The sequence below is a fragment of the Ruegeria sp. F11 genome (assembly GCF_056533855.1).
On record NZ_JBQFOW010000003.1, the window covers coordinates 1 to 230686 of the forward strand.

At 60.0% G+C, this 230686-nt stretch carries 200 protein-coding genes, 1 tRNA gene and 2 pseudogenes; 124 read left to right on the forward strand and 79 right to left on the reverse strand.

Features of this window, described 5'->3' with window-relative positions; all coding sequences use genetic code 11:
* Positions 1–74 precede the first annotated feature (74 nt).
* The 4 genes from ACR0NJ_RS04550 (at position 75) to ACR0NJ_RS04565 (ending at position 8761) form a co-directional block, all read left to right on the forward strand.
* Positions 75–524 carry a universal stress protein gene (locus ACR0NJ_RS04550; RefSeq protein WP_480815943.1) on the forward strand — a complete coding sequence of 150 codons (450 nt, stop codon included), beginning with the start codon at positions 75–77 and terminating at the stop codon, positions 522–524.
* Between the two features lie 64 nt (positions 525–588).
* The gene (ggt, locus tag ACR0NJ_RS04555; protein WP_480815944.1) at positions 589–2340 is read left to right on the forward strand and encodes a gamma-glutamyltransferase; all 1752 of its coding nucleotides are present in this window, start codon (positions 589–591) and stop codon (positions 2338–2340) included.
* An 86-nt stretch (positions 2341–2426) separates the two neighbouring features.
* The gene (locus ACR0NJ_RS04560) at positions 2427–3698 is read left to right on the forward strand and encodes a type III PLP-dependent enzyme domain-containing protein (RefSeq protein ID WP_480815945.1); all 1272 of its coding nucleotides are present in this window, start codon (positions 2427–2429) and stop codon (positions 3696–3698) included.
* 242 nt (positions 3699–3940) lie between these two features.
* Positions 3941–8761: an NAD-glutamate dehydrogenase gene (locus tag ACR0NJ_RS04565; RefSeq protein WP_480815946.1), complete on the forward strand. Its 4821-nt coding sequence runs from the start codon at positions 3941–3943 to the stop codon at positions 8759–8761.
* A gap of 95 nt (positions 8762–8856) precedes the next feature.
* On the opposite strand, the gene ACR0NJ_RS04570 is transcribed toward ACR0NJ_RS04565, so the two are convergent.
* Together ACR0NJ_RS04570 and ACR0NJ_RS04575 are read right to left on the reverse strand one after the other, a co-directional pair.
* Entirely contained in the window at positions 8857–10332 is a 1476-nt protein-coding gene (locus ACR0NJ_RS04570; protein ID WP_480815947.1) for an NAD-dependent succinate-semialdehyde dehydrogenase, read from the reverse strand.
* Positions 10333–10334: 2 nt separating this feature from the next.
* Positions 10335–11612, reverse strand: coding sequence for a 4-aminobutyrate--2-oxoglutarate transaminase (locus ACR0NJ_RS04575; RefSeq protein WP_480815948.1), 1278 nt, complete (start codon positions 11610–11612; stop codon positions 10335–10337).
* Positions 11613–11761: 149 nt separating this feature from the next.
* Here ACR0NJ_RS04575 and ACR0NJ_RS04580 point away from each other — a divergent pair, with 149 nt between their 5' ends.
* The 7 genes from ACR0NJ_RS04580 to ACR0NJ_RS04610 all read left to right on the forward strand — a co-directional run bounded on the left by ACR0NJ_RS04580 (position 11762) and on the right by ACR0NJ_RS04610 (position 19736).
* Positions 11762–12328 carry a cupin domain-containing protein gene (locus tag ACR0NJ_RS04580; RefSeq protein WP_170449055.1) on the forward strand — a complete coding sequence of 189 codons (567 nt, stop codon included), beginning with the start codon at positions 11762–11764 and terminating at the stop codon, positions 12326–12328.
* A gap of 138 nt (positions 12329–12466) precedes the next feature.
* Positions 12467–12988 carry a VOC family protein gene (locus ACR0NJ_RS04585; RefSeq protein ID WP_480815949.1) on the forward strand — a complete coding sequence of 174 codons (522 nt, stop codon included), beginning with the start codon at positions 12467–12469 and terminating at the stop codon, positions 12986–12988.
* A gap of 70 nt (positions 12989–13058) precedes the next feature.
* Positions 13059–13409, forward strand: a complete 351-nt coding sequence (locus ACR0NJ_RS04590; RefSeq protein WP_480815950.1) for a hypothetical protein — start codon at positions 13059–13061, stop codon at positions 13407–13409.
* Positions 13410–13522: 113 nt separating this feature from the next.
* Complete coding sequence (locus ACR0NJ_RS04595; protein ID WP_480815951.1) at positions 13523–14491, forward strand: carbon-nitrogen hydrolase family protein; 969 nt, start codon at positions 13523–13525, stop codon at positions 14489–14491.
* Positions 14492–14535: 44 nt separating this feature from the next.
* The gene (locus tag ACR0NJ_RS04600; protein ID WP_480815952.1) at positions 14536–17268 is read left to right on the forward strand and encodes an aminotransferase class I/II-fold pyridoxal phosphate-dependent enzyme; all 2733 of its coding nucleotides are present in this window, start codon (positions 14536–14538) and stop codon (positions 17266–17268) included.
* An 18-nt stretch (positions 17269–17286) separates the two neighbouring features.
* On the forward strand, positions 17287–18735 hold the full coding sequence (locus tag ACR0NJ_RS04605; protein ID WP_480815953.1) for a biotin carboxylase: 1449 nt from the start codon (positions 17287–17289) through the stop codon (positions 18733–18735).
* 8 nt (positions 18736–18743) lie between these two features.
* Positions 18744–19736 carry a C45 family autoproteolytic acyltransferase/hydolase gene (locus ACR0NJ_RS04610; protein ID WP_480815954.1) on the forward strand — a complete coding sequence of 331 codons (993 nt, stop codon included), beginning with the start codon at positions 18744–18746 and terminating at the stop codon, positions 19734–19736.
* A gap of 27 nt (positions 19737–19763) precedes the next feature.
* Here the strand turns inward: ACR0NJ_RS04610 and ACR0NJ_RS04615 are convergent, their stop codons facing one another.
* A complete protein-coding gene (locus ACR0NJ_RS04615) occupies positions 19764–20345 on the reverse strand; it encodes a carboxymuconolactone decarboxylase family protein (RefSeq protein WP_480815955.1) in 582 nt (193 codons plus the stop codon).
* A gap of 148 nt (positions 20346–20493) precedes the next feature.
* On the opposite strand from ACR0NJ_RS04615, the gene ACR0NJ_RS04620 reads away from it, so the two are divergent.
* On the forward strand, positions 20494–21597 hold the full coding sequence (locus ACR0NJ_RS04620) for a hypothetical protein (RefSeq protein WP_480815956.1): 1104 nt from the start codon (positions 20494–20496) through the stop codon (positions 21595–21597).
* Here the strand turns inward: ACR0NJ_RS04620 and ACR0NJ_RS04625 are convergent.
* Genes ACR0NJ_RS04625 through ACR0NJ_RS04640 form a run of 4 tightly spaced genes read right to left on the reverse strand, consistent with a single transcriptional unit; the run spans position 21586 to position 24507 of the window.
* Positions 21586–22647: an aromatic ring-hydroxylating dioxygenase subunit alpha gene (locus ACR0NJ_RS04625; protein ID WP_480815957.1), complete on the reverse strand. Its 1062-nt coding sequence runs from the start codon at positions 22645–22647 to the stop codon at positions 21586–21588. The two genes, ACR0NJ_RS04620 and ACR0NJ_RS04625, sit on opposite strands and share 12 nt — an antisense overlap.
* A 5-nt stretch (positions 22648–22652) precedes the next feature.
* Complete coding sequence (locus tag ACR0NJ_RS04630) at positions 22653–22988, reverse strand: carboxymuconolactone decarboxylase family protein (protein ID WP_480815958.1); 336 nt, start codon at positions 22986–22988, stop codon at positions 22653–22655.
* 10 nt (positions 22989–22998) lie between these two features.
* Complete coding sequence (locus ACR0NJ_RS04635) at positions 22999–23757, reverse strand: amino acid ABC transporter permease (RefSeq protein ID WP_480815959.1); 759 nt, start codon at positions 23755–23757, stop codon at positions 22999–23001.
* 9 nt (positions 23758–23766) lie between these two features.
* Complete coding sequence (locus tag ACR0NJ_RS04640) at positions 23767–24507, reverse strand: amino acid ABC transporter ATP-binding protein (RefSeq protein ID WP_480815960.1); 741 nt, start codon at positions 24505–24507, stop codon at positions 23767–23769.
* Positions 24508–24627: 120 nt separating this feature from the next.
* On the opposite strand from ACR0NJ_RS04640, the gene ACR0NJ_RS04645 reads away from it, so the two are divergent.
* Positions 24628–25398 carry a transporter substrate-binding domain-containing protein gene (locus tag ACR0NJ_RS04645; protein ID WP_480815961.1) on the forward strand — a complete coding sequence of 257 codons (771 nt, stop codon included), beginning with the start codon at positions 24628–24630 and terminating at the stop codon, positions 25396–25398.
* 42 nt (positions 25399–25440) lie between these two features.
* Here ACR0NJ_RS04645 and ACR0NJ_RS04650 read toward each other — a convergent pair whose 3' ends face one another.
* A complete protein-coding gene (locus ACR0NJ_RS04650) occupies positions 25441–26049 on the reverse strand; it encodes a helix-turn-helix domain-containing protein (protein ID WP_480815962.1) in 609 nt (202 codons plus the stop codon).
* 69 nt (positions 26050–26118) lie between these two features.
* Between ACR0NJ_RS04650 and ACR0NJ_RS04655 the strand changes: the two genes are divergently transcribed.
* The gene (locus tag ACR0NJ_RS04655; RefSeq protein WP_480815963.1) at positions 26119–26865 is read left to right on the forward strand and encodes a creatininase family protein; all 747 of its coding nucleotides are present in this window, start codon (positions 26119–26121) and stop codon (positions 26863–26865) included.
* A 52-nt stretch (positions 26866–26917) separates the two neighbouring features.
* On the opposite strand, the gene ACR0NJ_RS04660 is transcribed toward ACR0NJ_RS04655, so the two are convergent.
* The 9 genes from ACR0NJ_RS04660 to ACR0NJ_RS04700 all read right to left on the reverse strand — a co-directional run bounded on the left by ACR0NJ_RS04660 (position 26918) and on the right by ACR0NJ_RS04700 (position 37866).
* Positions 26918–27745, reverse strand: a complete 828-nt coding sequence (locus ACR0NJ_RS04660; RefSeq protein ID WP_480815964.1) for an MBL fold metallo-hydrolase — start codon at positions 27743–27745, stop codon at positions 26918–26920.
* A complete protein-coding gene (locus ACR0NJ_RS04665) occupies positions 27742–28086 on the reverse strand; it encodes a pentapeptide repeat-containing protein (RefSeq protein ID WP_480815965.1) in 345 nt (114 codons plus the stop codon). Before ACR0NJ_RS04665 ends, ACR0NJ_RS04660 begins: the two co-directional genes overlap by 4 nt.
* A 112-nt stretch (positions 28087–28198) precedes the next feature.
* Positions 28199–29446, reverse strand: coding sequence for a 5-aminolevulinate synthase (gene hemA / locus ACR0NJ_RS04670; protein WP_480815966.1), 1248 nt, complete (start codon positions 29444–29446; stop codon positions 28199–28201).
* A 106-nt stretch (positions 29447–29552) separates the two neighbouring features.
* Positions 29553–30149 (reverse strand): cytochrome P460 family protein, encoded by a 597-nt coding sequence (locus ACR0NJ_RS04675; RefSeq protein ID WP_480815967.1) that lies wholly within the window; start codon positions 30147–30149, stop codon positions 29553–29555.
* Between the two features lie 567 nt (positions 30150–30716).
* Positions 30717–32417: a Na/Pi cotransporter family protein gene (locus ACR0NJ_RS04680; RefSeq protein WP_480815968.1), complete on the reverse strand. Its 1701-nt coding sequence runs from the start codon at positions 32415–32417 to the stop codon at positions 30717–30719.
* Between the two features lie 70 nt (positions 32418–32487).
* Positions 32488–33840 (reverse strand): (R)-1-hydroxy-2-aminoethylphosphonate ammonia-lyase, encoded by a 1353-nt coding sequence (gene pbfA, locus ACR0NJ_RS04685; protein WP_480815969.1) that lies wholly within the window; start codon positions 33838–33840, stop codon positions 32488–32490.
* Between the two features lie 109 nt (positions 33841–33949).
* Positions 33950–35392, reverse strand: coding sequence for a phosphonoacetaldehyde dehydrogenase (gene phnY, locus ACR0NJ_RS04690; protein WP_480815970.1), 1443 nt, complete (start codon positions 35390–35392; stop codon positions 33950–33952).
* Positions 35393–35410: 18 nt separating this feature from the next.
* On the reverse strand, positions 35411–36658 hold the full coding sequence (phnA, locus tag ACR0NJ_RS04695; protein ID WP_480815971.1) for a phosphonoacetate hydrolase: 1248 nt from the start codon (positions 36656–36658) through the stop codon (positions 35411–35413).
* A 20-nt stretch (positions 36659–36678) separates the two neighbouring features.
* Positions 36679–37866: a 2-aminoethylphosphonate--pyruvate transaminase gene (locus ACR0NJ_RS04700; RefSeq protein WP_480815972.1), complete on the reverse strand. Its 1188-nt coding sequence runs from the start codon at positions 37864–37866 to the stop codon at positions 36679–36681.
* Between the two features lie 121 nt (positions 37867–37987).
* Between ACR0NJ_RS04700 and ACR0NJ_RS04705 the strand changes: the two genes are divergently transcribed.
* The gene (locus ACR0NJ_RS04705; RefSeq protein WP_480815973.1) at positions 37988–38875 is read left to right on the forward strand and encodes a LysR substrate-binding domain-containing protein; all 888 of its coding nucleotides are present in this window, start codon (positions 37988–37990) and stop codon (positions 38873–38875) included.
* A gap of 30 nt (positions 38876–38905) precedes the next feature.
* On the opposite strand, the gene ACR0NJ_RS04710 is transcribed toward ACR0NJ_RS04705, so the two are convergent.
* The 3 genes from ACR0NJ_RS04710 to ACR0NJ_RS04720 all read right to left on the reverse strand — a co-directional run bounded on the left by ACR0NJ_RS04710 (position 38906) and on the right by ACR0NJ_RS04720 (position 43203).
* Entirely contained in the window at positions 38906–40915 is a 2010-nt protein-coding gene (locus ACR0NJ_RS04710) for a putative 2-aminoethylphosphonate ABC transporter permease subunit (RefSeq protein ID WP_480815974.1), read from the reverse strand.
* Positions 40915–42045: a putative 2-aminoethylphosphonate ABC transporter ATP-binding protein gene (locus ACR0NJ_RS04715; protein ID WP_480815975.1), complete on the reverse strand. Its 1131-nt coding sequence runs from the start codon at positions 42043–42045 to the stop codon at positions 40915–40917. Before ACR0NJ_RS04715 ends, ACR0NJ_RS04710 begins: the two co-directional genes overlap by 1 nt.
* A gap of 135 nt (positions 42046–42180) precedes the next feature.
* Positions 42181–43203 carry a putative 2-aminoethylphosphonate ABC transporter substrate-binding protein gene (locus ACR0NJ_RS04720; protein WP_480815976.1) on the reverse strand — a complete coding sequence of 341 codons (1023 nt, stop codon included), beginning with the start codon at positions 43201–43203 and terminating at the stop codon, positions 42181–42183.
* A gap of 304 nt (positions 43204–43507) precedes the next feature.
* Here ACR0NJ_RS04720 and ACR0NJ_RS04725 point away from each other — a divergent pair, with 304 nt between their 5' ends.
* Positions 43508–44536 (forward strand): carbohydrate kinase family protein, encoded by a 1029-nt coding sequence (locus ACR0NJ_RS04725; protein WP_480815977.1) that lies wholly within the window; start codon positions 43508–43510, stop codon positions 44534–44536.
* Positions 44537–44614: 78 nt separating this feature from the next.
* Here ACR0NJ_RS04725 and ACR0NJ_RS04730 read toward each other — a convergent pair whose 3' ends face one another.
* A complete protein-coding gene (locus ACR0NJ_RS04730; protein WP_480815978.1) occupies positions 44615–45256 on the reverse strand; it encodes a TetR/AcrR family transcriptional regulator in 642 nt (213 codons plus the stop codon).
* 268 nt (positions 45257–45524) lie between these two features.
* On the opposite strand from ACR0NJ_RS04730, the gene ACR0NJ_RS04735 reads away from it, so the two are divergent.
* The 8 genes from ACR0NJ_RS04735 (at position 45525) to ACR0NJ_RS04770 (ending at position 54902) form a co-directional block, all read left to right on the forward strand.
* Complete coding sequence (locus tag ACR0NJ_RS04735) at positions 45525–46631, forward strand: sugar ABC transporter substrate-binding protein (RefSeq protein WP_480815979.1); 1107 nt, start codon at positions 45525–45527, stop codon at positions 46629–46631.
* A 90-nt stretch (positions 46632–46721) separates the two neighbouring features.
* A complete protein-coding gene (locus ACR0NJ_RS04740; RefSeq protein WP_480815980.1) occupies positions 46722–47687 on the forward strand; it encodes an ABC transporter permease in 966 nt (321 codons plus the stop codon).
* 10 nt (positions 47688–47697) lie between these two features.
* Positions 47698–49206 carry a sugar ABC transporter ATP-binding protein gene (locus ACR0NJ_RS04745; protein ID WP_480815981.1) on the forward strand — a complete coding sequence of 503 codons (1509 nt, stop codon included), beginning with the start codon at positions 47698–47700 and terminating at the stop codon, positions 49204–49206.
* A gap of 10 nt (positions 49207–49216) precedes the next feature.
* Complete coding sequence (locus tag ACR0NJ_RS04750) at positions 49217–50158, forward strand: ABC transporter permease (RefSeq protein WP_480611752.1); 942 nt, start codon at positions 49217–49219, stop codon at positions 50156–50158.
* A complete protein-coding gene (locus tag ACR0NJ_RS04755; RefSeq protein WP_480815982.1) occupies positions 50155–51189 on the forward strand; it encodes a zinc-dependent alcohol dehydrogenase in 1035 nt (344 codons plus the stop codon). The genes ACR0NJ_RS04750 and ACR0NJ_RS04755 overlap by 4 nt, the downstream gene beginning before the upstream one ends.
* 24 nt (positions 51190–51213) lie before the next feature.
* Entirely contained in the window at positions 51214–51771 is a 558-nt protein-coding gene (locus tag ACR0NJ_RS04760) for a hypothetical protein (protein ID WP_480815983.1), read from the forward strand.
* A gap of 30 nt (positions 51772–51801) precedes the next feature.
* Positions 51802–53304 (forward strand): aldehyde dehydrogenase family protein, encoded by a 1503-nt coding sequence (locus tag ACR0NJ_RS04765; RefSeq protein ID WP_480815984.1) that lies wholly within the window; start codon positions 51802–51804, stop codon positions 53302–53304.
* Positions 53304–54902 carry a GMC family oxidoreductase gene (locus tag ACR0NJ_RS04770; protein WP_480815985.1) on the forward strand — a complete coding sequence of 533 codons (1599 nt, stop codon included), beginning with the start codon at positions 53304–53306 and terminating at the stop codon, positions 54900–54902. Before ACR0NJ_RS04765 ends, ACR0NJ_RS04770 begins: the two co-directional genes overlap by 1 nt.
* Before the next feature lie 71 nt (positions 54903–54973).
* Here the strand turns inward: ACR0NJ_RS04770 and ACR0NJ_RS04775 are convergent, their stop codons facing one another.
* The gene (locus ACR0NJ_RS04775; RefSeq protein ID WP_480815986.1) at positions 54974–55792 is read right to left on the reverse strand and encodes an aldo/keto reductase; all 819 of its coding nucleotides are present in this window, start codon (positions 55790–55792) and stop codon (positions 54974–54976) included.
* A 146-nt stretch (positions 55793–55938) separates the two neighbouring features.
* On the opposite strand from ACR0NJ_RS04775, the gene ACR0NJ_RS04780 reads away from it, so the two are divergent.
* Genes ACR0NJ_RS04780 through ACR0NJ_RS04790 form a run of 3 tightly spaced genes read left to right on the forward strand, consistent with a single transcriptional unit; the run spans position 55939 to position 58619 of the window.
* Positions 55939–57519: an acyl CoA:acetate/3-ketoacid CoA transferase gene (locus ACR0NJ_RS04780; protein WP_480815987.1), complete on the forward strand. Its 1581-nt coding sequence runs from the start codon at positions 55939–55941 to the stop codon at positions 57517–57519.
* Complete coding sequence (locus tag ACR0NJ_RS04785) at positions 57519–58283, forward strand: enoyl-CoA hydratase/isomerase family protein (protein WP_480815988.1); 765 nt, start codon at positions 57519–57521, stop codon at positions 58281–58283. Before ACR0NJ_RS04780 ends, ACR0NJ_RS04785 begins: the two co-directional genes overlap by 1 nt.
* A 24-nt stretch (positions 58284–58307) precedes the next feature.
* Positions 58308–58619 (forward strand): Dabb family protein, encoded by a 312-nt coding sequence (locus ACR0NJ_RS04790; protein ID WP_480815989.1) that lies wholly within the window; start codon positions 58308–58310, stop codon positions 58617–58619.
* Between the two features lie 2 nt (positions 58620–58621).
* Here ACR0NJ_RS04790 and ACR0NJ_RS04795 read toward each other — a convergent pair whose 3' ends face one another.
* From ACR0NJ_RS04795 to ACR0NJ_RS04810, 4 genes are read right to left on the reverse strand one after another with little or no spacing between them, the layout of a single operon-like run.
* Positions 58622–59482, reverse strand: coding sequence for a sugar phosphate isomerase/epimerase family protein (locus ACR0NJ_RS04795; protein WP_480815990.1), 861 nt, complete (start codon positions 59480–59482; stop codon positions 58622–58624).
* A gap of 3 nt (positions 59483–59485) precedes the next feature.
* The gene (locus ACR0NJ_RS04800) at positions 59486–60634 is read right to left on the reverse strand and encodes a dihydrodipicolinate synthase family protein (RefSeq protein ID WP_480815991.1); all 1149 of its coding nucleotides are present in this window, start codon (positions 60632–60634) and stop codon (positions 59486–59488) included.
* Between the two features lie 9 nt (positions 60635–60643).
* Positions 60644–61414: a 3-ketoacyl-ACP reductase gene (locus tag ACR0NJ_RS04805; RefSeq protein ID WP_480815992.1), complete on the reverse strand. Its 771-nt coding sequence runs from the start codon at positions 61412–61414 to the stop codon at positions 60644–60646.
* Positions 61411–62556, reverse strand: a complete 1146-nt coding sequence (locus tag ACR0NJ_RS04810; protein WP_480815993.1) for an acyl-CoA dehydrogenase family protein — start codon at positions 62554–62556, stop codon at positions 61411–61413. The genes ACR0NJ_RS04805 and ACR0NJ_RS04810 overlap by 4 nt, the downstream gene beginning before the upstream one ends.
* 157 nt (positions 62557–62713) lie before the next feature.
* On the opposite strand from ACR0NJ_RS04810, the gene ACR0NJ_RS04815 reads away from it, so the two are divergent.
* From ACR0NJ_RS04815 to ACR0NJ_RS04825, 3 genes are read left to right on the forward strand one after another with little or no spacing between them, the layout of a single operon-like run.
* Positions 62714–63730 (forward strand): aldo/keto reductase, encoded by a 1017-nt coding sequence (locus tag ACR0NJ_RS04815; protein WP_480815994.1) that lies wholly within the window; start codon positions 62714–62716, stop codon positions 63728–63730.
* Positions 63727–64182, forward strand: coding sequence for a MaoC family dehydratase (locus ACR0NJ_RS04820; RefSeq protein ID WP_480815995.1), 456 nt, complete (start codon positions 63727–63729; stop codon positions 64180–64182). The genes ACR0NJ_RS04815 and ACR0NJ_RS04820 overlap by 4 nt, the downstream gene beginning before the upstream one ends.
* Before the next feature lie 37 nt (positions 64183–64219).
* Entirely contained in the window at positions 64220–64645 is a 426-nt protein-coding gene (locus ACR0NJ_RS04825) for a GlcG/HbpS family heme-binding protein (protein WP_480815996.1), read from the forward strand.
* A gap of 9 nt (positions 64646–64654) precedes the next feature.
* On the opposite strand, the gene ACR0NJ_RS04830 is transcribed toward ACR0NJ_RS04825, so the two are convergent.
* The 4 genes from ACR0NJ_RS04830 to ACR0NJ_RS04845 are packed head-to-tail and all read right to left on the reverse strand — an operon-like array spanning position 64655 to position 67970.
* Entirely contained in the window at positions 64655–65875 is a 1221-nt protein-coding gene (locus ACR0NJ_RS04830) for an NAD(P)/FAD-dependent oxidoreductase (RefSeq protein WP_480815997.1), read from the reverse strand.
* Positions 65876–65887: 12 nt separating this feature from the next.
* Positions 65888–67123: an NAD(P)-binding domain-containing protein gene (locus ACR0NJ_RS04835; RefSeq protein WP_480815998.1), complete on the reverse strand. Its 1236-nt coding sequence runs from the start codon at positions 67121–67123 to the stop codon at positions 65888–65890.
* A gap of 60 nt (positions 67124–67183) precedes the next feature.
* The gene (locus ACR0NJ_RS04840) at positions 67184–67384 is read right to left on the reverse strand and encodes a hypothetical protein (RefSeq protein WP_480815999.1); all 201 of its coding nucleotides are present in this window, start codon (positions 67382–67384) and stop codon (positions 67184–67186) included.
* 37 nt (positions 67385–67421) lie between these two features.
* The gene (locus tag ACR0NJ_RS04845; RefSeq protein ID WP_480816000.1) at positions 67422–67970 is read right to left on the reverse strand and encodes an OsmC family protein; all 549 of its coding nucleotides are present in this window, start codon (positions 67968–67970) and stop codon (positions 67422–67424) included.
* Between the two features lie 185 nt (positions 67971–68155).
* Here ACR0NJ_RS04845 and ACR0NJ_RS04850 point away from each other — a divergent pair, with 185 nt between their 5' ends.
* Positions 68156–69337: an alpha/beta hydrolase gene (locus tag ACR0NJ_RS04850; RefSeq protein WP_480816001.1), complete on the forward strand. Its 1182-nt coding sequence runs from the start codon at positions 68156–68158 to the stop codon at positions 69335–69337.
* Here the strand turns inward: ACR0NJ_RS04850 and ACR0NJ_RS04855 are convergent.
* Both ACR0NJ_RS04855 and ACR0NJ_RS04860 read right to left on the reverse strand, forming a co-directional pair.
* Positions 69334–70863: a winged helix-turn-helix domain-containing protein gene (locus tag ACR0NJ_RS04855; RefSeq protein ID WP_480816002.1), complete on the reverse strand. Its 1530-nt coding sequence runs from the start codon at positions 70861–70863 to the stop codon at positions 69334–69336. The two genes, ACR0NJ_RS04850 and ACR0NJ_RS04855, sit on opposite strands and share 4 nt — an antisense overlap.
* Positions 70864–70978: 115 nt before the next feature.
* Positions 70979–71758 (reverse strand): IclR family transcriptional regulator, encoded by a 780-nt coding sequence (locus tag ACR0NJ_RS04860; protein ID WP_480816003.1) that lies wholly within the window; start codon positions 71756–71758, stop codon positions 70979–70981.
* Positions 71759–71913: 155 nt separating this feature from the next.
* Here ACR0NJ_RS04860 and ACR0NJ_RS04865 point away from each other — a divergent pair, with 155 nt between their 5' ends.
* The 18 genes from ACR0NJ_RS04865 to ACR0NJ_RS04950 all read left to right on the forward strand — a co-directional run bounded on the left by ACR0NJ_RS04865 (position 71914) and on the right by ACR0NJ_RS04950 (position 92170).
* Positions 71914–73236 (forward strand): extracellular solute-binding protein, encoded by a 1323-nt coding sequence (locus ACR0NJ_RS04865; RefSeq protein WP_480816004.1) that lies wholly within the window; start codon positions 71914–71916, stop codon positions 73234–73236.
* A gap of 69 nt (positions 73237–73305) precedes the next feature.
* The gene (locus ACR0NJ_RS04870) at positions 73306–74199 is read left to right on the forward strand and encodes a carbohydrate ABC transporter permease (RefSeq protein WP_480816005.1); all 894 of its coding nucleotides are present in this window, start codon (positions 73306–73308) and stop codon (positions 74197–74199) included.
* A 4-nt stretch (positions 74200–74203) separates the two neighbouring features.
* Positions 74204–75067, forward strand: a complete 864-nt coding sequence (locus ACR0NJ_RS04875) for a carbohydrate ABC transporter permease (protein WP_480816006.1) — start codon at positions 74204–74206, stop codon at positions 75065–75067.
* 4 nt (positions 75068–75071) lie between these two features.
* Complete coding sequence (locus ACR0NJ_RS04880) at positions 75072–76166, forward strand: ABC transporter ATP-binding protein (protein ID WP_480816007.1); 1095 nt, start codon at positions 75072–75074, stop codon at positions 76164–76166.
* Between the two features lie 6 nt (positions 76167–76172).
* Positions 76173–77282 (forward strand): mandelate racemase/muconate lactonizing enzyme family protein, encoded by a 1110-nt coding sequence (locus ACR0NJ_RS04885; RefSeq protein ID WP_480816008.1) that lies wholly within the window; start codon positions 76173–76175, stop codon positions 77280–77282.
* Positions 77279–77611: an L-rhamnose mutarotase gene (locus ACR0NJ_RS04890; protein ID WP_480816009.1), complete on the forward strand. Its 333-nt coding sequence runs from the start codon at positions 77279–77281 to the stop codon at positions 77609–77611. Before ACR0NJ_RS04885 ends, ACR0NJ_RS04890 begins: the two co-directional genes overlap by 4 nt.
* A 7-nt stretch (positions 77612–77618) precedes the next feature.
* Positions 77619–78368, forward strand: a complete 750-nt coding sequence (locus ACR0NJ_RS04895) for an SDR family oxidoreductase (RefSeq protein ID WP_480816010.1) — start codon at positions 77619–77621, stop codon at positions 78366–78368.
* A 16-nt stretch (positions 78369–78384) separates the two neighbouring features.
* Positions 78385–79230, forward strand: a complete 846-nt coding sequence (locus ACR0NJ_RS04900; RefSeq protein WP_480816011.1) for a fumarylacetoacetate hydrolase family protein — start codon at positions 78385–78387, stop codon at positions 79228–79230.
* Positions 79227–80516, forward strand: coding sequence for an L-fuconate dehydratase (locus ACR0NJ_RS04905; protein WP_480816012.1), 1290 nt, complete (start codon positions 79227–79229; stop codon positions 80514–80516). The genes ACR0NJ_RS04900 and ACR0NJ_RS04905 overlap by 4 nt, the downstream gene beginning before the upstream one ends.
* Before the next feature lie 70 nt (positions 80517–80586).
* Positions 80587–81561, forward strand: coding sequence for a sialic acid TRAP transporter substrate-binding protein SiaP (locus ACR0NJ_RS04910; RefSeq protein ID WP_480816013.1), 975 nt, complete (start codon positions 80587–80589; stop codon positions 81559–81561).
* A 60-nt stretch (positions 81562–81621) separates the two neighbouring features.
* The gene (locus tag ACR0NJ_RS04915) at positions 81622–82158 is read left to right on the forward strand and encodes a TRAP transporter small permease (protein WP_480816014.1); all 537 of its coding nucleotides are present in this window, start codon (positions 81622–81624) and stop codon (positions 82156–82158) included.
* Entirely contained in the window at positions 82149–83429 is a 1281-nt protein-coding gene (locus tag ACR0NJ_RS04920; RefSeq protein ID WP_480816015.1) for a TRAP transporter large permease, read from the forward strand. Before ACR0NJ_RS04915 ends, ACR0NJ_RS04920 begins: the two co-directional genes overlap by 10 nt.
* A 27-nt stretch (positions 83430–83456) precedes the next feature.
* Entirely contained in the window at positions 83457–84422 is a 966-nt protein-coding gene (locus ACR0NJ_RS04925) for an aldo/keto reductase (RefSeq protein WP_480816016.1), read from the forward strand.
* Positions 84423–84666: 244 nt separating this feature from the next.
* Complete coding sequence (locus ACR0NJ_RS04930) at positions 84667–87987, forward strand: ATP-binding protein (protein WP_480816017.1); 3321 nt, start codon at positions 84667–84669, stop codon at positions 87985–87987.
* Positions 87988–88041: 54 nt separating this feature from the next.
* Positions 88042–88992: a GlxA family transcriptional regulator gene (locus ACR0NJ_RS04935; RefSeq protein WP_480816018.1), complete on the forward strand. Its 951-nt coding sequence runs from the start codon at positions 88042–88044 to the stop codon at positions 88990–88992.
* A gap of 121 nt (positions 88993–89113) precedes the next feature.
* Positions 89114–90667: a trimethylamine methyltransferase family protein gene (locus ACR0NJ_RS04940; RefSeq protein WP_480816019.1), complete on the forward strand. Its 1554-nt coding sequence runs from the start codon at positions 89114–89116 to the stop codon at positions 90665–90667.
* A 40-nt stretch (positions 90668–90707) separates the two neighbouring features.
* Positions 90708–91439 (forward strand): SDR family NAD(P)-dependent oxidoreductase, encoded by a 732-nt coding sequence (locus ACR0NJ_RS04945; protein ID WP_480816020.1) that lies wholly within the window; start codon positions 90708–90710, stop codon positions 91437–91439.
* A complete protein-coding gene (locus ACR0NJ_RS04950) occupies positions 91436–92170 on the forward strand; it encodes an SDR family NAD(P)-dependent oxidoreductase (RefSeq protein WP_480816021.1) in 735 nt (244 codons plus the stop codon). Before ACR0NJ_RS04945 ends, ACR0NJ_RS04950 begins: the two co-directional genes overlap by 4 nt.
* On the opposite strand, the gene ACR0NJ_RS04955 is transcribed toward ACR0NJ_RS04950, so the two are convergent.
* From ACR0NJ_RS04955 to ACR0NJ_RS04975, 5 genes are all read right to left on the reverse strand, one after another.
* Positions 92171–93511 (reverse strand): NAD(P)/FAD-dependent oxidoreductase, encoded by a 1341-nt coding sequence (locus tag ACR0NJ_RS04955; RefSeq protein ID WP_480816022.1) that lies wholly within the window; start codon positions 93509–93511, stop codon positions 92171–92173.
* Positions 93508–95004 carry an aldehyde dehydrogenase gene (locus ACR0NJ_RS04960; protein ID WP_480816023.1) on the reverse strand — a complete coding sequence of 499 codons (1497 nt, stop codon included), beginning with the start codon at positions 95002–95004 and terminating at the stop codon, positions 93508–93510. The genes ACR0NJ_RS04955 and ACR0NJ_RS04960 overlap by 4 nt, the downstream gene beginning before the upstream one ends.
* A 5-nt stretch (positions 95005–95009) precedes the next feature.
* Positions 95010–95927, reverse strand: coding sequence for a dihydrodipicolinate synthase family protein (locus ACR0NJ_RS04965; RefSeq protein WP_480816024.1), 918 nt, complete (start codon positions 95925–95927; stop codon positions 95010–95012).
* 8 nt (positions 95928–95935) lie between these two features.
* A complete protein-coding gene (locus ACR0NJ_RS04970) occupies positions 95936–96646 on the reverse strand; it encodes a GntR family transcriptional regulator (protein WP_480816025.1) in 711 nt (236 codons plus the stop codon).
* A 413-nt stretch (positions 96647–97059) separates the two neighbouring features.
* On the reverse strand, positions 97060–97974 hold the full coding sequence (locus ACR0NJ_RS04975; protein WP_480816026.1) for an IclR family transcriptional regulator: 915 nt from the start codon (positions 97972–97974) through the stop codon (positions 97060–97062).
* 163 nt (positions 97975–98137) lie between these two features.
* Here ACR0NJ_RS04975 and ACR0NJ_RS04980 point away from each other — a divergent pair, with 163 nt between their 5' ends.
* The 8 genes from ACR0NJ_RS04980 (at position 98138) to ACR0NJ_RS05015 (ending at position 107326) form a co-directional block, all read left to right on the forward strand.
* Positions 98138–99232, forward strand: coding sequence for a TRAP transporter substrate-binding protein (locus ACR0NJ_RS04980; RefSeq protein WP_480816027.1), 1095 nt, complete (start codon positions 98138–98140; stop codon positions 99230–99232).
* Positions 99233–99312: 80 nt separating this feature from the next.
* On the forward strand, positions 99313–99921 hold the full coding sequence (locus tag ACR0NJ_RS04985; RefSeq protein WP_480816028.1) for a TRAP transporter small permease subunit: 609 nt from the start codon (positions 99313–99315) through the stop codon (positions 99919–99921).
* Positions 99914–101278 carry a TRAP transporter large permease gene (locus ACR0NJ_RS04990; RefSeq protein ID WP_480816029.1) on the forward strand — a complete coding sequence of 455 codons (1365 nt, stop codon included), beginning with the start codon at positions 99914–99916 and terminating at the stop codon, positions 101276–101278. Before ACR0NJ_RS04985 ends, ACR0NJ_RS04990 begins: the two co-directional genes overlap by 8 nt.
* Complete coding sequence (locus tag ACR0NJ_RS04995) at positions 101275–102618, forward strand: amidase (protein WP_480816030.1); 1344 nt, start codon at positions 101275–101277, stop codon at positions 102616–102618. Before ACR0NJ_RS04990 ends, ACR0NJ_RS04995 begins: the two co-directional genes overlap by 4 nt.
* 17 nt (positions 102619–102635) lie before the next feature.
* On the forward strand, positions 102636–102830 hold the full coding sequence (locus tag ACR0NJ_RS05000; protein WP_480816031.1) for a hypothetical protein: 195 nt from the start codon (positions 102636–102638) through the stop codon (positions 102828–102830).
* A gap of 4 nt (positions 102831–102834) precedes the next feature.
* Entirely contained in the window at positions 102835–103797 is a 963-nt protein-coding gene (locus tag ACR0NJ_RS05005; protein ID WP_480816032.1) for a 2-hydroxyacid dehydrogenase, read from the forward strand.
* 12 nt (positions 103798–103809) lie between these two features.
* Complete coding sequence (locus ACR0NJ_RS05010) at positions 103810–104682, forward strand: NAD(P)-dependent oxidoreductase (protein ID WP_480816033.1); 873 nt, start codon at positions 103810–103812, stop codon at positions 104680–104682.
* Between the two features lie 142 nt (positions 104683–104824).
* Positions 104825–107326, forward strand: a complete 2502-nt coding sequence (locus ACR0NJ_RS05015) for a cation:proton antiporter (RefSeq protein WP_480816034.1) — start codon at positions 104825–104827, stop codon at positions 107324–107326.
* 22 nt (positions 107327–107348) lie between these two features.
* Here ACR0NJ_RS05015 and ACR0NJ_RS05020 read toward each other — a convergent pair whose 3' ends face one another.
* The 5 genes from ACR0NJ_RS05020 to ACR0NJ_RS05040 are packed head-to-tail and all read right to left on the reverse strand — an operon-like array spanning position 107349 to position 110644.
* The gene (locus tag ACR0NJ_RS05020) at positions 107349–108755 is read right to left on the reverse strand and encodes a DUF4384 domain-containing protein (RefSeq protein ID WP_480816035.1); all 1407 of its coding nucleotides are present in this window, start codon (positions 108753–108755) and stop codon (positions 107349–107351) included.
* Entirely contained in the window at positions 108752–109162 is a 411-nt protein-coding gene (locus tag ACR0NJ_RS05025) for an ExbD/TolR family protein (protein ID WP_480816036.1), read from the reverse strand. The genes ACR0NJ_RS05020 and ACR0NJ_RS05025 overlap by 4 nt, the downstream gene beginning before the upstream one ends.
* On the reverse strand, positions 109159–109593 hold the full coding sequence (locus ACR0NJ_RS05030) for an ExbD/TolR family protein (protein WP_480816037.1): 435 nt from the start codon (positions 109591–109593) through the stop codon (positions 109159–109161). The genes ACR0NJ_RS05025 and ACR0NJ_RS05030 overlap by 4 nt, the downstream gene beginning before the upstream one ends.
* Before the next feature lie 10 nt (positions 109594–109603).
* Positions 109604–110224, reverse strand: a complete 621-nt coding sequence (locus ACR0NJ_RS05035; protein ID WP_480816038.1) for a MotA/TolQ/ExbB proton channel family protein — start codon at positions 110222–110224, stop codon at positions 109604–109606.
* Between the two features lie 3 nt (positions 110225–110227).
* The gene (locus ACR0NJ_RS05040; RefSeq protein ID WP_480816039.1) at positions 110228–110644 is read right to left on the reverse strand and encodes a hypothetical protein; all 417 of its coding nucleotides are present in this window, start codon (positions 110642–110644) and stop codon (positions 110228–110230) included.
* Positions 110645–111036: 392 nt separating this feature from the next.
* On the opposite strand from ACR0NJ_RS05040, the gene tssA reads away from it, so the two are divergent.
* The 22 genes and pseudogenes from tssA (at position 111037) to ACR0NJ_RS05150 (ending at position 140394) form a co-directional block, all read left to right on the forward strand.
* Positions 111037–112068, forward strand: coding sequence for a type VI secretion system protein TssA (gene tssA / locus ACR0NJ_RS05045; RefSeq protein ID WP_480816040.1), 1032 nt, complete (start codon positions 111037–111039; stop codon positions 112066–112068).
* Between the two features lie 68 nt (positions 112069–112136).
* Positions 112137–112652 carry a type VI secretion system contractile sheath small subunit gene (gene tssB / locus ACR0NJ_RS05050; protein ID WP_039526464.1) on the forward strand — a complete coding sequence of 172 codons (516 nt, stop codon included), beginning with the start codon at positions 112137–112139 and terminating at the stop codon, positions 112650–112652.
* 3 nt (positions 112653–112655) lie between these two features.
* Positions 112656–114152, forward strand: coding sequence for a type VI secretion system contractile sheath large subunit (tssC, locus tag ACR0NJ_RS05055; RefSeq protein WP_480816041.1), 1497 nt, complete (start codon positions 112656–112658; stop codon positions 114150–114152).
* 93 nt (positions 114153–114245) lie between these two features.
* The gene (locus ACR0NJ_RS05060) at positions 114246–114740 is read left to right on the forward strand and encodes an Hcp family type VI secretion system effector (protein WP_480611699.1); all 495 of its coding nucleotides are present in this window, start codon (positions 114246–114248) and stop codon (positions 114738–114740) included.
* An 82-nt stretch (positions 114741–114822) separates the two neighbouring features.
* Positions 114823–115635 (forward strand): type VI secretion system accessory protein TagJ, encoded by an 813-nt coding sequence (locus tag ACR0NJ_RS05065; protein ID WP_480816042.1) that lies wholly within the window; start codon positions 114823–114825, stop codon positions 115633–115635.
* Entirely contained in the window at positions 115628–116122 is a 495-nt protein-coding gene (gene tssE, locus ACR0NJ_RS05070) for a type VI secretion system baseplate subunit TssE (protein ID WP_480816043.1), read from the forward strand. Before ACR0NJ_RS05065 ends, tssE begins: the two co-directional genes overlap by 8 nt.
* 2 nt (positions 116123–116124) lie before the next feature.
* Complete coding sequence (gene tssF / locus ACR0NJ_RS05075) at positions 116125–118002, forward strand: type VI secretion system baseplate subunit TssF (RefSeq protein ID WP_480816044.1); 1878 nt, start codon at positions 116125–116127, stop codon at positions 118000–118002.
* Positions 117966–119036 carry a type VI secretion system baseplate subunit TssG gene (gene tssG, locus ACR0NJ_RS05080; RefSeq protein ID WP_480816045.1) on the forward strand — a complete coding sequence of 357 codons (1071 nt, stop codon included), beginning with the start codon at positions 117966–117968 and terminating at the stop codon, positions 119034–119036. Before tssF ends, tssG begins: the two co-directional genes overlap by 37 nt.
* Before the next feature lie 2 nt (positions 119037–119038).
* Positions 119039–121756: a type VI secretion system ATPase TssH gene (tssH, locus tag ACR0NJ_RS05085; protein WP_480816046.1), complete on the forward strand. Its 2718-nt coding sequence runs from the start codon at positions 119039–119041 to the stop codon at positions 121754–121756.
* A 48-nt stretch (positions 121757–121804) separates the two neighbouring features.
* On the forward strand, positions 121805–122956 hold the full coding sequence (locus ACR0NJ_RS05090; RefSeq protein WP_480816047.1) for a hypothetical protein: 1152 nt from the start codon (positions 121805–121807) through the stop codon (positions 122954–122956).
* A 68-nt stretch (positions 122957–123024) separates the two neighbouring features.
* Entirely contained in the window at positions 123025–123879 is an 855-nt protein-coding gene (locus ACR0NJ_RS05095; RefSeq protein WP_480816048.1) for an ion transporter, read from the forward strand.
* Positions 123872–124372, forward strand: a pseudogene (gene tssB / locus ACR0NJ_RS05100) (type VI secretion system contractile sheath small subunit); the annotation flags it as partial. The gene ACR0NJ_RS05095 and the pseudogene tssB (ACR0NJ_RS05100), both read left to right, overlap by 8 nt.
* Before the next feature lie 687 nt (positions 124373–125059).
* Positions 125060–127975, forward strand: a complete 2916-nt coding sequence (locus tag ACR0NJ_RS05105; protein WP_480816248.1) for a type VI secretion system contractile sheath domain-containing protein — start codon at positions 125060–125062, stop codon at positions 127973–127975.
* Positions 127976–128009: 34 nt separating this feature from the next.
* On the forward strand, positions 128010–130115 hold the full coding sequence (locus tag ACR0NJ_RS05110) for a type VI secretion system Vgr family protein (RefSeq protein WP_480816049.1): 2106 nt from the start codon (positions 128010–128012) through the stop codon (positions 130113–130115).
* Between the two features lie 10 nt (positions 130116–130125).
* Positions 130126–130737, forward strand: a complete 612-nt coding sequence (locus ACR0NJ_RS05115; RefSeq protein ID WP_480816050.1) for a DUF6931 family protein — start codon at positions 130126–130128, stop codon at positions 130735–130737.
* Between the two features lie 2 nt (positions 130738–130739).
* Complete coding sequence (locus ACR0NJ_RS05120) at positions 130740–131048, forward strand: PAAR domain-containing protein (RefSeq protein ID WP_209253414.1); 309 nt, start codon at positions 130740–130742, stop codon at positions 131046–131048.
* 10 nt (positions 131049–131058) lie between these two features.
* The gene (tagH, locus tag ACR0NJ_RS05125) at positions 131059–132504 is read left to right on the forward strand and encodes a type VI secretion system-associated FHA domain protein TagH (protein WP_480816051.1); all 1446 of its coding nucleotides are present in this window, start codon (positions 131059–131061) and stop codon (positions 132502–132504) included.
* 39 nt (positions 132505–132543) lie between these two features.
* Positions 132544–133884, forward strand: a complete 1341-nt coding sequence (gene tssK, locus ACR0NJ_RS05130) for a type VI secretion system baseplate subunit TssK (protein WP_480816052.1) — start codon at positions 132544–132546, stop codon at positions 133882–133884.
* Positions 133885–133980: 96 nt separating this feature from the next.
* On the forward strand, positions 133981–135417 hold the full coding sequence (gene icmH, locus ACR0NJ_RS05135) for a type IVB secretion system protein IcmH/DotU (protein WP_480816053.1): 1437 nt from the start codon (positions 133981–133983) through the stop codon (positions 135415–135417).
* A gap of 2 nt (positions 135418–135419) precedes the next feature.
* The gene (gene tssM, locus ACR0NJ_RS05140) at positions 135420–138989 is read left to right on the forward strand and encodes a type VI secretion system membrane subunit TssM (protein ID WP_480816054.1); all 3570 of its coding nucleotides are present in this window, start codon (positions 135420–135422) and stop codon (positions 138987–138989) included.
* The gene (gene tagF / locus ACR0NJ_RS05145) at positions 138989–139675 is read left to right on the forward strand and encodes a type VI secretion system-associated protein TagF (protein WP_480816055.1); all 687 of its coding nucleotides are present in this window, start codon (positions 138989–138991) and stop codon (positions 139673–139675) included. Before tssM ends, tagF begins: the two co-directional genes overlap by 1 nt.
* A complete protein-coding gene (locus tag ACR0NJ_RS05150) occupies positions 139672–140394 on the forward strand; it encodes a PP2C family protein-serine/threonine phosphatase (RefSeq protein ID WP_480816056.1) in 723 nt (240 codons plus the stop codon). The genes tagF and ACR0NJ_RS05150 overlap by 4 nt, the downstream gene beginning before the upstream one ends.
* A 1-nt stretch (position 140395) precedes the next feature.
* On the opposite strand, the gene ACR0NJ_RS05155 is transcribed toward ACR0NJ_RS05150, so the two are convergent.
* From ACR0NJ_RS05155 to ACR0NJ_RS05165, 3 genes are read right to left on the reverse strand one after another with little or no spacing between them, the layout of a single operon-like run.
* Positions 140396–141631, reverse strand: a complete 1236-nt coding sequence (locus ACR0NJ_RS05155; RefSeq protein ID WP_480816057.1) for a hypothetical protein — start codon at positions 141629–141631, stop codon at positions 140396–140398.
* A 19-nt stretch (positions 141632–141650) separates the two neighbouring features.
* The gene (locus ACR0NJ_RS05160) at positions 141651–143855 is read right to left on the reverse strand and encodes a serine/threonine protein kinase (protein ID WP_480816058.1); all 2205 of its coding nucleotides are present in this window, start codon (positions 143853–143855) and stop codon (positions 141651–141653) included.
* Between the two features lie 39 nt (positions 143856–143894).
* Positions 143895–144470, reverse strand: a complete 576-nt coding sequence (locus ACR0NJ_RS05165; RefSeq protein WP_480816059.1) for an OmpA family protein — start codon at positions 144468–144470, stop codon at positions 143895–143897.
* A 166-nt stretch (positions 144471–144636) separates the two neighbouring features.
* Here ACR0NJ_RS05165 and ACR0NJ_RS05170 point away from each other — a divergent pair, with 166 nt between their 5' ends.
* From ACR0NJ_RS05170 to ACR0NJ_RS05185, 4 genes are all read left to right on the forward strand, one after another.
* Positions 144637–145476: a M15 family metallopeptidase gene (locus ACR0NJ_RS05170; RefSeq protein WP_480816060.1), complete on the forward strand. Its 840-nt coding sequence runs from the start codon at positions 144637–144639 to the stop codon at positions 145474–145476.
* Between the two features lie 221 nt (positions 145477–145697).
* A complete protein-coding gene (locus tag ACR0NJ_RS05175; RefSeq protein WP_480816061.1) occupies positions 145698–147389 on the forward strand; it encodes a ShlB/FhaC/HecB family hemolysin secretion/activation protein in 1692 nt (563 codons plus the stop codon).
* A complete protein-coding gene (locus ACR0NJ_RS05180; RefSeq protein ID WP_480816062.1) occupies positions 147334–150939 on the forward strand; it encodes a two-partner secretion domain-containing protein in 3606 nt (1201 codons plus the stop codon). Before ACR0NJ_RS05175 ends, ACR0NJ_RS05180 begins: the two co-directional genes overlap by 56 nt.
* 20 nt (positions 150940–150959) lie before the next feature.
* On the forward strand, positions 150960–152894 hold the full coding sequence (locus ACR0NJ_RS05185; protein ID WP_480816063.1) for a caspase family protein: 1935 nt from the start codon (positions 150960–150962) through the stop codon (positions 152892–152894).
* A gap of 14 nt (positions 152895–152908) precedes the next feature.
* On the opposite strand, the gene ACR0NJ_RS05190 is transcribed toward ACR0NJ_RS05185, so the two are convergent.
* Positions 152909–153964, reverse strand: a complete 1056-nt coding sequence (locus tag ACR0NJ_RS05190; protein ID WP_480816064.1) for an OmpA family protein — start codon at positions 153962–153964, stop codon at positions 152909–152911.
* Between the two features lie 150 nt (positions 153965–154114).
* On the opposite strand from ACR0NJ_RS05190, the gene ACR0NJ_RS05195 reads away from it, so the two are divergent.
* Positions 154115–155602 (forward strand): caspase family protein, encoded by a 1488-nt coding sequence (locus tag ACR0NJ_RS05195; RefSeq protein ID WP_480816065.1) that lies wholly within the window; start codon positions 154115–154117, stop codon positions 155600–155602.
* On the opposite strand, the gene ACR0NJ_RS05200 is transcribed toward ACR0NJ_RS05195, so the two are convergent.
* The 12 genes from ACR0NJ_RS05200 to ACR0NJ_RS05255 form a co-directional block, all read right to left on the reverse strand.
* Positions 155599–156003: a hypothetical protein gene (locus tag ACR0NJ_RS05200; RefSeq protein WP_480816066.1), complete on the reverse strand. Its 405-nt coding sequence runs from the start codon at positions 156001–156003 to the stop codon at positions 155599–155601. The genes ACR0NJ_RS05195 and ACR0NJ_RS05200 overlap by 4 nt on opposite strands.
* A gap of 11 nt (positions 156004–156014) precedes the next feature.
* A complete protein-coding gene (locus ACR0NJ_RS05205) occupies positions 156015–156722 on the reverse strand; it encodes a hypothetical protein (RefSeq protein ID WP_480816067.1) in 708 nt (235 codons plus the stop codon).
* Positions 156692–158257, reverse strand: a complete 1566-nt coding sequence (locus ACR0NJ_RS05210) for a caspase family protein (RefSeq protein ID WP_480816068.1) — start codon at positions 158255–158257, stop codon at positions 156692–156694. The genes ACR0NJ_RS05205 and ACR0NJ_RS05210 overlap by 31 nt, the downstream gene beginning before the upstream one ends.
* Before the next feature lie 136 nt (positions 158258–158393).
* A complete protein-coding gene (locus ACR0NJ_RS05215; protein WP_480816069.1) occupies positions 158394–158732 on the reverse strand; it encodes a cupredoxin domain-containing protein in 339 nt (112 codons plus the stop codon).
* Complete coding sequence (locus ACR0NJ_RS05220; RefSeq protein WP_480816070.1) at positions 158732–159253, reverse strand: DUF4142 domain-containing protein; 522 nt, start codon at positions 159251–159253, stop codon at positions 158732–158734. The genes ACR0NJ_RS05215 and ACR0NJ_RS05220 overlap by 1 nt, the downstream gene beginning before the upstream one ends.
* Before the next feature lie 123 nt (positions 159254–159376).
* A complete protein-coding gene (locus tag ACR0NJ_RS05225) occupies positions 159377–160414 on the reverse strand; it encodes a zinc-dependent alcohol dehydrogenase family protein (protein ID WP_480816071.1) in 1038 nt (345 codons plus the stop codon).
* A gap of 84 nt (positions 160415–160498) precedes the next feature.
* Positions 160499–161494, reverse strand: coding sequence for an ABC transporter ATP-binding protein (locus ACR0NJ_RS05230; protein ID WP_480816072.1), 996 nt, complete (start codon positions 161492–161494; stop codon positions 160499–160501).
* 1 nt (position 161495) lies between these two features.
* Positions 161496–162524 (reverse strand): Gfo/Idh/MocA family protein, encoded by a 1029-nt coding sequence (locus ACR0NJ_RS05235; protein ID WP_480816073.1) that lies wholly within the window; start codon positions 162522–162524, stop codon positions 161496–161498.
* Entirely contained in the window at positions 162521–163360 is an 840-nt protein-coding gene (locus ACR0NJ_RS05240; RefSeq protein WP_480816074.1) for a carbohydrate ABC transporter permease, read from the reverse strand. The genes ACR0NJ_RS05235 and ACR0NJ_RS05240 overlap by 4 nt, the downstream gene beginning before the upstream one ends.
* A gap of 13 nt (positions 163361–163373) precedes the next feature.
* The gene (locus ACR0NJ_RS05245; protein ID WP_480816075.1) at positions 163374–164288 is read right to left on the reverse strand and encodes a carbohydrate ABC transporter permease; all 915 of its coding nucleotides are present in this window, start codon (positions 164286–164288) and stop codon (positions 163374–163376) included.
* Between the two features lie 65 nt (positions 164289–164353).
* On the reverse strand, positions 164354–165604 hold the full coding sequence (locus ACR0NJ_RS05250) for an ABC transporter substrate-binding protein (protein WP_480816076.1): 1251 nt from the start codon (positions 165602–165604) through the stop codon (positions 164354–164356).
* Positions 165605–165616: 12 nt separating this feature from the next.
* A complete protein-coding gene (locus tag ACR0NJ_RS05255) occupies positions 165617–166516 on the reverse strand; it encodes an N-acetylmuramic acid 6-phosphate etherase (protein ID WP_480816077.1) in 900 nt (299 codons plus the stop codon).
* A gap of 158 nt (positions 166517–166674) precedes the next feature.
* On the opposite strand from ACR0NJ_RS05255, the gene ACR0NJ_RS05260 reads away from it, so the two are divergent.
* The 5 genes from ACR0NJ_RS05260 to ACR0NJ_RS05280 all read left to right on the forward strand — a co-directional run bounded on the left by ACR0NJ_RS05260 (position 166675) and on the right by ACR0NJ_RS05280 (position 171997).
* Positions 166675–167562, forward strand: coding sequence for a glucosamine kinase nucleotide-binding domain-containing protein (locus ACR0NJ_RS05260; protein WP_480816078.1), 888 nt, complete (start codon positions 166675–166677; stop codon positions 167560–167562).
* Positions 167559–168326, forward strand: a complete 768-nt coding sequence (locus ACR0NJ_RS05265) for a GntR family transcriptional regulator (protein WP_480816079.1) — start codon at positions 167559–167561, stop codon at positions 168324–168326. Before ACR0NJ_RS05260 ends, ACR0NJ_RS05265 begins: the two co-directional genes overlap by 4 nt.
* 8 nt (positions 168327–168334) lie before the next feature.
* Complete coding sequence (locus ACR0NJ_RS05270) at positions 168335–169366, forward strand: SIS domain-containing protein (protein WP_480816080.1); 1032 nt, start codon at positions 168335–168337, stop codon at positions 169364–169366.
* Complete coding sequence (nagA, locus tag ACR0NJ_RS05275) at positions 169363–170520, forward strand: N-acetylglucosamine-6-phosphate deacetylase (protein WP_480816081.1); 1158 nt, start codon at positions 169363–169365, stop codon at positions 170518–170520. Before ACR0NJ_RS05270 ends, nagA begins: the two co-directional genes overlap by 4 nt.
* Positions 170521–170845: 325 nt before the next feature.
* Complete coding sequence (locus ACR0NJ_RS05280) at positions 170846–171997, forward strand: porin (protein ID WP_480816082.1); 1152 nt, start codon at positions 170846–170848, stop codon at positions 171995–171997.
* A gap of 48 nt (positions 171998–172045) precedes the next feature.
* Here ACR0NJ_RS05280 and ACR0NJ_RS05285 read toward each other — a convergent pair whose 3' ends face one another.
* A complete protein-coding gene (locus ACR0NJ_RS05285; protein WP_480816083.1) occupies positions 172046–172930 on the reverse strand; it encodes an MBL fold metallo-hydrolase in 885 nt (294 codons plus the stop codon).
* A gap of 116 nt (positions 172931–173046) precedes the next feature.
* The gene (locus ACR0NJ_RS05290; protein ID WP_480816084.1) at positions 173047–173451 is read right to left on the reverse strand and encodes a rhodanese-like domain-containing protein; all 405 of its coding nucleotides are present in this window, start codon (positions 173449–173451) and stop codon (positions 173047–173049) included.
* Positions 173452–173485: 34 nt separating this feature from the next.
* On the opposite strand from ACR0NJ_RS05290, the gene ACR0NJ_RS05295 reads away from it, so the two are divergent.
* The 5 genes from ACR0NJ_RS05295 to ACR0NJ_RS05315 all read left to right on the forward strand — a co-directional run bounded on the left by ACR0NJ_RS05295 (position 173486) and on the right by ACR0NJ_RS05315 (position 178555).
* Positions 173486–173746, forward strand: coding sequence for a hypothetical protein (locus ACR0NJ_RS05295; RefSeq protein WP_480816085.1), 261 nt, complete (start codon positions 173486–173488; stop codon positions 173744–173746).
* Between the two features lie 208 nt (positions 173747–173954).
* The gene (locus ACR0NJ_RS05300; protein ID WP_480816249.1) at positions 173955–175133 is read left to right on the forward strand and encodes an acyl-CoA dehydrogenase; all 1179 of its coding nucleotides are present in this window, start codon (positions 173955–173957) and stop codon (positions 175131–175133) included.
* 28 nt (positions 175134–175161) lie between these two features.
* Complete coding sequence (locus ACR0NJ_RS05305) at positions 175162–175995, forward strand: tryptophan 2,3-dioxygenase (RefSeq protein WP_480816086.1); 834 nt, start codon at positions 175162–175164, stop codon at positions 175993–175995.
* A gap of 1 nt (position 175996) precedes the next feature.
* A complete protein-coding gene (gene kynU / locus ACR0NJ_RS05310; RefSeq protein ID WP_480816087.1) occupies positions 175997–177184 on the forward strand; it encodes a kynureninase in 1188 nt (395 codons plus the stop codon).
* A gap of 129 nt (positions 177185–177313) precedes the next feature.
* Positions 177314–178555, forward strand: coding sequence for an acyl-CoA dehydrogenase family protein (locus ACR0NJ_RS05315; RefSeq protein WP_480816088.1), 1242 nt, complete (start codon positions 177314–177316; stop codon positions 178553–178555).
* Positions 178556–178567: 12 nt separating this feature from the next.
* On the opposite strand, the gene ACR0NJ_RS05320 is transcribed toward ACR0NJ_RS05315, so the two are convergent.
* From ACR0NJ_RS05320 to ACR0NJ_RS05330, 3 genes are read right to left on the reverse strand one after another with little or no spacing between them, the layout of a single operon-like run.
* Positions 178568–179878, reverse strand: a complete 1311-nt coding sequence (locus tag ACR0NJ_RS05320) for a TRAP transporter large permease (protein WP_480816089.1) — start codon at positions 179876–179878, stop codon at positions 178568–178570.
* Positions 179875–180375, reverse strand: a complete 501-nt coding sequence (locus ACR0NJ_RS05325; protein ID WP_480816090.1) for a TRAP transporter small permease — start codon at positions 180373–180375, stop codon at positions 179875–179877. Before ACR0NJ_RS05325 ends, ACR0NJ_RS05320 begins: the two co-directional genes overlap by 4 nt.
* A 6-nt stretch (positions 180376–180381) precedes the next feature.
* Complete coding sequence (locus ACR0NJ_RS05330) at positions 180382–181395, reverse strand: TRAP transporter substrate-binding protein (protein WP_480816091.1); 1014 nt, start codon at positions 181393–181395, stop codon at positions 180382–180384.
* Positions 181396–181544: 149 nt separating this feature from the next.
* Between ACR0NJ_RS05330 and ACR0NJ_RS05335 the strand changes: the two genes are divergently transcribed.
* On the forward strand, positions 181545–182027 hold the full coding sequence (locus ACR0NJ_RS05335) for a MarR family winged helix-turn-helix transcriptional regulator (protein ID WP_480816092.1): 483 nt from the start codon (positions 181545–181547) through the stop codon (positions 182025–182027).
* A gap of 90 nt (positions 182028–182117) precedes the next feature.
* On the opposite strand, the gene ACR0NJ_RS05340 is transcribed toward ACR0NJ_RS05335, so the two are convergent.
* Both ACR0NJ_RS05340 and ACR0NJ_RS05345 read right to left on the reverse strand, forming a co-directional pair.
* Positions 182118–182194 (reverse strand) — tRNA-Pro (locus tag ACR0NJ_RS05340).
* 92 nt (positions 182195–182286) lie between these two features.
* Positions 182287–183402, reverse strand: coding sequence for a THUMP domain-containing class I SAM-dependent RNA methyltransferase (locus ACR0NJ_RS05345; RefSeq protein WP_480816093.1), 1116 nt, complete (start codon positions 183400–183402; stop codon positions 182287–182289).
* A gap of 298 nt (positions 183403–183700) precedes the next feature.
* Between ACR0NJ_RS05345 and ACR0NJ_RS05350 the strand changes: the two genes are divergently transcribed.
* From ACR0NJ_RS05350 to nqrF, 6 genes are read left to right on the forward strand one after another with little or no spacing between them, the layout of a single operon-like run.
* Positions 183701–185044 (forward strand): Na(+)-translocating NADH-quinone reductase subunit A, encoded by a 1344-nt coding sequence (locus tag ACR0NJ_RS05350; RefSeq protein WP_480816250.1) that lies wholly within the window; start codon positions 183701–183703, stop codon positions 185042–185044.
* Between the two features lie 6 nt (positions 185045–185050).
* A complete protein-coding gene (locus ACR0NJ_RS05355; RefSeq protein WP_480816094.1) occupies positions 185051–186259 on the forward strand; it encodes an NADH:ubiquinone reductase (Na(+)-transporting) subunit B in 1209 nt (402 codons plus the stop codon).
* Positions 186252–187067, forward strand: a complete 816-nt coding sequence (locus ACR0NJ_RS05360) for a Na(+)-translocating NADH-quinone reductase subunit C (RefSeq protein ID WP_480816095.1) — start codon at positions 186252–186254, stop codon at positions 187065–187067. The genes ACR0NJ_RS05355 and ACR0NJ_RS05360 overlap by 8 nt, the downstream gene beginning before the upstream one ends.
* Positions 187067–187720, forward strand: a complete 654-nt coding sequence (locus ACR0NJ_RS05365) for an NADH:ubiquinone reductase (Na(+)-transporting) subunit D (RefSeq protein ID WP_480816096.1) — start codon at positions 187067–187069, stop codon at positions 187718–187720. The genes ACR0NJ_RS05360 and ACR0NJ_RS05365 overlap by 1 nt, the downstream gene beginning before the upstream one ends.
* A complete protein-coding gene (nqrE, locus tag ACR0NJ_RS05370; RefSeq protein WP_170389343.1) occupies positions 187720–188328 on the forward strand; it encodes an NADH:ubiquinone reductase (Na(+)-transporting) subunit E in 609 nt (202 codons plus the stop codon). Before ACR0NJ_RS05365 ends, nqrE begins: the two co-directional genes overlap by 1 nt.
* Before the next feature lie 10 nt (positions 188329–188338).
* Entirely contained in the window at positions 188339–189562 is a 1224-nt protein-coding gene (gene nqrF / locus ACR0NJ_RS05375) for an NADH:ubiquinone reductase (Na(+)-transporting) subunit F (protein ID WP_480611643.1), read from the forward strand.
* A gap of 55 nt (positions 189563–189617) precedes the next feature.
* Here nqrF and ACR0NJ_RS05380 read toward each other — a convergent pair whose 3' ends face one another.
* On the reverse strand, positions 189618–190631 hold the full coding sequence (locus ACR0NJ_RS05380) for an NAD-dependent epimerase/dehydratase family protein (protein ID WP_480816097.1): 1014 nt from the start codon (positions 190629–190631) through the stop codon (positions 189618–189620).
* A 129-nt stretch (positions 190632–190760) separates the two neighbouring features.
* On the opposite strand from ACR0NJ_RS05380, the gene ACR0NJ_RS05385 reads away from it, so the two are divergent.
* The gene (locus ACR0NJ_RS05385; protein WP_480816098.1) at positions 190761–191516 is read left to right on the forward strand and encodes a metallophosphoesterase family protein; all 756 of its coding nucleotides are present in this window, start codon (positions 190761–190763) and stop codon (positions 191514–191516) included.
* Between the two features lie 35 nt (positions 191517–191551).
* On the opposite strand, the gene ACR0NJ_RS05390 is transcribed toward ACR0NJ_RS05385, so the two are convergent.
* Complete coding sequence (locus ACR0NJ_RS05390; RefSeq protein ID WP_480816099.1) at positions 191552–192076, reverse strand: CBS domain-containing protein; 525 nt, start codon at positions 192074–192076, stop codon at positions 191552–191554.
* Between the two features lie 122 nt (positions 192077–192198).
* Between ACR0NJ_RS05390 and ACR0NJ_RS05395 the strand changes: the two genes are divergently transcribed.
* The 7 genes from ACR0NJ_RS05395 (at position 192199) to ACR0NJ_RS05425 (ending at position 199553) form a co-directional block, all read left to right on the forward strand.
* Complete coding sequence (locus ACR0NJ_RS05395) at positions 192199–192384, forward strand: hypothetical protein (protein ID WP_480816100.1); 186 nt, start codon at positions 192199–192201, stop codon at positions 192382–192384.
* A 66-nt stretch (positions 192385–192450) separates the two neighbouring features.
* Positions 192451–193476 (forward strand): FAD:protein FMN transferase, encoded by a 1026-nt coding sequence (locus tag ACR0NJ_RS05400; protein WP_480816101.1) that lies wholly within the window; start codon positions 192451–192453, stop codon positions 193474–193476.
* Positions 193477–193491: 15 nt separating this feature from the next.
* Positions 193492–193728, forward strand: a complete 237-nt coding sequence (gene nqrM / locus ACR0NJ_RS05405; protein WP_480816102.1) for a (Na+)-NQR maturation NqrM — start codon at positions 193492–193494, stop codon at positions 193726–193728.
* A gap of 66 nt (positions 193729–193794) precedes the next feature.
* Positions 193795–195465 (forward strand): sulfatase-like hydrolase/transferase, encoded by a 1671-nt coding sequence (locus ACR0NJ_RS05410; protein WP_480816103.1) that lies wholly within the window; start codon positions 193795–193797, stop codon positions 195463–195465.
* A 102-nt stretch (positions 195466–195567) separates the two neighbouring features.
* Entirely contained in the window at positions 195568–197085 is a 1518-nt protein-coding gene (gpmI, locus tag ACR0NJ_RS05415) for a 2,3-bisphosphoglycerate-independent phosphoglycerate mutase (RefSeq protein ID WP_480816104.1), read from the forward strand.
* Positions 197082–198206, forward strand: coding sequence for a murein hydrolase activator EnvC family protein (locus tag ACR0NJ_RS05420; protein WP_480816105.1), 1125 nt, complete (start codon positions 197082–197084; stop codon positions 198204–198206). Before gpmI ends, ACR0NJ_RS05420 begins: the two co-directional genes overlap by 4 nt.
* Positions 198207–198212: 6 nt before the next feature.
* Positions 198213–199553, forward strand: a complete 1341-nt coding sequence (locus tag ACR0NJ_RS05425; protein ID WP_480816106.1) for a S41 family peptidase — start codon at positions 198213–198215, stop codon at positions 199551–199553.
* A 40-nt stretch (positions 199554–199593) separates the two neighbouring features.
* Here ACR0NJ_RS05425 and ACR0NJ_RS05430 read toward each other — a convergent pair whose 3' ends face one another.
* The 3 genes from ACR0NJ_RS05430 to ACR0NJ_RS05440 form a co-directional block, all read right to left on the reverse strand.
* Positions 199594–201120, reverse strand: a complete 1527-nt coding sequence (locus tag ACR0NJ_RS05430) for an MFS transporter (RefSeq protein ID WP_480816107.1) — start codon at positions 201118–201120, stop codon at positions 199594–199596.
* 79 nt (positions 201121–201199) lie between these two features.
* Positions 201200–201559, reverse strand: a complete 360-nt coding sequence (locus ACR0NJ_RS05435) for a hypothetical protein (RefSeq protein ID WP_480816108.1) — start codon at positions 201557–201559, stop codon at positions 201200–201202.
* Between the two features lie 11 nt (positions 201560–201570).
* Complete coding sequence (locus ACR0NJ_RS05440) at positions 201571–202332, reverse strand: DUF6478 family protein (RefSeq protein ID WP_480816109.1); 762 nt, start codon at positions 202330–202332, stop codon at positions 201571–201573.
* A gap of 231 nt (positions 202333–202563) precedes the next feature.
* Between ACR0NJ_RS05440 and ACR0NJ_RS05445 the strand changes: the two genes are divergently transcribed.
* Genes ACR0NJ_RS05445 through ACR0NJ_RS05460 form a run of 4 tightly spaced genes read left to right on the forward strand, consistent with a single transcriptional unit; the run spans position 202564 to position 208824 of the window.
* Complete coding sequence (locus tag ACR0NJ_RS05445) at positions 202564–205671, forward strand: ABC transporter transmembrane domain-containing protein (protein WP_480816110.1); 3108 nt, start codon at positions 202564–202566, stop codon at positions 205669–205671.
* Entirely contained in the window at positions 205664–206560 is an 897-nt protein-coding gene (locus tag ACR0NJ_RS05450; RefSeq protein WP_480816111.1) for a CPBP family intramembrane glutamic endopeptidase, read from the forward strand. Before ACR0NJ_RS05445 ends, ACR0NJ_RS05450 begins: the two co-directional genes overlap by 8 nt.
* Positions 206561–206620: 60 nt before the next feature.
* On the forward strand, positions 206621–207553 hold the full coding sequence (accD, locus tag ACR0NJ_RS05455) for an acetyl-CoA carboxylase, carboxyltransferase subunit beta (protein ID WP_480816112.1): 933 nt from the start codon (positions 206621–206623) through the stop codon (positions 207551–207553).
* Complete coding sequence (locus ACR0NJ_RS05460) at positions 207550–208824, forward strand: bifunctional folylpolyglutamate synthase/dihydrofolate synthase (protein WP_480816113.1); 1275 nt, start codon at positions 207550–207552, stop codon at positions 208822–208824. Before accD ends, ACR0NJ_RS05460 begins: the two co-directional genes overlap by 4 nt.
* 62 nt (positions 208825–208886) lie before the next feature.
* Here the strand turns inward: ACR0NJ_RS05460 and zapE are convergent, their stop codons facing one another.
* Positions 208887–209945, reverse strand: a complete 1059-nt coding sequence (gene zapE / locus ACR0NJ_RS05465; protein ID WP_480816114.1) for a cell division protein ZapE — start codon at positions 209943–209945, stop codon at positions 208887–208889.
* Between the two features lie 150 nt (positions 209946–210095).
* Here zapE and ACR0NJ_RS05470 point away from each other — a divergent pair, with 150 nt between their 5' ends.
* Positions 210096–211331, forward strand: coding sequence for an MFS transporter (locus ACR0NJ_RS05470; protein WP_480816115.1), 1236 nt, complete (start codon positions 210096–210098; stop codon positions 211329–211331).
* A 19-nt stretch (positions 211332–211350) separates the two neighbouring features.
* Here ACR0NJ_RS05470 and ACR0NJ_RS05475 read toward each other — a convergent pair whose 3' ends face one another.
* The 6 genes from ACR0NJ_RS05475 to ACR0NJ_RS05500 all read right to left on the reverse strand — a co-directional run bounded on the left by ACR0NJ_RS05475 (position 211351) and on the right by ACR0NJ_RS05500 (position 218448).
* Positions 211351–213387: a bifunctional aldolase/short-chain dehydrogenase gene (locus tag ACR0NJ_RS05475; RefSeq protein ID WP_480816116.1), complete on the reverse strand. Its 2037-nt coding sequence runs from the start codon at positions 213385–213387 to the stop codon at positions 211351–211353.
* Between the two features lie 84 nt (positions 213388–213471).
* The gene (gene mtnA, locus ACR0NJ_RS05480; RefSeq protein WP_480816117.1) at positions 213472–214566 is read right to left on the reverse strand and encodes an S-methyl-5-thioribose-1-phosphate isomerase; all 1095 of its coding nucleotides are present in this window, start codon (positions 214564–214566) and stop codon (positions 213472–213474) included.
* A gap of 111 nt (positions 214567–214677) precedes the next feature.
* A complete protein-coding gene (locus ACR0NJ_RS05485; RefSeq protein WP_480816118.1) occupies positions 214678–215133 on the reverse strand; it encodes a YaiI/YqxD family protein in 456 nt (151 codons plus the stop codon).
* Positions 215130–216578: a Si-specific NAD(P)(+) transhydrogenase gene (sthA, locus tag ACR0NJ_RS05490; protein ID WP_480816119.1), complete on the reverse strand. Its 1449-nt coding sequence runs from the start codon at positions 216576–216578 to the stop codon at positions 215130–215132. The genes ACR0NJ_RS05485 and sthA overlap by 4 nt, the downstream gene beginning before the upstream one ends.
* A 3-nt stretch (positions 216579–216581) precedes the next feature.
* Positions 216582–217415, reverse strand: a complete 834-nt coding sequence (fghA, locus tag ACR0NJ_RS05495; protein ID WP_480816120.1) for an S-formylglutathione hydrolase — start codon at positions 217413–217415, stop codon at positions 216582–216584.
* Positions 217416–217518: 103 nt separating this feature from the next.
* On the reverse strand, positions 217519–218448 hold the full coding sequence (locus tag ACR0NJ_RS05500; protein WP_480816121.1) for an AEC family transporter: 930 nt from the start codon (positions 218446–218448) through the stop codon (positions 217519–217521).
* Positions 218449–218597: 149 nt separating this feature from the next.
* On the opposite strand from ACR0NJ_RS05500, the gene ACR0NJ_RS05505 reads away from it, so the two are divergent.
* On the forward strand, positions 218598–219215 hold the full coding sequence (locus ACR0NJ_RS05505; protein WP_480816122.1) for a TetR/AcrR family transcriptional regulator: 618 nt from the start codon (positions 218598–218600) through the stop codon (positions 219213–219215).
* 5 nt (positions 219216–219220) lie between these two features.
* On the opposite strand, the gene ACR0NJ_RS05510 is transcribed toward ACR0NJ_RS05505, so the two are convergent.
* Positions 219221–219922 carry a GntR family transcriptional regulator gene (locus ACR0NJ_RS05510; protein ID WP_480816123.1) on the reverse strand — a complete coding sequence of 234 codons (702 nt, stop codon included), beginning with the start codon at positions 219920–219922 and terminating at the stop codon, positions 219221–219223.
* Between the two features lie 70 nt (positions 219923–219992).
* Positions 219993–221357: a formimidoylglutamate deiminase gene (locus tag ACR0NJ_RS05515; RefSeq protein WP_480816124.1), complete on the reverse strand. Its 1365-nt coding sequence runs from the start codon at positions 221355–221357 to the stop codon at positions 219993–219995.
* An 81-nt stretch (positions 221358–221438) separates the two neighbouring features.
* Between ACR0NJ_RS05515 and hutI the strand changes: the two genes are divergently transcribed.
* The 9 genes and pseudogenes from hutI (at position 221439) to ACR0NJ_RS05560 (ending at position 230654) form a co-directional block, all read left to right on the forward strand.
* On the forward strand, positions 221439–222650 hold the full coding sequence (hutI, locus tag ACR0NJ_RS05520) for an imidazolonepropionase (protein ID WP_480816125.1): 1212 nt from the start codon (positions 221439–221441) through the stop codon (positions 222648–222650).
* Entirely contained in the window at positions 222647–224185 is a 1539-nt protein-coding gene (gene hutH, locus ACR0NJ_RS05525; protein WP_480816126.1) for a histidine ammonia-lyase, read from the forward strand. The genes hutI and hutH overlap by 4 nt, the downstream gene beginning before the upstream one ends.
* Positions 224185–224970, forward strand: coding sequence for an N-formylglutamate deformylase (hutG, locus tag ACR0NJ_RS05530; protein ID WP_480816251.1), 786 nt, complete (start codon positions 224185–224187; stop codon positions 224968–224970). The genes hutH and hutG overlap by 1 nt, the downstream gene beginning before the upstream one ends.
* The gene (gene hutU / locus ACR0NJ_RS05535) at positions 224967–226649 is read left to right on the forward strand and encodes a urocanate hydratase (RefSeq protein WP_480816127.1); all 1683 of its coding nucleotides are present in this window, start codon (positions 224967–224969) and stop codon (positions 226647–226649) included. Before hutG ends, hutU begins: the two co-directional genes overlap by 4 nt.
* 153 nt (positions 226650–226802) lie before the next feature.
* Entirely contained in the window at positions 226803–227852 is a 1050-nt protein-coding gene (gene nadA, locus ACR0NJ_RS05540; protein ID WP_480816128.1) for a quinolinate synthase NadA, read from the forward strand.
* 6 nt (positions 227853–227858) lie between these two features.
* A complete protein-coding gene (locus ACR0NJ_RS05545; protein WP_480816129.1) occupies positions 227859–229424 on the forward strand; it encodes an L-aspartate oxidase in 1566 nt (521 codons plus the stop codon).
* Entirely contained in the window at positions 229421–230269 is an 849-nt protein-coding gene (nadC, locus tag ACR0NJ_RS05550; RefSeq protein ID WP_480816130.1) for a carboxylating nicotinate-nucleotide diphosphorylase, read from the forward strand. The genes ACR0NJ_RS05545 and nadC overlap by 4 nt, the downstream gene beginning before the upstream one ends.
* Positions 230232–230462, forward strand: a pseudogene (locus ACR0NJ_RS05555) (hypothetical protein); the annotation flags it as partial. The gene nadC and the pseudogene ACR0NJ_RS05555, both read left to right, overlap by 38 nt.
* Positions 230463–230486: 24 nt before the next feature.
* Entirely contained in the window at positions 230487–230654 is a 168-nt protein-coding gene (locus tag ACR0NJ_RS05560; RefSeq protein WP_480816131.1) for an AAA family ATPase, read from the forward strand.
* Positions 230655–230686 lie beyond the last annotated feature (32 nt).

Sequence of the window (230686 nt, forward strand, 5' to 3'; positions counted from 1 at the left end):
CTGCTGCTTCTGGGCCTCATCGCCTTCCTGCAAAAGGGCCGCGCCGCCCGCACCACCGACCAAGAGGTAACACCATGACCAAATCCGTCCTTTGTGCCGTGGATGCGGGAAAGCCCGAATCCGATGCCGAAGTGTTGCGCCAAGCCGCACGTCTGGCGGACCTCGATGATGCGCAGCTTGATGTTGTTACAGTGCTGCCCGATTTCGGCGAGTCTTTTGTCGGTAGCTTCTTCGAGCCCGAGCATCATGAACAGGCTGTAGCGAAAGCCCAGGAAGCGCTTGAGGCGCTCAGTCAATCGGTTCTGGGCGCGGAACGGAATGCCATCGTTCGCCATGTGGTGGCGACCGGAACCGCTTATCAGGAAATCCTGCACGCGGCGCAGTCCGCTGGCAGCGATCTGATCGTCATCGGCGCGCATCGGCCCGATCTCAAAGACTATCTGCTGGGTCCGAATGCGGCCCGCGTGGTCCGACACTCGGATGTGTCGGTCTATGTGGTGCGTTCGACCGCTGTCGGGACCTAGCACAACAGGAAACCATACGAGCAGAACAAACCGATCAACCGTCAATCATCACCCGGAGGATTCAATGATGAGGACATTTCTAAGAACCAGCGCCGCTCTGGCCCTGGGCGTCATCGCCGGCACGGCCAGCGCACAGGACCCCGCGCCGGAATACGGCTATGGGTGGGAGGACAAGGATTCGGTCACTGGCACCGAATTCATGGTCTCAGCCGCCAACCCGATTGCCGCGAAGGCAGGCTATGACGTGCTGGCCGCAGGTGGTACCGCCGCGGATGCGATGATCGCCGTTCAGCTCATGCTGAACCTGGTCGAGCCGCAATCGTCCGGCATCGGCGGTGGTGCGTTCATGCTGTATTGGGACGCGGAATCCCAGACGCTGACCACCTTCGACGCACGTGAAAAAGCGCCTGCCAAAGCCAAGCCCGAGCGTTTCCTGAACGCCGAAGGCGAAAAGATCCCGTTTGCCGAGGCGATCTCAGGCGGGCAGGCCGTGGGTGTGCCCGGCATTCTACGTCTGATGGAAGTGACTCATAACCTGTATGGCAAGAAAGACTGGGCGTCGCTGTTCCAGTCGACCATCGAACAGGCCGAAAACGGGTTTGAGGTTTCGCCGCGCATGGCAAACTCGATCCAGTCGACCATCGACCGCGAACGTTATCTGGACGTCTTCCCCGGTGCCAAGGAATACTTCTTCAACGAAGATGGTAGCCCGCTGGCCGAAGGCACCCTGCTGAAGAACCCCGCCTTTGCCGAGACCCTGCGTATTCTGGCCGATCAGGGCGCGAATGCGTTCTATCACGGCCCCATTGCCGAAGATATCGTCGCCGCGGTGGATTTCACGTCGAAGGTTGAAAACAACATCACGCTGGAAGATATGGCCGCCTATCGCGTTAAGGTCCGCCCTGCCGTCTGTGCCGATTATCGCGGCTATGACGTTTGCGGCATGGGCCCGCCGACCTCGGGCGGTCTGACCGTCGGGCAGATTCTGGGTATCCTGAACAACTTTGACCTCAAGAGCACTGGCTGGAACGCCGAGCTGGCGCACCTCTACGCCGAGGCCGCCAAGCTGGCCTATGCCGACCGCGCGCTCTACATGGCCGACAGTGATTTCGTTGACGTTCCGGTCAAAGGTCTGCTGGACAAGGACTACCTGAAACTGCGTTCGGAAATGATCGATCCGGCAGCGGCCAGTGAAAAGCGTTCGGCCGGTGAGCCGCCGCGCGATCACACCGCGTTGTTTGCGCCCTCGCAGAACCCGGATCGTCCCGGCACCAGCCATATCGTGATCCGCGACCAGTATGGCAACGCGCTGTCGATGACCACGACCATCGAAACCTTTTTTGGCAGCCGTGTCTTCGTTCGGGGCTTCCTGCTGAACAACGAGTTGACCGACTTTGACCGCGCGCCCAAAGATGGTGACCGTCTGGTGGCCAACCGGGTCGAGGGCGGCAAGCGTCCGCGCAGCTCGATGTCGCCGACCATCGTGATGAAAGATGGTGAGCCCTATCTGCTGATCGGCTCGCCCGGTGGCAGCCGCATCATCAACTATGTGGCCAAGACTATCATCGCGATCCTCGATTGGGACATGGACCCGCAGGACGCCATCGAGACCGGCCATTTCGTGCACCGCAACGGATCGAGCATGGATGTGGAGCAGGAAACCGCAGCGGCTGATTTCGCCGAGGCGCTGACCGCCAAGGGTCATGAGGTCAAGACGGTCGATCTGAACTCGGGCCTGCACGCGATCCTGATCAAGGATGGCCAGCTGATCGGTGCTGCCGATCCCCGCCGCGAAGGTGTGGCGCTGGGGCAGTAACCCATTCAAACCAACCAACGGCGGCTCACCTGGGCCGCCGTTTTCATTTAAGCTACAGTGAATTCACCAAGCCCCGGAGCCGCCCCATGAACCGAGAACACGAAATCCTGCAACGCGCCATCAAGGACCGGCTTCTGGACAGCGAAAGCACCGTGATAGGTTTCATGGATCTGGACGGTCTGGCCAAATCCATCGACGATCTGATCGCCGCCTTTCCCGACAATTTCCAGCACACCTTTGCCGTCAAGGCGAACTCGTTGCGTCATGTGCTGATGAAAATCTCGCATTGCGGCATCGGGGCCGAGGTCGCCAGCCCCGGAGAACTGACCATGGCGCAATCGGCGGGCTTTGATGTCCGCCAGATCATTTTCGATTCGCCCGCCAAGACGATGGACGATCTGCGGCAATGCCTGAAACATTCCATCGCGTTCAATCTGGACAATGAACAGGAACTGGAACGGGTCGCCGCACTGATCGAGGACTATCCGAACTCCGAGGCCATCATCGGTTTTCGCATCAACCCACAGATCGGCTCGGGCGCGATCTCATCAACCAGCACCGCGACCAACACGTCGAAATTCGGCTATCCCATCGGGGATGCGGGCAATCGCGAGAAGCTGATCGACTATTACCTGAAATACCCGTGGCTGACATCGATCCACACCCATGCCGGATCGCAGGGCTGCCCGCTGGAATTGATGGCGCAAGGCATCGGCGAACTGGTGGCCGTCGCCGAAGAGATCAACGCGCGCAAGGGTGAGCAGCAGATTACGCGGCTAGATATCGGGGGCGGGTTGCCGGTCAACTTTGCCTCGCCCGAGGTCAAACCGACCTTCAAGGAGTACTCGGACATCTTGCGAGATAAGGTGCCGTTGCTGTTCACCGGGAAGTACAGCGTTAAGACCGAGTTCGGCCGCGCGATCGCCGCCAAGAACGGCTTCATGGCGACGCGGGTGGAATACACCAAGAACGCCGGAGGGCGGCATATCGCGACCACCCATGCGGGCGCGCAGATCATGACGCGCACCGCTTTCCTGCCCGCCGCGTGGCCAATCCGGGTTGAAGGGTTCACGCCCGACGGTGCGCTAAAAACCGAGGACAAGGTGCAAACAGACGTGGCCGGGCCCTGCTGTTTCGCGGCTGATCTGGTGGCTAAGGATGTGCTGATCCCGCGACTTGACCCCAATGATTACGTGGCGATCTACGACACCGGCGCATACTACTTCAGTAACCATTTCGACTATAACAGCTTGCCCCGCATCGCGGTCTACGGCGTCAGCACGAAATCCGGAGAGCTGTCGATTGAACTGATCCGCAGGGCAGAAACGCTCAGTGAGGTGGTCTCGAACATGTCTTAGCGTGTCAAACTCTGTGTGCGCGCAAAGACTTTGGTAATCATGTCCGTGCACCTTTTGCGCGTGGAAACTCAGGTGGCTTGGCGCGTCAGAAAACTGGATTGTAGCTTTTGGCATTGTTCGAAACCGGATTTCGCAGGTACCGTCAGTGTCAGGGCATGTGTCGGCCTAGGGCGTGCGAATCCGTTTTGGAATCGACCGCCAACAGAAATTGAAGGGCGGCCAACCGCCGTTGGGAGAGTGCAATGACAAAACCTGAAAACTCCGCTTTCGATCAATTGCTGGACGAAGTCCGCGCCATCGCTTCTGCGCGGTTGGACAAAACGGATTGTGAGGACTTCCTGGCCGCGCTGGACCTGTTGTTTGGCCGTTCCTCGTTCGAAGACCTGCAAAGCCGGACGGCGGAAGAGGTGTATGGCGCATCTCTGGCGCTTTGGAAATTCGCGGCGCACAAGCCATCCGGCGCGGCGCGGGTGCGGATGTACAACCCGCGCATGGCGGAACACGGTTGGGAATGCGGTCATACGGTTCTGGAAATCGTCAATGACGACATGCCGTTCCTTGTCGACTCGGTCACGTCTTTTCTGGCCGGACAGGGATTGTCGATTCACTCTTTGATTCATCCGCTGCTACAGGTCAAACGCGGGCCCGACGGCACCCGGACCGGTGTACCCGGCGCATCCGACGCCGAATGTAGGGCCGAGTCGATGATTCAGGTTCAGATAGATCAGATCGGGGACACGGCGCAGATAGAACGGCTTGAGGCGGAAATCGCCCAGATCATGAAGGATGTGCGCGTCTCGGTCGAGGATTGGCAGCCCATCATGGAACGTCTGGGCACCGTGACCGAAATGCTCAAGAGCAATGCCCCCAAGAAATCCAAGGCGGTCACCGCGGAGGTTGTCGAATTCCTGGACTGGCTGGCGCAAAACCATTTCACGTTCCTGGGATACCGCGAATATGCGGCCGACAGCAAAACCGGTGCCATGCATCAGGTCGGCAAAACAGCGCTCGGCCTGATGAGCGATCCGGAGTTCACCGTTCTACGCGACCTGAAGGGTAATTTCACCGATCGTTCGCCCGAGATGGATGCGTTTGCCAGCGACATCTCTCCGCTGATGATCATCAAGGCGAACCGCCGCTCGACCGTTCACCGCGCGACGCATTTCGATCTGATCGGGGTCAAGCAGTTCGACGGGAAAGGAAAGCAAACCGGCGAGCATGTGTTCATCGGACATTTCACCGCCGCTGCCTATAACCGCAGCCCCAAGTCGATCCCATTGTTGCGGCAAAAGGTCGAGCGGATCATCGAACGCTCGGGCTTCACCCCCGACAGCCATGACGGCAAGGCGCTGACGCATGTGTTGGGAACCTATCCGCGCGATGAGCTGTTCCAGAGCTCGGACGACCAGATGTTCGAAAACGCTATCGACGCGCTGCATCTGACAATCCGGCCAAGATCGCGGTTGTTGCTGCGCCCGGATCGCTTTGGGCGGTTCGTCTCCTGCCTCGTTTACGTCCCGCGTGAGCGCTACAACACCGAGCTGCGGAGCAAAATCGGTAACATTCTGGCCGAAGAGTTCGAAGGCCGCGTCGCCACATGGGAACCCGCATTTGACGAGGTGCTGGCACGGGTGCATTTCGTCATTGCACTCAGCGGCAAGGTCGCCTCGAAAGAAGAGGCCGCCGCTTTGGAGGCCCGGATAATTGACGCGGTGCGCAGTTGGGGCGATCACCTTCACGACGCGTTGGTCGAACGCAAGGGCGAATCCGAAGGCAACCGGCTGCACGCGCTCTATAGCGACGGCTTCGCCGTGTCCTATCGGGACGAGTTTCAGGCCGTTTCAGCCGTGTCCGATATTGACAAGATGGAACAGCTGACCGGCGAAACCGACCTGATGCTAAAGTTTTACCGGAGGCTGGAAGACCCCGAACACAGCGTGCGTTTCAAACTCTACAAACGCGGGCCGTCGGTGCCCTTGTCTGATTGTCTTCCGATCCTGGAAAACCTCGGCTTTCGCATTCTGGCCGAACATCCATTCCGGATCGACCGCGGCGACGAAACCATCTGGATTCACGATTTCCACATGCAGTCCTCGGACGGGCAGAGCATCGACGTCACGGCAGTTCGTAGCAATCTTGAGGAAGCGTTTTCCACCCTCTGGGCGCAAGAGGCCGATGACGACCCGCTGAACCGGCTGGTGCTGGTTGCCGGTCTGTCGATCCGCGAAACCGCGCTGCTGCGGGCCTATGGCGGATACCTGCGTCAGGCGCGGATTCCGTATTCGGTGCCTTATATGCAGGACGCTCTGATCGCCAATCCCGGCATTGCGCGCAAGCTGGTCGACCTGTTTCAGGCCCTGTTCGATCCGGCTGCTTCCGGGGATGCGAAGAAAAGGGAAAAAGCGGCAAAAGAGATTGCGGCGGATATCGAAGCCATGCTGGAAAAGGTCGCAAGCCTCGACTTCGACCAGATCCTGCGCCGGTTCCGCAATGCCATTCAGGCGACGCTGCGCACCAACTACTTTCAGCCCAATGCGGATGGGCGTGACAAGTCCTACATGTCGTTTAAGTTCGATTGCTCGAAGCTGGATGAACTGCCGTTGCCGCGACCATGGCGCGAGATATTCGTCTACTCAACGCCCGTTGAGGGGGTGCATTTGCGCTACGGTTCGGTGGCGCGGGGCGGTTTGCGCTGGTCCGACCGGAAAGAAGATTACCGGACCGAAGTGCTGGGGCTGGTAAAGGCGCAGCAGGTCAAGAATGCTGTTATCGTACCGGTCGGCTCAAAGGGCGGGTTCCTGCCCAAAACCCTGCCTGCCGGTGGCACCCGGGAAGAGGTGATGGCCGAGGCGGTGCGCTGCTATCGGATTTTCCTGTCCGGCATGCTGGACATCACCGACAATATCTCGGGCTCGGATATCGTCCCGCCCAACGCAGTTGTGCGCCGCGATCCTGACGATCCATATCTGGTTGTTGCCGCCGACAAGGGAACGGCGACCTTCTCGGATTTTGCCAATGACTTGGCTACGGAATATGGGTTTTGGCTGGGCGACGCCTTCGCCTCGGGCGGTTCGAACGGCTATGACCACAAGGGAATGGGGATTACCGCGAAAGGCGGGTGGGAGGCCGTGAAGCGCCATTTCCGCGAACTGGACCACGACACCCAGACGCAACCCTTTACAGTCATCGGCTGCGGGGACATGTCGGGGGATGTGTTCGGAAACGGGATGCTGCTGTCCGATCAGATCAAATTGGTCGCCGCCTTCGATCACCGCGACATCTTCATCGATCCAAACCCTGATCCGGCCAAAAGCTTTGCCGAGCGGAAGCGGTTATTCGAACTGCCGCGCTCCAGTTGGGAATCCTACGATCCCAAGCTGATCTCGAAAGGCGGTGGTGTTTTCTCGCGATCATCGAAATCGATAAAACTGACGCCCGAGATCAGAAAGCTGACCGGGTTGGACGACAAATCCGTCACTCCGTTCGAACTGATACGGGCCCTGCTGAAATCGCAGGCGGACCTGATGTGGTTCGGCGGCATCGGCACCTATATCAAGAGCGCTGCGGAATCCCACGCCGATACAGGCGACCGGGCCAACGACCAGGTCCGCGTCAACGCCAACGAGGTGCGGGTGCGGGTTGTCGGCGAAGGGGCCAATCTGGGCGTCAGCCAAATGGGCCGTATCCAACTGGCTCAGGGCGGCGTCAAGATCAACAACGATGCTGTCGATAACTCAGCCGGGGTCGATTGTTCGGACCACGAGGTCAATATCAAGATTGCCCTTGGTGCCGTCGTCGATGCAGGCGACATGACGGAAAAACAGCGCAACACGTTGCTGGCCAAGATGACCGATGAGGTCAGCGAACTGGTGCTGAAGACCAATTACCACCAGACCCTCGCAATCTCGCTGGATGAGGCTGCAGCCCCGGCGCTGCTCGACAACCATGTCAGGTTCATGGAGGGGCTCGAGGCCGAAGGCAAACTGGACCGCGCGGTCGAGTATCTGCCCGACGATGAAGAGATCGCCGAGCGCCGCGCCGCGGGGCGCGGCCTGACCCGGCCCGAGATCGCTGTGCTTGTGGCCTATGCCAAGAACGATATCTTCTCGGATCTGGTGAAGTCTGATGTTCTGGACGATCCGTATATGGAACGGTTCCTGATCCAGTACATGCCGACCCCGTTGCGCACCGCGCATCTTGAGGTTCTGCGCAACCACCGCCTGCGGCGCGAAATCATCGCGACGGTGGTCGTCAATATGCTGGTCAACGAAATCGGCCCGACCTTCTGCGCCCGCCTGCGCGAAGATACTGGCGCGACTGTGGGCGAAATCGTCAAGGCCTTCATCATCGACCGCGAGATTTTCGGCCTTGCCGAAACCGCGGCCGAGGTCAACGCGCTGGACAACAAGCTTGCGGCAGATGTTCAGATCGAAATTCACCGCGCTCTGTCAGAGATGCTCGCAGCCCAGTGCCAACGCCTGATCAAGAACAATGTCCGTTCGATTGGTGATGCGATCTCGGTCTACCAGCCGGGTATCGCTGAAATCGCGTCGGTGGCCGAAGCTACAGTCAGCGCGTTTTCTCTGGAACGGCTCAAGCAGCGGACGGACGAGTTGCTTAAAAAGGGCACGCCGGACGATCTGGCGTCAAAGGTTGCGACGCTTGAGTTGCTGGGCGGTGCGATGGACATCTTCGATGTCTCGGAGCGCTTGCAGCTTGAGGTGCGGGACGTGGCAGCCAGCTATTTTGCAACCGGAGCCCGGTTCAGCCTGGACTGGCTGCGGTCGCGTGCCAGAAGTGTTGCGGTTGGCGATCATTGGGAACGGGTCGCGCTGGCCCGTCTGATGTCGGATATCCGGGTGCATCAATCCAACATTGCGGCCGCGGCGTTGGTGCTGTCCGGGGCGAACTCTGGCAAGGACAGCGTTGCCCATTGGGTGGACCAGAACGGGGATCTGGCGCAACGGACGGACCGGCTGATTGCAGAACTGCGGTCAGGTGGCGCGTTGAGCGTGTCGAAGCTGGCGGTCGCGTCCTCGCATTTCGCGTTGCTGGCGACCTGAGTTCGGGCTTGCCCGAAGCTTCACAAAAAGGACCGGGCCTGTGCGAAGCCCGGTCCTTTTCGTGGCAATTGGGGCTAGGCCCCAACGCCGGGGGGTCAGGAAATCTCGCCCATGCAGAGGTACTTGATCTCAAGGAAGTCCTCGGTGCCGTATTTCGACCCTTCGCGGCCCAGACCGGACTGCTTAACGCCGCCAAACGGCGCAACCTCGGTCGAAATCAGGCCCGTGTTGATACCCACCATGCCTGATTCCAGCCCTTCGGCCACACGCCAGACGCGCGCCAGATCGCGGCTGTAGAAATATGAGGCCAGACCGAACTCGCTGTCATTGGCCATGGCGACGACGTCGTCCTCATCCTCGAACTTAAACAAAGGCGCGACAGGGCCAAAGGTTTCGTCCTTTGCCACAACCATGTCGGGGGTCACGCCGGTCAGAACGGTGGGTTCAAAGAATGTCCCGCCCAAGCCTGAGCGTTTGCCGCCCAGCGTGACGGTTGCGCCTTTGGACACTGCGTCCGAGATATGTTCCTCGACCTTGGCAACCGCTGCGTCGTTGATCAGCGGACCGGTGGTCACGCCGTCGCCAAATCCGTCGCCTACATTTAGTGCTTTGGTCTTTTCGGCCAGCTTCGCGGCGAATTCACCATAGACGCCCGCCTGCACATAGATGCGGTTGGCGCAGACGCAGGTCTGGCCGTTATTTCGGAACTTGGCGATCATCGCACCGTCGACGGCGGCATCCACATCGGCGTCGTCAAACACGATGAACGGCGCGTTGCCGCCCAGTTCGAGGCTCATCTTCTTGATCGTGCCCGCCGCCTGACGCATCAGGATCTGGCCCACGCGGGTCGAACCGGTGAAGGTGATCTTGGCGACCTTGTCATTGGTGCAAAGTTCGTTGCCGACGCCCGAGCTGTCGGTGCCCGGAATGACGTTGAGCACACCCGCCGGGATACCCGCGCGTTCGCCCAGCACCGCCATCGCCAGCGCTGACAGAGGTGTCAGCGTTGCGGGCCGCGCCACAAAGGTACAGCCCACCGCCAGCGCCGGGCCGACTTTGCGCGCAATCATCGCGTTGGGGAAGTTCCATGGTGTGATCGAACCGACCACGCCCACCGGCTGTTTCAGAACCACGATGCGCTTGTCGCGCTGGTGGCCAGGGATGACGTCGCCATAGACGCGCTTGGCCTCTTCCGAGAACCACTCGATGAAGGACGCGCCATACAGCACCTCGCCCCGTGCCTCGGGCCAGGGTTTGCCCATCTCTGCAGTCAGGATGGTCGCCAGATCGTCGGCGTTTTCCACCATCAGATCGAACCACTTGCGCAGGATCGCGCCGCGTTCCTTGCCGGTTTGCGCCGCCCATTCTTTCTTGGCCGCGTAAGCCGCGTCGATGGTCTGCGCGGTGCCTTCGATGCTGATATCTGCCACATTGGCGATCAGATCGCCAGTGGCGGGGTTGTGGACGGGGAATGTCGCCTCACCCTCGACCCATTCGCCATTGATATAGGCGCGGGTTTCCAGAAGGCTGGGATCTTTCAGCTCAAGCTTGGTCACTTTGGTATCCAGCATGTTCAGGCTCCTTTGACAGCGTCGATCGAGGCTTCGAGGATATCCATCGCCTCGGCGAAGATCTCGTCCTGCACCGTCAGCGGCGCGAGGAAACGGATTACGTTCCCATATACGCCGCAGGTCAGCAGGATCAATCCGCGCTTGAGCGCCTCGGCGCGCACGGCGTTGGCCATCTCGGGGTTCGGAGCAGCGCCATCGGTGGTGTTGAACTCAGCCGCGATCATGAAGCCGGGGCCGCGAATGTCGACGATTTCAGGCGTACGGGCGCGGATCGATTCCAGACGCTGTTTCAGGCGCGAGCCCATTTCATTGGCGCGGGCGCACAGGTCTTCTTCCTCGATCACGTCCATCACCGCGTGGGCGGCGGCGATGCCCAGCGGGTTGCCGCCATAGGTGCCGCCCAGACCGCCGGGTTGGGCCGCATCCATCAGATCGGCGCGACCGGTGACGGCGGCCAGCGGTAGACCGCCTGCCAGACCTTTGGCCATGGTGGTGATGTCGGCGGCCACGTCATAGGCGTCCATCGCAAACAGATTGCCGGTGCGGGCAAAGCCCGTCTGCACTTCGTCGGCGATCAGCACGATGCCGTGTTCGTCGCACAGCGCGCGCAGACCGCGCATCAGTTCGGCAGGGGCGGGGTAGAAGCCGCCTTCGCCCTGAACCGGCTCGATGATGATGGCGGCGACGCGGCCCGGGTCCAGATCGGCCTTGAACAGCTTGGTCAGCGCGCCCAGAGAATCTTCGGTCGAGGTGCCGTGCAGTTCAACCGGGAACGGTACGTGATACGTGTCGGGCATCATTGCGCCAAAGCCAGCCTTGTAGGGCTGCACCTTGCCGGTCAGGGACATGCCCATAAACGTCCGGCCATGGAAACCACCACCAAAGGCGATCACGGCGGGGCGACCGGTGGCGGCCCGGGCAATCTTGACGGCATTTTCCACCGCTTCGGCACCGGTGGTTACAAAGACGGTTTTCTTGGTGAAATCGCCCGGCACCTTCTCGTTCAGGCGCTCGGCCAGACGGATGTAGTTTTCATAGGGCAGAACCTGATGGCAGGTATGGGTAAAGTTCGCGGCCTGTGTCTGCACCGCCTCCATCACCTTGGGGTGGCAATGCCCGGTATTCACAACGGCGATGCCTGCGGCGAAATCGATATAGCGCTTGCCTTCGACGTCCCACACCTCGGAGTTCGCGGCGCGGTCGACATAGACCTGCGTCTGCATTCCCACGCCCTGCGCGATCGAGGTGTTGCGGCGTTCAGCAATCTGAGCATTCAGCATCTTGCGTCCTTTCGGGTTATCGGGCGCGTGCCCGCAAATCTGACCGCGCGACTGTAATGCCCACAGCCTCAGGCGAAAGCCTGTTTCTTGTGAATCATAAGCCCTTGATTTACGGTCCCGGCACCCCTCAAGTGATGCGGATAGTGAACATGAAGAACGCCAATCAGGATGATCTGACCCTTGGATTGCGCCTGCGGACCCTGCGAGAACGCGCGGGCCTGTCGCAGCGGGCGCTGGCCAAGAAGTCGGACGTGCCGAACTCGACCATTTCGCTGATCGAGTCGGGCAAGATGAACCCCTCGGTCGGGGCGCTGCGGCGGATATTACAGGGCATTCCGATCAGCATGTCTGATTTCTTCTCGTTCGAGATCGAAAGCGAACAGACCGTATTTTATGCCGCCGAAGAGTTGACCGAGATCGGCAAGGGCGGGCTGTCGCTGCGGCAGGTGGGCTCGAACCTCTATGGCCGCGCGATGATGATCCTGCAGGAGACCTATGATCTTGGCGCAGATACGGGGCGGGTCATGTACGGGCACGAGGCCGAAGAGGGCGGTATCGTGATCTCGGGCCGGGTCGAGGTCACGGTGGGCGATCAGCGCAAGGTGTTGGGGCCGGGCGATGCCTATTACTTTGACAGCCGCACGCCGCACCGGTTCCGGCAGGTGGGCCCGGAAAAATGTCGGATCGTCAGCGCCTGTACGCCCCCGACATTCTGACCGTAGCCACAGAAATCTCAGCACTATGCATCATAGTGTTGCAATATGTACCGAGTTGATCCACAGTATGGTGCATAGTGCGGGACTTACCCCGCATGTCTCATCGGGCAACCCCCGCCCAATTCGGAGATTTGAGTTATGAAAAAGAAGCCTGCCACCCTGCCGCGTGGCTATCGCACCTGCACCGCATCGCTGGCTGTTGCGGACGTGCCCGCAGCGCTGGCCTTTTACGAAAAAGCCTTTGACGCCAAGATTCAGGCCTATGACGCGGAAGAAGCCCCCGGTTTTGCCGCCATCAAGATCGGCAATTCGATGCTGTTCGTCACCGCCGGCTGGGGCGCGCATGTTCCCACCGTTCCGGGCACTGTGATCCCGGTGGGTCATCATATGTATGTCGAAAATGCCGACACCGCGCTTGCGACCGCTCTGGACAACGGCGCGACCCTGATTGCAGACGCAAACGACACCTATTGGGGTGAACGTTGCGCCACCGTTGCCGACCCGTTCGGCCATATCTGGACGCTGGCGACCCGGATTGAGAACCTGAAATCCGAAGATATCAGCGAACGCCGCAAGGCGCTGTTCCGTGCGATTCACGATCAGGATGCCGAAGCGGTTGTCGAAACCATTGAGGCCACCGAACAGACCGAGGCCGCGTGATCCGGTCCAGGCTTGAAACACGGACGGATCGTGAGGTACCGGAATGGGTGTGTTCTTTAACAGGCCAATCATGAACGACGCACCCCTTCCTACCTTCACGATCCGCCAGAACGATCTGGCCATCCTCGCCGCCGAAAACCGGATCGGAGATTATCCGGTCGCTGTGCGCACCGCGCGCGAGGTGGTCAGCGGCGGCTTTGCCAATCAGTCGGCGCACCCCAACACCTGGACGGTCTATTTTCTGGTCGATGGCCAATGGGCGCTGGTGGAATCCACGCGCGGTTTGCGCCGGGAATGGTCCAGTCTGGATCGGTTGGAAAAATGGCTGCGCAGTTGCGGCTTCCGGTTCTTCTGGGTGCGCAACGATATCGACTTTGTGGAAACACCCGGCGAAGACCTGGCCGAGGAAGAGGCCGGATAAATCAACCGCCTGCAGACAGCGGGCTTGCGCGAACACGCGGTTTTATGTTCCGATGAAGAACGCCGGATCACCTCGGCAGTCGCAATCGGCAAGAAAAAGAGAAGACAGGAAAAATGACCCCCTTTGCGATAACCGGAATCCAGATGCATGTCGGCGCCTTGCAGTCGAATGTCGAAGCGATGCTGCATCGGATCGACGTAATGATGGCGCGGTTCCCCTGGACCCAGATGGCGCTGTTCAGCGAACTGGCCCCTTACGGCCCGCTTGACCGTTTCGCCCAGCCCTTTCCCAATGACGACCTGTCGCGTTTTCAGGACGCGGCACGACGCTATGGCATCTGGCTGATCCCCGGCTCGATGTTCGAAAAACACGAGGACGGGCGGATTTTCAATACGTCTGTGGTCATCAATCCCGATGGCGAGATCGTCTCGAAATATTCCAAGATGTTCCCGTTCAAGCCCTACGAACAAACGGTCTCGTCGGGTACCGAATTCTGCATCTTTGATGTCCCGGATGTGGGCCGGTTCGGCCTGTCGATCTGCTATGACATCTGGTTCCCCGAAACCACCCGCCAGCTGACCAGCCAAGGGGTCGAGGTTCTGCTGCACCCGGTCCTGACCGGCACCACCGACCGCGAGGCCGAACTGTCGATCGCCAAGGCGACCGCCGCGCAGTTCCAGTGCTACGTGTTCGACGTGAATGGGCTGGCCGCGGGTGGCGTGGGCCGCTCGCTGGTGGTCGATCCCTCGGCCACCGTGCTGCACCAGTCGGCGGGGCAAGAGGATATCTTCCCCATCGAGATCGATCTGGATCAGGTCCGCCGCCAGCGCGAGGTCGGGCTGAAAGGTCTGGGTCAGGTCCTCAAAAGCTTCCGCGACCGCGAGGCGGAATTCCCGGTCTATGACCGCAACAGCGATGCGGATGCTTATCTGCACACGCTGGGCCCGCTGCGCATTCCGCAGAAAGGCGATGCCGCAGGCGTTGCCGCATCCGACCCCAGAACGGCGCTGGGATACAGCGAAGACGCCGCGAAAAAGCCCGACAATCTCTATCTCTACAAAGGGCGCTCAGGGACCGACTGATACCGGGGCAGCTTTTCGGTATCGGCAGAAAGGACACAGATTTCATGCACGGCTTATCCGACAGCGAAAAGCTCCACACCATCTCGGACTATTACAGCGCCTCACAACTGAGGGCAGACCGATGGAGCGCGCTGCGGGAGACGGCTGAATCCCTTGACCAGAGCGGCAGTGACAAAGATCGGGACCGTGCGCGGCACCTGCTGCAGGCGCTGGCTCCGATCGAGATGTATTTTGCCTTTCCGGGCGGGTCGGCCTTTGACTATCTGCGCCGATTGCTGGATCACGGCAATTTCGTCGACTTTGCAACCGCCGTGCGGCGAGTGTCGCGCGCGCTGACCTCGGGCGCGTATCGGCGCCGTTCGATCCCGCTGATCGCGGATGAAACCGAGGGCGATGAGTTTGAGGATGAAGCGGCGCAAAGCCATGAGGCCCGCGCGCTGGGGCGGCCTTACTTCGAGGTGATGATCGTCGACAACGTCAACGAACATCAGGAACGGTTCCTGCAATCCAGCCTGCAACGGATGCGCCGCAGCGAGGATCCGTTCATCTATGAAACCGTCGTCGTCCCCAGCGTCGAGGACGCGCTGATCGGGGTTCTGTTCAACCAGAATGTGCAGGCCGTCATCGTACGTCCGGGCCTGAGCCTGAAATCCAAGAACGAAACCAATGTGCTGGGCCGCTATGTCAGCCTCTATGGCGAAGGCGCTGATCTGGATGCGCTGTCGCCCTCGGAATACGGTCCGGAAACCTGCCGCCGTATCGGCAAGCTGCGGCCCGAGTTGGACGCCTATCTGATAACTGACCGGTCTGCCGAGGATATCGCGGGCCTTGATCTGGGCCTGTGCCGGCGGGTGTTCTACAATCAGGAAGATTTTCTGGAACTGCACCTGAACATCCTCCGCGGGGTGCAGCGACGGTACAAAACGCCGTTCTTCACGGCGCTGAAGGAATATTCCAAGCAGCCCACCGGCGTGTTCCATGCGATGCCGATCAGCCGCGGCAAGTCGATCAGCCGCAGCCACTGGATTCAGGATATGGGGGCGTTCTACGGCTCGAACATCTTCATGGCCGAAACCTCGGCCACCTCGGGCGGGCTGGATTCGCTGCTGGAACCCAAAGGCCCGATCAAAGAGGCGCAAGAGGCCGCCGCCCGTGCGTTTGGGTCAAAACAGACGTTTTTTGCCACCAACGGCACCTCGACCTGCAACAAGATCGTGGTGCAGGCGCTGGTGCGCCCCGGCGACATCGTGCTGGTCGACCGCGACTGCCACAAATCGCACCATTACGGCATGGTGCTGGCAGGCGCGAGCGTGGTCTACATGGACAGCTACCCGCTGCACGATTACTCGATGTACGGCGCGGTGCCGATCCGCGAGATCAAGCACAAGCTGCTGACCCTGAAGGCCGAAGGCAAGCTGGATCAGGTGCGTATGGTGCTGCTGACCAACTGCACGTTCGATGGCATCGTCTACAACGTCCAGCGGGTGATGCAGGAATGTCTGGCGATCAAGAAAGACCTTGTATTCCTGTGGGATGAGGCCTGGTTCGGCTATGCCCGGTTCGCCCCCAACACCCGCGTCCGCACCGCCATGCGCTCGGCCAATCTGCTGCGCGAACGGTTCCGCACCCCCGAACATGCCGAGGCCTATGCCGCCCAGCAGGCCGAGTTGGAGGGCGCGGATGACGAGACCCTGCTGAACACCCGCCTGATCGCACCGCCGGACGCGCGGGTGCGGGTCTATGCCACGCAATCGACGCACAAGACGCTGACCGCGCTGCGGCAGGGCTCGATGATCCACGTCAACGACCAGCAGTTCAAGGGCGCGGTCGAAGAGGCCTTTCACGAGGCCTACATGACCCACACCTCAACCTCGCCCAACTATCAGATCATCGCCTCGCTGGATGTGGGCCGCAGACAGGTCGAGATCGAAGGCTATGAGTTCGTCCAACGACAGGTCGAAAGCGCCATGGCGATCCGCCGGGCGGTGACGACCCATCCATTGCTCAGGAAATACTTCCGGCTGGTCACCGCGGGCGACATGATCCCCGAGGAATACCGCGAAAGCGGCATGACCAGCTATTTCGATCCCGATCAGGGCTGGGCCGACGTCTGGGATTGCTGGGCCAAGGATGAATTCGTTCTGGATGCCACCCGCATCACTTTGCATGTGGGCGCGACGGGCTGGGATGGCGATACGTTCAAGACCAAGATCCTGATGGATAAATACGGCATCCAGATCAACAAGACCTCGCGCAATACCGTGCTGTTCATGACCAATATCGGCACCACGCGCAGCTCAGTCGCTTATCTGATCGAGGTTCTGGTCGAGATCGCCAAGGAGTTGGACGACCTGATGGATGATGCGTCCAAGATGGAAAAGCGCGCCTTCGAAAAACGCGTCAAGAACCTTAGCGAACACGTCCCGCCGCTGCCGGATTTCAGCCGCTTCCACGACGCGTTCCGCTGTGTTGACGGCACCGAGGCCGGGGACATCCGCACCGCGTTCTTCCTGTCCTATGACGAGGATAATTGCGATTACGTGGAGCCCGACAAGGACATGCTGGAGCGGCTGGAAGCGGGCGAGGAAATGGTCTCGGCCACCTTCGTGATCCCATATCCGCCGGGCTTTCCCATTCTGGTGCCGGGGCAGGTGATCAGCCCTGAGATCCTCAAATTCATGCAGGAACTGGACGTGTCGGAAATCCACGGTTTCCGCGCCGATCTGGGTCTGCGTATCTTTACCGAAGACGCTTTGAAATCAGTCAAAAAGAAATAAGGGACTGGGAGGAACACAATGCCAAAGAAGGTTCTCAAGAACATCTCGGAAATCCGCCGGTATTTCCACACCAACAAGGACCCGATCTATTTCGTGTCGGCGACCAATTTCAACCTGTTGGGGCTGGATGAATGGGTGATGAATTTCACCTATATCTGCTACATGGATTGCTTTGACGGGCGGCATCCGAACGTGTTCGTGCCTTCCGAGATGCCGCATGACGAATTCCAGTCGATTGAGGACATCAACAACTATTTGCTGCAGCACAAAGAGGTCATCGACCTGATCAAGCGGCGCGGCGGCAAGCCCAAGTTTGTGTTCCTGATGTTCGATGAGACGACCGAGAAACTGGTTAAGGAGCTGGGCGGTCAGCTGTGGTTCCCCAAGGCCAAGCTGCGCACCAAATGCGACAACAAGATCGAAACGGTCCGTATCGGCAACAAGGCGGGTGTGCCGTCGGTGCCGAACACTCTGAGTGTGGTCAAAAGCTATGATCACCTGAAGAAAATCTGCGACAAGGCCGGGCTGGGCCATGATCTGGTGCTGCAATCGGCCTTTGGCGACAGCGGCCACACCACGTTTTTCATCAAGTCCGAGGCGGATTTCAACAAGCATAAAGACGAGATCATCGGCGAAGGCGAGATCAAGATCATGAAGCGGATCGATTGTCGCGGCGCGGCGATCGAGGCTTGTGCCACGTCCGAAGGCACCATCGTCGGCCCGCTGATGACCGAGCTTGTGGGCTTCAAGGAACTCACCCCCTATCGCGGCGGTTGGTGTGGCAACGAAATCTTCTCGACCGCGTTCCCGCCCAAGGCCCGCGAACAGGCGCGGCAGTTGACCTTCCAGTTCGGCGAGGAACTGCGCAAATCCGGCTATCGCGGTTATTTTGAACTCGACTTCCTGATCGACAAGAAGACCGGAGAGCTCTGGCTGGGCGAGCTCAACCCCCGTATCACCGGGGCCAGTTCCATGACCAACCACGCGGCTTTTGCCCATGCAGACGCGCCGCTGTTCCTGTTCCACCTTCTGGAATTTAGCAAGAAACCCTTCAAGCTGGATGTCGAGGAACTGAACGCCCGCTGGGCCGACCCGGACATGATCGACAGCTGGTCGCAAATGGTGATCAAGCACACCGATGACAGCGTCGACCGCATCACGCAGGCGCCGCAATCGGGCATCTACAAGATGCTGGAAGATGGCCGCGTCGTGTTCGACCGCTTCGATTATCACCGCCGCGCGGTGGGCGAGAATGAGGCGTTCTTCCTGCGCATCTCGAATGTCGGCGATTACCGCTATGAGGGGGCCGATCTGGGTATTCTGGTCACGCGCGGCCGGTCGATGACCAAGGGCTTCAAGCTGACCGAGAAGTCGAAAAAGTGGATCCACGGCATCACCTCGGCCTATGCGGCTGAACCGCTGCCCGCCGCGCAACCGATGGAAGACCCCGCGTTCAAAATCATGTAGAAAGCCCCATGGCGCTTGTTTTTCGCTCAATTGACGAGGAACAGCCCGGTCCCAAGCTGGCCGGGCTGTTTGCCGAATACTGGCCCGCCTACCGCAAATGGTGGGCGAAAGAGGGGTATTCGGCGCGCCCCACCTATCGCGAATGCCTACGGGCACTGGAACGGCACATGCCCGAGATCGTGCCGCTATACGATCAGGTGGTCGAACTGGTCGGCGGCAGCGACAGTCAGGCGCGATTCCTCAGCTTCTATTGCCCGCCGAAATACCTGTCGGGCTGCAGTCAGGCGATCTGGCGCGGCAAGACGCCGTTTCTGGTGCGCAACTATGACTATCACCCGAAAACCTTCGATGCGGCGATGTTGAAAACCCGCTGGGACGGGCGCGGCGTGATCGGGATGAGCGACGGCATTCTGGGCCTGCTCGATGGCATCAACGATGCCGGTCTGGCGGTATCCCTGACCTTCGGCGGGCGACGCGAGGTGGGCGACGGGTTCGGCGTGCCTTTGATCCTGCGCTATGTGCTGCAGACCTGCGAGACCACGGCCCAGGCGGTCGATGCGCTCTGCCGCATCCCCTGCCACATGAGTTACAACGTCACCGTTCTGGACGCGAAATATAACCACAGCACGGTCTATCTTGCCCCGGACCGACACCCGCAAATCTCGGACGTGCCGGTGGCGACGAACCATCAGGGCCATGTGGAATGGTCCAGACACGCGCGGTTCACCGCGACAGTCGAACGCGAACGCTTCCTGTTGAACCGTCTGAACCAACACCCCGAAAGCGAAAGACGCTTTATCGACGCCTTCCTGCGCCCACCGCTCTATTCCACCGCGTTCAAATCCGGCTTCGGCACGCTTTACACCGCCGTCTACCGGCCCGCAAAAAAGCAGCTTGAATTGCATTGGCCCGGAACGTCGTGGGAATTGTCGCTTGAGACGTTCACCGAAAGTGCGCGCACGATCCTGATGCCTACGGACGATGAGTACGCGGATGTGTGAACTTTGCCGAGTAACCGCCGGAAGAAATTAATCCTCTGCCTTGTAATAGCCGATCACGTCATTCTCGGTCGTCGCCCCCAAGCCATTCAACAACCGGTTTGAGTAGTTGAAGTAGGCGCAGACCTGATTCACCTCGAGGATTTCTCCGTCCGAGCACCCGGTGATCTTCAGTACCTCAAAATCTGATTTGACCATGCGGCCCACATCTGTCGTCAGCTTGGCAGCATATCGCAACAGGGCCAGTTCCTTGCCCTGAAACTCATCCTCGGGGCGGTGGGCCTTGAGGGCGACAAAAATCCGGTCGCTGCGCGGCTGGTCCTTCAGCAGGTTTCGCACATTCATGAAGTGGTGCGTCAGGGAATAGGTGCAATCGTTCAGGATCGACGTATAGCTGGCGATGATCTCAAGAAACCAGAACGGCAGTTGGTTGTCGTCGGAATGCAGGACCGAGCGGTATAGCGTGACATGCCCGTTCATCGTTTCCGGCCGCAGGGAATGCACACGCATCACTGTATCGACTGTCCCGTGAGGCGTTCGGGCTTTGTCCAAAAGCTCTTTCAAGCGGCCTTCGGCCTGTTCATCCGAAATCATCTCGATCCAAGCGCTCATCTTTGGGCCTCCTGCGTCTGTTGTGTTCTTGTTATGGGCAAAGGGGTGGGTGATTTCAGTAAAAATTTTTCCTCCCACGACATTTTATGTAGATCACGGGATCGTGAGCCGTGTATCAAGGACCGCGAAAAGCCAAGGAGCCTTGGGCATGATCAGTCCCAACAGCATTGCGGGCGCGGAAAACCTGCTGTTCAGATGTGGCGGGCTGACATCCGGGGATCACCTGTTGGTGCTGCGTGAGTGCGCGCAGAATGGGTACTATGGCGGCGAACTTGCTGATGTCATTGTGGAATGTGCGCAGACCAATGGTATCAGAACAACGGTTCAAACCGTTCCGTTCGAACCGATGGGGGCTCCGCTTCCCTTGGAGTTGATCACCCAGATGAAGGCAGCAGATCATACGCTGTTTCTGTCGCGGACTGGGGACCAGATTCGCTTTAACGCGGACATGTCCGATATTCACCCGATCATGTCTTACGTGCTGGATACCGAGATGCTGGAATCCGGCTTTGGCCGCGCGAACTATAGCGGGTTCGTTGACCTGAAAAACGCGGTGAACCGGGCTTTGGCAGTAGCATCGCATATCCATGTCACCTGTCCATTGGGAACGAATTTCAGTGGTCCGGGCGCGGCTTTTCCGAAGGCTGGGGCGGATGTCAGCGTAACGCGTTTTCCGATGTCGGTGTTTGCGCCGGTCCCGACCAACGGGTTCTCGGGCACTGTCATGCAGGACGGTTTTTTGGTCGGAACCGGGTCGAAGTTCTATGAACCTTATGGCTGCGATTTGCGGGAACCTCTGGCCGTTGAGTTCGAAGACAGCAAGCTGATCGGGTTCTCCGGGCATCCGATGGACGTTCATTGCGCGCAGATGCATTATGAGAAGGTGGGTCAGATGTTTGATCTGGACCCGATGACCATGCATTCTTGGCATGCGGGCATTCATCCGGGCTGCGCCTATACGTCCCCCGCTTTTGAAAACTACGAACGGTGGAGCGGGTCTGCCTTTGGCAACCCGCGCCTGCTGCATTTCCATACCTGTGGCCACTACGCGCCGGGCGAGATTTCCTTGAATGTCCTGGACCCGACGATCAGTATCGATGGGGTGGCCGTCTGGGACAAAGGCGTATTCCGGCCCGAGATGATCCCCGGGGGCGCTGAAGTTCTGGACACGTACCCGTGCATCAAATCCGTGTTCGACGCCCCGGCGCAGCAGGTCGGGCAGGGCGCGAATGGAAGGCTGTCAGCCGGCTAGCGCGGCCTCATCCTCGGCGATCCGTTTCGCAACGCGGGCGCGGAACCGCATGGCACCTGCATCCAGGCCGAGGTTGATATACCCGCTTTTACGGCGGGCCATGCCGGACTGAACGTGTTCCAGCACCTCTTTGTCCTCGTTGAACGCCATGACTGCGCCGTCGAACATGCGTTGCGACATGGCTGCGTCATCGGCGTGCATGTTGCGGTGCTGGAACCAGAAATAACGTGAGGTTTCGGCATCAACCGGCGTTATGAAGTTGTACGAGATATTGACGAACGCATTGGGCGACATGGGCCGGTCCGCCCCACCTTCACCAGCCGGGGTGTAAACCGACATGTTGATCGCGGTCGAGGGCAGGCGGCATTCGTAATGTTGCTTGCGGTCGCAGCTTGGGCCGAAGGGCAGGATCGGAGCATAGTAGGGCGGTGCAGGCTCATCCGCGATCCAGCGTGAGACGATGACGCCATCCTCGGTCTCTTCCAGATCCAGCGGGCGGTTATCGGTTCCTGCCCCGGCGAATGAGGTCAGATGCACCCAGGCCACATGGCTGGGGTCCAGCAGGTTGTCGATGATGTAAAGATAGTGGCAGGCCATCTCCATCGCGCCCTTTTGGGTCTTGCCCCAGTCCGGGTTGTCGAAGTTCGGAATGTCGATGATGTCGTTCGGGTCGGCTTGGGCTGGGTCGCCCATCCACAGCCAGAGAAACCCCCAGCGGTCCTCGGCCGGATAGGCATGGACAGCGGCGCGGCGCGGCGGGTTGTCCAACTGGGTCGGAGCACTAACGCATTCGCCACCACAGCCGAAGGTCAGGCCGTGGTAGCCGCAGACAACATGATCGCCCTCGATCGTCCCGCGGGACAAGGGCAGTTTGCGGTGCGGGCAGGCATCTTCCAGCGCGATGGCTTTGCCAGCCGTGTCGCGGTAGATCACGATCTCTTCGCCCAGCATGCGAACCGCGCTCAGGTTGCGGGCAAAATCCTCGGACCGTCCGGCCACGTACCAGCTATTGCGAATGAACCCTTCGGCTCCGGCCAGATCAGGACGCATGGGGTTTACTCCGAAAAAACGTCAAATGCCTTGAGCGCCTTGGCGCTGTACCCTAAGGACGGGCCGCCGCCCATATAGGTCGCCATGGCCAGCGCCTCGCACATCTCTTCGCGGGTCGCGCCCAGCCGGATCAGGGATTTGACGTGAAAGCCGATGCAGCTGTCGCACTTCGTGGACACCGCAATTCCCAGAGCGATGAACTCTTTCGTCTTTTCGCTGAGCGCGCCATCGGTCTTGGCCGCCTTGCCCATGAGGCCGAAGCCGCGCGCGGTGTCGGGGATTTCCTTCGACAGGGCTCCGATATTGGCCTCCGTTTCGGCCATGAAGTCTTTCCAGTCCATAGTGTTCTCCTTATCCGCGCTCATCCGCGCCCATCCGGCGTTCCAGCCAGCGCACGCCTGCGCTGATGATCAGAACAAGGATCAGGTATTCAAAGATCAGCAGCGTGTAGATTTCCAGCGGGCGGTATTCGGTCACCACCAACTCGTTCGCGCGACGGGTCAGTTCCTGCATGCCGATGACGCTGGCAAAGGCGCTCATCTTGACGATATAGATGAACTGGTTCGCTAGGGGCGGCAGGATGCGACGGATCGCCTGCGGCAGGATCACGTAGCGCATCGTCTGCACGTAGTTCAGGCCAATGGTCTGTGCCGCCTCGCGCTGGCCGCGCGCGATCGATTGGATGCCTGCGCGATAGATTTCAGCGGTGAAGGCGCTGTCGGAAATTGCCAGCGTGATGATCGCGCCCCAGAACGGATCGATTGGGATGTTCATGCCCATCGACTGGAACACGATGGGCAGCCCGTAGAAGACCCAGAACAGCATCGGCAGCAGGGGAATGGCGCGGATGAATTCGACATAGATTCGGTTAACCCAGCGCCAGCCGCGTTTTTCCGACAGGCCGGGCAGGGCCACCATCAGACCCAGCACAATCGACAAAATGGCAGCAATCAGAGAGATCTGGATCGTCGCCCACATGCCCGAGATCAGGAATTTCACATTGGTCCAGCCCGACGCCGTGGTCGGGTCGATCACATACCAGCCCCATGTCTGGGACGAGGAACAACCCGCCAACAAAAGAAAAGGCGCGATCAGAAGCAGTTTTTTCATCGGCCTCTCTTAGTGCTGCAGGATCTGGGACAGGAATTGGCGGCACCGCTCGGATTGCGGGTTGGTGAAGAAGTGCTCGGGGTGCCCTTCTTCGACAATCTCACCGGCATCCATGAAGATCATCTTGTCGGCGACCTTGCGGGCAAAGCCCATTTCGTGGGTAACGACCACCATCGTCATGCCTTCTTCGGCAAGCTCGACCATCACGTCCAGAACCTCGGATATCATCTCGGGGTCCAGCGCCGAGGTGGGTTCGTCAAACAAAAGCACACGCGGTTCCATGCACAGCGAGCGCGCAATGGCGACGCGCTGCTGCTGCCCACCGGACAGTTGGATGGGGCGTTTGTTGGCCTGATCTGGGATATGGACGCGGTCCAGATAGTGCCGCGCTTTTTCTTCGGCATCCTTGCGGGAAAGACCGCGCGCCTTGATCGGGCCTAGCGTCAGGTTCTCAAGCACGGTCAGGTGCGGAAACAGGTTAAACTGCTGGAAAACCATGCCGACCTCGGACCGGATGGTGGCGACCGATTTTGGGTCGTCCGTCAGTTCGACCCCATCGACCCGGATTGAGCCTTTCTGGTGTTTTTCCAGTTGGTTGATACAGCGCACAACCGTGGATTTGCCGGATCCGGACGGGCCGCAAACAACCACTTTTTCACCGGAATTCACCGTCAGGTTGATGTCTTTCAGAACATGAAAGTCGCCGAACCATTTGTTCACGCCTGCAAGCTCGATGGCGGCATCTGACATGGGCCGACCTACCCCTTTTTATTCATAGTAGAATATATTCTTGAGGTTATCTTTGGCTTTGCGCTTAAATCAACAAGGAATATGGCAACAAGACCGAAACATCACCAACAGGAGAAATACATGAACAGTTTTTGCAAAGCCGCGGCCATCGCTGCGCTTGGGTTGATCGTCTCGGGCGCGGCTCAGGCGCAGTCGGCGTTGAATGAAGTGCTGGATTCCGGCGTTTTGAAGGTTGGCACGACGGGCGACTGGAACCCGATGTCACTGCGTGATCCGGCAACCAACAGCTACAAGGGTTATGACATCGACATCATGAACGAACTGGCGACCGATCTTGGGGTTGAGGTCGAATATGTACCCACCGACTGGAAAACGCTGGTCAACGGTGTCGTCGCTGGCAAGTACCATCTGACCGGGTCGGCTTCGATTTCTCCGCCGCGCATGAAGGTTGCCGGGTTCTCGGACAGCTACATCTCGGTCGAATTGTTCCCTTACACCACCAAGGACAAAGCCGATAAATTCGACGGGTATGACTCGATCAACCAGCCGGGCGTCAAGGTTGCCACCACTCTGGGCACCACGTTCGAAAAGCGCGTGCGCGAGTGGTTCCCGAGCGCGGATATCAAGGTTGTCGAAGCCCCAGCACGCGGGTTTCAAGAAGTGATTGCCGGGCGTGCGGACGTGTTCATCACATCGAATATCGAAGGATCAACGCTTGAGGCCAAGTTCCCGGTAGTGCGTGTCAAGAACGCCGGGCCCCGTTCACCTTCGCCCATAGCAATGATCCTGCCGCAGGGTGATCAGGTTTGGATCAACTATGTGAACAACTGGATCGAAGTCAAAAAGGCCCAGGGTTTCTTTGAGCAAAACCGGGAAAAATGGGGTCTTTGACCCGATCACAAGTCAGGCCCGGCCAAATCGGTCGGGCCTTTTTCATGGTCCGCTGGCCACAGCCTTGGCAACGACCGTTACAAAGCTGACCCGGGGCGTCCTAAGCTCGACTGGTCCGTGTGCCACATTCGAGTCGAAACTCAGACTGTCGCCGGGGCGCATGTGGTAACTTGTCTCGCCGCAGCCATAGACCATTTCTCCGTGCGTGACATGAATGAATTCCACGCCCTGATGTTGATACAGAGGCCGGGTGCCCAGCGGAGCCTCAAGCGTAACGCTGAAGCTTTCAAAACTGACATGTTTCGCCTCGGCCCGACCGATCAGCTTGTAACTGTGGCCATACCCGCTGCCAAGCCGCTGAACGGTAACGCCTTCTCCGGCGGCAACAAATGATGCGTCGGACCGGTCGACGGTTGCTGCGAAAAAGTTGATCAGCGGAACACCGATTCCTTGGGCCAGTGCTTCCAACGTTGCCAGAGACGCCGACACCTGGCCCCGTTCGATCTTGGAAATCATAGCGGTTGAGACACCCGCACTTGCGGACAACTCCGACAACGTCAGCCCGGCCAGTCGGCGATGTGTTTTGACCGCCGCACCGATCAACTGGTCCAAAGGTGGCTTCTTCAATTCGAGAATTGGTGAATCTTCCATTGGCGCAGCCTAATCCCGTCGTGCACAAAGGAAAAGAACAGTCGGTGTCAGACGCCGTGCGGAGGTACGATGAAACTTGAGAATATGACCTGGTATGACGTCGAAGCCCGCATCGGGAAAGGGGCTGCAATCATGTTGCCTGTCGGCTCGACCGAGCAACATGGGCCGATGGGGCGGATCGGAACGGATACGATCTGTGCCAACGCGGTTGCGCTGGCGGCGGCAGAACGGTGCGATGCCATTGTCGCCCCGCCTCTGGCCTATACGCCAGCCCGGTTCAACACTGCGTTCCCGGGCACGGTTTCGGTGAGCGAGGAGACGTTTCAAGCCTTGGCGCAAGAGGTGATCGCTGGGTGCCTGTCTCAGGGCTTTGCGGGGGTATTCGTCGTGAATGGTCACGGGGCCAACCTGGACCCGCTTGACCGGATCGCGTCTGATCTGCCGCCTGACAAACTGAGGATTCGCAGTTGGTGGGAACCACCCGGCGTGAACGCGTTGCGCGCGGACCTTTTTGGGACGTGGGAGGGCATGCATGCGACCCCTTCAGAAGTGGCTATAACTCAGGCCCTTCTGGGGTCATTGCCGCCCGGTGAGGCCGCAGAGCCGCCGGAGCGTTTGAGCGCCGAGTACATCCGCACCCACAGCCGCGACCGCCACGGACCACCGGAGCAGCACCGGGCCGAGTTCCCCGACGGTCGGGTCGGGTCCCATTCCGCTTTGGCGACGCCGGAAGCCGGGCATCGGCTGCTACAGGCAAGTGCTGCGGAAATTGCCCGAGAGTTCACGGATTTTCTGGAGGCGGCACTGGCGTCATGAATGTGAACCGAACAGGATCAGAAAATCAGGATTCGTGCCCGGCTGCCCGCGCTTAATTCAACGCAAGTGCGCTCATATCCAAAGCAGTGGGAAAAACATGATCTGGATACGCATCTAGCATCGCTGATGTAAAGCAAGAGATCGACGGATACTTTTCGCTCAAGTGCATGAAATCTCTTAGATAAGCGTCCGTTGATCGTAGCAGTTCGGCCCCTCCGACCGCACCGTGACCAGGCAGGACCTGCGCCGGAGACAGCTTTTTCAGGTATTCCAGATTCTGACGCCAGGCGTCCGCGCGACCCTCCACCAGCCACAGATGTTGCCGGTTCAGAACGTGATCTCCGGCCACAAGGGTGCGTCTGACGGGGTCGAACAGAATGATCGGAGCGGCGCTTTCTGCATCGGGCATGACGACGCAGTCGAACCGGGTTTCCGCCAATGTCACAGGGCCGGTTGCCAAGGGGCGAAACGGATTTGCGAAGCCCGGCCAGTCCGTTGCTGCGGTGCGAATGAAGCGTAGCGTCGTTTCGGAACTTGCGATCACGGCGTCAGGGAAGAGGGGTCCCAGAACTTCCAGCCCAAGATAGTGATCCGGATGGGGATGCGTGATGACGATTGCCGTAACGGGTTTGTCGGTTCGCGCGGCGCGCACGGCAAGGTCCCGTGCCTCGTTCAGGTTCAGGTGCGCGTCGATCAGAACGCAGCTTTGGGGGCCTTCGATCAGATAGGCATTGGCGAAGAAGCCAGACGCATCGGATTGATGCCGATGGTAATCGCAGGGGGCCGCCGCTGCAGGATGGCTCAGCACGGATATGACTGCGCTTCCGGCAACGGCGATCCACTGCCGCCGTGAAAGGTAAGGGTGGCGTGTCTGGTTCATTTGCAGATGCCGACCGACCCGATCGCACATTGCCGCGCGTCGTTATAATATGCGCCGTCGAACACGGCCCCTTCAAATTTGTTCCGGCCCAGTTGCGCCTTGGTCATGAAGGCGCCCGACAGGTTCGCGTTTGAGAAATCAACCTGCTGAAGGTCTGCCCCGATCAGGATGGTTCCGCGCAGGTCCGCGCCTGCAAGGTTCGCCCCGCGCAGTTTGGCAGCCGTCATCTTGGCCCCGCTCAGGTTGGCGCGACGCAGATCAGCGCCCGAGAAATCCTGATGCGACAGGTCGCAGCCATGCCAGTCCACCTCTGGCGCGGGTTCGCTTGCGCAATGATCCACGGGCGCACCCATCTGGGCTTGACTGACAGAAGCCCAAAGGCAAGCCACGCCAATGAAAACTAGGTGCTTGGATGTCTTGCTCACGCTCTCAAACCGTTTGTGTCGCATTGCATTAGCCTGCCGTAGCCTGTGCCTTGGCGGTCCGAATGTGATCGCGTGACAATGCGCAACGCGACCAGATGTGGTGAAGCGCTGTTGCCAGCGCCTCGATGTCTTGGTCCGTGTGGTATGGGCCCGGTGTGATCCGTAGCCGTTCGGTTCCTTCGGGAACCGTGGGATAGTTGATGGGCTGGATGTAAATGCCGTAGTCGGCAAGCAGTATGTCGGAAATCCACTTACATTTATGCGCGTCCCCGACAATGACGGGAACGATATGACTGTCATTGTCCAGATGCGGAATACCCATCTGGTCCAGTCTGGTCCGGACCATCTGAACCGCGCGCCGCTGGGCCGTACGCTCGGCCGTGCTGGTCTTGAGATGACGGATCGACGCCCGCGCACCTGCCGCAATCGCCGGTGGCAGAGCGGTAGAAAAGATGAAACCCGAGGCGAAGGATCGCACAAAGTCGATAACGGAAGAGGACCCGGCAATGTAGCCACCCATCACACCAAACGCTTTCCCGAGCGTGCCCTGAATGATATCGACCCGGTCCATTAACCCATGCGCTTCAGCAATGCCGCCGCCCCTAGGGCCGTACAGACCGACGGCATGCACCTCGTCGAGATATGAGATCGCGCTGTGCTTTTCACAAACATCCAGAATATCGCTTAGCGGGCAGATGTCGCCATCCATGGAGTAGACAGATTCGAAGGCGACGATTTTGGTGCAGCCGGGATCGGTTTGACCGAGCAGAGCGTCAAGATGGGCAACATCATTATGCCGCCAGATCTTCTTTTCGACGCGCGCATGGCGCATTCCTTCGATCATCGAAGCATGATTGAGCTGGTCGGAAAACACGACACAATCGGGAAGCCGGGCGGCCAATGTGCCGAGACTGGCCCAATTCGCAACATAACCCGAGTTCAACACAAGGGCGGCGGGCTTCTGATGCAGATCGGCCAGTTCCTGTTCCAGCAAGACGTGATGATGCGTCGTGCCCGAGATATTGCGCGTGCCCCCAGCGCCCGCCCCGTATTGCGCCAGGGCATGCGTCATCGCCGCAAGTGTTTTTGGGTGCTGCCCCATGCCCAGATAATCGTTTGAACACCACACCTTTATCCGTTCGTGGCGACCATCGGTGGTGTAGTGTGTTGCATCCGGATAAGAACCAGCGTGGCGCTGCAACTCGGCAAACTCACGATAATTTCCTTCACTCCGCAGCGCGTCCAATTGAGTTTCGACAAGTCTGTCAAGGGTCATCGGTCTTTCCTTTGATCAGGAATGACTTGTAATTCCAAGCTGCATGGCCCGGAGAAAAGGCGGCCATCACCGGAAACGTGGGTGATGGCTACGGGCTTGCGAAATCTCAGTTGGCGCTCAGGATCGCGTAGAACCGAGTAAACACCATATCTTCGTCCGCGTTGTCGATATGGCAGGCGGCGCAGGCCTCGATCGGGGCTGCTGCTGCGGTTTCTGCGTAGGGTGGGGCGTGGTGGCCGAAGTTGAAGTAACCCCAGTTGTTGCTGTCGGCAAAACGCGACGAGTCCTTGACCGCGATGTCGATCCCGTTGAATCCGGCCGGGAAATATCCCTGACCCGAAACCTCAAGGCGCGACCCGTCCTCTTCCTCGCCCGGTTGGGTCAGTTGCAGTTCTTTCAGCAAGATGGTGCCCTCGGGGAACTCGCCTGTTTGCTTGTATTGCGCATAGGCGGTGGGGTGCATGTAGACGTTATGATATTCGGGGAACCCGGCCTGTCCGCCATTCAGGGCGTTCGGGGTCAGGGGCGATCCCAGGAACACCCATTCGCGAAACCCTTCCGGCAAGATCAATTGGCCGTCATCCGTCCATTTCGGCTGCCAGTCATCCGACACCTGCGCGTTTACGGATGGCGCGAACTGGCTCAACACCAAAGCAGAAGCCCCGATTGCAGCGCCCAAGGTCATTACTTTCAAGAGAGTCATTGCAGCGTTCCTTTTGATTGCTCCAGCACACAAGCTGTGGCTTTCCGTTGGGGGTGAGTGAGATAAAGGTAAACGAGCGATCTGTACGCAGAATGCTCGAAGAGACAGAATCTATTGCAGGTCGTACGGCGCGCTGGCGTAACGATAAATCTACCGTGATGCAGCCGTCAGATGGGCCGCCTTTCAGGGAATGAACCAGCGCCCGCAAGCGCCCACACACCGGATCAGGTTGCTGGCGAATTCTTGGATGTCAGACGAGTTGCTGTTGTCGACGCTTTAGTCGATAACCCTGTTTGCCGATGCTGCCGTGAAGCCCATCCAAATACCGGACCCCAAGGCAACTACACCCTGACGGATTTTGATGATCGCTATCAAAAGAAATTTAGCATCGCTCGATGCACGTCACGGCTTCAGGCGTCTCTCCCCGTCCAAAGGTCTGAATCTTGCATCCATTGATTACCTGGGTCTGTGCAACTCCGCTTTTCTTCGCGATGCCGCTGTTTCGGCAATGGACCGGGGCGTGCCCTTTGGGACTGGCAGTTCCTGCCAACTGAGCATTTTAAACCCTTAAGTATTTTCGTGGGGTTTCAAAGTCGCCTCGCTCTTGTCCGCAACCTCGTTGATCAGGCGCGTTTCAAGCAATTGGCCGTTCCGGTAAAGGACGGGATAGGCAATGGCCGCGATGTGGCTGTTGAATTCGCGGAAGGCGCGCAGGGTTTCCAGATGTATGTCGCTCGTTTCGAAACTCTCAGTTGAGCCGTGCTGTAATCGGCGCAGGTGGCGCTTACGGCTATCACGTTCGACCCGTTTGATTTCGGTCTTTTCCAAACTCAGAAGGCGCGCGCTTTCCAGATCGTCTGAGATCAGGACGTTCGAAGCCAGCTTCATATTGGCCAGAATGCCTTCGTGCATCTGAACCAGCTCCGACCAGCCTTCCTGCGAGAAACTGGACCCCTTGGCGCGCATTTCGCCAGCCAGCACAGTCAGGCGTTTCGCCACAACGTCCCCTGCCGTTTCCAGACGGATGGCAAATTCCATAAGATCGCGCGCTGTTTTTGCGTCCTGTTTTTCATAGAGCTCTGGCGGGATCGCGGCGACAAAGGCCCGAATACCCGAAAGGCAGTCGTTTACGTCTTCGTCGATGGCCTGAACGGACCGGATTTGTTGCTTGTCGCCGCTGCGGTACAATTCCAGGACGGGGCGGAACATGGTTTCAACTAGATTGCTCATCCGCAGCAGCTCTCGCTTGAGACTTGGCAGGGCCTGATTGGGAGTTGCGACATGTTCCATGTCCAGCGCGCTAACCGGTTTTGCGGGTTGCGCCTGCTGCTCTTTCTTCTGATCCGGCAGGAATGTCTCGAACAGGCCTTGCAGACGTCCGCAAAATGGCAGGGCCAGAACCAGCAGCGACAGGTTGAAGGCAAGATGCGCGTTGACCAGCATCTGCCCCCCTTGCGGGTTGCCCAAAAGCCCGGTGCGCAGGGCCAGGTTGGCGGCGAACAGGGCTATCAGGGCCCAACTGCCCCGCAGCGCCAGGTTTGCATAGGGTATGCGCCGGGCGGTCACGGGCATTCCGCGGGTCAGCCAAACCGGAATAAATGCCGATCCGAAATTCGCGCCAAAGACCAGTGACATGCCCGCTGCAAACGGAATTGCACCGATCTGCACCAGCGTTACGCACATGAGGATGGCCGCTACAGAGGAGTGCATCACAAAGGCCAAAGCCCCGCCGACAAGGAAGGCGGTGATATAGTCGCGGGCCAGATAATCGGCCACCGCAGGTAAAAACGCACTGTCACGGATAGGGTCCATGGCCTCGCGAAGGAACCTCAGAGAGATCAGGATAAAGGCGATGCCCATCAGGATACGCCCAAGCTGCCGGGCTTTCTTGGCTTCGGTTTTGACGAACAGATAACCGCCAATGGCCAACAGCAACGGCACAAGCCAGTCCAGTTTGAACGACAGGATCTGAATGATCAAAGCCGAGCCCAGGTCGCCGCCCAGCACGATGGCCAGCCCAGCCGGAAAGCTCAGCATCCCGCTTGCGGCAAACCCCGAGCTTAGCAGGGCCACAGCTGCTGAGCTTTGCAGCACAATCGCCATCATCACGCCCACCAGCGAGGCCTGCAGGTAACTGCGCTGCTGCGTCATAACCCGCTGGAACGACGCGCCATAGCTGCGCTCGATCCCGGTGCGCACCATGCGCACCGCATAAAGAAGCAGCATCGTCGCACCGGCGAGGCTGATCAGAAAAGTAACTATTGCCATGCCGCGCCTCCCTTTCTTCTGAATTCAGGGAGAGTGCATTTTGGCGAGATCTTTGGGGTTACATTTGCGATCAAATCTCTTCCTTGATTGCTGCAATGACGATGTCGAGGGCCCGGTCCAGATCAGTGCGCGAGATTGTCAGCGGCGGCGACAGGGTCAGCACACAGCCTTGGCTGATCTTGAAGCTCAGCCCGGCGTCCAGACAGGCATAGTAAATCCGCTCGGCGCGGGCGTTACCGGGTGTTTTCTCGATACGGTCTTCAACGATTTCGACCCCGAACATTAGGCCCCGTCCCCGGATATCTCCGACGATTGGGACGTTCTGGAGCTCGTCCATCAGACGGTCCATTGCGTGATTGCCCAGATCGTCCGAGCGCTGAACCAGCCTCTCATCCTCGATAATCTGGAGCGTGGTCAGCGCCGCGCGGGCCGTCACCGGGTTCTTTTCATGCGTATAATGCCCAATCGCAAAATCGCCGCAGACATCCAGTTGCGCGCGCGCGACACAGGCGGCGATGGGCAGGATGCCTCCGCCGAGGGATTTGCCCAGAGTCACGATGTCGGGGATGATTTCGTCATGTTCAAAGGCAAACATCTTGCCGGTTTTGCCCAGACCTGTGGGGATTTCATCCATAATCAGAAGAGCACCGTGCCGGTTGCAGGCCTCGCGCACAGACTTCCAGAAGCCGGGCGGCGGTACATAGGGAACCGCGCGCATCGGTTCTGCGATGACGGCGGCGATGTCTCCCTCGCGCTCCAGCACAAATTCGACCATTTTGGCGCAGGCGAGACCACAGGTGTCGGGCCCCGCGTGATTGTACGGGCAGCGATAGCAGGCAAACGGGGCCACGTGCTCGGCACCGGGCAGTAGAGGGCCAGCAATGTGGCTGCGAAACGTCGCCTCGCCGCCAACGCTTGCGGCCCCAAAGCCCGCACCGTGGAAGGCATCCCAGAAACTGATCGTTTTGAACCGCCCCGTCGCCGCGCGGGCGATTTTCAGGGCTACTTCGTTGGCATCGGAACCGCCGGTGGTGAGCAGGGTTTTGCCAAGGTCTCCGGGTGCGATTTCGGCCAGTTTTTCGGCCAGTTCGACCGCCGGGTCATTGGTGAAACGGCGCGGCGCAAAGGGAAGATCATCCAGTTGCGCCTTGATAGCGGCGATCAGCCGGGGATGACCGTACCCGATGTGATGAACCGAGTTGCCATGGAAATCCATGTAACGCCGCCCGTCTTTATCCTCGATCCAAATGCCTTCGGCCTTTGCAATCGTGCTGACGCAAGGAGAAGACAGCGACTGATGCAGAAAGACATTTGAATCGCGTTTCAGCAGAGGTGCGGATTTCGGTCCTATGGATGTGTTCAGCCACGTCCTCCGTGCCTCGGAAGTGTTTGATTCCCCTTCTGTATGCACGATTTGCGACATGGCTCACTTTCTCAGTTCTGCCCGACAGAAACGGCGGGCCCGGTCTGGCCCGCAGTTTTTGCATAGGGATTATTTGATGCCCCGTCCGCAACCGGGCAGGGCAAGATTTTTAACCAGGCCAGGGCAGAGAATAGGTTTTCACGTTGGTGAAGAACTTCATCGCCTCGATGACGCCTTCCTTGACGCCGTTGCCCGAGTCCTTGATTCCGCCGAAGGGGGACATTTCGATGCGGTAGCCGGGTTGTTCCCAGATGTTGCAGGTGCCCACGTTGAGCCCGTTGATAAAGGCGATGGCGCGGTTGAGGTCGTTGGTGCAGACACCTGACGACAGGCCGAACTCGGTGGAATTCGAGATGCGCATCACCTCTTCATCATTGTCGGGCACACGGACGATGGGGATGATGGGGCCGAATGTTTCCTCCATCACCAACTCGCTGTCATGGGGCACCTTGTCGACCACGATGGGCGGCAGCAGCGCGCCCTGACGACCGGGGTGGTAGAGGATTTCTGCGCCCTCTTTCTCGGCCATGTAGACGCGGGTCTCGAACAGCTCGGCGGCTTTGTCGTGGATCACGCAGCCCAGTTCGGTCTCGGGGTCCTGCGGGTCGCCGAACTTGATCTTCTTGGCCTTTTCCAGCACCAGCGGCACGAACTTGTCCGCCACGCTGTCCTGCACCAGAATGCGCTTGATCGCGGTGCAGCGCTGGCCCGAGTTGCCGGTGGCCCCAGCCACAGCAATGGTCGCGGCCTTGTCCAGATCGGCATCGCTGAGGTCGTTGAGAACGATCAGCGGGTCATTGCCCCCCAGTTCCAGCGCCTGACGTTTGTAGACCGCTTTCGAGGCAATCATCTTGCCCACCGGCACACCACCGGTGAAGGTGATGATGTCGATCTTGTCATTGACGATCATCTCTTCGCCAATGTCCTGCGGCCAACCGGTGACCACCTGGAACATCTCGGGCGGCAGGCCCGCTTCGTACAGGATATCCGCCAGCGTCAGCGCCGTCAGCGGCGTCAGCTCGGTCGGTTTGCAGACCATGCAGTTGTTCGATGCGATCGAGGGCGCGATCTTGTGGCTGACCATGTTCAGCGGGTGGTTGAAGGGCGTGATCGCGCTGATCGCGCCCACCGGTTCGCGGGTGGTGAAGATCTTACGGTCTTTGCCGTTGTGGGTCAGATCGCAGGAGAAGATCTCGCCATCATCCTTCAGCGCCTCAGCGGCAGCGAACTGATAGACATCCTGCGCGCGCTTGGTCTCGTAGATCGCGTGCTGGTGGCAGATGCCCAGCTCCAGCACCAGCCATTTGGCCAGATACTCGCGGCGCTCGCCGATCAGTTCACCGGCGCGTTGCAGGATCTGGCTGCGCTCGTACCGGGTCAGCTTCGGCTTGTAGGCCGCTGCGATTTCAAAAGCCTTGCGGGCGTGTTCAGCGGTGCCCGCCGGAACGTGGCCCACAACCTCGTTGGTGTAGGGATAGAGAACCGGCACCGTCTCGTCGGTAAAGACGATCTCGCCGCCGATGCGCATCCCTTCGTTTCTGATCTCGGTCATCGGTTGATCTTTCATGGCTTATTGCGCCGCTGCCAAAGTGGCAAAGAAGAACGCATCGAAGTTGCGTAGCTTCTCGGGCTGGTCCGGCAGGTCGATCACGCGGTTGACGATGAAGGGCACTTCCTGCTCGGTCAAGCCGCCATGGCTGCGCAGAGGTTCCTTCAGAGCAGCCAGATCGTGACGGTCTGCCGAGGTACCGATGGTCATGTTCTCGCCCGAGATCATCACAATGTCACCGATCCGGTCAGCAGGCAGTTCAAAGCGGCGGATGGCTTCTTCCTTGTCGATCACAAGGATCAACTCGTCACGGGCGTCCAGCTTTGCCATGATGTCAGCCTTGTCCGTACCTTCGGGCAGATAGGCGGTGGCAAACGCTCCAAGCGCGCCGTGGTGAACCACGTAGGGATCAGTAATCGGCAGGATCACGCGAGCCTGACCTTCGCCCAGCCATTCATCCATAAGGTCCTGTGCATAGATCACGTTGGGCTCGCCTGCTGTGTTGTGCTTAGGCTTCATGCCGTGATCGGCGGTGACAACGATGGCTGCGCCCATCTCATCCAGTTGCGCGAGGTACTTGTCGAACATGGCGTAGAAATCCAGCGCGCCCTGTTGTTCAGGGGCGAACTTGTGCTGGATATAGTCGGTGGTCGACAGGTACATGATGTCGGGCTTGAACTCTTTCAGCAGCTTGACGCCTGCGGCAAAGACGAATTCGGACAGCTCTGCCGAATAAACCTCGGGCACCGGCATGCCCAGCCATTCACTTGCATTGTCAATACCATGCTCGGCCTTGGTGGTCTCACCCGAGCGTTCCGAGGAGAAAGCAACCGCGCGGTCTTCGTCGAATTTCAGGCCCGCGCCCAGCAGCGCGCGCAGCTTGTCCTTGGCGGTGACCATGGCAACGCGATAGCCCGCCTCGTAGAACTGCGAGAAGATGGTCGGCGCGCGCAGGAAGCGTACGTCGTTCATCATCACCTCTTCGCCCGAATCCGGGTCGATCAGGTAGTTGCCGCAAATCCCGTGCACGATCGGCGGGCGACCGGTGGCGATGGACAGGTTGTTGGGGTTGGTGAAGCTGGGGATCACCGAATGCGCCAGGCGGTCGGTGCCGGTCTCGCGGATGCGCTTGAGCGTCGGCATCAGGCCCTTGGCGATGGCCACTTCCAGGTATTCCGGCTCGCAGCCGTCCAGGCAGATGGCGATGGCCGGAACCTTGGGGGCCGGGTAGACGCGTTCATTCGCGGTTACGGGGGTTTGGATGGTCATTTGAGGGGGTCCTTCGTTTCTTATGCGGCCAGTTTGGCGCGTTCTTCCAGCGCAAGAGCCGGGGGTGCCGCGCTGGCGACCCCCATCTCGGCCAGGGTTTCCTTGGCGGCAGCAACAACCTGCCGCATCACATGCTCATCCATCTGCCCGATGCAGCCGACGCGGAAACTGTCCACAACCGTCAGCTTGCCCGGATAGATGATAAAGCCCTTGTCCTTCATCAGATCGTAAAAGCGCGAGAACACGAACTTCTCGTCCGCAGGGCAGAAAAACGTCACGATGATCGGGCTCAGCCAGCGGTTCTGCAGCAGCGTCTCGAAGCCCAGCTCGCGCATGCCTGCGACCATCACGTCACGGTTGCGGGTATAGCGCGCGCCGCGCCCCGCAACGCCGCCCTCGGCCTCATGCGCCTTCAGCGCTTCAAGGAAGGCTGCAATCACATGGGTCGGCGGCGTGAACCGCCATTGGCCGGTCTTTTCCATATGCGCCCATTGCGCATGTACATCGAGGCTCAGCGAATGGCTGTTGCCCTTGGCCGCTTCCAGCTCATCCTTGCGGGCGATGATGAAGCCAAAGCCCGGTACGCCCTCGATGCATTTATTGGCCGAGGACACCATCGCCTCATACCGAATCTCCGAAGGCTTCAGCTCAATCGCGCCAAAAGCCGACATCGAATCGATCAGCAGCTTGCGCCCAGCCCCGTAAACGGCCTCGGAAATCTCCTCGACCGGGTTCAGAATGCCGGAAGACGTCTCGCAATGGATCGCAACCACATGGGTGATCGCAGGGTCCTTGGCCAGAATCTCGGCCACTTCCGACCCGCGCGGCGGCAGGTAATCGCCCTTGTCCAGCACCAGATGATCGCGCCCCAGATACTGCAACGTCTGCGCCGAGCGCTGCCCATAGGCCCCGTTCGCCAGCACCAGCGCCTTGCCGTCCTTCGGGATGAACGAGGCCAGCATCGCCTCAACCGCAAAACTGCCCGAGCCCTGCATCGGAACGCAGTCAAAGTCTCCGGCCCCCTCGCCCAGCAACGCCAGCAGCCGAGACCGCATCTCGCGCGTCATCGCCCGGAAATCATCATCCCAGCTGCCCCAGTCCCGCAACATCGCCTGCTTCACCGCATAAGACGTCGTCAAAGGTCCAGGCGTCAGCAAATAAGCCTCGCCCAGTTTTGGGGGCTCTAAAGCAGTGTCGGGTTGGGTCATTGCACAAGCTCCTGAACAGCGTTTCAAGAATACAATTGCAGCAACGAATTCCATATGTGAAATTGTAAAAATCAATCTAATAATAGGTGCAGCTTATGCATGATGTTTGGGGAAGGATGCGATGCGACATAGCCAATTAAAGGCCTTTCACTACGTCGCCAAATACGGCGGATTCTCGCGCGCGGCCGAGGCACTTTTCCTGACCCAACCCGCCATATCGGAGCAGGTCCGCAAGCTTGAACAGGATCATGATCTGCTGTTGTTTCTTCGCGAACGTAAACGCGTGCATCTTACCCCGGAAGGGGAGCGGCTTTTTCGTTTCACGAAACAGTACTTCGAAATCGAGGATCAGATTGAGGATTACCTGTCCGAAACAAAAGCGGTGATTGACGGCGAGTTACGGATCATCGCTGATTCCGCACATCACCTGACCCGGTTTCTTGGCCCTTTTCGAAAGAAGTACCCCGGAGCCCAGATTTCAGTAAGGTCCGGCAATACCGAAGAAATCCTCGAGGAACTGAGGTCTTACAACGCAGAGATTGGCGTTGTCGGCAGCGTTTCGCCCGGCAAGGATATGAGTATTCTGAACCTCGGATCGGCCGAGATCGTGGCCTTTGCGGCCCAAGGCGTTTTGTTGCCGTCCAAATCGACCCTCTCGTTTAGGGAACTGGCCGACCTGCCGCTTATTTTCCGAGAGCAGGGATCGAAAACGCGCCAGAAACTGGAAGAAGAGGCTAAGAAAAGCGGCGTTGTCCTAAAACCAGCGATCGTTGCCGAAGGGCGGGAAGCCGTTCGGGAACTGGTGGCCTCAGGGGCAGGTATCGGTTTTGTTTCGCAGGCGGAATACAGCCATGATGATCGTCTCAGGCAAATCCGGTTGAAGGATATCCACCTGCATATGGACGAGAGCCTTGTGGCCCTATCTCAGCGCCGTGAGGTGAAGATCATCCGAGCCTTCATGGATTTTGCGCGGCAGGCTTTGGACGCAGAAAAAACCCCCGCCGAGTAACTCCAGCAGGGGTCCAGTTCACGTCTTAGGTCAGCGATTTCGCCAGGCCTGTGTCCGGCTCAGAACGCCTTTTGAGGCGATCATGTGCAAAATACGGGCTGCCGCATTGGTGTAGAAGATCATCATCCCCATAGCCGCCGCCGGAGCAATATCGCCCGCATCGTCCATGTTCAGCACCGCAATCGAGGCCAGTGTGGTTTTTGGCGAATACAGGAACACCACCGCCGACACCGTCGTCATCGCGTTGACGAACAGGTAGATCGAGATATCCAGGATCGCAGGCATACAGACCGGCACCGTCACCCGGGCAAACAGTTTCATGGTGGGTTGCTTGAGCGAGGCCGAGACGGATTCGAACTCGGTATCCATCTGCTTTAGCGCGGTAACCGCGGTCAGATGAGACACCGTGTAGAAGTGCGTCACAGTGCAGATCACCAGAATGGCCATCGTGCCATAGATCGCGTTCAGCGGGTTGGCCGGGTTGTTGAAGAAGAAGATGTAGGCCAGACCCAGCACCATCCCGGGGATCGCCATGGGTAACATGGCAAACATCTGGAACAAGGCGCGTCCGGTTTTGAACCCGTTCGACTTTTCAACAAGGTAAGCCCCGAAGAACACGACAGACGTCCCGATCACCGCCGTCAGCAGTGCCAGTTTGATCGAGTTGAAATAGGAGGCCCATCCGCCGCCATCCATCTTGTTAAACTGATAGTTGTTCAGGCTCAGGCTTAGATCATACGGCCAGAACTTGATCAGCGCCGCAAATTGGCAAACCGCCAGCAGACCCACGATGAACAGTGCCACCATGGAACAATAGATCAGCATGATGCGGTCGGTCTTCGGGTTCGGGTTCGGTTGATAGGGCACCGAGCGCGCCGACAGCAGCGCCACTTGTTTCGACTGCACCAGACGGTCGATGGCAAAGGCCAGGATCGCGGGAACCACCAGAACAACCGAGACAACAGCGCCCATCTCAAAGTTCTGCTGGCCGATCACCTGCTTATAGATATCCACCGCCAGAACGTTGAACTGGCCGCCGATCACCTTCGGCAGGCCGAAATCGGTGATCACAAGGTTGAACACCACAAAGGCCGCCGAGATCAGACCATAGCGCGCGCCCGGAATGGTAACCGTCCAGAAGGTGCGCCAGGGGGTCGAACGCAGGCTGGAGGCGGCCTCGTACAATCGCGCGTCCGAGATAGCCAAGGCCGTCGAGATGATCAGGAAGGCATGCGGGAAGGTGAAGAAGACCGAGCCGATCACGATGCCGATCGGCCCGTAAATGCTTGCTCCAAATAGCAGTTCTTTCAGCATGCCCTGATTGCCGAACAGATAGACCAGCGCGATACCGGGCAGCAGCGATGGCACAAGGATCGGGGCCATGGCGATCAGCCGGAACACACCCTTGTAGCGCATGCAACTGCGGTTCAGCGCATAGGCGAACCAGAAGGCCAGCGTGACGGTGATGATCGTGCTGACGACCGAAATCCAAAGCGAGTTCTTGATCGAGTTGAACAGAGCCGGGGTCGAGAAATAGCTGACAAAGTTGTCTACACCGGTCGACTGCACCGGACGCAATTGCACGCGGCGGAACGTATTGGAATCCAGTTCGACCCAATCGGTGCCTTTTTGCAGGTTCGATCCGACCAGAAACCGGCCATCCGGTACGGTGTTCCGGATCTGGTACATCACCGGGCTGCGGAAGCTGAAATCAGGGAAAAAGGGTGTGACGGAAAGCCGCCCATCCGATCCGGTCGAAAGCTCTTGATCGCTATAGGCGCCGGTTTCGGCGTTCAGTTGCGCCCCGTTAAGGATGCTGCCGTCGAATACGCCACTGTCGTCGCTGACCTGAAATTCGTACTGCGACAGTTCCATCCGATAGGTCGAGAACGACTTGGACAGCATCGCCCAAAGCGGAAAGGCCAGTGTCACAACCAGATACAGCGCGATGATCATCATGCCGCCGCGCATGATCAGGTCATCGCGGCTCAACTTGCCCTTGATAATCGGGCCTGCGGGCAGAGAGGTGGTGTCGGTCATCAGCCCTCCTCCGCCGGGGTAAAGGCCATCAGACGGTTGCGGGGCAGTTCGATCATCATCTGCTCGCCTTCTTCAAGACCAAGACGGCGCACCGCGTTGATCGAGAAATCCGCGATCAGTTCCTCATCGCCGAAAATCTTGTGCGACAGGCGGCAGCGCCAGAAAGAGCCCAGAAATTCCATTTCGGTGATCAGAACTTCGAACGCGTTTTCAGGCGTTGTTATGATGTCCGGCGCACCTGGCGAGCGCGCGCCTTCGCCGTGTGGAATCAGATCTTCGGGCCGGATCGCTGCGACGATGCGGGTACCTTTCTTGTGATCATGGGCCATGCATTTCAGGACCGAGCCGCCCAGTTCAAGCGTTTCCGTATCCCCAGCAACGGCATGAATCTGGTTCATCTCACCGATAAAATCGGCCACAAACAGGTTCGCAGGGTGGCGGTAGATTTCCGTCGGGGATCCAACCTGCTCGATCACGCCGTGATTCATGACGACGATTCGGTCGGCCATGGCCAGCGCCTCTTCCTGATCGTGGGTCACCATCACGGTGGTCACGCCCAGCTTGCGCTGCAATTCCTTGATTTCATGACGCAAATGCACACGCACCTTGGCATCCAGCGCCGAAAGCGGTTCGTCCAGCAGCAACAGGCCGGGATTGGTGGCAATGGCGCGTGCCAGAGCGATCCGCTGTTGCTGACCGCCTGACAGTTGGGCTGGGTATTTGCTGCCCTGATCTGGCAAGCCAACCAGGTTCAGCAGTTCGGCCACGCGCACCGCAATCTCGGATTTACTGCGGCCGGTGTTTTCCAGCCCGAATGCAATGTTCTTTTCGATCGTCAGGTTCGGAAACAGCGCGTAAGACTGGAACACGATGCCGAAATCACGCTCGGACGGGGGCAGGTTAGACACATCCTTACCGTCCTGCATAACCGTGCCCTTGGTTTGCAGGTCCAACCCCGCAATGGCACGCAACAGCGTGGTTTTGCCGCAGCCTGAGGGCCCCAGAAAACAGATGAATTCACCTTCGTTGATGTCCAGCGAAATGTCCCTGAGAGCCAGAAAATCACCAAAAGCTTTCCAGAGGTCTTGGATACTCAGATAGAGATCACCGGGGGAGGTTTTCTTAAGCACTGGGAGCGGTCCTTGAGCTTTGCGCAGCGGCCACGACAAAGAATGGCCGAAGATTACGCCGCGCAGTTCACGAGTGTTGTAGGGGAAATGTTAACCAAAGGACGGAGGGGCGTTAAGCCCCTCCATCTTGAGTGGTTATTCTTTGGGTTCCGACTTGCCGTCGTAACGCTCTTGCCATTCCTTCAGGATGGCGGCGCGGTTATTGGCGGCGAACTCGAAATCATTTTCGATCATCGCGTCCAGCAGGCCGTCGGGGAAGTGCTCGACCGGTTTGGCGACACCGGGCATCGCGACGACCGCGTAGCCTACGTTATACATTTCGTTGGCTTCCTTGGTGACCGAGAAATCAACCAGCTTCTGTGCGGCTTCCAGTTTGTCGGTGCCCGCAACGATTGCGGTTGCTTCCATGTCCCAGCCAACACCTTCGCTTGGAACGATGATTTCCAGCGGTGCACCTGCGGCTTTGGACTTGGCGCCGCGGAACGCAAACGAGATGCCGATCGGAATCTCACCGGCGGCGGCAAGTTTGCACGGTTTCGAGCCCGAATGCGTGTAGCGCGCGATGTTTTCGTGCAGCGCGTCCATGTATTCCCAGCCGCCGTCTTCGCCGAACATTTGCAGCCAGCTCGAGACGTCAAGGAAACCGGTGCCCGAAGAGTTCGGGTTCGGCATGATGACATGGCCCTTGTACTGCGCGTCGGTCAGATCTTTCCAAGAGGTCGGCGGCGTCAGGCCCAGCTTTTCAGCTTCGACGGTGTTGTAGCAGACCGAGGCAACCCAGGCGTCCATGCCGACCCAGCTGGGCACATCGCCGCTGTCGACGAACTTCGCATCCAGCTTTTCCACGCCAACCGGCGCATAAGGCTCCAGCATGTCTTCCGATTTCAGCAGCAAAAGCGAGGTCGCCGCCAGGCCCCAAACCACGTCGGCTTGCGGGTTGTCACGCTCGGCCAGCAGCTTTGCGGTCACAATGCCGGTGGAATCACGGACCCAGTTGATTTTGATGTCTGGGTGAACGGCGTTGAACTGTTCAGCGTAACGAGCTAGGTCTTCGGCTTCAACGGCCGTGTAAACAGTCAGCTCGGTTTCGGCAGTGGCTGCGGTGGCCATCAGGGCACCGGCAACGACCGCGGCAAACTTGGAAGTGGTTTTTTTCATGTTTTCCTCTGTTGCGTTTTTTTATGACACTAACGCCATTCTCTCGCGGCGCTTCTCATATGAAGGACGTGTGACAGCAGTGTGACAGGTTTGTCAGTCAATAAAAATCGATTATACCTTCCAAACCATAGGTAAAACTTATGAGGTTCCGGGCGCGGTGAGAAGCGCCAATTTGGGACCTGGCCCATTTGGAGCATTCAGACAGGAAGTTTATGGAGTGACTCAATTCGCCACCTGATCGGGTTTTAGTGGTTAGCCGCCAGTTTTCCGGGACTTAAACCCGATTTTTGAATAAGGTTTCCTGATGAATATCGGTACGCCACAGCGGCGCGGCGTTCTGGCCGCAGGCAATTTCATCGTTGATCATGTCAATATCGTCGAGGCTTATCCCGAGCAGGACGAATTGGCGCTGGTGCTGAGCCAGTCGAATTCAAACGGCGGCGGTCCATACAATCTGCTGCATGCGCTGGCAGCTTTGGGGGCGCGGTTTCCGCTGCAGGCCAAGGGCATGATCGGAAACGATGCCGACGGCCAGTGGATACTCGATGACTGCAAGCAGCGTGGGATTTGCGCCAAGGGGCTTGGCCTGTCACCGGATACCGGGACCTCGTGGACCGATGTGATGTCCGTAAAATCCTCGGGGCGCAGAACCTTCTTTCACTATCCGGGGGCGAACGCAGAACTGAGTCTCGGCGACGTGGATTTTAGTGCCACGGACGCACGCGTGTTCTATCTGGGCTATCTGACCATGCTTGAGACGCTGGACAGGTTCGCCGCAGACGGGCGCACTCTGGCCAGCCATGTGCTTGAACGTGCAAGCGCAGCGGGCATGATTACGGCGGCGGATTTGGTCAGCAGACCGCACCCGGATTTCCGGACCATCGTTACAAGCTCAGCCCCGTGGTTGGATTATCTGTTTCTGAATGAACTTGAGGCAGGCTGGCTGTTGCAGCGGGAATTGAGTGCGGCGTCGCATGACCTGACTGCACTTTTGGAACCGGCGCGCGCGGTATTGGGTCTGGGGGTCCGCAATGCCGTCATTTTGCATTGCCAGCGCGGCGCTGTCTGTGTCGCCCGGGAATCATCGGCCATCCTTCAGCCCGCGCTCGATCTGCCGCAAAGCCGGATCAAATCCGGCCTTGGGGCGGGCGATGCATTTGCCGGGGGGTTCCTGTTTGGCCTGCATGAAGGCTGCGACACTGAAACATCACTGCTCTATGCTGTCAGCGCGGCGGCGTCCTGCATCATGTCCGAGACAGCAAGCAGTGGTATCCGTAGAGTCGAGGACTGCGTCGCGCTGAGCCGGGAATTCGGATTTGTAAGCGACGCATGAGCGCAGCTTGTGACTTCTGCTTCCATTGTCCAAAGCCGACACAGGCGAATTGTTGGCGAATTTGAGGCCCTACCAGGCCTAGTCTTTTCGAACAATCCGCATGATGCTCTCGACGTTAAAATCCAGACGTTCGTTCAAGGCTTGCTGATCCATCATGTCGCGCTGGAACAGGTAGGACCCGGTAAACCGATTGGTCAGATAGTAGAAACCGATGGCGGCTATGGTAATGTTTAACTGCGTTGCATCTATGCCTGTTCGAAACTCGCCGCTGTCCTCACCGCGTTTCAGAATATGTTCGACCATCGCGACCAGTCCACGGGTTGTGTCAGGCAGGCTGGACAGCGATTTAATGTGGCGGGCACGGTGCAGGTTCTCGCTGTTGACCAACGTAATGAACTCGGGGTTCTTCAGGTAGTATTTCCATGTGAACCGAACCAGGGATTCCAACGCCTCGGAAGGTGAAAGCGCCTCGAGGTTCAGCTTGCGCTCGGCGCTTCGGATATCGAGATAGGCGGCTTCCAGAACAGTGCGGAACAGGTCTTCTTTGCTGCCAAAATAGTGGTACAACATGCGCTTGTTCGCGTTGGCGCGTTCGGCGATTTCATCCACCCGCGCGCCGCCCAGCCCATGTTTCGCAAATTCCTTTTTGGCGGCCTGCAGGATGCGTGCCTTGGTGGCTTCGGCGTCTCTTTTCCTTTTGATCGTCGGCTTTTCGACCACGGCCACCTCCTTTTTACGCCGTTGTCCCGGCGCAGCATGTCTGGTCAGAGCATTTCGCACATAAGGCCGAGGTTCTTCAACTCTTCCCTGCCAGTGGCTGTTTCCGACCGCTCTTGCCCAAGTCTTAACGCTTGACACATCGTTTCGTAAAGAAGTAACTAGTTAGTGCATTAAGGGCGTGCAATGCCGCTGTGCGGGATCGTCGCCGGGGAGAGGCCGACGCGCGAGAGCCTTCGATCCCATGTGTTGGTGAAAAAGGGAGGACACTATGTCATTCATCAAGAAGTACATCGAACAGGAGACGATAACCCGCCGTAACCTACTGCTCGCATCCGCCTACGGGGTGGGCGGTGTCGCGGTTTCCAGCATGCTTGGTGGAATGGCACGCGCAGCGATCACGGACCCGACGGTTGCATGGTCCTATCGCAACCGGACGAACCCTTACTGGAACGAAATCGTTTCGGGTGGTGAGGCGTTTGTGGAAAGCTTAGGCAAGCCCAAGGATTTCTTGACCCACCTGATCAACGAGGGCTCGTCCGAAAAATCGCTGGCCGACGTCAAGGCGCTGCTGTCGAAAACCAATGGCGAACTGGCGCTGGCCATCGACACCAACGACGCGCCCAACGCGCGCCCGGTGGTGGAAAGCTGCGTTGAGGCGGGAGCCTATGTCTCGACCCTGTGGAACAAGACCGATGACCTGCATCCGTGGGATTTCGGCGACAACTATGTCAGCCACATGAGCTGGTCCGACGAAGGCCCGGCTGAGCAAACCGCGCGCATCCTGCTGGACGCCATGGGCGGTTCGGGTGGCGTTGTGCATCTGGGCGGGATCGCCTCGAACAACCCGGCAATTGAGCGTCTGGCCGGTCTGAAGAACGCGCTGAACGACTATCCGAATGCCGAATTGCTGGCTGCAGAACCCGCCGACTGGGACACGCAAAAGGCCAACCAGGTCATGAGCGCCTTCCTCACCCGCTACGGCGACGACATCAAAGGCGTGCACTGTGCCAACGACACCATCGCCTATGGTGTGCTGGAAGCCCTGCGCGCAGAAGGCATCGAGGACATGCCAATCGTGTCCTATGACGGCAACCCGCAGGCGGTTGAACTGGTCGGCGAGGGCAAGATTCTGGCCACCGTCTTCACCAACCCACATTGGGGCGGTGGCATCACGGCGGCGCTGGCCTATTACGCGGCCACCGGTCACTTCAAGCCGTCGGATGAGCCCAATGAGCACCGCGAATTCTACGGCCCGACCATCATGGTCAAACCCGAAGACGCGCAGGCGTTCAAGGCCGAGTATCTGGACAGTGTCCCGACCTATGACTGGAAAGATTTCTGGTCCACGTCGAACGGCCAAATCCAGTACAAATAAAGTGAAGGCGGGCCAGTTGTCGCGACCGGCCCGCACACTCGGGCCTGCGCTATAAGCGACGCCGCCAATTCACTCAGTGGGAGGAAGCACGTGAGCAATGTGCTGACACGGGATGTGCTGATCAAATGGGCGCCCCTGATCGTCCTTTTGGTTCTGGTCCTGTTTTTCACAACGATGGAGCCCCGTTTCTTTTCGCTGCGCAATTTTGCACGGATCGGGATTTCGTCGGCACCGGCCCTGATGGTCGCGATTGGCGTGACCTTTATCATCATCATGGGGTCGATTGACCTGTCGATGGAAGGCACTGTGTCCGTCTGTGCGGTGGTGTTTGCTTTCGCGTTTATTGCTCTGGGTGGAACTTTGGCGTCCTGGGCCTGGCTGGCCATCCCGCTGGCGCTTTTGGTAGGGGCGGCCATCGGGTTGGTGAACGGGCTGGTCCACGTTTTGCTAAAAATCCCGTCCTTCATGGCCTCGCTGGCGATGGGGTTTGTGGGCACCGGCTTTGCCCTGCTGCTGACCGGCGGCGATCGGATCAGGGTTGAGGATGACCTGTTCCGCGCCCTTCTGACCGAACGCTGGTTCGGCTTTCCGATCATGTGCTACGTGGCGCTGCTGTTCCTGTTGATCGCCTGGTTCATCCAGTCGCGCACGACGCTGGGCCGCAACTTCTATGCCGTGGGCGGGGGCGAGGAACTGGCCCACGCCTCGGGTCTGAACGTCAATCGCGTGCGGATCATGGGCTTTGCGCTGGCGGGTATGTTCTATGCGGTCGGTGCGTTGCTGGCCGTGGGCCGTATTGGTATCGCCGAGACTGCGACGGGGTCGAATTTCATGTTCGTCTCGATCACTTCGGTCGTAGTTGGCGGTACCGCGCTGTGGGGCGGGATCGGTGGTGTTTGGAACACGCTGATCGGCGTGCTGATCGTCAACGTCATCAACAACGGCATGGTGGTGATCGGGTTGCCCGGCTACGTGCAGGACGGTGTTCTGGGCATTCTGGTCATCGCTGCGGTGGTTCTGTCGACCGACCGTAAATCCGTAACCTTCGTGAAATAGGGGCGGGCTGATGTATGAACTGATCAATGTCGACAAGAAATTCCCCGGCGTCCACGCGCTGAAATCCGTGGATTTCAAGATCGGACGGGGTGAGATAGTGGGCCTCGTCGGCGAAAACGGTGCCGGTAAATCCACCCTGATGAAGATCATCTATGGCGCTTATCAGCCCGATGGCGGCGATATCACCATCGACGGCACCAAGGTTCGGTTCCAGAACCCGCGTCAGGCGATGGATCACGGCATCGGCATGGTGTTTCAGGAACAATCTCTGATCACCAACCTGACCGTGATGGAGAACATCTTTCTTGGGTTCGAGCAGCAATTCGTCAGCTATGGCGTGATCAACTGGAAAGCCATGGCCGAGGCTGCGCGGAAGCAGCTGGCTAAGGTCAAACTGGATATCGACCCGGCCACCACGACTTCGAAACTGTCTTTTGCGCAGCGCCAACTGGTGGAACTGGCCAAGGTGCTGACGTTGGAGGAGCGGATCGACGGCGACCTGGTCATATTGCTGGACGAGCCGACCTCAGTATTGGCCAAGGAAGAGGTTGAACTGCTGTTCTCGCTTGTGCGCGAACTGACCAAACGCGCATCCTTTATCTTTGTCAGTCACCGTATGGACGAGGTACTGGATCTGTCCGACCGGATCTACGTGATGAAGGACGGCGAAGTCGTTGACGTCGTCGCCCATGACGAGGCAGACGTGGATGCGATCCAGCACAAGATGGTGGGTCGCGACGTTGACAAGGAATATTACCGCGAGCAAAAGCAGAAGCCTTTTCAGTCTGATGCTCAACCTCTGGTGGCTTTTGACGCGGTCTCGGCAGACGGTAAGTACGCGGACATCTCTTTCGATCTGCATCCCGGAGAGGTCCTCTGCCTTGTTGGCACCGAAGGTTCAGGCCGCGAGGCGGTCCTGCGTACGATCTTTGGTCTGGAAACGCCCTCTTCCGGCACGGTGAAGCTAAAGGGGCAAGCGGTTAGCAAGTTCAACGCGCAGACCGGTGTCAGCAGCGGCGTCGGCTACATTCCGCGCGAGCGCAAGGTCGAGGGCATCGTGGCGGGGATGAATGTTTATGAAAACATGACGCTTAGCCAGATGGGCAACTACGCCAATTCCGGCGTGCTGCGCATTGGCGAGGAAAAGTCGCTGGCAAACCAGTGGATCGATCGTTTGGCGATCAAGACACCCGATGTTTACAAAGATTGCGGTGGGCTGTCGGGCGGCAACCAACAAAAGGTGGTGCTGGCCAAGTGGCGCTCGGCCGGGTCGGATATCATCCTGCTGGATCACCCGACGCGGGGTCTGGATATCGGGGCCAAGGAAGACGTCTATGACATGGTGCGCGAGATGTCGGATGACGGTGTTGGCATCATTTTGGTGGCCGACACGCTAGAAGAGGCCATTGGCCTGAGCCACACGATCATCGTTCTGAAAGATGGTGTTGCGCAGAAACGTTTCGATTGCCGCCCGGGCGACAAGCCGTCGCTTTATGACCTTGTCCACCACATGATCTGAGGCCGGACCCATGAGTTTTGAACGCATCAAACCCCATCTGCCCTGGATCACGCTGCTGGCGCTTGTGCTGGCGGTCGGTCTGGCGGATGCGAACTTTCTGCGGCCCGCCAACCTGATCTCGATGATGGCCGACATCGTACCGCTGTTTATCATGGCGCTGGGAATGACCTTTGCCATCTATATCGGCGGCATTGATCTATCGGCGCAGTCGGTGGCGAATATGACCACCGTTGTGGCCACGATTGCCCTGCCGACATTCGGGATCGGAACCGCGCTGATCTGCATCCTGTCCGGAGCCGTGCTGGGCAGTATCTCGGGCTATGTGACGACGCGACTTTATGTGCCGTCCTTCATCTCGACGCTTGCGGTGGGCGGTATCGCCTTTTCGGCGGCGCAATACATGTCGGGGCAGCGGGCGCTGTTCATGGATGCCACGCTGCGGGATTCGACCTTCGGCTGGATGACCGGCTCGGTCGCCGGTTTGCCAGCCGAGTTGATCATTGCCGCGGTGCTGGTGCTGGGCGCGTGGTTTTTGCAATCGCGCACCACCTTTGGCCGCGCGCTCAAGGCGGTGGGCGCGGGGGAACCCGCTGCCGTTGCCTCGGGCCTGAATGTGAACCGGATCAAGATCATTGCCTTCGCCCTGTCCGGCGGGCTGGCGGCGATTGCGGGCCTGCTGTTCTCGGTGAAACTCTCCGGTGGTTCTCCCACACTGGCGAACGGGTTCCTGCTGCCTGCAATCGTCGCGGTTTTGGTCGGGGGCACGCCGCTAACCGGAGGGGTCGGAGGGGTGATCAACACGCTGATCGGCACGCTGATCGTCGCGGTGATCCGATCCTCGATGCTGTATTTCGAGGTTGATGCCACCCAGCAGCAGATGGTGTTCGGCCTGATCCTGATCGGAGCGATTGCGCTGACCATCGACCGGACCAAGCTGAGGGTTGTGAAATGACGCAGACCATGAAAGCCGCCGTTTTGGTCGAACCGGGCCGTTTTGAGGTGCAGGGCGTGCCCCGCCCCGAGCCCGGACGCGATGAGGTTCTGGTGCGTATTTCTCGCGTCGGTATTTGTGGCACAGATATGCATATCTTCAACGGTCACTATGCAGCCGAGAACCTGCCCCTCATACCGGGCCATGAGTTCACCGGCACCATCGCCGAGCTGGGCGAGGGTGTGACGGGTCTGACGGTCGGCGCACCGGTGGTGGTCGACATGAATATCGGCTGCGGTTCCTGCTATTGGTGCCGCCGCAACGAGATTCTGAACTGCCCAGAGATGCAGCAGATGGGGATCACCATGGACGGGGCTTTTGCCGAATATATCTCGGTTCCTGCCCGCCTTGTGATCCCGGCACCTGACGCGGTTTCGGCTGAGGTTCTGGCACTGACCGAGCCGCTAGCCTGCGTGGTGCGCTGCGCGCGCAAGGCCAAAATCACCTTCGGCCAGTCTGTCGTGGTTCTGGGCGCGGGGCCCATCGGCAACCTGCACGTGCAATTGCTGCGAACCATCGGGGCGGCCCCGATCATCGTGGCGGATTTGTCCGAGGACCGGGTACAGATGGCGCTGGAGGCTGGTGCGGACGTGGCTGTAACCGACCCGGCAGAACTGGAAGAAACGGTTCTGCACCACACCGACGGGCGCGGCGCCGATGTGGTGATCGAAAGCGTCGGGCTTCCTGCGCTTTATGAACAGGCCACCCGCCTGATCCGCAAAGGCGGGCATATCGCGGCCTTTGGCCTTACTGGTGCAGGCGAGACTCTGCCGGTCGACATTCTGCAAACCATCCTGCAAGAGAACTCGATCAAGGGCTCTGTCGCGGGGATGGGGCAGGATATGCACGACTCCCTGACCCTGCTGAGCCATGGCCGCATCAAGACCGAATTCTTTACACAGGCCACATACCCAATGGATCGTATTCAGGAGGCATTCGACAGTTTCCCGGATCGACCCGCCGACCTGAAAACCCAGATTGTTATGACGTAAACGCCAGAGAGGGAGGAGCTCAGCATGACCGTCGAAGTCTATACGTCCAAACCGGAAGGCATGATCCCCAACAGCCGGTTCCCGCTGCTGATCCATCGCGGGGCCATTCCGGGCGGTGGGGTTGATGCCGTCAAAGCCCGCTTCCGAGCAAATGGCTGGGGCAACAACTGGGAATACCCCGGTGTGTATGAGTACCCGCATTTCCACTCAACCTCGCACGAGTGTCTGGGCTGTGCATCAGGTTGGATGGAGTTCAACCTGTCTGTTGAAGGCTGGACTCGGGTCCGGATCGAGGCAGGCGATGTTATCGTCATGCCCGCAGGCGTCAGCCACGAGATGGTCGGTCGTTCCGAAGATATCATGATGTGCGGCGGCTACGCCGGGGGCCGGGACTGGGACAATATTCAAGAGGCGTATCTGACGCCTGAGATGTTTCAGGCCGCCGCCAAACGGATCATGATGCTGCCGATCCCTGACAAGGACCCCGCGACCGGTGATGTCCTGCATCAATGGCATGACGCGCCGTCTTCTGTGGATGGCGGTTGGAATGACTTCCGCGACGCGCTGGACGCATCCGCGTAGCCCACCCCCCTAATTCGGAGCCTTTTTCTGATGGACCAAAACAGCCAGATTCTGACACCCCCATCCGAGCCGCGTGCCTTCGGGTTCTTCATGGATGGCAACTGGGTGCCCGCCGGGGATCGCGACGTGTTCGAACGCTCTTCGCCCGGGCATGGCGTGCCGGTCACGCGAATTCCGCGCTGCACCGAGGATGATCTGAACGCCGTTGTCGCTTCGGCTCGCGCGGCGTTTGATGACCGGCGCTGGTGTGGCCTGTCCGGGGCCGACCGCGCGGCAGTGTTGCTGAAAGCGGCGGATCTGATCCGCCAGCGCACGGATGAGATCGCCTATTGGGAAACGCTGGAAAACGGTAAGCCTATCTTTCAGGCGCGGGCTGAGGTCGGCGGCTGTGTGGGTATGTTCGAGTTCGCCGCTGGTTTGGCGCGGGCGCTGCACGGGGATAGTTTCAACAACAGCGGTGACGGCGCGATGGGCATCGTCACGCGTGAACCGGTTGGTGTTGTCGGGCTGATCACCCCGTGGAACTTTCCGTTCCTGATTCTGTGCGAGCGGGTGCCATATATTCTCGCCTCGGGCTGTACCATCGTCTCGAAACCGTCCGAAGTGACAAGCGCCACAACGCTTCTGCTTGCGGAAATCCTGTCCGAGGCCGGGTTGCCCGACGGGGTCTTCAACGTGGTCACAGGATCGGGCAGCGTTATTGGCCAAAAACTGGCCGAGCATATGGATGTGGACATGCTGTCCTTCACCGGCTCGACCGCTGTGGGTCGGTCTGTGGTTGCAGCCGCTGGTCAGAGCAATTTCAAGAAGCTGGGGCTGGAATTGGGTGGCAAGAACCCTCAGATCGTGTTCGCGGATGCGGATCTGGAGGATGCTGCCGACGGCGTGGCCTTTGGCATCGCGTTCAACACAGGTCAGTGCTGCGTGTCGGGCGCGCGGCTGCTGGTGGAACGCTCGGTCGCGGACCGGTTTGCCGAAATGGTGGCCGAGAAATTGCGCAAAGTCCGCGTGGGCGATCCGCTCGATGAACGCACGCAGGCTGGCGCGATCACTACGGATGCGCAGAACCGCACCATTCTGTCCTACATCGCGAAGGGTCAGGAAGAGGGCGCGACCCTGCTGACTGGTGGCACCACGCCCGAAATCTCGGGCGGGCAGTATATTGATCCGGTCGTGTTCACGGGTGTGACCAACGACATGGCCATTGCGCGGGAAGAGATTTTTGGCCCCGTTCTGGTGGTGATCCCGTTCGATACGATTGACGAGGCGATCTCGATTGCCAACGATACTGAATACGGGTTGGCGGCCAGTGTCTGGACCAAGAATATCGACAAGGCGCTGACAATCTCGCGCCGGGTGCAGGCGGGTCGGTTCTGGGTGAACACGACGCTGGCCGGTGGCCCCGAACTGCCGATTGGCGGGTTCAAGGCCTCGGGCTGGGGGCGTGAGGCCGGGATGCACGGGGTCGAGGAATATACGCAGGTCAAGTCGATCCATGTTGAGATCGGCAAACGCGCGCATTGGGTGGAGTAATGGCGAAAAACGGATATGACTATGTGATCGTCGGCGGCGGATCGGCAGGTTGCGTTCTGGCCAATCGCCTGACCGAGGACAGCAGCGTTCGGGTGCTGATGCTGGAAGCGGGCGGCAAGGACAGCCACCCGCTGATTCACATGCCTGTGGGTTTCGCCAAAATGACCGCCGGGCCGCACACTTGGGGCTTTGACACGGTGCCCCAGACACATGCCAACAACCGCGAAATCCCCTATGCTCAGGGCCGGGTTCTGGGCGGCGGCAGCTCGATCAATGCCGAGGTGTTCACGCGCGGCAATCCTGTCGACTATGACCGCTGGGCCAATGAAGAAGGCTGCGATGGCTGGTCCTTCGAAGAAATCCGCAAATATTTCATCCGGTCTGAACGCAACGCAATCCTGTCCGGTGACTGGCACGGCACCGACGGCCCGCTGGGGGTGTCGAACCTTGAGCCGCAAGAGATGACCCGCGCCTTTGTACGCTCCTGTCAGGAGGCTGGGCTGCCCTACAATCCCGATTTCAACGGCCCCAAACAGGAAGGGGCCGGGGTCTATCAGACGACAACGTGGAATGCGAAACGCTGCTCGGCTGCGGTCGGGTATCTCAAACCGGTTCTGTCACGTCCGAACCTGACGGTTGAGACCGGGTGTCAGGTGCACCGGGTCGTGATCGAAGGTGGGCGAGCCACCGGTGTCGCTTATGACAAGGGTGGAGAGGTTCAGACCGTCACCGCGGATCAAGAGGTTCTCGTGACCTCGGGCGCGATCGGCACGCCCAAGCTGATGCTGCTGTCCGGAGTCGGACCCGCCGCGCATCTGCGTGAGCATGGGATCGAGGTAAAGCATGACTTGCCGGGCGTCGGTGAAAACCTGACCGACCATTTCGGCATCGACATCGTGGCGGAGTTGAACGGGCACCAAAGCCTCGACAAGTATAACAAACCGCATTGGGCCGCGTGGGCCGGGATTCAATACTACCTGTTTGGGTCGGGACCGGTCGCCTCGAACGTGGTCGAAGGCGGGGCGTTCTGGTACGCCGACCCCAATGCGCCAGTGCCTGACCTTCAGTTCCATTTCCTTGCCGGGGCAGGGGCCGAGGCCGGTGTGCCCAGCGTTCCCAAGGGCAGTTCGGGCATCACGCTGAACTCTTACACGCTGCGCCCCAAGGCGCGGGGCACCGTGCGGCTGCGGTCAAACCGGGTCGAGGACATGCCGCTGGTCGATCCGAATTTCCTCGGGCATCCGGATGATCTGAAAACCTCGGTCGAGGGGGTGAAGCACAGCGTTGAGATTTTCCGCCAGAGTAGCCTGCAGAAATACATCCGGCAAATCCGGTTTCCGGACGATAGCGTGAAAACCCAAGCGGACTATGAGGCTTATGCGCGCCAATACGGCCGGACCTCGTATCATCCGACCTGTACCTGTAAGATGGGTGTGGATGAGATGGCGGTGGTCGACCCTCAGATGCGGGTGCGGGGGATCGACGGTTTGCGGATTTGCGACAGTTCGGCAATGCCCAGTCTGATCGGGTCAAACACCAACGCGCCGACGATTATGATGGCCGAAAAAGCGTCCGATATGATCCGGGGCAATCACTGAGCACTCAAGCTCTCACGACTTGGGATTTTGCCCTAGTAAGGCGGCGCCACATCCGGCACCGCCCTCTTTGTTCAGTCCCACTTGGGGGCCCAGGGCACCAGATCCTCACCCACGATACGGAAGCCTGTATGGGTTTTGGCGTCGATCCGATCCATGTCGCTGCTGGACAGGGTGAAATCCATAACGTCGAAATTCGCGTCGATATTGGCGCGTTTGGTCGACATGGTGTTGATCGAAACGCCTTTCTGCAAAATCCAGCGCAGAACGACCTGACCCGCTGTTTTACCATAGGTCTTGCCGATCTCGTCGAAGATCGGGTGCTTGAAGACCTCTCCGCGTGCTACCGAGCAGTAGGAAGACAGGGGGATGCCAGTTTCCGTCGCCGCTGCCAGCAGCGTATCCTGATTCAGCAACGGATGGAATTCGACCTGATTTGTGATCAGCGGTGTGTCGATGATCTTGACCGCGTCGCGCATCATCTGGGCCGTATAGTTCGACACGCCGATATTCTTCGCCAGCCCCTTTGCGTGCGCCTGTTCCAACAGTTTCAGCGAAGGCGCAATATCCCCGCCAATCGGGGGCCAGTGCAGCAGCAGGACATCAACATAATCCAGCTGCAGCTTCTTCAGGCTTTCTTCGACCGAAGGGATGAACGCCTCTTCCGTGAAATTGTCGGGATGAACCTTGGTGGTTACGCAAATCTCATCCCGCGCAAATCCAAGCTCGGCCAAGGCGTCGCCAGTTTCTTTTTCGTTTTCATACATTTGCGCGGTGTCGAAAGACCGATAGCCCACGTCAGCCGCGATCATCATGGCGTCGCGCAAGTCACTTCCGGTCAGGGGAAATGTGCCGAAGGTACGCTGGTTGGTGTTCTGAAAATAGATGTTCATTATGATCCTCCCAAAGGACAAGCTTACAAGTAACTTACTGGTTACTTAATCTCGCGTCAATTCTGTGTTTGAGTAGAATTCTGTTGATTTCGATGGGCCTCCGAGGCATAAAGTTATAACCATTTAGTTACTTATGTGAGGATTGCATGGCCAGGCAAATGACGGCGCGCGAAGCAGCAAATCTTGTGCCTGACGGGGCGACTGTGGCGGTGAATTCGTCAAGCGGCCTGTGCTGTCCGGATGCGGTTCTCAAAGGTCTGGGTGAACGCTTTGACGACGAAGGCGCGCCACGCAATCTAACGACGATCCATCCTATCGCCGCTGGCGATATGTTCGGCACCAAAGGGGTGGATCATATCGCCAAGCCGGGGCTGCTGACCCGTATTATCGGGGGGTCGTACCCGTCCGGGCCCAGCAAGGCCGAGCCGCCGCTGGTCTGGCAGATGATCACGGCGGAACAGGTACGCGCGTATAACGTGCCGTCGGGCATTATCTTCGACATGCTGCGCGAAGCGGCTGCCAAGCGTCCGGGTGTTCTGACCAAGGTAGGGATGGACACATTCGTCGATCCCGAAATCGAAGGCTGTGCCATGAATGAAGCCGCGCGGGCTGAGCCCATCGTCAAGCGGATGGAGTTCGAAGGCGAAGATTGGCTCTACTTCAAATCCATGGCCCCAAACGTGGCCATCATCCGCGCGACCACGGCGGATGAGAAAGGCAACTTGAGCTTTGAACACGAAGGCGCCTATCTGGGCGCGATGGAAATGGCACTGGCCGCGCGCAACAATGGCGGTGTGGTGATCGCGCAGGCCAAACGCATTGCTGCCGCGGGCAGTATCCGTCCGCATGACGTGCATGTACCGGGGATTCTGGTTGACGCGATCGTCGAAGCCCCGGACCAGTTGCAGACCACGGCCACCGAATACGACCCGGCGATTTCAGGCGAACTGACCCGTCCGATCGAAAGTTTCCGCACGGCAGAATTCAACGTCGGCAAGGTAATCGCCCGTCGCGTGGCGCAAGAGTTGAAAGACGGTTGGGCTGTCAATATCGGCTTTGGCATCTCGGCCAACGTCCCCCGCATTCTGGTCGAGGAAGGCCTGCACGGCTCGGTCACGTGGATGATCGAACAGGGGGCCGTGGGCGGGGTTCCGTTGCTCGACTTCAAATTCGGCTGCTCGGCCAATGCCGAGGCGTTCGTGCCCTCGCCCCATCAGTTCTGCTATTTCCAAGCGGGTGGGTTCGACGCGTCGTTGCTGTCCTTCCTTGAGGTGGACAAAAACGGCTCGGTCAACGTCTCGCGCCTGTCCGCCATCCCGCACCGCACCGCCGGGGCTGGGGGGTTTGTCGATATCACTGCGCGGGCACGAAAGATCGTGTTTTCGGGCAATTTTAATGCCGGGGCCAAGATGGCGGTCGAAAACGGCCAACTCAAAATCCTGCAAGAGGGGAAGGTCGCTAAGTTTGTGGATGAGGTCGACCAGATTTCCTTCTCGGGCAAGCGCGCCAAGGCAACCGGGCAGGACGTGACCTATGTGACCGAGCGCTGCGTGATCAAACTGACCGATCAGGGGCTGATGGTCACGGAAATCGCGCCCTGCCTTGATCTGCAGCAGGACGTTCTGGATCAGGCGGCGACCCCGCTGTTTGTCTCGGATGAACTGAAAGTGATGGACGCGGCCCTGTTCGATCCGGCGCTGATGGGCTTGAACCTGCCTGCCGCGTGATGGACCATTTTCTGCTGGATATCACTGACGGCATCGCCCGTCTGACGGTCAACCGGCCCGAACGGCTGAACGCCCTGACCGAGCCGATGATGGAGGATCTGATGACCCTTTGTCGTCAGATCGAACATGCCGAGGATGCCCATGTGGTGATCCTGACCGGGGCTGGTAAGGCGTTCTGTGCCGGTGGCGATATTGATGCCTGGGCGGCGCGCTCTCCGGACGGGTTCGGGCGGCACTGGCTGCGCGACGGCCATCAGGCGTTGGACGCCTTGACGCGTTTGCGCCAGCCGGTGATCGCGGTTCTGAACGGCCATGTGCTGGGCGGCGGGCTGGAATTGGCAGCCTGCGCGGATTACCGCATTGCGGAATCGCATATCCGCATCGGGCAGCCGGAACCCGCGCTTGGTATTATTCCTGGCTGGTCCGGCACGCAACGCACCGTGCGCCGGTTCGGCTCGCAACTGGTACGCCGCATGGCGATTTTTGGTGAGCAGTTCTCGGCCGGTGACGCGCTCACGGTTGGGCTTGTGGATCAGGTTGCGGAACAAGGACATGGCGTTGCCGCAGCCGAAGAACTGGCCAATCGGATGCGCCATCGCGGGCCGGTTGCACTCGAATTGACAAAGATGCTGATCAACGCCGCCGAAGGCGAAGAGCGCGAGCGCGTGTTCGAGGCTCTGGCAGGCCGGGTGGCCGCGTCGCATAGCGAATTGCAGGTCGGTTTGGCTGCGTTCAAAGACCGCAAGAAAGCGGATTTCTGGTAATCACCTCGGGGAAGGACAAACGAAATGATACGTCATCTGGTGCATCTGCGCTTTGCAAGCGATGTCTCCGAGGCTGAAAAGTCGGCGCTTTACGCGGATCTGGAGGGATTGTCGGGCCATATCGACGGCATTCTCGATTTCCAGAGCCGCCGCAACGTGTCCGTTGAAACCGACCTTGTGCGCGATTTCAACGATATGTTCTGGTTCGACTTTCGCGACGCGGCGGTGCGGGACGCCTATCTGATCGATCCAACCCATCAGGAGATTGGCGGGCGGATCGTCGCCAAAACCGTCGGTGGCCCGGACGGCGTTTTTGTCTGCGATATTGAGGTCTGAACCTAGCAGCAGGTTCTGAACCGGTCGACGATGACGTCCAGAACCTCGTTCGGATCGCGCTTCCACCAGATTGCGGCTGAGAATACCTCAACCTCGCAAAGGCCGTCATAACCTGCGTTTTCCACGGTGGCGCGCAGGGCGTACAGGTCGGCGACGCCGTCGCCCATCATCCCCCGGTCCAAAAGAATGTCCGAGGTATCGGCCAGCCAGTCGCACAGGTGATAACCATAGATGCGCCCGTTGGCGCGGGTCGCTAAAGTCTCGGCCAGCGTCGTGTCCCACCAGACGTGATAGACATCAATCGCAACGCCCACGTTGTCGGTGCCCACTGCATCACAAACATTTAGCGCATCCGCAGCGGTCATCAGGCAGGTGCGATTGCCCGCGGTCGCGGGATTCAGCGGCTCCAGCGCCAGTTTCACTCCGCGCTCCGCCGCGTAAGGGGCAGCGCGGGCCACACGGTCGGCGAGGATTTTCTGGCTTTCCAGAACGCCCTTGGTGCCCGGTTCGGGGCCACCGGTCACGATGGTCAGAACCTCGGTTCCCAGCGCGGCGGTCTGGTCGATGGACAGGTGGAAATCGTCCATGATTTCCTGATCCGACGGCAGTGCCAGCGGGCCGGTCAGGAACGGTGTACGGCACAGGCCCACAACCTGCATCCCCGAAGCGCGGACGCGCTGGCCGATCTCGGCCTCACGCCCATCCAACTCGCGCCGCCAGAAGGTGATCCCGCCATAACCGCGCGCGGCGCAGGCGTCGATCACCTGCTCGGGCGACCAGCCCGCGCCGTGGCCGTCCAGATTATGGCCCAGCGTCGCTGTGTTCAGCGCAAGCGCGGAATGGTCGTTCGAGAAATCGCGCAAAGCTCAGACTCCGTAGAGTTTCAGCATATGCCCCATACGCTCAACCGCCAGATCGGGGTCGCGCAGCAGCCCGCATTCATCGGCCATTTTGAAGCAATCGGTGAAATAGGGCAGGGACCGCGTCGCCTGCGCGCCGTTCAGCATGATGAAATGGTCCTGAAATCCGTTCAGCCAGGCCAGAAACACGACCCCGGTTTTGTAATATTGAGTCGGCGCGCGGAAGATATGGCGGGCCAGCGGCACCGTCGGGTCCAGCGTATCGCGGAAAGTTTTGGCATCGCCGTCGCTCAGCTTACTGACCGCATAGGCCGCTGCCGGGGCAAGGGGGTCGAAGATCCCCAGCAGCGCGTGGGAATAGCCCTGTTCGTCGCCCTGGATCAGTTCGGGATAGTTGAAATCGTCGCCGGTATACATCCTGACGCCTTCGGGCAACCGGCGGCGCATGATGATTTCTTTCTCGGCATCGAGCAGCGAGATTTTGATCCCGTCCACCTTGTCCACATTTGCGGCAATGATCGCTAGTGCGGTTTCCAGCGCGTCGTCAAAGCTGTTGGCTCCCCAATATCCGGCAAGCTGCGGGTCGAACATCTCGCCCAGCCAGTGCAGGATGACGGGTTCATCGCAGGCGGCAAGCACGTCAGTGTAGACCGAGATGTAGTCATCCGGCCCGGTCGCCACTTTCGCCAGCGCGCGTGAGGCCATAAGGATGATCCGGCCCCCTAACTTCTGAATCGCCTCGACTTGCTCAAGATAGGCACGACGCACATCGTCCAGTGATTTCGCATCCGCGGGGTCCAGATGATCCGTGCCACAGCCATTGCCGACCAGAGCGTCCGGCAGCTCTTCCCGGGTGCGGCGGATCAGTTCCAGCGCACCGGTCCAATCCAACCCCATACCGCGTTGGGCAGTGTCCATCGCCTCGGCAATGCCCATGCCCATGCCCGCTAGATAGCGACGGAACTCCATGGTTTTGGCCCAGTCGATATGGGCCGGGCCGGTCGGGTCGTGATCGCCAAACGGGTCCGCCACCACGTGGGCGGCGGAATACAGAACCCGGGCCGAGTTCGGCGTCAGCTTCGACGGGGCAACCGGCGTGCCGGCCAGCGCGTAATCGTAGAGTTGTCCGGTGGTATCAGGTAGTCGGATTTTCATCGAAACACCTCAGAAACGGGGAACAAGCATTCCGGCATCCGCCGAGATGGCCTGGCCGGTTGTATAGGGAAGTTTGCCGCTGGCCAGCGATGCGATGATCCGGCCCATATCCTCGGGCTCGCCCACGCGGGGGAACAGGGTCAGACCATCTTTGGCGCGCTGGTCATACATCTCGATCAACGGGGCGGTCATGTCGGTTGCGATCAGGCCGGGTTGGACGTCATACACCGCGATGTTTTCCTGCCCCAACCGCACAGCAAAGGTTTTCGAGACCATCGCTGCCGCCGCTTTCGAGGCACAGTATTCGGCGCGGGGGGTGGCAACCGCCACCGCGTTCGAGGATGTCACGTTGACGATGCAGTGAAACAGTTCGGCATCACGGTCGCGGGCGATCAGCCGCTTGGCAAAAGCCTGTGACAGGAAGAACATCGCCTTGGTGTTCACGGCCATGCAACGGTCATAGCTGGCCTCGGTAACCTCAAGCAGATCACCGCGCTGCATCACGCCGACGCCTGCATTGTTCACCAGCGTTGTTAGCGGGCCAATCTCGGCCTCGATCGCGGCCAGTTGGTCGTCATGCTTACCGATCTCTGAAACGTCAAAACCCGCCGCAACCGCAGGTACGCCAAGGGCGCGGATGGTATCCAGCGCGCCCTGCAATTCATCGTCCATCTGCGGGCCGTTTACGGCAATGGCAAAGCCTTCGCGCGCCAGAGCCACGGCAGCCGCAAGGCCGATCCCACGGGAAGACCCGGTAACAAGCGCAGCTTGGCGGCTCATGCGGCAGCCCCTTTTGACAGAAGTTCTCGGGCGATGATCATACGCTGAATCTGGTTGGTGCCTTCATAAATTTGGGTGATTTTGGCGTCGCGGTACAGGCGCTCGACCTCGAACCCGCGAATATAGCCCGACCCGCCAAAAACTTGTACCGCGTCCGAGGATCGCTGCACCGCCATATCCCCGGCAAAGCACTTGGCCATCGAACAGGCCTTGGTGGCATCCTGCCCGGTGTCGATCTTATAGGCAGCAGAGTGAACCAGCAGACGGGCGGCCTCGACATCCTTGGCGATGTCAGCCAGCAGCCATTGGACGCCCTGAAAATCGGCAATGGGTTTGCTGAACTGCTTGCGCTGCTGAGCATAATCCGTCGCGGCCTCGAGACCCGCCTGACCGATGCCGACCGCGAGCGCGGCGATGCCGACGCGGCCTTTGTCCAGAACGCTCATCATCATGTGAAAGCCGCGCCCCTCGGTGCCCAGCAGGGCGTCGGCAGGCAGGCGTACATCGTCAAAGGACAACGGTCCGACCTGACTGGCGCGTTGGCCCATCTTGATCTCTTTGGGACCGCGCTTGACGCCGTTTGCGTGCAGATCGACCATGAAAATGGACATGCCGCGATGCCCGGCCTTGGGGTCGGTACGGGCCAAAACAAAACCCACATCCGCGACCGGCGCGTTGTGGATCCAGATCTTTCCGCCATTGAGAACCCATCCGTCGCCGTCCCGAACCGCCGTGGTGCGAATGCCCGAAACATCGGTGCCCGCCTCGGGTTCGGTGATGCAATAGGCCGGGCGCAGTTTGGCCGCCAGCAGATCACCCAGCCACTTGCCCTGCTGTTCCGGCGTGCCGTGGCGCACCAGCAGGGTTGTGACCAGTTCCAGCAATCCGCATTGATCTGCGATCGAGGCGTAACCGCGCGAGAGTTCCTCCATCACCAGGGCGTAGGTGACGGTGTCAAATCCCGGCCCGCCAAGCTCTTCCGGGACGCAGATGCCGAACAGGCCAAGCTCGGCCATTTGGTCATAGATTTCAGCGGGAAAGCGCGAGTCCCGATCCAGCTCTTCCGCCGCGGGGCGGATGACATCCTCGGCGAACTGACGGGTCATGTCACGAACCTGAATGTGGGTTTCCGTAAGGAACATCACTGCGCCTCTTGTTGTAACCAATCAGTTACTAATACGCGTCTCGGGGTTGGTCCGTCAAGTGGGTTGATCGGTTTCGGTATATGCTATAAATAACCAAATAGTTACTTAATGAACGCAAAATTTCGGCGATCCGGTTTGCATTTGGGAGGCTTGCATGAATCCGAACACACTGAACAAGTTTGGCCGGGTGGATCTAAACGTATCCGCCTTTGGCTTTGGCACCGCGCCGATTGGCAACATCTTTCGCGAGATTGACGAAGACACGTCCAACGCCATGATCCAGCACGCCTGGGATAAGGGCGTCCGGTATTTCGACACCGCCCCGATGTACGGCCACGGTCTGTCCGAGATGCGGACGGGGCACAGCCTGCGCTGGAAAGACCGCGATGACTTTATCCTGTCCTCCAAGGTGGGCCGCGTCCTGAAACCCGGACGTCGTCAGGACATCAACTTTGAGCCCTGGACCAATGCCGCGCCGTTCACCATGCATTTCGACTATAGCTATGACGGGATCATGCGCTCGTTCGAAGACAGCCTGCAGCGGATGGCTTTGGAGCATATGGATATCTGTTTCATCCACGACATCGACGTGTTTACCCGTGGCGATGAACAGCCCGAGGTGTTCAAACAGGCGATGGACGGGGCCTGGCAAGCGCTGGAAAGCCTGCGCGATCAGGGCGTTGTCAAAGCCATCGGCGTCGGCGTAAACGAGTGGGAAGTCTGCCACGCAGCGCTTGAACAGCGCGATTTTGACTGCTTCCTGCTGGCCGGTCGCTACACCCTGCTGGAGCAGGACGCGCTGGATAAGTTCCTGCCGCTTTGCGAAGAACGCGGCGCTGCGGTGGTTGTCGGTGGTGGCTTCAACTCGGGCATTCTGGCGACAGGGGCCAAGGAGGGGGCCAAGTACAACTACGCCCCGGCCCCTGCCGATATCATGGACAAGGTCCGTAAGATCGAGGCGGTTTGCGCCGAGTATGACGTACCCCTGCCAGCGGCAGCGCTGCAGTTTGTGGTCGCGCATCCGGCGGTGCCGACCTTCATGGCGGGGACTCGCACGGTTGAGCAACTTGATCAGAACCTGAACTGGTTCAGCCATGACATCCCAGCAGAGTTCTGGGCCGACCTGAAAGCCAAGGGTCTACTGCGCGAAGACGCACCAGTTCCGGGATGAACGCAGCCCCTCTGAGCGCAGGACTATATGGCTATCATGACCTGCAGGTCGGGGATGTGATGAAAACCGGGTCTGCCGAGATTTCGGCAGACCTGATCGCGGGCTTTGCCAACCTGACCGGGGACAAATATGCGCTGCATCTGGATGATCAGGTCGCAAAGCAGCTTGGATACAAAGCCCGCGTGGCACATGGGCTGCTGATCCTCTCGGTAGTCGACGGGTTGAAGTTTCAGTCCGAAGCGCGTCCGGATGGGCTTGCCTCGCTTGGCTGGAACTGGCGGTTCGAGCAGCCGGTTTTTGCCGGGGATACGATCCGGGCGGAATTGCATGTGGTGTCCAAACGCGAAACCTCGTCCGGTCGGCGCGGGATCATTTCCTTCCGGTTTGATGTCTTCAATCAGAAGGATCAGAGAGTCCAGCAGGGCACGAATGAGCTGATTTTCGATCTTTGACCAACGCGCCGCAACAGTTTGAGACTATGAGGATGAGATGTCTGTTTCCTTAACCAAACGTTTCATAACGCATGCCTCGGCCAATATCGCGGTTCAGGCGGCTTTAAGTCACGCCGCCGAAAACGGCTGGCAGGTTTCGGCTGTGGTCGTGGACCCCAGCGGTCACATGGTTGCCGCAGGGCGTATGGACGACACGCCCGCCGCAGTCTCGGACTTCGCCATGGACAAAGCCCGAACGGCCGTGTTGGGCAATACCACACGCGCCTTTGCCGAGCGGATGCTGTCAGAGCCTGCGTTGCAGCTTGGGTTGGCGAACCGCCCTAACCTGTGCGCCTGGGACGGTGGGGTGCCCATATTGGAAGATGGCACCCTGATCGGCGCGATTGGCGTGTCTGGCGCCGCTGGCCCCGACGATATCAAATGCGCCGAGGCCGGGCTTCGCGCCATTGGCCTCGGTGTGTGACACGCTTGATCACAGTCGTGCGCTGCGCGCGTAGCAGGGCGCTTCAAGGCTCTGAGCAATCGCCGGAAGCATGGGGTCGGCTGCCCGCTCAGATGTGTCGAGAGACCCGACCAGATGGGCAAATTCAGCCTTCATCTCGGCATTCAGGTGCATGTGCAGGGTCTTTAACTGGTCCAGAGTCCAGTCAAAGGACGCAATCGTTGCCGTGAGGCTGAATAACTTTGCCGACAGATCGTCGCGCGTGCGCTGATAGTCGGACAGATCGCCGAACCCCTGCGCCAAAGCGGCTTCTGCAAGGATATGCGCGTCCCGCAAGGCGTCGGTGATGCCATGGGCGGTCAGCGGATCTTTGAAGTATCCTGCATCTCCGACCAAGGCCCAACCTGCGCCCGCGCATTGCCGCATATGGCCCGCAGCGCCCGGAAACCGTCTGGGTTTGTCGGCGAAGGATCTTGGATCCAGTTGATCTGCCACATCACTATCCCACCGCCGTAATTGATCGCGCAACGCGGTGCAGATGTCCGCGCCGAAGCGTTTCTTGAAGTCCTCGGGCCGGCAGGCGGCGAACAGGCAATGCTGACCATCGGTCGTGGGGATCAGGCCCGCCGCAACACTATGGTCGTGGAACCAGCGGTATCCGGCATTTGGAAGGCCCCTGACATAGGCGTAAGCGCAGGCCGAGCGGTTGTTGGACCGGGCCATATCCCGCGCGCCCACCAGCTTTGCGAGGGTCGAATTCCGACCATCTGCGCCGATCACCAGATCGGTGATGACCTGATAGGTTTTGCCATCGCGGTCCATAAGAACCGCCCCGGTCACCCGGTTGTCGTTGCCACGGATAACATCGCAGCAGACGGTTCCGGTCCGGAACTCAACACCGGCCTTTTGCGCGGCATCGCCCAGGGTCTTGTCCAGCAGCCAGCGGCGGGGCGCAAACAGCCCCTCATATCCGATGTCGGGTCTGACCGGGATATCGACGACCTCGTCGCCATAGACGAATTGTGTCGTGGTCACTGCCGGGGTTGAGGCCTTGATCCGGTCCAGCACCCCCCAATGCGCCAGCAGGTGAACCGCCGGGCGCATCAGCGCATGGGTCGACAGCGTGTCTCCGATCTCGGCTTCGCGATCCACCAGCAGGACGCGCGCGCCGCCGCGTGCCAACAGCATGGCGGTTGAGGCCCCGGCCACGCGGGCACCGATTACAATTGCGTCAAATCTCTGCGGTTGCATAACAGGCTCCTTTCAGGCGGCCAAAGGTTGGTTGAGTTGACAGGTGATCTGACGGGCCAGCGCCTTTGCGTCGCGCGCCGCGCCGTCGATATGTACTGACCGGCTGGTGCGCAGGAACGGCAGGCCCATCACATACAGGCCGGGTTCGACAATCCCACCGTGGTGTTGGATACGGCCTTTGGGGTCGAAGACGGGCATCTGGACAAAGCGATGATCGGGATTGAACCCGGTCGCCCAGATCACGGTGTCGAATTCGGACAGATCGATGCTGAGACGCGGATCGGAGGGGATTGAAATCGGTGCAAAGCGCTCAGCCGGTGCAACAAGATCGTCGAACCCGTGGTCACTGACCCAGTGATCCACCCGGTCCAGCAACCGGTTCATTTTCAGATCGGCGGAGGACACCGCATTGAACAAGCCGCCCGAAAACAGCGCGTTGCCGTCTCGGATATCCATCATCCGACCGACCAGTTCGACGCCCCGCGCCTGCAGAATGTCCAGGTCCAGATCGGCGCGTTCAGGCGTTCCGATCAACGGCAGCGAGGGCGTCCGGCGCACCCGGTCCAGATCGTCGACCTTGGTGAAGGGCTCATCAAACACGCGGGCCAGATGCATCCACTGCAGAATGTCGGCCCCGCGATAGCTGCGCGGCAAACGCCCGTGGCTGCCAACGGCCAGAGTGACTTTGCGACCCGACCACGCCAGTTCCTGCGCGATCTGCAGGCCAGAGGCCGAGGCCCCAACCACCAGCACACCTCCCGCGCGTAACTCCAATGGACTGCGGTAGGAGATCGGTGAGAACTGTTCGATGCGATGAGGCAGGGCATCGGCAAAACCGGGAACCTTGGGCCGCGCGCAGGCACCGGATGCGATGACAACGGATTGGCAGCGGATCGGCCCCCGGGGTGTCTCGGCAAGGTACCCGTCGCCCAACCGCGTCAGGGCGCTCACAGTCGTATTGGGCAGCAAGGGCGGGGCGTTGCGTGACACCCATTTGGCGATTTCACTGGCAAAGGTCTTGGCGGTGGCAAACTCGTCAGGATCGCCGGGGCCGAGCCTCTGACCCGGCAGCGTGTTCATCCAGTTGGGTGTCAGCAGGCGCAGCGAATCCCAGCGGCGGCTGTGCCAGCTTTCACCAGCGCGCCCGGCGTCCAGAACAAGGTGGTCAATCGAGCGTTTGCTCAGTTCAAAACTCATGGCAAGGCCGCACTGGCCCGCCCCGATGATCAGGGTGGTTGTCGAAAGCATCTTGGGCCTCATGGGCAAAGGGTTTGAAATGGAGGACCCCGAAGCGCGGGGTCCGAAGATTTACAAGGGAAAACGACCGCCGCGATGGGCCAGGGTCGAGGCTGCCTCGCGCATCTCGCGATACTGGTTCTGGCCGATATCGGTCAGCATCCGGTCACACAGCACGTTTGCGGGTCTGTGGGCCATGCGCGGGCGAGAGACTGTGTTGATGACTGCGGCAAGGCCAGCGGCGATTGCTGAAAAAGCGGCGATCGTAAACATAATGAAATTCCTTTTTGCGGCATTGATTGGGGTGCTGTCAGGTGACAGACACCCGCACGTTTCCGGGGTTGGTGATGATGTCAAAAACGGCCGAGCGTTTCTGGCTTTGCGCCACGACGGCGGCGATTTCGTCCGGCGTGGCGTCGGCGTCAATATCGAAGGCTACGCGGATATTCTTGAAGCCGTTGCGCACATCAGGGTCGATCCCGAGGATGCCGTGCAGGCTCATGTCGCCCTCGACCTTTGCCATCACCGAGCGCAACTGGATGCCCCGATTCTGCGCGACCGAGGCCACTCCGGCACACAGGCAGCTTGCCAGCGCGGACAGGACGATCTCGACCGGAGTTGCGCCGCGATCTTCGGCGGCGAAACAGGCCGGATGGTCGGCGTCAAAGGTGAATGTCTCGGCATGTTCATGCTCTTCGCCAAGGCCAAAGAACCCTTTGACGGTTGATCGGCTGTGCACCCCGTTCATCCATTCGCATTCCGCGCGCCACGTGAATTCGGCGGCTGCGGGCATGTCGGTCAGCGCTTCGCGGGCCCCCATCAGGGCTTCGACATTCACGCCGTTGTCTACGGGTGTCATTTGCTGTGTCATGTTCATATTACTCTCCAATCTGGATTGGGCTTCATCGCCCGTGCTCAAAGGCTTACCGGCCCTGTGGTGGCGAAGCTTGAGGAGGATCTTGGGGTTTCTTGGGGATTTCTTGGGGAAGCGCGGAAAAAGCGCCCTCAGATGACAAATCCAGCCCACGCCGCTAGGCTTGCGGCATGAATTACAGTTTTGGTGAGTTCACCCTCGATACCGCTGGGTTAGAGTTGCGCGCAGATGGCGCGCCGGTTTCCGTCGAACCCAAGGTGCTGGAAATCCTGATTTATCTGGTCGAAAACCGCGACCGCGTGGTCACGCGGGATGAGCTTATCGACACGATCTGGGAAGGGCGGTTCATCTCGGACGCAGCCGTTTCTTCGGCAATTTACGCCGTGCGCAATGCCGTGGGCGACAGCGGTACAAAGCAGAACATGGTCAAGACGATCCATGGCCGAGGCTTTCGCTTTGTCGCATCCACCGTCGAAAGCGGTGCGAGGCCCGCTGCGGAAACGGACGAGAAGCCCGAGCAAGACATCTATTTTTGTCATAGCAAGGACGGGACGCTCATTGCCTATTCCATCGCCGGAGAAGGTCCGCCGCTGATCAAGACCTCGCACTGGTTGACCCATGTGGAACTGGACTGGAACAGCCCGGTCTGGAGGCATGTTCATCGGCATTTCGCCCAGACCCATCAGCTTATCCGCTACGACCCGCGTGGCAACGGGCTGAGCGAATGGGATGTTGAAGATTTCTCGCTGGAGCGTCAGGTCGAGGATCTGGAAGCGGTCGCCAATGCCGTTGGCCTCGACCGGTTTCCGATCCTGGGGATTTCGCAGGCGGCAGCGGTGAGCGTCGCCTATTGCGTCAAGAATCCGGATCGCGTTTCACGGATGGCATTTTACGCGGGCTATGCCTGCGGGTGGCGGCATCACGGTACAGAAAAGCGGATAAAAGCGACCGAGGCTTCGATTGCCCTGATCGAGAGCATCTGGGGCGGCTCGGGCGCCGTGCAGCAGATGTTCAGCAGCACGCTCATGCCCGATGCGCCGCCGGAATACCTGAAATGGTTCAGCGAGTTGCAGGCGCAGTCGTCGAACGGGCGCAACGCGGCAAAACTCATTGCTGCAATCGGGGAGGTCGATGTACGCGGCATTCTGGGTCAGGTCTCGGTTCCCACTCTGGTTCTGCACGCGCGTGAGGATACCGCCATAAGTTTCCGGCAGGGACAGGCGCTCGCTGCGGGCATTCCAGGGGCCAGATTTGTTCCGCTGGAAACCTCCAACCACATTCTGCCCGAGACAGACCCCGCGTGGCATCGCTGCAGCCGTTTGATTGCCGAGTTTCTTCTGGAGGACAGCTAGGGCGCGCTTTGCGCGCGAATGGCTTCGACCAGCGGGGACAGGTGCGTCTCAATCTCTTTGCCGACGACCGCCCGGATTTCTGTGTCGGACAGATCGGGTCTGATCCTGAAAGCCGAGGTCACCGCCGATTGCGCCATCCCCAAGTCTTTGCAGACCACCGCGGTTGCGGCCAGAACGACGCGCGGGATGTGATTGCGATGGTCCGCATCGCAGGCCTTGGTGGCCTCGGCCCGCGCTTTTTCCATGTCACCGCTCAGCAGGGCTGCCGTTGCAAGTGCTGCACCCCAGACCGCGCGGCGCGGGTCCATTGGGCTGACGCGGATGCCGTCTTCGAGTTCGCGCACCGCTTCGGGGAAGTTCCCGGCCAGCAGATGCGCGGCCCCAAGCGCCGTTCGCGCCTGTGCGTTGTCCGGGTTCAAATCAAGCGCCGTTCGCAGAATTGGCAGTGCCCGGTCGCGGTCTCCGATATCGGCAAGTGCGCAACCGGTCATGCCCAGAATGGTCGAGTCCATCCCGTCCATATCCAGCGCGGTATCGACCAGAGCGTTCACGCGGTCAAATAGCGCTTCCCGCTCTGACAGAATCCCGACGCGATGCCCGATGCCCAGAACCAGGGCCAGATAGGCATGCGCCAGCGCCAGATCAGGCTGCAACCCGATGGCGCGTTCCAGCAACTGCCGGGCATCCTCGAAGGACGCGCGGTTCCATCCTTTCAGGGACAGAACGCCGATGGCTTCGAGTGTCAGAGCAGGCGCGGACCCTTCGGCGGTTGCGGTGCTGAGGTCCTTCATCATCGCCCGCACCAGTTGGGGTTCCAGCACTGGCAGCACCGCGTTCAGCAACCCTTCGCTGATATCCTCACCGCGCGCCTGTTCGATCCGCCGGGCCCAGAGGTGATGGCCGCTGGCCACGTCAATCAACTGGAAATTCGCCCGAACCCCGGCGGGGGTTTCCTGCAGGCTGCCCTCAAGCATGTACCAGACGCCAAACCGGTCGCGGACGGTGGAAAGGTCGATCGGGCTGTCCTTCATCGCAAAGCTGGCGGCGCGGGAGATGATCGAAAGAAACGGCACGCGGGTCAGCACGGTCGTCAGCATCTCGACCAACCCGTCGGCAACCCCCTGCAGGTCCGGAGAGTCGCCGAAAACCTGCATCGGCAGAATGACCAGCGAGGGAAGGTCCGAGACCTTCGCAGACACGGGGTGCGAAACGGCGGGCGTGTGGTCTTCGACCCGACCGACAAACCGAAACCCGCGCCCATGCACCGTTTTGATCAGAGCCTGGGTTTTCCCGTCATCCCCAACGGCCCGCCGCGCGCTTTTCAAACAGGTAGACACGGCGGCGTCCGACACAGCGCGTCCGTCCCAGAGCTTTTCGATAATCTCGTCCCGGTCGATGACCCGGTCACGGCTTTCAATCAACAAACACACCAGTTCAAGCGCACGCGGTTCGACATGCACGGGCTGTCCGGACTGGCGAAGCTCGAACTGGTCAACATCAAGCTCAAAATCGTCGAAACGATACATTCGTATCTCCGTCACGGTGATCCCGACCGTTTAACATAACGTCAGCCCGGCGTGGGAACGTGGCTTCGGGGAAGGCTAGTCAATCCGTAGGGGTGACTCAAGTCAGCCCCGCCGATCATCCCTGTCGGCCCGCGTAGAAATCCGTCAGGTAGTCCGCCAGCGCCTTATACATTTCGTGTACGTCTTCGAGGCCCGGAACCTCGAACTGGTCGATCCGCTCCAGGAAGGGGCAATTCACCACACTTATCGCGCGGCCTTCGTGGTCCAGCACGGGGTAGGCCAGGTTCGTGACCCCGACGGCGGTGGCCGAGGGCATTCGTTCGTACCCCCATTCGCGAATGCGCGCTACGTGTTCCTTGAACTCGACAGGGTCCAGTTCCGGCTCGCCCTGTGCCAGCCGGTGCTTTTCAAGCAGTTCCTCAAGATCGGCGTCGCTGCGAAAAGCTGCCAGAACGCGGCCGGTTCCGGTGTTGCCCAGACCGATCACCGTGCCAACCCGCAGGGCAAGCCCCCAGTTGCCGGGCGAGGCGACCGAGGCAACCACAACGATGTCCCCGTTGCTTTCCATGCCCATGTGACAGGATTGCCATGCCTTTCGGGTGACAGCGCGCATCTTTGACGCCGAAAGCTCGAGCAAGCGTTCGATAGGGGGGTGGCGCTGCGAGATCGCGAACATCTTCAGGGTCAGCGAATACAGATCATCCTCGGACGAGCGCATGACATAACCGCGCCGGACCAGCGTGGTCAGCATACGGTAAATCTCGCTTTGGGAGCGATCCAGCGCGCGCGCGATATCGCCCTGCGCCAGCCCGTCGGCGTGCTGCGACAGAAGCTCGATTATGTCCAGACCCTTTTCCAGCGCGGGGGCGCGGTACTTCTCGGTGGTTGCCGTCAATCTATCCTCCCAAACCGTTTGCATCCGGTTTCCTGAAATCGTGGCTCAAGATGCCAGGTAAAGTCAATGTTGATTTAATAGTAAATAAATGTTTTAAATACAAATGCAGACGGTCCGGGAGAATCGTCAAAAATGCAGCCAGGGAGAAGAGACTTATGAAATCATCCAAAATAATCAGTGGTTTGCTTGCCAGCGGCGCGATGGTGGCTGCAGGGGCCGCGAGCGCCGAATCGGATTGGGGATCGTTCCCTGACGTCGTCGTCGAAGCCAAACTGATCGGCGGACAGCAGTATGAAGGCCTTTATGGTCGCATCGCTGAGTGGGAAGAAGCCACTGGGGCGAAGGTCGATATCATCTCGAAGAAAAGCCACTTTGAGATCGACAAGGAAATCAAATCAGACATGGCCGCAGGCACGACCTCGTGGTGTGTTGGCTCGAACCACTCGTCCTTTGCGCCGCAGTATGAAGGTCTATACGTTGACCTAAACGGTCTGGTTCCGGCAGAGACGGTTGCTGAATTCGTGCCGGGCAACATTGGTGCTTCGACCGTGAACGGCGAGCTTCTGATGCTGCCGCGCGCGCAGTTTGACGTCTCGGTCCTGTACTACCTCAAGTCGAACTATGAAGACGCCGAAAAGGCCGCTCAGTTCAAAGAGAAATATGGGTATGATCTGGCCGTTCCCGAAACATGGGAGCAGGTGAAGGATCAGGCGATCTTCTTTGCAGATCCGCCGAACTTCTATGGCACACAATATGCAGGCAAGGACGAGGCCATCGTTGGCCGGTTCTACGAGATGGTTGTGGCCGAGGGCGGCAACTATCTGGACGAAAACAAGAAACCCATCTTCAACTCGGACGCGGGCCAGCGCGCATTGCAGTGGTTTGTTGACCTTTACGAAGCCCAAGCGGTTCCGGCGGGCACCACGTCTTATGTCTGGGACGATCTGGGTCAGGGCTTTGCCAGCGGCACCGTCGCGCTGAACCTGGACTGGCCGGGCTGGGCCGGGTTCTTCAACGATCCTGAATCCTCCAAAGCCGCCGGCAATGTTGGCGTGGCAATCCAGCCGATGGGCTCGGTTACACGCACTGGCTGGTCGGGGCATCATGGTTTCTCGGTCACCAATGACTGCGAAAACAAGGATGCCGCCGTCTCACTGGTGAAGTTCCTGACCAGCGAAGACAGCCAACTGGCCGAATCCTCGGGCGGTTCGCTGCCGACCCGCAGCGCCGTGTGGGAGGCTAACGTCAAAGCCGCCCAAGAGGGTGACGACCCGTTCCGCGCCGAAGCTCTGGCCGCCTTCGCCGCCGGTGCCGAATACGCGTTCGCGGTTCCGCCGATCCCGGAATGGGGTGAGACCACCAATATCGTCTTCCCCGAACTGCAAGCTGCTATCGTCGGTGACAAATCCGTCGAGGACGCGCTGAATGACGCCGCCGAGGCGGTGGACGAGCTGATGCGCGAATCCGGCTACTACTAAGGGCTCCTCCGGCCCGTGCGGGGGCGGCGACGCCCCTGCACACTTACACTCAACCCAAGGAAAGACGTTATGCGCCGCCGCTTACCGGAGTGGTTTGTCCTTCTGTTGCCTGCGTTCATCATCATGGCAGCCGTTGTTCTGATCCCGCTCCTCTTCTCGCTGTATTCCAGCTTTACGCCGTACAAGCTGACGCGCCCGTCGTCGCTGTGGCGCTGGATTGGCACGGCGAACTACGAAAAGATCCTTGGAGATTGGAAATTCTGGTCCGCCTTTGGTCGAACCGTCCTGTTCCTGACCATCGCACTGAACGTGGAACTGTTGCTGGGTCTGGGCATTGCGCTGATGATGAACAAGGTGACATGGGGTCAGCGCACATTGCGCACGATCCTGATGTTCCCGATGATGTTCTCGCCCATTCTGGTGGGCTTTCAGTTCAAGTTCATCTTCAACGACAATATCGGACTGGTGAACAACGTGCTGCAATCGCTGGGCATTACCGACGCGGCGCTGCCGTGGCTGGTGGATGGCAAGCTGGCGATGTTCTCGATCATCTTCGCCGAGGTCTGGATGAGCACCTCTGTCTTCGCGATCCTGATCCTCGCGGGTCTCTTCGCCATGCCGCGTGACCCGCTTGAGGCCGCCAAGGTCGATGGCTGCACCGCATGGCAGACCTTCCGCCACATCACGCTGCCCTTCCTGATGCCCTTCATCTATATCGCCATGACCATCCGCTCGCTGGACGTGGCCCGGGCCTATGACATCGTGCAGATCATGACCGGTGGCGGCCCCGCGCGGCGGACCGAGCTGCTTTGGACGCTGATGAGCCGCACCGGCTATGTGGACGCCCGCATGGGGCTGGCCAACGCGATGGGCTATGTCTCGATCCTGCTGTCGATTGCCTTCACCATCTACTTCTTCCGCAAACTCAGCGCCGCACGCGCCGAGCTGGGCATGGGGGGCTAAGCGTATGGATCGCAATCAATCCTACCGCAACCAGCGCCGCCTGCTGAAGGGACTGCACCTGATTGGTCTGTTCCTGGTGATGTCGGTCATCTGCATTCCGGGCCTGTGGATCGTACTGAACTCGTTCCGCCCGACGGTCGAGATCATGGCCAAACCTCCGGTCTGGACCCCGACCTTCACGCTGGACCATTACCGCGCCATGTTCGGTGGAGCGGGCGAGGGCGGCGTGCCTGTGTTCCAGTACTTCCGTAACTCGCTGATCGTTTCGGTCACGTCGACCGCGATTGCCATCCTGATCGGGATGGGCGGCGGCTATGCCTTTGCGCGCTATCGCTTCAAGTTCAAGAACGGCTATTTCGTGGGACTGATGCTGTTCCGCGCCGTGCCCGGTGTGGCCCTGTCGCTGCCGCTGTTCATCGTCTTTGCCCGCGCGGGCCTGATCGACACTCATTTCGGCCTGATCCTTGTCTACGTGGCGATGAACGTGCCCTTTACCATCTGGCTGACCGATGGCTTCTTCCGCCAGATCCCCAAGGAACTGCACGAGGCGGCGGAAATCGACGGCTGCACACGCTGGCAAGCCTTCTGGCGGGTCGAGTTTCCGGTGGCGCGCTCGGGCGTGGCCTCGGCGGCGATCTTCGCCTTCCTGACCTCGTGGAACGAATTTGCGCTGGCCTCGCAGCTGACCCGCTCGGTTGGGTCCAAGACGATGCCTGTGGGACTGCTGGATTTCACCGCTGAATTCACCATCAACTGGGGCGGTATGTGCGCGTTGGCCGTGCTGATGATCCTGCCCGCCCTGATCCTGACTTTTATCGTGCAGAAGCACCTGATCGCCGGCCTAACCTTTGGCGGCGTGAAAGGATAATGGAATGACCGAAGTTACCCTCAACAACGTCGTCAAACGCTATGGCAAGCAACAGGCCGTCCATGGCATCAATCTGGACATCCAGGACGGAGAGTTCCTGGTGCTGGTCGGCCCCTCGGGCTGCGGCAAGTCCACCACGCTGCGCATGATCGCCGGGCTAGAGGACATTTCCGACGGCGAGATTTCCATTGGCAGCCGGGTGGTCAACGACTTGCCCCCGCGTGAACGCAATATCTCGATGGTGTTTCAGAACTATGCGTTGTACCCGCATATGACGGTGCGCGAAAATCTGGGCTTCACGCTGCAGATCGCCAAACGCCCCGAGGCCGAGATCACCAAGGCCGTGACCGAAGCCGCCGCGATCCTTGGGCTGGATGAGTTGATGGACCGTAAACCGGCGGAACTTTCCGGTGGTCAGCGTCAGCGCGTCGCCATGGGCCGCGCCATTGTGCGGCACCCGGACGTGTTCCTGTTTGACGAGCCGCTGTCGAACCTCGACGCCAAGCTGCGCACGCAGATGCGGGTCGAGATAAAGAAGCTCCACCAACGCGTCGGCAACACCATCGTCTACGTGACCCACGATCAGGTCGAGGCGATGACACTGGCCGACCGTATCGTGCTGATGCGCGACGGTCATATCGTTCAGGTCGGTACCCCGCTTGAGCTGTTCAACACGCCGGTCAATACCTTTGCGGCGACCTTTATCGGCTCCCCTCCGATGAACCTTGTGGATGGGGTTGTCACCGATGCGGGCACCATCGTTCTGAAAGACTCGGTCACGGTGCCCGTCCCGGCCTCGGCGCGCGATCATGTGCGGGCCGGACAGGCGGTACAGTTCGGCTTCCGGGCCGACAACCTGATGCCTGTGGGCCATGCGGTTGAGGAACGCGGCGAACTGGTCGATCTGGAACTGCCGGTTGCGCTGGAAGAACCCTTGGGCACCGAGACCCTGCTGTTCGCCGATCTGGCAGGCGTCGAGGTACAGGCCAAGATGTTCAACCCGCGCCCCGTGCATCCGGGTGAAACGCTGCCGTTCCACCTTGTCCTCGACAAATGCCACGTTTTCGACGCGGGCACCGGCGAGGCGCTGAGAGGGTAAGCAACCGTGGCCACCATCACCCATATCGAACTGCGCATGATCGACCTGATCCCCAAGGTCAAACGGGTCGATGCGATTCAGTCCTTTGTCAGTCAGGAAACGCCCATCGTGACCGTGACCGACAGCGACGGGGCGCAGGGTACGGGCTATTGCTATACCATCGGCACCGGTGGGCCGTCGGTGATGGCGCTGCTTGAGAAAACGCTGGCGCCCGCGCTGATCGGGCGCGATGCGGATCGGATTGAAGGCATCTGGCGCGATTTGCTGTTCCTGACCCATGCGACGGCGGTGGGGGCGATTACGTCGCTGGCACTGGCTGCGATTGATACCGCGCTTTGGGATCTGCGCTGCCGCAAACAGGGGCTGCCGCTGTGGAAAGCCGCAGGTGGCACGCGCGACCGCATCCCGCTTTATTCGACCGAGGGCGGCTGGCTGCATCTGGAGACTCAGGCCCTGGTCGATGACGCGCTGGCGATGCAGGCGCAGGGGTTCCGCGGCTCGAAGATCAAGATCGGCCGCGAGCATCTGAGCGAGGATGCCGCCCGTCTGGCCGCCGTGCGCGAGGCCGTTGGGCCGGGTTATGAAATCCTGACCGATGGCAATCAGGGCTTTACCCTGTCCGAGGCGATTCGCCGGGCGCAGGTCTTGGAAGACTATAGTATAGGCTGGTTCGAGGAACCTCTGCCCGCCGATGACGTCGCAGGCCATGCCGAGCTGTCGAGCCGGACCTCGGTGCCGATTGCCGTCGGCGAAAGCATGTATTCGCTGAGCCAGTTCAAGGACTACCTGCAAGCGGGCGCGGCCAGCATTGTGCAGGTGGACGTGGCGCGGATCGGGGGCATTACCCCGTGGCTGAAAGTGGCGCATCTGGCCGAGGCGTATAACGTCATGGTCTGTCCGCATTTCCTGATGGAACTGCATCTGCCGCTGGTCTGCGCGGTGCCCAATGCGAAATGGCTGGAATACATCCCGCAGCTTGACAGCGTGACCACGGGCGCGATGCGCATCGAGGATGGGTTTGCCATTCCGTCAGACGCGCCCGGTCTGGGTATCACGTGGGACTGGCAAGCGATCGAAGCCCAGTCCTCGGCGATCACAATCGGCGAGGGCGCATGATGAAACGTATGGGTATGGTGATCGGGGTAAAGCCCGAAAAACTGGACGAATACAAACGCCTGCATGCTGCCGTCTGGCCGGACGTGCTGGCGCAGATCGCCAACAGCAACATTCACAACTACACGATTTTCCTACGTGAGCCCGAGAACCTGTTGTTCGGCTATTGGGAATATCACGGCACCGATTTCGAAGGGGACATGGCCCGCATGGCACAAGACCCCAGAACGCAGGAATGGTGGAGTTTCACCGATCCTTGCCAAAACCCGCTGCCCAGCCGCGCCGAAGGCGAGAAATGGGCCCACATGATTGAAGTATTCCACACGGATTGAGGACGACATGACCAAAGCACAGGGCCGTCTGGCCGGAAAAAAAGCACTCGTGACCGCAGCCGGTCAGGGCATTGGACGCGCCAGTGTCGAGAAATATGTGGCCGAAGGCGCGCAGGTGATCGCCTGTGACATCAACGACGCCTCACTTGCAGAACTGGCCGAGCTCGAAGGCGTCACCGCGCTGAAACTGGATGTCACAGACGCGGACGTCGTCACGCAGGCTGTCGCAGGGGCAGGAACGCTGGATGTGCTGTTCAACTGCGCTGGATTTGTCGGAGCGGGCTCGATCCTTGAGTGCGATGATGACCAGTGGGATTTCAGTTTCGATCTGAACGTCAAAGCGATGTACCGGCTGGCCAAGCTGGTGCTGCCCGGCATGCTGGAAAACGGCGGCGGCTCGATCATCAACATGTCCTCGGTCGCCTCGTCGATGAAAGGCGTGCCGAACCGCTTCTCGTACTGCGCATCCAAGGCTGCCGTGATCGGCCTGACCAAATCCATCGCCGCCGACTTCATCACGCAGGGCGTCCGCTGCAACGCGATCTGCCCCGGCACCGTCGACAGCCCAAGCCTGCACGACCGCCTGCGCGCCACCGGCGACTATGAGCAGGCCATGAAAGACTTCATCGCGCGCCAGCCCATGGGCCGCATCGGCCATGCCGACGAGATTGCCGCTTTGGCCGTCTATCTGGCCAGCGACGAGACCGCATTTACCACCGGACAGACCTTCGCCATCGACGGCGGCTGGACCGTTTGATCAGGGAGATTAAGATATGAAACTGCTGCGTTACGGCCCGATGGGCCAGGAAAAACCCGGACTTCTGGATGATGATGGCGCAATCCGCGATCTGTCGGGTGTCGTTGGTGATATCGCCGGCGAGGCTTTGTCAGATGCCGGGCTGGACGCCTTGCGTGCGCTGGATGTGAGCACTCTACCCGTTGTCGAAGGCACCCCGCGCATCGGTGCTTGTGTCGGTCAGGTCGGCAAGTTCATCTGTATCGGTCTGAACTATGCCGACCACGCCGCCGAATCCGGCATGGCGCTGCCCGAGGAGCCGGTGATCTTCTTCAAGGCGACCTCGGCCATCATGGGCCCCGATGACACCGTCGATATCCCCCGCAACTCGGTCAAGACCGACTGGGAGGTCGAACTGGGCGTGGTGATCGGCAGGCACACCAAATATGTCTCGGTCGAGGATGCGCTGGACCACGTCGCGGGCTATTGCGTGATCAATGATCTGTCCGAGCGCGACTTTCAGCTGCACCGCTCGGGCCAGTGGGTCAAAGGCAAGTCCGCCGACACGTTCGGCCCCATCGGCCCCTGGCTGGTGACGCGGGATGAGGTATCGGACCCGCAGAATCTGCCGATGTATCTCGAGGTTAATGGCCACCGCTATCAGGACGGTTCGACCAAGACGATGCATTTTGACGTGGCGACCGTGATCTCGCACCTGTCGCAGTTCATGTCGCTGCAGCCGGGGGATGTGATCTCGACCGGAACGCCCCCGGGTGTGGGTCTGGGCCAGAAGCCCGAGGTATATCTGAAACCCGGCGACGTGATGGAATTGGGCATTGAAGGGCTGGGCGTACAGCGCCAGAAAGTCGAGGCCAGCAAATGACCCGTATCACAGGTATTCGTACCGAAGACTTGCGCTTTCCAACCTCGGATAGTCTGGACGGGTCGGACGCGATGAACCCCGATCCGGATTATTCGGCGGCCTACGTTGTTCTGGAAACCGATGGCGCGCATGAGGGCCACGGACTGACTTTTACCATTGGGCGCGGCAACGAGATATGCGTGGCCGCCATCGAGGCTCTGGGTGCGCTGGTCACAGGGTTAGAGTTGGACTGGATCACTGAAGATATGGGTCGGTTCTGGCGTCATATCACCGGTGATAGCCAGCTGCGCTGGATTGGCCCCGACAAAGGCGCGATCCATCTGGCAACCGGCGCGGTCGTGAACGCCGCCTGGGATCTGTGGGCCAAAGAAGCGGGTAAGCCCGTCTGGCAACTGGTTGGTGAGATGAGCCCCGAAGAGATCGTGCGCCTGATCGATTTCCGTTACCTGACCGATGCGATCACGCCGGATGAAGCGCTGGCACTGCTGCGCGCGGCTGAGCCCGGCAAACAGGAACGTGTGGCGAAGCTGAAGGCCGAGGGCTACCCGTGTTACACCACCTCGGCGGGCTGGCTTGGCTATTCCGACGACAAGCTGCGCCGCCTGTGCCGCGAGGCAAAGGATGCGGGCTTTACCCACACCAAGTTCAAGGTGGGCCGCGATCTGGACGACGACATCCGCCGCCTGACCATTGCGCGTGAAGTGCTGGGCGAAGACATGAACATCATGATCGACGCCAATCAGGTGTGGGAAGTTGATCAGGCCGTGGATTGGGTCAAGGCCCTGTCCTTTGCGCGGCCCTTCTTCATCGAAGAACCCACCAGCCCCGACGACGTGTTTGGCCACAAGGCGATCCGCGAGGGGGTTGCTCCTGTCAAGGTGGCCACCGGCGAGATGTGCCAGAACCGCATCATTTTCAAGCAGTTCATCAAGGAAGGCGCGATCGACATCGTTCAGATCGACAGCTGCCGGATGGGCGGGTTGAACGAGGTGCTGGCTGTCATGTTGATGGCTGCAAAGTACGATCTGCCGGTCTGGCCCCATGCGGGCGGCGTGGGCCTGTGCGAATACGTTCAGCATATGTCGATGATCGACTACGTCGCGATCTCGGGCGAGAAGGACAGCAAGCGGATCGAGTTCGTCGACCATCTGCACGAACATTTCCTTGACCCCTGCATCGTGCAGAACGGAGCCTACATGGCCCCGAACAAGCCGGGTTTTTCAATCGAGATGAAACCCAACAGCATCAGAGATTTCCGGTTCCTGCCCAAGCTGGCAGCGGAATAAACCCAGCCGCCTGACCATAAGGGCAACAACAGTCGGGCGGCTTTCAACCCAACCTTGGAGGAAAGACAAAATGTACAACTTTGGTAAAACGGCCTTTGGAGCGGCCTGTATTGTTGCGCTCAGCGCGACGGCTGGTCTGGCACAGGAAGTGCTGCGCTTCGGTCACGTCTACGAGGCTTCGACCCCCTATCACGCGGCTGCTGTGAAAGCCGCAGAGCTGCTCGAGGAAAAGACCGACGGCCGCTACAAGATGGAGGTTTTCCCGGCCTCGCAACTGGGCAAAGAGGCCGCGCTGAACGAAGCGCTGTCGCTTGGTACCGTTGACGCGATCTATACCGGCGTGGCGTTCCTGGGTCAGTCCTATGGCCCGATCAGCATCTCGGACTATCCGTTCACCATGCGGTCGTATGACCACTGGAAAGCCTATGTGAACTCGGACCTGTTCGATGAGATGGCCGATGAATACAAGAACATCTCGGGCAACACGATTGCGACCATGACCTATTATGGCGCGCGTCACGTGACCTCGAACAAGCCGATCCTTGCGCCGGGTGATATGGAAGGTCTGAAGATCCGCACGCCGAACGCGCCTGCCTATCAGATGTTCCCCGAAGCAACTGGTGCGAACCCCACACCGATGGCCTTTGCCGAAGTGTACCTGGCCCTGCAGCAAGGTGTTGTGGACGCTCAGGAAAACCCGCTGCCGACCATCCAGTTCAAGAAGTTCTATGAAGTACAGTCGAACATCAACCTGACCGGTCACATCACCAACTCGCTGGCTGTTGTGGTCTCGCCCGTGACACTGGGCAAGATGGGTGACGACGGTCAGGCGCTGCTGGATGCGCTGGCCGAGGCCGCATCGGCCACGTCGGACGAAATCGTGCAGTCCGAGTCTGAACTGGCCGACTGGTTCCGTGAGCAGGGCGTGACCGTGAACGAAGTGGACCGTGCGCCGTTCATGGAAGCTGTTGCACCCCTGCTGATCAGCGACACCGTTCCGTGGGACGCTGAGACCTTCGAGCGCCTTCAGGCGATCCAGGAATAATTCGCAATACCGGACCCGGCTGTGTTCCGGGTCCGGCCTTTACGCACGAGGTATGTCCTGATGTCCGATGCCCCGCCCGAAATAGACTTTGACGCTCTTGCTGCCGAAGATGATGCGCATTTTCAGAATTACCGCATCACCGTGGCGGACTATGGCTTGCTTGCACTGTTCGGCCTGCTGTTCGGAGTGGTCTTCCTGCAGTTTTTTTCCCGCTATGTTCTAAACGATTCAATCGCCTGGACCGAAGAGGCGGCGCGGTATCTGCTGATCCTGCTGGGCTTTGCCGGAGCGATCCGGTGTCAGGCTGTCGGCAGCCATATCGTTCTGGAGTTTGTCGATAAATATTACGGTCGGTTGCTGAGCTGGGTGCATATCTTTGCACTGGTCGCGACATTCATCCTGTTCGCCGTCATTATCTGGTCGGCCTGGGAGTTGATCCAGCGCACCTCGTTCCAGCAAATGGTCTCATTGCCATTCCCGAAATACTACCTGCACACCGCAGTCATGATACTGGCGGTCGGAAATCTGGGGGTTGTGACCTACCAGATCGTCGCGCGGGTGAAGCAGCTTAAAGAAGGCGTCAACAAATGGGCCTGATCATTCTTTTCGTATCCCTGTTCGGCCTGATGCTGATGCGCGTGCCAATCGCGTTTTCACTGGCGCTGTCGTCCTTTGCTTACATCCTCTATTCCGGGCTGCCGCCGGTGCTGTTGATGCACAACATGGTCAACGGCATGGACAGCTTTCCGCTGCTGGCGATACCTTTCTTCATTCTGGCCGGAGCGCTGATGAATTCCGCTGGAATCACGGCGCGCATCTTCGGCTTTGCCCGCGCCATCGTCGGCTGGATGCATGGCGGTCTGGGCCATGTGAATGTGGGTGCAAGCATCATTTTCGCGGGTATGTCCGGTGCTGCCGTTGCAGATGCGGGCGGGCTTGGGGCCATCGAAATCAAAGCCATGCGTGAAGCAGGCTATGACGATGACTTCAGCGTCGGCGTCACGGCGGCCTCGTCGACCATTGGGCCGATCATCCCGCCCTCACTGCCGCTGGTGATCTTTGGCGTCATGGCCTCGGTCTCAATCGGCAAACTGTTCGTAGCGGGCATTGTGCCGGGTCTTCTGATGGCTCTATCGCTGTCGATCATGATCTGGTGGATGTCCCGCACGCGTAACTACCCGCGCGACGTGAGTTTCAGCCCCTCGGTCATCGCGACGCGGTTCAAAGCAGCCTTCCTGCCGCTGATGACACCGGTCATCATCGTGGGCGGCATCGTCTCGGGTGCCTTCACCCCGACCGAGGCCGCCATCGGGGCCGCCGCCTACGCGCTTATCTTGGGGACAGTGGTCTATCGCACTCTGACGGTTCGGAAGCTGGCGGTGATCTCGCTGGAAACCATCGAGACAACGGCGGCGATCATGATGATTGTGGGCGCGGCCTCGGTCTTTGCCTGGATTCTGACGGCCAATCAGGTTGCTGCGCATTTCGCCGAATTCGTGCTGTCCTTCACCGACAGCAAGGCGGTGGTGCTGCTGTTGATCATGGCTGTGGTCCTGATCGTCGGTCTGTTCATGGAGACCATCGCCGCGATTTCGATCCTGGTTCCGGTGCTGATGCCGGTGGCCGCGCAGTTTGGCATCGACCCGGTGCATCTGGGCATCATCGTCATCCTGAACCTGATGTTGGGCCTGCTGACCCCGCCCGTCGGCATGGTGCTGTTCGTGCTGTCGCGCGTCTCGAAAGTGCCGTTCGAACAATGCGTCCGCGCCACGCTGCCGTTTCTGGTGCCGCTGCTGGGCGTTTTGCTGCTGCTGACCTTTGTGCCCTCGCTGGTAACGTGGCTGCCCAATCTGCTTTATGGGTCCTAAGACCGAGACCGTTTGCTGGAGACACCAATGAAAACCAATAAAATCGGCAATACCGACTTGCACGTGACCGAACTGTCTTTCGGCTGCGCCAGTATCGGCAACCTTTACCGTGAAGCGTCAGACGAAGATGTGCAAAACGTTTTGGCGACCGCCTGGGACGCTGGAATCCGTTATTTCGACACCGCCCCCCATTACGGTCGCGGCCTGTCGGAACAGCGGTTGGGGCAATTCCTGTCAAGCAAACCCCGGTCGGATTATGTGATCTCGACCAAGGTGGGCCGCGTTCTGTCCCCGGGCCATCCGATGGCCGAGGCTGACGGGTTCATCAACCCGCTGCCCAACGCGGTAAGGTATGACTATTCGGGCGACGGAATCGAAGCCTCGTTGGAAGCCAGTCTTGAGCGGTTGCAGACCACCCATGCCGATATTGTTTTTGTGCACGACATCGGTACCTACACGCACGGGGCGGGCAACGATCCTCATATGGAGGCGTTTCTGGCCTCTGGCTATGAGCGGCTGGTCAGGCTGAAAGAGCAGGGACGCATCCGCGCCTTCGGGTTGGGCGTGAACGAGAATGAGGTCTGTCTGGACGTCATGCGCCATGGGCCGATTGATGTCATTCTTCTGGCCGGTCGGTTAACCCTTCTGGACCGTTCAGCAGAGGAAGAGCTGACCGCACAATGCCGGGCGCAGGGCACCAGCCTTGTTCTGGGGGGCGTGCTGAATTCGGGTATCCTTGCCACGGGTCCGGTCGAAGGGGCCACCTATGACTACCAGCCCGCATCGCCGGAGATTCTGGAACGTGTAAGGACCCTGCAGGACAAGGCCGAGACCCTTGGAATGCCCCTGGCCACAGCTGCCTTGCAATTCGCCAAGACGCATGGATTAACATCCTCGGTACTGATCGGAACCTCCAAGGCGTCGAGCCTGACGCGAAATGTCGAGGCGTTGGCCGAAACGGTTCCTGACGAATTTCATTCTGTTTTCGCCTAACGGCCCGCGTCCTGCCCACGCGCGGCGGGGGCAGGGCGTGTTCAGAACCCACAATTGACGAAAATCTGCACAGGGAAATCCGCTGGCAAGAGCTGAACCCCTTGACCGCTGCACGGCGTCGTTCTTCATTGAAACAGAGCAGGCCAGAACCACCGGCTGTCCTGAGAAAACGATGCAAGCAGGGAGATGCCCGCCGTTGTGACACGCCCGATGGGCCAATCCCAACGGTGCGGGAAAGAATTGAATGTCCGATATAGCGCTCTGGCTTGAGAAACACGGGCTGTCCAAATATGCCGGGGCCTTTGCTGAACACGAAATCGAGCTTGGTGATCTAACCGAACTGACCGACGAAGACCTTGTCACCATCGGGCTGCCGCTCGGGCCCCGGCGGCGTTTCATGAAGGCGGTTCGCGCCAGCGTCGATGGGGATAGCCGCCCACAAAACACCGCTCTGGGGCCGTCGATTGTGGCCGAGCGGCGGCAACTGACCGTTATGTTCATCGACCTGGTGGGGTCGACCGAGCTGTCCCAGCGGGTCGATCCGGAAGACCTGGCCGAGGTCCTTCGGTTGTTCAAGGAAAGCTGCGCGGCCTCGGTCGCGGCTTTCGATGGTCATATCGCCAGTTACTATGGCGACGGGATCATGGTGTTTTTCGGCTTCCCGCACGCCCATGAAGACGATCCGGAACGCGCTGTTCGTGCGGGGTTGCGGATCATCAAGGAAATCCCTGAAATCCGTACACACGCCAAGCTGAACGTCAGGATCGGGATCGCGACCGGGCTGGTTGTTGTCGGCGATTTGCGCGGCGAAAAGATGTTTGAGGATGGCACCGCGATGGGCGAGACGCCCAATCTGGCCGCCCGTCTGCAAGCCATGGCCGACCCCGGCACACTGATTGTCGCCCCCACCACGCATCAACTGGCCGGGAACGCCTTTGAATACGTTCTGCGCGGTGCGTTCAAGCTGAAGGGTTTCGCCAAGGAAGTCGAAGCCTGGCAAGTGACTGGGACGCGGGAAAAGATCAGCCGGTTCATGGCCACAGATAGTGTTTCGCTTGGCCCGCTGGTCGGTCGTGTGACCGAGTACGAGGCCCTGCATGACAGGTGGAAGCTGGCCGCTGGCGGTCAGGGACAGGTTGTGCTGGTGTCGGGCGAGGCGGGGATTGGCAAATCCCGCCTGGTCGAAGAACTGAGCCGGAACATAGGTGGGGCCTCGCATGCCCAAATTCGGTATCAGTGCTCACCTTACCACTATGCGAGCGCCTTTTATCCGGCCATTCGCCAGCTTGAAACGGCTGCAGACCTGCGTGCGGATGACGCAAACGATGTGAAGCTGAAGAAGATCTCCTCGGTTCTGGCAGATAGGACCAGCGAGACCTTAAAACTAGCGGCATTGCTTCTGTCGGTTCCTTTCGAAGGTCAACTGGGGCCTTTGGACCTGACGCCGCAGCAGGTCATGGATCAGACGCTGGCACTGCTGATCGACACTCTGGTTTCCAAGGCCAAGGAAACTCCTGTACTGCTGTTGTTCGAAGACGCGCATTGGGTTGATCCGACCACGAAACTGCTGCTGGACCGGATCGTGGATCAGATCAGGGACCTTCCAGTGCTTGTGGTGATGACCTTCAGGCCCGAGTTTGATCCGGGCTGGGCCTTGCAGTCGAACCTGACGAAGGTTGCATTGCGGCAACTGGATTTCCGGCAGGTCAAAAGCATCGTGAACGAGGTCGCCAAATCCAATGCGATATCGGACGAGATGTATGAGTTGATTGCTGCCCGGTCCGATGGCGTGCCGCTTTATGTCGAAGAGGTCACAAAAGACCTGGTTGAATCCGGGGTTCTAGCCGATGCGTCTGATGCGTATGCGATGGGCGGCGTGTCCCCGGCCAGTTCGGTGCCCAGCACATTGCACGATGCGCTGATGGCACGCCTTGACCGTCTGAGTTCAGCCAAGGAGGTCGCCCAGGTTGGGGCGGTCATTGGGCCGCAGTTTTCCTATCCGCTGATCGCCAAAGTGTCCCGCTTTGGGGAAAAGGCCCTGCGCGCTGGTCTGGAACTTTTGGTCGACGCGGGTATCGTTACGATTTCCGAAACCGACGATCTGGAAACCTTCAGCTACCGTCATGCTCTAATTCGGGACACGGCCTACAACAGCCTTCTGAAAAGCGAACGCCGGGTTCTGCACGCGCGCGTCGCGCAGACACTTAACCAAAAATCCACCCATATCGGCGATGCCAGCCCCGAGATTCTGGCACACCACTACACGCTCGCCGGAATGGCGTCCGAGGCAATCGATTGCCGGTACCTCGCCGGTCAGCGCGCGGTCAAACGGTCGGCCAATATCGAGGCGAACACGCAGCTCGGTCTGGCAATCGAACAACTCAGCCAGCAGGGCCGCAGCCCCGAGCGGGATCGGAGGGAGATTGAGATACAGGTTCTGCGCGCAGGCGTCTTGCGCTCAACGGCGGGAATCGCTGCGGATGAAACCGGGTCGGTTTATTCGCGCATCCGCGACTTGTGCGAGCGGGTCGAAGAAACCGAACATCTTTTCCCGATTCTGAATGGCCTGTATTCCTTCCATCTGGTCCGGGCCGAGTATGACTTGGCGCGTACGGTCGCAGGGCAATTGCTGGACCTTGCCGAAACGACCGGCGAGACACAGCATCGGATGGTGGCGCATCGGGCGATGGGGGCGGTTCTGTTCCATATCGGGGAACTGGACCCGGCCTATGAACATCTGCAAGAAGCGCTGGACCTCTACAACCCGGACCGTGACGGGCATCTGGCGTTTATCTACGGGTCGGACCATGCAGCCATCACATCATGTTTCCTGAGTCTGGCCGTCTGGATGCGCGGTGATCCGGACAAAGCGCTTGAGATCCAAGAGCGGGCGGTTGAAGGCGCACGAGCGCTTTCGCATGCCCATAGCATCGCTCAATCGCTCACTTACTTGTGCATGCTGCACCTTGTGCGCCGCGAGCCGGAGAAAGTGGTTGAGGTCGTGGACCAGCTTGAGGACCTGTCTGCCGAGCATTCCTTTACTTTCATGTCGCTGACGGCGACCCTGTGGAGAAGCTGGGTGGAGGCCTATCTTGCCCCCGGGCCCGAAACGATCCGCGCACTGCACAACGCGGCCAAAGCGTGGTGGGCGAGCGGTGCGGGGAATTACAAGCCTTTCTTCCTGACCCTGATTGCCGAACTAACGCTGAAAACGGGGGATCGGGACGGGGCGTTGACCCTTCTGGCAGACGCCCGCAAGTACCAAACGCTGACAATTGAAGGGTGGGCCCAGGCTGAGACGGACCGAGTCCAAGCCCTCGCAAGCTCCAAGGGCGAGCCCGCCGAAGCTGAGTTCCGCGCGGCTCTGGACACAGCGCGACAGCAACACGCACATATGTTCGAGCTTCGAACGGCTGTGGACTATGTCAGACAGTGCCGGAAATTCGGGCAAATACCCTCTGCCATCTCTGATCTGGAAGATGTTCTTTCGACGATCACCGGCGGAGAGACCTCACCGGACGTAAGAGAAGCCCGCGATCTGCTTTGTGCGCGCAAGCCCGTCTGAAGGCTCTGCACTTACCCTCTGGACAGCACAAAAACATCGGCGCTAGAGAAAGCTATGTCTCAGACGCAGCACTACACCTTCATCCTTGTCGAAGAGTTCTCGCATATTGCGTTCTCCTGCGCGGTCGAGCCGTTGCGGATTGCCAATCTGCTAAGTCAGCAGGAGCTGTATAAATGGACGCTGCTGTCCGAAAATGGTGAAACGGCGATTTCGTCCAATGAAACCAAGACGCTGGTGGACGGAGGGCTCGGGGCCATCCCGAAATGCGACCGTCTGTTCGTTTTGTCCGGCATCCATATGCGTGCCCACGCAAGCCGCCCCCTGCTGGCGGCGCTGCGCCGCGAAAGGGCGCGCGGCACGCGGATCGGGGCCTTATGCTCGGGGGCCTGGCTTTTGGCTGAAGCGGGGTTTCTCGAAGATCAGAAAGCAGCAATTCACTGGGAGTATCATGACAGTTTCATGGAGACCTTCCCCGAGGTGAATCTGGTGCGAAACGTGTTTGTTTCGGATGAAAAGCACATCACGGCTTCGGGCGGAACGGCCACTGCGGATCTGATGCTGCACCTGATCGGGCAGGATCACGGCGATACGCTGGCGCTCGATGTTGCGGATCAGATGGTTTACAACGCGGTGCGAGCCGCAACGGCGAAACAGCGGGTCTCGTTGCAATCGCGAAGCGGGATGCGCAACAAGCATTTGGCGGCGGCGATCCAGGTCATGCGAGAGCATATAGACGAACCGATCCCGCCATCCTCAATCGCCGCCCAGCTCGGAATCTCGACCCGCCAGCTAGAGCGGTTGTTCGGTAAATACCTGAACTCCTCGCCCAAAAAATACTACATGGAAATGCGGCTGGAGCGCGCTCAGAAACTGCTGCTTCAAACCGAAGACTCCGTCACGGATATTGCCATGGCCTGCGGGTTCGACAACCCCGGCCATTTTTCGAAAGTGTTCAAGGCAAGTTTTGGCGTGTCTCCGCACGCGCAACGAAACAAGATCGGTTGATCTGGCGAACCGGCGTTTAACGGCCCATTTCGATGTGTCGCTTATTTCAACAAAACATCGCATAATGAGAGGCACGCGATGGTCATAGCGCGCATTTTCATGGAAAATCAGGAGAATTCCGATGACCGCTGAAATCCCCACCCGTTCGCGTGCCGGAGGGCGCTCTGCCCGCCGTGCCCTGCGCACCGCCCCGAAATTCGACATGTTGCCCGGCCTGACGCGCAACCTTCCGCTTTGTGAGGTCATGGATGGCAGTCAGGTCGAGATGATCGACAGTGCCGCGATGGACATTCTTGAAAACGTCGGCGTTCAGTTCCGTGATCCGATTGCATTGGAGGATTGGAAAAGGGCAGGGGCCAAGGTGGACGGAGAACTGGTCTATCTGGAACGCAACATGGTGCGTGAACTGATCAAGACCATTCCGGCGCAGTTCACCTATCACGCGCGCAATCCCAACAATAATGTCAAGCTGGGCGGCAAACATTCGGTGTTCGTGCCGATGACCGGCGCGCCCTTTCTGCGCGATCTGGACGATGTGCGCCGGAACCCCACGCTGGACGATCTGGCGATGTTCCACAAGCTCAGCCACATGATGCCCGCGCTGCACAGCTCGGCCCATCATATCGTTGAACCTTACGATCACCCGATCAGTCAGCGTCACCTGCGCATCACTTATTCGTCGATGAAATACTCGGACAAGATGTTCATGGGCATGACCACCTCGCCCAAGAACGCCGAAGATGTGATGGATATGTGCGCCATCCTGTTCGGCGATGACTTCATCGACAACAACCCTGTCACGACCGGTAACTGCAACGGCAACAGCCCGCTGGTCTGGGATGAGACCATGCTGGGCGCGATGCGCGCCTTTTGCCGTCGAAACCAACCGGTCCTGTGCTCGCCATTCGTTCTAGGTGGCGCGAATACACCCGCGTCCGTCCCCGCCACCGTCGCGCAACTGACCGCCGAGGCGCTGTCGGCGCTGGCCTATACACAAGTGGTTCGCAAGGGCTGTCCGGCGATCTGGGGCCACTACCTGTCGACCGTGTCGATGAAATCCGGCGCGCCGATGGCGGGCACGCCCGAGATCAGTCTGATGAACTTCATGATCGGCCAGATGGCACGGTTCTACGATGTGCCGTGGCGAACCTCGAACACACTGGGCGGGGCCAAGACGTTCGACGCGCAGGCCGGGTATGAATCGGCCACCACGCTCAGCGCCGTTATCCATGCGGGGGCGAACTATATCTGGCATTCTGCGGGCTGGAATGAGGCCGGCATGCATTGCTCGGTCGCAAAGTTCGTCGTGGACGCCGAACAATGCGCCATGGCGTATCGCATGGCCGAAGGGCCGAAATGGCATGATTTCGATCAGGCGCTGGGGGCTGTTCCGGATGTTGGGCCGGGTGGGCACTATCTCGGCCACCCGCACACGCAGGAGAACTTTCAAACCGCCTTCTTCATGCCCGATCTGTTCGACAACAACTCGATCGAGCAGTGGCAGGCTGAAGGCAGCGTTGAGATTACCGAACGTGCGTTGAAACACGCCAAGAAGCTGTTGGCCGAGTACGAAGAGCCGAAGCTGGACGAAGGCAAAAACGAAGCGCTTTTGGACTATATTGCCCGCCGCGAACGGGAGATCCCGGCGGGGGATGAGTTGAACCAGTCGTTCTGACACACCGATTGTATCATATGAGGGTCGGGAGGTTGCCCCTATGAGCCTAGGAGGTAAGACAGCACTGGTGACCGGCGCAGCCGGGGGCATCGGAGCGTCTATCGTGGCGCGCCTGCGCGAGGCAAGGGTGCACGTTGCGGTTGCGGATCGCGAAGTCAGTGGGATCAACGCCGAGGTACATTTGCCCGGCGACCTGCTGGATCACACTTATGCGGACGGGCTGGCGCAAGTAGCGGCGGACCGGCTTGGCGGTCTGGACATCGTGGTGAATAATGCTGGTGTGATCACACGCGGCTCCGTGACCGAAACCTCGGATCAGGACTGGTCGCTGTCGCTGGGCGTCAATGTCGAGGCCCCGTTCCGCATCTGCCGTGCCGCGATCCCGATCATGGCGGCAGCGGGCGGCGGGGCCATCGTCAATACCGCCTCATGCTGGGGCCTACGGCCCGGTCCCAACCACGCGGTTTATTGCATGACCAAAGCCGCCATCGCATCCCTGACGCAATGTATGGGCATGGACCACGCGCATCAGGGCATCCGCATCAACGCCGTCTGCCCGAACGAGGTGAACACGCCCATGCTGCGCTCGGGCTTTGAAAAGCGCGGGTTCGATCCGGATACGGCGGTGGCCGAACTGGGCCAGACCGTCCCGCTGGGTCGCATCGCCGAACCTGAAGACATCGCGGATGTCGTCATGTTCCTGATCTCGGACGCCGCCCGCTATGTCTGCGGCTCATTGGTCGAGGTCAATGGCGGGAAGCCGGTGTCATGACCCGGTTTAAGGGCAAAGTTGCGCTGATCACAGGCGGGCGCAGCGGGATCGGTCGGGCCATCTCCGAGCGGTTGCGGCAGGAAGGCGCGCACGTGATTACCGCGCAACGGAGCGCAGATAGCCGGTTCGACAGTATCGCTGCAGATTTCACCGATCCTGACAGCCCGGTGCGGGTCGTGTCAGAGGTGATCGACCGCACCGGCCAGTTGGACGTGCTGGTGAACAATGCGGGCATGATGCAGGAAGCCTCGGTCGAAGATATGAGCCTGCAGGACTGGCAGCGCAACCTGTCGGTCAACCTGACCGCACCTTTCCTGATGATCAAAGCCGCGCTGCCCTATCTCCGCCAGAGCCGGGGCAGTATTGTGAACACGGGCTCGGTCGAGGGTCTGGGCAGCAATCCTGGACACGCGGCCTATTGCGCCTCAAAGGCCGGGCTGCACGGTCTGACCCGTGCCGTGGCTGTCGATCATGGGGCCGAGGGCATTCGCTGCAACGCGGTTGCGCCGGGGTGGATCGACACGGATCTGAACCTCGATTTTATAGAAAGCATGGAAGACCCCGCCGCGTTCCGCAGGGACATCTCGAAAATCCATCCCGTTGCCCGCACTGGCAAGCCCGAGGAAGTCGCGGCGCTGGTCGCATTCCTCGCCTCGTCTGACGCCAGCTTTATCACCGGGCAGATTTTCACCGTGGATGGCGGGCGCATGGCCAAGCTGAGCCTGCCCTGATCAATCCTCGCGCGCGCGCCATTCTCTCCAGCGCAGAACCACATTTGCGCCAATCTCGCGGAACGGTTGCGGGGGCAGGGGCTTGGGCCGGGCTTCGGCCTCAAAATGCCGGGTTACGTCTGAGCTGTGCCCACAGGCCTGCTCCGCTGCCGCCATGCCCGTCAGAGTGCCGCGCGCGGTGCCCAGCCCGTTCTGCACGCAACCGGAAAAGACTCCAGCCTCGATTTCACGCGCGACCGAAACACCGTTGAGGCTCAGGCACAAATGGCCCGCCCATTGGTATTGCATCTGCATCCCGGCCAGTTGCGGAAATCGTTGATCGAATTTGCGCTGCATCACGCGCGCGGCGCGGTTCAGGTCGCTGGCTTTGGAGGCCATGTTAGGGCGCAGGGCCGCGCAGGTGCGGGTGACGATACGGTTGCCGCCTTGCCCGGTGTCGATACGGCGCATGGTGGTGCCCATCGGATCAGACGGGGTAATCCCCCACCGCGATTGCCCGCCCAGCTTTTTCAGCGCGTCCTCGTCCAGTTCCGGGGTCATGACGGCAAACAGAAAAATCTGCATCAGGCGGTCGCGCTCAATCCCGAAGCTTTCCAGATGGCCGTTAACCGTCAGAATGACCTTTGACGCGATTATGGCCGCCTTTTCTGCCTGCACCCGCCAGCCCTCGCCGTCGCGGGCAAAACTGGTGACAGGGCTGTTTTCGAAGATCTGCACCCCTTGCCGGATCAGCCCGGCGGCCAGCCCACGGATATAGCCCGCAGGCTGCAGCGTGACCGTGCCGGGCGTATAGAGCCCCGAAATATAATGGCGCGAGCCAGTCAGATCGTACATCTGCTGAGGGTCCAGCATCTGGCTGTCCTCACCCAGCGATGCTAGGTGTTGCGCATAGCTTTTGTTGCGCGCCTCGGCCCCTTCGCTGGCGGCCCCGTTTACCTTGCCGACCGGGTCGAAGAAATTCGGGTCGATCTGGTATTCGTCCACCGCCGCGCGCGCGAAACCGATAGCGTGGCGGTTTAGCCCGATTATCTTGCGGTCATCACCCTCACCGGCATAATCGTCCGAGGCCAGATCATGCGGCAGGTCGATCATAAAGCCCGAGTTGCGGCCCGCCGCGCCCTCGGCAATGCGGCCCGCGTCGATCACCACAACCTTCGCATCAGGCTGCAACTGCGTGATCCGGCGCGCGGCGGACAGGCCCGCAAAGCCGCCGCCCACGATGACGAAATCGGTGTGCTGGTCGGCCTCAAGCACCCTTGGGCGGGGCTTGTCACCCAGAATGGCGTTCCAGGCTGCCGGCCCCCGCTGGACCGGCAGAGATTTTGCGGTGTACCCCGTCAACTTACGGCCTCATCCGCATCATCGGCAAGATCAATCCAGATCGTTTTCAACTGGGTGTATTGATCATGAGCGTGGATCGAGTTGTCCCGCCCGCCAAAGCCCGACTGCTTGTAACCCCCAAAGGGGGTCGAGATGTCGCCTTCGCCGAAGCTGTTGACCGTGACGGTCCCGGCCCGCAGGGCGCGGGCCCCGCGAATGGCGCGTTTGACATTGGCGGTGAAGATCGACGCGCACAGACCGTATTCCGTGTCGTTGCCCATCTTGATCGCTTCGTCAAAGCCCGAAACCTCGATCACAGACAGGACCGGCCCGAAGATTTCCTCTCGCGCCAGCAAGGTGTTGTTGTCTTCGACCTCAACCACCGTGGCCTCGACAAAACCATTATTCGCCTTGCCGCCGATCACCACGTTCTCAGCCTTGTCCAGATAGGAACAGACCTTGGAGAAATGGCCTTCGGACACAAGCGCGCCCAAGCGGGTCTCCGGGTCCAGCGGATCGCCGATATTCCACTGTTTGGCGTGATGCGCAATGCGCTCCAGCAGCTCAGCCTTGACGTCCTTATGCACGATCAGACGCGACGAGGCCGAGCAGTTCTCGCCCATGTTCCAGAACGCCCCGTTCACCACATGCGCGGCGACCCGGTCCAGATTCTCGGCATCGTCCATCACGATGGCGGGGTTCTTGCCGCCCATCTCAAGCACAACCTCCTTGGCATTCGATTCTGCCGAGTAGGTCAGGAATTTCTTCCCGGTCACGGTCGAGCCGGTGAAGGACACCATGTCGATATCCATATGGCGGCCAATCGGCTCGCCAACCTCAGCACCCCCGCCGGGCAGAATGTTTAGGACGCCCGCCGGGATACCTGCCTCCATCGCCAGTTCCGCCAGCCGTAGCGCGGTCAGCGTGGTTTCCTGAGCAGGCTTAACCACCACCGAACACCCCGCCGCCAGCGCCGGACCGATCTTCCACGCCAGCATCAGCAGCGGGAAGTTCCACGGCAGCACGAGCCCAACCACTCCGATGGGTTCACGCACTATCATGGCGATGTGGTCATCGCTGGCCGGAGCCACCTGATCGTAGATTTTGTCGATTGCCTCGGCGTGCCATTTCAGGCAGTGGATGGTTTCGGCCACATCCACGGTTTCGCAATCATAAATGGGCTTGCCGCTGTCGATGCTTTCCATCACCGCCAACTCATGCGCGTTGCGCGTGATCAGTTTGCACATTCGGATCAGCACGCCCTTGCGTTCGGATGGGTGCAGTTTCGACCAGCGGCCATCGTCAAAAGCCTCGCGCGCCTTTTCGACGGCGAAGTCTACATCCGCCGAGCTGCATGAGGCTATTTCGGCCAGCTTTTCACCGGTGGCCGGGTTGACGCTGGTAAAGGTTTCGCCGGACAAGGCCGGGCGAAAGCCGCCGTCGATGAAAGCGCCGGTGGGCAGGGACAGGCCCGCGGCGATGGATTTGTATTCGTCCTGTGTCAGCAGAGTCATGTGTCTTATCCTTCTGCCACGATATCGGCGATTGTGCGTTTCAGAACCCGCGTCACCTGTTCCAGCGCGCGTTTGTCATCCTTGTTCAAACCTTTCAGCGGCGGGCGTACCGGGCCCGCGTCGATCCCGTTCATCGTGACGCCATGCTTGATGGTCTGGATGAACTTGCCGCCCTGTTCCAAAGTGTGCATCAGCGGCAGCATCGCGCTCATGATCCGGCGGCCTTTGGTGAAGTCACCCTCGATCACGCAGGCATTGTAAAGCGCCGCATGCTCGGCAGGCAGGAAGTTCGACCCACCACAGACCCAGAACCGCGATCCCCAGGCGAAGAACTCCAGCGCCTGATCGTCCATGCCGCAGCCCAGCTGGATATGAGGATAGTCCCGCGCCAGTAGGTGCACTCGGTTGATATCGCCCGAGCTTTCCTTGATGCCGCAGAAATTCCGGCTGCGACCGACGCGATCTAGAAACTCCTCTCCCATCATCGTGCCAGTGCGGTGCGGGTAGTTGTACAGCATCACCGGCAGATCTGCGGCCTTGTCGATGGCCAACGCGTTCAGCGCATTCTCGCGGTCGGTTGGCACCGAATAGGCGGGGCTGGCCAGCAGGATCGCATCCGCCCCGATCTCGCGCGCGCCAGAGGCCAGCGCAATCGAATCCGGCGTCATCATCGCGCCCGTACCGACGACCAGAGGCGTGCGATCCTTCAGGCGTTCATGGGTGAACTTTGCCAGTTCCAGCCGTTCCGCCACGGTCTGTGAATAGTTCTCGCCGGTCGAACCGCCCGAGATCAGGCCGTGCACGCCGTTTTCAATCAGGTATTCGATCACGTCCGACAGAGCATCCCAATGGACGCTGCCATCGTCGTGAAACGGGGTCACTACAGGCGTGTAGATCCCTTCGAATTTGAACAAGGGGGTCATGTTGATCCTCATGCAGGGGTTTTGCGCGCGACAGAGCCCAGCGGCACGTCAAGCCCGTCGGGCGTGACAAACAGCTCGATCCGGTCGCGGGACAGGTTCCAGTGGTCAATGGCCAGCTGCGCAGCAGCCGCCTCATCGCCCGCCTCGATGGCGGCGATGATGGCGTCGTGCTGGGCGCTGGCTTCGGGCAGGTTCTTGGCCATCGCGGCATCCTGAGGCCGGTAGAACGTCATGCTGATCCGCGCATGGTCGATCAGTAGCCGCTTGAACGAAGGCAGCAGATAGATGTTGTCGGCCATATCCCCGGTAATCTCGTGAAAGCGGTTGTTGGACATCGCCCGATCCGCGCTCGAGCCAGATCGCAACGCCGATTTGAACGTCTCCTGCGCCTCTTTCAGCAGCGTTATCTGGTCGGGTTTGCCGTTCTTGGCGGCAAGCTGCAGAATGGCACCATAGATCATGGGCGCGGCCAGAAAAAAGTCGCGCAGCGTGGTGTAGGACATGCCGGACACCCGCGCGCCCCGGTTCTCGCGCAACTCAAGATAGCCCTCACCGGCCAGTTGGCGAAATACCTCGCGCAAAGGTGTGCGCGATAGGTCGAACTGATCCGACAGGGTTGTTTCGTCCAGGTCTTCGCCCGGCTTCAACATCTGAGTCAGCACCGCCGTTTTCAGGTGCCCGTAGAGTTGGGTCTTTCTGTGCCGCGAGGCGTCTTTCATGCCCGAACCTCCCACCAAGGCAACGGCTTACCGGCGATGATAGAATCGCCTGCAAGGCCAGGTTTCTTCGGTGCAATATTAAATATTCAAACTGTATACAATAGAAAAAGTTCGTGTATGCAATTCTGACAACTGGTTCCGGGAAGCTGGGGCGCAACGCATGTGCAGGGAAAAGCTGGTCTTCGACCAAGTCGCAAAGGCTTCACTGAGCCTGTGCAGTGACGGATTTCGCGAACCATCGCGCGAAAGTTCCACAGGATGGTGGAAGTGGTCGGAGGGGCTGAGATTAGCCGGGGCGCGCAAAACGGCCGCCTGTCTCAGCGACGCGCCGTCACAAGTTCTTGTCCGATTTTCAGAGATCGACGGACGTGCGCGCTTGCTACTGGCAACGAGTTTCTAGCTCACTTACGCAATCATTTCCCTGCGGGCCTATGCCTGAGCCTTTCCGAAATCTCATTCGCAGCCTGAATGACCGACATCGCAAGCGTGTCCAGTTTTTCGTCTGGAAACCGTGTGATAGGTCCCGAGATCGAAACGCCCGCGACAACGTTCCCCAGAGAATCGAAGACCGGCGCAGCGATACAGCGCATACCCAACGACCGTTCCTCATCGTCCAGCGCCCAACCGCGTTGCCGGGACTTTCTCAGTTCGTCCTTCAGCCGCTGTTTGTCCGTTATTGAGTTCGACGTCTGGCGCAGCAGCGAAAGCGGCTCAAGAAAACTATCAAGCTCATCGTCTTCCATGAAAGCCATTATGGTCTTACCCACGCCGGATGTATGAAAGTAAGCGTTGGTCCCGTTCTTGATTGAAGCCCGTATCGGATTCTCCGACTCGACCTGAACAAGATACAGCAGCTTGCCACCGTCTTCGACCGCCAGATTCGCGGTCTCGCCCGTATCCTTGGCCAGCGTGCGCATCACCGCAGGCGCAACTTCAAGCAGGTTCGACCCCTCTTCAAACGCATTCCCGATCCGGTAGGCTTGCGGTCCTATCCGCCAATTGCCTTGCTCAGCGTCATGGGCGACCATGCCACGATGCTGAAGCGTGCTGAGAATCCGATGTGCCGTTGCTGCCGGAATCGCGGTTTCTTTTGCAATCTCTGCCAAAGTCGCAGCCTTCGCCTCGGCAAGGTGAATCAACACGCGAATCCCACGATCAAGCGCAAGCACAGGTGAGTTACCTGGCTTGTCCTGTTTTGACGGAAGGCGCGGACGACCCCGGCGTGAGGCGGCGATTTGTTCGGTCATAATGGGGCAACCAATGCTCGGATTTGTATCCACAGACTCTAGCCCGTCTGCGTGCCAAAAAAAATGAAAATTAAAAAACAAGTAATTTCAAATAACTACAGTATTTTTTGAATTATTCGTGAAAGACTTTCCAAAAAATTTTGCAAATTCTGTTTTCTGGCTTATCGTTATCCGCATCCGCTGCAGGGCGGATTGGTGCCCGTGCCGAAAACAAAGAGGCGAGGGGCCAGTCAAGGGAGGAAACATGACAAAATCTTTGAACCGCAGAAGCTTTCTGCGTGGCTCGGCTGTTGTGGGCGCTGGTGCGCTTGCTGCGCCCGCTGTCCATGCCGATGAAGGAGTCAATTTCAAGATGCAGGCCGCCTGGGGAGGCGGCATCTTTCTTGAAAACGCGCAGGCCTATGTAAACCGCGTCAACGAGATGTCCGGCGGCAAGCTGACGATTGAACTGTTGCCCGTGAACTCGGTGGTCAAAACAAGCCAGATGCAGGACGCGGTTCACCGCGGCGTTCTGGATGCGGCGCACTACGTCCCGGCCTATTGGTATTCGAAATCCAAAACAGCCTCGCTGTTCGGCACCGGCCCGTGCTTCGGGTGGTCCAGTCAGGAAGTTCTGGGCTGGGTGAACTATGGCGGCGGCCAGGAATTGTTCGACGAACTGATGGGCATTCTTGGCCTGAACGTTGTGTCGTTCTTCAACTCGCCGATGCCGGCGCAGCCGCTTGGCTGGTTCAAGGAAGAGATCACGACTGCGGATCAGATGAACGGCCTCAAGTACCGCACCGTTGGTCTGGCAGCCGACGTTCTGCTAGAGATGGGCATGTCCGTTGTGCAGTTGCCGGGCGGCGAAATTCAGCCCGCGATGAAATCCGGCCTGATCGATGCGGCGGAATTCAACAACCCGACCTCGGACCGTGACTTCGGTATGCAGGACGTGTCCAAGCACTACCACCTGGCCTCGTTCCATCAGAGCCAGGAATTCTTCGAAGTCACCTTTAACAAGGACAAGTATAACGCGCTCGCACCCGAGCTTCAGGCGATCCTGAAATACGCGTCCGAGGCCGAGAATTCCAATTTCTATTGGAACAACACCAAGCGCTATGCGGATGACCTTGTGAAGCTGGCCAACGAGCAGGGCGTCAACGTGTACCGCACACCTGACAGCGTGATGCAGGCGCAGTTGAACGCGTGGGATGTTGTGGTTGAGCGGATCGCGAACGAAGACCCGTTCTTTGCCAAAGTCATCGAAAGCCAGAAAGCTTATGCGCAGACGGTGATGAACTACCTCAACCTGAACCAGCCGGACTACAAGCTGGCATACAAGCACTATTTCGGCTGAGGCCTGAAACCTTCCGAAAACGGGATGTCGCGCGGCGCGCGGCATCCTGAACTGTGGGCAGAACAGGCGGGGAATTCACCTTGATCAAGACAATCCACGCCATCGAAGGGCTAAGCCAATGGGTCGGCAAAGCCTTCGGATGGTGCATCCTCATTCTGACACTTTCGGTGTCTTACGAAGTGTTCGTCCGCTACGTGCTGAACAAACCCACCGTCTGGGCATTCGACATGATGGTCCAGATGTACGGCGCGCTGTTCCTGATGGCCGGGGCTTACGCGCTGGCCCAAGACGCGCATGTGCGCGGCGATGTTCTGTACCGGTTGTTCTCGGTCCGCTGGCAGGCGCGCGTCGATTTCATCCTGTACATCCTCTTCTTCTTTCCCGGCATGTTTGCGCTGTTCTGGTACGGTTGGGAAATCGCCAAAGACAGCTGGCGCTATGAAGAGGTCAGCTGGAATAGCCCGGCCCGCATTCAGATTTACTTCTTCAAAACCCTGATCCCCGTCGCCGGGTTCTTGCTGATGCTGCAGGGCCTTGCCGAAATGGCGCGCTGCTGGCTGGCGATGAAGAACGGCGTCTGGCTCGACCGTCTGGACGACGTGCGCGAGACAGAAGACATGCTGATGGAGGCCAGCCTGGAACGTATCCATCCAACGGGCACCAAGGACGGAGGGCGCAACGATGACTGATCCTCAGGTCGCCATCATGATGCTCAGCCTGTTTATTGTGCTGGTGCTTCTGGGCTTTCCGATTGCGTTCACGCTGTTGGCGATGGGCGTCGGCTTTGGCTACTATGCCTATTACCAGTCCGCACCGGAAAGCATCGCGGACATCTTCAACAACAACATCTTCTACCTGCTGAACCAGAACACCTATTCGGTGATGGAGAATGACACGCTTGTCGCCATCCCGTTATTCCTGTTCATGGGCTATGTGGTGGAAAGGGCGAATATCGTCGATCGCCTGTTCTTCTCGCTTTACATGGCGGCGCGGAACCTGCCGGGGTCTCTGGCCATTGCGGCGCTGCTGACCTGCGCGGTGTTCTCGACAGCGTCCGGAATCGTGGGCGCGGTGGTCACGCTGATGGGGCTGCTGGCCTATCCGGCGATGGCTAATGCAGGGTATCAGCGCAGCTTTGCCTCGGGCGTGATCTGCGCTGGCGGGACTTTGGGCATTCTCATCCCGCCGTCGATCATGCTGATCGTCTATGCCGCGATTGCCGAGCTATCGCCCCTGCGCCTCTATGCGGCGGCGGTGTTTCCGGGCCTGTTGCTGGCCGGTCTTTACATCGTCTACGTGATGATTCGCGTGTGGATAAACCCGTCTCTGGCACCAAAACCACAAGAGGATGACATCCCTCCCAAGCGACAGATTTACCTCGATCTGCTGGTGTCCTTTGTACCTTTGACCGTGCTGATCATGCTGGTTCTGGGTTCAATCCTTGGAGGATTGGCAACCCCGGCCGAGGCGGCGGCAATGGGCGCGTTGGGCGGTCTGGTTCTGGCGGTGCTCTATCGCTCGCTGACATGGGACAAGGTCAAGCAAAGCGTCTTTCTGACGGCCAAGGCCACGGCCATGGTGTGCTGGTTGTTCGTCGGCTCATGGACCTTTGCATCGATCTTCTCATATCTCGGCGGGCATGACGTGATCGAGCATTGGGTGGTAGGCATGAATCTGCAGCCCTGGCAGTTCCTGGTACTGGCGCAGTTGATCATCTTCCTGCTGGGATGGCCGTTGGAATGGTCCGAGATTCTGATCATCTTCGTGCCGATCTTCCTGCCGATGTTGGATACATTTGGTGTGAACCCGTATTTCTTCGCGATGCTGGTGGCGCTGAACCTGCAGACCTCGTTCCTGACGCCACCCATGGCGATGTCGGCCTATTACCTTAAGGGTGTGTTGAAAAATCAGATCCAGTTGATGGAGATTTTCAAAGGTCTGATGCCGTACCTCGCCATCGTGATCCTGTGCATGGTGCTGATGTACCAGTTCCCGGGCATTGCGCTGTGGCTGCCGGATTACCTGTTCGGTGTGTGGGTGCCATGACGAAACACGATCTGTCCCTGTTCTCAGCGGTTCAATCCGCCGAGGCCATTCGTGAAGGGCGCATCACATCCGAGGCGCTGGTCGAGGCCTGCCTGAAGCGGATCGAGGAAACTGAGGCCACGGTCAAGGCATGGGCCTATCTGGACGCAGGCGTCGCGCTGGATCAGGCGCGGGAACTGGACCGCATCCGAAAGGCGGGACGCGCGACAGGGATGCTGCATGGTGTACCGGTTGGCCTGAAAGATATCGTGGACACGAAAGACATGCCCACGCAACGCGGCACGCCCATCTTCGCAGGCCGCCAGCCCGAAGCGGACGCGCGGATCGTTGAACATCTGCGCGAGGCAGGCGCGGTCATCATGGGCAAGACCAAGACCACGGAATTCGCCTTCATGCACCCGACGGACACCACCAATCCGTTTGATCCGACCCGAACACCGGGCGGGTCCTCCAGCGGTTCGGCGGCGGCGGTGGCGGCACGGCATGTGCCTTTGGCGATTGGGACCCAGACGGGTGGGTCGGTGATCCGCCCGGCCTCGTTCTGCGGTGTCTACGGCTTCAAACCCACTCGTGGAACCATTTCACGCAGCGGAGTGTTCCGGACATCAGTGTCACTGGATCACATCGGTGGCTTTGCCAACTCGCTGGAAGACGTCGCGCTGCTGACCGACGCGGTGTCTGGCTACGACCAAACCGACCCGGTGAGTTTTGCAAGGCCTCGTGCGCACATGCTGGATGGCGCCCGCGCCGAGGCTCCGGTTGAGCCCAACATCGCGTGGCTGGATTTCCCGTTTCATGACCGTCTGGACCCGGACACTGTGGAAGGAACAAATGCCGTGATCGACGGTTTGGGAGGACGGGTCGAGCGGTTTTCGGCCTCGCCGCAACTGGCCGATCTGATCAATGTACACAAAACGATCTACGACTACGAAATCCGTCAGAACATGACCGGGATTTCGAAAGATCATGGGGCCGACCTAAGCATCGAAATGCAATCTGCGATCAGTCGCGGGGCCGAGATCAGCGAAGCGCAGTATCAGGACGCTTTAGCAGTGATGGTCTCGGCGCAAAGCTTTTTCACTGAATATTTCAATGAGTTTGACGCCATTCTCGCCCCGTCAGCCACAGGTGAGGCTCCGTCACTAGACGCCGGGCACACCGGCGACTCGGTCTTTTGCCTGACCTGGACATTGGCAGGGCTTCCGTGCGTCACGTTGCCTTTGCTGGTTGGGGGTAACGACCTGCCGGTTGGCGTGCAACTGATCGGCGCGGTGGAAGAAGATGGTCGCCTGCTGCGTACTGCGTCGTGGGTTCAGCGCAGCCTTGGGGCGCAGGGTTAAGGAAAAAGGGGAAACACATGTCGCGATTGACCAACATCATCATGGGTATCATCGGCGTCGGCCTGATGACGATCTTCGTTCTGGGTCTTTCACACAGTATCTCGACCGGGTTCGCCGGGTTCTGGGGCGGCTTTCCGTTCATGTGCATCGCGTTCTTCGTGATCGCGCTTGCACTTTACAACTTCTGGGAAGACGCCATCAAAAAGGACTGATTTCATGAGCGACAAACCGGTCCTCTGGCTGCCGCGTCGGCTTTCTGACGCCACCATTGAACGCGCGCGCCGCGACTATGACGTGATCCTGAACGAGGCCGATACCCCGGGCACACCAGATCAGATTGTCGCAATGAGCGCGCAGGTCGATGCGATGATGCCCTGCCATTCCGAGCCGTTCTCGGCCGAAGTTGTGGCCCGCCTTGACCCGCGCCTGAAAATCGTTGCGAACCATTCCGTTGGCGTGGATCACTGCGACCTGCCTGCCTTAGCAGCCCGGGGGATCACGGTCACGAACACGCCTGACGTTCTGTCCGACGCAACAGCTGAACTGGCGATGCTGTTAATGCTGGGTGCGGCGCGCCATGCGGTTAGGGGCGATCGTTTGATGCGCAGCGGCACGTGGGACAGCTGGAGCCCGTCTTTCATGGTGGGCAAACAGGTTACAGGCGCCCGTCTTGGGATCATCGGAATGGGTCGCGTCGGTCGCGCCTTTGCGGCGAAAGCGCGTGGGTTCGACATGGAAATCCACTATTTTAACCGGACCCGCCTGTCGCCCGATCAGGAACAAGGCGCGGTTTATCATGAAAGCGTCGAAAGCCTGCTGCCAGTCGCCGATTTCCTGTCGCTTCATTGTCCGGCAACCCCCGAAACATTGGACCTGATGAACGCCGAACGGATTGCGGCGCTGCCCGACGGTGCGATATTGGTGAACTCCGCGCGTGGTGCGCTTGTGGATGAGGACGCGCTGTTGCGCGCGGTCGAAAGCGGGAAACTGGCGGCGGCGGGTCTCGATTGCTTCAAGACCGAGCCGGGTGGTAATCCCGGATTTGCGGCCCACGAAAATATCTTCATGCTGCCGCATATCGGCAGCGCCACGACCCGGACTCGCGACGCGATGGGCTTTCGAGCGTTGGACAACCTGGATGCATTCTTCGCCGGGCAAACCCCGCGAGATCTTTTGTAGAAGGAAATTAGAATGGCAAAACTTGCATTTCTTGGCCTTGGCGTCATGGGGTATCCGATGGCGGGCCACCTTCAGGCCGCGGGCCATGATGTGACGGTATATAATCGCACCTCGGCCAAAGCCGACGCTTGGGTTGCCGAGCATGGTGGCAGCATGGGCGTCACTCCGCGAGAAGCCGCCGACGGCGCAGACTTCGTGATGACCTGCGTTGGCAATGACGACGATCTGCGCAGCGTCTGCTCCGGGCCGGATGGCGCTTTTGCCGGTATGTCGGCGGGGGCCACGCTGGTAGACCACACGACCGTATCGGCAAAGGTCACGCGTGAGTTGTTTGAAGCTGCCAAAGAACAGGACCTCGCCTTTGTTGATGCCCCTATTTCGGGAGGTCAGGCCGGGGCGGAAAACGCTGTTCTTTCAATCATGTGCGGTGGTGAACAGGCCGCGTATGACGCTGCTGAACCGATCATGCAGGTCTATTCGAAAATCTGCCGCCGGATCGGGGACAGCGGCGCGGGTCAGATGACCAAGATGTGTAACCAGATCGCCATCGCCGGGCTGGTGCAAGGCCTCAGCGAAGCGCTGCATTTTGCCGAGAAGGCGGGTCTGGATGGCCGCTCGGTCGTCGAGGTGATCAGTCAGGGGGCCGCCGGTAGCTGGCAGATGGCGAACCGTTACGAAACTATGCTGGACGATCATTTCGATCACGGTTTCGCGGTGGATTGGATGCGCAAGGATCTGGGGATTTGCCTGAACACCGCGAATGAAACCGGGGCCAGCCTGCCGGTCACGGCGCTGGTTGATCAGTTCTACAAGGACGTTCAGAAGCTGGGCGGCGGGCGGTGGGATACCTCCTCGCTGCTCAAACGCCTGCGCGCTGGGGGTTGAGCGCCAGCCGCACCCAAAAAAACACCGCACCGGGCGCGGCTTCGTTGTCGCGTCCTGTTTACTTGGCAACTGGTGGCAATTTTGCTGCCGGGCTGCGAGACTGTCCGTGCGTCTCTCGTAAAGCTGAGGCTATAACAGCGGCATGGATATTGTTCTTGTAACCACAGTTGTTGCATCACTTTTTGTGGTCATAGGGCTGGCCGAACCGGTCGCCGCGCGCCTGCGTTTTCCCTACAGCGTCGTGCTTGCGGTTCTGGGAATCGTGATCGGGGCCGCCGCGACCTTTTTCCTGCGAACCGACCTGACCGAGGTGATGAACCCGGTGGCCGAAGCCATCCTCGGCTTCCCAATCCGCGCAAATGTGTTCCTGTACCTGTTCCTGCCCACGCTGCTGTTTCAGGCGACATTGGGCATGAACCTGCGGCGTATGCTGGACGACTGGGTGCCGATCTTTGTGCTGGCTATCGTCGCCGTGTTTGTTGCGACATTCACTGTTGGTTTTGCCCTGTCTGCCGTGAGTTCGCTGCCGTTGATGGCCTGCCTTCTTCTGGGTGCGATTATTTCAACAACCGACCCCTCGGCCGTTGTCAGCATCTTCCGCTCAATCGCCGCACCGCAAAGATTGTCGCGTATCATCGAAGGGGAGAGCCTGCTAAACGATGCCGCCGCCATTGCCCTATTCGGGCTGTTTGTCGGGTTCGTGATGGTCGGCGCGCCGGACCCCCAGCCGCAGGATGCCCTTGTTCAGTTTCCGTTGCTTTTGCTGGGCGGGGCCGTCACGGGTTGGTTTCTGGCCCGCGCCAGCCTGTGGCTTATGTCCCTGATCGAAGGCTTTGAACTGGCGCAGGTTTCTATCTCGCTTGCGCTGCCTTATCTGGCCTATGTCATCGCCGAACAAAGCATCGGCGCATCGGGTGTGATTGCCGTTGTAGTGGCCGGGATCACCCTGAACCTGTCAGCGCCTGGCCGCCTGACCCCACAAGCCTGGAGCCGCCTTTCAGATGTCTGGGGCGTGCTGGCTCATTGGGCCGGGGCGCTGATCTTTGTACTCGCGGCGCTTTTGATCCCGAAACTGCTCAGCGGCGTGAGATGGACGGATTTCGGGTTGATCCTGGTGGTTACACTTGCCGCTTTTTTCGCCCGGGCCGTCATTCTGTTCGGTTTTCTGCCCTTCCTGACTTTGATACGGGTTTCTCCATCCGTGGACCGCCCGTTTCGCTATGCAATCCTCTGGGGTGGTATGCGTGGGGCGGTGACGCTGGCTCTGGCGCTGGCGGTTACGGAGAACGCCCAGATTCCCGCGGAAACGCAAAGAGCGGTGGGTATCCTGGCAACCGGGTTCACCTTGTTCACGTTGCTGGTTCAGGGACCGACCTTGCGCCCGGTCATCCGTCGCCTGGGGCTCGACGCGCTTTCGACGCTGGATGAGGCGCTGTCGCAGCAGGTCGTTGCCGTTTCGCTGCAGACCGTGCGCGAGGACGTCAGGAACATGACGGCGAGCTATGAACTGAACCCCGATATCATCCGGTCCGAGGCCGTCCGGTTCGGACAAAGGCTCGATACGGCCGTGCATTCGGCCGAAGCCCGTCGGGACATTCTGGACAGAGATCGCGTGACCCTTGGTCTGATCGCGCTGGCCGGGGCCGAGCGGAACTTTGTCCTTAGTCATATGCGCGACAGATCGCTGTCAACGCGGCTGGCAGACCGGGCGCTGTTGGATATTGACCGGCTTATTGAAGGGACCCGGTTGCAGGGACGCACGGGGTATTTGCGTGCTGCGCGGCGCACCGTCGCCTATGGTCGGTTGTTTCGGGTCGCGGCGTTTCTGAACGACAGGCTGCGTTTGCGCCGCCCCCTTGCCCGCATGACCGCGCATCGGTTCGAGGTGCTGCTGGCGCAACGGCTGGTGCTGCGTGACGTGTACCGGTTCGCCGACCAGCGCATCCGCCGCATCCACGGGCGGCGGGTCGCCGAGATTCTGAGGGAACTCATCGACCGACGGGCTGAGTTTGTGGATACCGCCTTGGACGGCCTTCAACTGCAGTATCCCGGCTTCGCGGACGAGGTGCAGCGCCGCTTCATTCGTCGCATCGCCTTGCGCCTGGAAGAGCGGGAATATACTGAACTGTACGACGAAGGCTTCATCAGCGCCGAGCTCTACTCCGTGCTCCTGCATGACGTCAGTGAGAAACGCATCGAAGCGGAAAAACGCCCGATGATTGATGTGGCTCCCCGCGCGACCGAGCTTGTCCGGCGTTTGCCTGTGTTCTCGGATCTGGACCGGGGTGGTCTGCGCCGTCTCGCACGCGCCTTGAAAACCCGTTATGCGGAAGCCGGGGAGCGGATCATCCAGAAAGACGCACCGGCCCGAAGCGTTTACTTTATCGCCTCGGGCGCGGTCGAGCTTGAGATGGCCGGGCAAAGCTGGCGTCTGGGGCGAGGCGATATTTTCGGGCAAACAGAATTGCTGTTGCGCCAAAGACGCCGGGCCTCGGTCCGGGCCATTGCGCCGACCACGCTGCTGGTCCTGGATGAGGAGAGGTTCCGCCGGCTGATCCAGCGCAGTAAATCCCTGCGTAAGGCCGTGATGGCGAGTGCTGCAAATCAGGGCGTCGATCTGGGGCAACTCCTGGACCCAGAGTAGATTTTGGTCGTCTAAGGGCCCGTTACTTCTCGGCGGTCGTGATAAAGAAGTAAACCCACTCGCCCTTGAAGTCCGGGTTCTCGGCTCGTGCGGCTGAGATGCGGGATTTGAGGAAGCTGAGATAGGTCTCGGCAGGTTCGATCAGTGGGCGGTCGCCTTGGTACAAAGGCTCCGAGGCCGCAAAGGCGACGGCGATTTCCTGACCATAAGGCGGCCCGATCGTGATGTAGAGGCCGGGATCGCCCGGTGCCGCCGCCCCAACCCGCAACGCCGCTTTCGCCGGGGTTAGGTCCAGCGGTGTCGAGGCGTTCGGGCTGAGGTGGATCACCTGACCCTCGGCATCGAAATAGTCGACATAAACATAGGCGTCATAATCCGCGCCGCTCAGGTCCAGAACCAGTTGCTGGCCCCGCGTGTAGCGAAACTCGCGGGCGTGCACGTCTTCGCCGATCAGCAGAGGGTTGGTGATCTGATCGGTCGATTGCGGCAACCCCACATCCGCGATCCCGCTCAGCGCTCCGCATTGCGGGCGGGGCAGGATCAACAGGTTGTCGGCGATCCGGATGTTTTCACCCATTTGCGCCTGAAGGGCATTCAGGGTGGGCGTGCGCAAGCCGTCCTCGGGGATATGTCCGATCAATTCCAGCGTATTGGTTTCCGGCTGAAACTGAACCTGCAGGCGAGAGCAGGGGATTTGCGAGAGCAAACCATCGATCCCGTCTCGCAAATCCTGCGCGCTTTGACCGGCATCCTCGGGTCGCATGAAGCTTTGAATGGCGGCCAGCGAAACCGGGTCGATGGGACCGTGGCCGGTGGTCGAAAACACCTCAGAGGCGCTGGCTTTGGGAATGTCGGGCAGGGTTTGGGTCAGCGCGACCGGTTGGGGTTGCAGGGGTTTGGCCCGGTCCGTCTCCGGGATCGCAAGCGCAACTGCCTGCGTCGGAGCCACCTGTGACGCAACCGAGTTTATCTGAAGGGCAGAGGAGGCGAGAAGTGTTGGTGAGGCGTCCATTGCCTGAATGGTCTGATGCACATCGGGGGCTTCTTTCAATTCGTCGGTTTCAGCGTCCAGCGGCTCAATGCTCTCCGAGTTTTGATCTACGGGGCTCAGCGGGTTGCTGCTCGGCTGCGACGTCGCAAGAACCTGTTGTGGTAGCTCAGAGGCAACTGCCGTCGATTGACGGACAACACCCTGATCCAGCCGCGCGCCCGTTGCATCTGCGGCGCGGGCTGTGTCTGTGTCGGGACGCGCCTCAACAGCCTGACTTTGCTTCACCTGATGGGCGGATAGCTGCATCCGCGTTTCCGGCACCGGTTGTTCGACCACCGGCTCCGGCTCGACGGTCCAGATCAGAAAGACAGCGGCCCCCAGATGCAGGGCCAGCGACCCGATCAGCCCTACGCCCCATATGAGTGGGCCACGGATCACCGCGCTGGTCCCGGAGGGGTCACGACCAGTACAACCTCGCGCGCGCCCAGTGCCTCGAATTGGGCAATCAGGGGTAGGATATTGCGCAAAACCGCGTCGCGATGGGCGTTGATCCGGATCAGGGTGTCGGGTTGGTTATCCAGGACCGATTGAACCTGCCGGGTGGCTTCATCTGGTGACAGTTCCAACCCATCCAACGCCATCGTTCCGTCCGCCCCAACGGAAAGGGTCAAACCCCCCGCAGGCATGTCTGCCCCGGTTTGTGCCGTCGGCGGGGTAACGTCAAAGGGGGCTGTTGCGTCCATACGGCCGATCAGCATGAAGAACACAAGAAGGAAGAACACCACGTCAATCAGGGCGATGATCGTCTCGGGGTGATGCCGGGGGGCCGGGCGGGAGATCCTCATGGGCGGGCCTCCAGCCGGACGACGCGCATGTTGGTGATCCCGGCGCTTGTGACCACATCCATGACGGATACCAGCGACTGCAACGCTGCGCTGCCGGTGGGCAGGATGACGACTTGCGTTGCAGGTTCCTGCGCCAAGCGGTCGGCCAGCAAAACCGCCAGATCGTCCGAGGTCATGGGTTGACCCTGATAATAGGGCGCGCCATCGGCACCGATGCGGATCAGCAGGGCACCGGATGATTGCTCACCCACCGAGCCCTGCGTCGGGGCAGGGCGGTCGGATGGGGCTAGCGCGGGGATCATGTCGAGGTTCAGATAGGTCGATGTGACCATAAAAAAGACCAGCAGAATCAGCATCACGTCAATCATCGGCACCAGCGAGATCATGGGCCGGGTCGGCTTACGTCTGCTCAGGCTTAGCTCGCTGGACATCGACGATTCCCTAATGCGCGCCGCGCTCTTCAATGACCATCAGACGGCCCACCGCGTTTTCGATCGACTGCGCGCCCGCTTCAGCGCGGCCCGACAAAAGCGAGGCCCCGATGGCGGCGGGGATGGCCACCAGCAGTCCGGCAGCGGTTGTCAGCAACGCCTGCCAGATACCGCCTGCAAGAACCGAGGCATTGGCCGCCCCCTGCGCCAGTTCAAGCTCCTGAAACGACTGGATCATCCCGGTCACGGTGCCGAGCAAGCCCAGCAAGGGTGAGATCATGGCAATCAGTTCCAGGACACGAATCCAGGTGCTCATCGCGGCGAATTCCAGATTGCCGCGCCTTGTGAGTTCAGCCATCAGTGCGGGCCCTTTGAACCCATCGATCAACGCCTGCATCGCATAGGCACAAACCCGGTCTGCCGGGGATTTGCCTGCCGCCACCGCAGCCTGAGCAGACTGGCGGTCGCCGCCCGCCCATTTGACAAAGGCTGCATCCCGTTCGGACCCGCCAGAGCGAACCGAGGCGAGTTGAATGGTTTTGACCACGATCAGCGTCAGCGACAGCACGGACAGCAGCGCCAAAACGGCGATGATTGGGCCGCCGGTGCCCAGATTTTCCAAACCCGGCATGGCTTACTGCGCCAGACCAGCTGAGGTTTTGCTGTCCAGCACCAGCAGCGGGAAGCAATCCAATGGTTCGGCATTCTGCGGTTTGCAGGCGGGCAGATCGTGCAGCAGCACCTCGGAGATATCAGCGCACTCGATCTCGGGGATTTCGAAAAGCTTCAGCACGGTGCGCTGGACGGGCAGGGGAGCGGCGTCGATGGACAACAGCCGATCGATCACGCCGTTGGTGTCGAGGATCGCCAGCGACATCTCAAACTCTTCGAAACTGTTGCCGGTTTGGTTGCGAAACAGAAAAAACGCGCGGCAACCGCCCGACTCTCCGGCTTCGAACTTGTTCAATTCGATCGACAGCTTGCCCTCGTCCGCCTGCGCGATCACCGCTGACAAGGCCAGTGCCATCGCCCCAAAAATGCCTGTTTTCATGCGTCGTCCCCTGTTTACGATTTTCGATTGCTTCGTGCTGGCCTTTGCGAAACGGCCCTGACGGGCTCGATTAGCTGCGATCATTGCAGCAACTTACCTCAAGCGCGAAGAAAAAAATCGGGTGATGTGCACGGCTTGTACCGCGCAGCCCGAGGTTATTCCGCCCCGCAGGTGTCGCTAGGGAACCTATGTCGTAAAAAAAACGCATTTATTGGGTTTGACTTTGCCCCGGGTATGCGGCTGATTCATCACACAGGCTGCGAAGAAGAAGCGATTTGTTTGCCAGTTCCGCGATCATGTGAAGTAATTCATACACGCGATCGTGAAAACTGCGCTAAGCGAAGCGACAAGAACAACAGACAGCCAACGGGCAACACGTTATTGGGGAGAACATGGATCTAACTTCTTATCTGGAACCCCGGGGTGAAGAACCCCCCAGCGGTGAAAATCTGGAGTATGATCCGGTCTTCACCGAGCTTGAGATTGCCGCTCAGCCCGGTGAAGAACGTCAGATGGGGGACGAGGTCGTCGCCGCCGAGGAACAGGACTGGCGCGACGTCGAAACCAAAGCGCTGGAGGTTATGGACAAAAGCCACGACCTGCGCGCCGCGATTTATCTGGCCGAGGCTGTTCTGCACACCAAGGGCCTACCTGCTTTCGCGACCTCCATTGGTTATGTGAAATCTCTGCTGGAAGAATTCTGGGACACCTGCCATCCCGAACTGGACGAAGATGACGGCGATGCGACCATGCGGATCAACGCGGTGCGTGGTCTGGCCTCATCCGACCGGATGGTACGCGCGCTGCGCCGCACCAGCCTGACCGACAGCCGCATGTTCGGCAGCATGACTCTGCGCCATCTGGACGTGGTCGATGGTCGGATCAACATGCCCGCCGATTTGGACGAGATTCCCGACGCCAACGGCGTCGCCGCCGCGTTCAAGGATACCGATGATGAGGTTCTGGCCGCCAATGCCGAAGCCGTCGCCTCGGCGATCGAGGATGTGGCTTCAGTCGACGCAGTTTTTTCGGACAAAACGCCGGGCGAGGGGCCCAATCTGGACCCGCTGACCGAGGCACTAAAAAGTATCAAACAGGCTCTGGCCCAATATGCAGATGTTGGTGAGATGCCGGTTGAAGACGCAAGCGAAGGAGCTGCGCCTGCCTCCGCTTCTGCCCCTGCGGCGGCTGCGCCGTCCGGCGGTGGTGCAATCAACTCGCCCGAGGATGTCACGATGATGCTGGATCGCATCATGGACTACTACGCTCGCTGCGAACCCTCCAGCCCGCTGCCGGTTCTGCTGGAACGGGCCAAGCGGCTTGTGAATGCCGATTTTCTGACGATTATCGAAGATATGGCGAAAGAAGGTTTGGATGAGGTGCGCCAGATCGGCGGGCTGAAATCCGACGATGACGATTACTGATCCGTTAACAACCAACCCCCGATAACGGATTGAAAACAAACACTGATGGATGAATCGAGGAGCATCAGATGGCTGACAGTTCACAAAAATTTATAGCCCGGAACAGGGCTCCGAGAGTTCAGATCGAATACGATGTCGAGCTTTATGGTGCCGAGAAAAAGGTCCAGTTGCCCTTTGTCATGGGCGTCATGAGCGATCTGGCCGGTAAATCCGAGGTCGAACAACCTGCAGTTGCCGACCGGAAGTTCCTGGAAATCGACGTCGACAATTTCGACGACCGGATGAAGTCAATGGCCCCCCGCGCCGCGTTCACTGTGCCCAACACCCTGACCGGCGAGGGCAATCTGGCCGTCGATATCACGTTCGAAAGCATGGACGATTTCAGCCCCGCCGCGATTGCCGCCAAGGTTGAGCCGCTCAAGGAATTGCTGGACGCGCGCACACAGTTGTCGAACCTGATGACATATATGGACGGCAAGACCGGCGCCGAAGACCTGATCTCAAAAATCATGCAGGACCCCAGCCTGCTCAAGACACTTGCAGCCCAGCCCAAACCGGGCGGTGACGCTGCCGAGGAGGAATAAAAGATGGCCGAAGAAGAAGCCCAAGTAGAAGCCGCCGAAGGCGCAACAGCGTTTGGATCGTCCGAGTTCGAAGCGCTACTGACGAAAGAGTTCCGCCCCAAATCGGATCAGGCCAAAACCGCCGTTGAAAGCGCGGTCAAAACGCTAGCCGAGCAGGCACTGGCCAATACCGGCCTGATTTCGGACGACGCGCTGCGTTCGATCGAAGGCATCATCGCCGAGATCGACAAGAAGCTGACCGAGCAGGTGAACCTGATCTTGCACCATGCCGATTTCCAGCAAATGGAAAGCGCGTGGCGCGGTCTGCATTATCTGGTGAACAACACCGAAACCGACGAGATGCTGAAAATCCGCGTGATGAACATCTCGAAGAAAGACATGCACAAGACCCTGCGCAAGTTCAAAGGCACCGCGTGGGATCAGTCGCCGATCTTCAAGAAGCTCTATGAAGAAGAGTTCGGCCAGTTCGGTGGTGAACCCTATGGCTCGCTGGTCGCCGACTATCACTTCGATCACAGCCCGCAGGATATCGAGCTGCTGGGCGAGATGTCCAAGATCGCCGCTGCAGCCCACGCGCCGCTGATCACCGGGGCCAAGCCCAGCCTGTTCCAGATGGACAGCTGGTCGGAACTGGCCAACCCGCGTGATTTGACCAAGATCTTCCAGACCCCGGAATATGCCGCATGGCGGTCTTTGCGCGAAAGCGAAGATTCCAAATATGTCGGTCTGGCGATGCCGCGGTTCCTGGGTCGTCTGCCTTATGGTTCCAAAACGGAACCGGTCGAAGAGTTTGCCTTTGAGGAAGACACCACCGGAGCCAACAGCGACAGCTATAGCTGGGTCAACGCGGCCTATGGCATGGCGGTGAACATCAACCGGTCCTTCAAGGAATACGGCTGGTGCTCGCGCATTCGCGGCGTGGAAAGCGGCGGTACGGTCGAAGGCCTGCCCGCGCATACATTCCCGACCGATGATGGCGGCGTGGACATGAAATGCCCGACCGAGATTGCGATCTCAGACCGGCGCGAGGCGGAACTGGCCAAAAACGGCATGATGCCCCTGATCCACCGCAAAAACAGCGATTCGGCAACGTTCATCGGCGCGCAGTCGTTGCACAAACCGGCCGAATATGACGACCCGGACGCAACCGCGAACGCCAATCTGGCGGCACGTCTGCCTTACCTGTTCGCCACCTGCCGCTTTGCGCATTACCTGAAATGCATGGTGCGAGACAAAGTCGGCTCGTTCAAAAGCCGTCAGGACATGGAATCCTGGCTGCAGGAATGGATCAACCAGTACGTGGATTTCAACGCCGATATCTCTGCCGAAGCCGAAAAGGCGCGCAAGCCGCTGGCCTCGGCCGAGGTGGTTGTCGAAGACGTTGAAGGGAACCCGGGATACTACACATCCAAGTTCTTCCTGCGTCCACATTACCAGCTCGAAGGCCTTTCGGTTTCGCTGCGTCTCGTATCGAAACTTCCGTCAGAAAAAGCCGGATAAATCGCGAAAAAATTGGGTGGCATGTGAAGCGTTTCACTGCCGCCCGGACGGGGCTCCCGTAAACCAAAGCTACACACACCAAAGGAACGGAAAATGGAAAACGTATTCATTAAAATGGACTTCCCTGGCGAGGCCCGGGAAAAAGGACACACGGACTGGATCGCCTGTAAAGAGATCAGCTGGAACGTGGAACGGACATTGGATATGGGCGACATGGGGACCACCCAGCGCGGATATGCCAATGCCAATTTCGGCAAGGTTGAACTGAGCACCGAGCTGAGCAAAGCATCGGCAAAACTGATGACCTATGTTGCGTCGGGCAAGGCCAATGCCGAGATGACCATCCACCTGTGCCGGTCGGGCGACGACGAAAAGAAAGGCATGGAGCCTTATCTGATCCTGACCCTGCGTGACGCCATCGTGGACAGCTATTCGGTGTCGGGCGGCGAAGAATCGATCCCGACTGAAAGCTGGACCGTTGCCTACCGCGGTATCTCGATCAAGTACAAGATTGCCGACTTCAAGACCGGCAAGCTCAGCGATTGCAACGAATTCAAGTGGAACCTGGAAACCGGCGACGTCAGCTAATTTCCGGTCCGAAAAAATGGCTCTGGCGTGTTTCCTCGCCAGAGCCTTTGGTATTTTCTCATCCTGACTGCACGAGGGTTTCATGACGCCGGAAGAGCATCTTAAATCAGGCGATCTGGCGGCCACATTGGCCACGTTGCAAGACAAGATCCGCGCCAATCCCGCAGATGCCAAGCTGCGGATTTTTCTGTTTCAACTGCTCTGTGTCATGGGCGACTGGAAACGCGCGATCACACAGTTGAAACTGAGCGCCGAGATGGATGAAGCAGCCACGATGATGGCCAAGACCTATCGCGAGGCGATCATTTGCGAGGTCTACCGCGAAAAGGTCTTTGCGGGCGAGAAAACGCCGATGATCTTCGGTGAGCCCGAGGAATGGCTCGCCCATCTGATCGAAGCGCAGAAACTGACCGCTGGAGGTCATTTCGACCAGGCCGCCGAGATGCGCGCCAAGGCCTTTGATGCCGCGCCCACCACATCCGGAACGGTGAATGGCGAAGCATTCGATTGGATCGCGGATGCAGATATGCGTTTGGGCCCTGTGCTCGAGGTGATCGTGAACGGCCGGTATTTCTGGCTGCCATTTGCGCAGATCGTCAAATTGGACATCGAAGCGCCCAGCGATTTGCGCGATGCGGTCTGGACCGCCTGCACGCTTACAGTGGCCAGCGGCGGCGAGATTGCGGCGCTGATCCCGACCCGTTACGCCGGAACGACCGAACAGGGCGACGACGCCGCGCGTCTGGCGCGGGCGACAAGTTGGGTTGATGCCGGGTCTGAGACCTTTGTGGGTTTTGGCCAGCGCCTGCTGACCACCGACAAATCCGACGTCGCGCTGCTGGATATCCGCGAACTGGTACTGGACGTGGTCGGGGAAACGGCAGGAGATGGCTGAGAAGACACTTGCCGAACGATTACAGCCTTCGCTTCTGGACCGGCTGACTGACGACGCGCCCGACCAGAAGAAAGAAGGGCGCGATGCGCGCGTGATCGACGTTGGCCGTCTCCGGGAAATCATCCAGCGCGATCTGTCCATGTTGCTGAATACCACCGACCAATCCGACCTGATTGATGAAGAGATTTATCCATACGCGGCCAAATCCGTGTTAAACTACGGCATCCGGGAAACCTCGGGGTCGTTCTCTACCCTCTACCAGGCGCAGCGCATTCAGCGGTCGATTGCCGATTCTATCGAGGTGTTCGAGCCCCGGATCGTCAAAGGCTCGGTCTCGGTCGATCTGCGGTCCGAAAAAAAGTCGGGCGAGATGCATGTGGATTTCGACATTCGTGCCGTGATGTGGGCGCAGCCGATGCCTCTGGAGCTGTACCTGCGCAGCCGGGTCGATGTGACCACCGGCGAAGTTGCGATTGAGCGGAGCTAGTCATGGATACGCGGCTGCTCAAGCATTACGAAACCGAACTGGCCTTTCTGCGCGAGATGGGCGCGGAATTTGCCAGTGCCTATCCCAAGATCGCCTCGCGATTGGGGATGGAAGGGATCGAAGTCGTCGACCCTTATGTGGAACGCTTGCTGGAAGGCAGCGCCTTTCTGGCGGCGCGGGTTCAGCTGGAACTGGACATGCAGTTCCCGGCCTTCACCTCAAACCTGATGGAGATTGTCTATCCGCATTATCTGGCCCCGACCCCGTCGATGATGGTGGCACAGCTAGAGCCGGATGTGGGCAATGCGGCGCTAAAAGAGGGCTATCCGATTGCGCGTGGCACCACGCTGCGGGCCCATCTGGCCGAAGGTGAGCAGACGGCCTGTGAGTTCACAACCTCAGCCGATATGACGCTCTGGCCCATCGAGATTTCCGAGGCCGAATATATTGACGGTCGCGGCGAATTGGTCGCGGCGGGGGTTGCGAAGGAAACCGACGCACGGGCGGGCATTCGGTTGCGTTTGAACCGCACCGATGGTGAGCCGATGGCGGATCTTGAGATGGACCGCCTTGTGCTGCATCTGGACACGCAAAGCGGCAAGCCCTGGGCGCTGCACGAATTGCTGGCCACCCAGTGCGTGGGCCTCACCGGGCGCTCGACCGACCGGCGCGCGGACTGGACCGCTCGGCTGACCGATGCGGATGTCATCCCCAAAGGCTTCGAGCCCGAGGAGGCCCTGCTGCCAACCCCGCGCCAATCCTTTGACGGCTACCGCCTGCTGCAGGAATATTTCGCAATGCCCGAACGGTTCCTGTTTGTGGAACTGACGGGTCTGAAACCGGCGTTGAAACAGTCGGCAGGCAATGATGTCGATATTTACATCCTGCTGCGCGACGGCATGCGCGATGTGGCCCCTGCAGTGACGCCCGCCGCCTTTGCGCTGAACGCGGTACCTGCCGTGAACCTGTTCCACCGCCGCTGCGACCGCGTGCACATCACCCAGATGGACACCCAGCACCATGTTGTGCCGAACCGGACGGCGGGTCTGGACTATGAGATTTTCTCGATCAATCGCGTGACGGGCATACAGTCGGACGAAGAGGGCGACATCCCCTTCCGCCCGTTCTACAGCGACACAGACCTGACGGCGGCGGGCGACAATCACTCGGCCTATTACACCATCAAGCGCCGGATGCGGCAGCGGAACGAAAAAGAACGGTTGCGCGGCGTGCGGACCTCGTATCTGGGCTCCGAGGTCTATCTGACTCTGGTGGACCGCGCGCAGGCACCGTATCCCGGCTCGCTGGACCAGTTGGCGGTTGAAGCGCTGTGTTCAAACCGTGATCTGCCCATGCTGCTGGCGGCAGGCGGGGATGATGTGTTCCATCTGCCCGATGGTGGCCCGGTCAAAGCCGTGCGCACACCCGTCACGCCCACGCGCCCGCATGCAACACTGGCGCAAGGCGATGCAGCGTGGAAGCTGATCAGCCATCTGAGCCTGAACTACCTGTCAATCGCAGGCGACGGCAAGGACGGCGGGGCAGGAGCGCTGCGCGAGTTGCTGGGCATCTACGCCCCCTTGGGCAACCGCGTGACCGAGAAACAGCTTGAGGGCGTGGTGTCCGTCACCAGCCGCCCCATCGTGCGCCGCATGAGCGACGAGGTGCTCAGCACCGCCGTGCGCGGGCTGGAGATAACGCTGGGCTTTGACGAAAGTTTTTACGAAGGGACAAGCGTTTACGTCCTGGGTGCTGTGCTGGAACGGTTCTTCCGAAAATACACGACGATCAACAGTTTCACCGAAACTGTGCTGAAAACCGAACGAAGGGGAGAGATTGCCAGATGGCGACCAGCAGCCGGCCTGGGCAGGATCATCTGAGCCTGCTTGCCGCTCTGGCGGCGGACCCTGAAAGGCACCACGTCTTTCAGGCGCTTCGGGTGATCGAAGCGCATTACCACGATGCGCCGCGTCTGGGCGAATCCCGCCGTCCGCGCGAGGATAAAGTACGCCTGGGGCAGGACGTGTCGCTGGCCTTTCCGCCCAACACGCTGACCCGGTTCGAACCGGCTTCGGACACCACCCCCGGCAAGCTGAGCAATTTGTTCTTTGGCTTTTTCGGGCCACAAGGGCCATTACCCCTGCACCTGACCGAATTTGCCCGCGACCGTCAGCGCAACCACCGCGATCCGACCTTTGTCGCCTTCGCCGACATGCTGACCCATCGGATGATGGGCCTGCTTTATCGCGCATGGTCTGCCGCCGAACCCGCGCCCAGCTTTGACCGGGGCGACGATCCGTTCGAGCAACGCGTGGCGGCGCTTGCAGGGTTCAAGGGTGGTGATTTCAGCGACCGCGACGCGATGTCGGACATGCTGCGCCGGTTCTTCGCCGGGCATCTGGGGTCAGGCACCAAGACGGTTGAAGGGCTGATCGCGATCATCTCGGACTATTTTGGGGTCGAAGCGCATCTGCAGCAATTCGTAGGTTCCTGGCTGGAGCTTGAACCGGACGACACATGGCAGTTAGGCGGACCCGCGCGTCTGGGCCAGTCGACCAGCATCGGCGACCGGGTCTGGTCGCGCTCGGCCAAGTTCCGCATTAGGATCGGGCCGGTGTCTTTGGAAGATTACAAACGCCTGCTCCCGGGCGGTGTGTCGCAACAACGACTGGAATCGATCCTGCGCACCTATGTCGGCGACACGCTCGATTGGGAGGTCAATCTGGTCCTCGCCGGTGATGAGGTACCGCGGGCCTCGCTTGGGGGAACGACGCAGCTGGGCCACACAAGCTGGATCAAGACCCGCGACGACCCCGATGAAACTCGACCGGATGCGGACGATCTGATCCTCTATCCCGGATACATGAACCAAGAATTTGAGGCCGAAGAACCGGCCCTTGCTGAGAGGTATTGAAGATGACGGAAATCAGCCGTGTTTCGCTGTTCGGTAAGCTGAACAAGCTGGGCTATCAGGCGATCGAAGGGGCGACGGTGTTCTGCAAGATGCGGGGCAATCCTTATGTCGAAATTCAGCACTGGCTGCATCAGATCCTGAACGGTCAGGACAGCGACATTCACCGCATCATCCAGCATTACGATCTGGACCCGGGCAAGATCGCCTCGGAACTGACGCGCTCGCTGGACATGCTGCCGCGCGGGGCGTCGTCGATCTCGGACCTTTCCGATCACCTGATGGACGCGATGGAACGCGGCTGGGTCTGGGGCTCGCTTTTGTATTCCGACAGCAAGGTTCGCACGGGCTACCTGATCTTGGGCATGCTCAAGACACCTGCGTTGCGTAACATTCTGGCCAGCATGTCACCGGAACTGGCCAAAATCGGCGCGGATGATCTGGCCGACAGCTTTGGCGAAGCCACAGATGGCTCGCCCGAGGATACCCTGGGCGCGCAGGATGGCTCGAACGTGGGCGGCGGTGCTGAACCCGGTGAGGCGAGCGGTGCGATGGCCCCCGGCGCGATGGGCAAGGGTGAGGCGCTGGAGCAGTTCTGCACCGACCTGACCGAACAGGCCCTCAATGGCGAAATTGACCCCATCGTTGGTCGCGACGAGGAAATCCGCCAAATCGTCGATGTGCTAATGCGCCGTCGTCAGAACAACCCGATCCTGACCGGTGAGGCCGGTGTGGGTAAGACCGCTGTGGTCGAAGGCTTTGCCCTGCGGATCGCACGCGGCGACGTGCCTCCGGCACTGAAAGATGTGCGCCTGTTGGTGCTGGATGTTGGTTTGCTGCAAGCGGGCGCGTCGATGAAGGGCGAGTTTGAAAACCGTCTGCGTCAGGTGATTGATGAGGTTCAGGCCAGCCCGACCCCGATTGTGATGTTCGTGGACGAAACCCATACGCTGGTGGGCGCGGGCGGTGCTGCCGGTACCGGCGATGCGGCCAACCTGCTGAAACCGGCGCTGGCGCGCGGCACGCTGCGGACCATCGGCGCGACTACTTGGGCCGAGTACAAGAAATACATCGAAAAGGACCCGGCCCTGACCCGGCGCTTCCAGGTCGTGCATGTGGAAGAACCCGACATTCCAAAGGCGGTTCTGATGATGCGGGGCATCGCCTCGATGCTGGAAAAACACCATCGAGTGCAGGTGCTGGACGAGGGGATCGAGGCTGCGGTGACGCTCTCGGCTCGTTATATTCCGGCGCGGCAGTTGCCGGACAAGTCGGTCAGCTTGCTGGATACGGCTTGCGCGCGGGTCGCGGTGTCTCAGCATGCGGTTCCGGCCGAGGTCGATGACAGCCAGCGCCGGATCGAGGCTTTGACAACTGAGTTGGAGATCATCGAACGGGACGAGACCGCTGGCTATGACGTGGCCGACCGACGCGAGGCCGTGAATGCCGCGAAAGAGGCGGAAGAGGCGCGGCTGGCCGAACTCAACGGGCGTTGGGAAGCCGAGAAAAAAGTGGTCGAAGAAATCCTCGACCTGCGGGCCAAGCTGCGTGCTGGCGGGCAGGAGGTCGAAGGCACCGGTACTGCCGAGGGCGAAGCCGCAACCGAAGAGGCCCCGGATGCGCAGCCCATCGACCGTGAGGCTTTGCTGGCAGAACTCAAAGCCAAGAACGCCGAACTGGAAGAAGTGCAGGGCGACAGCCCACTGATTCTGCCCATCGTTGATCATCAGGCGGTGGCCAGCGTCGTCGGTGACTGGACCGGTATTCCTGTGGGTCGCATGGTCAAGGATGAGATCGAGACGATCCTGAACCTTGAAGACCGTCTGGCCCAGCGGGTGATCGGTCAGGACCACGCGATGAAGATGATCGCCAAACGCGTGCAGACCAGCCGGGCAGGGCTCGATAACCCCAATAAACCTATCGGGGTCTTCATGCTGGCGGGGACCAGCGGCGTCGGCAAAACCGAAACCGCGCTGGCGCTGGCTGAGGTGCTCTATGGCGGTGAACAGAACGTCATTACCATCAATATGTCGGAATATCAGGAGGCGCACACCGTAAGCAGCCTGAAAGGGGCCCCTCCGGGCTATGTCGGTTATGGCGAGGGCGGTGTTCTGACCGAAGCGGTGCGGCGCAAACCTTATTCGGTTGTTCTGCTGGATGAGGTCGAAAAGGCCCACCCGGACGTGCACGAAATCTTCTTCCAGGTCTTCGACAAGGGTGTCATGGAGGACGGTGAGGGCCGCGTGATCGACTTCAAGAATACGCTGATCCTGCTGACCTCGAATGTCGGCACCGAGATGATCATGGACATGTGCGCCGATCCCGATTTGATGCCCGACCCCGAAGGCATGGCCAAGGCGCTGCGTGATCCGATGCTCAAGGTGTTCCCGCCTGCTCTGTTGGGGCGTCTGGTGACAATCCCTTATTATCCGCTAAGCCCGGACATGCTGGGCGAGATCACCAAGCTGCAACTGGGTCGCATCCAGAAACGGGTACAACAGGCACATGGTGTTCCCTTCGAATACGCCGATGCCGTTGTGGATGAGATTGTGAACCGCTGTCAGGAACTCGACAGCGGCGGGCGCATGATCGACGCCATCGTGACCAACACGATGCTGCCCGATATCTCGGCCGAATTCCTAAAAAGAATGATGGAAGGGCAAGAAGTTTCCAAAGTCGTGATCGACGTCACAGACGGCGACTTCACTTATGGATTTGACTAAGGGCGATCAACCAACGGTCGTAGCACATAGGACAACAGGAGAGAGACGATGGCTGCATTCACAACAAGCGCGCAATTGAACATTGGCTACAAAGGCAAGATGTTCAAACAACCTAAATGCGAGTTCACGGTGGCCCATGCCGTGCCCGAAGGCGAGGACGAAACGGAAACCAAGCTGCTGCGCGCCGCGTACGCCAAGCTGTGGGAAAAGAACTTTACCAAGCTCGAAAAAAAGCGCTCGGCCGAGTTCAAAAAGGCGATGGACGGCACCGAAAAAGACATCGAGAAAAAGGATTACTCGGAAGACCAACTGAAGAAGTTCATCGAAACAGCGAACCAGCTGATCAAGCAGGGTCTCAAGACCTTCCAAAACGAGGTCCAATCGCTGGCGACGACCTGCATGGAACAGGTTTATGACTATGTCGAGAAGAAGCTGAAAAAGAAGATGACCCGCAAGAAGATCAAGACGGGTCTGAAAATCACCGCACTGGTACTGATCACGCTTGCTGTTGCCGCCGCCTCGATCGCAGCGACGGTTCTGACTGGCGGCGTGGCTGCGGTTGTTATTGCGGCGGCCATCGGCACCGGAGTTGGTGCGCTGATAACCAGCGGCAAGACGATCAAGAAGGAATATGACAGCTACAAGGGCTTCCTGGACAAGATCGAAAAGGACATCAACGCGATCACCAAGGCCGTCGAGTACCAAGAGAAAAAGAAGAAGGCGTCGGAATTCCGCAAGCTGGGGCCGAAGGAAAAGGTCAAGCTGCTGATGGCCGGTACCTCGGGTCATGTGAAATCGCTGAAAAAGCACCTTGAGGATGGCGCGACGCGCATGCTGCTGATGCGCAAGCACATGAACGAGGCGCTGGTTAAAGCAAACGAAGCCCGCGAAAATGCCGACAAGATGAAAGGCCACCCGGACAAAGCCATCTCGGCCGAAGCCGCCGAGGCGGAACGTCTGGCGAAAGAAATGGCCTACAAGCTGGAAAAATTCGAAACCAAAAAGAAGAAATACGACGAGCTTAAAGCCGAAGCCGCAAGGGTGATCAAGGACCTTGAAACCAAGGGTACTTGGGATGGCGGCAAGCTGTCCAAGGCCATCAAGTTCGCGGAAGATCACGAAGATACCGCAAACTTCATGATCAGCGCGGGCAAGGCGCTGGCAAAATCCGGTGCGAAAATCGTGAAGGCCGTAAAGTAAGTTGAATATCGCGGGCAGCGCTGGTCTGATATCCGGCGCTGCCTGTCTCGTTCAAAGGAGTGACCCCGTTGGAATCCAGTACGGCCCCTGATCCCACGCTGCGCGACCGCGCCCGGGAATTTGTCGAGCGCAAGGCCGTGACCAACACGATTCTGGGCGTGATCATTTTCAACGCGATCACGCTGGGCCTGTCGACGTCCCCGTCAATTCAGGCCAATGTAGGGCATGTCCTGCGCGTCATTGATACGATTGTCCTGGGTATCTTTGTCGCCGAACTGCTGGTGAAGTTTTACGCTTACCGTCTGAGTTTCTTCAACAATGCCTGGAACATCTTTGACCTTGTGGTCGTGACGCTGGGCCTGTTGCCCAACCGCGACGGCCTGTCCGCCCTGCGGGGTCTGCGGGTTATCCGCGCGATGCGGCTTTTGTCGGTCATCCCGCAGATGCGCGCGGTGGTGCAGGCGCTGTTGGACGCGCTGCCGGGCATGGGCGCGGTGATCATCATGATCTCGATCGTGTTCTATGTTTTCGCCGTCATGGCCACACTCATGTACGGTCCCGATTTCCCTGAATGGTTTGGGTCGCTGGGCCGGTCGCTCTATTCGCTGTTCCAGATCATGACGCTTGAAAGCTGGTCAATGGGCATCGTGCGCCCAGTGATGGAGGTGCATCCCACCGCCTGGATTTTCTTCGTGCCCTTCATCGTGATCACCGCCTTTTCGGTTCTGAACCTGTTCATCGGCCTGCTGGTCAACACGATGCAATCAGCGGTTGAGGACGAATCGGTCGAGGAATTCTCGCACCTGCGCGAGCTTGTTCGCAGCGAAACCGACGTTGTTGACGACCGCGTCAAGGAACTGCTGGTCGAGGTCAAAGCCTTGCGCCGCGAAGTGGCGGAATTGAAAGGGCAGGCAGATGGCTGACAGTTCGCAGAAATTCATCGCCCGCAACCGCGCGCCAAGGGTTCAGATCGAATATGATGTTGAGCTTTATGGCGCTCAGAAAAAGGTGCAACTGCCTTTTGTGATGGGCGTGCTCAGCGATCTGTCGGGCAAGTCCACGGTTGAAACTCCGGCTGTTTCGGACCGCAAGTTCCTTGAGATCGACGTCGACAATTTCGACGACCGGATGAAGGCAATGGCCCCGCGCGTCGAATTTGCAGTTCCCAACACGCTGACGGGCGAGGGCAATCTGGCGGTCGATTTGACATTCGAGAAGATGGCGGATTTCTCGCCTGCACAGATCGCCTCCAAAATCGAACCCCTGCGTCAGCTTCTGGACGCGCGGAACCAATTGTCGACCCTGATGGCCTATATGGACGGCAAGGCCGGGGCCGAGGCACTGATCGAAAAGATATTGGCGGACCCAGCGCTGTTGGGCGCCCTGGCCAGCAGCCCGGTTGAGGGGCACGACACGCAGGCGACGCTGGATGCCCTGCGCGAACTGACCCCGGACGACGCGCCTGAGGATCGGTCTGTCGAAGACGCACTGGCCTCGGTCCCCGAGGTTGAAACCGTCGAGGAACAAGACAGTTCCGCAGACGTGCTGTCAGACCTTGCCGCCGCTGCGCCGGATGAAACCCCGGTGGATACGGCGCTTGAGGATGCTCTGTCCTCCCTGCCAGACGCCCCCGAGGCGGAGGTCGAGGATACAACCTCTGACGTCTTATCCGATCTGGCCAGCGACGCCCCCGAAGACGTGCCGCAGGACATCTCGGTCGAAGATGCGCTGTCGTCGATTCCAGAAGTTGCGGTTGAGGAGACCGCAGACGACTCGGCCGATATTCTGTCCGATCTTGCTGACTTGGCCCCGGAGGAAGCCGAAGATACCTCTGCGGCAGACGCGCTGTCTTCACTGCCAGAAGTTGAAGACAGCGACGAACAGGATCAAAGCGCAGATATTCTGGCGGGTCTTGCAGATCAGGCCCCCGAACCGGTTGCCGAGGACAATTCGGTGGAAGACGCCTTGTCGTCGCTCCCCGAAGCGGTCGAAACCGCCGAGGAAGATCACTCGGACATCCTGACCGACCTTGCCGAGGCCGCGCCAGCGGACGAAGATGACGACGATGGTGATCTGGATGATCTGCTGGGCGACCTCGCGGACATGGCCCCCGAGGAAGAGGGTGAGGACACGTCCGCCGCTGATGCACTATCTTCGCTGCCCGAGGTCGAAGAAACCGCGGAAGAAGACCATTCGGACATTCTGACCGACTTGGCCGAGGCCGCGCCGGACGAGGAAGCCGAAGACGACAGCGAACTGGACAATTTGTTGGGCGACCTCGCAGACATGGCCCCCGAGGAAGATGTCGAAGATACATCCGCCACCGACGCGTTGTCTTCACTGCCCGAGGTCGAGGACGTCGCCGAAGAAGATCATGCGGATGTTTTGTCGGAACTGGCCGATGCTGCGCCGGAGGACGAGGGTGACGATGACAGCGATCTGGACGATCTGCTGGGCGACCTCGCCGATTTGGCCCCAGAGGAAGACGTTGAGGATACCTCCGCCACTGACGCGCTGTCTTCGCTGCCCGAAGTTGAAGAAACCGCCGAAGAGGATCATTCGGACATCCTGACGGACCTGGCCGATGCTGCGCCGGACGAGGAACCCGAAGACGATCTGGATGACCTTTTGGGTGATCTGGCCGATCTCGCTCCGGAGGACGACGGCGAAGACGACGATCTTGAGGCCTTGCTGGGCGATCTGGCCGAGGATGCGCCGGAGGACGCCGAAGAGGGTGACGTTGATCTGGATGATCTTCTTGGCGATCTCACCGATGAAGAACCGGATGAGGATGAAGCGGACGATGATCTGGACTCGGTTCTGGGTGACCTTGAACTGGATGAATCCGAAACGGATGAATTGGACGTCGACGATCTGGATCTGGACGGTCTGTTGGGGGACGACGAAACCCCGGACGAAGAGGCCGAGAGCGCAGACGACGATCTGGATTTGGATCTCGACGAACTGCTTGGGGATGACGAGCCGTCTGATGAGGCGGGTTCCGCCGCAGACGAAATTGATCTCGATGATCTCGATTTGGACGACCTGTTGAGCGACTCGGAGGATGAGGGCGAAGCTTCAGAGGACACGGACGACCTGGATTTGGACCTCGATGACTTGTTGTCCGATGACGAAACGGACGACACAGCCCCGGAACCGGACGCCACGCCGGAAGACGCGAAACCGAGCGGAGAGCCTGCGCTAGCCTTTGGTCGGATGAGTGCCGACAGGCCCGACCCCGAGCGGTTGAAACGCACCCGGTTCCGCATTGCGATCTTTGGTGACTTCACCGGCCGGTCCGCTCGCGGACAGATCGAAACCGGCGACGCGCTGGCCACGCGCAAGCCGATCCTGCTGGACCCGGATACGGTCGAGGATGTGATTGCAAGCTTTGCCACCGATCTGGTTCTGCCCATCGGGAAGGATGGCGCGGGGATTGAGGTCAAGCTCAAGGAACTGGACGATCTACACCCGGATGAACTTTATGAAAACGTGGAATTGTTCGACGGCCTGTCCGGTCTGAAAAGCCAACTCAGTTCCGGGGCAACCGCCGATCACGCAGCCAAGCAACTGATTGCCTGGGGCGAGGAATTCGGACAGGCGGTGGTGCCGCCGCGCAAAACGTCCGGCGGCAATACTGTGCGCGCCGATCTGAAGCTGAGCGATTTTCAGAAGCTCATCGGCGACACGGGTGGGGAACTGGCGCAGCCATCTCCGGTGGACGATCTGCTGAAACGCGTGGTCGGACCGCATATCCGCAAACTGCCCAGCCCAGATGTCTCTGCCATGCAGTCAGCGGTGGATGAAGCGCTGAGTGCGGCGATGCGGATGGTGTTGCACCACCCCGAGTTCCAGTCGGTCGAGGCGCAATGGCGCAGCCTCGATCTGATCGCGCGCAGTGTCGAAGATGACGATACGCTGGACGTGATCTTGTATGACGTGTCCGCCGAAGAAATCGCCGCCGATCTGGCGGCAGAGGAGGACCTTGCCAAAACCGGGCTCGTGCGCCTGCTGACCGAGGAACCGCTGGACGAAGAAAACGGGCGCGGCGGCTATTCGGCCCTGATTGGCCTTTATACGTTCGAGGAGACTCCGCCCCATGCCGAATTGCTGGGCCGGGTGGGCCGGGTCGCGGCGCATGTGGATGCGCCTTTTATCAGCGCCATCACGCCGGGTTATCTGGATATCAAGAAAGAGGACCGGCACCCGCTGGTGGTCAAAGCCTGGGACACGTTCCGCGCCATGCCCGAGGCCGGGCATGTGGGTCTTGCCTCGCCCCGGTTCCTGCTGCGGCGGCCTTATGGGGCCAAGTCCGAACCGATCTACGAGTTCGACTTCGAGGAATTCACCGAAACCGAAGGCCTGCGCGGCATGCTCTGGGCCAATCCGGCGGTGCTGGTGACGATCCTGCTGGCGCGCTCGTTCAAGCAAAACGGCAAGGCGATGAACCTCGGCTCAGTCATGAGCCTTGGCGGCGTGCCCTACCATTTCGTCAACGACCGCTACGGCGATCAGGTGGCGCTGCCCTGCACCGAGCGCAATATCACGCTGGAAAAACACGAACATTCGGTTCAGCGCGGCTATATGCCGGTGCTGTCGGTCAAGGGCCGGGATGAGATACGGCTGGGCTCGTTCAACTCGGTCGCCGGGCAGGAGATTCTGGGCCCGTGGACCGGTGTTCCGGTGCCCGAACCCTCGCCAGATGTCCCGCCTGAGCCCGAGGCCATCGATACGTCGGATGACGAGGATGATTTCGATCTGGATATGGACGATGACACCTCGGATCTCGACCTCGGCGACGATGATGCGGATGAGGACGAAGACGATCCGGAACTGGCGGCGCTTATGGCCGATCTGGCGGGCGGCGGTGACGCCGCCGAAGACGAGGATGACGGGGACGATCTGGATGATTTCCTGTCGTCCTTTGGGGATGATGATGACGTCGACTTTGGCGATGGGTCCGAAGATGGCGAAGAAGAAATGGACCCGGAACTGGCTGCCCTGCTGGCTGATCTGTAACGGCGTGCCGAACGAGATTTGGAAGGAACGGTAAATGGCGCAAAGTATGCAAAGTAAAGAGTGGCCCCTTCGGATCACCGGTTCATACAGCTATGGCGAAGACGAACTTGTCATCCGGCGCGCGATCGTGACGGAAAAGCTGGGCGAGCTGACGGATATTCAGGTCGAGGTTCTGTCGCCGGACAAGTCCATCTCGCTGGACAAGCTGCTGGGCAAGATCATGACCATCCACATGGCCGCCGCCAAGGGGGCTGCGCGCAAGTTCACCGGCACGATTGTGCGCGTCGAACGCTTGGCGCTGCGCGATGGCTTTGTACAGTTGCTGGCGGAACTGCGCCCCTGGTTCTGGATGCTGGATCAGACCACCGACAGCCGCATTTTCCAGAACATGACCGCCGTTCAGATCATCGAGCAAATCTTCGGCGAATACGCGTTTTCCGACTTCAAAAAGAGCCTGAGCACCAGCTATCAGCAGCGGGAATACTGTGTTCAGTACCGGGAAACCGATTTCGATTTCATCTCGCGCCTGATGCAGGAAGAGGGCATCTATTACTATTTCGATTACGCGGATGCCGAGGACAAGCTGGAAACGCTGGTGCTGTGCGACGATGTTTCCGCGCATAAGCCCATCGAAGGCACCTCGACGGTCGAATACCGCCCCGGCGATGACTACAAGCAGCGTTTGCCGGATTGCGTATCGGAATGGGCCAGCTCGCAAGAGGTCGTGCCGGGCGTCGTGTCGCTGCGGGATTTTGATTTCACCACCCCGAACGCCAAGCTGGACGTACGGGCAAACACCAAGACCAAGGCTACGCACAACTACAAAAGCTATGAGCTTTATGATGCGCCCGGTCACTACTACAAGGAAACCAAGCTTGGCACGACTCGCGCTCAGGTGCGGATGGAGGCAGAAGATGCCCGGTTCGACCGCCGCCGGGGCCGCGCCTCGGTCCGGGCGATGGAGGTGGGCAAGACCTTTACGCTGAAGGAACATCCCGAAAAGGCGCAAAACGACGATTACCTGATCACCGGGGCCACCTATTACCTGCAGACGACCGAGGGCTACGGGTTCGAAAAGAACTCGCAAGACCTCGACACCGGTGCGCTGGAATTCCCCGATGATGGCGGTGAGATGTTCATGGTCGAGTTCGAGGCACAGCCGAAATCGGTCAAGTACCGCTCGCCCCTGACCACGCCGTGGCCCGAGATTTCAGGGCTGCATACCGCCATTGTGACCGGCAAAAGCGGCGAGGAAATCTGGACCGACAAGCACGGGCGAATCAAGGTGCAGTTCCACTGGGATCGCGAAGGCAAGAAAGACGAGAATACCACCTGCTGGGTGCGCGTCGTCACGCCCTGGTCCGGCAAGAACTGGGGCATGGTCAGCATTCCCCGTATCGGTCAGGAAGTGGTGATCCAGTTCGAAGAGGGCGATCCGGATCGACCGATTTGCACCGGCATGCTCTATAACGCCGACACCATGCCGCCCTACGCGTTGCCCGCCAATCAGACGCAGACGGGGATCAAGACTCGATCCTCAAAAGGCGGCAGCGCCGAGATGTTCAACGAATTGATGTTCGAAGACAAGAAGGGCGAAGAACTGGTGCGTTTTCAGGCGCAGAAGGACCATGAAAAGCTGGTCAAGAACATGTCCACCATCACCGTCGGCTATGACAAGCTGGACAAAGGCGGCAATGGTGGCGACGGCTGTTTGAGCCAGGTTGTCAAGAAGAACGTGGATGAAACGATCAAAGAGGGCGATCATACCTTCAAGATCGAAACCGGCAGCCAGACGGTTGAAATCAAGACCGACCAGACTGAGACCATCGAAGGCAAATCCACCCGCACCGTGACCGGAAACAACGCCGAAACCATCAAGACCGGGAACAAGACAACCACGGTGAACACCGGTAACATTCAGGTCGATGCCAAGTCCGGCAAGATCACCATCACTGCGATGCAGTCGATCGAGTTGAAGGTGGGTGGATCGTCGATCAAGCTTGATCCAACCAGCATCACTGTGAAAAGCACGATGATCAAGGTTCAGGCCAATGCGAAACTGGATGCGAAAAGCCCGATGACGACCGTGAACGGTGATGCCATGCTGACCCTCAAGGGCGGCCTGACCATGATCAACTAGGGGCGGTGAGATGAGCGAACGATTTGCTAATATGACCAAAACGCCGCAGGTGCCCGCGGCGCGAATGCTGGCGGATGCCAATGCGCGGCTCAGCACGAAGATTGACGCCCCGGCCAGCGCGCCGCTGGATGTGGTGCTGGGCGAGCTTGATGAAAAAGGCGCAGCCATCGATATCCTACGCCTGCTGGGTGTTGCCCTGCCGCCACGCGAGCGGGTCTGGTGGTCCTGTCTGGCGGCGCGCGACTACATCGGTGAGGCCCCGGACAACAACACTCCGGCGCTGGCCGCGTCCGAGGAATGGGTGTTCCGCCCGACCGAAGAAAACCGTGAAAAAGCGGGCGAAACGGTTGATATAGCGGAACCGGATGACGAGACGATTAACTGCGCAATGGGCGTGCTATATTCAGAAGGCACGCTGGGCACTGGGGATCTGGCGACAATGCCCGCTCCGCCCGGAGCAGCCGAAACCCTTGCCTTTGCGATGAATGTTGTTGCGATGGACAACCACGAAGGTGATTTTGACGCATACCTGCAGTTGCTGATCGATCGCGGCGTCGATATTGCTCGGGGTGGGAATGGTAAGCTGGACCGCGACGGGGCTGGTTCAGAGACGAAGGAGTAGACATGGGATTTCCACAAGCCCGCGTCACTGACATGCATCTGTGCACGCTGCCGGCCCCGCCGCCAGCGCCGCCGCCTCCGGCACCGGTTCCGATGCCGATCATGCCGCCCTGCTGCCCAACTGTTCTGGTCTCAAAGCTTCCAGCCGCGCGGGTAACCGATCTGGCGACGCCTGCCTTTCCGCATCCGATCGTCAAAGGGTCGGCGACGGTACTGATCAGTAAACTTCCGGCGGCGCGGGTTACGGATAACTGCGCCTGTGGCGGTCTTATCATACCGCCGTGCTGCCCCACCGTTCTGGTCGGAGGATGAAGACAAACGCATGACGGTCACACTGAAATTCCAATCCACCGGCATTGTACCGGGCGACGGGCGCCCGGTGTCGATGCAGGGGGGCTCTTTGACCGTGGGGCGCGGCCCGGCCAATGATCTGGTCTTGCCCGATCCCGAAAAGACGCTGAGCAAAAGCCATTTCGTGATTGAAGATCACAATGGCAATGTGGTGATCGTCGATCTTTCGACCAACGGCACTTTTCTGAACTATTCCAAGATCGCTTTGGGCCGGACACCTACGCCGCTGAACAATGGTGACGTACTGACCGCAGGCGGATACGAGATGGTGGTCGAGATCGGGGCCGATCTGCCAACATTCGAGGAGATGATCCCACAGCCCATGCAACAGGGCGGGGTTTCGCCGGGCCAGTCGCAGAACGCGCCGGACCCGCTGGCCTTGCTGGACGATGCCGGACCCGGGGGCGATTTTCTGGATGATCTTCTGGGCGGCGATGCCAAGGGCCCCGGCCAGATTTCCACGCCCGACCCGATGGATGAGCTGCTGCCGCCGCTGGACGATGACGATCCGTTCTTTGCCAAGCCCAAGGACGCGCATGCCGATATGGGAGCCAGCGATCCGACCCATAATCCGTCGGCCTCGGACGCGTTTTCCGCACCGCAGGCCGGAGGCGGAGCAAATCTGATCCCAGATGACTGGGATGATGACCTGTTGTCGCCTTCGGGTGGCACAAGCTCGGACCCGTTTGCTGCGCCCGACTCTCGAAAAACTGCAGTACCACCGCCGCCAAAGCCAAAGCCCGGTGGTCAGGCCGAAGCGCCTCAGCCGACACCCGAGCCCGCACCGGAACCGCCCAAGGCGGAACCTCCTACGCCTGCACCTGCGGCCGCAGGGGATCACTCTGCCGCGCGCGCGCTGCTGGAAGCGCTTGAGGTGGACGATCTGCAGATCGACGATGCCGATCTGCCTGCCACGATGGGCCGGATGGGGCGGGTATTGCGGGCGATGATCACGGGGTTGCGGGAAATCCTGATGACTCGAACCTCGATCAAGTCCGAGTTCCGCATTGATCAGACGATGATCAGCGCGGGCGGGAACAATCCGCTCAAGTTTTCGATCAGCCCGGAACAGGCGATCGAAGCGCTCGTGAAACCTCGGGTCAAAGGCTATCTGGCCTCGGAGGAGGCCACCGAACAGGCGCTGAACGACATCAAGGCGCACGAGGTGGCCATGGTGACCGGGATGGAGGCCGCGCTGAAAGGCGTGCTGGCCAAGCTCGACCCCGACGTATTGGCGGGAAAAATTGAGAATTCCGGCAAACTTGGGTCACTTTTCAAAGGTAAGAAGGCCCAGTACTGGGAAGTGTATGAGAAGATGTACGCGGATATCTCGGATCAGGCAGAAAATGATTTTCACGATCTATTCAGCCGGGAATTCGCGCGCGCCTATAAGGAACAGCTGGAAAAGCTGAAATAAAGCCCGATTGAGGGCGGCAAGAATAAGGGAGGGCAGCCATTGTCCTGGGACAGCAAGGTGCTTTGGACCGAAGGGTTGTTTCTGCAACCCCATCACTTCCAGCAGGCCGACCGGTATACCGAGGCGCTGGTCGCCGGGCTGGCGCGCCGTGTGACGCCCTATGCCTGGGGCCTGAGCGCGCTGGAGATTGATGACGAGGTGCTCAAAGTCGGTCAGTTTGCGCTGAAATCCTGCTCGGGCCTGACGCCGGACGGGCAGGTGTTCCGCGTGCCGCAAGCCGAGGACCACCCGCCTGCACTGGAAGTGCCCGAATCGATCAAGGATTGCGTGGTCTACCTGACGGTACCGCAGCGTCGGCAGGGTGCTTCCGAGGTCGACCTGAGCGGAGCTGAGCAATCGGTCAGCCGCCTGCGCCCTGCAGAGCAGGAAATCACCGATGTGATGAGCCAGCAGAAAAAGCCGGTGACTCTGGGCGTCGGCAAGCTGCGGCTGCAATTTGCGCTGGCGGTGGACGATCTGGCCGACAAGCTGGCCATCCCGATTGCCCGGATCATCGAGGTGCGCCCGGATAAAGAGATCATTCTGGATCGCGGCTTTATCCCCTCAGTCCTCGATGTGCGCGCTGCCCCCGCGCTCGCCGGGTTCATGAATGAACTGGAAGGCATGCTGTCGCACCGGATGCAGGCGCTGGCCGGGCGGCTGTCCGAAGGCGGCCCCGCCAAGGGCGCGGCTGAGATTTCCGATTTCCTGCTGCTGATGACCATCAACCGTAACCTGCCGCTGGTGCGCCATTTCGCCAATATCGAAAACGTGCACCCAGAACATGCGTATCGTGTTTGCGCTGCTCTGGCAGGAGAGCTTGCAACCTTCATGAGTGCCGAAAAGGAAGCGGTGCAATTCCCGGCTTACCAGCATGACAACCTGACCGAATCCTTCGCGCCGGTAATCCGCACCCTGCGTCAGTACCTGAGTTCGGTTCTCGAGCAGACCGCGATTTCGATCCCACTGGAGCCGCGCAAATACGGCATAAGTGTGGGTGTGATCGCAGACCGCAAGCTGATCGGGAATGCGGGCTTTGTGCTGGCCGTCAACGCCGATATCCCAGCCGAGGACGTGCGGCGGCATTTCGCGGGGCAGGCCAAGACCGGCCCGGTTGAAGAAATTCGCCAATTGGTGAACTCGGCCCTGCCGGGCATCACCCTGCGCCCGCTGCCGGTCGCGCCGCGCCAGATTCCCTATCACTCCGGTGTCGTCTATTTCGAACTGGACGCCGCCAGCCCGTATTGGGGCAAGATGACCACCTCGGGCGGCATCGCGGTGCATGTGTCGGGGCAATATCCGGGGCTGCAGATGGAGCTTTGGGCGATCCGCAATCAGTGAATGTGAAGGCGATCACTGGCTGCGGCGAAACGAATTGATAGGGCTGCCCGTATGGGTCACACTCAGACCCGGGGGCCTTGAGGAAGCAGGTAAACGATGTCCGACAAAGATCCTTTTGCCGAACCGGACGATACAGACAAGACGGTGATCCGACCCAATCCGGGCGGGCGGCGTCAGGCTGGCGGTGCTCCGCAACAACCTGCCGTACCCCAGCAACTGGCGGGCTATCCGGATCCTTTGCAGGTGCCGCAGCCTGCCGCGCCTGCACCCACTGGCGCCGCCGGGTACGGTGTACCGCCCTCGCAACCTCAGCAATCGCAGCCCGCGCAAGGCGGGGCTGAGACTGTGGCGGCTACCGGTATGAACCGCCTCAACGCCTGCGCTGCGCCTCTGTTTTCCCTGATCAGCCGCATCCGCAACCGGGCGCAACACATGGACCCGGACAAGCTGCGCCAAAGCGTCGTGGCCGAGGTGCGCAGTTTTGAAAATGCGGCCCTGCAGGCGGGTATACCGGCCCAGACGGTCAAGGTCGCGCGCTATGCGCTGTGCGCCACGCTGGATGACGTGGTGCTGAACACGCCGTGGGGCGGGCAATCAAGCTGGGCCACCCAGTCGCTGGTCGGCACATTCCATCGCGAAACCGTGGGCGGCGACCGTTTCTATGACCTGCTGGCGCGTCTGGAACAGGACCCGGCGAACAATATCGAGTTGCTGGAATTCGTTTATATGTGCCTGTCGCTGGGGTTCGAGGGCCGTCTGCGCGTGGAGCAGGGGGGGCCCGACAAGCATCTGCAAATCCGGCAGGGTTTGGCCCGCATCATCCGGGCGCAGAGGGGCGATGTTGAACGGGATCTGGCCCCGCATTGGAAAGGCGCAGACAAGCCGTACCGCGCGCTCAGCATGTGGAAACCGGTCTGGATCGCGCTTGGCGTCACTGCACTGTTGCTGATGATCGAGTTTGGCGGGCTGTCCTATGTACTGTCGAACAAGACCGAAAATCTGGTAGGGCAAATGTCGGTGATCGACGCGGGCCCCGTGACCGAGTTGCAGCGCCGCGCACCGCCGCCGCCCCCTCCGCCGCCGCAGCCCCAGCCGCAGGTCGAAAAGGTGGTGGAGTTCCTGAAGCCCGAAATTGACGAAGGGCTGGTTGAGGTCTTTGAAAAGGGCAACACACTGATCATCCGCATCAAGGGCTCGGGCATGTTCGGTTCTGGCTCGGACCATCTGCAGGACAAGTTCCGCGAACCCGTGCGCCGGGTTGCCGTGGCGTTGAACGAAGAACCGGGCAGCGTGATCGTGGCCGGGCATTCGGACAACGTGCCGATCCGGTCCTCGCGCTTCCCGTCCAACCTGGCGCTGTCGCTGGCGCGCGCGAAATCGGTGATGAACCAGATGGCAGGCGAGATGACCACGCCTGACCGCCTCAGCGCTGAGGGCCGCGCCGACAGCGAACCGATTGCCGACAATTCGACCCGCGAAGGCCGGGCCACCAACCGCCGGATCGAAGTCCTGCTGGTACAAGAGGAGAACTGATCGTGTTCTTCAGAGTTCTGAGATTCATCTTTTTGTCGATCTACACGGTGCTGTTCTTCACGGCGACCGCTCTGTCATTGTGCCTGTATTTCTTTGGGCCTCTGATCGGCTGGGACGAGTGGCGTCCGCTGGACGGGGTTGGCACGCGTTTGATCTGGTGTGGGGTCATCTACTTTATCTTCCTCAGCATCGCCCTGACCATCTTCTTCGTCCGCCGCCGCCGCGAGAAGAAGCTGACCGAAGAGATCACCGAAGCCGTCAGCGATGGCGGTGACATGATCGACAGCGAAATCTCGGAACTGCGCGGCAAGCTGAAAACCGCAATGGCAGCGCTGCGCAAGTCCAAGAACGGGCGGCGTCATCTGAACGAGTTGCCCTGGTACGTGATGATCGGCCCGCCCGGAGCGGGCAAGACCACGGCCATCGTCAATTCGGGCCTGAACTTTCCGCTGGCCGACGAGATGGGCAAGACCGCCATTGGCGGCGTAGGCGGCACCCGCAACTGCGACTGGTGGTTCACCGAAAACGCGGTTCTGATCGACACCGCCGGTCGCTACACGACGCAGGAAAGTGACGCACAGGTCGACAATGCCGCCTGGATCGGGTTTCTGAGCCTGCTCAAGAAGTACCGCAAGCGCCAGCCGATCAACGGCGCGATGATCGCTATTTCGCTGTCTGATCTGTCCCTACAGGACGAGATCACGCAGAAAGAACACGCCAAGGCCGTGCGCCGCCGTCTGGAAGAGTTGCGCGAGAAGCTGGGCGTGCGCTTCCCGGTCTACATCCTGTTCACCAAGGCCGATCTGATCGCAGGCTTTGCCGAGTTCTACGACAATCTGGGCAAAGAAGACCGCGAACAGGTCTGGGGCTTTACCCTGCCGCTGGACAAGTCCCGCGCCGAAAAATCGCCCGTGGCGGCATTTGACGAGGAATTCGCGCTGCTGCTGGGCCGCCTCAACGCGCAATCTCTGGAACGGATGCAGACGGAAACCGACCCGCATCGCCGCGCGCTAATTGCCGGGTTCCCGATGCAGGTGGCCTCGGTTCGCAAGGTGGCGCATGAGTTCCTGACCGAGGTGTTTCAGGACAGCCGCTATCAGCACCGCCACATGCTGCGCGGGGTGTATTTCACCTCGGGCACGCAAGAGGGCACACCGATTGACCGGCTGATGCTGGGTATGGCGCGGACCTTCGGGATCGGGCGTCAGGCGATCGGGTCAGGGCAGGGCTCGGGCCGATCCTATTTCCTGACCCGCCTGTTCGATCAGGTGATCTTCCGCGAGGCCGGTCTGGTCAGCGCCGACGACAAGGTCGAGCGGCGCTACAAGATCACCAAATGGGTCTCGGTCGCTGCAACGGTTGTGGCGGCTGTAACGGTCGGCGCGCTGCTGGTGCGCAGCTTCATGGGCAATTCCGAGTTGATCGCCGAGGCACAGGAGGGCGTATCCGCCTATCAGGCCGCCGCCGCAACTCTGCCCCCCAGCCCGGTCGGCGATACCGATCTGGTGCCGGTGGTGCAGGCGCTGAACACGCTGCGCGATCTGCCCGCCAACCCGACCCTGTCGGACCCCGAGCCGGAAACGCGCGTGACCTATGGCCTCTATCAGGGCGAAGTGATCGGCACGCAGGCCGCGCAAACCTACCGCGCCGCGCTGAACCAGCGTTTCCTGCCGCGCCTTCTTCTGCGTCTGGAAGAGCAGATGAGCGCCAATATCAACAACCCCGATGTCCTCTACGAGGCTCTCAAGGTCTATCTGATGCTGGGCCTGCAGGGGCCGATGAACCAGAATCTGGTCAAGGAATGGATGAACATCGACTGGACGGTCTCGTTCCCCGGCCCCACGCGCGAAGAATTCCGTGCCGACCTGAACGACCATCTGGATGCGCTGCTGAGCCAACCGATGCAGGAGGTTGCGCTGAACGGGCCGATGGTGGAACAGATTCAGGGCATCCTGTCCGAATTGCCACTGGCGCAGCGCGTCTATAACGGCATCGTCTCCAGCCCGTCGGCAACAGCATTGCAGGAATGGCGCATCACCGATGTCGGAGGTCCTGCTGTGGGCCGGGTTCTGGTCCGGTCCTCGGGCAAACCCCTGAATGCCGGGATTGAGGGGATATTCACCTATAAGGGCTTCAACGACGTTTTCCTCGGCGAGGCCTTGGGCGTTGCCAAACGCGTACAAAAAGAAAGCTGGGTGCTGGGTCCGCGTGGCGAGGCTGAGCAGACCGAACAGGCGCTGGCAGCGCTCAGCCGCGATGTTCTGGACCTCTATTACAACGACTACATCGCGCGCTACGATGCGATGCTGGGCGATATCGACATTGTGCCGATGGAAAGCCTCAGCCATGCGGTCGAAGTGACCAACGTGCTCTCGGGACCGACTTCGCCCATCGTGAACGTGCTGACGTCGATCTCGGATGAGACCAAGCTGACCGAGAAGCGTTCTGCTCTGCCAAACACCGACGCGCTGAACGAGGGGCTGTCGGATGCGGCCAGCCTTGAGCTTCAATCGGCGACCTCGGTCCAGACGCAGATATTGCTGGAAGCACTGGCCAAATCCAGTGGCGCCGGGGTAAGCGAACCGGTTCAGCAGCCGGGTCAGTATGTCGAAGATCGGTTCTCGTGGCTGCACGAACTGGTGGACAGTCAGGAAGGCCAGCCCTCGCAGCTTGATCTTCTGATGGGATCCCTGACCGGTGTTTATCAAGAGCTGAACAAGATGTCGTTCAGCGGCGTGTCGGGGGGTGAGACCGGGCAGGCGCTGCAGCAATTCCAGCAGGAGGCCGCCCGCATTCCCGGCCCGATGGAACGCTGGGCCGTGCAGATCATCGACGGCTCGTCGGGGATCACCTCGGACAGCACGCGGTCGTCGATCAATGCGCGTTGGCAGGCCAGTGTGCTGCCCTTCTGCGAGCAGGTCGTCTCGGACCGGTATCCGTTCAATCGCCGGTCTGGCGCGGATGTGGCGATGGGCGATTTCGGCAAATTGTTCGGTCCGCAGGGCCTGATCGACACGTTTTTCAACGAAAACCTCGCCAAACATGTGGATATGCGCACACGGCCCTGGTCGTGGAAATCCGGCGTGAACGAGGCCGATCTGGGCATCAGCCAGGCGGTTCTGACCCAGTTCCAGAACGCCGCTGAAATCAAAGAGGCGTTCTTTGCCGCCGGACCTCAGCCGCAGATTCAGTTCCAGATCATGCCCGAGGCGCTGGACCCCAAGGCCAAAGGCGTGAAGCTGGAAATCGACGGGCAGACGCTGGATTTCCGCCATCGCGGCGGATTGCCCTCGCCCATGGCCGTGACATGGCCGGGGCAGGTCGGTCTAGCGCGGGTCAGTTTCGAGCCGGAAAAGCGCAACATTGAAAGCGTGCTGTCCAAGGACGGGCCGTGGGCCTGGTTCCGCCTATTGGATGCGGCAGAGGTGCGGCGCACCAATGTCTCGGACCGCAAGAAGGTGATCTTCAACGTCGGGGGCCGCATCGCGATCTTCCAGTTGCAGTCAGGTTCGGTCATCAACCCATTTGCCCTGCCGGCGCTGCAGAAATTCAGCTGCCCGAAGTCGTTCTGATGCAGCAGGCCGGGTTTGGCGCATTCGGCAAGATGCCTTCGGTTGGGGATTTTTTCCGCTTGGGCGTCGCTCCGGCCTTTGTGCAGCCTTGGGACGAGTGGATTCAGCGCAGCATGCTGGCCGCGTCCGAGGTTTTGGGGCAGGCCTGGGATGCACATTACATGTCCGCCCCGATCTGGCGGTTCTGCCTGTCGCCGGGGCTGGCCGGGCCGCAAAAGATGCTGGGCGTTCTGATGCCCTCGGTCGATCGCGTCGGGCGGCGCTTTCCGCTGACACTGGTTGCGCCGGTCTCGAACGAAGGCTCAGCCATTCTGGCGCATTTCCGGGCGTCCGAAACCTATCATCAACTCGAAGATTTGGCTCTGGCGGCGCTTGAGGACGACATGACCCGCGACAGGCTTGAGGCCGCACTGGCAGAACTGACCGTCCCCGTGCAGCAACCAACCGCGCCGGTAAGGGCCAGTGGCCAGACGATGGTCCTGACCCGTGGCGAAGTGTCAGGCAGCCTGCTGCCCGATCTGGCCGCGGGGCTGATGGCGCAACGTTATCGCACCCCAAGCATCTGGAGCACCGAAATCGGCGGCGTGCCCCGGATGATGGTCTGCGAAGGTTTACCGGATAGGGCAAACATGCAAGGCTTGTTCAACCTACACGCCGCTCTCTGGACCGAGGCAATGCCAATATGAATTCAAGTCACCGCGTTCGGTACAGTGCCCGCAGCCATGTCGGCCTTAAGCGCAAAATCAACGAAGACGCGGTGCTGGCACTGCCCGAAGAAAGCCTGTGGCTGGTGGCGGATGGCATGGGCGGGCACGAAGCAGGCGATTACGCCAGCCGCCTTGTTGCCGATATGGTGGCCGCTATCCCTCCGGGCCTGCCGCCCTCAGACCGGCTTGGCACATTGCGCGATGTGATCCGCAAGGCCCATGCAGTGATCCGGCAAGAGGCCGAGGCGCGTGGCGGCGGAACCATCGGCACCACGGTCGCCTGTATGATGCTGGCCAACGGTCATTTTGTCGGGCTTTGGGCCGGGGACAGTCGGATTTACCTGTTGCGCGACGGCAAGATTCAGATGCTGACCACCGATCATTCCGTTGTCGCCGATCTGGTGCTGGCCGGGCAGATGAGCTGGGATGAGGCCGAACAGCACCCGCAATCCAACGCCATCACCCGCGCGGTGGGCGTGGGCGAGGAACTGGAACTGGACAAGATCCGGGGCGAAGTTCAGCCGGGCGACCGCTTCCTAATCTGCTCGGACGGGCTGAGCAAATACGCCACATTCCCGATGCTGGAAAAGGCGTTGTCCCAGATGCCGATCGAGACGGTGGCGGACCAGTTGATCCAGATCGCCCTCGACGGCGGCGGGGCGGACAATATCACCGTGGTTGTGGTGGATATCCTGTAGCTTAGGGGAAAGAAGGCAAAGCGGGCAGCGGTGGGGCAGGCGGCAACTGCATCCCGGCCAGACTGTCCCTGACCGAGCCGATATCGGTGTTGCACGCATCGCACGGCCCCAGCGGCAGGCCGGGCAAAGATTTCGCCAGTTTCGCCAGCGCCTGCAGCGTTGGCAGGATCGGCACGGCGGGGGGCTGAACGCTCATCGACGCGGCCAGATTGACCGCGCCGCTCTGCGCTGCCTGCGCGCCTTGCGTGATATCGTCGATCTTGGGCAGCGCGTCCAGTTGCATCTGCAGCGCCTGCGCCTCGAGCGGCATCGGAACGTTCAGACGGGCGATATAGCTGAGCATTGCGTTTACCCGCGCGACCCCGGCGGGGGTCAGGGCATCGGGGCCGAACGCCTCTTGTATCGTGGCGAGGTCCTTGAGTTGATCCGCCATGGCCTGCAGATCGTCGAGCGAGACGGGCAGGTTGGGCACCGGCACGGTCGACAGGGCGGCCAGTTGGCCCATCAGCGCCTTCATCATGTTCGGATCGGAGATCGGCGGCAGCCCCATGGCCGCAGGCGCGGTTCCCGCCGGAGCCAGCAGGGCCAATTGCCGCGCGAGATTGAGTTTCGGCAGCGGCAGGGCAAACGGCGGTAGGGTGATGCGGGGCAGCGATGCCGCGAAATTCAGCGCGGCGGAGCAGGTGCCGCGCGACCCTCCGGCCTCGCCCGCCTCCATCGACGCCTCAAACGAGTAATCCAGCCCTGCCAAAGCCATCGGGCAGATGCCCTGCGCGCGCAGCGCAAGGGTCATGTTTGCGGCCAGCGTCATGTTCTGCAGCTGTGGTCCCGGGATTGAAGGCATCGCCTGTGCCTGCGGCAGAACATTTGCAGCCAGGCTCAGAACCGCCTGCTGCACTTCGGCCAACAGTGCGCGTGGGTCGGCCAGCGGGAAACCGGCAACCGCCAGTTTCATCATCATCGAAATGGCTCCACCGCCATCGCCGGGCAGGATCGGCGGCAGCACGATATTGGGCGCCTTCGCCGCCATCGTTGCCTGCAGATACATATCCGGCGTCATCGCGGGCAGCATGGCGTTCAGTTTTAGGTCCGCCCGCGCCTGACCACTGACGTTGCCTTGCAGTCCCAGCAGGGACAGCAGTTTCATCATCTGCGGCGGCACCGCCTGAACCGACAGATTGGCGGTTGGCGTCAGATTTGGCAGCGTCGCCGCGTTGGATTTGCAAAAGCAGGGCATGGGTCAGCGCAGCCCGTTCCTATTGTTCCAGAGTGGTCAGAATACGGCTGTCGAGCGACAGGATCTGCGTGTCGACATTGCGGTCCTGCTCGCGCAGGGCCTCGGCATATCCGGCAGCGGATTCCGTTGTGGGACGCAGGGTGTCGAACAGCTGGTTGTCGGTGTGCAGAACGATGACCTTGCTTTTGCCCAGAGCAGTGTCGTCGACCTCAAAAGCGATACCCCCGTTCTCCTGACTTTCCGGGATCGAATAGGCCACCCGCACTGACACGGGGCCAGCTTCCCCGTCTCGCAGGGCGGCGATGTCGTTTTCAGTGCGCGTCACATTGGGCAGAAGGTGGAACACGTTGCCGGACACGTCCAGCACCGAGACAGACAGGAACCCGTCCTGCACATCGCCGGGAAGATCGACATCAATGACCGGGTTCTGCCCAACGACAAAATCGCCTGCAGGATTCGGTGCGTTGCCTTGTTCACCATTATAGAACGCGATCGAGATATCGCTGGCAGGAGCGCTTGGCAGGAAGTTCTCGATGAGGCACAGCGACGGGTTCAATAGCGCAACCTGATCCAAGTCCAATGGCCGCGATCCGGCCAAAGCTGTCAGGGCGGTTCTGAGCCCGATCATGCTGTCCTGCGAGGCCAATGTGCCGCTCACCCGGATCGGGCTTTCAGGCCCATACCCGGTCGCCGGGGCATCGACCAGTTTCAACGCACCGCAATCGGCCAGCCCGGACAGGACGGGCCGTATCTCGGCGGCGGACAGGAATAGGGGTTCAAAGTCCAGTTCAACTGTGCCCTGCAGTCCGACGGGCAGACCGGCGGAATAGAGTTGCTCCAACTCGGCGTGCAGGGTTTCGTTTGTCGTAAGGCCTGTCAGCTTGGCGTCATTGCCGTTCACCACGAGCCGCCATTCATCCATCTCCATGATCGAACCGATCACATCAGTAACCGCGCTGCCCCATGTCTCGGAGATGTCGCCGGAGGCCAGCGTCAAATCGACCTCACCGCCCTCGGCGGTGATCTCGCTGGTCATGGTGTCACGGGCGGATTCGGAGGGAACGAAGCCCACGGCGCGCGGGGGCAGCCCGTCGCGTTTGTCGGCCACCAGCGTGTAGGGCGCGGCCACCGGATAATTCGGCCCGAGGAAGCTGTCGAACACCCCGCCAAAATAGCCACCGGCCCCGATGCCCGCGACGGCAAGAACGCCAAGGATCGGCACAAGTGCACCGCGCGACGTCTTGGGCGCGTCGGGTTGGGTCGGTTTTTGCGCTGCATCTGAACCCAGTGAAGGTTCCGGTTTCGCCATCACCGGCTCGGGGGCTGCTGATTGGCTTTTGGGCACAATCACGGTCGCGTCTTCGTCAATACTCGTTAGCGGTTGCTCAACCGCTCCCGACCGCGCGGCGGCAAGCGCCCGAAGAACATCGCTGGCCGTCTGATATCGGTCATCGGGATTGGGCGCGGTCATCTTGTCGAGGATCGCTTTCAGTGGCTCGGGTACAGAAGTCGTATCAAGCGGCGCTTTCTTGTTCTCGACGACCTCCAGCAGGTTGCGCCCGGCATCCGCTCTTTGGCCCCGGAAATTGGCCAGCAGCAGCGCGCCCAAAGAATAGATATCAGTGCGCTGGTCGGTCTTGCCCGATAATTGCTCGGGCGCGGCATAGGCGTATTTGCCGGCGAACTCGCCACCGACAATGGTTTCCGCGCCTGGATTGGTGTCTTTGGCGATGCCGAAATCAATGATCACCGCCTGCGCCGGATCACCGTCGCGCAGGATGATGTTGTCGGGGCTCAGATCGCGGTGAACGATGTTGCGGGCATGGGCGGCTTCCAGCCCCTCGCACACCCGCTTGCAGACTGTCAGAATATCCGCCGCCGACATCGGCCCTTCGCTGAGCTTCTGATCAAGCCCCGGCCCGTCGACATAATCCATCACCAGATAGACATGCCCGTCTGCCGTGCGGTTGTTCTCGGAATAGCGGACAACCGCGTCGTGGCGGATGTCGCGGATCTCTTCCTCGCGGGTCAGCAGGACGAGGTAGTCGTCATTGCTGGAAAACTCGGCCTTCAGAACCTTCAACGCGGCAAGCCGCCCCGATATTTCGGAGCGGGCCCGGTAGACGTCAGATGTGCCGCCCCGCCCAAGGATGGCTTCGATCCGATATGTATTGTTTACCAGATCGCCCGGCTGAAACAGGTCGCCTGCGCGGGATTCGGTCATGCTGCCCTCGGAAGTTTTTTGTGGTTAGCGGATACTAAATCAGCCGAGAGCCTGGAATTCAACGCGGCGGTTTTCGTCCGCGCGCGGATTGTCCTTGTTCAGAGGTTCTGCTTCCCCAACGCCCAGTACTTCCAGTCGTGTTTCAGCAATGCCGCAATCGCTAACGAGGAAGCGCTTGACCTCTTTCGCGCGGAGCAGCGACAGGTTCTGGTTGTATTCGGCAGAGCCGGCGCTGTCGGTGTGGCCGATGATCTGAAAAACGTTCACGTCCACGTTTTTCATCGCCTGGCACAGCGAGCTAAGCTTTGGTTTCTGATCGGCGCGCAGCGAAGCTGAAGCGAAATCAAAGCTGATCTGAATGTTGACCTGATCTTCCGTATCCACCGGCTGATATTCGGTGGGCGCGGCGGCAACGGTGGTTTCAGCCGTGTCGTCCGTCGCCGCGGTGCCGGTGTTCGAGGGCACGATAACCAAACCGCGTGTCTTCTGTTTGTTGAACGCGTCGGTGATCTCGTCAGCCGTCAGTTCATTTTCCTGAGCCAGCGCAAGTTGGGTTGTACACACAACCGCAAAAGCCGAGGCCCCGATGAATTTCAAAGATGAAAGTGCGAACATAACCTAAGTCCTTCCTGTTTGACACGAAGAGTACCGCTGCGTCTGACGGGCGACAATGAAGAAAGTCACACTTGTGAACGACAATTTTGGGGCAATTGCGTGACATCCCGCCCTGCGCCTTTTAGGTTTACGCCCGAAGGCGGCAGGAAACAGGAAAAACAGGCAAATGCGCATCGTTCCGGCGATAATATTAGGGGTGGCGATCATACTCGCCCCGATAATCTGGTATGTGTTTCCGCTGATCGTTCCGATGGAGGACAATTTCGAAGGGCCCGCAATCGACTCGGGCGCGCGGATCGAGATTGAGATGCTCAGCCAGCAGGTTGAAGACATGCGCAACCAGTTGGAACAACTGTCACTGGAAATCTCGCGTTCGCAAAGCGGCGGGCCTGTTTTCCAACAGGGCAATGACGATGCGGACAGTTTCGGATATGACAGCACCTCGCCCAATGACATCATCGACGCCTATGCGCAGGTCGTTCTGATCGCCAACCGGGATAAGGTGAACAGAGACCTCGAACTGGCGGGGTCCTCATTCCTGAAAGAGACCTTCGGCCTGCCGCGCGAGGATCTGACGGATGATTGCCAGTCGATGACAAATCCCCGGCTTGAGGAAAAGCTGGTTCTGGAAGAGGTCGGTCCGGTCCGGGTGCGGATGCTGAAACCTGCGGTTGATTCGCTGCGCGCCGTGTTCGAGAACATCCGCCGCACCGATCCTGACCTTTATGCGCGCATCAACACGGCCGGGTCGTTATGTGTGCGCCGTATTCGCGGAGCAACATCCTCGGCCTCGGCCCATGCCTATGGTCTGGCCGTGGATCTGAACATCGACGGTGTTCTGGACACGCTGGGCGATGGGAAAACGCAGCTGGGTCTGACAATCCTCGCCGATTTCTTCCGGCAGGAGGGTTGGGTCTGGGGCGCAGCCTGGGGGCGTGAGGATTCGATGCATTTCGAAGTCAGCCGCAACAAGATCGAGGAATGGCTTGAACAAGGTCTTCTGTAGCGGCTGCAGATGTGATCGGCATTTGTGATGTCTGACACAGACGCGCGCTCAGAAACGCTCAATACGATGTGGGACAAATCCAACAGGCACCGGGTAATGTTCGATACAATCTTGCTTTGCTATACGGGCTGCGCTTTGCTAAGCGCTGTTCCACTCTTCCACCATGGTCGGTTAATGATGACAAACCCCCTTGATCTATGATGCTTGCCCGACGTTTCAAATTGATAGCAGCGCTTGTCGCCGGTAGCAGCTTCGGCATGGTGGATACCGCGCTGGCGCAAAGCGCGTCCAACCTTGCGCCGTCGACATTTCAGCCGCAAAGTCAACGCAGTACGGGGCCCGTCACCGTGGCCCGCGACCCCGGCGCGCCGATCCCGGAAGGGGCGGATCAGCTGTTCGTAACCGTTGGCCGGGTCGAGATTGAAGGCGCGCTGCCGCAGATGGAGGCCGCAAATGCCGCCTTTATCGAACGACTGTCAGGCAAGCGGGTGCCGGTGTCGGAAATCTTCGCCGCGACCAACCGGCTGGAAAGCGCCTATACCAACGCCGGATTTGTTCTGAGCCGCGTGGTACTGCCACAGCAAACCCTGCGCGATGGCGGAACCTTGCGTATCGTCGTCGTTGACGGGTTCATAGAACGGATCGATGCCGAAAAGGTGCCCGAACAAGCCCGTGACCGGGTCGTTGAGATCACCAAACCCCTGATCGGCAAGCGCGGCATCAAGCTGCAGCAGATCGAGCGCGCACTGTTGGTGGCAGGCGATACATTTGGGCTGCGTCTGGCATCAACCCTGTCCGCAGGTGATGCGGCTGGCGGCACGGTGCTGACGCTGGACGGTCAGTTCAAAGAGATCACTGGCTCATATGGGTTCGACAACACGCTGTCGGACGACCTCGGCCCTCTGAACCTGAGCCTTGGGCTTGAGATCAACGGCGCGCTTGAGATGGGCGAGACGTTTTATTTCAACGCAGGCGGGTCGCCCACGCGGTATTTCTCGGACGACGCTGAATATCGGATTCTGGCGGCCGGCACGGTGTTTCCGATCGGCTATGACGGCCTGACCTTCAATGTCGAGGTCACGTCCAGCAAGGCCCGCCCGGATTCGGACTTTGTGCCGACCGAAAGTGAGTTTGAAAGGCTGTCGATCCGGCTCTATTACCCATGGATCCGTTCGCGCAAATTCAATTTGTCGTCGCAGCTGATCCTTGACCGGGTCAGCGACACGCAAGACCTGCTGGTGGGCTCGGTCCGCCTGCCGATCTATGATGACGATCTCAGCGTATTGCGTGCAACGTTGGATGCCACGCGAAACTACGAAAACGGGTCCTTCCTGCGTGGCAGCGCCATCCTGTCGCGCGGGCTGGACGCCTTTGGGGCCAGCGCATCGGTCGGGCCCGGCGATACCCCCCTGTCGCGGCAGGGGGCCAGCGCCGAGTTCACCAAGCTTGTGCTGTCGGCGCAATACCAGCGCCCGCTGAATGCGAACTGGTCGCTGAGCGTGAATGGCCGAATTCAGACCAGTTTCGGCGATCCGCTGGTCACGTCCGAACAGTTCAGCATCGCCAGTTCCAACGAGCTTTCGACCTTTGACGCAGGCGAGTTGCGCGGTGACGACGGGTGGGTCATGCGCGCCGAAGCGGGCCGGTCGCAGCAGGTTTCGATCGCGGGCTTTCCGCTGATTTTGAAGCCCTATGTCTTTGGCGCATATGGCGAGCTGGGTTTGGAACAGCCCACGGTTTTTGAGCAAAGTACAACCACAGCCTATGCCTATGGCATCGGCGCAGATTTGTTCACGATTGAGGATTCGGCTTATCGGTCCGGATCGTTGCGAGTGGAATATGGGAGAGGGGAACGCGATGACCTTGGCGAAGACGGAAACCGTTTCAGCATCGTTGCAAGTCGCAGGTTCTGAAGGCCCAAAAACATTGATCCGGGGCGCGCTGCTGTCGGCCTCGGCGTTTTTGATGGGCACCACGGCTTTGGCACAGTCCTTGCCGAACGGTGGCACTGTGGCCGCTGGAAACGTGACGATCACGCAGCCCAGCGGTACCCAACTGGACATCACGCAGGGCTCCGGGTCCGCGATTGTGAACTGGAACGGGTTTTCGATTGGCTCCGGGTCAACCGTCAACATCAACCAGCCGGGTCAGCAAAGCGTGATCCTGAACCGGGTGACCGGCGATACCACCAGCCAGATCCACGGCCAGTTGAACGCAAATGGCCAGGTTTTTTTGGTGAACCCGAACGGTATCTTCATCGGTCCGAACGGGCACGTGAATACAGCGGGCTTTGTGGCCTCGACGCTGGATATCTCGGACGATGATTTCCTGAACGGACGATATCGCTTCAACGGCAATGGCCAGTCTGCTGCGGTCGAGAATGCGGGAACCATCTCGGTCGTGCCGGGCGGATACGCGGCGCTGATCGGCGGCAGAGTGTCCAACTCTGGCCTGATCCGGGTGCCGCTAGGCAAGGTCGGACTTGGAGCCGGAGAGCAGGTGACGCTGGACGTCGCGGGTGACGGGTTTCTGCAGGTCGCGGTACCGTCCAACAGTGACGATGCCTCGATGGAGGCGCTTGTCACCAATTCCGGGCGGATCGAAGCGGACGGAGGCGTTGTCCATCTGAAAGCCGCAAGCGCGCGCAATGCGGCGCGGCAGGTGATCAACATGTCAGGCGTGATCGAGGCCCGGTCCGTCGGCGGTGTATCCGGCGCAGTCGTACTGGGCGGCGGCGGTGGTGGCGTGCAGGTCAGCGGAAGCATCGACACCTCCGCCCGCAAGACACTGGTCGCCAGTTCGCCTCGGCCCAAGGTTAGGGCGCAGGACGGCGGATCCATCACGATCACGGGTGAGGCAATCGCTCTGGCCGGAGCCAAGCTGAACGCAGACGGGGCGGGGGCCGGTGACGGCGGCACGATCCGGGTTGGCGGCGACTATCAGGGCGGTGGAAACCTGCAGACGGCGCAAACCACAAGCGCGGACGCGAACACAACGCTGACGGCAAATGGCGGCGACGAAGGCGATGGCGGGCGAATCATCGTGTGGTCGGATGACCTGACGACATTCTCAGGCACTATCTCGGCCCGCGGCGGTGCGCAGTCGGGCGACGGTGGATTTGTCGAGGTTTCCGGCAAAACCGATCTGGTCTATCGCGGCTTCGCCGACCTGCGCGCACCCAATGGCAAAACCGGCGATTTGCTGTTTGACCCTTTAAACATAACGGTGCCGGGCACATTTACCGAAGTTGGGCTTGAAGCCCAGCTTTCAACGGCGAACGTGACGCTCGACACTTCGGGCTCGGGGGCAGATGCCGGTAACATCACGATCAATGCTGATATCGACTGGACCTCGACGAACGATTTTATCCTGAACGCCGACAACGCCATCACCCTGAACGGTGCGATCAACGGCCCCAACGGTAGTCTGGTTCTGACGGCGCTCGGGGCCGTCGATGGCGTGGGTCTGATCACCACTGGCGCGGGCGGCGACATCAATGTCGGGGTCTTCTCACTTGTCGCAGGCTTCTGGCGGCAAATATCATCTAGTCTGCCCAGTTTTGCGGCGGCAGATTTTGATATCGACCCTCAGGCCAATTTCCTGCGCGTGACCGGCGGCAATGGGACAAGCGCCAACCCATACCAGTTGACCGATGTCTACGGTCTGCAGGGGATTGGCGGGATGGCCCTGTCCAATCTGAACTATGAGTTGGCGAACAACATCGACGCCTCGGCTACGACCAGTTGGTTTCGTGGCTTTGACCCCATGGATTTCTCTGGAACGCTCGAGGGAAACAGATTTGCCATCGACGGGCTTTTCATTAACGACAACTTCAATCCCGGGGGTCTCTTCGACAACCTGAGCGGGACAGTTCAAAATCTGTCCATCACAAACGCCGATGTCTCAGTGGGCGAGGGCGGCATCCTGGCCGCCATCAATTCGGGCACGGTGTCGGGCGTCATGGTCTCGGGGGATCTGTTCAGCGGCGGTTATGCGCCCGCTGGGGGACTTGTCGGCATCAACGACGGAACCGTGATCGACAGCTATTCAACCGCAGATGTGTCGGTGGTGCCGATCGAATCCAGCACTGCGTTCATCGGGGGTCTGGTCGGGCAGAACACAGGAAATATCATCCGATCCAATAGCTCTGGTTCCGTGACAGGGGCGGACGCCATCAGGTTCACCATGGGCGGGCTGGTTGGCGGGAACTCAGGTCTGATCCGGGATTCCTATTCCACGGCGAGTGTCTTCGGCAGCAATATGGTGTCCTCAACCACGGAACCCGCCAATTTGGGTGGTCTGGTCGGAAACAACAACGGCGGCACGATAACCCGGACCTATTCGACGGGGTCTGTCGGTTTCTCCGGTGGCAATACTCCAACGCTTGGTGGGTTGGTCGGCCAAAACACCGGCTCGGTCAATGGCTCGTTCTGGAACACCTCCACATCAGGCCTGACCACCAGCGCCGGAGGACAGGGCCTGACGACAGCGCAGCTTCAGGACACAGCGACCTTCTATGGGCTGGCATCAGCGCAGGGCTGGGATTTCACAACGACCTGGGCACCCGGCACTGGCAGCACCAATCCGGCGAACTACACGACCTCGCCCGTGGTGTTTGCGATACCGGACAGCCTGGCGGTTCCTGCGGGTTCGACGTCGACCGCCACCGCAACAGGGAACGTCTACGGTGGTCCGTCCTCTTACATGTTTGGCCCGGTGTCAGATTCGCTGAACACATCGCCGATTTTCCAGACGCTGACCTTTGCCAGCACCTCGGCAGGGGCCACGACCTTTACGGTCGATACCTCCAACCTGACCAGTTCGGCCAGTCAGACCTTCACCGTTGCGGCCTTGCCCGGCGCTGCGGTCATTGGCGGCGGAACCACTATCATACCGGTCCCCCCACTCCCGCAGATCACCATCACACCCACGGTTGACACCACGATTACCGGAGGCGGCGGTGGCGGTACTGCGGTCACCAGCGTAACCGAAGCCGAAACGGCGCTTGGAACGGTTGAAAACGTGTCGCAGGACTTCGATGGTGAGGTTTCGTCCTGCGCCAGCAGCGGCGACAATGTCAGCGAGTATCTGGCCTGCTTGGCGGATGCGATGGATGATTATGCTTCCGACCTCGATCAGATTGTGGACGGCTTGCCGCCGGGGCTGGAATCCATCGGGGATATCATTCGCGGGGCCAGTGCCGGTATTCGCGAAGCCGGTGAAGACGCCAACCGGCGGCTGGCGCTGGCCACCACTGCGGAAGAGCGCGCAGCGATCCGTCGCGAGGCGGTCCAGCAGGCGCGACAGCAGATCCGCCAGGCCCAGCGTGAGATCCGCAAGGCCATCACATTGATACGAGCGAGCGATCCGGAACTTGCCATCATCCAGAACCAGCAGGTAGACACGATTGTAGCCGCTGTCGGACAAGCCGAAATCGGTCTGACGCGCGCCATCGGCCTTTGATCCGTCGGAGAGTCTTGCCTGTGTTTGTGATCCGTTGCCTTGCGGCCCTTTTCCTGACGCTGTTTAGCGCCTGCATGGCGCTGGCCGACAAGCGGGTCGCGCTAGTGATCGGCAATTCGGACTATGCCTCGGTCAGCCCGCTGGACAACCCGATCAACGACGCCTCGGACCTGGCCATCGCGCTAGAGGGGTTGGGGTTCGAGGTATTCCTTGGCACCGATCTGACGCGCGATGAGATGCTATCGCTGGCGGAATCCTACGGCGCCACTGCTGCGGATTCCGACGTCTCGCTGTTGTTTTACGCCGGGCACGGGTTTCAGGTGGGCGGGCAAAACTATCTGGTTCCGGTCGATGCGCAAATCTCAGCGCCCGAAGATATCCCGGACCAGACCATCCCGATGCAAGAGTTCGTGGGAAGGATGGAACGGTCAGACGGTATCCGGCTGGTGTTTCTGGACGCCTGCCGCGACAATCCGTTTGAAGGCACTGGCTTGGATGTGGGCGGCGACGGGCTGGCGCGGGTCGGCAGCGCGGCGGATTTCATGTTTGCCTATGCCACGCAGCCAGACAATGTGGCCTATGACGGCACCGGTCGGAACAGCTTTTTCACCGAGGCGCTGCTGAGCCATATCTACACGCCGGGGCAGGATATCTCGGACCTGATGATTTCGGTCCGCAAGGATGTTCTGGCCTCGACCGGAGGTCGGCAGATTCCGTGGGACAACTCATCGCTGACCCGACAGTTCCGGTTTGACAACAGCCCGGTGACGGCCTCGGAAGAAACCTTGCTGTGGCAGGTTGCCGCCAACGCGCAGGACGCCTCGCTGATGCAGCTTTACATGGACCGTTACCCGCAAGGGGCGCATGTGAACGAGGTTGTGGCGTTTCTGGACCGGGCCGGGCAGGGCGAGACGCTGACCCGCGCCCTTTCAGTCGAGGATCAGGACGAACAGGCCGAGCGACTGTGGAAACTAGCGCAACGCAGCCGGATGCGGCCCTTGCTGGAGTTCTATATCGAGCAATACCCAAGCGGAAACCATGTGGATCAGGCGCGCCGCCTGATTGCTTCGATCCCGCGCCCCGAAGACAGCACTCCGGGCGGCATATGTGAACGGCTGGCCACCCATCCGCGGGACCGGACGGCCAGCATTCCCGGCGTGCCGTTCAGCCGCCTACAGGAAAACGCGCTGACCGCCATCCAGGCCTGTAGCGCCGCTGCAGCGCAGACGCCTGATCTGTCGCATTACGTGGCCTTGCTGGCGCGGGCAACGATTGCGGCGGGCGATGTGGAACGGGCCGTCACGCTGTATCAGCAAGCAGCGGCTGAAGGCGACTTGCGGGCAATGGTATCGCTGGCACAACTGCACGAAAGCGGAACTGGCGTGCCACAGGACGTGAACGCGGCGATGGACCTGTACGAACGTGCAGCAGCGGGGGGCAGTTTCGACGCCATGATCAATCTGGCCGTCACCCTGTTCGAAGGTCAGATTGTGCCCAAGGATGAGGCCCGCGCAATCACGCTGTTGCAAAGCGCGGCTGAAGGCGGATCGGCCAAAGCGACGTTCAATCTTGGCGTTCTGGCGCAGGACGGTATTGCGGGGGCGCCTGCACAAGCGCTTGGTTATTTTCAGAAAGCCGCACGGAATGGCGAGTATCAGGGATATCTGGCCGCCGCGATCCTGCTGGATGAAGGGCGCGGCGTTCCAAGCGATCCGCTGGAGGCGGCACGTATGTTGCTGCGGGGGGCTGCCGAAGATGATGGTTCGATCCTGAACCAGCTGTCTCTGGCCTCGGACCAGTGGTCGCGGGAAACCGTGATGGAGGTTCAGAAACTGCTGCAGAAAGCGGGTTACTACTCCAGCACCATCGACGGTGTAGCGGGCCCCAACTTCATATCGGCGCTGCAGCAATGGCGCAGCGGCGGGTTTGATCCCATCATTCTGGCCGGGAACTGATCGACCTTCGGTGGTTAGTTCACCGGTATAAACTCGATCCGGCGATTACGGCGCTTGCCCTCTGCCGTGTCGTTCGACACCACCGGACGGCTTTCACCATAGCCCACGGTCACAAGCCGTTCCGATGCGATGCCCTGATCGACCAGATAGTTGTTCACAGCTTGCGCCCGCCGCTCGCTAAGCGCGCGGTTTGCCGCATCCGAGCCATCGCTGTCCGTATGGCCGCCGATCTCGATGGTCAGGTCCGGGCAGCGGTCGACGATGTCATGCAGGTTCGCCAGCAGCGGAATAGACGCGTCGCTCAGGCGGGCGCTGCCCGAGTTGAAGTAGATGTTGCCGGTGCGCGACAGAATCTCCATCCGCCCTTCGCAGGCTTCACGATTCAGATCCCCCTTGGTTTCCAGCGCGGCGGCCCCTGGTACTGCCGAGGCGACCTCGAGCGTCGGTGGAGTTCCGGCCTTGGCCCGGTCAAACACGAAGCCAAAGCTGATAAAGCCGAAAGGCAGGATATCGACGCCTGCAGCCTCTTCCAGCTTGCCGCGCCCTTCTTCAAGGTTGAAGTCGGGCAGGGCGATGGCGATCGGGGTCGTATTCGCAACGGCCACCCGGTCATTGTCGACCAATGTGATAGCGACCTGTGCAACGCTGTCTTTGGTTACGCCGTGCAACGACAGGGTGTAAGGCAGGTCGATGATCTTGTGGCGGGTCTGATGCAGATCGACCAGCTCTTCGGGCGGAAGCTGCGCGGTGATGACCGCCTCGGGGAAATTGAACGTCTCGAAGAACAGAAACCGCATGCGTACGTTGCGAAGGTCAATGCTGGTATCAACACTGTCCATCTGAACCCGGATGTCGGCAGAGCCTTCCGGACTGATCACGCCAGAAAGGGTTGCGAACCCGCTGTTTTCCGCCACCGAATTCTTCTTCACCGACAGAAACTGCAGTTCCGAGGCCTCGGCATCCAGTTTCCACCCATGCTCGAACGGATCGGCGCTTTGGGCCCATGCACTGTTCGCCAGCAGCAATCCGGCTATGGCAAAAAAGTTTCGCATCGGGGTTGAGCGCGCCATGTGTGAACCTGTTCCTATGCTTGATCCTTAATTCGGGATATGTCAGGCGGTGGCCACAAGAAAGCCAAAAAAGCTTGGTAGAAAAATTCGAACCGTCATGATGCCCCAAGGTCACGGGGCTGGTAGGGTGACGGAAACAGAGGATCTGACGTGCTTCGCAAAGTAAAAGTTCTGGTTGCGATGATCTGGGTTTTGTGGACCGCTCAGGCGGTGGCCGAGCCGCGCATTGCGCTGGTCATCGGGAACTCGGCCTATGGGTCCGTTTCAGCATTGGACAACCCGGTCAACGACGCGAAGCTGATCAGTGAAAAGCTGACCGACCTCGGATTCGATGTCCGTCACCTGTCGGACAGCAACCAGATCGAGATGAAACGCGCCATTTCCCAGTTCGGCCGAGACCTGCGCAAGGGCGGCGAGGATGCGGTTGGCCTGTTTTATTATGCCGGTCACGGCGTGCAGTCCTTTGGGTCGAACTACCTTCTGCCGGTGGATATTTCGCTGAACGATCCCGCGGATCTTGACCTTATGGCGGTCGAGGCGCGGTCGGTCCTGCATCAGATGGCCTCGGCCCATAACAAGACCAACATCGTCATTCTGGATGCCTGCCGGAACAATCCGTTCGAAGAACTTGCCGATATGGATGACAACGGTCTGGCCGAGATGAAGGCCCCCACGGGGACATTTCTGGCCTATGCCACCGATCCGGGCGGGGTTGCCTTGGACGGTGAAGTAGGCAACAGCCCCTTCACACTAAGCCTGGCGGAACATATCGAAACGCCGGGCATGGCAATTGAGCAGCTGTTCAAGAAAGTCCGTGTCGATGTTCTGGAAGAAACCCGCGGCCTTCAAACCCCTTGGGACACGTCTTCGCTGACACAGGATTTTGCTTTTGCGATCGAGACGGAAACGAAGATCGTGCAGCACCAAAGCGAAGAAGACCTTTGGCAGGAAGCGGTCAGTTCCCGCGATCCGGTGCAGATCATGCTGTTCATGCGCGCCTATCCCGACAGCATCCATGCGGACAAGGCCAGCGACCTGTTGCAAACCGTTCTGGCCGAATCCTTCGGGACCGCTCCGCCCTCGGGCGCAACGCAGCCCGAGCAGCAGGAACAGGTGGCCGAGGCGACAGAGACCGACCGGCTTATGTATGATCTGGCGCTGGCCGATGATTCCATCCATTCCTACGAGGTGTATCTGCACAGCTTCCCGGACGGGGCGTTCTCGAATCAGGCGGTTGAACGGCTTTCTGCGCTGCGCCTCGGAGAAGCGACAGTGACCCGAAAGGCCGAGCCCACCGCCAAGATACCAGAGCCCGAAACCGATGGTACAATTGCCGCCGACGAGACGCTGACGCTGGACACGCCGCTCAGCTTCGGGAACTCGTATGTGCGCGGCCAGACGATCAAGGAACTGGTAGCCGGTTCCCCTCAATTCCCACCGCTGGAGGGGCTGCCCGAAGAGCTTTGGAAAGACCAGCAATGCTCCAACTGCCACCAATGGACGGCAGAGACGCTGTGCGATCAGGCCCAGACCTATGTCAAACGGCCAGCCGCAGGGAATGTCGCAAAGCAACACCCCTATGGCGGTGGGCTAAAGGTCAACATGCGCCGCTGGGCTTTGGGCGGGTGTCAGGGCTAGCCAGACAGTTTCGCAAGATCGGCGCTCAGCGCGCGGGCCTCGGAAATACTGCGCTGAAGGGCGGCCAGTTTTGCATCGGGCGTTGCCCCTTGGGGTGTTTCGTTCAGAACCTTGTCGATACGCGCCGCTGTGGCTGCGTCGCCCCCGCCTATGGCATCGCGTTGCTGCAGGATTTTCAGCTTCAACTGGGCCAGTTCCGATTCCGAGGACCGGATTTGCGCCGCAAGCGCGTCGTTTCGGGCCTGCGCGGCGGCAACATCGCCTTCCGCAGCCTCGATACGGTCGTCATAGGCCCCGGTGGCAATGCCCGAGACCCCGGCGAAGAACCCGCCCTCTGCCGGGTCGGTGGTGGTTTGACAGGCGGTCAGCAGAAGGCAGGGTAAAACGGCAAAGCGGATCATATCACCCCCGGTCATAGCGATGAGGCCAGATCGCCGGCGATCCCGCGCATCTGCGTGATCTGGTTCGACAGCGCCGCCAGATCGCCATCAATGGGCGAGGCCGTCTGACCGCGCGAGATGGTCAGGTTCCGCGCCTCGGTGAACTCGGCCTGTCGCTTGGTTGCGCCGTCGATGGCCAACTCCATCTGGGTCAGGTTCCCGTTGGCCTCGGCCAGTTCCTGTTGCAACTGGGCCGGGTCCACGGTTCCGGCGGCAACACCGGCGTTCAGCGCGTCAAGTTCGGCCTTTTGCGCCGCAAGGACTTGATTCATCACGTTCAGCGTTGTCTGCATTTCGCTGGCGTTCTGATCCAGATCCTTCTTGATCTGCCGCAGACGGGATTCCCGCCCCGCGTAGTTTCTTTGAACAAAAGACACATAGGTACCCGCCAGCGCCCCGGCCCCAAGGCCGATAGCAAGTCCGGTGCCCACATCATCGCTGCCGCCCAGACCGAACCCAATGGCTCCGCCGGTCACACCGCCTGCAACCGCGCCTTGCAGGATGGTCTTCTGCATAGCAGCGGCCTGTTTGGCCAGATCAGCCTCGGCCTGTGTCGATCCGCCGGGCGTTGCCTCGGGCGCGGCGGTCGGCTCATTGCTACCACCGCCACAGGCCGTCAGGGTCAGGGACACGACGAGGAATGCCGCGCTTAGTCGGGAGGTATGAGGTCGGCCAGCCATTGGTAACTTCCTTTTTTGCTATCTTCCGCCTGCGCAACATGCCGCAGAAACAGTGCGGCGTCCGTGTTCAGTTGCGCATTGGCATAGGTCAGGTCGCGCGAGCCGGAAGCCGCGCTGATAATCGACGTATCAATGTCGGGTGGAAAAAAGACGACCGAGCGGTTCAGCACCTCGTCGTAATAGCTGCGGCTCTGGTCCAGACGGCGCAGGATGATGCCGCGCGAGCGGTAGATGTCGTACACATCGTTCCGCGCCTGCTGCAGAACGGGCAGGGCGTCGGTGTTGGTGCGAGCGATGTCCTCGATCTGCGCCAGCGCGTCCTCGGCGATGCCGAGCGTGCGCTCGACGCTGCGCAGGGCCACGATGTCGGTGCGCAAACGCTGCAAGGTGGTCGCGGCCAGAAAGACCGAAACCTGCGCCGCGTCTTCAAACAACCGTTCCGCCGAAGCGACCTCCTGCGCTGATAGCCCACGGCGATAGCTGTCCAGCGCCGGACCCAGATCACGGGTCTGCCCATCGTTCAGATGCCCCAAGGCCACCAGTGCAGTCGCGAGTTTTTCCGGATTGGCCTCGGTCAGCGAGGCGTTCACCGGAGCCAGCGATCCGGGCGATCCGGTGTTCAGACTGTCAATCCGATCTTGGGCGAAAGCCGCAAACAGCCCGTCAGGGTAAGCCCGCAGGTAGGCTTCGAAATCAGACGCATCCGCGCTGGACGCAATGCCGCGCCAATAGGCCAGATCGGCGGCGGTTGCGTCGTCAGCGGTTTCGCCCGGCAGGCCCGGTGCGAAACTGTGTTCGTCCAGCACAGATTCCTCGACCCACGGGATCTGTCGCCCGTCCGTTTCCAGAACCACCTGCTGGCGCACCCGGCCCAGCATCAGCCGGACATCCAGATCAGGCGTCGCGATATGATCCAGCAGGCCGGAGGTGAAAACGCTGTTATCGCCGACCCCGTCATAGGCCACGTTGCCGGGATCAGTGGCATAGGCGATCAGCAGCCCGGCCCCTCCGCGCATTCTGACCAGGCCCTGTTTGACCATGCCCCTGTCTGAGAACGGGTTGTTACGGCAGGCGTCCAACAGCAGGATGCCCACCTTCGGACCCGCCTTGGCCATCACATCCCGAACCCGATCCAGCGTCAAAGAACTGCGCCTGAGCGCCTGCAGATCGCTGCCCGCAAAATCGGTGCCAATCAGATGGTTTTCACCGCCAATCTGAACCCCGTGCCCGGCATAGAAAAACACTGCCATCTCAGCGCCTTCCGCTGCCGCGCCGAATTGATCCAGCGCTTGTTGCATCGCTCCTGCGTTCTGATCGGTGGCTTCGGTGACGGCAAAACCCAGCTCTTGCAGCGCGGCACTCAGCGCGGTGACATCATTCACCGGGTTGCGCAGAGCCATGTCCGGGGACGCATAGTCGGAATTGCCGATCAGCAATGCCACCCGGCCCGAGGCGTAAGCCTGCGTCGCCCAGAATGTCAGGCACAGCAAGAGGATGCTCGGAACTCCGGTCAGCAGGCCGGTCAGACGGGTCACGGTCATACCGGCAAGGTAACGCAAGGTAACGTTGGATGACAATCGCCGTTGGTATCCAGACGTAACGAATTTAACAATCGCGAGGGTTCTGCATCAGCGGGTAAAAGCCGCTCGGCGTCGACGGCACCATTGAAACTCAAACGATCTCAATGGTGCCTTTCATATGCCGGTGAAAGACGCAGAAATAGGATAGCTCCATACCGTCTTCCACGACGATTTCGGCACTGTCGTTCTGGGTCAATTCACCCGTATCCCAACTTTTCCCGTCCGCAGTGGCCGTATGCGGAGCAATGTCCAGATTTGTCCAGATGATCCGGTCGCCCGGCCTGACCTGCAGGTGGTCTGGCTGGAACGTAAAACGCCGGATCTTGACCTCATGCGTGTTCGGCTCAGAGGCCTGCGAGCGCATTGCCAGAGCGGCTGCGGAGACCGCCGCCCCGGCAATGACCGACCTTCGGGACAGGGGTCGAGGCATCAGTTCAGCGACTCGACCATCATTTCCGCATGGCCTTCATGGGCTTTGAAAATCTCAAGCCCCTGCTCGAACAGCGCCTTGACCTCGGCGTTGTCGATGTTCGGGATCATGGTGTTTTCGACCAGTTCGTTCACGGCCTGATGATAGGCAAGCTCGTTCGCGGCATAGGCCTCGTCAAACTCTGCGCCACGCAATTGGGACAGGTTGTCGATGATTTTCTCGGCGTTTGCGTTCAGGGTCTGGCTGAATTCGTTGTCCTGCGCAGTTGCACCCAGCTTGTCCAGCAACCCAAGCGCGGCTTCGTTCACCGCCGTATGGTCGCGGATCATGGTGTTGGCGAACTCATGAATCTCGGGGTTTTCCGACAGGGCCAGCGCCAGATGGGCATAGCGAATGTCGATATTGTCCGCCGTGTAAGCGATATGGGCGTATTCCAGGTCGCTCATATCAGCAAGCTCTTGAGCAGTGGCAGGGACTGCAATGGCAAGAGTGGCGGCGATAGCCGCGAGAAACGTTTTCATCGGTAGAACTCCGTTCGATACTGAGGGTCCGCCCAGTATTCCCGTCTTGCTGCCGAAACACATATCCGGGCGTACAGATAACCGCACAGATCGTTCAAAAAACCGGCGTTTCGGGCCGGGTACTTAAAAGCTTGTGATGACGGTTGCACCGATGGATCGGAATTTATCCATCTCCATCAGTGCCTTCGGAGCATCCTCTAAACTGATCCGATCTCCGACAAGACGGGCGGGGTCAAGTTTGCCGCTTTCAACCATATCCAGCATCGCGCCGTAGCGATGGGCCTGCATCCCGTGCGAGCCGAGCAATTCGATCTCTTGCCCGACGATCTTAGGCATTGGAACTGCGGGCGCGGCGTGATCGCCCAGCATCAGACCGACCTGAACATGCTTGCCGCGGGGGCGCAGGCCGAGGATCGAGTTGGTCATGGTTACGGGATGCCCCAGAGCGTCAAGCGACACATGCGCGCCGCCCTTTGTAAGCTCGCGGATTGCTTCGGGAACATCTGCCTCGGCCCCGGAAACGGTGGCGACCGCGCCCAGTTCGCGGGCCAGTTCCAGCTTGGCGGGGTCGAGGTCAATCCCGATCACATTGGCCCCGGCGGCGCTGGCGATCATCACAGCCGACAGACCCACGCCACCGCAACCATGAACGGCCACCCATTGACCGGCGGTGACTTTGCCCTGATCCACCACCGCCCGGAACGAAGTGGCAAACCGGCAACCCAGGCTGGCGGCGGTGGCAAAATCCATTGCGTCCGGCAGGGCCACCAGATTCAGATCGGCCTGATGGATGCCGACATATTCGGCAAAGCTGCCCCAATGGGTAAATCCCGGTTGCTGTTGGTTCACACAGACCTGCTGATGGCCCGCGTGACACTCGGCGCATGACCCGCAGCCGCACACGAAGGGCACTGTCACCCGATCGCCAACGCTCCAATTGGTGACGTCTTTGCCGACGGCCTCGACAACACCGGCAAGCTCGTGACCAGGGACATGCGGCAGGTCAATATCGTTGTCATGTCCCATCCATCCGTGCCAATCGCTGCGGCACACTCCGGTCGCTTCCACCTTCAGGACAACGCCGTGGGGTTCTGGCGTCGGGTCCTGCACCGAGACCAGTTTGGGGGCTTCCTGAAACTTTTCGAACAGCACGGCTTTCATGCGGCAGGTCCTTAGGCGAGGCGGGTAGGTTTAGCCTATCCCATACGTCCGATGGAACAGCCCGTCCAATCGTTTTCTCTTAGGTCAGAGCCTTTGGCCATCGCCGTCAAAGGAAAGCACATCGGTTTGCTCGAAGGTGATGCCGACCTCGGCCCCCGGCGACACGCGATGCTGGCCGAAAGCGCGTATCGTGAAGGGCTTGTCGGTTCCGATATTGACCAGAACGTTCGTATCCGCGCCCAGATTTTCCACATGCACGACAGTCCCCGACAATGGCCCTGCGTCACCCAGTCTGGCGTATTCCGGGCGGATGCCGAAGACCGTGCCGGTGCTGCCGCCAATCATCTCAGCCGGAACGAAATTCATTGCCGGAGAGCCGATGAACTCGGCAACAAACCTGTTTGCGGGGTTGTTATACAGCTCCATCGGGGTGCCGACCTGCTCGATCCGACCGCTGCGCAGAACCACGATCTTGTCGGCAAGCGTCATGGCCTCGGTCTGGTCGTGGGTCACGTAGATCATGCTGGCGCTGATCTGGCGGTGTAGATTGGCAATCTCGACGCGGGTATTCAGGCGCAGGGCTGCGTCCAGATTGGACAGCGGCTCGTCGAACAGGAACAGCTTGGGGTTGCGCACAATCGCCCTGCCAATGGCGACACGCTGGCGCTGACCGCCGGACAGTTCCGCCGGGCGGCGTTCCAGATAGTCCTCCAGCGACAACATCCGGCTGGCCTCGGTGATCCGGCGCGAGATTTCGTCCTTGGCGTGGCCCGCCTGTTTCAGACCCAGCGCCATGTTCCCCCGTACCGTCAGGTGTGGATACAGCGCATAGGATTGAAACACCATCGCAATGCCACGCTTGGCGGGCGGGACGGTATTGACCTGCTGACCATCAATTTCCACCGTACCCGAGGTCGCATCCTCGAGCCCCGCAATCACCCGCAACAGGGTGGACTTGCCACAACCCGAGGGGCCGACGAACACCACAAACTCATTCTCCTCGACGGTCAGGTCGATGTTCTTCAGCACGTCGACGTCCCCGAAGGATTTACAAACGTTTGAGAGGGTCAGGGCGGTCACGTTACGTCTCCTTCAGGTCGACCGGCTGGCCGGTCCGAATGCTGTGATCGGCGGCAAGGCAGATGCGCAGGGATTGCACGGCGTCGTTCATGTGACGGGTCAGGTCGATATCTTCGGCAATGGCTTTCAGCATGTAAGCCTGTTCCGCATCACAAAGCTGCTGGTGGCCCGGCTCACCTTGCATCTCGATCAAGGTGTCGCCATCGGGTCTGTGCACCAGAATGCCGCCGACCTTGGTATGCCCGTCCACATCATCCGACTCGCCCTTGTTGCCTTCGGTGATCGACACGGCCCCGTTGGGTGAGACGATGTCTTTCACGAAAAACGCGGTTTCCGACATCATCGGGCCCCAGCCCGCCTCGTACCAACCGACCGAGCCGTCCTCGAAAACGACCTGAAACTGGCCGTAATTGTACATGTCGGGGGCGATTTCGTCGGACAGACGCAGGCCCATGCCGTTTACGCGGACGGGTTGCGCGTCGGTGATCTGGCACATGACATCCACGTAATGCACCCCGCAATCGACAATAGGCGAAGTTGTTTGCATCAGTGCCTTGTGCGTTTCCCATGTCGGGCCGGTGGATTGCTGGTTCAGGTTCAGGCGGAAGACGTAAGGGCCGCCCAGATCGCGCGCCTCCGAGATCAGTCGCATCCACGAGGGGTGGTGGCGCAGGATATAGCCGACGACCAGCTTGCGGTTTGTCTCGACCGCCTTGGCGACCACACGGCGCGCATCCTCGACTATAGTTGCCAGGGGTTTTTCAACGAACACATGCGCCCCGGCCTCCATCGCGGCGCAGGCAAAATCCGCATGGCTGTCGGAATAGGTGGCGATGACCGTCAGATCGGGCTTGGTTTCGGCCAAAGCTGCGTGAAAATCAGTGAAGACCGGATAGCGCTGCATGTCAGGATGCCCGACCGCGCCCGACCGGTTCACCAGCCCGACGATTTCTGCATCCGGGTGGTGATGATGCGCCAGCGCGTGGCTCAGCCCCATATTGCCCAGACCCGCGATAAGAACCCGGATCATTTGACCGCCCCCGAAGTGATGCCGCGGATCAATTGCCGCGAGAAGATGACATACAGGATCATGACCGGCAGGATCGCCATGCTCAGCGCCGACAGAACCGCGTTCCAATCGGTCACGAACTGGCCGATGAAGACCTGACTACCCAGCGTCAGGGTTTTGGTCTCTTCCGCCGGGGCAAGGATCAGAGGGAACCACAGGTCATTCCAGATCGGGATCATATTGAATACTGCCACCGTTGCCATTGCCGGACGGACCAGAGGCAGGACGAGACGGAAGAAGATGGTGTATTCGCTCAAACCATCAATGCGGCCTGCATTCTTCAGGTCATCGCTGACCTGTCGCATGAATTCAGACAGGATGAACACGGCCAGTGGCAGGCCCTGCGCCGTATAGACGAGGATCAGCGCCATCAGCGTGTTGACCAGCCCGGTCGCCACCATCATCTCAAGGATCGCCACGGTGCCGATACGGATCGGGATCATGATGCCCAAAGCCAGATAGAGGCCCATCAGGGTGTTGCCTTTAAACCGGTACTCGCTAAGCGCAAAAGCCGCCATCGCCCCAAACAGCAGGATGAAGAACAGCGAGGCCACGGTGACGATCATCGAGTTCTGGAAATACAGGAAGAAATCCCCCTGTTTCATCACCGTCTGGTAGCCGATCATCGAGAATGTCTCGGCGTCCGGCAGGGCAAGCGGTTCGCGGAAGATCGCTTTGCGGGTCTTGAAGCTGTTGATCAGGATCACAAAGACCGGGAACAACGCAATCAGCGTGTACAGGATCAGTGCGCCATGCATTGCAGCGAGGTTGAAGGGGTTTCTGCGGGCTTTATTCATGGTTTGCGGCCCCTCAGAACTGATACCGGCGGATGCGGGTCTGGATCAGGAACAGGTACAGGCAAACCCCGGTCAGGATAATGAAGAACATGCCCGTCGCGATGGCCGAGCCCATATGTGGGTCGCCCAGTTGCAACTGGAAACCAAAGAAGGTGCGGTACATGAACGTGCCCAGAATATCGGTCGAATAATCTGGCCCCGCCAGCGCGCCTTGTGCGGCATAGATCAGGTCGAACGCGTTGAAATTGCCCACGAAAGTCAGGATCGAGATGATGCCTATCGACGGCAGGATCAGCGGCAGCTTAATCTTCCAGAAGGCGGCCATACCAGTAATGCCTTCTACCTCGGCGGCCTCCAGAATCTCTTCGGGGATGGACAGCAGGGCAGCGTAGATCAGCATCATCGGGATGCCCACGAACTGCCAGACCGAAACCAGCGCCAGTGTGGTCAGGGCGTATTCCTCTTTCCCCAACCAAGGGGCGTAGAGCGATTTGAGGCCAACCGAGGCCAGCAGATCGGGCGCAATGCCCCAGATCGGCGACAGGATCAGTTTCCATGCAAAGCCGACAATAACGAAAGACAGGATCGTCGGGATGAAGATCGCCGAGCGGTAGAAGGCGGCAAACCGCAACCGCGGGTGGCTGAGCATGGCCGCCAGTGCGATGCCGATCGGGTTCTGGACCAGCATATGGATGAAGAAGAACCAGAAATTATTGCCCAAGGCGTTCCAGAAGGCGTCAGACCACAGCGGATCGCCGAACAGGGTACGGAAGTTTTCGAGGCCGACAAAAACGCGCGCCTGATCAACTTCGGTGTACAGCGCAAGCCGTAAAGTGTTGAACAGCGGAAAGACCATGACGGCCGAGTAGACCAGCACAGCGGGCGCAAGAAAGACCACGATGTGCCATTTGATCCGGCTGGTGCCCATAACATGCCTCGAAGGTTCAGAGTGGTTCCGGCCGTTGGGCCGGAACCGCTGGTGGGGTGAGTGGCTTACTGATGTGGCGCGTACCAGGCGGCCAGGCCGTCCTGCAGGCGTTTCCCTGCATCTTCAGGGCTTTCCGTGCCCTTGATGACGTTGACCGAGGCGTTCCAGGTCTCATTTTCGAGGTTCGGCGTACCGCGCGACAGGATCTGGTAGGTCGAACGGATCGTGCTTTCGCACTCATCACGCCAACCCACGATTTCCTTGGCCAGCGGGTCTTCCAGCTCGACCGGAGTGCTGGAAAGCGGGAAGAAGCCCGGAAGGGCGTTGCCAAAGATGCTCGCGAACTCAGGGCTTGCGACCCAGGCCAGGAAGGTGCGCGCGGCTTCCTGGTTTTCGCTTGCCGCGTTCATGCCGATGCCAATATCGGTGTGGTCCGAAATATAGCAGGTGTCGCCTGCGTTCTGGACCGGCGGCTTGAAGGCGCCCATTTCGAAATCGGCCTGCGTGTTGAAACCCGAGATTTCCCAGCTGCCTGCCGGATAGATCGCGGCGCGGCCCAGCGTGAACAGGTTCTGGCTGTCGGGATAGGTCTGAGCTTCATACCCGTCGCCCAGATATGCGCCCCACTTGGCCAGCGTCTCGTAAGGTGCAACCCACTGAGAATCGGTCAGTTTCTGCTCGCCCTTGATCAGCGCAAGGCGGCCTTCTTCGCCTTTCCAGTAGTTCGGGCCAATGTTGTTATAGCCCATGGTGGCGGCTTCCCACTGGTCATTGGTGCCCATGGCCATCGGGATGTAAGTGCCGTCTTCCTTGATCTTTTCCAAAGCGGCAAAGAACTCAGCCTCGGTTGTCGGAACTTCGATGCCCAGCTCGTTGAACGCGTCCTTGTTGTAGATGAAGCCATGGATCACAGACGCCATCGGCACGCAGAAGCTGGCCGAGCCGTCGTCGGTTTGCCATGCGGATTTCGCCACATCCGAGAAATTGCCCATCGCATCCAGATCGGACAGGTCGGTCAGGTGACCGTCCTCATAAAGCGCCAGCGAAGCGTCAAATGGGCGACATGTGATCAGATCGCCTGCGGAGCCAGCTTCGAGTTTGGAGTTCAGAACGGCATTGTACTCAGCCGGGGCGGAAGGTGTGAATACCACCTTGATGTCCGGATGCTCGGCCTCGAAGGCCGGGATGATCTTGTCCTGCCACAGGGCCAGGTCGTCGTTGCGCCAGCTTTCGATGGTCAGTTCCGTTTCCGCATATGCGGTCGTGGCTAAAGCCGATGAGGCCAGCAAAATTGCGCTGAGCGACGTCTTTTTCATAGTTATTTCTCCCTATTGATTTGAGTTTGTTTGAAGTTCTTGAAGCGCCGGGCGCAGATGCCCGTCGGATTGGGTCAGCAATTCTTCGGCCTGCCGGGTGTCAGAGGCGCCCGACGCCAGCAAAACCGCTTGTTTCAGATCGCCCGATGTCTGGTCCAATGCCAAACCGGCCTCGGCCTCGGACACTCCGGCGATTTTCGTTATGATGCCTTCGGCACGATGCCGCAGTTTGAGGTTGTCGGCGATGACATTGACCATCATCCCGTCATGTACATGCCCCAATCGGATACCCATCAACGTGGACATCATATTCAACGCCACCTTTTGGGCGGTGGCAGCGCCCATCCGGGTCGATCCAGCGATGATCTCGGGCGGCGTGTTCAGGAAAATCGCGCAATCGGCGTGATCGAACAACGGGGCGTTTTCGTTATTGGCGATACAGATGGTTTTGGCCCCTGCTGCCCGAGCCTTCCGCGTGAAATGAAGCGGGTAGGGGGTCGAGCCGCTGGCTGATATCGCGATCACCGCATCACCGGGCTTGACCGTGGCCGAGGCTGCCTTGGCCGCTTCGGCATCGTCTTCGGTGTGGCCGGGCATGGCGGCACCGGAGGGAATTCCCCCCGCCATGCAGATCGCGATGGAATTCGGCGACAAACCGTAGGTACCGGGCAACTCGGCCCCATCCGCAAGCCCCATCAGGCCCGACGAACCCGCTGCCGCATAGAAAATACGACCGTTGTTTTTTACAGTCGCGGTGAGGATTCCGGCCCCCTGCGACAGGTCGGTCAGACAGGCATCCAAGCCTGCCAATGCCTCTTTCTGCGCAGTCAGCAAGCGCGCGAGAATGTCGGCATCAGGGCGCAGGTCAAGGCCCTCGGCACCATCACGCAGCATTTCGGTTTGCGGCAGCATTTGATTCCCCTTTGGTGTTCTTATCTAATACCTATACAATACCTTTTGTCTACCTTTTGTTTGAATTTCTCCGTTCTAGCCCGTTTTTAAGCGGAAATTACGCCGCGCTACGCGCAAAGGTCTTTTTTTCGGATCAAAGGTATTGTAAAGGTATCTATATGGCTGAGTCTCTCCCATATCTCATCGCAATCGACGGTGGTGGCACAAGCTGCCGGTTCGCGCTGGAAACGCCTGAGGGCCGGATAGCGGTCAGCCTTGGCAGTGCAAATGTGTTCTCGAACCGAAAGGCCGCCCTGAACACGCTGGTTGCGGGACTTGGGGCGCTGATGAACGAAGCAGGCCTGCCGCAAGACGCGCTGGCTGATATTCCAATCTACGCGGGCCTTGCTGGTGTCACCAACGCCGAAACCGCTATCGAAGTCGCGCGGCATCTGCCGTCCCGGATCGTTCAGGTCGAGGATGACAGCCGGTCCGCCGTTGTGGGCGCACTGGGGGATCGGGATGGGTGTCTTGTTGGCGTCGGAACAGGGTCCTTTCTGGCTCGGCAATCGAACGACAGCATTCGGTCCATCGGCGGCTATGGCCCGTTGATCGGGGACGAGGCCTCGGGCAACTGGCTGGGCACACAGCTCCTGCGGCAAGTTCTTCTGGCTGCAGACGGGATTGAGCCGCCCAGCCCTCTGACCCGGGACATAAGTGCCCGTTTCAATAACAACCCGATGGAGGTTGTCGCGTTTTCAGGTGCCTCAAGCCCTGCGGATATCGCAGACCTTGCGCCGCAGATCATCGCAGCCGCGAAACAGGGCGACCGGGTCGCCGATGCTCTGATGCAAAAGGGCGCCGGTTACATCATCGGCGGGCTGCGGGCGCTCGGCTGGTCGGCGGCCGAGCCGATCTGCGCCGTGGGCGGCGTTGCGCCTCATTATGCGGGCTATTTGCCGGTCGAGATGCGACAGGCGCTGACGGAACCGAAAGGTACGGCCATCGACGGGGCGCTGAAACTGGCGCAGCGACTGGCGGAACGGGCAAAGGTCGGGGCAGCATGACTTTGGAAACCATCGAAAACTTCCTTGGCGACAACGGTTGGATGCATGATGCGACAGGCCCCCGATATGTGCGCCTGCGCAAACGGATCGAAGAAAGCATCGAACTGGGCGTGCTGGGCGAAAGCGCCCCTTTACCAGCCGAGCGGGAAATCGCCAGCCTGACCGGCCTGTCGCGGGTGACGGTCCGCCGCGCGATGCAGGATCTGGTCGATCGGGGCATTATCATTCAGCGGCAGGGCTCGGGCAGTTTCGTTGCGGACGGAACGCCGAAAGTGGAACAGTCGCTGTCCCGGCTGACCTCATTCACCGAAGATATGTCGCGGCGCGGTCTCGATTCCTCCAGCGAGTGGCTGGATCGGGGCATTCACACGCCCTCACCGGAAGAAGTTATCGCGCTGGCCCTGTCGTCCGGAGAAGCTGTCGCACGGATATCGCGCCTGCGGCGGGCGAATGACAAGCCGATGGCGATTGAACGCGCCTCATTGCCCATCGACATTCTGCCGAAGCCGCAACAGGTGGAATCCTCACTGTACGAAGTGCTGGAACGCAGCGGCAACCGCCCCGTCCGCGCCCTGCAACGCATTTCGGCGATCAATCTGGAAAGCGAGGATGCCGCGCTTCTGGGCGTTCAGCCTGGTGCGGCGGGGCTGCGCATCGTGCGCACCTCGTACCTGTCCAACCGACGGGTCGTGGAATTTACCCGCTCAATCTATCGCGGTGATGCATATGACTTTGTCGCAGAACTGCGCTTGGCCAACAACTAGGACATTCTATGCCACAGCAAACTACCCGGATGCGCCGGGAGATCGACGAAGTACCGCTGGCCATCGAACGGCTTCTGAGCCAGGGCCAAGGGGACATCTCTGCCGTCGCCGCGGTTGCGCGCGACCTTGATCCGACCTTTATCACCACGGTCGCGCGTGGCTCGTCGGATCATGTGTGCACCTATCTGAAATATGCCTCCGAAATCCTTCTTGGCGTGCCCGTAGCCTCTGTCGGCCCTTCTGTCGCGTCGATTTACGATTCGCCGCTGAGGCTGCAGAACAGCCTGTGTCTGGCGGTGTCTCAGTCCGGCAAAAGCCCGGATATTCTTGCGATGGCCCGCAATGCCCGGCGGGACGGGGCCCTGACCGTCGCTCTGACCAACGATGCGGCTTCCCAGCTGGCCGCAGCCAGTGCGCATCCCATAGACATACAAGCGGGTCCTGAGCTGAGCGTGGCGGCGACCAAGACATTCGTCGGTTCGGCGGTCGCTGGTCTTTGGATGCTGGCGGAATGGAGCGGGGATGAGGCCCTTTTGTCCGCCATTCGCGCCCTGCCGCAGCATCTGGAAAGTGCGGCGCGCATAGACTGGCCCGAGGTGCGCGACGCAATTGGGGCACGGCCTTCGCTGTTCACGCTTGGGCGCGGGCAAGCCTTGGCGGTCTCAAATGAAGCCGCACTCAAGTTCAAGGAAACCTGTCAGTTGCACGCGGAAAGTTATTCGTCTGCCGAAGTTCTCCATGGCCCGGTTTCGATTGTCGAGGAAGGCTTCCCGGTTCTCAGCTTCGCGGCAGCCGACGCGGCGGAGCCAGCGCTTTCGCAGGTGTCCGACGCCATAAGCGCCAAGGGCGCCCGTGTGTTTGCCACCACCGACAAGGTGCAACAAGCCACGCAGATCGAACATGTGCGCACGCTGCATCCCCTGACGGACGCGCTGAGCCTGATCGTCTCGTTCTACTCAATGGTCGAGGCTTTTGCAGCCTCGCGCGGCATTGATCCCGACACCCCGCGCCACCTAAACAAGGTGACGGAAACGGTATGACCGACGCGCTTCAGGCAATCACCGGGGCGGATATTCTGACGCCCGGGCAAGTTGTTCAGGGTCATGCTCTGTTGCACCGGCAGGGCCGGATCGAAGCGGTGGTTCCTGAAGCGGAGGTTGACCCGACGGTCGCACCGACGGAACTAGAGGGTGGCCTGCTGGCACCGGGTTTCGTTGATCTGCAGGTCAATGGCGGCGGCGGCGTCATGTTCAACAATCAGCCGGACGTTGCGGCGTTGCGTCGCATGTCCGATGCCCATGCGCGGATTGGCGCGACCTCAATCCTGCCGACTCTGATCACGGACACGCCGGATGTCACACAACAGGCCTTAGACGCAGCGATTGCAGCCGTGCATGACGGCGTTCCTGGCATTCTTGGTCTGCATCTTGAGGGACCGCACCTCGCCCTGTCACGCAAGGGTGCCCATGACGCAGCCCTTATTCGTCCGATGGAACAGTCCGATCTGGACATGCTTCTAAAGGCGGCAGCGCGTCTGCCGGTGCTCAAAGTCACCGTGGCCCCGGAAAGCGTCTCGGTCGCGCAGATCAAGGCGATGGCGCAAGCGGAGATCGTGGTCTCGCTGGGCCACACCGATGCGTCCTACGCGGATTGCGTGGCCGCAGCTGAGGCGGGTGCAAGCTGCGTAACGCATCTGTTCAACGCCCAAAGCCAGATGGGCAATCGCGAGCCCGGCACCGTTGGCGCAGCACTGGCCTTGGGCGGGCTGTCGGCTGGGCTGATCGCTGACAAAATCCATGTTCACCCGGCCACCATGCGCAACGCGATGGAGGCAAAACAGGCTCCGGGGTTCGTTTTCCTTGTCAGTGACGCGATGGCGACGGCAGGATCGGACATCACAAGCTTTGAGTTGAATGGCCGTGAAATCCTCAGAAACCACAACAAATTGACGCTGGCCGACGGCACGTTGGCAGGCGCGCATCTGGAATTGCTGGATGCCGTCCGCAATGTGTCTGAAGTGACCGGAATACCGGTTACCAAGGCTTTGGACCTGGTCAGCCGCCTACCCGCCGCGTTGATCCGGAATGATCTGATTGGACGGCTATCCGCAGGATGCCACGCGCATATGGTACATATCGGACGTTCCGGCGATCTGGAAAACATTTGGCAGTTTGGGCGCAGGATCGACCGGTAAACGGGCCTATGGCTTTCAATTTCCCTTTGGCACAGGGGCTGCGACCTCTGAATCACTACCTTTCGCTCAAGTGTCTGGAAACGCATTCCAACATTCGTCAAAACGAATTGCTGCCCAGGCCGCAATCTGTGTTATCCTACATATGCGAGTTTGTTTATTTAACTACCGATTCTGAACAAAGATATTTCGACAGGAAAGGAGTGGAAACGCCCACCTAAGAAACCGGAACGCAAAACGCACTGCACCGGGCGATCAACAGGGATGTTTGCTGGCACATAACCCGGCCCGGATTCAGGCGGTGTGGACAAACGAGAGGGTCGTAAAGATGAAATTTAAAACCATAGCAACTTCATCAGCCGCACTGATGGCATCAGCGTTCGCCTTTCCGGCGGCTGCCGAACTGAAATACGATAACAATTCGGGCGGTTTTGTCGTCCTCTACGGTCAGTTTAACCCGGCCATAATCTCGGTCGATGACGGCCAGGAAACGGAAACCAACCTTCGTGACTATGACGCCTCCAACAGCCGGGTCGGCCTGCGTCTGGAACAGCCATATGGCAACAACACATTCCGGTTCCGGTTTGAAACCGCTCTGGGCCTGCCCAATTCCACGGAAACCGACCAGAACGGCAATGACTACAGCGGCTGGACGCGCGAGGATATCCGCCACGTGGATTTCTCGCTTGAAGGTGACTGGGGCACGTTCTCGGCCGGGCAGGGCAGCATGTCCGGGGACAGCGTCGCCGAACAGGACCTGTCGCTGGTCGGCCTGGTTCTGTATTCCTTCACCGCCGACTCCAACGCCTCGTTCCTGTTCAGGGATGACGCCGGTTTTCTGACCGGTCCGACCGTGAGCGGTACAACCGACAGTTTTGACGGCGCGCGCCGTGCGCGAATCCGCTATGACACCCCATCGTTCAACGGGTTCACATTCAGCGCCTCTTACGGTCAAAACCTTTTGGAGGAAGACTTCGACGATGACCGCGATTACTATGACGTCGCGATTTACTACCGAAACAAAGTGACCAGCAATATCGAGGTTGCCGCCGGTCTTGGCTATCTGGTCCGCAGCAGTGGTAACAGCGGTCCGGGCGGCAGCCAGAGTGCGCGGCGAGAGGACCTTGTTGGGTCCGCCTCGATCCTGGTGAACGAACGCCTGAGTTTCACAATCGCCGCCGGGGAACGGGACGTAGACGGCAGCACCGCAACCGATCCCAGCTATTTCTACGCCAAGATTGCGTACCAAGAGGATTGGTTCAGTTTTGGTAAAACCGGCATCGGCCTGCATTACTGGGACGGGTCCGACTTTAACGTCGACGGCTCAGATTCAAATGTCTGGGGGATCGGTGTGGTACAGGAAATAGATCGCCTGAACATGGAGGCGTATTTCTCGTATCAAGACTATGCCTATGACGATTCATCAGACAGTTTCGATGACCTGTCGACCGTCGTTCTGGGCGCGCGCTGGCGGTTCTGACCAGTTGAATACAACCGGGCCGGGGAACCGGCTCGGCATTTTCAAGGCTCAGAGCTTGTTGACCGGCGTCTTGAGCATCATGTTCCCGTCTTCGTCTGTTGGCACTTCGCCACCGCGCATGTTCACCTGCAAAGAGGGCAGGATCAGCTTGGGAACGTCAAGCTGAGCATCCCGCTCGGTCCGGAATTTGATAAACTCGTCGCGGCTTTTGCCGCCGCCAACATGAATGTTCTTGGCCTTCTGCTCTCCGATCGTCGTCTCCCAGGCGATGGCGCGTCCGCCGGGGCCGTAATCGTGACAGATAAACAGCCGCATTTCATCGGGCAGGGACAGCACGCGCTGAATTGAATCGTATAGCTGGCCCGCATCCCCGCCGGGAAAATCCGCACGCGCCGAGCCTCCATCCGGCATGAACAGCGTGTCCCCTGCAAAGGCCGCATCGCCTATGACATGGACCATACAGGCCGGCGTATGGCCCGGTGTGTGCAAGGCGAAGCACCTGAGAGATCCGATTGTATAGGTATCGCCATCGCCAAAAAGCGCCTCGAACTGCGATCCGTCGCGCTGGAACTCGGTGCCTTCGTTGAAAATCTTCCCGAACGTATCCTGTACGGTCAGGACGTGCTCGCCAATGCCGATTTTGCCGCCAAGCTCCTGCTGGATATAGGGGGCCGCCGACAGATGGTCGGCGTGGACATGAGATTCGATGATCCATTCCAGCGTCAGACCATGAGAGCGAATAAACGCGATGATCTGGTCCGCAGAGTCAAAGGTCAGGCGCCCGGCGGCCGGGTCGAACTCCATCACCGGGTCGATGATCGCGCAAGCCGTGCTGGACGGGTCGCGGACCACGTAGCTGATTGTGTTGGAAATCTCGTCAAAGAACCCGGTGACCTCGGGTTTGACAGCCATATCAACGGGTGGGATCGTCATCGCAGAGTCCTTCTGACTGGTCTGGTGCAACTGTAGCTTGCGGGGTCTAGGAAACAAAGGAAAGAGCCCGGGGCTCTCAGAGAATTTAGATCAGCCGCGCCTGTCACTTTGACAGGTCAGTCTTCGTCAACAAAACGTTCGACCGGCCCGCCCGATTTCTCCCAGGACCCGAACCCGTCCTTCAGATGCGCTGCCTCGAACCCCATATCCTGCAGGGTGGCCACGGTGATCGCCGAGCGCCAGCCCGAGGCGCAGTGAAAGACATATGTCTTGCCTTCCTGCGCAAAGATGTCTTTGTGATAGGGGCTATCGGGATCGACCCAGAACTCGATCATGCCGCGCGGGGCGTGAAAGCTACCGGGAATGAAACCGGTGCGCTGACGTTCGCGCACGTCGCGAATATCGACAATCACCACATTCGGATCGTCGACCATCGCGATCAGATCGCTGGTTTCGATCTCTTCAATGCGGTCTCGGGTCTCTTGCACCATCTGCGCAGCCGATTTTTTCAATGCAGCCATTCCAACCTTCCGGTTCCAGTACGTTTTTTGAATATTGACCGACCCAAAGACCCGTTGCAACCTGCCCAGCATCTGCCAACTGGCCCCGAACCTGCTAACAGCTATCGGGTATAACGGGCGCGGTGTAACAAACGGCACGATTTTCGGGACCTGCTTGGCTGATCTGTTTGCGGGGATTGATCCAGACGATTTGCCTCTGCCCATGACGGTCCTGTCCAATGTGCCGACCACCCCGATCATGTCCCGTCTTTACCAGGCGGCGATTACCGCGAACCAGATTCTCAAAAGCCTCTAGGCCGCTGGAAATAGGGCTGATCGGCGCGGGGTATCGGCCACTCAGGACGACCAACTGAAATCCACCCGCAGTATTTCGCAAACGGCCATTCTTGCGGTGGCAATCCCAAAATTACGAGGATACTAAGGAGGCCAGTATGGGAGGGCACGATATGCTGACACAACCGCAAGAACACCACGCGGCCACGCCTGAATCCGCGCGCGCGAAGATGCCGCGCATGACGTGGGAGGACCCTTTCCTGATCGAGCAGCAACTGACCGAAGAAGAGCGCATGATCAGGGATACGGCCCACGCCTATTGCCAGGACAAGCTGGCGAGCCGCGTGATCATGGCCAACCGTGATGAAAACTTCGACCGCGCGATCATGACCGAAATGGGTGAGCTGGGCCTGCTGGGCTCGACCATCCCTGAAGAATATGGCGGTGTAGGAGCAGGGTACGTGTCCTACGGCCTTGTCGCGCGCGAGGTCGAGCGTGTGGATTCCGGCTATCGCTCGGCCATGTCGGTGCAATCGAGCCTCGTGATGCACCCGATCTTCGCCTATGGCACCGAGGAGCAGCGGCAGAAATTTCTGCCGAAACTGGCCTCGGGCGAATGGGTTGGCTGCTTTGGCCTGACCGAGCCTGACCACGGCTCGGACCCCGGCGGTATGCTGACGCGCGCCACCAAGGTTGATGGCGGGTATCTTGTCTCTGGTGCCAAGAACTGGATCACCAACTCGCCGATTGCCGATGTGTTCATCATCTGGGCCAAATCCGATGCCCATGACGGCCAGATCAAGGGGTTCATCCTTGAAAAAGGTATGAAGGGCCTGAGCGCACCGAAGATCGAGGGCAAATTCTCGTTGCGCGCCTCGATCACCGGCATGATCCAGATGGATGAGGTTTTTGTGCCTGAAGAAAACCTGCTGCCGAACGTGTCCGGCCTGTCGGGGCCGTTTGGCTGTCTGAACCGGGCGCGTTACGGCATCGCATGGGGTGCCATGGGCGCGGCCGAAGCCTGCTGGCATGCAGCCCGCAGCTACACGATGGACCGCAAGCAGTTCGGCAAGCCACTGGCCGCCACGCAGTTGATCCAGAAAAAGCTGGCGGATATGCAAACCGAAATCTCACTGGGCCTGCTGGGAGCGCTGCAATTGGGGCGTCTATTCGAATCGCACAATGCGCCTGCCGAGTTGATCAGCCTGATGAAGCGCAACAATTGCGGCAAGGCAATCGCCATCGCGCGCGAGGCCCGCGACATGCATGGCGGCAACGGGATCAGCGACGAATACGGCGTCATTCGCCATGTCATGAACCTTGAGGCGGTGAACACCTATGAGGGCACCCATGACATTCACGCGCTGATCCTTGGGCGGGCACAGACCGGGCTGCAGGCGTTCATGTGACGGCGCGCATCACCGCACGAGGTGTAAGATGAGCAACGGCTACGATCCGTCACAGGATGGCGCGAAAATGTCCTTTGCGAAGGACATGAGCTATGGCGACTACCTGTCGCTGGACGCCATCCTGTCGGCACAGCACCCGCTGTCCGACGCCCATGACGAAATGCTGTTCATCATTCAGCACCAGACATCCGAGCTGTGGATGCGTCTTGCCCTGCACGAGTTGCACGCCGCCCGCGCGCTGATGATCGAAGGCCGCCCGGATCAGGTGTTCAAGATGCTCAGCCGGGTGTCGCGGATATTCGAGCAACTCAACAACGCGTGGGACGTACTGCGCACCATGACCCCGAGCGATTATACAAAATTCCGCGAGGCGCTTGGTGCCTCGTCGGGCTTTCAGTCTCATCAATACCGGCTGATTGAATACGCTCTGGGCAACCGGAACACTGCTATGATGAAGGTGCATGAACATAGCCCGGACTTGCACCAGAAGCTGGAAGACGAACTGGCGCAGCCCTCAATCTACCACATCGCGCTGCGGATGCTGGAGGCGGAGTTGGGCACCGCGTTTGATCCTGCAGTCTACCGTCTGCGCACGCCGCATCAATCCGACGATGCGGTTATCGCCGCTTGGACCCGGATCTACCGGGAACCGGATACCCATTGGGTGCTGTACCAACTGGCCGAAAAGCTGGTGGACCTTGAGGACTACTTCCGCCGCTGGCGGTTTAACCACGTGACAACCGTGGAACGGGTGATCGGTTTCAAGCGCGGGACGGGCGGCACCAGCGGCGTCAGCTATCTGCGCAAGATGTTGGACGTGGAACTGTTCCCTGAACTGTGGAACCTGCGAGGGGGATTGTAGGATGGCGCTGCCCAGAAAAGACCTGTTCGATATCCCCGAAGGGGTCATCTATCTGGATGGCAACTCGCTGGGGCCATTGCCGAAATCCGTGGCGTCTGCCGTGCAAGACGTGGTCACGCGCCAATGGGGCGGCGAACTGATCCGGGGCTGGAACAGCTGCGGATGGATGGAACAACCCGCCCGCGTCGGTAACCGCATCGCCCGCCTGATCGGCGCGCCCGATGGATCAGTGGTGATGGGCGATACCTTGTCCATCAAGGTGTTTCAGGCCTTATCAGCCGCGCTGGCGATGCGCCCGGGCCGAAAGGTCATCCTGTCAGACAACGGCAACTTCCCGACCGACCTGTATATGGCCGAGGGGCTGATTGCGCTGAAAAACGCGGGCTATGAGCTGAAGACCGTCGATCCCGAGGCGGTGGCCGAAGCCATCGATGACAAGGTCGCGGCGGTGATGCTGACCGAGGTCGACTATCGCACCGGGCGCACTCATGACATGGACAACATCACCCAACAGGCGCACGCGGCGGGCGCGGTCATGATCTGGGATCTGGCCCACAGCGCCGGCGCGATTGAGGTTGATCTGGCAGGCTCCAACTGTGAGTTCGCGGTCGGCTGCACCTATAAATACCTAAACGGGGGCCCAGGTGCGCCCGCCTTTATCTATGTGCGCCCCGATCTGATCGACCAGACGCAGCCCGCGCTGGCGGGCTGGCTGGGCCATGGCTCGCCCTTTGCCTTTGAACTGAACTACCGACCTGCGGCGGATATCGAGCGCATGCGCGTGGGCACCCCTCCGGTGATCCAGATGGGCGCGCTGGAAGAGGCGCTGAAGGTCTGGGATGGGGTATCCATGGCCGAGGTCCGCGCGGCCTCGGTGAGCCTGTCCGAGCGTTTCATTGCCGAAGTCGAGGCGCGATGCCCGCAACTGACGCTAGCCAGCCCGCGCGACGCGACGATCCGGGGCAGTCAGATCTCGTTTTCCTTCGATCAGGGCTATGCCGCGATGCAGGCGCTGATTGATCGGGGCGTGATCGGCGACTTCCGCGCACCCGACATCATGCGGTTCGGTTTCACGCCGCTCTATCTGGACGAAGACGATGTGGTCGCCGCAGTGGATATTCTGGCCGACGTTCTGGACAACCGGCTGTGGGACGATCCGAAATACAGGGCGGTCAACCGGGTGACCTGAGCTTTTTGACGCTGGGTTACGCAGCCTGCCCCTTGCGGGCGGCCTTTCAATTGAGAATGCTCTGAGTGTCTTTTTGCGCCACGTGCGTGGGAAGGCAGCAAAGGCCGTCGCCATCTGAAAAGGATCATCATGGATTTTGCCCTGTCGCCCCGCGCCGAAGAACTTCGTACCCAGCTCAAAAGCTTTATGGAGGCGCATATCTACCCGCGCATCCGCGAGCATAAAGAGGAGATGGAGGCGGGCAATTTCCCGGTTCCGTTCATCGAAGACCTCAAGGCGTTGGCGCGAGCTGAGGGGCTGTGGAACCTGTTCCTGCCCGGCCTACGCGACCATGAGCCCGGCACACGGCTGAGCAATCTGGAATACGCGCCGCTGGCCGAGATCATGGGGCAGGTCAGTTGGTCCTCGGAAGTGTTCAACTGCAGCGCGCCGGACACCGGCAACATGGAGCTTTTGCACATGTTCGCCACGCCCGAACAGCGTGTGCAGTGGCTAGTACCGCTGCTAAACGGCGAAATCCGGTCCGCCTTTGCGATGACCGAACCGGATGTGGCCAGTTCGGACGCAACCAATATCACGACCTCGATCCGCCGTGAGGGGGATGAATATGTGCTGAATGGCCGTAAATGGTTCATCACCAATGCCTGCCATCCGAACACCAAACTGTTCATCGTCATGGGCAAAACCGATCCCGGCGCGGACCGGCACAAACAGCAAAGCATGGTCCTTGTGCCCAAAGACACGCCGGGCTTCGAGATCGTGCGCAATCCCACCATCCTGAACATGCACGACCCCGAAGGCCATGCGGAACTGGTGTTCAAAGACGTGCGTGTGCCCGCCGCGAACCTGCTGGGTGAAGCGGGCAGCGGCTTTGCACTGGCTCAGGCGCGGCTTGGCCCGGGGCGCATTCACCACTGCATGCGCTCGATCGGGGCTGCCGAAATGGCGCTGTCGCTGATGGTCGAACGGGCACAAGAGAGGGTGGCATTTGGTAAGAAACTCTCGGAACAGGGTGTCATCCGCGAGTGGATTGCAAAATCACGTTTGGAGATCGAACAGGCCCGTTTGTTGACGCTGAAAGCCGCGTGGAAAATTGATCAGGTCGGCGCGAAGGCGGCGTTCCGTGAAATCTCGTTGATCAAGGTCGTCGCACCCAACGTGCACGCCGCCGTCACCGACCGCGCGATGCAGGTGTTTGGCGCGATGGGGATGACCCCGGACACCCCGCTGGCCGACAGCTACACCTGGGCGCGCGCGCTGCGCTATGCCGATGGCCCGGACGAGGTACATCTGCAGGCCATCGCCAAACAGGAACTGAAAACCTCGAATTTCGGAATGTCCGCGCAATGGCTGACACCGCCCAAGCGCTGAGGTGAACCGATCTTAGAGGGCCAATGTCAGGGCGATGGACGGCAGGGCGATCAGCAGCGCAAGACGCAGGATATCGGCCACCCAGAACGGAAAGATACCGGCAAACATCGTCCGGATCGGGATGTCGGGCAGGATCGTGCGCAACACAAAGACATTCAGCCCAATCGGGGGCGAAATCAGGCTGATCTCGGTCACCACCACGACGATGATGCCAAACCAGATGGCGACGGCCTCGGGGCTGGACAGGATGCCATCGCCGAAATCGAGCGACATGATCATCGGAAAGAAGATGGGCACGGTCAGCAGGATCATCGAAAGGCTCTCTAACACCGCGCCCAACAGGATGTAGATCAGCACCAGCACGAACATGACCACAAACGCGTTGACGTCCAGTGACTGAACAAAGGACAGGATGGCGTCCGGCAGACCGGCGAAGCTGATGAAGTTCGAAAAGACCTCGGCCCCGATGACGATGGCAAAGATCATGGCGGTTGGGCGAACGGTATCAATGCCAACGCGGAAAAGGTCGCGAAGGCCGATGCCCCCCATGAAAACCGCGATGACAAGGGACAGGAACGCCCCGACCGCAGCGGCTTCGGACGGGGTAAAGAACCCGCCGTAGATGCCGATCATGATCAGGCCGAACAGCCCGACAACCGCGCAGACGCCTCCGATATCACGAGAGGTCAACGGATGATCGTCGGAACCGGCTGGCGCAAGATCGGGTCTGACTTTCACAGCCGCATAGACGGCGGCGATGTACAGAAGCACACCCAGCAAACCCGGCAGCAGCCCGGCGAGGAAGAGTTTGGCGATGTCAGCCTCGGTAATTATGCCGTAGATGATCAGGATAACCGAAGGTGGGATTAGAATGCCCAGCGTCCCACCGGCTGCGATTGATCCCGTCGCGAGGCTGTCGGCATACCCGACCTTGCGCATCGACGGCATGGCAACCCGGGACATCGTCGCGGCAGTTGCCAGAGAGGAACCGCACACCGCACTGAACCCGCCGCAGGCCACCACCGTGGCCATCGCCAGACCGCCCGGCAGCTTGCGCAACAGGCGCTGTGCGGCGGCAAACAGCGAATGGCTGACGCCCGAGGCAGTCAGCAGGTTCCCCATAAGAATGAACAGCGGGATGACGGACAGGGTAAAGGACAACACCGTGTCGAATGTCGTGTTGCCCAGCAGGGTAAAACTGGCCTTCCAACTGCGCAGCAGCGCAAAGCCGACGGTGCCCACCGCGATCATGGCAAAGGCGATCGGAACCCGGGCCAGTACCAGCACGAACAACACGGCAATGCCCAAAAGCGAGGCGATCATTCCTTATCGCCTTTGAACAGCCCGATCCCAGCCGCCAGACCGGAAATGGCGCAGGCCGTGGCGACGACCCCAGCCACCAGATACAGCGGAATCGAAAGGGAATTTGTCACCGTACCGCGTTTTTCAAGTTTCACGGCATGCTCCCAAACCTCCCACGCCATCATGGCAAACGTGCCCGCCACAATGATAACGGAAAGGATGAGCAATGCTTTGGACAGCGCCCCTCGCGAGGGCAGTTTCAGCAGGTCCACCGTCACATGCTCGTTCGACACCGTGGTCAGCGGCATCGCCAGGAACACAAGCAGGGCAAGCCCGATCTCGGTCAGCTCAAATGCGCCCTTGATCGGGCTGTTGAACACATACCGCGCCACCACATCAGCGGCGGTTAGAAGCATCATCGCCAGCATGACCACAACCGATGCCAAAGCCATAGCGTAGAACAGCTTGCGCCAGAGCGTTACGCCCCGGCGCTGATCAGTGTCGGCGGGTTGGGCCATCCGGGGTTACTGCCCCGCCTGTTTGCGTATCTCGGCAAGGGCGGCTGTACCGTCAAACCCGGTTTCGGCGACAGCCTCGGCCCATGCGGCCTCATGCTTGTCGGCAAAGCCCTTGATCACCTCCAGAACCTCATCCGGTGCATCATAGACCTGAACCGAGCTTTCGGCGACATAGTCAGCGCCTGCCGCGTCTGCCGCATCCCATGTCTGGCCTGCAAGCGCTGCGAAGGCGGCGCCCGATACGGCCTCGATTGCGGCTTTGTCGGCGTCGGAAATCTCATCCCAGCGGTCTTCGTTCATCACCAGAAACCACGAGGTATTGTACATACCGCCGGGAATACGCATCGAATGCGTTATGTGATCCGTCAGCTTGAACGCTTTAAGCGCCTCGATCGGGAAGGTCACGCCGTCGATGACCCCGGTCGACAGCTTTTCGAACACCTGCCCCGGCCCCATGAATTGCGTGGTTATGCCAAGATCGCCGGACAGGTCGGCGATGTAACCGCCGGGTGTCCGAATTTTCAGGCCCGAGAAATCGTCGGCCGTTTCGATCTGTCGCTGGTTATTGTGGAACATCCCCGGCCCGTGCACGAACAGACCAAGCAGCTTTGCCCCTTCGTGTTCCGCCTGCGCGTCAAGATCGCCTGCATAGACGTTCCAATACGCGACCGACGTGTCCTCGGCTGAATCACCCAGAAATGAGAACTGCCCGATCCGCGACCGCAGGAAACGGTCGTCGCGGGTGAAAGAATGCAGGCCGTATGTGATATCGGCCACCCCGTCCACCGCCAGATCGTAGTGCGCCGGGGGTGGGCCGAGCGGTTTTGGCAGGATGCGAACGGTGACGCGATCTTCGGTCGCCTCGGCCACGGAATCTGCCCAAGGCTGAATGACGCTGGTGACAACCGGATGTTGCGGCGGCAGCCACGACGACAGGACAAACTCCTCGGCTGCAGCGACCGAGGCGGTCATTACAACGCCAGCCAGTGCCGATCCAACGATGGTCTTTATAGTGTTCATGTCATTCTCCTCCCCGGAAATAGCAGTCCACTGCGTCTATTTAGTTTCCGTTGAAACTATATTGCCGATGTTAGTTTCATGTGTAACAATGTCAACGAAAATTAACTGACCACAACCAAGGGCATCAAAGCCCCGGTCGGAGAAACTGCATGGAACGGAAACCAGACCTAAGCGTTCAAGCGGAAGAAAACGGGACAGAGTTGGATCTGAACGCGTTCTTTCCCTACCAACTGCGCCGGACCTATGCCGCCGTCAGCGAGATGTTGCGGGCTGTTTATCATGAGAAATTCGATCTTAGCTCGGCGGAATGGCGGGTGCTGGCCATTCTGGTGCGCGACCGAAAGATCACCAACCGCGAGATCGTGGCCGCAGCCACAATCGACAAGGTCACGGTCAGCCGCGCCGTGGGCAAGCTGGAAGACAAGAAACTGGTTGAACGGCACCCGAATCCCGAAGATGGCCGAAGCGAATTGCTGAGCCCCTCGGCCAAGGGTCTGGACCTTTATAAGGCGATGTCGCCAGATCTAACCGCGTTGGAAGAACGCATTCTCGGCGTCCTGAACGCGTCCGAACGAAAAAGCCTGATGGCCGCGTTGAGCAAGCTTGAAGGAAGCGCCAAACGGCAGGATTGACGTGATCCAGGACTCGTTGAGATTTTGCGCACGGACCTGAAGCGCCCATAAAAGCGGGCTTTAGCCGATCTGCTAATTTATTGGATTAATTGGTCGGAGTGAGAGGATTCGAACCTCCGACCCCTGCCTCCCGAAGACAGTGCTCTACCAGGCTGAGCTACACTCCGACCGTGGCGGGTGATCTATACCCGGGAAATGGGATGTGCAAGAGGGATTCTGTGGCGCTTGCGCATCCGGAATAACGCGACCCATTCTGGCGTCAGGGCAGGGCATCCGTCCGGTAAAGGCGGATTTTGGTGCCGCCGTGATCCACAACGGGTCCGGGCGGCAGAAGGGGCAGGCGGGTTGTGCGGGCCAATGAGGCGTTGCTGGTCACGATCCCCACGCGCCAGCCGGAAAAGCGGGACATCAGTGTTTTGCCCAGGCTGCCATAGAGCGACCGGAGGCGCTTTTCGTCACCGATCCGGGCGCCGTAGGGCGGGTTGACGATAACCAGTCCAGCGGGCCCTTCGGGCGGTTTGATGTCGCTGACAGAGCGCTGGGAAAAACGGGTGGTGTCAGCGACGCCTGCCTGTTGGGCGTTGGTTGAGGCGGCCTCAATCGCACCCGCGTTCCTGTCGGAGCCATAGAAACGCCCCTCTGGGGTCAGGGCCGGCGGTGCCTCGCGCAGGGCCTGCCACGCCTGCGGATCAAATCCGGCCAAATCCTCGAATGCGAAGTGGCGAGAGCGACCGGGCAGCAGTCCAAGCGCAATCTCGGCGGCCTCGATCACAAAGGTGCCCGATCCGCACATCGGGTCCAGAACCGGCTCTTCACCGTCAAACTCACACTCGCGTAGGAACATCGCGGCCATCGTCTCGCGCATCGGGGCTTTGGCGACGGCTGGTTTGTGGCCGCGTTTGTGCAAGGGATCGCCCGATGTATCCACCGAGAAAGTGCACAGGTCTTTTTCGATGCGGAGAAGCACGCGCAGATTGGCGTCCGGCGAGATCGGTGCGCCGAGCGTCTCAGCTATCGCCCGCTCGATCCTCTGACGCGCAGCGCCCGCGTGGTAGATGCGGGATTTGCGGCTGGTGGCCTCGACCTTAACCGGGATATCGGGGCGCAGAAAGTCCGCCCACGGGAATTTGCGCGCCCGTTTATCCAACTGGGCAAGATGCACCGCCGGGAAACTGCCAAGACGGACCAGAACCTTATTGGCCCCGCGCAGGCACAGATTGGCGCGCCAGACCTCGGACCAGTTGCCCTTGCAACTGACACCACCGGGGATCACTCTGGCCCCGCCGAATCCGTGCTGCTTGGCTTCGGCACATAGGGGCGCTTCCAAACCCGGCGTTGCCACCAGGAAAATCTCAAATTCGTCAGATGCGTTCATGGCGATTGATTACACCGGAAGCAAAACGGGTGCGATACGCTTTTTCCGGGTTGTTTCGCGGGTTTTGCAATAAGATCAGTATAAAGTGACTAGCCGCTGTTGGTTTTGGCGGTAACAGGTTTGCGTTTCGCAGCGTGTGCGCGTAAAGGGTCCCTGATCGGAATAATGCCAGCGGATTCCGGCGGGTTTATGATGCATTTGCGTCCCGGCGAGCCAGACGATCCGCGCTATTTGGATGTCATGATCGCATGGCGTACAATAGTTGGCGCAGGAAAGAGGCTTGGAAGACCGTAGCAAGATGCAAACTTTCAAACTGAAAAAAGGGTTGGAACTGCCGGTTCTGGGTGCACCCGAACAGACCATCCAGCCGGGGCCTGAGTTTTCCACCGTTGCGGTTCTGGGGTCGGATTACCTTGGGCTGAAGCCACGCATGCTGGTGCAGGAAGGCGATACGGTTCAGCGCGGCACGCCGCTGTTCTGCCACAAGGATGTGCCCGAGGCGATGATGGTCGCCCCCTTAAGCGGCAAGGTCGTCGCCATCAATCGCGGCGCGCGTCGTGTGCTGCAGAGCGTGGTGATCGAGGTCTCTGATCCCAACGATGCGGGCATCGACTTCTCTGGCGTCGGAAATGGCGGAAGCGCCGAAGGGGTGGCGGAAAAGCTGTGTGCCTCGGGTCTTTGGACCTCATTCCGTACTCGGCCCTATTCCAAGATGCCTGCGCCTGGGGAAAAACCGACTGCGATCTTTGTCACCGCGATGGACAGTGAGCCACTGGCCGCCGACGCAGCGCTGATCATTGCCGATGCAGGGGATGCGTTTGCAGCAGGTCTTGCCGCCGTCGCGACACTGACCGAGGGCAAAACCTATCTGTGCCACAAGGAAGGCGATACCGTTCCCGGCTCGGACGTTGCTGGTGTCGAGGCTGCTGCGTTTTCCGGACCGCATCCGGCGGGGCTGGCGGGGACGCATATCCATTTCCTTGAACCTTTGGCAGGGGACAAGCAGGTCTGGACGATTGGGTATCAGGACGTCATCGCAATTGGCCGCCTGATGCAGACCGGTCATTTGGACCCGAACATTGTTGTGGCCCTCACCGGCCCCTGTGCGCGTCAGCCGCGGCTGATCCGGACGGCCATGGGCGCTTCGACCGACGACCTGACCCGTGACGAGATCAATGTTGAGGGAACACCGCGCATCATTTCGGGCTCGATCCTGTCAGGACAGCTTGCCGAGGGTCCGACCGCCTATCTGGGCCGGTTCGCGCGTCAGGTCACCGTGATCCGCGAGGATCACGACCAGATCCCGATGGGCTGGATTCGCCCGATGCCGTCGAAATTCTCGGTTCAGCCGGTGCTGGGCTCGGCTTTCGCGAAAAAGCTCTACGCGCTGACCAGCAACCTGAACGGCGGGCGGCGTGCGATGGTGCCCACGGGCGTCTTCGAAGAGCTGATGCCGCAGGATTACCTGCCGACGCAATTGCTACGGGCGCTGCTGGTGATGGACACGGACACAGCGCAGGCACTTGGCGCGCTGGAGTTGGATGAAGAAGACCTGGGCCTTGTGGGCTTTGCCTGCCCGGCGAAATATGAATACGGGCTGGCGCTGCGCGACTGCCTGACCAAGATTGAAAAGGAGGGCTGATCCGAAATGGGTTTGCGCAGCTTCTTCGATCGGATCGAGCCGAACTTTACCAAGGGCGGCAAGTACGAGAAGTACTTCCCCATCTACGAGATGGTGGAAAGCTTCATCTACACTCCGAAAACCGTAACCACCGCAGCGCCTCATGCGCGGTCGTACGTGGATATGAAGCGGATCATGACCTATGTCGTGATCGCCACGATCCCCTGTATTCTTTGGGGGATGTATAATACCGGCTATCAGGCCAACTCGGCCATTGCCGCTTTGGGCGCAGAGTCGGCGACAGGCTGGCGGATCGCGATCCTGCAGGCGTTTGGCATCTCATTGAACCCGGACAGCATCTTCGCCAACGTGATGCACGGGCTCATGTATTTCCTGCCGATTTACATCGTGACACTGGTCGCGGGCGGGATATTCGAGGTCATATTCGCCACCGTGCGCGGCCATGAGGTGAACGAAGGTTTTCTTGTGACCTCAATGCTTTACACCCTGATCATGCCCGCGACCGCACCGCTTTGGCAGGTTGCGCTTGGTATCATCTTCGGCGTGGTGATCGGCAAAGAGGTGTTTGGCGGTACCGGCAAAAACTTCCTCAACCCCGCGCTTGTGGGCCGGGCGTTCCTGTATTTCGCTTATCCCGCGAACATGTCCGGTGACACCGTTTGGACCCCGGTCGACGGGTTCTCGGGCGCGACGGCGCTGTCCGTTTCCGCCTCGGACGGGTATCAGGCTTTGGCGGCGGATGGCATCACCTGGTGGAATGCGTTCTTCGGGCAGATTCAGGGCAGCTTCGGCGAGACTTCAACGCTCGCCTGCATGATCGGTCTGGCCTTCCTGCTGACCACGCGGATCGCCAATTACCGCCTGATCATCGGCTGTCTGGCGGGAACCATCGGCTTTACCCTGCTGCTGAACCTGATCGGATCGGACACCAATCCAATGTTTGCGATGCCGTGGTACTGGCACATCGTGCTGGGCGGCTATGCCTTCGGTCTGGCCTTCATGGTGACCGAACCCGTTTCGGCCAGCCACACCAACACGGGCCGCTATATCTATGGCGCTCTGATCGGTGTCATGGTTGTGATGATCCGCGTCATTAACCCCGCTTTCCCCGAGGGTATGATGCTGGCTATCCTGTTCGGCAACGTCTTTGCACCGCTGATCGACTATTTCGTCGTGCAGGCCAACATCAAACGGAGGGCGCGTCGCCATGTCTGATACGCAATCCAACGAACCGAAGGGCGCTCTGGCCAAGTTTCTGGCGGCCTCGCCGGATTCGGTCGGCAAGACGATCTTCATCGCTGTCGCGGTTTGTCTGGTGGCTTCGATGGTGGTGTCTGCCGCGGCTGTCAGCCTGCGCCCGGTGCAAGATGCCAACCGGCTGAAGGACAAGCAGGTTAACGTTCTGCAGGTCGCCGGGGTGTACGAACCCGGCATCGACGTGACCGAGGCCTTTGCGGCGTTCGAGCCACATGTGCTGGAATTGTCTACCGGTGAGTTCGTGGACGACCAGTTCGACCCGGCTACCTTTGACGATATCGCCGCCGCCAGCGATCCAGAGCTGAGTGTGGCGCTCGACAACGACCCAGCAGGCATTGGTCGTAAGTCGAAATACCGCGTGATCTATCTGCTGCGTGACGACGCGGGAGCCTTGGACAAGGTGATCCTGCCGCTGCACGGATACGGCTTGTGGTCAACGCTCTACGGATTTATCGCGCTGGAAAACAACGGCAACGATATCTTCGGCCTGCAGTTCTATCAGCATGGCGAAACGCCCGGTCTGGGTGCCGAGGTGGACAACCCGCGCTGGAAAGCGCTGTGGAACGGCAAACGTCTGCGCGATGACGCGGGCGAATTGCAAATCACTGTCGCCAAGTCGCAACCTGCCGCGGGCCCTGATTTCTATATCGATGCGCTTGCCGGTGCCACGCTGACCTCGGTTGGTGTCGATAACCTGGTGAAATTCTGGATGGGTGATGCGGGCTACGGTCCCTTCCTGGCCAAACTGCAAGCAGGAGAACTCTGATGTCTCAGACCAAGAAAGAGATGCTGGTCGACCCGCTTGTCGACAACAACCCGATCACCCTGCAGGTGCTGGGCATTTGTTCCGCGCTGGCTGTCACCTCATCGCTGCAGGTATCCTTTGTGATGGCGCTGGCGGTGACATTTGTGACCTCGTTCTCATCCTTCTTCATCTCATGCCTGCGCAACCAGATCCCGGGCTCGATCCGCATCATCGTGCAGATGGTGATTATCGCCTCGCTGGTTATTCTGGTGGATCAGGTGCTGAAAGCCTATGCGTTTGAGATTTCGAAAACCCTGTCGGTTTTCGTGGGTCTGATCATCACCAACTGCATCGTGATGGGCCGGGCCGAGGCGTTTGCCATGAAGAACCCGCCCGTCGCGTCCTTTATCGACGGTTTGGGCAACGGCATGGGCTATGGCCTGATCCTGCTGCTGGTCGGCTTCATTCGCGAGCTGTTCGGTGCCGGGTCGCTGTTTGGCGTCACCATCCTGCAGACTGTCAACAATGGTGGCTGGTACGTGCCCAACGGCATGCTGCTGCTGCCACCCTCGGCGTTCTTCATTATCGGTCTGATCATATGGGCCTTCCGCACATGGAAACCGAACCAGGTGGAAGAGCGTGAATACAAAATCCGGCAGGTAGAGGCGCACTGATGGAAGGTCTGATTTCACTGGCCGTAAAGGCCATCTTTGTCGAAAACCTTGCGCTCAGCTTCTTTCTGGGGATGTGTACCTTCATCGCCGTGTCCAAGAAGATTTCGACCGCGCTGGGTCTGGGAATTTCGGTTATGGTCGTGCAGGCGATCACCGTGCCCACCAACAACCTGCTGTTGAACTACCTGCTGAAACCGGGTGCGCTGTCTTGGGCCGGGTTCCCGGATGTGGACCTGACCTTCCTGGGCCTGATCTCATATATCGGGGTGATCGCGGCGATGGTTCAGATCCTCGAGATGATCCTCGATAAATACTTCCCGCCGCTTTACAACGCGCTGGGGATTTTCCTGCCGCTGATCACGGTGAACTGTGCCATTCTGGGCGGCTCGCTGTTCATGGTGGAACGCGACTACAACTTTGCCGAGGCCGCAACCTATGGCCTGTCTTCGGGCTTTGGCTGGGCGCTGGCGATCACTGCGATGGCAGGCGTGCGCGAAAAGCTGAAATATTCGGACATTCCTGACGGCCTGCAGGGTCTGGGGATCACCTTCATCACCGCAGGGCTGATGGCGATGGCCTTCATGTCCTTCTCGGGCGTGAAACTGTAAGGAGGCGGCGATGGAAACTTTTACCCTGGGCGTCGCTCTTTTCACCCTGATCGTGATCGGACTGGTCGCGATCATCATGGCGGCCCGCTCGCGTCTGGTGTCGACCGGTAATGTCAACATCACCATCAACGGTGAGAAAACCGTATCCGTTCCGGCGGGCGGCAAACTGTTGCAGACGCTGGCAGCCGAGAAACTGTTCGTGCCATCCGCCTGCGGTGGCGGCGGCACCTGCGCGCAATGCCGGGTGCGTGTGCATTCCGGTGGCGGATCGATCCTGCCTACGGAAGAAAGCCATATCACCAAACGCGAGGCCGCTTGTGGCGACCGCCTGTCCTGTCAGGTCGCGGTCAAGCAGGACATGGATATCGAAGTCCCGGAAGAGGTCTTTGGCGTCAAGAAGTGGGAATGCACGGTGCGGTCGAACGAGAACGTCGCGACCTTCATCAAGGCGCTGACGCTGGACCTGCCGGAAGGTGAGGACGTGAACTTCCGCGCCGGTGGCTACATCCAGATCGAGGCGCCCGCGCACCAGTTGGCCTATACCGATTTCGATGTGGAAGAAGAGTATCGCGAAGATTGGGATCGCTTCAATCTGTGGCAGTACAAATCCGTCGTCGGTGAGCCGATCGAACGTGCCTATTCGATGGCGAACTACCCGGACGAAAAAGGCATGATCATGCTGAACGTCCGCGTGGCCTCGCCGCCTCCGGGCTCGGACGGCATTCCACCGGGTCAAATGTCGTCGTACATCTTCAACCTGAAGCCGGGCGATAAAGTCACGATCTCGGGTCCGTTTGGCGAATTCTTTGCGCGTGAGACGGAAAAAGAGATGGTCTTTATCGGCGGCGGCGCGGGCATGGCGCCAATGCGCAGCCACATCTTCGACCAGCTCAAACGACTTGAGAACCGCAACCGCAAGATCAGCTTCTGGTACGGTGCCCGCTCGAAAAAAGAGATGTTCTTTGTCGAAGATTTCGACACGCTGGCCAAGGAATTCGATAATTTCGAGTGGCACGTGGCCCTGTCGGACGCGCAGCCCGAGGATGATTGGAAAGGCTATACCGGCTTCATCCATAACGTGCTGTTCGAAGAATACCTCAAGAACCACCCCGCGCCGGAAGATTGCGAATACTACATGTGTGGCCCGCCCATCATGAACCAGTCGGTCATCAACATGCTGCTGGATCTGGGCGTGGACCGCGAAGACATCATGCTCGACGATTTCGGCGGGTAAAAAACAAAAAAACCGGCGCACTCTGCGCCGGTTTTCTTTTGCGAGAGGGGCCCGTTCACTTCCCGTAATAGTCGCGATACCACTCGACGAACTGTTGGATCCCGTCCTTGAATTCGGTCTGCGGGCGATAGCCAGTCAGGCGTTGCAACAGGCTGTTGTCGGCCCATGTGGCCGGAACATCGCCCAACTGCATCGGCATATAATTGCGGATGGCCTTCTGGCCGACCGCCTCTTCGATGGCTTCGATGAAATCCATCAGGCGGACCTTCTCTCCGTTGCCGATATTCACAATGCGATAGGGCGCAACAGGGGACAGACTGTCGCCTTCCACGATCTCATCACTACTGGCAGGCCGGACAGGAGGGGTGTCGATCAACAGCCGGATACCCCGCACCAGATCCTCGACATGGGTAAAGTCGCGATACATGTCGCCGTGGTTGTAGATGTCAATCGGGCGGCCATCCAGAATGGCGGCGACGAACTTGAAATAGGCCAGATCCGGCCGCCCCCAGGTGCCGTAGACGGTGAAGAACCGGAACAACGTTGTCGGCAGGTCCCACAGATGGGCATAGGAATGCCCCATCGCCTCATTCGCTTTTTTTGTCGCGGCGTAAATGGTCAGTTGATTGTCGACCTTTTGAGTCTCGGTAAAAGGCATATCCTCGCTGGCCCCATAAATTGATGAGGTCGAGGCCATCAGCAGGTGGTCCACCTTATGCTGCCGTGCGACCTCCATCACGTTGAAGGTGCCCACGACGTTCGAGTCGATATAGCTGCGCGGATGTTCAAGGCTGTAGCGCACCCCGGCCTGCGCGGCGAGGTGGACTATGACATCGGGCTGGAACTCATCGGCGACCTGCATCAGGCGTTCGTGGTTTTCCAACAGGTCCTCGGTTGCCGAAAAGCCTGCTGTCTGCATCAGCATCTGGTGCCGCCGCTGCTTCAGGGTGACGTCGTAGTAATCGGTCATCCCGTCATAGCCGTGCACGCGGAAGCCCTCGGCCAGCAGCAGTCGGGCCAGATGAAACCCGATAAAGCCCGCAGTACCCGTAACCAAAACCCGTTTCATAAAAACCCTCTGCGCGCTGATCTGATCAAATGATGCCCGTCATCACAGTCATATCAGACGCCTACGGGCCTTCAATCGAAACGATTGCCAATTGTGGCTGCAGCCTGCGCCGGGTAGGGATAGGCCCGCATGGTTAAGGATTGGATCAAAGGGCTTTTGGCAAAACGCCAGATGCAGGACGCGGAGGACGATGTGCACGCAATCGCTCCGGCTGAGCGATTCTACGCGGTTGGGGACATTCATGGCCGTCTCGATCTGTTGCAGGCGATTCTGACCCGTATTGACGGCGATTGCCGCACTGTTTTTGTAGGCGACTACATCGACCGGGGCGATTATAGCGCGCAGGTGCTGCGCCATTTGCATCACCTCAGCGAAACCTCCGACGGGCGCGTTATTTGCCTGTTGGGAAATCACGAGGAAATGCTGCTGCGCTTTCTCGACGACCCTGAGCAGGCCAGCGGCTTGTGGTTCCGCAATGGCGGGCTGCAAACGTTGGCCTCTTTCGGGATCAACGAGGTGACACCCGACGACAACGCCATCGCCGTAGCCGCGCAGCTACGGCAGGCTATGGGTGAGACGCTGGTCACTTGGCTGTCGAACCGCCCCCTGATCTGGACCAGCGGCAATGTCTCGGTCGTGCATGCGGCGTTGGAGCCGGACAGGACCATTGACGATCAGCCTCGACAAACTTGCCTGTGGGGCCGGCCTCATTATTCGCGGGCGCGCCGGGCCGACGGGCAATGGGTCGTGCACGGTCATACAATCGTGGATCAGGCGCAGATTATGCGGGGGATCATCTCAATCGACACCGGCGCTTTTGCCACCGGCCGCTTAACGGCAGCCGAAATCTTTCCGAGCGGGGTTCAGTTTATCTCAACACGTTGACCGGCCCGATGGGCCAGTCCCGAGCGGTCGCGGGCTCAGCCGACGATCATCTGCTTCATGCGCAGGGCTTCGTATTCCAGTTCTTTCAAACGGAAATGCACAACATCACCAATCGTGATCACGCCGCACAGGTTGCCGTCTTTCAAAACCGGCATGTGACGAAAACGGCCCTCGGTCATGGTTTTCAGCACGTCATTCAGCAGATCATCCGGCGTGCAGGATTTGACGTCCGTCGTCATCAACTCCTCAACGGCCTGCGGCAAGGTCTGACCAGGCGTGTCCGCCATGCGCCGCACGATGTCGCGCTCTGACAGGATGCCCTGCAAAGCACCGTTCTGGTCGGTCACAACCACCGCGCCGATCCGCTTGTCCTTGAGTGTATTCACAACGGAATGGATCGTATCGTTGGGACGGACCGAGAAAACCGCATCCCCCTTACCCTCAAGCAGCTTGGCCACGGTCGTCTGCGCATAGGACAGGTTCGATTCCGTCGACTGGCTATAGGTTGTCTTGTCAGCCTTGTCGCCGCGCGATGGGGACTGGTAAGAGCTTGGGGCCATGGGCAATCTCCTCCTTATACTTCAAAGTCTTTCCCTTTCACCTTAGCGCAGCTAAACGACCTGTATAGGGTGCAAATGCCCGCATCGGTGAATTCCGCTGCTTCTCAAGGATACGCAAGGCTTTGAATGACCTCTATCTGACCCCGCCGCTGGCTGTGCTGATCTTTTTCATGGTGGTCGTCTGCGGCCACAACTTCCGTAAGCTCTGGAAACAGCAGCCGCCGGGATGGCGCAAACGAGCCTGGCTGTTCGGCGTACCGGCGGGGATTGGCTTGCTGGCGCTGGGTTTTCTGCCGCTCAAGCTTTGACGGTGGTTTGACTCTGAACGGGGGCGCTGGCATATGCCGGGCACGGATTTTCCAGGAGAACCCCCGATGCGTTTTTCACCCGTTCTGGCCTTTGTCACACTTGTTTCCGGCTGTTTGTTCGACAAGGAACCCGACGTCGTGCGCCTGTCGGGCGAGACGATGGGTACAACCTTCAACGTCACCGCAATCGGCGAGGATCTGGACGAAAAAACGCTGGCGCAGGCTGTTGACCAAACCTTGGCCGACGTCAACGCCAAGATGTCCAACTGGGACCCGAATTCCGAGGTCTCGACCTTCTCCGCCACCGCAAACACCGACCCGGTGCCGGTTTCCCCCGAGTTCGCGCTGGTGATGACCGCCGCAAACGAGGTGCACGAAAAGACCGGTGGCACCTTCGACGTAACTCTTGGGCCGCTGATCGAACTTTGGGGCTTCGGCCCGCGCAAACCGGAAGACCCGGTACCGTCGGACGAAGACATCTCCGCCGCGCTGAATGGCGTGGGGCAGGCCCGGTTGCTGACGCTTGACACCGAGGCCGGGACATTGGCAAAATCCAACCCCGCAGTCGGGATCAATCTGTCGGCCATTGCAAAAGGCTACGGGATCGACGCTGTGGCCGAGACCCTGCGCGATGCGGGAATCGAGGACTATCTGGTCGAGATCGGCGGCGATTTGGTGTCCAAAGGGCAAAACGATCAGGGTGAGGCCTGGCGCATCGGGATCGAAAAACCTGAACCTGGCGCGCAAAGCGTTCAGTTGATCGTGTCATTGGACAATCGCGGCATGGCAAGTTCCGGCGACTACAAGAATTTCTTCGAACAGGACGGCGTGCGTTATTCCCATATCATCGACCCGACAACCGGGAGGCCAATCACGCACCGCACGACCTCGGTCACCGTTCTGGCGGAAAACGCCATGATGGCCGATGCCTGGGCGACGGCGATGCTGGCGCTGGGGCAGGAAAAGGGCATGGAACTGGCTGAAAAGCATAAACTTGCCGTGTATTTCATCGCGCGGGATGTGACAGGCGGTGAAGATGCGTATATTACGATGCACAGCAGCGCGTTCAAAGACGCGCTTGGCGGCAACTGACCGGCGGAACCCGAGATGAGCACCTTTATTCTGGCCTTCATTCTGTTAGCCCTCGTCATGGTGGGCATGTCGCTAGGTGTGATGCTGATGGGCAAAACCATCAAGGGCAGTTGCGGCGGACTGAACGCGATCTCCGGTGCGGATAAATGCGTGGTCTGCAAAAAGGACGTCGATCCGAACAGCCCCTTGCGTGACCAGCTTCAATGCAAGCGCGCCAAGAAGATGCTGGACCAGATGGAGCGTGAGGCTTAATCCGCATTTGCGCTGCGCGAAAGGAATTGGCTAGATAGCCCCCGGACCACTTCGGGAGGGGCACAATTGGCCAAAGCCAGAAACATCCTGTTCATCATGTTCGACCAGTTGCGCTGGGACTACATAAGTTGTTACGGGCATCCGCATCTGCACACCCCGAATATCGACCGGCTGGCCGCGAAGGGCGTCCGGTTCAACCGCGCTTATATCCAGTCCCCGATCTGCGGCAGTTCCCGCATGTCCACCTATACCGGTCGCTATGTGCATTCACATGGTGCCTCGTGGAACGGCATTCCGCTGAAAGTTGGTGAGATTACGATGGGCGATCATCTGCGCAAGGCGGGGATGGAGTGCTGGCTGGTCGGCAAGACCCATATGCGCGCGGATGCCGAGGGGATGGCCCGCTTGGGTCTGGAACCCGACAGCCTGATCGGAGCCCGCGTTGCCGAGTGTGGCTTTGACGTGTTCGAACGGGATGACGGGATGCTGCCCGAGGGGCCGGATGGGTTTTACGACCCGGACGGCGCGAAGGAATACAACAAGTTCCTGAAAGCCAAGGGCTATGAAAGCGACAACCCGTGGCATGACTTTGCCAATTCCGGGCTGGACGCCGAGGGCAACGTTCTGTCCGGCTGGTTTCTGAAAAACGCGCAAGAGCCCGCAAACATCGCCGAAGAAGACAGCGAAACCCCCTATCTGACCGGGCGCGGCATCGACTTCATGGAAAGCCATGACGGCCCCTGGTGCTGCCATCTGAGCTTAATCAAACCGCATTGGCCTTACATCGTGCCCGAGCCCTATGCCTCGATGTACGGTCCCGACCACATTTTGCCCGTGGTTCGATCCGAGGCGGAACGACAGAACGCACATCCGGTGCTCAAGGCGTTCATGGATACCAAGGTCGGGCAGGCGTTTTCGCGGGAAGATGTACGCGAGGCGGTGATCCCAGCCTATATGGGTCTGATCAAACAGGCGGACGATCAGATGGGGCGGCTGTTTGACTGGATGGAGAAAGCCGGGCGGATGGACGACACGGTGATCGTGTTAACCTCGGATCACGGCGATTTTCTGGGCGATCACTGGATGGGGGAAAAGACCTTCTTCCACGACGCCTCGACCAAAATGCCGCTGATCATCTACGATCCTTCGCCCGAGGCAGACGCCACACGCGGCACGGTCAGCGACGCGCTGGTGGAATCCATCGATCTGGCCCCCACATTTGTTGATACCGCCGGCGGAGAGGTACCGACGCATATTCTGGAAGGGCACTCTCTGCTACCGATCTTGCACGGGCAGGCCGACGACCTGCCCCGCGACGTGGTGATCTGCGAATACGACTACTCAGGCTCGCCGATTGCGGATGTGCTGAACGCCTCGGTCCGCGATGCGGTGATGTTCATGGTGGCGAACAGGAAATGGAAGTTGATCCATTGTGAGGGCGGCCACCGGCCCATCCTGTTCGATCTGGAAAACGACCCGGATGAACTGACCGATCTGGGCGACAGCGCCGAGCACGCCGAGGTCATCGCCGAGATGTACGATCATCTGTTCACCTGGACCCGCCGGGCCTCGCAGCGCACCACGCGGTCCGAGCAACAACTGATCGAGATGCGGACAAAAAGCCGGGGCAGGGGCATCGTCCTGGGGGTCTATGACGAAAACGATGCGCCGCTGGACCTGACAGTCAAGTATCGCAACCGCAAGGCGCGACCTTACAAGAGCTATCTGAAGGACTAGCTGCGCGTATGATTAAATCTGCGCCAATCGAGGGAAAGACGGTTCACCCTCTGGCGGGCAAGGGATAGAAGATGGGCGCAGAGCAGTTACCGGAGACCTTCAATGACCGCCCCGAAACCCGTTGTCCTGTGCATTCTCGATGGTTGGGGCCTGTCGGAGGATACCGCGGCCAACGCGCCTTATTTGGCCAACACGCCGACCTTTGACGCGATGATGGCCAACGGGCCGCATGCCACGCTGATCACCCACGGCCCGGATGTGGGCCTGCCCAGCGGTCAGATGGGCAATTCCGAGGTCGGCCACACCAATATCGGCGCGGGCCGGGTTGTGGCGATGGATCTGGGTCAGATTGATCTGGCGATCGAGGATGGCTCTTTCTTCGACAACGCCGCGTTGCAGGATTTCATCGCCAAGGTGAAGGCTGCGGGCGGGACGGCGCATCTGATGGGGCTGGTCTCGGATGGCGGTGTGCATGGGCATTTGAACCATATCGTAGCGGCGGCCAAAGCGATCACCGATGCGGGCGTTCCGGTGGCGCTGCATGCGGTCACGGATGGGCGCGATGTGGCCCCGAAATCGGCCTTTACCTACATCGCAGAGCTTGAAGATCGGTTGCCCGAGGGGGCCAGGATCGTCACCGTCAGCGGACGCTATTTTGCCATGGACCGCGACAACCGGTGGGATCGCGTGGCCGAGGCCTATAACGCCATGATTAAAGCGCAGGGCAGGGGGGAGAACACCGCCCATTTTGCGGTGGATCATGCCTATAACCAGTCGGAAACGGACGAGTTCATCGCGCCTACGGTACTTGAGGGATACTCGGGCCTGAAAGACGGGGACGGGTTCTTCTGCCTCAACTTCCGCGCCGACCGTGCGCGCGAGATTTTGCGGGCGATTGGCGAGCCGGGTTTTTCGGATTTCGACACCGGACCGCGCCCGAACCTGTCCGCGCTGCTCGGCATGGTCGAATATTCCGACGGCCACAACGCCTACATGACCACGGTGTTCCCCAAACGCGCCATCGTGAATACGCTGGGCGAATGGGTCGCCAAACAAGGCCTGCGCCAGTTCCGACTGGCCGAGACCGAAAAATATCCTCATGTCACCTTCTTTCTGAACGGCGGCAAGGAAACCCCCGAAGAGGGCGAAGACCGGTTCATGCCAAAATCGCCCAAGGTAGCGACCTATGACCTGCAGCCCGAAATGTCCGCCCCCGAGGTCACGGCGAAATTTGTCGAAGCCATCAACGCGGGCTATGACCTGATCGTCACGAACTATGCCAACCCGGATATGGTCGGACACAGCGGCGATCTGCAAGCAGCTATCAAGGCTTGCGAGGCCGTCGATCAGGGTTTGGCGCAGGTTGTCGCCGCGTTGAACGAGGCCGGGGGCGCGATGATCGTCACCGCTGACCACGGCAATTGCGAGATGATGGTCGATCCCGAAACCGGTGGTCCGCATACGGCGCACACATTGAACCCGGTGCCGGTGGCTCTGGTCGGCGGCCCCGACGGCGCGCAGCTGCGGAACGGTCGCTTGTCGGATCTGGCCCCGACGCTGCTGGACCTGATGGGCCTGCCCAAACCGTCTGAGATGACCGGGGAGAGCCTGTTGTCATGAGGTTTGCGGCGCTGGCTGTTTCCCTTCTTCTCGCGGCCCCGGCGCAAGCTGACCCCTCGCAGGCGGCTCTGGAGGCGGCAGCGCTGCTGGAACAGGCCTCGGTTTCCCTGACCGAGGCCGAAGGTGCCCGCGACCGGGTGCGCGCCCTGACCGAGACGATTCAAGCGTACGAGGCCGGTCTGAGCGCAATGCGCGACGGGTTGCGCATGGCCGCCACGCGCGAGGCGCAACTGACCGCTGAACTGCGCGCACGCGAGGATGACGTGGCGCAATTGCTGGGCGTTTTGCAGACCATCGAAACCACCGCCCCGCCGGTCTTGATGCTGCACCCTTCGGGTCCTTTGGGCGCCGCGCGGGCGGGCATGATGCTGTCCGAAGTCACGCCGGGCCTGAACGCCAAGGCCGAAGCGCTGGCAAAAGACCTGCACGAAGTACAGACCCTGCGCCTGTTGCAACAGGACGCGGCGGACACCCTGACCGAAGGTCTGGGCGGCGTTCAGGATGCCCGCACCCGGCTAAGCGAGGCCATAGCCGATCGCTCCGACCTTCCCCGCCGGTTTGTTGAAGACCCTGTGCGCACGGCGATCCTGATCTCGTCCACGGAAACGCTGGACGGGTTCGCAAGCGGTCTGGCTGAAATCTCGGAAGGGGAAATCGCCGCAACCGACGCCAGCATTACCGGCAGCAAGGGCGACGTGCCCCTACCGGTTCAGGGCATCCTGCTGCATGGCGCGGGTGAAACCGATGCTGCGGGCGTGACTCGGCCCGGTCTTGTGTTGGGAACGCGCCCACGGGCTTTGGTCACGTCGCCCACCGCCGCCACGATTCGCTATCGCGGCCCGCTGCTGGATCTGGGCAATCTGGTGATCCTGGAACCTCAACCCGGCCTTTTGTTCGTGTTTTCAGGCCTGCAAGAGGTTTACGGTGAGCCGGGACAGGTGATCCCAGAGGGCACGCCCGTGGGCCTCATGCCCGGCAAAACGCCGGAAATCGGCGCAATATTGTCAACAACCAGTGATGGCACTGGAACTGACCGGTCAGAAACGCTCTATATAGAGGTAAGACAGGATAACAGCCCCGTGGACCCGGAATCGTGGTTTCGGACCAGCAAGGATGGATAAACGAGTATGAAGAAATTTGTTATGGCCGGTCTGGCCGGAACCGTGGCAGGCATCATCGCAACCACTCAGATCGCAGGACCCCTGCTGGCGCAGGAGGCTGCAAGCAAGGCCAGCGTCTATCAGCAGTTGGACCTGTTCGGCGACATCTTCGAGCGCATCCGCGCCCAATATGTCGAAGAGGTCGAGCCCGAGGAACTGATCGAGGCTGCCATCGACGGCATGCTGACCTCGCTTGATCCGCATTCGAGCTATCTGTCGCCCGATGACGCAGAACAGATGCGCGTGCAGACGCGGGGCGAGTTCGGCGGGCTGGGTATTGAGGTGACGCAGGAAGAGGGCTTTGTGAAAGTTGTCTCTCCCATCGATGACACGCCTGCGGATGCCGCTGGGATCGAAGCCGGGGATTTCATCACCCATGTGGATGGCGAAAGCATTCTGGGCCTGACACTGGACAAGGCGGTTGATCTGATGCGCGGGCCGGTTGGTTCCGAGATCGTGATCACCGTTGTGCGCGAAGGCGAACCGGAACCGTTCGACGTGACTATAATCCGCGACACGATCAAACTGACCGCCGTGCGCGCCCGCACGCAGGGCACCAGCGTCGTGCTGCGCGTCACTACCTTTAACGACCAAACCTTCCCGAACCTGCAGGAAGGCCTAGAAGAACAGATCGTCGAGGCTGGCGGGATCGAGAAGGTCAACGGTTTCGTTCTGGACCTGCGCAACAATCCGGGCGGTCTGCTGACCCAGGCCATCAAGGTTTCGGACGCGTTCCTGAACGAAGGTGAAATCGTCTCGACCCGTGGCCGCAACCCCGAGGAAGGCGAGCGCTACAACGCATCACCCGGCGATCTGGCCGAGGGCAAGCCGATTGTGGTTCTGATCAATGGCGGGTCAGCATCTGCATCGGAAATCGTCGCAGGTGCGCTGCAGGATCACCGCCGTGCAATCGTGGTGGGGACCAAGAGCTTTGGTAAGGGTTCTGTTCAAACGGTGATGCCCCTGCGCGGTGACGGGGCGATGCGCCTGACCACCTCGCGCTATTACACCCCGTCGGGCCGCTCGATCCAGTCGCTGGGCGTCAGCCCTGACATCATCGTGGAGCAGCCGCGCCCGGTTCCCGAGCCGGAAGAGGAAGAGTCCAACCGACCCTCCCGCTCTGAAGCGGACCTGCGCGGCAGTCTGAACAATGACAGCCTGAGCGAGGATGAAATCCGCCAGATCGAGGAAGATCGCGCCAAGGCTGAAGAAACCGCCGAACTGCGGGAAGAGGATTACCAGCTGGCCTATGCCATCGACATCCTCAAGGGTCTGTCGGCCTTCAACCCGAACGGGCCGTCGCAGTAAAACAGCAGGGCCGCGGATGACGCGGCCCTTTCTTTTCCGGTCAGCTTTCGACTTTGTGCAGCTTTTCCTCATCCAGCATGAGGGCCAGCAGGATGCCGACCGATACCGAGATGGTCGAAAAGACAAAGGCCATGCTCATGCCACTATCAAAGGCGGCAGCGGTGGCGGTTTTGACCTTCTCGACCTCTTCCGGTCCCAGCTTCTGCAGGACCGCGCGGGCCGAGTCGGTGCTAAGCGTGCCACCATTGATGGCCGTTTGATCGGCCTCTGACAGGTTGACGCCAGCCGCGCTAAGGTTTTCCTGGAGGTTGGACCGGCTGACCACGTACATGATGGCCGTGGCGAAGGCGACTGAGATCGCGCCATAGACCAGATGGACCATGAAGCTCAGCCCGCCGACCAGCCCTGCGCGTTCGGGTTTGACAGCACAGACAGCCGCAGTGCCGGAAGGGCCAACCGTCAGAGTCGCGCCCAGCCCGATCATCGCCATGCCGGGCAGAATTCGGAAATACCCCCACCCGCTGGGCATTACGATCATACTGGCCGACCCGATGGTGGCGATCAGGTAGCCCCAGAACAACAGCCGTTTGGGCCCGAAATCATTGTAGAGCGTGCCGGACACGATGGAGCCGACCGCCAGCAGCATCGTCAACGGTGCCAAGCCCAAGGCCGATTCAAAGGTCGACCAGCCCAGAACCTTTTGCATGTATTGCGGGAAATACAGCAACCCGACAAACGCCGCCGAGACATTGAACATATTCAGGCCCAACGTGATGCGAAATTCCCGGTTCTGCATCATCTGGGGCAGCAGCAAGGGTTCTTTGACCCGTTTCTCGATCCTTGGAAACAGCAGGAATAAAGACGCGCTGACGAAGAACAGCAGCAGCAATGGAACTGAGGTCCAGCCCCAATCCGCGCCCACATCCAGCCCGTAAAGCAGCAGCAGAACGGCAAAGGACAGGACGGCCATGCCAGCAAAATCAATGTGCTCACCCTGTTTGTGGTGGATCTCGCGCTTCATCAGCAACAGGGCGGTGGCCATCGAGATGCTGGAAAACACCACATTCGCCAGGAAGAAATACCGCCAGTCACCAAGGTTCACAGCCAGCCCGCTGATCATCGGACCAAAGACGTTACCGGTTGTCACACCGGCCAGAATAAGGCCCATGACCAAAGCCCGGTGTTCCGGTTTTGAAACCTTTGTGGCCCCAAAGGCCAAGGTACAGGGCCAGACACAGCCCGCGCCGATCCCTTGCAGTGCCCGCGAAACGATAAGGAAGTCCAGGCTGGGTGAGAAGAAACACATAACCGATGAGAACAGAAAGATCGTCAGTCCAATGATCATCACCTTCCGGTGGCCGTACATGTCGCCAAGACGCCCCCCGGCAACCATGGTCATGGCGAAGAACAGTGCATAGATGTTCAGGACCCATTGGGTGCTGGTGATGTCGGCATCAAAGGAGTTTTCGATGGCCGGAACCAACATCAGCGCGCCGGTAAAGTCGATGCCAATGCCAAAACCTGTCACCATCAGAGCGATGACTTTGATGATGCTGCTGCGGTCCATTGCTGCACCCAATCTGTTTTGTGGATGCTTCAATGATGCATGAAAATGGCTGAAAAGATAGGGCTTTAGAGCGCGAGCTTCAGTCCGCTGCGTTACAGTTCCGCCGGAACGCCCGTTTGAGCATATCCAGTTCAGCCCGCAATAGCGCGACCTCGGCCCGCAGATCGTCGGCGGCGGGGGCACCGGCAATCACGGTGAAATCCGCCAGTTTTTGGGTCGAGGCGGTGTCTACGACAATAAAGCTGTGCACGCCTTCGGACAGGGCGGTTGTGGGCACGGGCACAGTCAGGGTCCAGCCGGTGTCAGCGGGGGACAGATCAACACCTTCCAGCGCCTGGCCCAGATATCGAACCTCGATGCTGGGTTGCGCATCTGCCTGAAGATGGCCTTGCCATTGGCCGTTTTCGAACCGGATTAACGTTAGGGTCGGTTGCGTCATGTCAGGCAGTCTCACAAATCGGCACGGTGGTGGCGGCAAATGGTCAGGTCGCGCAGAACGATGCGGTTCATGCGCGGGTTTTCGATGATCAGGTCCAGCCAAATTTTCTCGATCCGCCGTTCGTTTAGGGGCAAGTGGGCCAAATCGAAATCAATCGCGTTGGAAGGCCCGGACATATCCATCTGCCGCAACACCTGCTCCGCGTTCGGGCCGTGCTGGACGTTGAGGCGAGCAAACATCTCAACGGGTTTTTCGCCTTCGATCAGAGCGTCAACGCATATCAAATGTTGACCGGTTAGGTTCTGAGCGGCGTCTTTCGGCAATTCGACGGAGAGCGACAGGAAAGAGCCCTCGAAGCTGAACACCTCAATCGCCAGACGGTATGGGGCAAGGTCACGCTCCTTGCGGTTCCTAATCTGGCGTGCCGCTATCTCGGCCCGGGGACAGTCGTGAAACAGCGTCACTTGACCATCCAGAGCCGCCTTTCGCCCCGGCGATGCCAGTCCGGGTTGGGTCAATGGCCCGCGCCACAGGTCGGGCCGCCAGCTCCAATCCGTTCCGACCGGTTTGGGGAACTGCGCCGATCCGATCAGTGGGTGGCTCAAACGGCTATCCGCCTCGTGAATCAGCCGGTCCAGATGGGTGCGCAGCGCGCGAGCCTGATCGCGCTGCTGGCGCAATATGGGGTGCGCCGCACCCGTCGCTTGCACGGCCGCCCTGCGCCAGCGCCCAAGAAGTTTGCGGTGAAGATAGCGGTCCAGAAGTCTGCCCATGGTCCCATCGTCTGAAGTTGCTTCTGTTTAGTCAAACAGAGGGTAATGGACAAAGGCGAATTAAGGGTGAGCGGATAAAATTTTGCGAAATCCGGTCGGCCACTACGGGGCCGAACAAGAAACGCGCGCCCATTCTTGCAATGGGCGGGACCAATGCGTACCGTCTGCCATCTGATCCACGCGGAACATCGCAACCGGCGCAGTTCCTCCCACTCCGGACAAGGCCCAGGCATGGAACCCACCCTGTTTTCATTCATCTGGAAATACTCGAAGAAACAACAGCTTGTTCTGTTGGTGCTGACGGTTTTGTCGTTCCCGTTCCTCTATGCCTCGCTGGAGCTGCCCAAGCAGATCATCAACGATGCTATCGGTGCTCCCGCCAACACTGTGACCGTGTTCGGGATCACCGTGACGCAGGTGCAATACCTACTAATCCTGTGTTTTGCCTTTCTGGCAACCGTGATCGTCAGCGGGCTGATGAAAATGCGCATCAACACGATGAAGGGCGTTCTGGCCGAGCGCATGCTGCGCCGTCTGCGCTTCACGCTGATTCACCGCGCGATGCGATTTCCGAAATCCTATTTCGCCACCACCAGCCAGGGGGAACTGGTGTCGATGATCACGTCAGAAGCCGAACCGATGGGCGGGCTGATGGGCGATGCCATCGCGCAGCCGGTGTTTCAATTCGGGCAGATGATGACGATCGTCACCTTTTTGTTCATGCAAAGCGTCTGGTTCGGGCTGGCCAGCATCGCCCTTATCCCGTTGCAGGCGTGGCTGATCCCCAAGCTGCAGCGCCAGATCAACCTGCTGAACAAGGATCGCATCCAAGAGGTCCGGCAACTAAGCTCCGAGATCGGAGAAAGCGCCGCAGGCATCAGCGACCTGCGCACAAATGGCGGCTGGCGCTACCGGCTGGCGCAGTTCAGCCACCGTCTGGGCACCTTGTTCGAGATCCGGTTCCGGATCTACAACAAGAAATTCTTCATGAAGTTCCTCAACAACCTGATCACTCAGATGACGCCTTTCCTGTTCTATTCGGTCGGCGGTTATCTTGCGATCACGGGCGAGGTCACGGTGGGTGCCTTGGTCGCCGCACTTGGGGCCTACAAGGACCTGAGCGGCCCGTGGAAAGACCTTCTGACCTATTACAATCAGGTGCAGGACATGTCGTTGAGGTGGGAGATCGTGACCGAGCGTTTTGCGCCGTCGGACATGATCCCCGAACACCTGTTCGCGGGCGAACCCGAAACGATCCCCCGTCTGACCGGTGATATCGAATTGCGCAACGTGACCGTCCGGGACAATGACGGCAAGACCGTTCTGGAAGACATTGACCTGACCATCCCCGAAGGGGCCCGCGTGGCGATTCAGTCGACCCACGCCTCGGAACGCAACGCGCTGGCCCAGTTGCTGACCCGCGAGGTGCTACCGGTTCAGGGTGAGGTGGTTCTGGCCGGGCACAATCTGCGCGAGCTGCATCAGTCCGTCATCGCGGCGCGGATCGGCTATGCCTATTCGCGGCCCTATCTGTTTGACGGCACTTTGGGTGACAACCTGATGATGCCCTTGCGCACCCACCCACGGCACGAAGCAGAGGCCATAAGAACCCCCACGCGGCGACAGATCGAAGCGGTGCGCGCCGGAAACCCGCCGGATTCGCTATCGGACGAGTGGATTGACCCCGGTTTAGCCGGGCTGGATGACATCGAAGGCATCCGCGACTGGTGGTTCGAACTGGTCGAGGCGATGGGCATTGACGAGTTTATGTTCCGCCGCACTCTGCGCACGCGGTTCGACCCCGAACTGCACCCGATCCTGGCGCAGGGGATCGTCGATTTGCGCCAGACGGTAAACGAAAGGCTGCGTGCCAAGGGGCTGGACCAATATGTCTACAGATTCGACCCCGACCGGTTCAACCCTGCTGTCCCTCTGGGCGGCAACCTTCTGTTCGGGGCCCCGGCCCGCGACATCTCACCCGAGATTCTGGCGGGCGACGGGCGGTTCCTGTCCATGCTCAGCGCGCATGACCTTGCCGAGGACGCGATGAGCATTTCAAACGCGGTTCTGGAGACGCTCAACCACGCCTTTGGCCGTGACGGTACGGATCACCCTCTGTTCCTGCGGCTGGGCATGTCCAAGGACATGTATCACCGCCTGCTGGACATCGAAGACCGCCGCAAGGCCAAGGGCGATGCCGAGATCAACGATGACGAGCGCGCAACGCTGCTGACCGTTCCGTTTCTGCTGACGGCAGAACAGATCGGCCCGGATTTTCCGGAAGAATACAAGGATAAGATTCTGGCCATCCGCAAGGCGCGGGCGGAACAGTTACGCGGCGCGCTGGATGGTATGTTCCTGCCGGTGACGCCCGAAGTTTACATCCCGCGGTTGTCGGTGATGGAAAACGCGATCTACGGGCGGGTCTCGCTGATGGCAGGCGCGCATGCTGAGGACATAGAAAACGTGGTGGCCGAAGCGATGAACGAGGCCGGTCTGCGCCGCCGCGCGGCGGCCATTATCTACGACCTGCCGTCGGGTCTGGGTGGGAATAACCTGCCGACGGTCTTTCAGGAACGCGCCGCATTCTCGCGGGCCGGGATCAAGCGCCCGGATATCCTGATCCTCGACAAGGCGCTGGCCAGCCACGATTCCGAAAGCCGCCTGCGCACACGTCTGAAACTCCGGGAATTGCTGCCGGATTCGATCATGATCTTCATGGAGGACCACTTTGCCCACCCCGAAGCCTATGACCTGTTCGTCGAAATCAAGGACGGGCGGATCGACGGCGTCTCGCGCACCAAACCCGTGCATACCGAAGGGGCCTCGGCCGATCTGAGCCGCAAGATCGAAGTCATCGCCTCGACCGAGTTGTTCTCGGGCATTGACGCCCGCAACCAGCGGCTGCTGGCCTTTTCGGCACAGTGGTATGAGGCTGCGGCGGGGCAGGTGATCTTTTCCCGCGGGCAGATACCGGATGCCGCGTATTTGTGCATCGCGGGTCAGGCCAAACTGGAATGGTCTGAACCGGACGGGGCGAAACGAACCGTTTCCATCATCGAGCCCGGACGCCTGATTGGGGATCTGTCGATCATCACCGGTGAGGCGCGGCAACTGGACCTGACTGCCATTGACGACTGCTCATTCCTGCGGATCGGCGCAGAAGAACTGCGCGCGGTCGTCGAAAGCGATGCCACGGTTGCCGTGCAACTACTGCAGACCGTGGCCGGGTACCTGACCACGCTGGCCAACCGGGTCAATGCGGCCAGCGCCGGGGCGGATATCTTCCCGGACGCGCCCCAGCCCGAGGGCCTTGAGGGTGCCAGTGACAATGCGTGACGATGAACCGAGCGCTTACGCCGCCCATGACCGCCTTGTCGCGACCGCCCGCGACCGGCCCGAACTGTGGCGGATTGTGCTCGGGCTCGCTCTGGTCGGCGTCCTTGTCAGCGCACTGAACCTGATCCTTTTCTCGGCGATTGCCGGTATCGCGCCCTATGACTGGACCGCCGTTCTGTTCAAAGGCGGCACACCACTGGCGATGTTCGTCCTTTTGGGCAGCTTCGGGTTCATCACACTGGGCGTCGCCGTCGCCGCGCGCCTGCTTCAACAGCGCGGTTTCCCATCGATTGTCGGCGCGCGCCACCAGACACTGGCCCAGTTCTGGCGCGTGCTGCGCGCCCTGATGATCCTTGGCGGGATCGTGGCTGTCCTGCCGCCCTATGACATGGGCGAGCCGCTACAGGCGAACCTCAGTCTGCGCGTCTGGCTGATGCTGCTGCCCATTTCAGCCTTCGCCGTCCTGATTCAGACCAGCGCCGAAGAGATCCTGTTTCGCGGATATCTGCAGCAGTCTCTGGCCGCCAGATTTCGATCTCCGGTGATCTGGATGGGCGTACCCTCCCTCTTGTTTGCGGCAGGCCACTACGCACCCGCCTTAGCCGGGGACAACGCCCTGCTGGTCGCTGCATGGTCCTGCGCCTTTGGCCTGCTGGCCGCCGACCTGACCGCACGGGCAGGGACGCTCGGCCCGGCTATCGCCTTGCATTTCTTCAACAATGCGGTTGCGCTGCTCTTTATCTCATTGCCCGACAACCTCAGCGGTCTGGCCCTGTTTCTGCTGCCCTATGACATGTCAGACACCGGCATGCTGCGGCAATGGCTGCTGGTGGATTTCGCGGTCATGATCGTCTGCTGGCTTACCGCGCGCCTTGCCATCAGGCGCTGATTGCATTTCCTTCCGTTGCGTCTTATTTGACGTCAACGCCGCATCAGCCAAGGTTCCGACATGAACTGGATCACAAACTACGTCCGTCCCCGGATCAACTCGATCTTCTCGCGCCGGGAAGTGCCTGAAAACCTTTGGCACAAGTGCGATGAGTGCGGAACCATGCTGTTTCACCGCGAGTTGGCGGAAAACCAGCACGTCTGCACCCAGTGCGGCCACCACATGGCGATCACCCCGCGCGAGCGATTCCGGCACCTGTTCGACGGTGGCATCTTCACTGAGGTCGACGTTCCCGCCCCGAAGGACGATCCGCTGCAATTCCGCGATCAGAAGAAATACCCGGATCGCATGAAGGCCGCCCAGAAAAAGACCGGCGAGAAAGAAGCGATGCTGGTCGCCTCGGGCGAGATCGGCCGAACACCGATTGTGGCCGCCGCGCAGGATTTCTCGTTCATGGGCGGCTCGATGGGGATGTTTGTGGGCAACGCCATCATCGCCGCCGCGCAAGAAGCGGTGAAACTGAAACGCCCGCTGATCCTGTTTTCGGCTGCAGGCGGCGCCCGGATGCAGGAAGGCATTCTGAGCCTGATGCAGATGCCCCGTACCACCGTCGCAGTGGAAATGCTGAAAGAGGCAAACCTACCCTATATCGTCGTCCTGACCCACCCGACCACCGGAGGCGTGACCGCGTCTTACGCGATGCTGGGCGATGTCCATATCTCGGAACCCAACGCGCTGATCTGTTTTGCCGGTCCGCGTGTAATCGAACAGACCATTCGCGAGAAACTCCCCGAGGGGTTCCAGCGCGCCGAATACTTGCTGGATCACGGTATGCTGGATCGCGTGACCAAACGGACCGAGATGCGCGAAGAGCTGACCACCATCACCCGCATGCTGATGGGCCTTCCCCCTGCGGTCAAAGGCGATCTGCCCGCTCCGACACCCGAAGAAGTACCGGTAGAAACCCCTGCCGAGGACGCAGGTAAAGAATGACCGCCCAAACGTCGGACGCCATCCTGGACCGGATGATGGCGCTGCACCCCAAGATCATCGACCTGACTCTGGACCGCGTCTGGAAGCTGCTGGCAGCGCTGGACAACCCACAAGACAAACTGCCGCCCGTGATCCATATAGCGGGCACCAATGGCAAAGGCTCGACTCAGGCGATGATCCGCGCCGGGCTCGAAGGGGTAGGGCTGTCGGCCCACGCTTATACCTCACCCCATCTGGCGCGTTTCCACGAACGCATTCGTTTGGCCGGAGAGCTGATCTCGGAACCCAACCTGACCGCCGTTTTGGACGAATGCTACGAAGCCAATGGCGGCGAAAACATCACCTATTTCGAGATCACAACCTGCGCTGCCCTTCTTGCCTTCGCCCGCGTACAGGCCGATTACACTTTGCTCGAGGTCGGACTTGGCGGACGTCTGGACGCGACCAATGTGATCCCAAAGCCCGCCGTGACCGTGATCACGCCGATCTCGATTGATCACGAACAGTTTCTGGGCGACACGCTTGCAAAAATCGCCACCGAAAAAGCCGGAATCATCAAACGGGGCGTGCCCTGCATCGTTGGACCTCAGCCAGATGAGGCGGTGGAGGTCATCGAACGCACCGCCGCCAAACTGGGCGCGCCGCTAATCGCCCACGGGCAACACTGGCATGTCTACGAAGAACGGGGGCGCTTAGTCTATCAGGACGATACCGGGCTGCTGGACCTGCCGCTGCCCAACCTTCTGGGCGCGCATCAGATTCAGAACGCAGGCTCCGCTCTGACGGTGCTGCGCCATCTGAACCTCGGCGATGCGGCCTATGAGGCCTCGGTGGCCCAAGCCGAATGGCCCGCGCGTATGCAGCGCATGAAAACCGGACCGCTGGTGCAATCGGCCCCGCAAGCGGAACTGTGGCTGGACGGGGGCCACAATGCCGCCGCAGGCATCGCGCTGGCCGACGTTCTGGCCAAGCTGCCCAAGCGCCCGACCCATATGATCTGCGGCATGCTGAACACCAAGGACGTCACGGGCTATCTGGCCCCGCTGGCCACACAGGCCCAAAGCCTGACAGCCGTCTCGATACCGGGCGAGGCCGCGACGCTCAGCGCCGAAGAAACAGCCGCCGCAGCCGCCAAAGTCGATCTGCCCGCCAGCACGGCGAACAGTGTGGGCGACGCCCTGAACGCGATAACAAAAAAAGACCCGCAAGCACGTGTCCTGATCTGCGGCTCACTCTATCTCGCAGGCAACATCCTGCGCGAAAACGCCTAATCCTTCACCTGTCTGAAAATATCCCGGGGGAGACGCGCAAAGCATGGCGGGGGCAGAGCCCCCTATTTCCCCCAGTCCTGATCCTGCATCTCTCGCAGGCGCGAGGCGGTGCGTTCGAACTCAAAGGTTCCCTCACCCTCGACATACAACATCTCGGGCTCAGCAGCCGCAGAACAGATCAGGCGCACTTTACCCTCGTAAAGCGCATCGATCAGGGTCACAAAGCGCTTGGCCTCATTGAAGTTGTTGCGCGAAAGACGGGGAATGTCCTCAAGCACTAGCACTTTGACTTCTTCGGCAATGGCCAGATAGTCCGCCGGTCCCAACATGCGGCCACACAAATCATAGAATGAAGCGCGCGCAATCCCGTTGCGGAACGCGGGCAGTTCAACCGAACGCCCCTTGACCTGCAGGATCAGCGGGCCCGCCGGACCACCTGCCAGATCGCTCCAGACCGAGCGGAGGCTCTGCCGCGCTTCCGGTCCGATTGGCGTGAAATAGACCGGGGCTCCCTTTAACCTGTTCTGCCGGTAATCGGTGGGTGAAATCAGTTCCCAGACCTGCAACTGTTCCTTGATATGGGCGATGAATGGCAGGAACAACTGCCGGTTCAGCCCGTCCTTATACAGATCATCAGGGTGACGGTTTGACGTCGTCACAACCACCACCCCGCCTTCATGCAGCATGTCGAACAACCGCCCGACGATCATGGCGTCGGTGATGTCGGTGATCTGCATCTCGTCAAAGGCGAGCAGGCGGACGGACTTCACCACCTCCTGCGCCACCGGGGCCAGCGCATCCTCGACCCCGTCCTGACGGGCCTTATGCATGCCTGCATGGATTTCCTGCATGAACGCATGGAAATGAACGCGTCGCGCCGGGATGTCTGCCAGCGTGTCCACGAACATATCCATCAACATGGATTTGCCACGACCAACACCACCCCACAGATACAACCCCTTGGGCGCAGGCGGCGCTTTGCGAAACAGCCCGCGTTTGACCGGCTGGGCCAACGCGGCCCGGATACGCTCGAAATGCGGCAGAACGGCCTCTTGCGCATCATCCCGGGTCAGGGTGCCCTCGGCGATGCGGGCCTCGTAAAGCGAAATCAGATCGGTCATAGGTCCGAGGCTTACCTTCCGGCTTGCGCCATGAAAAGCGGGCATTTTTGCCGATACTTCAAAATTCGTTATCCGTGACCGCAAAACTGCTGAATTGACGCCCGGTTCCAAAACATTACCGTCTGGCGGACGAAATCCCCTGAGGTCCCCATGCCGCAATACGACCGCTTGCTGAACCCGATCCTGATCGTCGGATGTGTTATCGTCACGGTCAGCTTCGCTGTGCGCGCCTCGTTCGGCGTGTTCCAGATTCCGATTGCGGACGAATTCGGATGGCTGCGCTCCGATTTCTCGATGGCAATTGCGATCCAGAATCTGGCCTGGGGGATCGGTCAGCCGATCTTTGCCGCGATTGCCGAGAAGGTCGGCGACCGCAAGGCGATCATTCTGGGTGCGCTGACCTATGCAGCCGGTATGGTTCTGACGGCCTGGTCCGTCACCCCGTTCGGGCACCAGATGTACGCCTGGCTCGTCGGCTTCGGTATCGCTGGAACCGGGTTCGGCGTGGTACTGGCCGTGGTCGGTCGCGCGTCGTCTGATCAGAACCGGTCGATGTCGCTGGCTATCGTGACGGCGGCGGGCAGCTTTGGACAGGTGCTGGGCGCGCCCACCGCTGAGTGGCTACTGTCGTTCCTGCCTTGGCAGCTGGTGTTCATCATCTTCGCAATCGCGATCCTGGCGCTGGTGCTGACGCTGCCCTTTATGCGCGCGCCGCAGGCCATATACAAAGCCGAGCTGGAAGAAAGCATGAGCCAAATTCTGGGCAAAGCGTTTCGTGATCCATCCTACGCGCTGATATTTCTGGGCTTTTTCAGTTGCGGCTATCAACTCGGATTTGTAACAGCGCATTTCCCGGCCTTCGTGACCGAGATGTGCGGGCCGATTCAGCCTGGCGGCGTGTTGCATTCCATCGGCATCACCACAACTTCAGCCCTTGGAGCGGTTTCGATCTCTCTCATCGGGCTGGCCAATATCGGCGGCACGCTGCTGGCCGGTTGGGCAGGAAATCACTTTCCCAAGAAGTACCTTCTGGCGGCTGTTTATACTGGGCGAACCTTGGCAGCGGCGCTGTTCATCATGTTCCCAATCACCCCGCTTTCAGTGATCGCCTTTTCGCTGGTGATGGGGTCCCTGTGGCTGGCGACTATCCCGCTGACATCCGGTCTGGTCGCGCATCTCTACGGCCTGCGCTACATGGGAACGCTCTACGGCATCATCTTCCTGAGCCATCAGGTCGGCAGCTTCCTGGGTATCTGGCTGGGCGGGCGCATGTATGACCAGTTTGGCGACTACACGTTCGTCTGGTGGATCGGAGTGGCGATTGGCGCGTTCAGCGCCATTGTTCACCTGCCGATCCGCGAGAACCGAACCGCCGTCGCCGCCTGAGACAGCCCGCGCACTTTGTTCAGCGAAGTTCCGCTTCGGTATTTCCCCCGTCAACGGTTACAACATGGCCAGTTGTACGCTCCATCAACGTCAGCGCCACAAAGGCGTCGGCAACATGGTTGGCCTCGACCTCTCGGCCCAGCAGGTTGCCCGCCATATAGGTTTCCTCGGTGACACCACGCGCCGTGGCGCGTTCCTGAATGAACCCATCGGTCAACAGGCCCGAGCGGACGCGGTCGGCGTTCACCCCGTTCACCCGGATACCGTCCCCTGCAAGTTCGAGCGTCAGTTGACGCAGCAGGAACATCGTGGCCGCCTTGGGCGTTCCATATGCGCCCATGTTCCGGCCCGGATTGATGGCTTGCTTTGAGATGTTGAACAGAATCTGACCACCGCGCCCCTGCGCGTGCATCACTCGGGTAGCGGCCGAGGCAAAGGCTTTGTGAGCAAAGAAATTCAACTCGAACGCAGCGCGAAACGCGGCGTCGTCAAGGTCCAGCACCGCGCCCGAGATCGCCGATCCGGCGTTGGACACCAGAATATCCAACCCGCCAAAACGGTGGATTGCCGCATTCATTGCCGCCTCAGCCGCACCGTCTTCGGTCACATCACAAGCAAAAGTGGAATGCCAGTTTCCAAGCACCTTTTGCGCCTCGGACAGCGCCGCTTCGTCCCGATCGACCAGCACGATATTCGCACCCGACGCGGCAAAGGCCCGCGCAGTCGCTAGACCAATCGCTCCAGCCCCGCCTGTCACCATCACGACCTTGCCCTGCAAGGGTGGCGGGGCGGATTTGCCAAGCTTTGCCTGTTCCAACGACCAGTATTCGCAATCGAACCGGTCTTTTTCGCTGATGGGGTAAAATCCACCTGCATCCTCACCCACGGCGCGCACCCGCAGGTTTTGCTCAGCCAGATCCGCCGCCGCCGATGCTGCCTTGGCATTGGCCCCGATGCCGATCACCCCGACGCCTTCGATCCACGCGTGTTTGGGATCAGCGGGCAAAAGGGTCTTGGGCTCGTCCGCGTGCGGCGCTTGCCGGTTGAAATAGGCGCGATACGCCTCGGCGAATTCCTCGACCCTGGCTTTCAGTTGTGCCCGCCCGCCGGTCAGGTCGGATGCACACAGGACAAGCGGGCTGCCCTTGGTGCGCAGCACATGATCGGGGGAGGCCATGCCCCGACCGGACAGGTCCTCGATATCCGGCCGTTCAAAGAACGCCATGACATCCGGCCCGTTTCGAAGATCGAACACCGGCATGGGATCGTCCCGGCCTGCCGAGACCTCGGCGATGACGCCCCGTAGCGCGGGCAGCACGTCAAGGTTTGCGGCAGGTTCGCGCTGGCCAATGGGCGTCACCGTGTCCATACCGAAATAGGCCGCGACTTCGTTGGTGTGCGACACGATCTTGTCGTAGCTTTCCTGCGCAGTTTCCCCAAAGGTGAAATGCCCGTGTTTCAGCAACAAAAGCCCCTCAACATTCGGGTTTTCGTCGAACACCTCAGCGGCCTTTTTGGCCAGACCGAAACCGGGCATGATGTAGGGCACGATGCCCAGCCGGTCGCCGAAAATCTCACGGCAGACCTCCTCGGCATTGGGTAGGTTTGCCAGAACCAGAAACGGTGTCGCGTGGGTGTGATCGACGTATTTATGCGGCAGGAAAGCGTGCAGAAGTGTCTCGACCGATGGGTTGGGCGAGCCCGCATCCAGCAGATTGGCCCGCTGTACGTTGACCATCTCGAAATCAGTGAGCCGATCCAGCGCGCGCAGTTTCAGCAGCGGGTCCAGCCAGACGCCCGGCAGGCCGGGAGCCTGAATACTGTCCAGATCCCACCCCGACCCTTTGACGTGCAACACCCGCTGCGACTCACCGAACAAATCAGGCCGTTCAAGCTTGACCGAGGTATTGCCGCCGCCATGCATCAACAGATCCGGGTTCTGCCCGATCAGCCGCGAGGTATAGACGCGCTCGCCCAGTTCCTGATCAGCAAGGTCATCACCAGCCTGATCGCGCCATTGGCGGGCCTCATCTGCCTTGTACCAGTTTTCAATCATAGTGTTTTCTCAGCAAATTCTTCGCCATGGGGTGCAGGCATTTTCCGCCAGACCGGACTTTCGTCGCGGGGAATGAACAAAGGGTTAACCGGCCCGGTCCGGAAACAAAGCGGCCAGCCCCTCGGCCGACGCATCACACACGCCGCGCTCGGTGATCAGGCCAGTGACCAGCCGGTTCGGCGTCACATCAAAGGCGGGATTGCCGCCTTCGGTTCCGTCGGGGGTCACGCGGACATCGGCTATGGCACCGTGATCATCAATCCCCATCACGTGCGAGACTTCGGAGTGATCCCGCTCCTCAATCGGGATTTCCGCCACCCCGTCGCGAACCGTCCAGTCGATGGTAGGCGAGGGCAGGGCCACGTAAAACGGAACGCCATTGTCACGCGCGGCCAGGGCCTTGAGGTAGGTGCCGATCTTGTTACACACATCGCCCTGCGCGGTGGTTCTGTCGGTGCCGGTGATGACCGCGTCCACCAGCCCGTGCTGCATCAGATGCCCGCCCGCATTATCGACGATATAGCGGTGGGGAATGCCGTGTTCCCCCAACTCCCACGAGGTCAGCGCCCCCTGATTGCGGGGCCGGGTCTCATCGACCCAGACATGGACCGGAATGCCAGCCTCATGTGCATGGTACATCGGGCTCGTGGCCGTACCCCAATCCACCGTCGCCAGCCATCCCGCGTTGCAATGGGTCAGCAGGCGCACGGGTTCGCCTGCGGGTTTGCGGGCGGCGATGCTTTTGATCAGGTCCAGCCCGAGCCGACCGATTGAGGCGTTGATCTCGACATCTTCATCTGCGATCTCCTGCGCCAGTTTCCACGCGTGTTCGGCCCGATCTCCGGGGGCCAGAGGCATCAGCGCCGCTCGGCACCTATCCAGCGCCCAACGAAGGTTGATCGCCGTCGGACGGGTCGCGTTCAGTGTTTCATACGCCGCCTCAAACGAGGCATCCGAGGCGTCGCGCGACATCTGCTCGGCAATCCCGAACGCGGCGGTCGCGCCGATCAGTGGTGCGCCCCGGACCCACATGTCGCGGATTGCGGTGGCGAACTCGTCTAGCGTTTTTAGCGTTGCGATGCGAAAGTCGTGTGGCAGCCAGCGTTGATCAATGATCCGAACCTCTCCGGCTGCGGTGTCCCACCAGATGGATCGGTAGTGTTTGCCTTCGACATTCATAAAGCACTCTCCGTGTGTCCAGACGCGCGGTCCGATTTCAACCGCAAGGTGCGTTCTAAAATCCCGGATGTAAACGGGGCATTCGGGTTCCGATTTGTGGGTCAGACAGCCTCAACTCCGCAGCGCCGCGCGCAACTCCCGTTCCAGCGCATCCAGAAACCGGGACCGGTCTGCCTTGCTGAACGGTTTGCCGCCACCGCCCGCGCCAAGCGGATTGGCGGCGCGCAGGTCGGCCATCAGATCGCGCATCGCCAGTTGCTGGCCGATATTGGCTGCTGTGAAAGCCTCGCCATTCGGGCGCAGGACGCGCGCACCGGCCTCCACACATTTCGCGGCCAGCGGGATGTCCGAGGTGATCACCACGTCGCCCCGACCGCAGCGCTCGGCTATCCATTTATCCGCCTCATCCGCGCCTTCTGCCACGATGACAACCTGCACCAGAGGGTTGGCCGAGGGCCGCAGCCCACCGTTCGACACCAGCGCCATCGGCACCTTGTGCCGGGTCGCAACCCGTTCGGCCTCGGCCTTGACGGGGCAGGCATCGCCATCGACATAGAGCGTGGTCACGCCTTCTTGGCCTCTTTTTTTACGGATGCCTTGCGCACCTTGAACTCATCCGGAATGGGCATGCGGTTGAAGGCGTCCAGACCGGCGATCTTGTAGGCCTCGGCCAGCGTGGGGTAGTTGAACGTGTTCTGCACGAAGTAGTCCACCGTGCCTTTCAGGTTCAGAACGGCTTGCGCGATATGAATCAGCTCGGTCGCGCCTTCGCCGACGATCTGAACCCCAAGAACCCTGCGGGTTTTCAGCGAGAACAGCATTTTCAGCATGCCGTGTTCCAGCCCCATGATGTGCCCGCGCGAGGTTTCACGGAACCGAGCAACGCCGACCTCATAAGGGATGCCGCGTTCCTGCAATTCTTCCTCGGACATGCCGCAGGTTGAAATCTCTGGTACAGAATAGATGCCATAGGGATACCACGGGCTTTCCGGCAGGGTCGGCGTGTCGAGCGCGTGGCAAGCGGCCACACGCCCCTGTTGTAGCGAGGTTGAAGCCAGCGAGGGGTGGCCGATCACATCTCCGGTTGCGTAGATGTGCGGTACCGCCGTCTGATAGGTCTTGCGATCTACCTTGATCCGGTTCCGATGGTCGGTTTCCAGCCCAACCGAATCCAGGTTCAGCGCCGATGTCGCGCCCATCCGTCCGGCCGCAAACAACAGCATCTCGGCCCGGACGTGACGACCATTTTCGAGGGTGACTTCGACGTGTTCGCCCGCGTCCTCGATCTTTTCCACCGCCGAGCCCAAGCGTAGATCAACGCCGTTTTCGCGGATCTGGTGAGTGAAATCATGGATCAAACGGCTGTCGATGAAGTCGAGGAAGGTATCCCGCGGCTCGATCAGCGTCACCCGCACGTCGAGCGCCGAGAACATTGTGGCGTATTCCACACCAATCACACCCGCGCCGATAACACAGAGCGACCGGGGGATTTCGGCCATTTCCAGAAAGTCGTCGCCATCCACAACGGTCTTGCCGTTGAACGGTACATAATCCGGGCGGTACGTTTTGGTGCCCGTGGCAATCAGGAATTTGGCGGCGGTCAGGCGCGTGGTCTCGCCCGCGTCGGTGGCCACCTCTATCTCGTGCGGACCGATGAAGCGGGCCAGCCCGTTCAGAGTTTCCACGTGATTGCGATTGAACTGATGTTCCAGCACGTCGACCTCATGATCAAGCGTCATGTGCAGGCGCGCCTTGAGGTCCTCGGCGCGGATCTGGTCCTTGACCCTATACGAGCGGCCATAAAAGCTGCGCTCGCGCCAGCCCGACAAGTTCAGCACGGTTTCCCGCAGGGTCTTGGACGGGATGGTGCCAGTATGCACCGAGACGCCGCCGAACCGGTCGTGCCGGTCGATCACCAAAACCCGCCGCTTCAGTTTTCCTGCCTGAATCGCTGCCGACCGGCCCGACGGACCGGACCCGATGATGATCAGGTCATAGTCGTATTTGCTCATGCCTCAGTCCCCGTACAGCGCTTCGGCGTGGAAGGTGATGTGGTCTTCCATGAAGGTCGACACAAAGAAATACGAATGGTCATAGCCGGGCTGCAAACGGAAGATCGCCTGCTGGCGGCGTTCGGCAATCGCCTGCGCCAGCGCCTCGGGGCGCAGCAGGTCGATGAACTGGTCGCTGGCACCAGTGTCAATCAGGATTGGGCCGTCGAAACCCTGTTCCTTCATCATCAGCGAGGCGTCGTGTTTGGCCCACGCGGCCTCATCATCGCCCAGATAAGCACTGAGTTGCTTGCGCCCCCAATCTGCCCCGGTCGGGTTCGAGATCGGCGCAAAGGCCGAGACCGACCGAAACCGTCCCGGCAGGTTCATCGCAAGCGTCAGCGCGCCGTGGCCGCCCATCGAATGGCCGGTGATCGCCTGACGGTCCATGTCGATGGCAAAGTTTTCACCCAGCAGGGCGGGCAGTTCTTCGGCCACATAATCCCACATGTTGAAATGCGGGGCCCATGGGGTTTGTGTTGCGTTCACGTAGAACCCAGCACCCTGACCCAGATCGTAATCCTCGTGATCGGCCACGCCTTCGCCGCGCGGCGAGGTGTCGGGGAACACAACCGCAATGCCTTGCTCCGCCGCCCAGGCCTGTGCGCCCGCCTTGGTCATTGCGTTTTCATGGGTACAGGTCAGGCCAGACAGATACCATAGGATGGGAACTGGGCCGTCTTTGGCCTCGGCCGGCAGGAACAGGCCGAAGGTCATGTCGCATTGGCAAGCCGAGGAGGCATGGCGGTATACGCCCTGAACACCGCCGAAACAGGCATTTTCTGAAAGAGTTTCCATCTGGCTTTGTCCTTACATTGGGTTTGCGCCATGGCTAACGCCCGGAAAGCCGCACGTAAAGTGCGGCTGCCTTCGGCGAGAGTATTTTTCGAAAAGGTGAAGATCAGGGGTTTGTTACCCAAGCGATCACCAGTGGGACGGTCAGAATGCTTATCATTGTTGACAGGAGTATCGCCGCGGATGCTCGGTGGGGGGCGACCCCATAGTGGGCGGCCAGCATATAGACATTGCCCGCGACGGGCAGGGCAGCGGCAGCAATTGCGACCGTTGCCGAAAAAGGGTCGATGGGGACCAGCCAGATCAAAGCGATGGCAACACAGGCGGGGTGGACGACCAGTTTACAAAAGCTCAGCCACGCCGCGACCTGAAGCCGCTCAGCGGATTTTCCGGCCAGCGAGGCGCCAATCGCGAACAAGGCTCCGGGCGTTGCTGCCCCGCCCAGAATGGTCAGGAAGTCATTCAGCGGGCCCGGAACCGGTACTTGCAGCGCCGACCAGATCAGCCCTGCGGAGATCGACACGATCATCGGGTTTTTCAACAACCCCAGACCGATCAGCCGAAATGTTGCAGGTGTCAGTTTTCCGTCCCGCCCGCCGTTGATCAGGATCACAATGACGGATGAGAAGACCACCAGATCCACCGCCAGAACCAGCATCACCGGTCCGATGGCCGCTTCGGTGAGCAGCAGTGCGAGCATCGGCAGACCCAGAAAGCCGACATTGCCGATCGCTGCACATTGGGCCTCGACCGCAGCGGTCGGGATGTCGAGCCCGCGCAGCCAGGCGACGCCGGTGGCCAGCGCGTAGACCGCCAGCGTTCCGGTCAGATAGCCCAGGATCAGCCGTCCATTGAAGATATCCGCAAAGGGCAGGGTTGCCGCAAACCGAAACAGCATTGCGGACAGGGCGAAATAGAAGACGAACTTGGTCAGATAGGCCGTCGCCTCGGCGGTGAAGAACCGCGTGCGACCGGCCCAGTAGCCAAGGCCGATGATTGCGAAGAAGGGCAGGGTGCGTAAGAAAATCTCGACCATGCGCACTGTCCTAGCATGGTTTTCGGGCGCGGCAAGCGGTGCGACAAACACGGCCTCTGCGCCATCGGTTGTTTTGAAAGCCCTGCGAATCGTTGTATCTGAACTGAACGGTTTATACCCTTGCCCAACGCAACCCCTCAGGAGACGACATGACCCAAACCGCCACCATCCTGCGCACTGGCCGGAAATTCGATCAGGTCTTGCGCGGAGCCCGAGAGGTTTTCATGGCGGATGGGTTCGAAGGGGCAAGCGTGGACGACATCGCCCGCGCTGCCGGTGTCTCGAAGGCCACACTGTACAGCTACTTTCCCGACAAGCGCCTGTTGTTTGTCGAAGTCGCGCAGACCGAGTGCAATCGCATGGCGGATCAGGTCATCTCGATGGTGGATGAGACCAAACCTGTGCGTGAGGTATTGATGATTACCGCCCGGCAGCTTACGGCGTTTCTGATCTCGGATTTCGCGCAGCAGGTCTTTAGGGTCTGCGTTGCCGAGCGGGATCGCTTTCCCGAGCTTGGGCGCGCGTTTTATGAGGCTGGTCCGCGGAACGGTCAGTGCCACATGGCCAGTTATCTGGAAAAGGTGGTCGCAAGGGGCGAGTTGAAGATCGACGATATCCAGTTTGCGGCCGAACAGTTCTCGGAACTGTGCAAGGTCCGGGTCTGGACCCGGGCCGCTTTTGGCATTCAAAGCGAGTTCAGTCAGGTCGAGATAGACCAGGTCGCACAGCATGCTGTGGATATGTTCATGGCGCGCTACGGGGTCTGAGACCCTTAGTACGTGGTGCGCATCTGATAGCCTTGGTGATAGGTCATTCTGACGAAGGTAACGGGGCGTTCCTGAAACCACGTGGTGCGTTCCATCTGAAACAGCGGAGTTCCCGGCGGGACCGACAGGAATTCCTGCAACTGACCTGCCGCTGGTACGGCAGAAAACGCGATTTCGGCGTTGGAGAAGGGCACTTCCGCCAGCAGCCATTCATTCGGACCGACGGTCAGAAAATCCTCCTCCACCACATGCGGAACTGCGGGCACGTTGATCCAGCGTTCCTCGAACTGGAACGGGCGGTTGTCGGCGTGGTGCATGCACTGCAGGTGCAGGATATTCGTGCCCTCCTGCAGGCCCAGCTTGGCCTGCAACCAGGCGGGGCATTCGATCAGGGTGCGCGCGACCAAGGCGTAGCGGTATTGCGCGTTCATATCCTCAATGGTTCGGCGGACGACCGCAATCGGCAACTTGGCCTGTTTGACCGGGGTCGTGACAACGCGCGTGCCGCCCTTGCGTTTGCGAGTGACGATGCCTTGTTCGGCCAGCTCTCGCAGCGCCCGATTCACCGTTGCACGGGCACAGCCGAATTCAGCCGCAAGCTCAAGTTCGGTCGGCAGCAAACTGCCCTGCGGCCAGATGCGGGTCTGGATGCGGTTCAGAACCTCATCCCGGATATCCTGAAACCCGATGGGTTTTTGGTCGTTCACGGGTCGCCCCTATTTGCTTCGGTCATATTTTTATTATGTCTGTGTTTAATTTGATTGCAACTGGGCTGGGTCAAAGCAGCGGGATTAGGTCTGCCATCGCCTGACGGTAGTTGGCGACGATCCGGTCCCGAGCAATGTGGCATCCGTTTTGCACTTGATGGCGGCCCGCTGACCAGACATCCGTCACCACACTGTCATTGGCGGCAAAAACGAGCCCATCCAGCAGCTGCTGCGCGGTGAGCCCACACAGAGCTGGGGTCTGGCTGTCGATAGCAACCAGATCGGCCAGCATGCCTTCGGCGATCTTCCCGGCCTGACGGCCCAACGCCTGCGCCCCGCCCTCAGCCGCCCCACGATAGAGGGTCTGGCCGACCGAACCTCCGCCGACCACCAGCACGTTCCGCGACAAGTCACGGAGGCGTTGGGAGTATTCCAGCGTGCGCAGTTCCTCGGTCAGCGAGATCAGGACATTGGAGTCTGAGCCGACGCCAAACGCGCCTCTGGCCTCCAGATAAACCGCGCCATTGAAAGGGCCATCGCCCAGATTGGCCTCGGTAATCGGGCAGAGCCCGGCGACCGCGCCGCTGACGGCCATAGCGTGGGTTTCCACATCGGTCATATGGGTCGCGTGGATCAGGCACCAGTTTGCATCGACTTCAGCGTTGTCCAGCAGCCATTCAACTGGACGCGCGCCCAGTCCGGCTTGGACCTCGGCTACTTCCTTCGGTTGTTCGGCGATGTGGATATGGATCGGACCCGTACCCTGCAAGGCCACCACGTGCGCCAAATCACGCGGGCAGGTGGCCCGCAGGGAGTGGGGCGCGATGCCGACACGGTAGTCGTTGGGCAGGTCACCTAACGCGCCGCGCGCCTGCTCGACCAGATTGCAGAAGCGGTCCACGTCATTGCCGAAACGCCGCTGACCCGCCTCCAGCGGTTGCTCGCCCACCCCCGCATAGGAATAGAGCACCGGCAGGTGGGTCAGGCCGATCCCGGTCGCTGCCGCGGCGGCCATGATCCGGTCGGACATTTCGGACAGGCGGTCATAGGGCTGCCCGTTCGGCTGATGATGCAGATAGTGAAACTCTCCGACCGAGGCATACCCGGCCTCTTGCATCTCAAGATAGACCAGCGCGGCGATGGCCTGAACCTGCTCAGGCGTCAGATGGGCGGTGAAGCGATACATCAGGTCGCGCCATGTCCAGAAACTGTCGCGCCCGGCCAGACGGTATTCGGTCATCCCGGCCATCGCGCGCTGAAAGGCATGGCTGTGCAGGTTCGCCAGCGCAGGCAACAGGGTATCCACACGGGCATCGCCTGCCTGCGGCGCGGCGTTTGGCGAAAGATGGGCAATCCGGCCATCCCTGATCTCAAGCCGCAGGTTTTCTGTCCATCCGGTCTCAAGAAGGGCGCGCTGTGCGAATATCGTGGTCATATGGGACTCCAAAATAATGCATAGACATAATACAGATTGGACTGTACTAGAAAAGAGCGAAATTCGGGAAGAGGGATTCGAATGCAAGCCCGCGATCAAGTGCTACTCAATCTGCAGGCTGCCACGATGGCAGAAGGGCCTGAGAAATACGGGCTGATCGAAGACGCGGCGATTGTAATCGCAGACGGACGAATAGCATGGGTCGGGAAACGGGCTGAACTGCCCGCCGATTACGCTTCCCTACCCACCACGGATCTGGATGGTCGCCTTGTGACGCCCGCGCTGATCGACTGCCACACTCATGTGGTGCATGGTGGCCACCGCGCAGTCGAGTTTGAGATGCGGCTGAACGGTGCCTCATACGAGGAAGTAGCCCGCGCTGGGGGTGGCATTATTTCGACTGTGAAAGCCACGCGCGAGGCCGGTGTTGCCGACCTGATCGCACAGGCGCTGCCACGTGTGGACGCCATGCTGGCCGAGGGCGTTTCGGTCATCGAAGTCAAATCCGGCTACGGTCTGGATCGCGAGACCGAGTTGAACGTGCTGCGCGCCGCACGCACATTGCCGGATCATCGCCCCGTCCGGGTTGTGACCAGTTTCCTGGGCGCACATGCGATCCCCGACACTTACAAAGACCGCCCCGACGCCTATATCGCCGAGGTGTGCATCCCGACCCTGCGCGAAGCACATGAACTGGGGCTGGTGGACGCGGTCGATGCATTCAGCGAGGGGATCGCCTTTCTGCCCGACCAACTGGTGCCTTTGTTCGATGTGGCGCAAGAACTTGGCGTGCCGGTCAAACTGCATGCCGAGCAACTTTCGAACCTTGGCGGTGCGAAGATGGCCGCCAGCTATGGCGCGCTGTCGGCGGATCACATCGAATATCTGGATGAAGAGGGCGTGCAGGCCATGGCCGCTGCCGGAACCGTCGGCGTCATCCTGCCCGGCGCGTTCTATACCCTGCGCGAGACGCAAGCCCCGCCGATCGACCTGCTCCGCCAGCACGGCGTGCCGATGGCGCTGGCGACGGATTGCAATCCGGGCTCTGCGCCCATGACCTCATTGCTGTTGACCATGAACATGGGCTGCACCCTGTTCCGCATGACACCGGAAGAGGCGCTGCAGGGTGTCACAACCCACGCGGCCCGCGCATTGGGTCTGAGCGATTGTGGCAAGATCGCCGCCGATCTGCGCGCCGATCTGGCAATCTGGGATGTGCAGCACCCGGCCGAGCTTGCCTATCGCGTTGGCTTCAACCCGCTCCACACTCGCTTTTTCGGAGGTGCGAATTGACGACCCTGACGCTCACGCCCGGTGCGGTGTCTTTGAATCAATTGGAACAGGTCTACCGGGAAGAGTGCGCGGTACGTCTTGATCTGGCGTGTCGTCCTGCCATTGAAGCGGCCCATGCGCGGATTGCCGATGCCGCAGCGGGGGATTTGGCGGTGTATGGCGTCAACACCGGCTTCGGCAAGCTGGCGAGCGTCAAGATCGCCGCTGAGGATACCGCGACCTTGCAGCGCAACCTGATCCTCAGCCATTGCTGCGGCGTCGGGCCTGCGATCCCGCGCGCGCATGCCCGTCTGATGATGGCGTTGAAACTACTAAGCCTTGGCCGCGGCGCATCCGGCGTCCGGCTAGAGTTGATCGATCTGCTGGAAGCCATGCTGGCCAAGGGCGTCACGCCGGTGATCCCAGCGCAGGGTTCGGTCGGGGCCTCAGGCGATCTGGCGCCGCTGTCGCATATGGCCGCCGTCATGATGGGCGAGGGCGAGGCCGAGTTTGGCGGCGAGGTTATGCAGGGGGGCAAAGCTCTGGAGGCGGCAGACCTGCAACCGGTTGAACTTGGCCCCAAGGAGGGTCTGGCGCTGATCAACGGCACCCAGTTTTCCACCGCCTTCGCACTGGCGGGCCTGTTTGGCGCATGGCAAGCAGCGCAAAGCGCGCTGGTGACATCGGCGCTGACCACGGACGCCATCATGGGGTCAACCGCGCCCTTACAGCCCGAGATTCACACCCTGCGCGGCCATCGCGGGCAGATCGAGGCCGGGGTCGCCATGCGCGCCCTGCTAGCGGGCTCGGTTATCCGTGAAAGTCACCGTGATGGCGATACCCGTGTGCAGGACCCGTATTGCATCCGCTGCCAGCCGCAAGTCGTGGGCGCAGCGATGGATGTTCTACGTCAGGCGGCCACAACGCTTGAGATTGAGGCGAACGCGGCCACCGATAACCCTCTGGTCCTGACCGAAGCCGGTCTGATCGTTTCGGGTGGGAACTTCCACGCAGAACCGGTGGGATTTGCCGCTGACATGATCGCGCTGGCGGTGGCCGAGATCGGGGCTATCGCGCAGCGCCGTATCGCGCTGATCGTCGACCCGGTGCTCAGCTTCGATCTGCCGCCGTTCCTGACCCCCAATCCGGGGCTGAACTCGGGCTTGATGATCGCCGAAGTCACCACGGCAGCCTTGATGAGCGAGAACAAGCATCTGGCCAATCCCTGCGTGACCGACAGCACGCCAACCTCAGCCAATCAGGAGGATCACGTGTCGATGGCCGCCCATGGCGCGCGCCGTCTGGGGCAAATGGTGACAAACCTGGAACGTATTCTAGGCGTGGAACTGCTCTGTGCCACACAAGGGGTCGAGTTCCGCGCGCCGCTACCGACCAGCGAAGCCCTTCAAGGCGTGATGGCCAAGCTGCGCGCGATCGTGCCGCCCTTGGGCGACGACCGCTATACCGCGCCCGATATCGAGGCGGCCTCGACCCTGATTGCCGGCGGCGAAATCGCCAATTGTACAGGCATCACAATGCCGGAGCTGGGCGCGTGATCGCCCCGGTCGAAGTTACACGGGGCGACAGCCCCATTGTGCTGGGCTTGCCCCACACCGGCACTTTTGTTCCGCCCGAGATCGAAGCGAAGCTGAATGAGCGCGGCAGAGGTCTGGACGATACCGACTGGCATATCCATACGCTTTACGATGGGTTGCTGTCCGGAACCACGACGGTGCGCGCCACTTTCCATCGCTATGTAATCGACGCCAATCGCGATCCGTCCGGCGTGTCGCTCTATCCCGGTCAGAACACCACAACGCTGGTGCCGTTGACCGATTTTGATGGGCAGGGCATCTGGAACCAACCACCATCCGAAGCCGAGATTGCGGACCGCCGCGCGATCTTCCACGCGCCATATCATGCGGCCCTTGAGGCCGAGTTGGACCGGGTCAAAGCGCTGCACGGCTTTGCGGTTCTCTATGATTGCCACTCGATCCGCAGCCATATCCCGTTCCTGTTCGACGGTGTCCTGCCGGACTTCAACATCGGCACCAATCAGGGCACGACCTGCGATGCCGGGATCACAAATTCTGTGCTGGATATCTGCGAGGCGGCAGCGGGTTATACCACCGTGCTCGACGGTCGGTTCAAAGGCGGCTGGACCACGCGTCACTATGGCCGACCCGCCGAAGGCGTCCACGCGATCCAGATGGAACTGGCGCAATCCACATATCTGAGCGCAGAGGCCCCGCCATGGGCCTATGATCCAGGCAAGGCCGATCGCCTGCGCTCGCACCTCAAAACCATTCTCGAAACGCTGAGCAAATGGAGGCCGCAATGACCGACCCCCGCAAGAACACCCGCGATATCTATCCGCCCACCGGCCCCGAACTGAACACCAAAAGCTGGATGACCGAAGCGCCGCTGCGGATGCTGATGAACAACCTGCACCCGGATGTGGCCGAAAACCCGCATGAACTTGTGGTCTATGGCGGCATCGGTCGTGCGGCGCGCACATGGAACGATTTCGACACCATCGTCGCCAGCCTCAAGGATCTGGAAGAGGATGAAACGCTGGTCGTGCAATCCGGCAAGCCCGTCGCCATCGTGCGGACCCATGCGGATGCGCCCCGGGTGCTGATCGCGAATTCGAACCTTGTGCCGCACTGGGCCAACTGGGATCACTTCAACGAGCTCGATAAGAAGGGTCTGATGATGTACGGCCAGATGACTGCTGGCTCGTGGATTTACATCGGCACGCAGGGCATTGTTCAAGGCACCTATGAGACCTTCGCCGAGGCCGGGCGTCAGCATTATGAGGGCGACCTGACCGGCAAGTGGATTCTGACCGGCGGGCTGGGCGGCATGGGCGGCGCGCAGCCTCTGGCTGCTGTGTTTGCCGGGGCCTGCTGTCTGGCCGTCGAATGCAACCCCGACAGCATCGATTTCCGCCTTCGCACCAAATACCTGGACGAAAAGGCCGAAACGCTTGACGAAGCGCTGGCGATGATCGACCGTTGGACCAAAGCGGGCGAGGCAAAATCGGTCGGCCTGCTGGGCAATGCCGCTGAAATCTTCCCCGAAATTTACCGCCGTATGCAGGCCGGTGGAATGCGCCCCGATATTGTCACCGACCAGACCAGCGCCCATGACCCGGTGAACGGTTATCTGCCGCTGGGCTGGACCATGGCGCAGTGGAAAGACAAGCGCGAAAGCGACCCGAAAGCGGTGGAAAAAGCGGCGCGCGCCTCGATGAAGCAGCATGTGGCCGCGATGGTCGATTTCTGGAACGCGGGCGTGCCGACGCTGGACTACGGCAACAACATCCGGCAGGTGGCGCAGGATGAAGGGCTGGAAAACGCCTTTGCCTTCCCCGGCTTCGTACCTGCCTATATCCGCCCGTTGTTCTGCCGCGGCATCGGCCCGTTCCGCTGGAGCGCGCTGTCTGGCGACCCCGAGGATATCTATAAAACCGATGCCAAGATGAAGGAACTGTTCCCCGAGAACACCCATCTGCACAACTGGCTCGACATGGCGCAAGAGCGCATCGCGTTCCAAGGTCTGCCCGCCCGCATCTGCTGGATCGGGCTGGGGGATCGCCACCGCGCAGGTGTGGCTTTCAACGAAATGGTCCGCACGGGCGAGTTGAAAGCCCCTGTCGTGATCGGGCGTGACCATCTGGACAGCGGCTCGGTCGCCTCACCCAACCGCGAGACCGAGGCGATGAAAGACGGCTCGGACGCGGTGTCCGACTGGCCGCTTTTGAACGCGCTGGTCAACACAGCGTCGGGCGCGACATGGGTTTCGCTGCATCATGGCGGCGGGGTCGGGATGGGTTTTAGCCAGCACGCAGGCGTGGTGATCTGCGCCGACGGGACCGATGAAGCGGCCAAACGGCTGGAGCGGGTGTTGTGGAACGATCCCGCCTCGGGCGTATGGCGGCATGCGGATGCGGGCTATGACATCGCCAAGGACTGCGCGCGCGAACACGGGCTGCGACTGCCGGGTATCCTTGGGTAGTCCGGCACGCCCTTTTTCGGTTTTCAGCGGAGTTGCCTGCGTTTCTTAGCGCTAACGCCAAATTTTCCGGTTTTATTAGGGAAATGTATCGGCTAGGCCTTCGTCCTCAAGCAGCCCGCCTGACAAACGATAGCTGAAAAGGTAGCTAGACCGTTGCTCGATCTTTCTAACGTTCGTTCCGCACTTGCGGATCAGTACGACCTTGCGCCCTCGGCCACGCTAGCCAACGAGATGCAGGATGTTTACGCCCGAATGGACCGCGTGGTCAGCCCACCGGACTGGGCGGTCTACGCGCCTTACGTCAGGGCAATCAATGCGCTCAAGAAAGAGCGTAACGCCGTGATCCTTGGGCACAACTACATGACCCCGGAAATTTACCACGGTGTCTCGGATTTTGTCGGCGACAGCCTGCAACTGGCGATGAAAGCCAGCGATGTGGAGGCCGATGTCATTGTTCAGGCCGGCGTGCATTTCATGGCCGAAACGTCGAAAATCCTGAGCCCGGAAAAGATAGTCCTGATGCCGGATATGGCCGCAGGATGTTCGCTGGCGGAATCAATCACCGCCGATGGAATCGACGAGATGCGCGCCAATTACCCAGGCGCGCCGGTTGTGTCCTATGTGAACACCACGGCCGAGGTCAAAGCCGCCTCAGACATCTGCTGCACCTCGGCGAACGCGGTCCAGATCGTCAACGCGATGGACAGCGACACGGTCATCATGACGCCAGACCAGTATCTGGCGCAGAACGTGGCGAACAAAAGCGACAAGAACGTGGTCTACTGGCCCGGCTCCTGCATCGTGCACGAACAATACACCGCCCAGGACCTGCGCGATTTCCGCGAATGGAACCCGGGCACGCGGCTGATCGCGCATCCCGAATGCACGCCCGAGGTTGTGGCCGAGGCCGACTATTCCGGCTCGACCAGCGGTATCCTTAAGTATGTCCAGGACGAAAAGCCCGAAAAGGCGATGCTGATCACCGAATGCTCGATGGCGTCGAACATCGCCGACGCACTGCCTGAGGTCGATTTCGTCGGACCCTGCAACATGTGCCCGTACATGAAAAAGATCACGCTGGAGAAGATCCTCTATGCCCTGCACACGATGGAGGGTCAGGTCGAGGTCGCTGAAGACATTGCCGCAAAGGCGCGCAGATCGGTGCAGGCGATGATTGATCTGTCCCGCAAGCTGGGTCTCTGATCCCGTATGAAAGACCTCACCACGGATCGCGTCGTTATCGTGGGGGCTGGTATTGGCGCGCTTTATGCGGCGCTGAAACTGGCACCGCGGCCAGTGGTGATCATCTCGCCCGACCCTCTGGGGCAGGGGGCCAGTTCCGCCTGGGCGCAGGGTGGCGTGGCGGCGGCGATGGACAATGCCGACAGCCCGGAATGCCACGCGGCGGATACGGTGAACGCGGGGGCCGGGACTGTGTCACCCGAGGTTGCTGATTTGGTGACGGGGGAGGCACGCGACTACATTCTCGATCTGACCACGCTGGGTACACCGTTCGACCGTACAAAGGACGGCGGCTATGTCATGTCCCGCGAAGCCGCGCACAGCTTTGCGCGGGTGGTGCGGGTGAAAGGCGATCAGGCAGGCAGCCAGATCATGGGCGCGCTGATCGAACAGGTGCGCGACGCACCGTCTATTCAGGTTCTGGAGGGCGTTCTTGCCGTCGGTCTGGATGTCTCGGACGGTCGTGTGACGGGCGTTGCGGTGCAGGATACCGAAGGCGGCTCGGACACTGTGATGTTGCGCGCGCCAGCCGTGTTGCTGGCCGGGGGCGGCTCCGGCGGGCTTTATGCGATAACTACCAACCCATCCCGCATTCGCGGACAGGTCATCGGCATGGCCGCGCGGGCCGGGGCACAGATTGCAGATGCCGAGTTTGTCCAGTTTCACCCCACCGCGATGGATGTTGGCGAAGACCCCGCGCCGCTGGCCACCGAGGCATTGCGCGGTGAAGGGGCAATCCTGATCAACCGGCAGGGCGAGCGGTTCATGCAGTCCATCCACCCGGATGCCGAGCTTGCCCCCCGCGACGTGGTGGCCCGCGCCATCTTCGATCAGGTGCAGGCGGGCAATCAGCCTGCATTGGACACCCGCGCGGCATTGGGCGCACGCATAACCCAAGAATTCCCGGCGGTTGCCAAGTATTGCGCCCGCAATGGCATTGACCCGGTGTCCCAGCCGATCCCGGTCGCTCCCGCCGCACATTATCACATGGGCGGCATTGCAACCGATACAAAGGGCCGCGCAACGCTGGACGGGCTTTGGGTCTGTGGTGAGGCATCCTCGACCGGGTTGCACGGGGCCAACCGGCTGGCCTCCAACGGTTTACTTGAGGCTCTAGTGTTTGCCCGTATCTGTTCCGAAGATATCGCGAATAACATTGGTATGGCTTCGGAGCCTGAACTGTTGGATATTCAGTTCGCCAAGACCGAAGCACCGGATACAACGACGGCGGTGCAAGACCTGCGCCAGACCATGACCCGCCATGTCGGCGTCGTGCGGGACAGCGCCGGGCTGACCCAAGCGCTCCAGAAGATCGCGGCACTGGAAGCAGCGAACAGCGACTGCCCGTCCTTCCAAAACATGTGCGCAACCGCCACCCTGATCGCCGCCAGCGCATTGCTGCGCGAAGAAAGCCGTGGCGCGCATGAACGCTCCGATTTCCCCGATCGCGCCGAAGGCCCCGGCGAACGCTCGCGGATGTATCTGTCCGAAGCCCTCGCCATCCGGGCCCAAGCCTGCAAGGAATTGACATGAGTTTTGCCACCCTGCCGGATCTGGTCCTGGAGCCGATGATCCGCGCCGCGCTGATGGAAGACCTCGGCAGCTATGGCGACGTGACCACCAGCGCTGTGATCCCCGACGGCACCAAATACGAGGCCCGGTTAAACGCCCGCGAAGACGCAGTTGTTTCAGGCATGCAGGTGGCGGCCATTGCCTTCCGCCTGGTCGATCCCAAGCTAGAGGTCGAAACGCATGTCAACGACGGCGCGGTGTGCAAACGGGGCGACACGCTGATGACCATCCAAGGCTCTGCCGCCTCGATCCTGTCCGGCGAGCGGGTGGCCCTGAACTTTGCCGGTCGTTTGACAGGCATCGCAACCCAGACAGCCGCTTTTGTGGCGCAGACGAAAGGCACCGCTGCCCGCATCACCTGCACCCGCAAGACCACGCCCGGATTGCGGAGCGTCGAGAAACTCGCGGTTCTGCACGGCGGCGGCTTCAACCATCGGTATTCGCTGTCAGACGCAATCCTGATCAAGGATAACCACATCGCCGCTGCCGGTGGGGTGCGTCAGGTTCTGGACGCGGCGAAAGCACATGCCAGCCACATGATGGCGGTCGAGATCGAAGTGGACCGGTTGGATCAACTTTCGGAAGTGCTTGAGGTCGGCGGTGCCTCGGTCGTGTTGCTGGACAATATGGACAACGACACGCTGCGCGAGGCCGTTGCCATGGTCGCCGGACGCATGAAAACCGAGGCCAGCGGCAATGTCACGCTGGACCGGGTGGCCTCGATTGCGGCGACGGGGGTGGACTATATCTCGTCCGGAGCACTGACACATTCGGTACGCACGGCGGATCTGGGGCTGGATTTCTAAGAGGCGGAATCAGACCTCGAAGCTTCTGTCGATCAAAACCGGCGGCTGCGCGGAGGACTGCGCCTATTGCTCGCAATCGGCGCGGAACGAATCGACACTGCCCGCCTCGAAACTGATCGAGGTTCAGCGGGTTCTGGCCGAGGCCAAGAAGGTTAAAGAAGGCGGTGCAACCCGGTTCTGCATGGGGGCCGCGTGACACGAACCCAAAGCCCGCGACATGCACGCGCCGGGGGCCAAATATTGGAAACCCGTGCAAGCCGGGCTGGAGGATGCAACCGACACAGAGATCGTCCGCGCTTTGTCAGGGGCCGAGGTTCTGTCCGAAACCTATCGCCTGATCCTGCCCGCTTCCCCGCATCTGTCGGTCGAGGATATGGGCGTATAGTTTGACCCGTCGCGCCTGACCCTACGACAGCT

Excerpts from the sequence above, each read along its gene's own strand:
- pbfA (WP_480815969.1), bottom strand. The coding sequence starts at position 33,840 with ATGTCGCAAATCGTGCATACAGAAGGGGAATCAAACACTTCCGAGGCA.
- ACR0NJ_RS05115 (WP_480816050.1), top strand. The coding sequence starts at position 130,126 with ATGAGCGAACGATTTGCTAATATGACCAAAACGCCGCAGGTGCCCGCG.
- phnA (WP_480815971.1), bottom strand. The coding sequence starts at position 36,658 with ATGACCATCCAAACCCCCGTAACCGCGAATGAACGCGTCTACCCGGCC.
- ACR0NJ_RS04680 (WP_480815968.1), bottom strand. The coding sequence starts at position 32,417 with ATGGCAATAGTTACTTTTCTGATCAGCCTCGCCGGTGCGACGATGCTG.
- ACR0NJ_RS04825 (WP_480815996.1), top strand. The coding sequence starts at position 64,220 with ATGTCTGTTTCCTTAACCAAACGTTTCATAACGCATGCCTCGGCCAAT.
- ggt (WP_480815944.1), top strand. The coding sequence starts at position 589 with ATGATGAGGACATTTCTAAGAACCAGCGCCGCTCTGGCCCTGGGCGTC.
- nadC (WP_480816130.1), top strand. The coding sequence starts at position 229,421 with ATGAGTTTTGCCACCCTGCCGGATCTGGTCCTGGAGCCGATGATCCGC.
- ACR0NJ_RS04760 (WP_480815983.1), top strand. The coding sequence starts at position 51,214 with ATGACCGTCGAAGTCTATACGTCCAAACCGGAAGGCATGATCCCCAAC.
- ACR0NJ_RS05460 (WP_480816113.1), top strand. The coding sequence starts at position 207,550 with ATGACCGCCCAAACGTCGGACGCCATCCTGGACCGGATGATGGCGCTG.
- tagF (WP_480816055.1), top strand. The coding sequence starts at position 138,989 with ATGCAGCAGGCCGGGTTTGGCGCATTCGGCAAGATGCCTTCGGTTGGG.
- ACR0NJ_RS05315 (WP_480816088.1), top strand. The coding sequence starts at position 177,314 with ATGGATTTTGCCCTGTCGCCCCGCGCCGAAGAACTTCGTACCCAGCTC.
- ACR0NJ_RS05500 (WP_480816121.1), bottom strand. The coding sequence starts at position 218,448 with ATGGTCGAGATTTTCTTACGCACCCTGCCCTTCTTCGCAATCATCGGC.
- ACR0NJ_RS04565 (WP_480815946.1), top strand. The coding sequence starts at position 3,941 with ATGACAAAACCTGAAAACTCCGCTTTCGATCAATTGCTGGACGAAGTC.
- ACR0NJ_RS04910 (WP_480816013.1), top strand. The coding sequence starts at position 80,587 with ATGTACAACTTTGGTAAAACGGCCTTTGGAGCGGCCTGTATTGTTGCG.
- accD (WP_480816112.1), top strand. The coding sequence starts at position 206,621 with ATGAACTGGATCACAAACTACGTCCGTCCCCGGATCAACTCGATCTTC.
- ACR0NJ_RS04990 (WP_480816029.1), top strand. The coding sequence starts at position 99,914 with ATGACTGATCCTCAGGTCGCCATCATGATGCTCAGCCTGTTTATTGTG.
- ACR0NJ_RS04655 (WP_480815963.1), top strand. The coding sequence starts at position 26,119 with ATGAAACTTGAGAATATGACCTGGTATGACGTCGAAGCCCGCATCGGG.
- hutI (WP_480816125.1), top strand. The coding sequence starts at position 221,439 with ATGCAAGCCCGCGATCAAGTGCTACTCAATCTGCAGGCTGCCACGATG.
- ACR0NJ_RS04570 (WP_480815947.1), bottom strand. The coding sequence starts at position 10,332 with ATGCTGGATACCAAAGTGACCAAGCTTGAGCTGAAAGATCCCAGCCTT.
- ACR0NJ_RS04835 (WP_480815998.1), bottom strand. The coding sequence starts at position 67,123 with ATGCTTTCGACAACCACCCTGATCATCGGGGCGGGCCAGTGCGGCCTT.
- ACR0NJ_RS05440 (WP_480816109.1), bottom strand. The coding sequence starts at position 202,332 with ATGGGCAGACTTCTGGACCGCTATCTTCACCGCAAACTTCTTGGGCGC.
- ACR0NJ_RS04700 (WP_480815972.1), bottom strand. The coding sequence starts at position 37,866 with ATGACCCAACCCGACACTGCTTTAGAGCCCCCAAAACTGGGCGAGGCT.
- ACR0NJ_RS05180 (WP_480816062.1), top strand. The coding sequence starts at position 147,334 with ATGACCTTGGCGAAGACGGAAACCGTTTCAGCATCGTTGCAAGTCGCA.
- ACR0NJ_RS04675 (WP_480815967.1), bottom strand. The coding sequence starts at position 30,149 with ATGACTCTCTTGAAAGTAATGACCTTGGGCGCTGCAATCGGGGCTTCT.
- ACR0NJ_RS04550 (WP_480815943.1), top strand. The coding sequence starts at position 75 with ATGACCAAATCCGTCCTTTGTGCCGTGGATGCGGGAAAGCCCGAATCC.
- ACR0NJ_RS05335 (WP_480816092.1), top strand. The coding sequence starts at position 181,545 with ATGGAACGGAAACCAGACCTAAGCGTTCAAGCGGAAGAAAACGGGACA.
- ACR0NJ_RS05005 (WP_480816032.1), top strand. The coding sequence starts at position 102,835 with ATGAGCGACAAACCGGTCCTCTGGCTGCCGCGTCGGCTTTCTGACGCC.
- ACR0NJ_RS05225 (WP_480816071.1), bottom strand. The coding sequence starts at position 160,414 with ATGAAAGCCGTGCTGTTCGAAAAGTTTCAGGAAGCCCCCAAACTGGTC.
- tagH (WP_480816051.1), top strand. The coding sequence starts at position 131,059 with ATGACGGTCACACTGAAATTCCAATCCACCGGCATTGTACCGGGCGAC.
- ACR0NJ_RS04895 (WP_480816010.1), top strand. The coding sequence starts at position 77,619 with ATGACCAAAGCACAGGGCCGTCTGGCCGGAAAAAAAGCACTCGTGACC.
- ACR0NJ_RS04710 (WP_480815974.1), bottom strand. The coding sequence starts at position 40,915 with ATGACCGACACCACCTCTCTGCCCGCAGGCCCGATTATCAAGGGCAAG.
- ACR0NJ_RS05475 (WP_480816116.1), bottom strand. The coding sequence starts at position 213,387 with ATGATTGAAAACTGGTACAAGGCAGATGAGGCCCGCCAATGGCGCGAT.
- ACR0NJ_RS04650 (WP_480815962.1), bottom strand. The coding sequence starts at position 26,049 with ATGGAAGATTCACCAATTCTCGAATTGAAGAAGCCACCTTTGGACCAG.
- ACR0NJ_RS05505 (WP_480816122.1), top strand. The coding sequence starts at position 218,598 with ATGACCCAAACCGCCACCATCCTGCGCACTGGCCGGAAATTCGATCAG.
- hemA (WP_480815966.1), bottom strand. The coding sequence starts at position 29,446 with ATGACCCTTGACAGACTTGTCGAAACTCAATTGGACGCGCTGCGGAGT.
- ACR0NJ_RS05065 (WP_480816042.1), top strand. The coding sequence starts at position 114,823 with ATGACGCCGGAAGAGCATCTTAAATCAGGCGATCTGGCGGCCACATTG.
- sthA (WP_480816119.1), bottom strand. The coding sequence starts at position 216,578 with ATGAGCAAATACGACTATGACCTGATCATCATCGGGTCCGGTCCGTCG.
- ACR0NJ_RS05000 (WP_480816031.1), top strand. The coding sequence starts at position 102,636 with ATGTCGCGATTGACCAACATCATCATGGGTATCATCGGCGTCGGCCTG.
- ACR0NJ_RS05420 (WP_480816105.1), top strand. The coding sequence starts at position 197,082 with ATGAGGTTTGCGGCGCTGGCTGTTTCCCTTCTTCTCGCGGCCCCGGCG.
- ACR0NJ_RS04905 (WP_480816012.1), top strand. The coding sequence starts at position 79,227 with ATGACCCGTATCACAGGTATTCGTACCGAAGACTTGCGCTTTCCAACC.
- ACR0NJ_RS04970 (WP_480816025.1), bottom strand. The coding sequence starts at position 96,646 with ATGAAAGACGCCTCGCGGCACAGAAAGACCCAACTCTACGGGCACCTG.
- ACR0NJ_RS05385 (WP_480816098.1), top strand. The coding sequence starts at position 190,761 with ATGGTTAAGGATTGGATCAAAGGGCTTTTGGCAAAACGCCAGATGCAG.
- ACR0NJ_RS05390 (WP_480816099.1), bottom strand. The coding sequence starts at position 192,076 with ATGGCCCCAAGCTCTTACCAGTCCCCATCGCGCGGCGACAAGGCTGAC.
- ACR0NJ_RS05035 (WP_480816038.1), bottom strand. The coding sequence starts at position 110,224 with ATGCCGGGTTTGGAAAATCTGGGCACCGGCGGCCCAATCATCGCCGTT.
- ACR0NJ_RS04870 (WP_480816005.1), top strand. The coding sequence starts at position 73,306 with ATGCGCCGCCGCTTACCGGAGTGGTTTGTCCTTCTGTTGCCTGCGTTC.
- ACR0NJ_RS04880 (WP_480816007.1), top strand. The coding sequence starts at position 75,072 with ATGACCGAAGTTACCCTCAACAACGTCGTCAAACGCTATGGCAAGCAA.
- ACR0NJ_RS05515 (WP_480816124.1), bottom strand. The coding sequence starts at position 221,357 with ATGACCACGATATTCGCACAGCGCGCCCTTCTTGAGACCGGATGGACA.
- ACR0NJ_RS04945 (WP_480816020.1), top strand. The coding sequence starts at position 90,708 with ATGAGCCTAGGAGGTAAGACAGCACTGGTGACCGGCGCAGCCGGGGGC.
- ACR0NJ_RS05470 (WP_480816115.1), top strand. The coding sequence starts at position 210,096 with ATGCCGCAATACGACCGCTTGCTGAACCCGATCCTGATCGTCGGATGT.
- ACR0NJ_RS05245 (WP_480816075.1), bottom strand. The coding sequence starts at position 164,288 with ATGGGCACCAGCCGGATCAAATGGCACATCGTGGTCTTTCTTGCGCCC.
- ACR0NJ_RS05355 (WP_480816094.1), top strand. The coding sequence starts at position 185,051 with ATGGGTTTGCGCAGCTTCTTCGATCGGATCGAGCCGAACTTTACCAAG.
- ACR0NJ_RS05025 (WP_480816036.1), bottom strand. The coding sequence starts at position 109,162 with ATGAGGATCTCCCGCCCGGCCCCCCGGCATCACCCCGAGACGATCATC.
- phnY (WP_480815970.1), bottom strand. The coding sequence starts at position 35,392 with ATGACCGAGATCAGAAACGAAGGGATGCGCATCGGCGGCGAGATCGTC.
- ACR0NJ_RS04755 (WP_480815982.1), top strand. The coding sequence starts at position 50,155 with ATGACGCAGACCATGAAAGCCGCCGTTTTGGTCGAACCGGGCCGTTTT.
- ACR0NJ_RS04615 (WP_480815955.1), bottom strand. The coding sequence starts at position 20,345 with ATGAGCGCTTGGATCGAGATGATTTCGGATGAACAGGCCGAAGGCCGC.
- ACR0NJ_RS05060 (WP_480611699.1), top strand. The coding sequence starts at position 114,246 with ATGGAAAACGTATTCATTAAAATGGACTTCCCTGGCGAGGCCCGGGAA.
- ACR0NJ_RS04720 (WP_480815976.1), bottom strand. The coding sequence starts at position 43,203 with ATGAAAAAAACCACTTCCAAGTTTGCCGCGGTCGTTGCCGGTGCCCTG.
- tssC (WP_480816041.1), top strand. The coding sequence starts at position 112,656 with ATGGCCGAAGAAGAAGCCCAAGTAGAAGCCGCCGAAGGCGCAACAGCG.
- ACR0NJ_RS05270 (WP_480816080.1), top strand. The coding sequence starts at position 168,335 with ATGCCACAGCAAACTACCCGGATGCGCCGGGAGATCGACGAAGTACCG.
- ACR0NJ_RS04620 (WP_480815956.1), top strand. The coding sequence starts at position 20,494 with ATGATCAGTCCCAACAGCATTGCGGGCGCGGAAAACCTGCTGTTCAGA.
- hutU (WP_480816127.1), top strand. The coding sequence starts at position 224,967 with ATGACCGACCCCCGCAAGAACACCCGCGATATCTATCCGCCCACCGGC.
- ACR0NJ_RS05320 (WP_480816089.1), bottom strand. The coding sequence starts at position 179,878 with ATGATCGCCTCGCTTTTGGGCATTGCCGTGTTGTTCGTGCTGGTACTG.
- ACR0NJ_RS05325 (WP_480816090.1), bottom strand. The coding sequence starts at position 180,375 with ATGGCCCAACCCGCCGACACTGATCAGCGCCGGGGCGTAACGCTCTGG.
- ACR0NJ_RS04845 (WP_480816000.1), bottom strand. The coding sequence starts at position 67,970 with ATGACACCCGTAGACAACGGCGTGAATGTCGAAGCCCTGATGGGGGCC.
- ACR0NJ_RS05560 (WP_480816131.1), top strand. The coding sequence starts at position 230,487 with ATGCACGCGCCGGGGGCCAAATATTGGAAACCCGTGCAAGCCGGGCTG.
- ACR0NJ_RS05250 (WP_480816076.1), bottom strand. The coding sequence starts at position 165,604 with ATGAAAAAGACGTCGCTCAGCGCAATTTTGCTGGCCTCATCGGCTTTA.
- ACR0NJ_RS04930 (WP_480816017.1), top strand. The coding sequence starts at position 84,667 with ATGTCCGATATAGCGCTCTGGCTTGAGAAACACGGGCTGTCCAAATAT.
- ACR0NJ_RS04735 (WP_480815979.1), top strand. The coding sequence starts at position 45,525 with ATGTCATTCATCAAGAAGTACATCGAACAGGAGACGATAACCCGCCGT.
- ACR0NJ_RS05120 (WP_209253414.1), top strand. The coding sequence starts at position 130,740 with ATGGGATTTCCACAAGCCCGCGTCACTGACATGCATCTGTGCACGCTG.
- ACR0NJ_RS05200 (WP_480816066.1), bottom strand. The coding sequence starts at position 156,003 with ATGATCCGCTTTGCCGTTTTACCCTGCCTTCTGCTGACCGCCTGTCAA.
- tssA (WP_480816040.1), top strand. The coding sequence starts at position 111,037 with ATGGATCTAACTTCTTATCTGGAACCCCGGGGTGAAGAACCCCCCAGC.
- ACR0NJ_RS04790 (WP_480815989.1), top strand. The coding sequence starts at position 58,308 with ATGATACGTCATCTGGTGCATCTGCGCTTTGCAAGCGATGTCTCCGAG.
- ACR0NJ_RS05155 (WP_480816057.1), bottom strand. The coding sequence starts at position 141,631 with ATGCCCTGCTTTTGCAAATCCAACGCGGCGACGCTGCCAAATCTGACG.
- ACR0NJ_RS04915 (WP_480816014.1), top strand. The coding sequence starts at position 81,622 with ATGTCCGATGCCCCGCCCGAAATAGACTTTGACGCTCTTGCTGCCGAA.
- tssG (WP_480816045.1), top strand. The coding sequence starts at position 117,966 with ATGGCGACCAGCAGCCGGCCTGGGCAGGATCATCTGAGCCTGCTTGCC.
- ACR0NJ_RS05280 (WP_480816082.1), top strand. The coding sequence starts at position 170,846 with ATGAAATTTAAAACCATAGCAACTTCATCAGCCGCACTGATGGCATCA.
- ACR0NJ_RS04785 (WP_480815988.1), top strand. The coding sequence starts at position 57,519 with ATGGACCATTTTCTGCTGGATATCACTGACGGCATCGCCCGTCTGACG.
- ACR0NJ_RS05365 (WP_480816096.1), top strand. The coding sequence starts at position 187,067 with ATGTCTCAGACCAAGAAAGAGATGCTGGTCGACCCGCTTGTCGACAAC.
- ACR0NJ_RS04940 (WP_480816019.1), top strand. The coding sequence starts at position 89,114 with ATGACCGCTGAAATCCCCACCCGTTCGCGTGCCGGAGGGCGCTCTGCC.
- ACR0NJ_RS04765 (WP_480815984.1), top strand. The coding sequence starts at position 51,802 with ATGGACCAAAACAGCCAGATTCTGACACCCCCATCCGAGCCGCGTGCC.
- ACR0NJ_RS04865 (WP_480816004.1), top strand. The coding sequence starts at position 71,914 with ATGAAATCATCCAAAATAATCAGTGGTTTGCTTGCCAGCGGCGCGATG.
- ACR0NJ_RS05015 (WP_480816034.1), top strand. The coding sequence starts at position 104,825 with ATGGATATTGTTCTTGTAACCACAGTTGTTGCATCACTTTTTGTGGTC.
- nagA (WP_480816081.1), top strand. The coding sequence starts at position 169,363 with ATGACCGACGCGCTTCAGGCAATCACCGGGGCGGATATTCTGACGCCC.
- ACR0NJ_RS05110 (WP_480816049.1), top strand. The coding sequence starts at position 128,010 with ATGGCGCAAAGTATGCAAAGTAAAGAGTGGCCCCTTCGGATCACCGGT.
- ACR0NJ_RS04600 (WP_480815952.1), top strand. The coding sequence starts at position 14,536 with ATGCACGGCTTATCCGACAGCGAAAAGCTCCACACCATCTCGGACTAT.
- fghA (WP_480816120.1), bottom strand. The coding sequence starts at position 217,415 with ATGGAAACTCTTTCAGAAAATGCCTGTTTCGGCGGTGTTCAGGGCGTA.
- ACR0NJ_RS04610 (WP_480815954.1), top strand. The coding sequence starts at position 18,744 with ATGGCGCTTGTTTTTCGCTCAATTGACGAGGAACAGCCCGGTCCCAAG.
- ACR0NJ_RS05010 (WP_480816033.1), top strand. The coding sequence starts at position 103,810 with ATGGCAAAACTTGCATTTCTTGGCCTTGGCGTCATGGGGTATCCGATG.
- ACR0NJ_RS04965 (WP_480816024.1), bottom strand. The coding sequence starts at position 95,927 with ATGACCCCCTTGTTCAAATTCGAAGGGATCTACACGCCTGTAGTGACC.
- ACR0NJ_RS05105 (WP_480816248.1), top strand. The coding sequence starts at position 125,060 with ATGGCCCCCGAGGAAGAGGGTGAGGACACGTCCGCCGCTGATGCACTA.
- ACR0NJ_RS04560 (WP_480815945.1), top strand. The coding sequence starts at position 2,427 with ATGAACCGAGAACACGAAATCCTGCAACGCGCCATCAAGGACCGGCTT.
- ACR0NJ_RS05240 (WP_480816074.1), bottom strand. The coding sequence starts at position 163,360 with ATGAATAAAGCCCGCAGAAACCCCTTCAACCTCGCTGCAATGCATGGC.
- zapE (WP_480816114.1), bottom strand. The coding sequence starts at position 209,945 with ATGACCGATCTGATTTCGCTTTACGAGGCCCGCATCGCCGAGGGCACC.
- ACR0NJ_RS04605 (WP_480815953.1), top strand. The coding sequence starts at position 17,287 with ATGCCAAAGAAGGTTCTCAAGAACATCTCGGAAATCCGCCGGTATTTC.
- ACR0NJ_RS05300 (WP_480816249.1), top strand. The coding sequence starts at position 173,955 with ATGCCGCGCATGACGTGGGAGGACCCTTTCCTGATCGAGCAGCAACTG.
- ACR0NJ_RS04640 (WP_480815960.1), bottom strand. The coding sequence starts at position 24,507 with ATGTCAGATGCCGCCATCGAGCTTGCAGGCGTGAACAAATGGTTCGGC.
- ACR0NJ_RS05255 (WP_480816077.1), bottom strand. The coding sequence starts at position 166,516 with ATGCTGCCGCAAACCGAAATGCTGCGTGATGGTGCCGAGGGCCTTGAC.
- ACR0NJ_RS05400 (WP_480816101.1), top strand. The coding sequence starts at position 192,451 with ATGCGTTTTTCACCCGTTCTGGCCTTTGTCACACTTGTTTCCGGCTGT.
- ACR0NJ_RS05360 (WP_480816095.1), top strand. The coding sequence starts at position 186,252 with ATGTCTGATACGCAATCCAACGAACCGAAGGGCGCTCTGGCCAAGTTT.
- ACR0NJ_RS04875 (WP_480816006.1), top strand. The coding sequence starts at position 74,204 with ATGGATCGCAATCAATCCTACCGCAACCAGCGCCGCCTGCTGAAGGGA.
- ACR0NJ_RS05090 (WP_480816047.1), top strand. The coding sequence starts at position 121,805 with ATGGCTGCATTCACAACAAGCGCGCAATTGAACATTGGCTACAAAGGC.
- ACR0NJ_RS05545 (WP_480816129.1), top strand. The coding sequence starts at position 227,859 with ATGAAAGACCTCACCACGGATCGCGTCGTTATCGTGGGGGCTGGTATT.
- ACR0NJ_RS04950 (WP_480816021.1), top strand. The coding sequence starts at position 91,436 with ATGACCCGGTTTAAGGGCAAAGTTGCGCTGATCACAGGCGGGCGCAGC.
- ACR0NJ_RS05330 (WP_480816091.1), bottom strand. The coding sequence starts at position 181,395 with ATGAACACTATAAAGACCATCGTTGGATCGGCACTGGCTGGCGTTGTA.
- ACR0NJ_RS05450 (WP_480816111.1), top strand. The coding sequence starts at position 205,664 with ATGCGTGACGATGAACCGAGCGCTTACGCCGCCCATGACCGCCTTGTC.
- tssF (WP_480816044.1), top strand. The coding sequence starts at position 116,125 with ATGGATACGCGGCTGCTCAAGCATTACGAAACCGAACTGGCCTTTCTG.
- ACR0NJ_RS04770 (WP_480815985.1), top strand. The coding sequence starts at position 53,304 with ATGGCGAAAAACGGATATGACTATGTGATCGTCGGCGGCGGATCGGCA.
- ACR0NJ_RS04645 (WP_480815961.1), top strand. The coding sequence starts at position 24,628 with ATGAACAGTTTTTGCAAAGCCGCGGCCATCGCTGCGCTTGGGTTGATC.
- ACR0NJ_RS04820 (WP_480815995.1), top strand. The coding sequence starts at position 63,727 with ATGAACGCAGCCCCTCTGAGCGCAGGACTATATGGCTATCATGACCTG.
- ACR0NJ_RS05435 (WP_480816108.1), bottom strand. The coding sequence starts at position 201,559 with ATGACGCAACCGACCCTAACGTTAATCCGGTTCGAAAACGGCCAATGG.
- ACR0NJ_RS04840 (WP_480815999.1), bottom strand. The coding sequence starts at position 67,384 with ATGTTTACGATCGCCGCTTTTTCAGCAATCGCCGCTGGCCTTGCCGCA.
- ACR0NJ_RS04745 (WP_480815981.1), top strand. The coding sequence starts at position 47,698 with ATGTATGAACTGATCAATGTCGACAAGAAATTCCCCGGCGTCCACGCG.
- ACR0NJ_RS05220 (WP_480816070.1), bottom strand. The coding sequence starts at position 159,253 with ATGAAAACGTTTCTCGCGGCTATCGCCGCCACTCTTGCCATTGCAGTC.
- ACR0NJ_RS04960 (WP_480816023.1), bottom strand. The coding sequence starts at position 95,004 with ATGACTCTGCTGACACAGGACGAATACAAATCCATCGCCGCGGGCCTG.
- mtnA (WP_480816117.1), bottom strand. The coding sequence starts at position 214,566 with ATGAATGTCGAAGGCAAACACTACCGATCCATCTGGTGGGACACCGCA.
- ACR0NJ_RS05425 (WP_480816106.1), top strand. The coding sequence starts at position 198,213 with ATGAAGAAATTTGTTATGGCCGGTCTGGCCGGAACCGTGGCAGGCATC.
- ACR0NJ_RS04995 (WP_480816030.1), top strand. The coding sequence starts at position 101,275 with ATGACGAAACACGATCTGTCCCTGTTCTCAGCGGTTCAATCCGCCGAG.
- ACR0NJ_RS04635 (WP_480815959.1), bottom strand. The coding sequence starts at position 23,757 with ATGAAAAAACTGCTTCTGATCGCGCCTTTTCTTTTGTTGGCGGGTTGT.
- ACR0NJ_RS05350 (WP_480816250.1), top strand. The coding sequence starts at position 183,701 with ATGCAAACTTTCAAACTGAAAAAAGGGTTGGAACTGCCGGTTCTGGGT.
- ACR0NJ_RS04750 (WP_480611752.1), top strand. The coding sequence starts at position 49,217 with ATGAGTTTTGAACGCATCAAACCCCATCTGCCCTGGATCACGCTGCTG.
- kynU (WP_480816087.1), top strand. The coding sequence starts at position 175,997 with ATGGCGCTGCCCAGAAAAGACCTGTTCGATATCCCCGAAGGGGTCATC.
- ACR0NJ_RS04855 (WP_480816002.1), bottom strand. The coding sequence starts at position 70,863 with ATGTATCGTTTCGACGATTTTGAGCTTGATGTTGACCAGTTCGAGCTT.
- ACR0NJ_RS05165 (WP_480816059.1), bottom strand. The coding sequence starts at position 144,470 with ATGTTCGCACTTTCATCTTTGAAATTCATCGGGGCCTCGGCTTTTGCG.
- ACR0NJ_RS04585 (WP_480815949.1), top strand. The coding sequence starts at position 12,467 with ATGAAAAAGAAGCCTGCCACCCTGCCGCGTGGCTATCGCACCTGCACC.
- ACR0NJ_RS05190 (WP_480816064.1), bottom strand. The coding sequence starts at position 153,964 with ATGGCGCGCTCAACCCCGATGCGAAACTTTTTTGCCATAGCCGGATTG.
- ACR0NJ_RS04630 (WP_480815958.1), bottom strand. The coding sequence starts at position 22,988 with ATGGACTGGAAAGACTTCATGGCCGAAACGGAGGCCAATATCGGAGCC.
- ACR0NJ_RS04935 (WP_480816018.1), top strand. The coding sequence starts at position 88,042 with ATGTCTCAGACGCAGCACTACACCTTCATCCTTGTCGAAGAGTTCTCG.
- tssB (WP_039526464.1), top strand. The coding sequence starts at position 112,137 with ATGGCTGACAGTTCACAAAAATTTATAGCCCGGAACAGGGCTCCGAGA.
- ACR0NJ_RS04810 (WP_480815993.1), bottom strand. The coding sequence starts at position 62,556 with ATGTTCCTTACGGAAACCCACATTCAGGTTCGTGACATGACCCGTCAG.
- ACR0NJ_RS04580 (WP_170449055.1), top strand. The coding sequence starts at position 11,762 with ATGAAGAACGCCAATCAGGATGATCTGACCCTTGGATTGCGCCTGCGG.
- ACR0NJ_RS04575 (WP_480815948.1), bottom strand. The coding sequence starts at position 11,612 with ATGCTGAATGCTCAGATTGCTGAACGCCGCAACACCTCGATCGCGCAG.
- ACR0NJ_RS04590 (WP_480815950.1), top strand. The coding sequence starts at position 13,059 with ATGAACGACGCACCCCTTCCTACCTTCACGATCCGCCAGAACGATCTG.
- ACR0NJ_RS05430 (WP_480816107.1), bottom strand. The coding sequence starts at position 201,120 with ATGGACCGCAGCAGCATCATCAAAGTCATCGCTCTGATGGTGACAGGT.
- ACR0NJ_RS05160 (WP_480816058.1), bottom strand. The coding sequence starts at position 143,855 with ATGACCGAATCCCGCGCAGGCGACCTGTTTCAGCCGGGCGATCTGGTA.
- ACR0NJ_RS05040 (WP_480816039.1), bottom strand. The coding sequence starts at position 110,644 with ATGAAAACAGGCATTTTTGGGGCGATGGCACTGGCCTTGTCAGCGGTG.
- ACR0NJ_RS04705 (WP_480815973.1), top strand. The coding sequence starts at position 37,988 with ATGCGACATAGCCAATTAAAGGCCTTTCACTACGTCGCCAAATACGGC.
- ACR0NJ_RS04815 (WP_480815994.1), top strand. The coding sequence starts at position 62,714 with ATGAATCCGAACACACTGAACAAGTTTGGCCGGGTGGATCTAAACGTA.
- ACR0NJ_RS04595 (WP_480815951.1), top strand. The coding sequence starts at position 13,523 with ATGACCCCCTTTGCGATAACCGGAATCCAGATGCATGTCGGCGCCTTG.
- ACR0NJ_RS04780 (WP_480815987.1), top strand. The coding sequence starts at position 55,939 with ATGGCCAGGCAAATGACGGCGCGCGAAGCAGCAAATCTTGTGCCTGAC.
- nqrF (WP_480611643.1), top strand. The coding sequence starts at position 188,339 with ATGGAAACTTTTACCCTGGGCGTCGCTCTTTTCACCCTGATCGTGATC.
- gpmI (WP_480816104.1), top strand. The coding sequence starts at position 195,568 with ATGACCGCCCCGAAACCCGTTGTCCTGTGCATTCTCGATGGTTGGGGC.
- ACR0NJ_RS04830 (WP_480815997.1), bottom strand. The coding sequence starts at position 65,875 with ATGCAACCGCAGAGATTTGACGCAATTGTAATCGGTGCCCGCGTGGCC.
- nqrM (WP_480816102.1), top strand. The coding sequence starts at position 193,492 with ATGAGCACCTTTATTCTGGCCTTCATTCTGTTAGCCCTCGTCATGGTG.
- icmH (WP_480816053.1), top strand. The coding sequence starts at position 133,981 with ATGTCCGACAAAGATCCTTTTGCCGAACCGGACGATACAGACAAGACG.
- ACR0NJ_RS04900 (WP_480816011.1), top strand. The coding sequence starts at position 78,385 with ATGAAACTGCTGCGTTACGGCCCGATGGGCCAGGAAAAACCCGGACTT.
- ACR0NJ_RS04805 (WP_480815992.1), bottom strand. The coding sequence starts at position 61,414 with ATGAGCCGCCAAGCTGCGCTTGTTACCGGGTCTTCCCGTGGGATCGGC.
- ACR0NJ_RS04980 (WP_480816027.1), top strand. The coding sequence starts at position 98,138 with ATGACAAAATCTTTGAACCGCAGAAGCTTTCTGCGTGGCTCGGCTGTT.
- tssH (WP_480816046.1), top strand. The coding sequence starts at position 119,039 with ATGACGGAAATCAGCCGTGTTTCGCTGTTCGGTAAGCTGAACAAGCTG.
- ACR0NJ_RS05030 (WP_480816037.1), bottom strand. The coding sequence starts at position 109,593 with ATGTCCAGCGAGCTAAGCCTGAGCAGACGTAAGCCGACCCGGCCCATG.
- ACR0NJ_RS05150 (WP_480816056.1), top strand. The coding sequence starts at position 139,672 with ATGAATTCAAGTCACCGCGTTCGGTACAGTGCCCGCAGCCATGTCGGC.
- ACR0NJ_RS04725 (WP_480815977.1), top strand. The coding sequence starts at position 43,508 with ATGAATATCGGTACGCCACAGCGGCGCGGCGTTCTGGCCGCAGGCAAT.
- ACR0NJ_RS05445 (WP_480816110.1), top strand. The coding sequence starts at position 202,564 with ATGGAACCCACCCTGTTTTCATTCATCTGGAAATACTCGAAGAAACAA.
- ACR0NJ_RS05235 (WP_480816073.1), bottom strand. The coding sequence starts at position 162,524 with ATGATCCGGGTTCTTATCGCGGGTCTGGGCAATATGGGGCTGAGCCAC.
- ACR0NJ_RS04660 (WP_480815964.1), bottom strand. The coding sequence starts at position 27,745 with ATGAACCAGACACGCCACCCTTACCTTTCACGGCGGCAGTGGATCGCC.
- ACR0NJ_RS05285 (WP_480816083.1), bottom strand. The coding sequence starts at position 172,930 with ATGACGATCCCACCCGTTGATATGGCTGTCAAACCCGAGGTCACCGGG.
- ACR0NJ_RS04850 (WP_480816001.1), top strand. The coding sequence starts at position 68,156 with ATGAATTACAGTTTTGGTGAGTTCACCCTCGATACCGCTGGGTTAGAG.
- ACR0NJ_RS05260 (WP_480816078.1), top strand. The coding sequence starts at position 166,675 with ATGGCTGAGTCTCTCCCATATCTCATCGCAATCGACGGTGGTGGCACA.
- ACR0NJ_RS05290 (WP_480816084.1), bottom strand. The coding sequence starts at position 173,451 with ATGGCTGCATTGAAAAAATCGGCTGCGCAGATGGTGCAAGAGACCCGA.
- ACR0NJ_RS05380 (WP_480816097.1), bottom strand. The coding sequence starts at position 190,631 with ATGAAACGGGTTTTGGTTACGGGTACTGCGGGCTTTATCGGGTTTCAT.
- ACR0NJ_RS04925 (WP_480816016.1), top strand. The coding sequence starts at position 83,457 with ATGAAAACCAATAAAATCGGCAATACCGACTTGCACGTGACCGAACTG.
- ACR0NJ_RS05170 (WP_480816060.1), top strand. The coding sequence starts at position 144,637 with ATGCGCATCGTTCCGGCGATAATATTAGGGGTGGCGATCATACTCGCC.
- ACR0NJ_RS04890 (WP_480816009.1), top strand. The coding sequence starts at position 77,279 with ATGATGAAACGTATGGGTATGGTGATCGGGGTAAAGCCCGAAAAACTG.
- ACR0NJ_RS05265 (WP_480816079.1), top strand. The coding sequence starts at position 167,559 with ATGACTTTGGAAACCATCGAAAACTTCCTTGGCGACAACGGTTGGATG.
- nqrE (WP_170389343.1), top strand. The coding sequence starts at position 187,720 with ATGGAAGGTCTGATTTCACTGGCCGTAAAGGCCATCTTTGTCGAAAAC.
- ACR0NJ_RS04625 (WP_480815957.1), bottom strand. The coding sequence starts at position 22,647 with ATGCGTCCTGATCTGGCCGGAGCCGAAGGGTTCATTCGCAATAGCTGG.
- tssE (WP_480816043.1), top strand. The coding sequence starts at position 115,628 with ATGGCTGAGAAGACACTTGCCGAACGATTACAGCCTTCGCTTCTGGAC.
- ACR0NJ_RS04775 (WP_480815986.1), bottom strand. The coding sequence starts at position 55,792 with ATGAACATCTATTTTCAGAACACCAACCAGCGTACCTTCGGCACATTT.
- ACR0NJ_RS05345 (WP_480816093.1), bottom strand. The coding sequence starts at position 183,402 with ATGAACGCATCTGACGAATTTGAGATTTTCCTGGTGGCAACGCCGGGT.
- ACR0NJ_RS05305 (WP_480816086.1), top strand. The coding sequence starts at position 175,162 with ATGAGCAACGGCTACGATCCGTCACAGGATGGCGCGAAAATGTCCTTT.
- ACR0NJ_RS04920 (WP_480816015.1), top strand. The coding sequence starts at position 82,149 with ATGGGCCTGATCATTCTTTTCGTATCCCTGTTCGGCCTGATGCTGATG.
- ACR0NJ_RS04800 (WP_480815991.1), bottom strand. The coding sequence starts at position 60,634 with ATGAAAATCCGACTACCTGATACCACCGGACAACTCTACGATTACGCG.
- ACR0NJ_RS05205 (WP_480816067.1), bottom strand. The coding sequence starts at position 156,722 with ATGGCTGGCCGACCTCATACCTCCCGACTAAGCGCGGCATTCCTCGTC.
- ACR0NJ_RS05215 (WP_480816069.1), bottom strand. The coding sequence starts at position 158,732 with ATGCCTCGACCCCTGTCCCGAAGGTCGGTCATTGCCGGGGCGGCGGTC.